161 protein-coding genes and 2 pseudogenes (1 of these 163 running past the window's edge) are annotated in these 198,330 nt (G+C 64.9%); 71 read left to right on the forward strand and 92 right to left on the reverse strand.

The features are described 5' to 3' along the window. The 3 genes from BLS55_RS01595 to thiF all read left to right on the forward strand — a co-directional run. Nucleotides 1–634, forward strand: the 3' portion of a protein-coding gene (locus BLS55_RS01595) for a thiazole synthase (protein ID WP_092152608.1). 155 nt of this gene lie to the left of the window's left edge; the window shows 634 of its 789 coding nt (coding positions 156–789); its start codon lies beyond the left edge, outside the window; its stop codon occupies nt 632–634. Nucleotides 635–823: 189 nt separating this feature from the next. Next, a complete protein-coding gene (thiH, locus tag BLS55_RS01600; protein ID WP_092152609.1) occupies nt 824–1,942 on the forward strand; it encodes a 2-iminoacetate synthase ThiH in 1,119 nt (372 codons plus the stop codon). 214 nt (nt 1,943–2,156) lie between these two features. After that, complete coding sequence (gene thiF, locus BLS55_RS01605) at nt 2,157–2,765, forward strand: sulfur carrier protein ThiS adenylyltransferase ThiF (RefSeq protein ID WP_092152610.1); 609 nt, start codon at nt 2,157–2,159, stop codon at nt 2,763–2,765. Nucleotides 2,766–2,950: 185 nt separating this feature from the next. On the opposite strand, the gene BLS55_RS01610 is transcribed toward thiF, so the two are convergent. The 8 genes from BLS55_RS01610 to BLS55_RS01645 all read right to left on the reverse strand — a co-directional run bounded on the left by BLS55_RS01610 (nt 2,951) and on the right by BLS55_RS01645 (nt 10,551). Then, nucleotides 2,951–3,133, reverse strand: a complete 183-nt coding sequence (locus BLS55_RS01610) for a hypothetical protein (protein WP_092152611.1) — start codon at nt 3,131–3,133, stop codon at nt 2,951–2,953. Between the two features lie 22 nt (nt 3,134–3,155). Then, nucleotides 3,156–4,961: a translation elongation factor 4 gene (gene lepA, locus BLS55_RS01615; protein ID WP_092152613.1), complete on the reverse strand. Its 1,806-nt coding sequence runs from the start codon at nt 4,959–4,961 to the stop codon at nt 3,156–3,158. A 254-nt stretch (nt 4,962–5,215) separates the two neighbouring features. Next, nucleotides 5,216–5,539 carry an ATP synthase F0 subunit C gene (gene atpE / locus BLS55_RS01620; protein ID WP_092152615.1) on the reverse strand — a complete coding sequence of 108 codons (324 nt, stop codon included), beginning with the start codon at nt 5,537–5,539 and terminating at the stop codon, nt 5,216–5,218. 108 nt (nt 5,540–5,647) lie between these two features. Next, nucleotides 5,648–6,352 carry a F0F1 ATP synthase subunit A gene (gene atpB / locus BLS55_RS01625; protein ID WP_092152617.1) on the reverse strand — a complete coding sequence of 235 codons (705 nt, stop codon included), beginning with the start codon at nt 6,350–6,352 and terminating at the stop codon, nt 5,648–5,650. 136 nt (nt 6,353–6,488) lie between these two features. Then, the gene (locus BLS55_RS01630; RefSeq protein WP_257243090.1) at nt 6,489–6,908 is read right to left on the reverse strand and encodes an ATP synthase subunit I; all 420 of its coding nucleotides are present in this window, start codon (nt 6,906–6,908) and stop codon (nt 6,489–6,491) included. Further along, nucleotides 6,892–7,491, reverse strand: coding sequence for an AtpZ/AtpI family protein (locus tag BLS55_RS12225; protein ID WP_257243091.1), 600 nt, complete (start codon nt 7,489–7,491; stop codon nt 6,892–6,894). Before BLS55_RS12225 ends, BLS55_RS01630 begins: the two co-directional genes overlap by 17 nt. A gap of 313 nt (nt 7,492–7,804) precedes the next feature. Next, nucleotides 7,805–9,295: a class I SAM-dependent RNA methyltransferase gene (locus tag BLS55_RS01640; RefSeq protein WP_092152619.1), complete on the reverse strand. Its 1,491-nt coding sequence runs from the start codon at nt 9,293–9,295 to the stop codon at nt 7,805–7,807. Continuing rightward, nucleotides 9,292–10,551: an MFS transporter gene (locus BLS55_RS01645; protein WP_092152620.1), complete on the reverse strand. Its 1,260-nt coding sequence runs from the start codon at nt 10,549–10,551 to the stop codon at nt 9,292–9,294. Before BLS55_RS01645 ends, BLS55_RS01640 begins: the two co-directional genes overlap by 4 nt. A gap of 212 nt (nt 10,552–10,763) precedes the next feature. Here BLS55_RS01645 and flhB point away from each other — a divergent pair, with 212 nt between their 5' ends. Continuing rightward, nucleotides 10,764–11,852 (forward strand): flagellar biosynthesis protein FlhB, encoded by a 1,089-nt coding sequence (flhB, locus tag BLS55_RS01650; protein WP_092152621.1) that lies wholly within the window; start codon nt 10,764–10,766, stop codon nt 11,850–11,852. Between the two features lie 43 nt (nt 11,853–11,895). Then, nucleotides 11,896–13,998, forward strand: coding sequence for a flagellar biosynthesis protein FlhA (gene flhA, locus BLS55_RS01655; protein ID WP_092152622.1), 2,103 nt, complete (start codon nt 11,896–11,898; stop codon nt 13,996–13,998). A 330-nt stretch (nt 13,999–14,328) separates the two neighbouring features. Here the strand turns inward: flhA and BLS55_RS01660 are convergent, their stop codons facing one another. The 3 genes and pseudogenes from BLS55_RS01660 to BLS55_RS12165 all read right to left on the reverse strand — a co-directional run. Continuing rightward, nucleotides 14,329–14,526, reverse strand: coding sequence for a hypothetical protein (locus BLS55_RS01660; protein WP_092152623.1), 198 nt, complete (start codon nt 14,524–14,526; stop codon nt 14,329–14,331). Between the two features lie 86 nt (nt 14,527–14,612). Beyond that, nucleotides 14,613–14,909: pseudogene (locus BLS55_RS12160) on the reverse strand (flagellin); the annotation flags it as partial. A gap of 552 nt (nt 14,910–15,461) precedes the next feature. Continuing rightward, nucleotides 15,462–16,022: pseudogene (locus BLS55_RS12165) on the reverse strand (flagellin); the annotation flags it as partial. Between the two features lie 235 nt (nt 16,023–16,257). Between BLS55_RS12165 and gdhA the strand changes: the two are divergent. Further along, on the forward strand, nt 16,258–17,607 hold the full coding sequence (gdhA, locus tag BLS55_RS01670) for an NADP-specific glutamate dehydrogenase (RefSeq protein ID WP_092152625.1): 1,350 nt from the start codon (nt 16,258–16,260) through the stop codon (nt 17,605–17,607). A gap of 192 nt (nt 17,608–17,799) precedes the next feature. Here gdhA and BLS55_RS01675 read toward each other — a convergent pair whose 3' ends face one another. Both BLS55_RS01675 and BLS55_RS01680 read right to left on the reverse strand, forming a co-directional pair. After that, a complete protein-coding gene (locus tag BLS55_RS01675) occupies nt 17,800–19,908 on the reverse strand; it encodes a methyl-accepting chemotaxis protein (RefSeq protein WP_092152626.1) in 2,109 nt (702 codons plus the stop codon). 392 nt (nt 19,909–20,300) lie between these two features. Further along, entirely contained in the window at nt 20,301–21,902 is a 1,602-nt protein-coding gene (locus BLS55_RS01680) for an aldehyde dehydrogenase family protein (RefSeq protein ID WP_257243092.1), read from the reverse strand. A gap of 369 nt (nt 21,903–22,271) precedes the next feature. On the opposite strand from BLS55_RS01680, the gene BLS55_RS01685 reads away from it, so the two are divergent. From BLS55_RS01685 to BLS55_RS01710, 6 genes are all read left to right on the forward strand, one after another. Further along, the gene (locus BLS55_RS01685) at nt 22,272–22,799 is read left to right on the forward strand and encodes a YchJ family protein (RefSeq protein ID WP_257243093.1); all 528 of its coding nucleotides are present in this window, start codon (nt 22,272–22,274) and stop codon (nt 22,797–22,799) included. After that, nucleotides 22,796–23,143: a hypothetical protein gene (locus BLS55_RS01690; protein ID WP_257243094.1), complete on the forward strand. Its 348-nt coding sequence runs from the start codon at nt 22,796–22,798 to the stop codon at nt 23,141–23,143. Before BLS55_RS01685 ends, BLS55_RS01690 begins: the two co-directional genes overlap by 4 nt. 50 nt (nt 23,144–23,193) lie before the next feature. Then, nucleotides 23,194–24,534 carry a glucose-6-phosphate isomerase gene (locus BLS55_RS01695; RefSeq protein WP_092152630.1) on the forward strand — a complete coding sequence of 447 codons (1,341 nt, stop codon included), beginning with the start codon at nt 23,194–23,196 and terminating at the stop codon, nt 24,532–24,534. A gap of 298 nt (nt 24,535–24,832) precedes the next feature. Further along, nucleotides 24,833–26,335, forward strand: coding sequence for a sensor histidine kinase (locus BLS55_RS01700; RefSeq protein ID WP_092152631.1), 1,503 nt, complete (start codon nt 24,833–24,835; stop codon nt 26,333–26,335). Further along, nucleotides 26,335–27,714 carry a sigma-54-dependent transcriptional regulator gene (locus tag BLS55_RS01705; protein WP_092152632.1) on the forward strand — a complete coding sequence of 460 codons (1,380 nt, stop codon included), beginning with the start codon at nt 26,335–26,337 and terminating at the stop codon, nt 27,712–27,714. Before BLS55_RS01700 ends, BLS55_RS01705 begins: the two co-directional genes overlap by 1 nt. A 672-nt stretch (nt 27,715–28,386) precedes the next feature. Continuing rightward, nucleotides 28,387–29,100 (forward strand): FCD domain-containing protein, encoded by a 714-nt coding sequence (locus BLS55_RS01710; protein WP_257243095.1) that lies wholly within the window; start codon nt 28,387–28,389, stop codon nt 29,098–29,100. Nucleotides 29,101–29,214: 114 nt separating this feature from the next. Here the strand turns inward: BLS55_RS01710 and BLS55_RS01715 are convergent, their stop codons facing one another. The 4 genes from BLS55_RS01715 to BLS55_RS01730 all read right to left on the reverse strand — a co-directional run bounded on the left by BLS55_RS01715 (nt 29,215) and on the right by BLS55_RS01730 (nt 36,593). After that, entirely contained in the window at nt 29,215–30,615 is a 1,401-nt protein-coding gene (locus BLS55_RS01715) for an oligosaccharide flippase family protein (RefSeq protein WP_092152634.1), read from the reverse strand. Nucleotides 30,616–30,624: 9 nt separating this feature from the next. Continuing rightward, entirely contained in the window at nt 30,625–31,626 is a 1,002-nt protein-coding gene (locus BLS55_RS01720; RefSeq protein ID WP_092152635.1) for an HlyD family secretion protein, read from the reverse strand. Then, the gene (locus tag BLS55_RS01725; protein ID WP_257243096.1) at nt 31,626–33,038 is read right to left on the reverse strand and encodes a TolC family protein; all 1,413 of its coding nucleotides are present in this window, start codon (nt 33,036–33,038) and stop codon (nt 31,626–31,628) included. Before BLS55_RS01725 ends, BLS55_RS01720 begins: the two co-directional genes overlap by 1 nt. A gap of 180 nt (nt 33,039–33,218) precedes the next feature. After that, on the reverse strand, nt 33,219–36,593 hold the full coding sequence (locus BLS55_RS01730; protein WP_092152637.1) for an acyltransferase domain-containing protein: 3,375 nt from the start codon (nt 36,591–36,593) through the stop codon (nt 33,219–33,221). Between the two features lie 321 nt (nt 36,594–36,914). Here BLS55_RS01730 and BLS55_RS01735 point away from each other — a divergent pair, with 321 nt between their 5' ends. The 7 genes from BLS55_RS01735 to BLS55_RS01765 all read left to right on the forward strand — a co-directional run bounded on the left by BLS55_RS01735 (nt 36,915) and on the right by BLS55_RS01765 (nt 45,519). Continuing rightward, on the forward strand, nt 36,915–38,231 hold the full coding sequence (locus BLS55_RS01735) for an aminotransferase class I/II-fold pyridoxal phosphate-dependent enzyme (RefSeq protein ID WP_092152638.1): 1,317 nt from the start codon (nt 36,915–36,917) through the stop codon (nt 38,229–38,231). Nucleotides 38,232–38,267: 36 nt separating this feature from the next. After that, on the forward strand, nt 38,268–39,614 hold the full coding sequence (locus tag BLS55_RS01740) for a glycosyltransferase (protein WP_092152768.1): 1,347 nt from the start codon (nt 38,268–38,270) through the stop codon (nt 39,612–39,614). Next, entirely contained in the window at nt 39,611–40,627 is a 1,017-nt protein-coding gene (locus BLS55_RS01745; protein ID WP_092152639.1) for a polysaccharide deacetylase family protein, read from the forward strand. The genes BLS55_RS01740 and BLS55_RS01745 overlap by 4 nt, the downstream gene beginning before the upstream one ends. A gap of 166 nt (nt 40,628–40,793) precedes the next feature. Next, nucleotides 40,794–42,134, forward strand: coding sequence for a glycosyltransferase family 4 protein (locus tag BLS55_RS01750; protein WP_092152640.1), 1,341 nt, complete (start codon nt 40,794–40,796; stop codon nt 42,132–42,134). Then, nucleotides 42,122–44,056 (forward strand): asparagine synthase (glutamine-hydrolyzing), encoded by a 1,935-nt coding sequence (asnB, locus tag BLS55_RS01755; protein ID WP_092152641.1) that lies wholly within the window; start codon nt 42,122–42,124, stop codon nt 44,054–44,056. Before BLS55_RS01750 ends, asnB begins: the two co-directional genes overlap by 13 nt. A gap of 230 nt (nt 44,057–44,286) precedes the next feature. Beyond that, the gene (locus BLS55_RS01760; RefSeq protein ID WP_092152642.1) at nt 44,287–44,775 is read left to right on the forward strand and encodes a pyridoxamine 5'-phosphate oxidase family protein; all 489 of its coding nucleotides are present in this window, start codon (nt 44,287–44,289) and stop codon (nt 44,773–44,775) included. Between the two features lie 81 nt (nt 44,776–44,856). After that, on the forward strand, nt 44,857–45,519 hold the full coding sequence (locus tag BLS55_RS01765; RefSeq protein ID WP_092152643.1) for a hypothetical protein: 663 nt from the start codon (nt 44,857–44,859) through the stop codon (nt 45,517–45,519). A 266-nt stretch (nt 45,520–45,785) separates the two neighbouring features. Here BLS55_RS01765 and BLS55_RS01770 read toward each other — a convergent pair whose 3' ends face one another. Then, complete coding sequence (locus BLS55_RS01770) at nt 45,786–46,211, reverse strand: acyl-CoA thioesterase (protein WP_092152644.1); 426 nt, start codon at nt 46,209–46,211, stop codon at nt 45,786–45,788. Here BLS55_RS01770 and BLS55_RS01775 point away from each other — a divergent pair. Then, nucleotides 46,206–47,354, forward strand: a complete 1,149-nt coding sequence (locus BLS55_RS01775) for an MltA domain-containing protein (protein WP_092152645.1) — start codon at nt 46,206–46,208, stop codon at nt 47,352–47,354. The two genes, BLS55_RS01770 and BLS55_RS01775, sit on opposite strands and share 6 nt — an antisense overlap. 197 nt (nt 47,355–47,551) lie before the next feature. Here BLS55_RS01775 and BLS55_RS01780 read toward each other — a convergent pair whose 3' ends face one another. From BLS55_RS01780 to BLS55_RS01815, 8 genes are all read right to left on the reverse strand, one after another. Then, the gene (locus BLS55_RS01780; protein WP_092152646.1) at nt 47,552–47,881 is read right to left on the reverse strand and encodes a hypothetical protein; all 330 of its coding nucleotides are present in this window, start codon (nt 47,879–47,881) and stop codon (nt 47,552–47,554) included. Beyond that, a complete protein-coding gene (locus BLS55_RS01785) occupies nt 47,878–48,336 on the reverse strand; it encodes an MOSC domain-containing protein (protein ID WP_092152647.1) in 459 nt (152 codons plus the stop codon). The genes BLS55_RS01780 and BLS55_RS01785 overlap by 4 nt, the downstream gene beginning before the upstream one ends. Before the next feature lie 196 nt (nt 48,337–48,532). Continuing rightward, nucleotides 48,533–49,270, reverse strand: coding sequence for a TRM11 family SAM-dependent methyltransferase (locus tag BLS55_RS01790; RefSeq protein WP_092152648.1), 738 nt, complete (start codon nt 49,268–49,270; stop codon nt 48,533–48,535). Then, the gene (locus BLS55_RS01795; RefSeq protein WP_092152649.1) at nt 49,267–50,124 is read right to left on the reverse strand and encodes a type II restriction endonuclease; all 858 of its coding nucleotides are present in this window, start codon (nt 50,122–50,124) and stop codon (nt 49,267–49,269) included. The genes BLS55_RS01790 and BLS55_RS01795 overlap by 4 nt, the downstream gene beginning before the upstream one ends. A 12-nt stretch (nt 50,125–50,136) precedes the next feature. After that, nucleotides 50,137–51,204, reverse strand: a complete 1,068-nt coding sequence (locus BLS55_RS01800; RefSeq protein ID WP_092152650.1) for a Dam family site-specific DNA-(adenine-N6)-methyltransferase — start codon at nt 51,202–51,204, stop codon at nt 50,137–50,139. A gap of 273 nt (nt 51,205–51,477) precedes the next feature. Beyond that, nucleotides 51,478–51,969 carry a HyaD/HybD family hydrogenase maturation endopeptidase gene (locus BLS55_RS01805; RefSeq protein ID WP_092152651.1) on the reverse strand — a complete coding sequence of 164 codons (492 nt, stop codon included), beginning with the start codon at nt 51,967–51,969 and terminating at the stop codon, nt 51,478–51,480. A 72-nt stretch (nt 51,970–52,041) separates the two neighbouring features. Next, the gene (locus BLS55_RS01810) at nt 52,042–53,721 is read right to left on the reverse strand and encodes a nickel-dependent hydrogenase large subunit (protein ID WP_092152652.1); all 1,680 of its coding nucleotides are present in this window, start codon (nt 53,719–53,721) and stop codon (nt 52,042–52,044) included. A gap of 10 nt (nt 53,722–53,731) precedes the next feature. Next, nucleotides 53,732–54,679, reverse strand: a complete 948-nt coding sequence (locus BLS55_RS01815) for a hydrogenase small subunit (RefSeq protein ID WP_092152653.1) — start codon at nt 54,677–54,679, stop codon at nt 53,732–53,734. Nucleotides 54,680–55,142: 463 nt separating this feature from the next. Between BLS55_RS01815 and BLS55_RS01820 the strand changes: the two genes are divergently transcribed. Then, on the forward strand, nt 55,143–56,408 hold the full coding sequence (locus BLS55_RS01820; RefSeq protein ID WP_092152654.1) for an O-acetylhomoserine aminocarboxypropyltransferase/cysteine synthase family protein: 1,266 nt from the start codon (nt 55,143–55,145) through the stop codon (nt 56,406–56,408). 279 nt (nt 56,409–56,687) lie between these two features. Here BLS55_RS01820 and BLS55_RS01825 read toward each other — a convergent pair whose 3' ends face one another. From BLS55_RS01825 to BLS55_RS01835, 3 genes are read right to left on the reverse strand one after another with little or no spacing between them, the layout of a single operon-like run. Next, on the reverse strand, nt 56,688–57,560 hold the full coding sequence (locus BLS55_RS01825) for a DMT family transporter (protein ID WP_092152655.1): 873 nt from the start codon (nt 57,558–57,560) through the stop codon (nt 56,688–56,690). A 14-nt stretch (nt 57,561–57,574) separates the two neighbouring features. Continuing rightward, on the reverse strand, nt 57,575–58,405 hold the full coding sequence (locus BLS55_RS01830) for an alkaline phosphatase family protein (RefSeq protein ID WP_092152656.1): 831 nt from the start codon (nt 58,403–58,405) through the stop codon (nt 57,575–57,577). After that, complete coding sequence (locus BLS55_RS01835; RefSeq protein WP_092152657.1) at nt 58,405–59,418, reverse strand: polysaccharide deacetylase family protein; 1,014 nt, start codon at nt 59,416–59,418, stop codon at nt 58,405–58,407. Before BLS55_RS01835 ends, BLS55_RS01830 begins: the two co-directional genes overlap by 1 nt. Before the next feature lie 308 nt (nt 59,419–59,726). Here BLS55_RS01835 and BLS55_RS01840 point away from each other — a divergent pair, with 308 nt between their 5' ends. The 11 genes from BLS55_RS01840 (at nt 59,727) to BLS55_RS01890 (ending at nt 71,208) form a co-directional block, all read left to right on the forward strand. Beyond that, nucleotides 59,727–60,842, forward strand: coding sequence for a glycosyltransferase (locus BLS55_RS01840; RefSeq protein ID WP_092152658.1), 1,116 nt, complete (start codon nt 59,727–59,729; stop codon nt 60,840–60,842). Further along, nucleotides 60,830–61,411 (forward strand): hypothetical protein, encoded by a 582-nt coding sequence (locus BLS55_RS01845; RefSeq protein WP_257243097.1) that lies wholly within the window; start codon nt 60,830–60,832, stop codon nt 61,409–61,411. The genes BLS55_RS01840 and BLS55_RS01845 overlap by 13 nt, the downstream gene beginning before the upstream one ends. Before the next feature lie 24 nt (nt 61,412–61,435). Further along, a complete protein-coding gene (locus BLS55_RS01850; RefSeq protein ID WP_092152660.1) occupies nt 61,436–62,611 on the forward strand; it encodes a glycosyltransferase family 2 protein in 1,176 nt (391 codons plus the stop codon). 149 nt (nt 62,612–62,760) lie between these two features. Further along, nucleotides 62,761–63,942, forward strand: a complete 1,182-nt coding sequence (locus BLS55_RS01855; protein ID WP_257243098.1) for an ABC transporter permease — start codon at nt 62,761–62,763, stop codon at nt 63,940–63,942. Between the two features lie 75 nt (nt 63,943–64,017). Continuing rightward, a complete protein-coding gene (locus BLS55_RS01860) occupies nt 64,018–65,967 on the forward strand; it encodes a glycosyltransferase (RefSeq protein WP_092152662.1) in 1,950 nt (649 codons plus the stop codon). A gap of 286 nt (nt 65,968–66,253) precedes the next feature. Continuing rightward, nucleotides 66,254–67,723: a D-glycero-beta-D-manno-heptose 1-phosphate adenylyltransferase gene (rfaE2, locus tag BLS55_RS01865; protein ID WP_092152663.1), complete on the forward strand. Its 1,470-nt coding sequence runs from the start codon at nt 66,254–66,256 to the stop codon at nt 67,721–67,723. Beyond that, a complete protein-coding gene (locus BLS55_RS01870; RefSeq protein ID WP_092152664.1) occupies nt 67,723–68,721 on the forward strand; it encodes a glucokinase in 999 nt (332 codons plus the stop codon). The genes rfaE2 and BLS55_RS01870 overlap by 1 nt, the downstream gene beginning before the upstream one ends. 149 nt (nt 68,722–68,870) lie before the next feature. Continuing rightward, complete coding sequence (locus tag BLS55_RS01875; RefSeq protein WP_092152665.1) at nt 68,871–69,335, forward strand: Fur family transcriptional regulator; 465 nt, start codon at nt 68,871–68,873, stop codon at nt 69,333–69,335. Between the two features lie 200 nt (nt 69,336–69,535). After that, the gene (locus BLS55_RS01880; RefSeq protein ID WP_092152666.1) at nt 69,536–70,075 is read left to right on the forward strand and encodes a bacterioferritin; all 540 of its coding nucleotides are present in this window, start codon (nt 69,536–69,538) and stop codon (nt 70,073–70,075) included. A 21-nt stretch (nt 70,076–70,096) separates the two neighbouring features. Beyond that, nucleotides 70,097–70,282, forward strand: a complete 186-nt coding sequence (locus tag BLS55_RS01885; RefSeq protein WP_092152667.1) for a rubredoxin — start codon at nt 70,097–70,099, stop codon at nt 70,280–70,282. Between the two features lie 155 nt (nt 70,283–70,437). After that, the gene (locus BLS55_RS01890) at nt 70,438–71,208 is read left to right on the forward strand and encodes a methyltransferase domain-containing protein (RefSeq protein ID WP_092152668.1); all 771 of its coding nucleotides are present in this window, start codon (nt 70,438–70,440) and stop codon (nt 71,206–71,208) included. 174 nt (nt 71,209–71,382) lie between these two features. Here the strand turns inward: BLS55_RS01890 and BLS55_RS01895 are convergent, their stop codons facing one another. From BLS55_RS01895 to BLS55_RS01905, 3 genes are all read right to left on the reverse strand, one after another. After that, entirely contained in the window at nt 71,383–71,886 is a 504-nt protein-coding gene (locus BLS55_RS01895; protein ID WP_092152669.1) for a cob(I)yrinic acid a,c-diamide adenosyltransferase, read from the reverse strand. After that, entirely contained in the window at nt 71,883–72,887 is a 1,005-nt protein-coding gene (amrS, locus tag BLS55_RS01900; protein ID WP_092152670.1) for an AmmeMemoRadiSam system radical SAM enzyme, read from the reverse strand. The genes BLS55_RS01895 and amrS overlap by 4 nt, the downstream gene beginning before the upstream one ends. 221 nt (nt 72,888–73,108) lie before the next feature. Next, entirely contained in the window at nt 73,109–73,759 is a 651-nt protein-coding gene (locus BLS55_RS01905; RefSeq protein WP_092152671.1) for a hypothetical protein, read from the reverse strand. A gap of 141 nt (nt 73,760–73,900) precedes the next feature. On the opposite strand from BLS55_RS01905, the gene purM reads away from it, so the two are divergent. After that, complete coding sequence (purM, locus tag BLS55_RS01910) at nt 73,901–74,953, forward strand: phosphoribosylformylglycinamidine cyclo-ligase (protein ID WP_092152672.1); 1,053 nt, start codon at nt 73,901–73,903, stop codon at nt 74,951–74,953. 259 nt (nt 74,954–75,212) lie between these two features. On the opposite strand, the gene hflX is transcribed toward purM, so the two are convergent. Further along, nucleotides 75,213–76,862, reverse strand: coding sequence for a GTPase HflX (gene hflX / locus BLS55_RS01915; protein WP_092152673.1), 1,650 nt, complete (start codon nt 76,860–76,862; stop codon nt 75,213–75,215). 75 nt (nt 76,863–76,937) lie between these two features. Then, nucleotides 76,938–77,528: an IMP cyclohydrolase gene (locus tag BLS55_RS01920; protein ID WP_092152674.1), complete on the reverse strand. Its 591-nt coding sequence runs from the start codon at nt 77,526–77,528 to the stop codon at nt 76,938–76,940. 108 nt (nt 77,529–77,636) lie between these two features. On the opposite strand from BLS55_RS01920, the gene BLS55_RS01925 reads away from it, so the two are divergent. After that, entirely contained in the window at nt 77,637–78,443 is an 807-nt protein-coding gene (locus tag BLS55_RS01925) for an exodeoxyribonuclease III (protein ID WP_092152675.1), read from the forward strand. Between the two features lie 95 nt (nt 78,444–78,538). On the opposite strand, the gene BLS55_RS01930 is transcribed toward BLS55_RS01925, so the two are convergent. After that, entirely contained in the window at nt 78,539–78,841 is a 303-nt protein-coding gene (locus BLS55_RS01930; protein ID WP_092152676.1) for a pseudouridine synthase, read from the reverse strand. Between the two features lie 174 nt (nt 78,842–79,015). Further along, complete coding sequence (locus tag BLS55_RS01935) at nt 79,016–80,110, reverse strand: efflux RND transporter periplasmic adaptor subunit (protein ID WP_092152677.1); 1,095 nt, start codon at nt 80,108–80,110, stop codon at nt 79,016–79,018. 398 nt (nt 80,111–80,508) lie between these two features. Here BLS55_RS01935 and speA point away from each other — a divergent pair, with 398 nt between their 5' ends. Continuing rightward, nucleotides 80,509–82,425, forward strand: a complete 1,917-nt coding sequence (speA, locus tag BLS55_RS01940; protein ID WP_092152678.1) for a biosynthetic arginine decarboxylase — start codon at nt 80,509–80,511, stop codon at nt 82,423–82,425. A gap of 179 nt (nt 82,426–82,604) precedes the next feature. Here the strand turns inward: speA and gap are convergent, their stop codons facing one another. The 6 genes from gap to BLS55_RS01970 all read right to left on the reverse strand — a co-directional run bounded on the left by gap (nt 82,605) and on the right by BLS55_RS01970 (nt 93,692). Beyond that, nucleotides 82,605–83,621 (reverse strand): type I glyceraldehyde-3-phosphate dehydrogenase, encoded by a 1,017-nt coding sequence (gap, locus tag BLS55_RS01945; protein WP_092152679.1) that lies wholly within the window; start codon nt 83,619–83,621, stop codon nt 82,605–82,607. 62 nt (nt 83,622–83,683) lie between these two features. Then, nucleotides 83,684–84,238 (reverse strand): GAF domain-containing protein, encoded by a 555-nt coding sequence (locus BLS55_RS01950; protein WP_092152680.1) that lies wholly within the window; start codon nt 84,236–84,238, stop codon nt 83,684–83,686. A gap of 343 nt (nt 84,239–84,581) precedes the next feature. Then, entirely contained in the window at nt 84,582–88,838 is a 4,257-nt protein-coding gene (gene glgP / locus BLS55_RS01955; protein ID WP_092152681.1) for an alpha-glucan family phosphorylase, read from the reverse strand. 36 nt (nt 88,839–88,874) lie between these two features. Further along, on the reverse strand, nt 88,875–90,209 hold the full coding sequence (locus BLS55_RS01960; RefSeq protein ID WP_092152682.1) for a glycoside hydrolase family 57 protein: 1,335 nt from the start codon (nt 90,207–90,209) through the stop codon (nt 88,875–88,877). Then, nucleotides 90,209–91,534, reverse strand: a complete 1,326-nt coding sequence (locus tag BLS55_RS01965; protein ID WP_092152683.1) for a glycosyltransferase family 4 protein — start codon at nt 91,532–91,534, stop codon at nt 90,209–90,211. The genes BLS55_RS01960 and BLS55_RS01965 overlap by 1 nt, the downstream gene beginning before the upstream one ends. Nucleotides 91,535–91,544: 10 nt before the next feature. Further along, entirely contained in the window at nt 91,545–93,692 is a 2,148-nt protein-coding gene (locus tag BLS55_RS01970; RefSeq protein WP_092152684.1) for an amylo-alpha-1,6-glucosidase, read from the reverse strand. 91 nt (nt 93,693–93,783) lie between these two features. Here BLS55_RS01970 and BLS55_RS11780 point away from each other — a divergent pair, with 91 nt between their 5' ends. The 8 genes from BLS55_RS11780 (at nt 93,784) to cobJ (ending at nt 101,336) form a co-directional block, all read left to right on the forward strand. Then, on the forward strand, nt 93,784–94,131 hold the full coding sequence (locus BLS55_RS11780) for a hypothetical protein (protein WP_143339494.1): 348 nt from the start codon (nt 93,784–93,786) through the stop codon (nt 94,129–94,131). A gap of 12 nt (nt 94,132–94,143) precedes the next feature. Then, the gene (locus tag BLS55_RS01975; RefSeq protein WP_092152685.1) at nt 94,144–95,265 is read left to right on the forward strand and encodes a branched-chain amino acid ABC transporter substrate-binding protein; all 1,122 of its coding nucleotides are present in this window, start codon (nt 94,144–94,146) and stop codon (nt 95,263–95,265) included. A gap of 143 nt (nt 95,266–95,408) precedes the next feature. Continuing rightward, on the forward strand, nt 95,409–96,314 hold the full coding sequence (locus tag BLS55_RS01980) for a branched-chain amino acid ABC transporter permease (protein ID WP_092152686.1): 906 nt from the start codon (nt 95,409–95,411) through the stop codon (nt 96,312–96,314). Further along, nucleotides 96,311–97,357 carry a branched-chain amino acid ABC transporter permease gene (locus BLS55_RS01985; RefSeq protein WP_092152687.1) on the forward strand — a complete coding sequence of 349 codons (1,047 nt, stop codon included), beginning with the start codon at nt 96,311–96,313 and terminating at the stop codon, nt 97,355–97,357. Before BLS55_RS01980 ends, BLS55_RS01985 begins: the two co-directional genes overlap by 4 nt. Then, complete coding sequence (locus tag BLS55_RS01990) at nt 97,354–98,124, forward strand: ABC transporter ATP-binding protein (RefSeq protein ID WP_092152688.1); 771 nt, start codon at nt 97,354–97,356, stop codon at nt 98,122–98,124. Before BLS55_RS01985 ends, BLS55_RS01990 begins: the two co-directional genes overlap by 4 nt. 2 nt (nt 98,125–98,126) lie before the next feature. After that, nucleotides 98,127–98,837: an ABC transporter ATP-binding protein gene (locus tag BLS55_RS01995; protein ID WP_092152689.1), complete on the forward strand. Its 711-nt coding sequence runs from the start codon at nt 98,127–98,129 to the stop codon at nt 98,835–98,837. Between the two features lie 278 nt (nt 98,838–99,115). Continuing rightward, complete coding sequence (locus tag BLS55_RS02000) at nt 99,116–100,411, forward strand: cobalamin biosynthesis protein (protein WP_092152690.1); 1,296 nt, start codon at nt 99,116–99,118, stop codon at nt 100,409–100,411. A 73-nt stretch (nt 100,412–100,484) separates the two neighbouring features. Beyond that, on the forward strand, nt 100,485–101,336 hold the full coding sequence (gene cobJ / locus BLS55_RS02005) for a precorrin-3B C(17)-methyltransferase (RefSeq protein WP_092152691.1): 852 nt from the start codon (nt 100,485–100,487) through the stop codon (nt 101,334–101,336). A gap of 272 nt (nt 101,337–101,608) precedes the next feature. Here the strand turns inward: cobJ and BLS55_RS02010 are convergent, their stop codons facing one another. Then, the gene (locus BLS55_RS02010; protein ID WP_092152692.1) at nt 101,609–102,403 is read right to left on the reverse strand and encodes a DUF169 domain-containing protein; all 795 of its coding nucleotides are present in this window, start codon (nt 102,401–102,403) and stop codon (nt 101,609–101,611) included. Nucleotides 102,404–102,712: 309 nt separating this feature from the next. Here BLS55_RS02010 and BLS55_RS02015 point away from each other — a divergent pair, with 309 nt between their 5' ends. Beyond that, nucleotides 102,713–103,099: a cytochrome c3 family protein gene (locus tag BLS55_RS02015; RefSeq protein ID WP_092152693.1), complete on the forward strand. Its 387-nt coding sequence runs from the start codon at nt 102,713–102,715 to the stop codon at nt 103,097–103,099. Nucleotides 103,100–104,145: 1,046 nt separating this feature from the next. On the opposite strand, the gene clpB is transcribed toward BLS55_RS02015, so the two are convergent. The 12 genes from clpB to BLS55_RS02075 form a co-directional block, all read right to left on the reverse strand. Then, entirely contained in the window at nt 104,146–106,746 is a 2,601-nt protein-coding gene (gene clpB / locus BLS55_RS02020) for an ATP-dependent chaperone ClpB (protein ID WP_092152694.1), read from the reverse strand. A gap of 83 nt (nt 106,747–106,829) precedes the next feature. Beyond that, nucleotides 106,830–107,144, reverse strand: a complete 315-nt coding sequence (locus BLS55_RS02025) for a chaperone modulator CbpM (RefSeq protein WP_092152769.1) — start codon at nt 107,142–107,144, stop codon at nt 106,830–106,832. A gap of 22 nt (nt 107,145–107,166) precedes the next feature. Continuing rightward, nucleotides 107,167–108,117: a DnaJ C-terminal domain-containing protein gene (locus BLS55_RS02030; protein WP_092152695.1), complete on the reverse strand. Its 951-nt coding sequence runs from the start codon at nt 108,115–108,117 to the stop codon at nt 107,167–107,169. A gap of 261 nt (nt 108,118–108,378) precedes the next feature. Then, nucleotides 108,379–109,551 carry a sulfate reduction electron transfer complex DsrMKJOP subunit DsrP gene (gene dsrP, locus BLS55_RS02035; protein WP_092152696.1) on the reverse strand — a complete coding sequence of 391 codons (1,173 nt, stop codon included), beginning with the start codon at nt 109,549–109,551 and terminating at the stop codon, nt 108,379–108,381. Nucleotides 109,552–109,563: 12 nt separating this feature from the next. Continuing rightward, a complete protein-coding gene (dsrO, locus tag BLS55_RS02040) occupies nt 109,564–110,355 on the reverse strand; it encodes a sulfate reduction electron transfer complex DsrMKJOP subunit DsrO (protein WP_092152697.1) in 792 nt (263 codons plus the stop codon). Beyond that, nucleotides 110,355–110,735 (reverse strand): sulfate reduction electron transfer complex DsrMKJOP subunit DsrJ, encoded by a 381-nt coding sequence (gene dsrJ, locus BLS55_RS02045; RefSeq protein WP_092152698.1) that lies wholly within the window; start codon nt 110,733–110,735, stop codon nt 110,355–110,357. The genes dsrO and dsrJ overlap by 1 nt, the downstream gene beginning before the upstream one ends. After that, nucleotides 110,736–112,382 (reverse strand): sulfate reduction electron transfer complex DsrMKJOP subunit DsrK, encoded by a 1,647-nt coding sequence (dsrK, locus tag BLS55_RS02050; protein ID WP_092152699.1) that lies wholly within the window; start codon nt 112,380–112,382, stop codon nt 110,736–110,738. Nucleotides 112,383–112,394: 12 nt separating this feature from the next. Then, a complete protein-coding gene (gene dsrM, locus BLS55_RS02055) occupies nt 112,395–113,414 on the reverse strand; it encodes a sulfate reduction electron transfer complex DsrMKJOP subunit DsrM (protein ID WP_092152700.1) in 1,020 nt (339 codons plus the stop codon). Nucleotides 113,415–113,705: 291 nt separating this feature from the next. Further along, the gene (locus tag BLS55_RS02060) at nt 113,706–114,242 is read right to left on the reverse strand and encodes an RsbRD N-terminal domain-containing protein (RefSeq protein WP_092152701.1); all 537 of its coding nucleotides are present in this window, start codon (nt 114,240–114,242) and stop codon (nt 113,706–113,708) included. Nucleotides 114,243–114,560: 318 nt separating this feature from the next. Then, the gene (locus BLS55_RS02065) at nt 114,561–115,556 is read right to left on the reverse strand and encodes a hypothetical protein (RefSeq protein ID WP_092152702.1); all 996 of its coding nucleotides are present in this window, start codon (nt 115,554–115,556) and stop codon (nt 114,561–114,563) included. Nucleotides 115,557–115,719: 163 nt separating this feature from the next. Next, entirely contained in the window at nt 115,720–116,553 is an 834-nt protein-coding gene (gene thiM / locus BLS55_RS02070; RefSeq protein ID WP_092152703.1) for a hydroxyethylthiazole kinase, read from the reverse strand. An 84-nt stretch (nt 116,554–116,637) separates the two neighbouring features. Next, on the reverse strand, nt 116,638–116,985 hold the full coding sequence (locus BLS55_RS02075; RefSeq protein WP_092152704.1) for a DsrE family protein: 348 nt from the start codon (nt 116,983–116,985) through the stop codon (nt 116,638–116,640). A 270-nt stretch (nt 116,986–117,255) separates the two neighbouring features. Between BLS55_RS02075 and BLS55_RS02080 the strand changes: the two genes are divergently transcribed. After that, the gene (locus tag BLS55_RS02080) at nt 117,256–119,226 is read left to right on the forward strand and encodes an autotransporter assembly complex protein TamA (protein WP_257243099.1); all 1,971 of its coding nucleotides are present in this window, start codon (nt 117,256–117,258) and stop codon (nt 119,224–119,226) included. Beyond that, on the forward strand, nt 119,226–123,359 hold the full coding sequence (locus tag BLS55_RS02085; RefSeq protein WP_180365362.1) for a translocation/assembly module TamB domain-containing protein: 4,134 nt from the start codon (nt 119,226–119,228) through the stop codon (nt 123,357–123,359). Before BLS55_RS02080 ends, BLS55_RS02085 begins: the two co-directional genes overlap by 1 nt. Before the next feature lie 56 nt (nt 123,360–123,415). Here BLS55_RS02085 and BLS55_RS02090 read toward each other — a convergent pair whose 3' ends face one another. Beyond that, nucleotides 123,416–124,849 (reverse strand): diguanylate cyclase, encoded by a 1,434-nt coding sequence (locus BLS55_RS02090; RefSeq protein WP_092152707.1) that lies wholly within the window; start codon nt 124,847–124,849, stop codon nt 123,416–123,418. A gap of 225 nt (nt 124,850–125,074) precedes the next feature. Beyond that, on the reverse strand, nt 125,075–127,063 hold the full coding sequence (locus BLS55_RS12050) for a cache domain-containing protein (RefSeq protein WP_180365363.1): 1,989 nt from the start codon (nt 127,061–127,063) through the stop codon (nt 125,075–125,077). Nucleotides 127,064–127,717: 654 nt separating this feature from the next. Between BLS55_RS12050 and BLS55_RS02100 the strand changes: the two genes are divergently transcribed. Further along, nucleotides 127,718–129,475 carry a methyl-accepting chemotaxis protein gene (locus BLS55_RS02100; protein WP_092152708.1) on the forward strand — a complete coding sequence of 586 codons (1,758 nt, stop codon included), beginning with the start codon at nt 127,718–127,720 and terminating at the stop codon, nt 129,473–129,475. Nucleotides 129,476–129,654: 179 nt separating this feature from the next. Here the strand turns inward: BLS55_RS02100 and BLS55_RS02105 are convergent, their stop codons facing one another. The 3 genes from BLS55_RS02105 to BLS55_RS02115 are packed head-to-tail and all read right to left on the reverse strand — an operon-like array spanning nt 129,655 to nt 132,604. Beyond that, nucleotides 129,655–130,917, reverse strand: coding sequence for an amidohydrolase family protein (locus tag BLS55_RS02105; RefSeq protein ID WP_257243100.1), 1,263 nt, complete (start codon nt 130,915–130,917; stop codon nt 129,655–129,657). A 13-nt stretch (nt 130,918–130,930) separates the two neighbouring features. After that, nucleotides 130,931–131,797: a YitT family protein gene (locus BLS55_RS02110; protein WP_092152710.1), complete on the reverse strand. Its 867-nt coding sequence runs from the start codon at nt 131,795–131,797 to the stop codon at nt 130,931–130,933. A 9-nt stretch (nt 131,798–131,806) separates the two neighbouring features. Then, on the reverse strand, nt 131,807–132,604 hold the full coding sequence (locus BLS55_RS02115) for a sulfite exporter TauE/SafE family protein (RefSeq protein ID WP_092152711.1): 798 nt from the start codon (nt 132,602–132,604) through the stop codon (nt 131,807–131,809). A 359-nt stretch (nt 132,605–132,963) separates the two neighbouring features. On the opposite strand from BLS55_RS02115, the gene BLS55_RS02120 reads away from it, so the two are divergent. The 4 genes from BLS55_RS02120 to amrB all read left to right on the forward strand — a co-directional run bounded on the left by BLS55_RS02120 (nt 132,964) and on the right by amrB (nt 137,800). Further along, nucleotides 132,964–133,920 carry an aspartate carbamoyltransferase catalytic subunit gene (locus tag BLS55_RS02120; protein WP_092152712.1) on the forward strand — a complete coding sequence of 319 codons (957 nt, stop codon included), beginning with the start codon at nt 132,964–132,966 and terminating at the stop codon, nt 133,918–133,920. Next, nucleotides 133,917–135,179, forward strand: a complete 1,263-nt coding sequence (locus tag BLS55_RS02125) for a dihydroorotase (protein WP_092152713.1) — start codon at nt 133,917–133,919, stop codon at nt 135,177–135,179. Before BLS55_RS02120 ends, BLS55_RS02125 begins: the two co-directional genes overlap by 4 nt. A 41-nt stretch (nt 135,180–135,220) precedes the next feature. Beyond that, nucleotides 135,221–136,684, forward strand: coding sequence for an NAD-dependent succinate-semialdehyde dehydrogenase (locus BLS55_RS02130; RefSeq protein ID WP_092152714.1), 1,464 nt, complete (start codon nt 135,221–135,223; stop codon nt 136,682–136,684). A 174-nt stretch (nt 136,685–136,858) separates the two neighbouring features. After that, on the forward strand, nt 136,859–137,800 hold the full coding sequence (gene amrB, locus BLS55_RS02135; RefSeq protein WP_092152715.1) for an AmmeMemoRadiSam system protein B: 942 nt from the start codon (nt 136,859–136,861) through the stop codon (nt 137,798–137,800). A 382-nt stretch (nt 137,801–138,182) separates the two neighbouring features. On the opposite strand, the gene BLS55_RS02140 is transcribed toward amrB, so the two are convergent. From BLS55_RS02140 to BLS55_RS02165, 6 genes are all read right to left on the reverse strand, one after another. Next, entirely contained in the window at nt 138,183–140,999 is a 2,817-nt protein-coding gene (locus tag BLS55_RS02140) for an FAD-binding and (Fe-S)-binding domain-containing protein (protein ID WP_092152716.1), read from the reverse strand. Nucleotides 141,000–141,363: 364 nt separating this feature from the next. After that, nucleotides 141,364–141,951 carry a GDSL-type esterase/lipase family protein gene (locus BLS55_RS02145; RefSeq protein ID WP_092152717.1) on the reverse strand — a complete coding sequence of 196 codons (588 nt, stop codon included), beginning with the start codon at nt 141,949–141,951 and terminating at the stop codon, nt 141,364–141,366. A 36-nt stretch (nt 141,952–141,987) separates the two neighbouring features. Then, nucleotides 141,988–143,247, reverse strand: coding sequence for a uracil-xanthine permease family protein (locus tag BLS55_RS02150; RefSeq protein WP_092152718.1), 1,260 nt, complete (start codon nt 143,245–143,247; stop codon nt 141,988–141,990). A gap of 12 nt (nt 143,248–143,259) precedes the next feature. Beyond that, the gene (gene upp, locus BLS55_RS02155) at nt 143,260–143,886 is read right to left on the reverse strand and encodes a uracil phosphoribosyltransferase (RefSeq protein WP_092152719.1); all 627 of its coding nucleotides are present in this window, start codon (nt 143,884–143,886) and stop codon (nt 143,260–143,262) included. Nucleotides 143,887–144,041: 155 nt separating this feature from the next. After that, nucleotides 144,042–145,133, reverse strand: coding sequence for a DUF362 domain-containing protein (locus tag BLS55_RS02160; RefSeq protein WP_092152720.1), 1,092 nt, complete (start codon nt 145,131–145,133; stop codon nt 144,042–144,044). 188 nt (nt 145,134–145,321) lie between these two features. Next, on the reverse strand, nt 145,322–145,993 hold the full coding sequence (locus BLS55_RS02165; RefSeq protein WP_092152721.1) for a hypothetical protein: 672 nt from the start codon (nt 145,991–145,993) through the stop codon (nt 145,322–145,324). Between the two features lie 358 nt (nt 145,994–146,351). Between BLS55_RS02165 and thrB the strand changes: the two genes are divergently transcribed. Continuing rightward, the gene (gene thrB, locus BLS55_RS02170; protein WP_257243101.1) at nt 146,352–146,906 is read left to right on the forward strand and encodes a homoserine kinase; all 555 of its coding nucleotides are present in this window, start codon (nt 146,352–146,354) and stop codon (nt 146,904–146,906) included. 280 nt (nt 146,907–147,186) lie between these two features. Here thrB and BLS55_RS02175 read toward each other — a convergent pair whose 3' ends face one another. From BLS55_RS02175 to BLS55_RS02185, 3 genes are all read right to left on the reverse strand, one after another. After that, nucleotides 147,187–149,508, reverse strand: a complete 2,322-nt coding sequence (locus BLS55_RS02175; RefSeq protein ID WP_092152722.1) for a vitamin B12-dependent ribonucleotide reductase — start codon at nt 149,506–149,508, stop codon at nt 147,187–147,189. 338 nt (nt 149,509–149,846) lie between these two features. After that, the gene (locus tag BLS55_RS02180) at nt 149,847–150,917 is read right to left on the reverse strand and encodes a 2,3-butanediol dehydrogenase (protein WP_092152723.1); all 1,071 of its coding nucleotides are present in this window, start codon (nt 150,915–150,917) and stop codon (nt 149,847–149,849) included. A 627-nt stretch (nt 150,918–151,544) separates the two neighbouring features. Continuing rightward, complete coding sequence (locus BLS55_RS02185; protein ID WP_180365364.1) at nt 151,545–153,650, reverse strand: sigma-54-dependent Fis family transcriptional regulator; 2,106 nt, start codon at nt 153,648–153,650, stop codon at nt 151,545–151,547. 352 nt (nt 153,651–154,002) lie between these two features. Between BLS55_RS02185 and BLS55_RS02190 the strand changes: the two genes are divergently transcribed. The 17 genes from BLS55_RS02190 (at nt 154,003) to BLS55_RS02270 (ending at nt 173,957) form a co-directional block, all read left to right on the forward strand. Further along, nucleotides 154,003–155,223, forward strand: a complete 1,221-nt coding sequence (locus BLS55_RS02190; protein ID WP_092152725.1) for a dihydrolipoamide acetyltransferase family protein — start codon at nt 154,003–154,005, stop codon at nt 155,221–155,223. Between the two features lie 32 nt (nt 155,224–155,255). Further along, entirely contained in the window at nt 155,256–155,618 is a 363-nt protein-coding gene (locus tag BLS55_RS02195; RefSeq protein WP_092152726.1) for a Lin0512 family protein, read from the forward strand. A gap of 33 nt (nt 155,619–155,651) precedes the next feature. Continuing rightward, nucleotides 155,652–156,614, forward strand: a complete 963-nt coding sequence (locus BLS55_RS02200; RefSeq protein ID WP_092152727.1) for a thiamine pyrophosphate-dependent dehydrogenase E1 component subunit alpha — start codon at nt 155,652–155,654, stop codon at nt 156,612–156,614. A 72-nt stretch (nt 156,615–156,686) separates the two neighbouring features. Then, complete coding sequence (locus BLS55_RS02205) at nt 156,687–157,661, forward strand: alpha-ketoacid dehydrogenase subunit beta (RefSeq protein WP_092152728.1); 975 nt, start codon at nt 156,687–156,689, stop codon at nt 157,659–157,661. A 72-nt stretch (nt 157,662–157,733) separates the two neighbouring features. Next, entirely contained in the window at nt 157,734–158,747 is a 1,014-nt protein-coding gene (locus tag BLS55_RS02210) for an ATP-NAD kinase family protein (protein WP_257243102.1), read from the forward strand. Between the two features lie 34 nt (nt 158,748–158,781). Further along, nucleotides 158,782–159,093, forward strand: coding sequence for a DUF6506 family protein (locus BLS55_RS02215; protein WP_092152730.1), 312 nt, complete (start codon nt 158,782–158,784; stop codon nt 159,091–159,093). 81 nt (nt 159,094–159,174) lie between these two features. Further along, entirely contained in the window at nt 159,175–159,954 is a 780-nt protein-coding gene (locus BLS55_RS02220; protein WP_092152731.1) for an acetoin reductase, read from the forward strand. A 68-nt stretch (nt 159,955–160,022) separates the two neighbouring features. Then, nucleotides 160,023–161,378 carry a dihydrolipoamide acetyltransferase family protein gene (locus tag BLS55_RS02225; protein WP_092152732.1) on the forward strand — a complete coding sequence of 452 codons (1,356 nt, stop codon included), beginning with the start codon at nt 160,023–160,025 and terminating at the stop codon, nt 161,376–161,378. A 66-nt stretch (nt 161,379–161,444) separates the two neighbouring features. Continuing rightward, entirely contained in the window at nt 161,445–162,809 is a 1,365-nt protein-coding gene (gene lpdA, locus BLS55_RS02230; protein WP_092152733.1) for a dihydrolipoyl dehydrogenase, read from the forward strand. A gap of 769 nt (nt 162,810–163,578) precedes the next feature. Further along, nucleotides 163,579–165,180 carry a lipoyl synthase gene (gene lipA, locus BLS55_RS12230; protein WP_092152734.1) on the forward strand — a complete coding sequence of 534 codons (1,602 nt, stop codon included), beginning with the start codon at nt 163,579–163,581 and terminating at the stop codon, nt 165,178–165,180. 122 nt (nt 165,181–165,302) lie between these two features. Beyond that, complete coding sequence (locus BLS55_RS02240; RefSeq protein ID WP_092152735.1) at nt 165,303–167,138, forward strand: respiratory nitrate reductase subunit gamma; 1,836 nt, start codon at nt 165,303–165,305, stop codon at nt 167,136–167,138. 32 nt (nt 167,139–167,170) lie between these two features. After that, complete coding sequence (gcvH, locus tag BLS55_RS02245; protein WP_092152736.1) at nt 167,171–167,596, forward strand: glycine cleavage system protein GcvH; 426 nt, start codon at nt 167,171–167,173, stop codon at nt 167,594–167,596. Between the two features lie 3 nt (nt 167,597–167,599). After that, nucleotides 167,600–168,889 (forward strand): (Fe-S)-binding protein, encoded by a 1,290-nt coding sequence (locus BLS55_RS02250; RefSeq protein WP_092152737.1) that lies wholly within the window; start codon nt 167,600–167,602, stop codon nt 168,887–168,889. A gap of 262 nt (nt 168,890–169,151) precedes the next feature. Then, nucleotides 169,152–170,738 carry a lipoyl protein ligase domain-containing protein gene (locus BLS55_RS02255; RefSeq protein ID WP_092152738.1) on the forward strand — a complete coding sequence of 529 codons (1,587 nt, stop codon included), beginning with the start codon at nt 169,152–169,154 and terminating at the stop codon, nt 170,736–170,738. Then, nucleotides 170,726–171,790, forward strand: a complete 1,065-nt coding sequence (locus BLS55_RS02260) for a geranylgeranyl reductase family protein (RefSeq protein ID WP_092152739.1) — start codon at nt 170,726–170,728, stop codon at nt 171,788–171,790. Before BLS55_RS02255 ends, BLS55_RS02260 begins: the two co-directional genes overlap by 13 nt. Continuing rightward, nucleotides 171,777–172,853 carry a radical SAM protein gene (locus tag BLS55_RS02265; RefSeq protein ID WP_092152740.1) on the forward strand — a complete coding sequence of 359 codons (1,077 nt, stop codon included), beginning with the start codon at nt 171,777–171,779 and terminating at the stop codon, nt 172,851–172,853. The genes BLS55_RS02260 and BLS55_RS02265 overlap by 14 nt, the downstream gene beginning before the upstream one ends. Before the next feature lie 15 nt (nt 172,854–172,868). After that, nucleotides 172,869–173,957, forward strand: coding sequence for a radical SAM protein (locus BLS55_RS02270; protein ID WP_092152741.1), 1,089 nt, complete (start codon nt 172,869–172,871; stop codon nt 173,955–173,957). 201 nt (nt 173,958–174,158) lie between these two features. Here the strand turns inward: BLS55_RS02270 and BLS55_RS02275 are convergent, their stop codons facing one another. The 3 genes from BLS55_RS02275 to BLS55_RS02285 form a co-directional block, all read right to left on the reverse strand. Then, a complete protein-coding gene (locus BLS55_RS02275; protein ID WP_180365365.1) occupies nt 174,159–175,163 on the reverse strand; it encodes a glycosyltransferase family 61 protein in 1,005 nt (334 codons plus the stop codon). Between the two features lie 49 nt (nt 175,164–175,212). Then, nucleotides 175,213–175,962, reverse strand: coding sequence for a glycosyltransferase family 2 protein (locus BLS55_RS02280; RefSeq protein WP_180365366.1), 750 nt, complete (start codon nt 175,960–175,962; stop codon nt 175,213–175,215). Between the two features lie 83 nt (nt 175,963–176,045). Continuing rightward, nucleotides 176,046–177,479, reverse strand: coding sequence for a histidine-type phosphatase (locus tag BLS55_RS02285; protein WP_092152744.1), 1,434 nt, complete (start codon nt 177,477–177,479; stop codon nt 176,046–176,048). A 221-nt stretch (nt 177,480–177,700) separates the two neighbouring features. Between BLS55_RS02285 and BLS55_RS02290 the strand changes: the two genes are divergently transcribed. Together BLS55_RS02290 and argF are read left to right on the forward strand one after the other, a co-directional pair. Beyond that, a complete protein-coding gene (locus BLS55_RS02290) occupies nt 177,701–178,249 on the forward strand; it encodes an N-acetyltransferase (RefSeq protein ID WP_092152745.1) in 549 nt (182 codons plus the stop codon). Nucleotides 178,250–178,334: 85 nt separating this feature from the next. Beyond that, complete coding sequence (gene argF, locus BLS55_RS02295; protein WP_092152746.1) at nt 178,335–179,351, forward strand: ornithine carbamoyltransferase; 1,017 nt, start codon at nt 178,335–178,337, stop codon at nt 179,349–179,351. Between the two features lie 224 nt (nt 179,352–179,575). On the opposite strand, the gene BLS55_RS02300 is transcribed toward argF, so the two are convergent. From BLS55_RS02300 to BLS55_RS02380, 20 genes are all read right to left on the reverse strand, one after another. Then, nucleotides 179,576–181,279 (reverse strand): glycosyltransferase family 2 protein, encoded by a 1,704-nt coding sequence (locus tag BLS55_RS02300; protein ID WP_092152747.1) that lies wholly within the window; start codon nt 181,277–181,279, stop codon nt 179,576–179,578. Nucleotides 181,280–181,315: 36 nt separating this feature from the next. Beyond that, nucleotides 181,316–182,173 (reverse strand): DUF5672 family protein, encoded by an 858-nt coding sequence (locus BLS55_RS02305; protein WP_257243103.1) that lies wholly within the window; start codon nt 182,171–182,173, stop codon nt 181,316–181,318. Continuing rightward, nucleotides 182,173–183,870 carry a glycosyltransferase gene (locus BLS55_RS02310; protein WP_092152748.1) on the reverse strand — a complete coding sequence of 566 codons (1,698 nt, stop codon included), beginning with the start codon at nt 183,868–183,870 and terminating at the stop codon, nt 182,173–182,175. The genes BLS55_RS02305 and BLS55_RS02310 overlap by 1 nt, the downstream gene beginning before the upstream one ends. A gap of 7 nt (nt 183,871–183,877) precedes the next feature. After that, nucleotides 183,878–185,149, reverse strand: a complete 1,272-nt coding sequence (locus tag BLS55_RS02315) for a glycosyltransferase family 4 protein (RefSeq protein ID WP_092152749.1) — start codon at nt 185,147–185,149, stop codon at nt 183,878–183,880. 11 nt (nt 185,150–185,160) lie between these two features. Next, nucleotides 185,161–186,126, reverse strand: a complete 966-nt coding sequence (locus BLS55_RS11790) for a glycosyltransferase family protein (protein WP_143339496.1) — start codon at nt 186,124–186,126, stop codon at nt 185,161–185,163. A gap of 146 nt (nt 186,127–186,272) precedes the next feature. Continuing rightward, the gene (locus BLS55_RS11795; protein ID WP_143339497.1) at nt 186,273–187,799 is read right to left on the reverse strand and encodes a capsular polysaccharide export protein, LipB/KpsS family; all 1,527 of its coding nucleotides are present in this window, start codon (nt 187,797–187,799) and stop codon (nt 186,273–186,275) included. Nucleotides 187,800–188,103: 304 nt separating this feature from the next. Next, entirely contained in the window at nt 188,104–188,496 is a 393-nt protein-coding gene (locus BLS55_RS12385) for an IS3 family transposase (RefSeq protein WP_180365368.1), read from the reverse strand. Nucleotides 188,497–188,519: 23 nt separating this feature from the next. After that, nucleotides 188,520–188,720 (reverse strand): transposase, encoded by a 201-nt coding sequence (locus BLS55_RS02325; RefSeq protein ID WP_180365369.1) that lies wholly within the window; start codon nt 188,718–188,720, stop codon nt 188,520–188,522. Next, nucleotides 188,683–188,787, reverse strand: a complete 105-nt coding sequence (locus BLS55_RS12390) for a transposase (RefSeq protein WP_092152752.1) — start codon at nt 188,785–188,787, stop codon at nt 188,683–188,685. The genes BLS55_RS02325 and BLS55_RS12390 overlap by 38 nt, the downstream gene beginning before the upstream one ends. Nucleotides 188,788–189,033: 246 nt before the next feature. Next, the gene (locus BLS55_RS02335) at nt 189,034–189,822 is read right to left on the reverse strand and encodes an SDR family oxidoreductase (protein WP_092152753.1); all 789 of its coding nucleotides are present in this window, start codon (nt 189,820–189,822) and stop codon (nt 189,034–189,036) included. Next, entirely contained in the window at nt 189,822–190,541 is a 720-nt protein-coding gene (locus tag BLS55_RS02340) for an acylneuraminate cytidylyltransferase family protein (RefSeq protein ID WP_092152754.1), read from the reverse strand. The genes BLS55_RS02335 and BLS55_RS02340 overlap by 1 nt, the downstream gene beginning before the upstream one ends. Beyond that, nucleotides 190,523–191,461: a Gfo/Idh/MocA family protein gene (locus BLS55_RS11800; protein ID WP_143339498.1), complete on the reverse strand. Its 939-nt coding sequence runs from the start codon at nt 191,459–191,461 to the stop codon at nt 190,523–190,525. Before BLS55_RS11800 ends, BLS55_RS02340 begins: the two co-directional genes overlap by 19 nt. Beyond that, nucleotides 191,458–192,498: a nucleotidyltransferase family protein gene (locus BLS55_RS02345; protein ID WP_092152755.1), complete on the reverse strand. Its 1,041-nt coding sequence runs from the start codon at nt 192,496–192,498 to the stop codon at nt 191,458–191,460. Before BLS55_RS02345 ends, BLS55_RS11800 begins: the two co-directional genes overlap by 4 nt. After that, nucleotides 192,498–193,658, reverse strand: coding sequence for a UDP-N-acetylglucosamine 2-epimerase (neuC, locus tag BLS55_RS02350; protein ID WP_092152756.1), 1,161 nt, complete (start codon nt 193,656–193,658; stop codon nt 192,498–192,500). Before neuC ends, BLS55_RS02345 begins: the two co-directional genes overlap by 1 nt. Beyond that, a complete protein-coding gene (gene neuB, locus BLS55_RS02355; protein ID WP_092152757.1) occupies nt 193,646–194,659 on the reverse strand; it encodes an N-acetylneuraminate synthase in 1,014 nt (337 codons plus the stop codon). Before neuB ends, neuC begins: the two co-directional genes overlap by 13 nt. Continuing rightward, nucleotides 194,652–195,293 carry an acetyltransferase gene (locus BLS55_RS02360; protein WP_092152758.1) on the reverse strand — a complete coding sequence of 214 codons (642 nt, stop codon included), beginning with the start codon at nt 195,291–195,293 and terminating at the stop codon, nt 194,652–194,654. Before BLS55_RS02360 ends, neuB begins: the two co-directional genes overlap by 8 nt. Beyond that, nucleotides 195,274–196,458, reverse strand: a complete 1,185-nt coding sequence (locus tag BLS55_RS02365) for a LegC family aminotransferase (protein ID WP_092152773.1) — start codon at nt 196,456–196,458, stop codon at nt 195,274–195,276. Before BLS55_RS02365 ends, BLS55_RS02360 begins: the two co-directional genes overlap by 20 nt. Before the next feature lie 21 nt (nt 196,459–196,479). Further along, a complete protein-coding gene (locus BLS55_RS02370) occupies nt 196,480–197,478 on the reverse strand; it encodes an NAD-dependent 4,6-dehydratase LegB (protein ID WP_092152759.1) in 999 nt (332 codons plus the stop codon). A gap of 116 nt (nt 197,479–197,594) precedes the next feature. After that, a complete protein-coding gene (locus tag BLS55_RS02375) occupies nt 197,595–198,005 on the reverse strand; it encodes an ATP-binding cassette domain-containing protein (protein WP_257243104.1) in 411 nt (136 codons plus the stop codon). A gap of 117 nt (nt 198,006–198,122) precedes the next feature. Beyond that, nucleotides 198,123–198,330: transposase (locus tag BLS55_RS02380; protein ID WP_180365370.1), on the reverse strand; the 208-nt coding region annotated here is incomplete at its 5' end.

The raw sequence follows: 198,330 nt of genomic DNA on the forward strand, positions 1-198,330 counted from the left end.
ACCCGCAGACCCGGCCCGCCAGGGCGTTATGGCCCACATTCCCAAGGGGCTGCGCCTGCTGCCCAATACCTCCGGCGCGCGCACGGCCGAAGAAGCCGTGCGCCTGGCCCGTCTGGCCCGCGCCGCCGGCTGCGGCGACTGGATCAAAATTGAAGTCATCGCCGATACCCGCCACCTGCTCCCCGATGGCTACGAAACCGCCAAGGCCACGGAAATCCTCGCCAAAGAAGGCTTTACCGTGCTGCCCTACATCAACCCGGATATCTATGTGGCCCGCGCCTGCGTCAGCGCCGGGGCCAGCGCCGTCATGCCCCTGGGCGCGCCCATCGGCACCAACCGCGGCCTGCGCACCAAGGAGATGATCGCCATCCTTATTGATGAACTGGACCTGCCCATTATCGTGGACGCGGGCATCGGCCGCCCCTCCCAGGCCTGCGAGGCTATGGAAATGGGCGCGGCCGCCTGCCTGGTCAATACGGCCATTGCCTCGGCCGAAGCCCCGGTGCGCATGGCCGCGGCCTTCGGCGCGGCTGTCAGGGCCGGGCGCGAGGCCTGGCTGGCCGGACCCGGCGCGGTGCGCGCCAGGGCTGAAGGGGCGGAGGCCTCCTCCCCGCTGACCGGCTTTTTGCGGTAGGGGAAAGGCCGCCCCGGCGGCCAGGGGCTTCTTCTCCCACCCCCGGCCCCCGCAGCGGGCTTGTCCGTCCCCGGCGGCCCTGCGCGGCGGCTGCCCCCGACACGGGGTTTCCCCCGGCCTGGGCGCGAAAAACGCCGCACGAAACCGCCGCACTACAAAAAGGAAAACAGAAAAAAATACAGGTGCCCTATGGAAACCTTTGAGGAATATCTGCAACAATGGCCGGCAGAGCGCCGCAGCGCGGGCGCGGCCCGCGCTGCGGGCGACGCCGTGCTGGCCGTGCTGGAGAAGGAAACCCTCTCCCCGGCCGATTTTCTGACCCTGCTTTCTCCCGCGGCTCAGCCCCATCTGGAGGCCATGGCCCGCCGCGCGCACGCCCTTACCCAGCGCTACTTCGGCCGCGCGGTCAACATCTTCACGCCCCTGTACATCTCGGACGTCTGCACCAACCAGTGCCGCTACTGCGGCTTCAACGCCAAGAACAAACAGCCCCGCCGCCACCTCAGCGTGGACGAGGCCTGCGCCGAGGCTTGCGCCATTGCAGACAGGGGCTTCCAGCACATTCTGCTGCTCACGGGGGACGCCCGCAAGCTCTCCTCGCCGGAATACATCGCCGCCGTGGCCCGGCGCATCAAGCCGCGCTTTGCCTCTGTGGGCATTGAGGTCTATTCCCTCACTACGGAGGAATACGCCCTTATGGCCGCCTCTGGCGTGGAAAGCATGACCATGTTTCAGGAGACGTATAATACGGAGCTCTACGCCTGGCTGCACCCCGTGGGCCCCAAGCACGACTATTCCTTCCGCCTCAACGCGCCCCAGCGCGCGGCCGAAGGCGGCATCCGCTGTCTGGGCTTGGGCGCGCTGCTGGGGCTGGAATCCTTTGAGCAGGACGCCTTTGCCACGGGCCTGCACGCCTGGTGGCTGCAGCGCCGCTACCCCGGCGTGGACATGAGCGTCTCCATCCCTCGCATCTGCCCCCACGAAGGCAGCTTTGAGGTGCAGCACGCCGTGGACGACCGCAGCCTGGTGCAGTACGTCACGGCCCTGCGCTGCTTCCTGCCCCGCGCGGGCATCACCTGCTCCAGCCGGGAGAGCGCCTTTATGCGCGACCACCTGGTGCCCCTGGGCGTCACCCGCGTGTCCGCCGGGGTCTCCACTGCCGTGGGCGGCCGCGCCACAGCGGACCTGCACAACCCCGGCCAGTTTGAGATCACCGACCACCGCAGCCTGGAAGAAATGATGGCCTCCCTTACGGGCCTGGGTTACCAGCCCGTGCTCAAGGATTGGGAGCATCCCGTAGCCGTCTAGAGCAGGTTACCTTTGAGAATAGGCGTTCTCAAAGTTTAGGGCACGCTCGTTTCGGCGCTTGCCAGCGCAAATAAATTGCGCTTACACCTCAACAGATGGCGTCTGCTCACGCAGCCGCCAGGGCATTTCAATTTTGAAATGCCCTAACCCGTTTGAGCGGCGCGGACCGCGGGGGGACTCCTTCCCGCGGCCGCCCGCGGCAGGAAACAATCGTATGCCCAATCTGCTGCACCAAGGCCTGGAACGCTATTTTACCCCGGAGCAGCGCGTCCGGCTTGCCGCCGCCCGCGTGGGCGTGGCCGGGGCCGGGGGCCTTGGCTCCAACGCCGCCCTCATGCTGGCCCGCTGCGGCCTGGGCCACCTGCTGCTGGTGGACCACGACCTGGTGGAGGCCTCCAACCTCAACCGCCAGCAGTACTGGCCCCGCCATGTGGGCCGCCCCAAGGTGGAGGCCCTGGCCGAACTGCTGCGCGAACTCAACCCCGATCTGGACGTCCGGACCCGGCAGGAGCGCCTGACGGCCGACAACCTGCCCGAAATGCTTCCCGCCTGCCCTATCTGGGTGGAGGCTCTGGACGGCCCGGACGACAAAAGCCTGCTGGTGGAGCAGGCTTTGCTCAGCGGCCGCCGTGTGGCCAGCGCCTCCGGCATGGGCGGCTACGGCGGCGCGCCCATGGGCCGCCGCACGCTGGGCAATCTGGTTCTGGTGGGTGACTTCACTACCGATATTCTTATGGCCCCGCCCCTGGCCCCCCGCGTAACCGAGGCCGCCGCCCTGCTGGCCGACGCCGTGCTCCAGATGCTGCTGGATGGGGAGGAGTAAGGCGCGGCGGGAAGGCAGCGCCAGACCCCGGCCCAGCCCGATCCGGCCGGGGCGGCGGACGGCCGGTGGCGGCCTCAGAACCGCGTCAGGTCCGGATCCGGAGCCCGCAGAAAAGCCGCCCGCTGTGGAGGCGTAAGCGCAATTTATTTGCGCTGTTAAGCGCCGAAACGAGCGTGTCGTAAACTTTAAGAATGCATATTCTCAAAGGTGATCTGCTCTAGTCTTTGTTGTGGGGGGGGCGCGGCCAGGGCCACAGCAGGGGGCACGGTGGCGGCCTCTGCGGGCAGAGCGTCGGCGGGGGCGGTGTCGTCAGGGGCCTTTTTTTGCGTGTCCTTCCGGGCCTCCTTCAGGGGGGCGGCCCATGCCATGCGCGTGACCGACCCTCCGCCCCTATTCGTCGCCCACCTTGAGGGCCGCCAGGAAGGCCTCCTGCGGCAGCTCCACATTGCCCATGCGCTTCATGCGCTTTTTGCCTTCTTTTTGTTTTTCCAGCAGCTTGCGCTTACGGGTGATGTCGCCGCCGTAGCACTTGGCGGTCACGTCCTTGCGGAAGGCCGAGACGGTTTCGCGGGCAATGATTTTCTGACCGATGGCGGCCTGAATGGCCACCTGAAAGAGCTGGCGGGGGATGCTGCGCTTGAGCTTGAGGGCCAGGGCGCGGCCGTAGGGGTAGGCGCGGTCGCGGTGAACAATGACGGCCAGGGCGTCCACGGGGTCGCCGTTGAGCAGGATGTCCAGGCGCACCAGGTCCGCGGTGCGGTAGTCCAGGGGGTGATAGTCCATGGAGGCATAGCCCTTGGTGGCGGATTTGAGCCGGTCAAAAAAGTCGTAGACAATTTCGGCAAAGGGCAGCTCGTAGGTGATGATGACGCGGTTGGCGGCCAGGTAGTGCAGGTTTTTCTGAATGCCGCGCTTTTCTTCGCAGAGCTTCATCACATTGCCCACGTATTCGTTGGGCACATGGATGTCCATGTTCACATAGGGCTCATACAGGGCGTGGATTTTGGTGGGGTCCGGCAGGCGGCTGGGGTTGTCGATTTCCAGGGTTCTGCCGTCGCTGGTTTCCACCTTGTAGATGACCGAAGGGGCTGTGGCGATGAGGCTGACCTCAAATTCCCGCTCCAGGCGCTCCTGGATGATCTCCATATGCAGCAGGCCCAGGAAGCCGCAGCGGAAGCCGAAGCCCAGGGCCTGGGAGGTCTCCGGCTCAAAGGTGAAGGCGGCGTCGTTGAGCTGCAGCTTTTCCAGCGCGGCCTTGAGGTTCTCGTAGTCTTCGGAATCGGTGGGGTAGAGCCCGCAGAAGACCATGGGCTTCACGTCTTTGAAGCCGGGCACGGGCGTTGCGGCCGGGTTTGCGGCCAGGGTAATGGTGTCGCCCACCCTGGCGTCGCCCAGGGCCTTGATGGAGCCGCACATAAAGCCCACCTCGCCCGCCTGCAGCTGGGGCACGTCCTTGGCTTCGGGCGAGAATACGCCCAGGCGCAGCACCTCGTATTCCTTGCCCGTGCTCATAAGGCGCACCACGTCGCCCACGCGCACGCGGCCGTCCATAACCCGGAAGAGCACTACCACGCCCTGGTAGCTGTCGTACCAGGAATCGAAAATCAGGGCTTTGAGGGGGGCCTCTGGGTCTCCTTCGGGCGGGGGCAGCCGGCGGACAATGGCCTCCAGCACCTGGTCCACGCCCTGCCCGGTCTTGGCGGAAACGGCCAGGGCCTCGGAGCAGTCGAGCCCGATGCTTTCTTCAATCTCGGCCTTGACGCGCTCCACGTCCGAGCTGGGCAGGTCGATTTTGTTCAGCACGGGGATGATTTCGTGGTCGTGGTCCAGAGCCAGGTAGACGTTGGCCAGGGTCTGCGCCTCCACGCCCTGGGTGGCGTCCACCACCAGCAGCGCGCCTTCGCAGGCCGCCAGGGAGCGCGAGACCTCATAGTTGAAGTCCACATGGCCGGGCGTGTCAATGAGGTTGAGCTCATAGGTGCGGCCGTCCGCGGCAGAGTAGGGTATGCGCACGGTCTGGGCTTTGATGGTGATGCCGCGCTCCCGCTCCAGGTCCATTTTGTCCAGGTACTGCTGGCGGGCCTCGCGCTGGCTGACCACCTGGGTCAGCTCCAGGATGCGGTCGGCCAGGGTGGATTTGCCGTGGTCGATGTGGGCGATGATGCAAAAATTACGGATATGGTCCTGTTTGGGCATGGCGGGTTCCTGCTGCCTTGGGGTGGCGCGCTTGCGGCCGGAGCGCTCTGGAGCAGAATTGTATAACCAAAATCGGCGCGGAAGTCCACGGATGCGGACGGGGCCGCTGCGGGGACGGCGCGGAAAAACGGGGGCCTGGGCCAAAGCCGGGGGCGCGCGCTTTCTGACCGCTCGCGTGCTGCCCGCGCCGTAAAAAAGGCATAACAAAGGGCGACCCCGAAGGGCCGCCCCTGAAGGCGATGCCGGGCCCGGCCCTACGCGTAGGGGTTGGCGTACAGCAGGATGAAGCTGATGACCAGGGCGTAAATGGCCAGGGATTCGATGAAGGCGAAGGCCAGGATCATGGTGCCGGTGATTTTGCCGCTCACGTCAGGGTTGCGGGCCACGCCTTCGCAGGCGCCTTTGAGGCCCAGGCCCATGCCGATGCCGCAGCCGAAGGCGGCGATGCCGATGCCGAGGGCGGCGGCCAGGCAGGTGTAGCCCAGGGCGGCGGCGTCAAGGCTGCTGGCGGCGAAGGACATGCTGGCCATGCCCATCAGGACCACGGTGTTGAGGGCGATCATCAGAAGTTTGCGCATGAGACACTCTCCTTGCACTGTTGTATAGTTGGGTCGTAATGACCATTCCCGGCAGATTCAGGCCGCCAAGGCGGCGCGGCGGCCCCTTTTGCGGGGGCCGCAAGGCTCCTAGTGTTCGGGGGCTTCCAGAGCGCCCTTGATGTAGAACATGGTCAGCATAAAGAACACAAAGGCCTGCATGAGCTCGCCCAGCAGGAACAGCGCATAGGTGGGCAGGGTGCCCAGGATGGGCGCCATGACAAAGAAGAGAATCAGCACGATTTCCTCGCCCCGCAGGTTGCCGAAAAGACGGAGGGAGAGAGAGATGGGCCGGGAAAGGTGCGAAACGATTTCCAGCGGAAGCATGAGCGGAATGAGAAACTTGGAAGGCCCGGTAAAGTGATGGATGTAGTGGGCTTTCCAGCGGATGAGGCCCACGGCGTTGTAGAACACCAGCACAAAAAGGGCCATACATACAGTGGTGTTGAGGTTGGCCGTGGGCGAGTCAAAGCCCGGCACCAGGCCGATAAGGTTCATGGAGAGGATGTAGATGAACATGCCCACGAGCAGGCCCACATATTTGCGGCCGTTTTCGCCCATGGTATAGATGATGAATTCCTCCAGGCTGTTGACCAGAGCTTCAAAAAAGTTCTGCAGCCCGCCGGGCACCAGGGTCAGGCGGCGGCGCATGATCCAGGCCAGGGTAAAAAGAATGGCCATACAGACCCAGGAATAGAAGACGTGCTTGAATTCCACCACCTGCCCGCCGAGGGTGACGTTGTCCAGACCCACAAACGTGGAGAGCAGTACCGGATGCGGCAAACCACCTGCCATGAGCCATGCCTCCTGTGCCTAGGCGCTGTGCGCCGGTTGCTGTGTGGCCCTGAGGGCCGTTCCCCAGATCAAACGAAAAATCTTTGTGCGGGAGCCGTGGGGCCGTTCCGCGAAAAAAAACTTGTCCGCGCCGCGTTCAGCGGGCCGGGCCCTGGGCGCGGGCGGCCAGAGCGTAGCTGATCAGGGCGCAGGCACAAGCCGCGGCCATGCCGCCCAGCAGGGCCAGGGGAGGTGCGGCCCCGTACACCAGCGCGGCATACAGAATTGCGGCCACCACGGCCAGCCGCCCCAGCCAGCGCACGATGACGATGCGCAGAAAGGCCGTGCTGTAATCGCCCAGGCCGCGACGCAGAAAAAACCGCGCCAAGCACCAGAACGTCCAGGCCATGACGGCCAGCCCGACCCCGAACCAGAAAACCCAGGGGGTGACGGAAAAGAGCAGCCCCCCGCCCAGCAGCGCCAGCGCCGTGAGCAAAATTTCGTTGCGCAACAGGGCTCGCACGGCCGGGTGATCTATGCCGCGCCGCCATAACCAGGCGTCAATGCCGTGGAACATCCGTTGCACCCTGTTCATCCTGCCCGGCATGCGCCGGTTGCCGTTGCGCCGCGGTGCGGCCGCCTTCCGCGTTGCGCTGCGTCAGGCCGTCCTGCTCTGCAGCCGCCTGGCGCACACCCTTAGGGCCCGCAGCCGTTGGGGCGGCGTCCGTCGGGCTCGCAGCCGCCAAGTCCACGCCTGTCTGCTCCGCAGCCGCCTGGCGCACCCCCGCCGGACTTGCAGCCTTGGGGGTCGCGGGTTTGGAGTTCGCAGCCTTGGGGGCCGCCTTCGCCTGGGGCCCTTGCGCTTTCGTCGCCCCTGCCGCAGGGGGCTGGCCCACAGCGGCCCGGCGCGCGGCGTCCTGGGCCTCAATTTTACGCAGCAGGGCGCGCGTATCGCGGTAAACGTTCAAAAAGCCCGCGCCGATGCCCACCACCAGAAAAATCAGTTTGCACCAGGGGCTGGTGCCCAGCCAGCGGTCAAGCCCGTAGCCGATGGCAAAGCCCACTGCCGGACCGCTTACCAGGTGCAGGCCAATGACCCCCGTGTTGGCCATGGCCTCCAGGCCGCTCTGCTGTTGCTTGAGAAAATCCTTAAACCACATGCGGCCTCCGGACGCGCCCGGCGGAACCACCGTGTACGCCCAACGCTGTTCAAATTATCACAGGCTTCTTGGCGCGTCAATGACTTTGGCCGGAAAAGCCCGCCATCCTTCCCGCATTTTTTTGTGGGCGGGCGCCAAGGCGGCGGGGTCTGCGGTTTCCCATTTTTGTCGTCTGCGCGTTGCCCTGGCCGTCATGCCGGCCGTCGTTGCGCCCGCTGCCCCGACCATCTGTTATCCGCTGCTCCGCCCGGCTCCCCGCCCGGCGTTCCGGCCAACGTTCCGGCCGGCCCCGGCGTGCGCCGTCTCCGCGGCGTCAGGGGCGCTGCCACAGGGCCAGGCATTCCACATGCGGCGTGTGGGGAAAAAGGTCCACGGCCGCCAGGCGCGCCAGGCGATAGTGGGGCTGCAGGGCCGCCGCGTCCCGCGCCAGGGTGGCGGCATTGCAGGAAATGTAGAGGATGCGCCGGGGCCGCAGGCGCAGCAGGGTCGTCAGCGCCGCCGGGGCCAGACCGGCCCGGGGCGGGTCCGCCAGCACTGCATCCGGCGCAATGTCCAGGGCCTGCGTCAGGCGCGCCGCATCCCCGGCCGCATAGCGGCAATGGGCCGCGCCCAAGCGGGCGGCGTTCTCCCGCGCCAGGGCCACGGCGCGCGGGTCCAGCTCCAGCCCGTACAGCCGGGAGAAGGCCGGGGCCAGTAACAGGCCCGGCGCGCCCACGCCGCAATAAAGGTCCAGCAGCTCTTCCCCGCCGTTGGGCAGCATCTCCTGCGCCGTGCGGGCCAGCAGCTGCGCCGCGCCCGTGTTGACCTGAAAGAACGAGGCCGCGTCCAGCGCAAAAAAGCGCCCCAGCAGGGGCAGATGGAGCCGGGCCGCCTCCGGCCGGGAACGGCCCGCTGCGTCCAGAACCTCCACCCGCCGTTCGCCCGCGGCAAAGGCGTCGGCGCTGGCGCGCTCTTCATGCACAAAGGCCGCCAGCTGGGGAAAGGCCGCCAGCAGCTCCCGCCCCAGGGCGCGCACGGCCGCTCGCGCCCTGGCGTCGCCGGGGCTGGTCAGGCAGAGCGCCCACCAGCGCGGGGTGCGCAGATCCGCCGCCAGGCCGCGCCGCAGGGTCAGAAAGCGCCAGAAGCCTTCGCCGGAAGCCTCCGCCCGGCGCGGGCGGCCTTTGCGGCCTGCGGGGCGCGCGTCCGCCGTGCGGGCCATTCCCTGGCCGCCGCGCTGTTCCGGCGCGATCCAGGCTTTGAGGCCGTTCGCGCGCGCCTGTTCCCGGACCAGCGCCTGCGTCAGATCCGCCATGCGCAGGGCTTCGGGCGGCAGCAGGGCACAGCCGGGCACGGGCGTCACCCGGCGGCCGCCGCGTTCCCGCAGGCCCAGCAGGGGCAGGCCCGCGGCGTCCGGGCCAAAGGCAAATTCCATCTTGTTGCGAAAGCGCGTCAGGGCGGGCGAGGGGGCCACGGGCCCCAGCAGGGCCTCCAGCGCGGCGCGGTCCAGACCGCCCACGCGCGTCAGGGCGTCCAGGGCCAGGGTACGCTTCCAGGTCAGCTGGCGTTCCATAGGCATGGCCTGCAAGGGGCAGCCGCCGCAGATTTCGCGGTGCGGGCAGAGGGGCGGCGCGGCGTCCGGGGCCTCGCGCAGCACCGCCGTGCAGGCGGCTTCCCAGAAGCGGGGGCGGCGGCGCAGCACGCGGGCGCGCACCCGCTGTCCCGGCAGGCCGCCGGCCACAAAGACCACGGCGCTGCCTTCCAGGCGGGCCACGCCCCGGCCATCGTGGCTCAGGCCGTGGATATCCAGGGTCAGGTCGTCGCTCATGCGTCGTCCGCCGATCCGGATTTGCGTGCGGCGTGCCGGTAGTGGGCCAGGCTTTCCGCCGCATCGTCCTCGCGCAGGAAGAGGCTCAGCAGCAGGGCCGCGGCCAGCGCGCCCATAAAGACGACGTCCGCCGCGGCGTAGCCGCCGGTGAAGTCGTGGGCGTAGCCCATGATGGGGTAGCCGGCGCAGCGCAGAATGATGAAGATGGATACGAACTTGTAGGAGGGCAGAAAGTTTTCGCTGCCGAAGTAGTAGGAGACCGCGGCGGGCAGCACTGTCCACAGGCCGCCGATGCAGGCCCCGAAGACCACGCTGAACACGGCGAGGTTGAGGATGGTGTGGGGCAGAAAGCCCATGCCCATGCTGGCGAGGCAGGTGAGCATGACCAGGCGCGAAGCCGCGAGCGGGGTGAGCCGGTCGCAGATCCAGCCCCAGAGGTATTTGCCCAGGGCCGCGAACAGGGCGGCGGCGCAGGCCAGAAGCATGGCGGGGTAGGGGGCCAGGCCCAGGTCGGCGAAGCGGGGCTTCATCTGGCTCATGACGGCGGATCCCACCATGAGGGCCAGGCCGAAGGCCAGGCCCATGCAGTAGGCCTTGGGCGCGTGCAGCATGGCGTGGAAGGAGGTGTCCGGCGCGAGGCGTTTTTTGGGCAGGCGCGGTTCGTGGCGGCGTCCGTCGGGGTGCAGGCGCATGTCCTTTGGCGTATCGCGCACCAGGAACCAGGAGAGGGGAGCCAGCAGGCAGGTGAGCAGCCCCAGGACAAGGTAGGCCGTGGCCACGCTGCAGGCGTTGATCAGGGCCATGCTGACCAGGGGTAGGATGACGCCGGAAAGGGAGGTGCCCGCATTGGCGATGCCGAAGGCCCGGCCCCGGTAGTGGTGGAACCAGTTGCTCACCAGGGCGTTGCCCACCACGCCGCCGCAGACCTGGGTGGAAACCCAGGCCACGGTAAAGAGCAAGGTGAACAGGGGCAGGCTTGCGGCGTGCCCCAGCAGGATGGTGGCCAGCCCGCCGGTAAGGGCCCCGGCGGCCATGAGCCGCCGCAGGGAGTGGCGGGCGCAGAGCCCGGCCGCCAGGGGCATGGCTATCTGCCCGGCCAGGGTGGCCAGGGCCATGCCCACGTTGAGTTCCGCCCTGGTCCAGCCGTTGAGGGCGCAGAGGGGTTCCATAAAGGCGTTCATACAATAGAGCACCGTGCCCTGGAGCATGAAATTGCCGCTCATGGACAGCAGGCTGATTTTCCAACCGTAGAACACGCGAGCCTCCTGCACGCCGGGGAGGGCGGATCCGACAATTTTTTGAAAACGGAGTTGTGTTGCTGAACATAGCCCCAAAGGGGGCGGCGCTCAAGCCCGCAAGGGGGCGGCGTGGCGCGGACCGGCACGGGCTGTGGGCATGCTTTTTGCTAGTCCGTGGCCGGAGCGGCGCGCCCTTGGCGCGACGGCGGTGGGCAAGAAGGAGCAGGCGCATGTTCGGCACGCAGAAAGACCCCAGCAGAACGGAAGAAGCCACCCCCAAACGGCGCAATAAAAACCGGGAGGAAGGCAACGTTCCCAAATCGGCGGAGCTTGGCAAGGCCGTGAGCCTTACCGCGGGGGTGCTGAGCCTGTATGCGCTGATGGGGCCCATGGCCGAAAGGATCAAGGCGCTGTACCGGCATTTTCTGATCCATTCCTGGGAATTCGACCCCACGCCGGAAAACGTCTACAGCCTGAGCCTGGACCTGATGGCGGAGATCGCCAGACTTCTTCTGCCCGTGCTGCTGCCCCTGGCCCTGTGCGCCCTGGCGGCGCAGCGCCTGCAGGTGGGCAAGCTCTGGAGCACCAAGGTCTTCAAACCCAAGCTCCAGCGCTTCAACCTGGTCAAGGGCCTGCAGCAGATGTTTCTTTCGCCCCAGACCCTGCTGCGCACGCTCAAAAGCCTGATGTTTTCCCTGATCCTTACGCTCATTCCCGGTTATGTGCTCTATGCGGAGTACGAGAACTTCCTGCCCATGTACTACGCCACCAGCGAAGGCGTGGCCGCCTACATGCTGCAGATGGCCATGAAGCTCACTTGGTATGCGCTGCTGCCCATCCTGACCATTGCCGCCTTTGACGTCTGGCAGACGCGCTACGCCTACAACGAGGGCATGAAGATGACCAAGGATGAAGTGAAGGACGAGCGCAAGCAGGCCGAAGGCGATCCGGTCATCAAGGGGCAGCAGCGCAAGAAGATGATGGCCGTCATGTCCAAGCGCATGCTCCAGAGCGTGCCCAAGGCCGACGTGGTGGTGACCAACCCCACGCACATCGCGGTGGCCCTGCGCTACAATACGGCCGAGGCCCCGGCCCCGGTGGTGCTGGCCAAAGGCGCGGACCACCTTGCGGAAAAAATTAAGGAAATCGCCAGAGAGAACCGCATCCCCATCCGGGAGAACGTGCCCTTGGCACGGGCCTTGTATAGCTCTACGGAAGTGGGGGACATGATCCCCGAAGATCTGTACAAGGCCGTGGCCGCGGTGCTGGCCAGCATCTGGAAGCTCAAGCCCCGCGCGGCCCGCAGCGGTTCCATGTAAGTCCGGCGCAAGCCCGTCCGGCCCACATTGAGGTGTCAGAATAATGGCGACAGCGACCCTTCCTCAGATCGATTACAGCCGCTTTTCCAAGCACGGCGAAGTGGCCCTGGCCGCCGGCGTGGTCATCATCCTCTTTGTCATGCTGGTGCCGCTGCCCACGTTTTTTCTGGACATCATGCTCTGCGTAAGCATCTCCATCTCGCTGCTGGTGCTTATTACCACCATGTTCATGACCTCGCCGCTGGAGTTCACCATCTTCCCCTCCCTGTTGCTGGTGACGACCCTGCTGCGGCTTTCGCTCAACGTGGCCTCCACCCGGCTTATTCTGCTCAACGGCAACATGGGGGCCAGCGCGGCGGGCGAGGTCATCCGCGCCTTCGGGCAGTTTGTGGTGGGCGGCAGTTATGTGGTGGGCGCGGTTATCTTTCTTATTCTCTTTATCCTCAACAAAGTGGTCATTACCGCGGGCACCACGCGCATCGCCGAAGTGGCCGCGCGTTTCACCCTGGACGCCATGCCCGGCAAACAGATGGCCATTGAGGCCGACCTCAACGCCGGGCTTATCGACGAGCAGGAGGCCAACGCCCGCCGGGCCGCCATGCGCAAGGAGGCCGACTTCTACGGCGCCATGGACGGCGCGTGCAAATTCGTCTCCGGCGACGTCAACGCCGGCATGTTCATCACCCTGGTCAACATTGTGGGCGGCATTATTATCGGCATGGTCCAGAAGGACATGGATTGGAACACCGCCCTGACCACCTACTCCCTGCTGACCATCGGCGACGGCCTGGTGAGCACCATTCCTTCCATCGTCACTTCCACGGGCACGGGCCTGCTGGTTTCGCGCGCGGCCTCCGAGGCCCGCATGGGCGAGGAATTTCTGGCCCAGCTCACCTTCAACGCCAGGGCCCTCAAGCTGGTTTCCGGCGTGCTGCTGCTTTTTGCCCTGGTGCCGGGCCTGCCCACAATACCTTTTCTTATCCTCTCCGCGCTCATTTTCAGCGTCTCCCGCCTGAGCGCCAAGCGCGAGGACGCCCAGGACGCCGCCGCTAAAACCAAGGCCAAAGCCAAGGCCAAGGGCTCCGGCGCCGCTGAGACCCCGGAGGAGGTCCAGGCCCTGCTGCCGCTGGACATTCTGGAGCTGGAAGTGGGCTACGGCCTTATTCCCCTGGTGGACGAGGAGCAGAGCGGCAACCTTTTGGCGCGCATCCGCTCCATCCGGCGGCAGTTTGCGCTGGACATGGGCGTGGTCATTCCCTCCCTGCATCTGCGCGACAACCTTCAGCTCAAGCCGGGGCAGTACGCCCTGCTCATCAAGGGCAACCAGGTGGCTTCGGCCGAAATTCTGGTGGACCACTTCCTGGCCATGGACCCCGGCAACGTGACCACCAAGATCAGCGGCATCGAAACCCGCGAGCCGGCCTTCAACCTGCCCGCCCTCTGGATACCCGGCAGCCAGCGCGAGGAAGCCATGCTGGCGGGCTATACGGTGGTGGATCCGGCCACGGTCATCGCCACCCACCTTACCGAGGTGTTCAAGCGGCATTTGTCCGACTTCCTGGATCGCCAGGCCGTGCAGGGCCTGCTGGACACCTTGGCCAAGCACGCGCCCAAGGCCGTGGAGGACCTGGTGCCCAACGTCCTGCCCCTGGGCACGGTGCAGAAGGTGCTGCAGCTTCTGGTGCGGGAAAACGTCGGCATCCGCGATATGCTCACCATTGTGGAAACCCTGGCGGACTTCGGCCCCGGCGTCAAAAACGCCGACATGCTTACGGAGTATGTGCGCGAGCGGCTTGCCCGCTCCATCGTGCGGCCTTACCTGGACAGCCAGGGCGCGCTGCCCGTGCTTACCCTGGCCGCCAACGCCGAACGCATGGTGCAGGAGGGCGTGCGCCACGCCGACAACGGCGCGAGCTTCCTTTCCCTCAACCCGGCCGCGGCCCAGCGCCTGGTGCAGAACATTAATGCGGCGGCGGAGAACGCCGTCAATACGGACGGCCAGCCCGCCCTGCTGGTCAACCCGGTCATCCGGCCGCACTTGGCCCAGCTGGTGACGCGCTTTCTGCCCAATGTGCCGGTGATCTCCCAGGCGGAAATTCCGCAGGACATCCGGCTGCAGTCCGTGGGTGTGGTGGCGGCGGAATAGCGGGCCGCGGCCGCGCGCCCAAGGGGGCGGAACGTTGCCTGTGACGGCGGCGTTCCGCCCCCTTGGTTTTCAGGCCGGGCCTGTGCGCATTGCGTGCCGGGGGCGTCTGCGCGCGCCGATGGGGTTTCCCCGTGAAGCGGGGGGGGGCGGGCAGGCCGAGTCCAAAGCGGCCGGTGTTTTTCGGCGGCGCGCAGAGGGGAGGTGGGATTTGGCCTGGTATGTAGCCGGGGCGTGCCGCCGCTGGCGTTGGGCCGGTGCAGCTGCGCTGTGGAGGCGCCAAAAGAGGCGGCCGTGCCGGAGCAGACCGCCGTGTGGGCGGGGAGATGCGGCTTACAGCTCCGCCAGCAGGGCCAGAACCCGGCGCGGGTCCAGCCCTTGGTGTACGGAGAGAGCCTCGGCTGGGCTTGTGTCCACAGCCGTTTCCACAGATTTCAGCGTTTCCTGGGCTTCTGTGTCTGTAAGCGGCGTGGGCGCGTTGAGGGCAATTACGTCGTTCGTCCGAGAGGGGGCGGTCTGGGGATGCGCCATGGCAGCACCAGCGGCGGGGCATGTGGGGCTGTATGGCAGCCCAGATGTCAGACCTTCAGTGGTGTGGATCATGGAAGGTTCCTTATTCAGCCGCCGATGAGCTGCATGGCTATTTGGGGCAGAGCGTTGGCTTGCGCCAGCATGGCCGCGGCTGATTGGGTGAGGATTTGCTGGTGGACAAAGGCGGTCATTTCCGTGCCCACGTCCACATCCGAAATGTGCGACTCCGCAGCTTGCAGATTTTCTGCCTGGATGTTCAGGTTGGTGATGGTGTTTTCCAATCGGTTCTGCACTGCGCCCAATCGCGCGCGGATTTGGTCCTTAGAGGCGAGCGCCGTGTCGATCCGTTCCAGTGCAACCTGGGCCTGCGCCTGGGTTTTGATGGGGATAGGGTCATCCGCAGAAATAGCGTCCGGCATGAAGTCCCACTGGCCTTGCAGGCTGAACAAGCCGCTGCCTACGGACAGGACAACCAGGTCTTCCGTGACTGGATCAATGGTCAGGTACTCGTCCAGCATGCCGGAGCCGTTGCCGTCGCCGGAGTAACCGAACCGCATCCCGGAAATGGTAAAGTCATTGTAAGGAGGCGTGGCGTTGTAAGGAATGTTGCCCCCCACGCCGTTGAGGCCTGAGGCGTCATAGGCGGCCCCGGTTTCAAAGCCGTTGCTTTCAGTCAGCACGAGGCTGTCGGCGGCGGCAGCGCTGCCGACGCCCGCGCTGCCCCAATCGCCGCCGCCTAGCGCCGTGCCGGCCAGATGGCGGCCGGATCGGGTGAATATCTGCAAGGTGTCGTTGGCTCCGTGGTCGTAGAGGTGCAGCTGGATGTTCTGCGTGCCGGCGGGGATAACGGCAAAGGAGACGATGCCGGAAGGGAAGGCGGCCATGCTCGCGCCGTTCTCCATCTGCTGTGAGATCAAGGGCACCGTGTCGGAACGCCCCAGGCCGAGTCCGCCGATGGTGGCTGAAGGAAGCTGAAGGTAGTAGTAGTCTTCGGCGGAGCTGTTGCCCGTGCCGAAGTGGATTTTCACGGCCCCGGACGCGCTCAGGCCCGATCCGTCGTGGGGGCTGGAAAGCGAACCGTCCAGGAGGTGGATGCCGTTGAAATCTGTGGCCTTGGCAATGCGGTTTATTTCCGCAGCCATGGTTTGATATTCCGAGTCGATCAAAAGCCGCTGTGTGGCATCATAGGTGCCGGTGGCCGCCTGTTCCGCAAGCTCTTTCATCCGGATCAGCTTTTCGTCAATAACGTCCAGTGCGCCGTCAGCTGTCTGGATCATGGAAACGGCGTCGTTGGCGTTTCTGGCCCCTTGCTGCAGCGTGGCAATGTCGGCCCGCTGCAGCTCCCGGATAGCGAGGCCTGCGGCGTCGTCGGCCGCGGCGTTGACCCGCAGGCCTGTAGAGAGGCACTGGGCGGACTGGCCAAGCCGTGCGTAGTGGGCATTGAGGTTGCGCGCCGTGTTTGCCGCCATCATGTTGTGGTTGATCACTAGGCTCATGTGCCCTCCTTGACCATTTGATACAACTATTCACAAACCGTACCAATTTACAGGTATAGGCTTTTCGCAAGGTCTTGGCGGATCTGCGTCATAAAAATGGCGGCGTTCTGGGCCGCCCCGTCGCGCGGCGGGAAAAATCTTGTCAGACGGCGGGAACTTGGATAGAAAGTAGCCGCTTCCATGCGGATGGAAGTTTTTTTGTGCAATCCTTAATCCCCCCTGACAGGAGAGCGAAATGGCCTATGTGCAGCGCGTGATGCGCGGACTGGAGGAGAAGTACGCTTACGAGCCGGAGTTTCTGCAGGCTGCCCGCAATGTTCTGGAGACCTTGCAGCCCCTTCTGGAGCAGAACAAAAAGTACGAACAGAATAAGATTCTGGAGCGGATTGTAGAGCCGGAACGGATTATTTCCTTCCGGGTGCAATGGGTGGACGATCAGGGTCAGGTGCAGGTCAATAAAGGCTACCGGGTTCAGTTCAATTCCGCCATCGGCCCGTACAAGGGCGGCCTGCGGTTTCACCCCAGCGTGAACCAGGGCATTCTCAAATTTCTGGGGTTTGAGCAGATCCTTAAAAATTCTCTGACCGGTCTTGCCATCGGCGGCGCCAAGGGCGGTTCGGATTTTGACCCCAAGGGCAAGTCTGAAATGGAAGCCATGCGCTTCTGCCAGGCCTTTATGACCGAGCTTTGCCGGCACATCGGCCCCACCGTGGACGTGCCCGCCGGCGACATCGGCGTGGGCGGCCGCGAAATCGGCTACCTTTTCGGCCAGTACAAGCGCCTGACCCAACGCTATGAAGGCATACTGACGGGCAAGAACCTGCTCTTTGGCGGATCCCTGGCCAGGGTGGAAGCCACGGGCTACGGGGCCGTCTATTTTGCCCAGAGCATGCTCGAAGCCACGGGCGAGAGCCTGGAAGGCAAAATCTGCGCCGTTTCCGGGGCCGGCAACGTGGCCACCTACTGCTGCGAAAAGCTGCTGCAGGTGGGGGCCCGGCCCGTGACCGTATCCGACTCGCGCGGCATGATCCACGACCCGGACGGTATTGACGTGGCCCTGCTCAAACAGGTGAAGGAAGTTGAGCGCGCTTCCCTGGCCCGCTACGCGGAGCTCAAGCGCGGGGCCAGGCATATTCCCGCAGCCGAATATCCCAAGGGCCGCAACGCGGTCTGGTCCGTGCCCTGCGAAGCCGCCTTCCCCTGCGCCACGCAGAACGAGCTGAACCTGGAGGACGCCAAAACCCTGCTGGCCAACGGTTGCCGCTGCGTGGTGGAAGGGGCCAACATGCCCTCCACCATGGAGGCCGCGCACGCCTTCCTCAAGGCCGGCATCCACTACGGTCCGGCCAAGGCCGCCAATGCCGGCGGCGTGGCCATCAGTCAGCTGGAAATGGCCCAGAACGCCAGCATGCAGAGCTGGAGCTTTGATGTGGTGGACGGCAAGCTGCTGCAGATCATGCAGGGCATCCACCGCAACGCCGCCGCCACCGCCCAGGAGTTCGGCGCGCCCGGCAACCTGGTGCTGGGGGCCAACATCGCCGGGTTCCGCAAGGTGGCCGACGCCATGATCGCCCAGGGGGTGTAGCCTGGGCGGGCCCGCGCCGGGGCCGCCTTTGGGGCGCTTGCCCCGGCGTTTATCCGCGCTTGCGCCTTTGCGGCGGGCGTCTGCCTGCGCAGCCGTCGGCGCTTTTCAAGGGTAAAATATCCCATAACGGCCAAACGCCGCCGGAAGTCTGGCTTCCGGCGGCGTTTGGCTTTTGCGGCGCGGGGCGCATCCTCATGCGGCGGGCTGGCCCTGCTTTTCCAGGTCGGCAATCAGGTCTTGCAGGGCGCGGGCCTGCTGCGCCAGCTCCGCCACGGCGCGCGTGGCCTGCTCCATGGCCTGGGCGGTTTCCGTGGAGGTGGCGGCCACCTGCTCCACGGAGCTGTTGATGCCCTCGCTGGCGGCCGATTGCTGTTCGCTGGCGGCGGCGATGGACTGGATGCGCTCATTGACCTGCGCCACCAGGGTCAGAATTTTTTGCAGCGAATCGCCGGACTGGACGGAGAGCTCCGTGGCGCTTTCAATGGCCGCGGCGGTGGTTTCCACATTGGCGATGTTTTTGCGGGCCCCTTCCTGGATGCCGCTGATGGCCCGGCCCACATCCTTGGTGGCGGTCATGGTTTTTTCCGCCAGTTTGCGCACTTCGTCGGCCACCACGGCGAAGCCGCGTCCGGCCTCGCCAGCGCGGGCGGCCTCAATGGCGGCGTTCAGGGCCAGCAGGTTGGTCTGGTCCGCAATGTCCGCAATGACCTGCATGACCTTGCCGATTTCTTCCGCCTGGCGGCCCAGCAGGGCCATGTCCTCCTTGACGGCCTGAGACTGCGTGCGCACGGTTTCTATGCCTTCCACAGCCCTGGAAACAACGCCCGCGCCTTCCAGGGCCTGGCTTTTGGCGGCGTCGGAGGCGGCGGCCGCTTCCTGTGCGTTGTGGGCTACGTCGCGCACGGTGGCGTTCATTTCCTCCATGCCCGCGGCCGCCTGGCCCAGGCGCTGCGAGGCCTCCGCCGCGCTGCGGCTGGAGTGGGAGATCTGCGCGGAAAGCTCCGTGGAGGCGGCGGAAATGGCGTTGATCACCTTTTCCAGCTGCCGGGCCGCGTCCAGCATGCCCTGGCGCTTGGCGTCGGCGGCCTGGCGGGCGGCTTCTTCCGCCCTGGCCGTGGCCTGCTCGGCCCGTTCCGTGGCCTCCACGGCGGCCTGAGTTTTTTGTTCGCCCTCGCGCAGCAGGGCTTTGATGTTGGTCGTCATTTTTTCCATGCCCTTGGCCAGAATGCCGCATTCGTCCCGGCGCTTGCCGGCTTTGTGCAGCAGGGCCAGCTCCGCGGGTTCGGCGTCCAGGCGGCCTGCGGAAACGGCGGTGGTAATGTGGGAAAGCCCGGCCAGGACGCGCGCCGTGCCGCGCGCCACTACCGTGATCATGCAGCCCACCACCAGCACGCAGCCCAGGGTCGCCAGGGCTATGCTCCACAGCATGCGCTGCACGGGCGCAAGGATCTCCGCCCGGTCCACTTCCACGCAGAGCAGCCAGCCCACTTCGGGCATGGGCGTGTGGAAGATCACCCGCTCCGCGCCCTGGGCCGTGGCGTAGGTAAGGCGGCCTTCCCCGGATCCGAGCATCCGGCGCACATGGGGGACGTCGCTTTCGTCGCGGCCGATGGCCTTGCTGTCCGGGTGCAGCACCAGCTTGCCCTTGGTTTCATAGGCGTAGACCAGGCCCTTGCCGCCCATTCTGACCTGACTGGTAATCTCTTTGGCCACGTTCAGGCTGTCCACGCCGATGAGCAGCACGGCCGCCGTCTTGCCGTCCTGTTTTATGGGGATGCTGAGGATGAGCATCATGCCGCCCGTGGTGTGGCTGAAGAGGTTTTCAAAGGCGGGTTCGCCCTGCAGGCCCTTGCGGAAGTAGGCGCGGGCGGAATAGTCGGCTCCCACGGTTTTGCTGGGCTTTGCGCTTCCGGAAAGGTGGTGGGCGATGACCGTGCCGTCGGCGGCCACCAGGCCGGCCAGGGCCACGTTTTGGTTGGCCGTGACAAAGGTGTTGAGCGCTTCGTCCGCCGCGTCGAACAGCTCCCCGCGCATGGCGGCGGGCCCCAGGGCCTTGTAGGACGTCAGATAGGTCTGGAGGCGGCGGTTGCCGCCCAGGGCCGCAAGGCCGCTGCGCAGGCCCTTGATTACGGCGGTCAGAGCCACACGCTGGCTGTGCAGCAGGGCCGCGCCGTCCTGCCAGACCTGCTCCTGCAGCGTCTTTTGCGAAACCCGGTAGCTGACGGCCGCCACCAGCAGCAGCCCCGCCATGGCAGGGAGGAGAATAAACAGCAGCATCTTGGTCTGCAGGCGCATGTTCATGGCATTGTCCTTTGCTGCGCAGCCCGACGCAACGCGACAGTAAATAGTAAAAAATTAAGTATCCTCAACTGTTGTCCGTGGTTCGGGGGGCGGCGGATCTGCCGCGGCGGCCCGAGGGGAGATTCGCGCCCCACGGCGTGAGCAGACCGCGCCGTAGATGCGTAAGCGCAATTTATTTGCGCTGTTAGGGGCCGAAACGCGCGTGCCGCAAACGTTGCGCGTGCCTATCCTCAAAGGATATCCGCTCTACAGGGAACAGTGTAATAATCGGTTATCCGCACAAGTTCTTAAGCCTTTGTGCATTTTTTTACATGCCGTAAAAAAACGCGACGCTGCGGGTGGCGCGGCGTCGCGTTGAGCGTCTGGCGGCGGGCAGCGCCGTCGCGTGGCCGCTAAAACAGAAAATCCGTGGAAAGAAAGTGCGAACGCCGCCGCCGCACGATGTCCGAAAGCAGTTCCTTGTTGCGGGGCGAGCCCTTGGCCGCCACCAGGGTGCGGATGGAAAAAGCCCGCAGAGCGTCGCTGACCGAAAGCGTGCCCTCGGCCGAATCCTTGCGGCCGGTAAAGGGGAAGGTGTCCGGCCCGCGCTGGCACTGGCTGTTGATGTTTACCCGGCAGACCTGGTTGACCATGGGATCGATAAGGTCGGCCACGGCCTCCGGGTCTGTGCCGAAAATGCTGGCCTGCTGGCCGTAGGGCGAGGCGATGACCGCCGCCGTGGCCTGGGTCACGTCCGTATAGGGCACCACGGGGATCACGGGGCCGAACTGCTCCACGTTGTGCAGGCGCATGCGCGCGGTGACGTCGGTCACCAGGGCGGGATAGTAGAGCGTGCGGTCGGCCTGGCCCCCGTGGGGATTGGCCACGCGCGCGCCCAGGGCCAGGGCTTCGTCCACCAGGCCGCGCAGCTCGTCCACCTTGCCGGGCACGGGCAGAGGCGTGATTTTGACGCCCGGCCTCCAGGGCGCGCCCATGGGCAGGGCGGCCACGGCCGCGCTGCAGCGGGCGAGGAATTCTTCCACCCGCGAGGCGTGCACATAAAATATCTTGAGCGCCGTGCAGCGTTGGCCGTTGAAGGTCAGCGCGCCGGTCACGGCCTCAGCCACGGTCAGCTCCATATCGGCGCAGGGCAGGACAATGGCCGCGTTTTTGGCGTCCAGGCCCAGCACGCAGCGCAGCCGGTGGGGCAGGGGGTGGTTGCGGCGCAGGGCGTCCGCCGCGCGGCTGGAGCCGATGAAGGCCAGCACGCTGATGCGCCCTGAGGACAAGGCCGGGATGGCCACCCGTCGGTCGCCGAACAGGATGTTGACCACGCCGGGAGGGAAGGCCTCGGCAAAGGCCTCCAGCAGCGGCGCGTAGAGCAGCTTGCCGATGCGCGGGGTCTTGACGATGACGGGGTTGCCCATGATCAGGGCGGGGATGAGGGTGGTGAAGGTTTCGTTGAGGGGGTAGTTGAAGGGCCCCATGCAGAGCACCGGGCCCAGGGGCGCACGGCGGATCTGGGCGTAGATGCCGTTCTCTATGACAAAGCGGGAGGAGGCCCGGTCCAGGTCTTTGAGGGCGTCCACCGTGGCGCGCAGGTAGGCCGTGGTGCGGTCGAATTCGGCCCGGCAGTCTTCCAGGGGCTTGCAGATCTCCCAGACCATGAGCCGCACCACCTGCTCGCGCACGGCTATCATGCGCCGGGCAAAGTCCTCCACATGGGCGATGCGGTCCTCCACCCGCATGGTGGGCCATACGCCCCGGCCATTGTCCCAGGCCCGCTCCACGGCGGCCACGGCCTCCAGGGATTCGGCCTCGGTAAGCACGGGGCAGCTGCCGATGGCGTAGGGCTCCCCGTCCACATAGAGGGGCGAGAGCACCTCCTGCACGGGCCCGCGCCACTCCCGCAGCTCGCCGCCGATGAGGTAGCGGCGTTCGTCCAGGCGCGGCTGGCGGCAACCTTCGGGAATGTCCCGGGCATCGGGGCTGCACTGATCCGGAAGCGCGGTCATGACCATAAGCCCTCCTGAAAAGGCGCAATGCGCCTTTTGTGAATTTTTTTTCAGGATACGAGGGGGGCGGGCCCGCGTCAACGTGCGGGGCCTGCCGGGGCCCACGTCCTGCGCGGCCACATCCACGGTGCGCTTGAGGGTCGTATTCGTACCAGGATTGCAGTATGTGCGCTCCCTGCGGAAGCGTTGCCATTTTGCTGCGATTTTTACATCACGCATATGTGCAAGTCAATTTTGGGCGCAAAAAATTCGTGCCATCGGTTTGTTCAGCGCGCCGCAAACGCGCCCCGCCCCTGCGCCGCGCTTGCCGCCCGAAGACGCATGGGCTATGGTTTTGCAACGCCCACGGGCGAAAAACAAGGCGGAGATATGACTGAGGGATGGATGAACGGAGCCTGCCCTTGCGGCAGCGGCAAAGCCCTGGACCAGTGCTGCGGCCCGTATCTGGAGGGTGCGGCCTGGCCGGAGGATGCGGAAAGCCTGATGCGCTCCCGCTACACGGCCTACGGCTGCGGTCGTTTTGACTGGCTGGTGGAAAGCACCCACCCGGACCACCGGGAGGGCGTGAGCGTGGAGGGGCTGGCCCAGTCCGCCGAGGGGGTGCGCTGGCTGCGCCTGGACGTGAAGGACGTGCGCACAAACGTGCCCTCCGAAGACAGCGCCCAGCCGCACGACGAAGTGGATTTTTACGCCTATTACGAGCTGGAGGGCGTGCCCCGGCAGCTGGCCGAGCGCAGCGCGTTCAGCCGCAAGGACGGCAAACTGTACTATGCGGGGGGCGTGTCCCTGCGGCCGGCCGGCTATCGCCGGGCAGAGGCCAAGGTGGGGCGCAACGATCCCTGCCCCTGCGGCAGCGGCAAAAAGTATAAAAAATGCTGCGGAGCGGCCGCCTCTTGAGCGCCGGGGCAACCTACCCGCGCAACCCCAGGCTGGCCGTGCGGCGCTTCTGCCTGATCTGCCAGGGCGACGCGCCTTCGGCCGTGCGCGCCTGCGCGGACGCGGCCTGCGCCCTGTGGCCTTGGCGGCTCTCTGAGGCCCCCAAGGAGCCGGAGGCCGCCCGCGCCGCCTTGCGGGCTGTGCGGCGGCAGTGCCTGGCCTGCGCCGGGAGCCGGGCCGAGGTGCGCACCTGCGCCGCGCGGGAGGCCTGCCCCCTGTGGCACTGGCGCTTCGGCGTGCGGCCGCAGACCTATAGGGCCGTGCGGCGGCGCTTTTTTGCTCCCAAACCCTTGCGGCTGCTGTGACCAGCCGGACGGCGCAGGGCCCCACGCCCGTTGCGCCGGAGGAGGTTGCCATGTCCCATCTGCTCGAATGGTCCAGGGCCTACGCCCATCGGCTCAACCCCGTGGACGCCGCGCCCCTGGCGGCCCGCGCGCCGGAGCTGGCCCGCCGTTTGGCCGTGGAGACCGCCGCCGGGCGGCTGCCTTTTCTGAATATGCCCTATCGGGCCGCCCTGGAAGCGGAGATGGCCCCCCTTTTGCCGCACATCAAAGGCTACCGGCACATGCTGCTGCTGGGCATCGGCGGTTCGGCCCTGGGCGCGCGCGCCATGCAGCAGGCCTTTGCCCCTGCTCAGGACGGCCCCGGCTGTCAGGGCCCCTGGCTTTGGATAGCCGACAACGTCTGCGCCGAGCGTTTCGAGGCCCTGCTGGGCGGCCTGCGGCCCGAGGAGACGGTGGTGGTCTGCGTGAGCAAATCCGGCGGGACCATTGAAACCGTATCCCAGTACCTGCTGGTGCGGGACTGGCTCAAGGCCTCCCTGGGCGACGCCTGGCGGGACCAGATGATCCTGGTTACGGACGCCCGCAAGGGCTATCTGCGGGAGGAAGCGCAAAAATACGCGCTGGCCTCTCTGGAGGTGCCGGACTACCTGGGCGGGCGCTATTCCGCCCTTTCGGCCGTGGGGCTGCTGCCCGCCGCCTTTCTGGGCATTGACTGGCAGGCCCTGCTGGACGGCGCTGCCGCCGTGGCCGCGCCCTTGCTGGAGCGGCCGGCAGACCTGGCGGCGCACCCTTCCTTTGCCCTGGCCTGCTGGGCCAAGGCCCTGGAAGACGCGGGCTACGACCAGCTCATCTTTTTTTGTTACATCCCCCAGTGGGCCGCCTATGGGGACTGGTTCGCCCAGCTCTGGGCCGAAAGCCTGGGCAAGGAGGGGCAGGGCAGCCAGCCCGTGCCCGCCACGGGCGTCACGGACCAGCACTCCATCAATCAGATGTTTCTGAACGGCCCGCGCAACAAGGCCTGCCTGTTCCTCACCTGCCGGGATCAGGCCCAGGGGCGCGCCTTCGGCATGGACGTGCCGGAAAAGTGGGCCTGGCTGCGGGCCAAGCCCTTCGGCAGCCTGCTGGAGGCCGAAGCCCTTGGCACGCGCATGGCCCTGGCCAAGAACGGCGTACCCCTGGTGCATGTGGAAATGCACGACAGCGGCCCCCGCGCCGCCGGTTCCCTTATGCTGCTGCTGGAGGCCGCCACCCTGTTCACCGGCTGGCTCATGGGCGTGAACCCCCTGGACCAGCCCGCCGTGGAGCTGGGCAAACGCCTGGCCAACGCCCGCCTGGGCGCGCCCGGCTACCCGGAGGAAGAAGCGGACCTGGCGGCCTATCTGGCCGTGCCCCGGCAGGAACAGGACTTCTGAGAAGGCCTGGCCGGAAGGAAGCGGGGGTCTCAGCAACGCAAGGCCCCCGCAAGGGAGCGCAGGGGAGCGGCGTGCCGTTGCTGCGCGCCTTTGCTGCGCGCCTTTGCACAGGCAGCCGCAGCGTTTGCCCCGCCCGCGCCGTGCGGCAAGGCCGCGTTTGCGCCGCGGCGGCGATCTGCGGCCCGCGCGGCGGCCGCAGCCTTGCCCCCGCGCCGTGCGGACGGACCGTTTCTGCCGCGATGGCCGGGCCAGCATACGCCTGCCCGCGTGCCGGGCTAACCGACAACCCCATAACCCCATGTTCAGACATAAAAAAACGGCAGCGCCAGAGGCGGAACAAGCAGGGGGCAAGGGCAACGCGCCCGCAGCAGATGCGGAAAGCGCCCTGCCGGGCTACGCCCGCACCCTTTCCTGGCTTTCGCTGGGCGTCATTCTGCTGACCAGCCTGGGGCTTTCGTTTTTCATTTCCAATTCGGCGCGGGAAACCCTGCTTACCCGGCAGCAGGAGTTTGCCCGGCTGCTGGGTGAGAATCTGAACAGCCAGATCTTCCGGCGCTTTGCCCTGCCCACCATTTTTGCCTACGGGCGCATTGCCCTGCGCCAGCCGGAGCAGTACGAGCGGCTGGACCAGGTGGTGCAGTCCGTCATCCACGGTCTGCCGGTGGAACGGCTGCGGATTTACGATTTTTCCCGCGTGGTGGCCTATTCCACCCGCAAGGAGGACGTGGGCCGGGCCGGGCTTTCGCCGCCCTATCTGGACGAGATCCTGCAAGGGGGCGCGCCGCGTTCGGAGATTCTCTCCACCATCCCGGCCTGGCAGGCCCCCTTCCGTCTGCCCCTGGAGGAGGGCACCTTTGTGCTGCGGGTGCTTTATCCCCTGCGGGGCGAGAGCCTGCGCCCCGGCGAAACCCCGCCGGTCATGGGCGCGCTGGAACTGACCCAGGACATTACAGGCGACTACGAGCAGGTGCTGACCTTCCAGGGCATCATTGTGGTCATGTGCCTCATGTCTTCGGTAGTCATGTTTGCCTTGCTGCTCATGCTTATCCACCGCTCCGAGCGGGTGCTGGCCGCGCGCATGCACAAAAACCGCATGCTGGAAAACGAGCTCCACAGCAACGAGCGCCTGGTGAGCATGGGGCGGGTGGTGGCCAGCATTGCCCATGAGATCCGCAACCCCCTGGGCATCATCCGCTCCAGCGCGGAGCTCTTGCAGCGCCGCACGGACAAGGCGGACGCGGGCACGCGGCGCATCCTGGGGGCTATTTATGACGAGGCCGTGCGCCTTTCCCAGACCGTCAACGACTTTCTGGACTACGCCCGCCCCCGCCAGCCCAAACAGGATATGGTGGACGTGGCCCTGGTGCTGGACCAGGTGTTGGCCTTTCTGGAAGGGGAAATGGGCCGACGCGGCGTGAGCGTGGAGCGCCAGTGCGCGCCCGGCCTGTTTGTGCGCGGGGACAAGGATTTGCTGTACCGGGCGTTTTACAATATCCTGGTCAACGGGCAGCAGGCTATGGAGGGCCCCGGCACGGTGCGCATCAGCGGCCGCGCGGACCAGAACGGCCGCGTCTGCCTGGAATTTCTGGATTCCGGCCCGGGGTTCGACCCCGCCACCTTGCCCAACCTTCTGGATCCCTTCTTTACGACCAAGGACGGCGGCACCGGGCTGGGGCTGCCCATTGTGCAGTCCATCATCACCAGCCACGGCGGGTCAATAGCGCTGGAAAACGGCCCCGAAGGCGGCGCGCTGGTGCGCGTGCTGCTGCCGGCGGCCGACGCGGCGCACGGGAAGGCATAATGAGCGAAAAAGCGCATATTCTGGTCATTGACGACGAAAAAAACTATCTGCTGGTGCTCCAGACCCTGCTGGAGGACGAAGGCTACACGGTGACGGCCATCAACGACCCGGAAACGGCCCTGGCCTTTCTGGAAGAAAGCGAAGTGGACGCCGTGGTCACGGATATGAAGATGCCTAAGGTCTCCGGCCGTCAGGTGCTGGAGCGGGTGAAAAAAACCTGGCCTTACATCCCGGTGCTGATCATGACGGCCTTCGGCTCCATTGAGAGCGCCGTGGAGGTCATGAAGTACGGGGCCTTTGACTACATCACCAAGCCCTTTTCCAACGACGAGCTTTTGCTCTCCATCCACAACGCCGTGGAGCTTTCCCGCGCCCACCGCCAGTACCGTCTGCTGCAGGAGGCCATGGAAGACCGCTACGGCGTGCACAAGATTGTGGGCCGCAGCAAGGCCATCCGCGACGTGCTGCTTATGGTGGAGCGCGCCGCGCCCAGCCGCTCCACGGTGCTCATCACCGGCGAATCGGGCACGGGCAAGGAGCTGGTGGCCCGCGCCATCCACTATACCAGCCCGCGCAAGGACAAGCCCTTTGTTTCCGTTAACTGCATGGCCCTCAACCCCGGCGTGCTGGAAAGCGAACTCTTCGGGCACGAGAAAGGATCCTTCACCGGGGCCGTGGCCCTGCGCCGGGGCCGTTTTGAACAGGCCGACGGCGGCACGCTTTTCCTGGACGAAATCGCCGAGCTGACCCCGGACCTCCAGGTCAAGCTGCTGCGCGTTCTGCAGGAGCGCCGCTTTGAGCGCGTGGGCGGCGGCGAGGAAATTGAGGTGGATATCCGCGTGGTGGCCGCCACCAACAAGGATCTGGCCGCCCTGGTGGAGAAGGGCACGTTCCGCGACGACCTCTACTACCGGCTCAACGTGGTGCAGATTCCCCTGCCGCCCCTGCGGGAACGGCGGGAGGACATCCCCCTGCTGGTGGCCCACTTTGTGGAAAAGGTCTGCACGGAAAACAGCATGCCGCCCAAAACCTTCAGCACCGAGGCCCTCAACTACATGACCGGTTACGAGTGGCCGGGCAACATCCGCCAACTGGAAAACGTGGTGGAAAGCTGCCTTGTTCTGGTGCCCGGCAACGTCATCCAGGTGGATAACCTGCCGGCGGAAATCCGCGACGAGGAATCCCAGTTCAAAAGCGCCGTGGACCTTCTGCCCGTGCAGCTGGACCTGGCCGACACCCTGGAAAAAATCGAGGCCGCGCTCATCCGCCGCGCTCTGGTGCGGGCCGATCTGGTGCAGGTCAAGGCTGCGGAATTTCTGGGCATCTCCAAAAGTTTGCTTCAGTATAAGTTGAAAAAATACGGCATTACAGGGCATTAGGGCATTTCAACTTTGAAATGCCCTGGCGGCTACGTGAGCAGGCGTCCGCCGTGGAGGCGCAAGCACAATTTATTTGTGCGGTTAAGCGCCGCAGCGAGCGCGTCGTAATCTTTGAGAATGCCTGTTCTTAAAGGTAATTTGCCCTGGAGGCAGAGCGTCAACCCGTTGCTCTCCCCCTGCGTTGGGGATTGGTTAGAGCCAGGTTCAGGGAAAGCGCGTCCTACACCGTCCCCCCTTGCGTTGGGAACTGGGCGCGCGCAAAGGGCGCTGGGCATGCGTCGGGCCGTAGTGCCGACCTGGCGTGTGGCCAGGTTGCGGGGCGCGGGGCAGCGTGCGCCGCGGCCTCTTTACAGACCTAGGGTTTTGGTATAGGTTGAACAACCAATCTAAATCTCGCCAGTGTCTTCCCGTGGGTTGCAGTGCGCCGTCAAGGGCGGTATCCCAGTTTGCAGGTCTGCGCGGCAGACCGCGCCGCTTCGCTGTTCCGCAGCGAGGGTGCAGCCGCATGAGGCCGGGACCGCACGGCGGGCCGCCCCCTGGGCGTACCCTTGGGCGGGAGATTTGCAGAAAAGAGGTTCCGCAATGGTCAGCACCAACAGCAAGAGCGGCCGCGCGCCGGCCGTCCGGGGCCGCAGGCGCAGCATCCAGCGGCCGCGTGTGCATACGGAAGTTTTGTCCTGCCTTCTGGAGGACATCCAGTCCGGGGTTTACGCCGTGGGGCAGAATCTGCCTTCGGAACGGGAGCTCATGGACGAATTCGGCGTGGGGCGGCCCGCCGTGCGCGAGGCCCTGGCGGCTTTGGCGCGCATGGGGCTTATTGAGGTTTCGCCTGGCCTCAGGGCGCGGGTCTGCCGCCTTACACTGCAGCCCTTGCTGCGGGAAATGCGCGCCACGCTGGACATCTACTCCAGTTCGGCCGAAGGCTGGCAGCAACTGCACGACGTGCGGCTGTTTTTTGAGACTGCGGTGGTGCGGCACATGGCCCGTACCGTCACGGACGAGCAGCTGGCGAGCCTGCAAAACCTGCTGGAAAACCAGCGCAAACTCCTGGACGCCTCGGAAATCCGGGCCTTTGCGGAGGCGGACATCGATTTCCACCGCTACTTGGTGGAATGCGTGGGCAACAGCTTCCTGGGCCTGCTGGCCGACGGCTTTGCCGGCTGGCTTATCACGCCGCTCTACGCCTCCATGCAGGTGCGGCGGCAGAGCGAGCGCTCCTACCGGGCGCATCTGGCGGTTTTTGAAGCCCTGAAAAAACGCGATCCGGATCTGGCCGAGGGGGCCCTGCGCACCCATCTGGAGGAAATGCGCGGCATCTATCAGGTGGACGTGATGGCTGCGCCCGAAAAAACGGACGCGGCCTGCGAGGACAGCGCGACAAAATAGCGCGGCGCAGTTGCGACGCATCTGGACGGGAGCGGGCGGAGCCATCTGCCCGCTCCTTTTGCGTTTTGCGGCGGAGCGCCTTCCACGGGCTGGCGGGCGATGGTACGCTGTGGCTTACGCTTTTTCAAAGGGCGGGGGAGGGCGCCAGCGCCAGAACAGGGCCAGGAGGGGGATAAGGCCGGCCAGTTCCGCCAGTTCGCGCGGGGCCACGCGGCCGCAGGCCCACCACAGGGCCGCGCTGCACAGGGCCGCGCCCAGCAGCATGGCCCACTGGCCCAGGCGCATGGGCCGGGCGGTCCACTGAAAATAGCCCACGGTGAGCAGGGCCACCCAGATCTTGGTGATGGTCAGGGAAAGGGCCGCGCCTTCCAGGGGCATGCGGGGGATGAGCACAAAACAGCAGATAAGGTTGCAGATCAGGCCGCTGACGTAGAAGGCCAGGAGCAGGCGATGGCGACGCATGCCGATCATGGCGTAGGCGGCCAGGTTGTGCAGAAAGGCCGTGGCCAGGCAGGGGGTGAGCAGGCGCTGGGCTGTGACGGCGCTCTGGTAGTTGGGGCCGTAGATAAGGGGCAGGAAGCGGTCGCTTTCCACGCAGATGAGGAAGATGATGGGCAGAGAGGCGGCCCAGAGGGTGCGGGCGGTCTGCCCGGCCAGTTGCCTGAAGGCGGCTTTATCCTGCGCCCAGTAGCGGGCCAGAAGGGGAAAGATGACCTTGCCCAGCAGCGCGCTGGAGACCAGCACGGAAAGGCCCTCCACGGTTTCCCAGGCCACGCCGTAGCCGCCCACGTCGGCGTTGCCGCCGTATTGCTTGAGAAAAATGACGTTGATTTTATTGTAGAACATGGCGCAGGCGGCCATGCAGGTAAAGACCAGGCCGTTCTTCATCTGGCGGGCCAGGTCGCGCATGCCGTTGAGGCCCACGCCAGCCAGGGGGTTGCGGCGCAGGGCCACGAGGGCGAAGATGATGAAGAACAGGGATTCCAACGGCTTGTAAAGGGCAATGAGCAGGGGCGAGGCGTTCAGCAGCACGCAGCCGATGCCGAAGCCGATGCCCACCAGGGAGGCTGGCACGCGGATGCGCATTTCCACATCCTGGCGGCCGCGCGCCTGGCAGAGGGCGAAGAAGGAATCGCTCACGCCGTCCAGGCCCAGGCCCAGGGCGATGCAAAGGACCACCAGGCGCAGTTCCGGCGTATAGTGCTGCCAGCCCGTCACCAGCCAAGTGACCCCCAGGGCGGCCAGCAGAACCACCAGCTTGAGCCAGGTGACTTCGCCCAGCAGGGCGCGGGGGTGCCCTTCGCGCCGGGCGAAGGTGGAGAGCAGAAAGTCGTTGAGGCCCACGTCGGCCACGGTTTTGACCAGATACCCGTAAGTCAGGGCCAGCACAATCTGCCCCAGCACGTCGGGGCTGTGCCGGGCCAGGAGGATGGTGAAGGCGGTCCAGGCCAGGTCGCGCGTCCATTGCGCGCCCAGGATGTAGCCCAGCCTGCGGGGGATGCTCTTAAGCTTCATGAATCGGGCTTACCTGCCCCCTTTGAAGCGCACCACGGCCTTGAAGCCGGGTTTGAGCTCCAGGTTGGGGTTGGGCACGGTGAGCTCCACGGTGTAATAGGAAGGGTTTGCCACGTTCATATCATTGGAAACCCAGGAAATTTCATTAACCTTGCCCGTAAACTTCTTGTTGTTCAAGGAGGGGATTTCCACCTCCACGGCGTCGCCTTCTTTGATGCCGCTCACTTCGGCTTCGTAGACGGGCACCTGGATGAGCACGGGGTCCAGCTGCCCCACCCGGATGGGCGCGCTGCCGGCGGGCAGCAGGGTGCCGGTGTTGAGGGTAGCGTCCAGGGCAAGCACATAGCCGTCAATGGGCGAGGTGAGGGTCAGGGTGGCGGGCAGGGTTTCGCCTTCCCGGATGGATGCGCCGAAGTAGCCTTCCAGCTCTTTGAGGCGGGCGGCGAAGTTGCTTTCGGTCTTGCGGATGGTGGTGCGCAAAAGTTCAATGCGCCGCTGCAGGGATTGGACGTCGTCTTCCAGGCGGCTCAGGGCCTGGCGCGAGCCCAGGCCGGAGGCCACAAGCTGGCGGGTTTTGTTGCGCTGGGCCGAGGTTTCGGCCAGGCGGCGTTCCAGGTCCAGAACCTGGCCTTTCAGGTCTTCGGTGCCCGCGCCGGTGGTCACTTCGCGCTGGAGCACGCGTTCGGCTTCTTCCTGCAGGTGGTAGCGCAAAAGGGGCGCGCCTTTTTCCACGCGGTCGCCGGGCTTGACCAGCACCGTGTCCACCACGGCGTTGAAGGGCATGGATACGGCGCGGGTAACGGTGGTGACCACCTTGCCCGTGAGGATGGTGGCCCCGCTGCCGATGGAGGTTGGGGCTTCCGCCGCGCGGACCGTCGCTGCCGGTGCGGCCAGCAGCAGGGCCAGCAGCAGGGCCAGCAGGAGGGGGGCGGTCAGGAACGCGGGGGCAGGGCAAGGCGTGGACAGGGCGCGCGCGGCAGCGGCACAGGGGAGAAGACGGGGGCGCAGCATCACAGAATCTCCTTGGCAGGCAGCCCCAGGAAACGTTCCTGCAGCAGGCTGGCCACGTACATCCACTCCAGACGCGCCAGGCGGCACTCCAGATCGGCCTTGATGTAGTCCACGCGGGCCTGCACCTCAGCTTCGTGGAGCTTGGCCACGGCGGGGAACTGCTCAATGCCCTCGTTGAACGAAATATGCGCTTCCTTGAACTGCATGGCGGCCGTATCCAGGCGCGTTTTGGCCAGCTTGAGCTCGGTTTCGGCCAGGGCCACGCGCTGTTCGGCCTGGAGCCACTTGTTGGAATAGTCCGTGCGTTTGCGGGCCAGCTCATGGAAGGCCTGGGCCTTCTGCATGCGGGCGGTCTGCACGCCGCGGTAGCGGCGGCCCCAATCCACCAGGGGGAAGCTGACGTTGAAGTGGAGGAAGGTGTCCTCCTGGCCGCTGGTGGGCTGGTACTGCCCGGCAGGCGGATTGTTGTTGAGGGCAATGTTCATGTCGGGCATGTACTGGGCCCAGGCCACCATGATGTTGTAGTCCGCCAGTTTGACCTGGCCGCGGAGCAAAAGGTCGTCCTCGGTGGCGGGCCAGCGGTTGTCCCAGGTGAGCTTGCGGCCCTCGAAGCCGGCCAGGATGGTGTCGGCGCTGTCCGTATCCACGTTAAGGCGTTGTTGCGGCTCCACGCCGGCCAGAATCTTGAGCTGGGTGCGCTGCATGGTTTCGCGCATGCGGGTCTGCTCCAGCATAAGTTCCAGCTCGCGCTGGTGCTGCTGGGCCAGGTTCAGGGCCACGCCCTGGCGGCCTTCCACGGATTCCACCTGCTGCCAGTAGTCCGTCAGTTCCTTGCCCAGGGGCAGCAGCTCCTGCTGGGCCTTGACGATTTTTTGCTGCGCCTGGAGCTGCAGATAGGCCTGGGCGATTTTGTAGATGGCTTCGCCCACGGCCTTGCGGTGGGTGGCAATGGCCAGATTGACCATGGCTTTCTGCACCTGGTGCTCAAAATAGGTGGCCACAGGGTTGGGAAAGGCGGCGCTGAAGCCCACGCGCAGTTTGGTCTGGCCGTAGTCGCCGGGGGTATCCTTGGTGTCCATGTTGTAACGGGTGAGGTTGTTGGACACGGTGAGGGCCATGCGCGGTTCGGGCAGGTACTTCCACACGGCGTTGGTCAGGGCCACGCGCTTGATTTCCAGCTCCACGGCGCTGTTGACCAGCAAAGGCGACTGCTGGATGGTCAGAAAGACGCAGTCCTCAAAGGAAAAGACCTTGGAAGGATCGTAGAGGTTGGGCACCGCGGCTTCCAGTTTGGCCTTGTTTTCCACGGGCACGCCCGGGGCTTCCTCCAGCCAGTGCCGGGCGGGCAGCTCCGGCGATTTGAGCCCGGCCTTGTTGGAAGCGCAGGCGCAGAGGGCAAGGCTCAGCGCCACAAGCAGCAAAAACGGCAAAGGCCCCGATATGGTAGTGTGCGCACGTTGCATCTGGCACCCTTTGCGAAATCGCGCCGACCGTAGGCCGGGCGGGTGGATGGATATGGCCTGAAACCGCGGCGCGCATGGCCGCGTGCCTGTGTCCCCGCGCAACGCGTGCTGCGGAGACAAAATATGACGTTATACGGCGTCGGGCGCAGGGGCCGCGTCAGACCGCCGCCGGTCGAACTCCAGGTGGTGCAGGGTCAGAAAAACCTGCCCTGCCGCGTCCCGCGCCTGCGCGTCAAAGCGCAGCAGATTGGCGTCGGCCCAGGAGCGTTGCAGCACAAGCTGCCAGGGGCCGCCCTTGCCGACGCCCCGCCAGCGGATAAAGCCCGCCGCCGCCAGTCGCCAGCCGCGCAGCCCTGCCGCGGGATCAAAGACCGCGCCGGGCGCGTCAGTATGGTGGGCAATGGCCAGCCAGGCGGCCTGCACCAGGCCCTCTACCACATGGAGAGCATCAGTATAGCCGCAATCCGCAGCGGGGGCAATGGATGGCCGCTGCGGCGGCCGCAGGGTCGCGGCAAACCGGTGTTCGGGCAGGACGGAGAAATGCGTGAGCAGACGCCAGGCCGGCCCCAGCCCGGCGGCCGCATAAAAACTGTCGGGCGCGGGGCCCGCGCTCCCGGCGTCCGCATCGGGCCAGAGGGGCGGCACTTCGCCCGCCGCGGCCGCCAGCAGGGCGTGGCCTTCGGCCACCGGGGCGTACTGGTCCGTGTGGCGGCCGTTGGCCGTGAGGCCGCGCGCCTGAAGCCGGGCGCGGCACAGGCGGGTCATGACGGCGTCCTGCCCCAGCCAGGGGTCGGCCTCCGCCAGCATCCGGCATTCGCGGGTTACGCCCGGCGGCAGAAGGGGCGGATCGTAAAACCGCAGGTCTGAGAAGCCGGAAACGGCCAGCCAGGGCAGCAGCAGACGCGAACCCTCCAGCAGGGCCTCCAGGGCGCGGTTTACGGGCAGCCAGGGCAGGGCGTCCGCGGCTGCGCCATAAGCGCCGTGCTGGGAGAGATCCGGATCGGCGTAGCGCGAAAAATGGCAGGCCCCCTGAAAAAGGGTGGCCGTGGCCCGGTAGGCGGGGTGCGGATCGGGAAAGACCAGAGGGAAGGCGCGGGGCCGCTCCAGCAGGGGCGCGGGAGCGCCCGCGTCCGGCAGACCGGGCAGCTGGCCGGGGCGCGCCCAGAGCACCTGCTGGGCCGTGCCGCGCAGCAGCTCGCGGGCCAGCATATCGCCCCATTCGTCCAGGCCCGCGCGGCCCGTGTCCAGCAGGCGCACGGCCCGCACCGGCAGGCCGTTTTGCCGGCCCAGGGCCAGCAGGCGTCCCTCCAGCGGCAGCGCGGCGCGGGCGTGCTCCAGGCTGGGGGAAAGGGCGGCGCAGCAAGAAGCCCAGCGCAGGCCGCGGGGCAGGGCCGCCTGCCACAGGGCCGTCAGCAGGGCGGCCTGGGCCGCGCCGGGAGCGGGGGATGCCGCCGTGTCCGCTGCCGGAACCAGCAACAGACCGTCCACCGTGCCCGCGACGGCGGCCAGGGCTTCCAGTGCGGTTGCGGCGGCCTGATCCGGAGGAACCCCTTGAGGGATATCCCAGGGCGTCAGCCGTGCTCCGGCGGCCAGGGGGGCGCAGGCCGCCAGCAGGCGCGCCGGCACGGCCAGGGTCAGCCCCAGGGGGGCCAGCCCGCGCAGCAGGCGCGGCAGCAGGCGGTCGTCTTCCAGCCACACGGCCAGGGTCTGCCCGGGGGCGAGCGGCAGGCCTGCGCCGCAGGGATCCAGCGGCAGGGGGCGGAGCGGCGCGTCGCCGTCCGGCGGAGCCAGCCGCAACAACGGGGCGGGGCAGGCGCGGCGGGGCCGGGGTGCGGCGGTCGGGGCGGGGGCTGGCCCGCCGCCCAGCAGTCGGGCCAGATCGCCGACGGTGGCGGCGCGCAGCAGATCTTCAAAATTGACGGCGCGGCCCAGGGCTTTTTCCAGCTCCTCCACAATGCGCGGAAAGCGGCTGGAGCGCAGGGCCAGGTCGTAGCGCAGGTCCATGTCCGGCCGCAGCTCCGCGGCGGGGCGTCCGCTGGCCCGGGCCAGCACTTCCAGCAAGGCCGGGGGGCAGGTTGCGGCCGCATCCGGAGAAGGCGTCCCCGGGGAAGGGCGGGCCGGTTCCAGGGCGGCGGCGTCCGCAGCGCAGGCGCAGGGCGCGCGATGCGCCTCGGCCAGGGGGATGAGCCCGCAGTGGGGCAAGGGCCGCAGGGCAACAGCCGCGGCTTCGGCCGGGGCGGCGGCCAGGCGGGCCGCAATGGAGGCGCGCCGCAGATGCCCCAGGGCGTAAAGCTGCGCGCAGGCGCGGCGCAGGGCTTCTGTCTCGTGCCCTTTGCGGGAGACGGAGAGGCAGCGGGCGCGGGGCTCGTTGTCGGTCGTGAGGCCGCAGAGCGTGTCCTGCGGGCCGAGCTCCAGAAAATGGCGGATGCCGTCGCGCTGCCACATGGTCCGCACGGATTCTGTCCAGCACACGGCGTGCTCGTCCAGATCGGCGATGTGGCGGCAGATGCCGGGCTGATCCGGAGGATAAAAGCCCGTGGTGACGCAGCTCAGGGCGGGGCGGCGGGGCGGGGCCATATCCAGCGCGCCCAGGCGGCGCAGGGAAAGATCGCGCAGCACGCGCATGCTCGGATGGTGGAAGGCCAGGCTCACGTTAAGGAGCATGGCCGGGATGCGCCGCTTGCGCAGGCTTTTGCGGGCCTCCAGCAGCACGGGGCGCGGGCCGCTCAGAATATACTGGCGCGGCGTATTGTAGTTGGAAATATAGAGGTCCGGCCAGGCGGCGCAGGCTTCGTCGATGACGGAGCGCTCCGCGTGCACGGCCATCATGCCCGTGTCCGCCCCTGGGCGGGCCTCCAGCTCGGCCATGTGCGCCGCGCGGGTGTCCAGGATGTACCAGCCCACTTCCGGGCTGTAGATGCCCGCCAGACAGAGGGCGATGAGCTCGCCCAGGCTGTGGCCGCAGAACAGCGCGGGGGTAAGGCCCAGGCTTTCCAGCACGCTCCACTGGGCCAGCTCTACCATAAAGAGGTAGGGCGACTGCCAGCGGGTGCGGCTGATTTTTTCCACATCCGTTTCGTCCATGAGGGCCAGGACGTCCCAGCCCGCCACGGCGGCAATGCGGTCCATCATGGCCCTGGCCGCGGGGGCCTGGTCGTAAAGCTCCCGCCCCATGCCCGGCCACACGGAACCGAGCCCGCAACACATGACGGCCAGGGGGGGCGGCGCGTCCGCCGGGGCCAGCCAGACGCCTTTTTCTTCCAGAGCGCTCAGGGTCGCCGCGTCGGGCTCCCCGGCCGTGAGGGGCAGCTCCTGCCGCCAGAGGGGGGTGCAGCTGCCCAGCCGCCAGGCCCGGTCACCAGCGCCGGGCAGATCCGCATAGCGCACGCCGTCCAGGGCCAGCTCCGCCGCGGGCGCCTCGGCAGAGACCTCCGGCAGGGGTTTCGGCGGCGTTGCGTCCTGTGCGGCGGCAGGGGCGGCGATGGATTCTGGCGGATGCTGCATGCTGAACCCGGAGCCTGCGTGTGGGCAAAGAGCCTCTTGCGCAGGATGGTGGAAAGAAGTATGTCAGGATGACCAACAGGGAATGCTAGCCCATCCTTTTCGCCTTGTCCAGGATTTCTCCCCGTGCCGGCGTTGGGGCGGGCGGACTGCGCGCCCCTGGCGCGTCCGTTGGAGGCGGCCGGCAGCGGCAATGTGTTGTCTGGGCTTCCTGCTTGCCATATGCGTTTGCTTTGGCTATGCTCTCTTCTTACCATGAACGGCGTTTGCTCCGCGTCCTGAAGTTTGCGGAGCTTTTTCAGATACCTTTGACGAGGACAAGGCATGAAGAACGACCATTCCTGTCAGGCCGGCAACGGGGCGAAGCCCGCGTCCGCCACAGACGGCAACGCCAGCGGATTCACCCGCATGCGCTCCAAACTCGCCTTTGACCGGCTGGTGGAAATGGGTGCCAAGATGGGGATGGAAAATCCTCTGTTTCTCTGCCACGAGCGTGCGGCCAAGGCCACGACGCTTATCAACGGCAAAGAATATCTCAACTTTTCCACATACGACTACCTTGACATCAACGCCCACCCGGAAATTACCGAAGCCGTGACCGAGGCCGCGGCCCTGTACGGCACCTCCGCCGGGGCCAGCCGCCTGGTGGGCGGCGAGCGCCCGCCGCACCGCGAGCTGGAACGCGCCCTGGCCGAACTCTACGGCGTGGAGGACTGCATCGTCTATGTGAGCGGCCATGCCACCAACGTCTCCACCCTGGGCTTTCTTTTCGGCCACCGCGACGCCATCTTCCACGACGGGCTCGCCCACAATTCGCTGGTGCAGGGCGCGCGGCTTTCCGGATCCACCCGCTATTCCTACGCCCATAACGATTGCGACGCCCTGGAAGAGCTCCTGCGCAACAAGCGCGCCGAGCACAAGCGCGCCGTCATCGTCACCGAGGGCCTGTTCAGCATGGACGGCAACATCCCGGACCTGCCCCGCATCATTGCCCTCAAAAAGCAGTACGACTGCATGCTGCTGGTGGACGAGGCCCACTCCCTGGGCGTGCTGGGGGCCACGGGCCGCGGCGCGCGCGAACATTTCAACCTCGACCCCACGGACGTGGACATGTGGATGAGCACCCTCTCCAAGTCCATGTGCGGCTGCGGCGGCTTCATTGCCGGCAGCCGCGAGCTGGTGGAGTTTCTCAAGTACGGTTCGCCGGGCTTTGTCTTCAGCGTGGGCATGCCCCCGGTTATTGCCGTGGCCTGCCGCAAGGCGCTGGAAATCATGCTGCGGGAGCCTGAAAGGGTGCACAAGCTGCAGCAGATATCCCAGTTCTTTATCCGCTACGCGGCGGAAATCGGCCTGGATACGGGCGCGGCCCAGGGCTATGCCGTGGTGCCCGTCATGGTGGGCGACCCCATGGTGGCGGGCTTTTTGTCCAACGCTTTGTTCAAGCGCGGGGTCTACGTCATGCCCATCACCTTCCCCGCCGTTAAGGAAGGCACGGACCGCCTGCGCTTCTTCCTTTCCGCCGCGCATACCGAGGAGCATATCCGCAGGGCCCTGGACGCCGTGCGCGAGGCCATGCCCGAAGCCAGGGCCATTGTGGACGAATACAAGCGCACCCACGCCGACGCGGCGGAGGGCGACTAAGCCCCCTGGGCGGCATGTATGGCCGTCGTGAAGCCTATGAACCCTACGTCTTCGGCGTGCGGGCGGGCGGATGCCGCGTCCGGCGCAGGCCCTTTGCCCACCGCCGCCGCGCCGGACGCCGCCACCGCGGCCTTGCCCCCGGTGGCCTATGTGCTGCTGTGGTTTCCGCTTTCCTCGGAAACTTTCATCTTCCGTGAGGTGGTGCAGCTCCGCGCGCGCGGCCTGCCCGTGCGCGCGTATACCCTGTACGGCCCCAACATGCGGGGCTGCAGCGAAGAAATGCGCTGCTACGACGGCCCCGTGCGCCGCATGGGCGTCAAGGCCGTGGGGGCCGTTTTGGCGGCCTTTCTCGCCGCCCTGTGGAAGGAGCCGCGCCGGGTCTGGGGCTTGCTGCGCCAGGGCTTCTTCCGCCGCATGCGCAACCTGGAATCTCTGGGCGAGAACCTCTGGTGCTTTCTGGCGGGCTTTCTGCTGGCCCGCCAGTGCCGCGAAGACGGCGTGCGGCTTATCCACGCGGCCTGGGCCAACGGTCCGGCCACGGCGGCCTGGGTGGCCTCGCGGCTTACGGGCATTCCTTTCGCCTTTACGGGCCGCGCCGGGGACATTTACCCCGAAGACGGCCTGCTGCGCGAAAAATCGGCCGACGCCCTGTTCATCCGCACCAACAACCTGGCCAACGTGCAGTGGCTACGGCAGTTCTGCCCCCCCGGCCAGGAGGGCAAGGTCCACGCCATCTACAACAGCCTTACCTTCACGCCGCGCGGGCAGTGCGCCATTGCCATGCGTCCGCCGTATCGGCTGCTGGCCGTGGGCCGTTTTGCCCGTACCAAGGGTTTTCCTTACCTGCTCACGGCCATGGCCCGGCTGCGCCGCGAAAATGTGCCCGTGACCCTGACCCTGGTGGGCGACGGCCGCTGGCGGCGCAAGCTCGCCGCCATGTGCGCGCGTCTGCGCTTGCAGGATATGGTGCGCATGCCCGGCTTCATTCCTCACGATCAGATCTGCGGCTACATGCTTGACCACGACATCCTGATCATGCCCAGCGTAGTCCACACCAACGGCGACCGCGACGGCATCCCCAACGTGATCATGGAAGCGCTTTCGCACCGCATGCCGGTCATCGCCACCGACGTCTGCGGCATTGCCGAAGTGGTGGAGGACGGCGTGACGGGCCTGCTGGTGCCCCAGCGCGACGCCCATGCCCTGGCCGACGCCGTGCGCCGCATGCTGGAGAACCGGGACCAGGCCCAGGCCATGGCCGAGGCCGGCAGGGAACGGGTGACGCGGATGTTTGACCGTGAACGCAACATCACGACCTTGCAGGATCTTTATGTGACTGAAGGCCGCCGCTACTGGCGTGGAGCGGCACGCCCGCAGGCATGAGTGCGCGCCCGGAAGTGTTCCTGACCGTCAGCCTGGACGTGGAAGAGGAAGGCCTCTTCGGCGGCAGTTATGCCCGGCGGGGCTGCACCACCGCCAACACGGTCTGCCTGGAACGTCTGCTGCCCCTTTGCGAGGCAGGCGTGCGCCCCACCTTGTTCTGCGCGTACAGCGCGCTGACGGACCCGGCCTCCCTGCCGGTGCTGGCCCGACTGCGCGACCGCTGCGGCGCGGAGATCGGCGCGCACCTGCACCACTGGAATACCCCGCCCTTGGCCCTGCCCGGCGCGCCGGAACCACCGGATACGGCGGCTGCCGTGCCCGCGGCCGCTGTGCCGCCGGAGCTCATGGCCGCCAAGCTGGAGCGCCTGATGGCCGCTGGCCGCGCCTTTCAGGGCGCGCCCCTGACCTCCTTCCGCATGGGCAGGTGGGATCTGCACCGCGCCCACTGGCCCTTGCTGGCCCGGGCCGGCATCCTGGCCGACGCCTCGGTGCGGCCCCTGCACAGCGCCCGCGCCCCTTTGCTGGGGCCGGACCACTTTGCCGCGCCCAGTCATCCTTACAAGGTGGAGGCAGATGGCAAGACCATTTTTGAGCTGCCGCTCACGGTCACGCCGCTGCTGCCCGCCTTGCCCCGCCTGTGCAGCGTCGCGCCGGGTGGTGCGGGAAGGGCTCTGCGGGCCGGTTTTCGCCAGTGGGGGGCGCTGGCCCTGCTGCCCGTTTACCATCCGCTGTGGGCCATGCGCCGGATTGCGGATTTATTCGTGGCGCGCGGCGGGCGGGCGCTTTCGCTTACCTGGCATTCTTCCGAGATGATGCCGGGCGGCGCGCCCCATGTGCCGGATGCGGCCGCCGTGGACCGCCTGCTGGACAAAATTGCGGCCTGGCTGCGCTGGCTCTCCGGCCGGTATCGGGTGCGCCATGCGACTCTGGACGAGCTGCGCCGCGCGCTGGGCCCAGCGGCCCCCACGCCGGCATCGGCCGTGGGCGACTGGACCTGGTCCGCACTTGCCTGACCCGCTTGGCGGGGATATAGTAACCTATCAAGGCAGGATTTTTGTTTGGCGTGGTTCCCGCGCCTGCCGCCATGTCGGCCGGTCTGGAAACGCAGGCCGCCGTTCCCCGCCGGAGGCCCGCATGGGTCAGGCCTGTCTAACCCCATTACCCAGGTTTACCACCGCTATGGCTCAGACCGACGCGCCCCGTTTCGCCCCTTTCCCGCAGGGGCTGCCCCATGTGGCCTATGTCCTGCTCTGGTACCCTCTGTTCACCCAGCCCTTTATTTTCAGGGAAGTGGAGGGCCTGCGGCGGCTGCTGCCGCTCTCCGTCTTCAGCCTGTACGGGCGCAACCTGCGTCAATGCTCCACAGAAATGCGGGCGGCGGCCGGGGGCACTTACGTCTTCGGCGCGCGGCGCTTGCTGCTCGTGCTGGGCGAGGCGCTGCGGCAGTGCCTGCTGTACCCCCGGCGCACCTGGCGGCTGTTCCGGCGCAGCGTGTGTCGGCGCTGGCAGAGCTGGGAAACCCTGGGCGAAAATTTTTGGGCTTTCTGCGTGGGCCTCTACCTGGGCCGCCTGTTTCAGGAAGCGGGCATCGACATGATCTACGCCCCGTGGCCGCGCGGCACGGCCACGGCCGCCTGGGTAGCGGCCAGCATCGCCGACCTGCCCTTTGCCACCGCCGCCCGCGGCGACAACCTGGCCCCGGCTGATCCGGATCTGGGCGACAAGCTGGGCGCGGCCTTTTTTGTCCGCGCCAACAATGCGGCGGACCAGGCCCGCATTGAAGCCTTTGATCAGGGCCAGGCGCGGGGCAAGGTGGCGCTGGTCTACAACAGCCTTACCCTGTCGCTGCCCCCGCTTGCCCCCGTCCAAGAGGAGGAGCCCGCCCCCCCCGGCGCGACCCGGCCCATGCCCCGCCCCGTGCGTTTGCTGGCCCTGGGCCGTTTTGACGTCACCAAGGGCTTTGACGTGCTGTTGCGGGCCTGTGCCCTGCTGCGGGACAGGGGGCTGGACTTCACTCTTACCCTGGCCGGCGGGGGCGGGGCCGTTATGGGCCTTGGGCGCATGTCCGCCCGCATTTCGCAGCTGCGCAGGGATCTGGACCTGGAGGGCCGCGTGCGCCTGCCCGGCCTTGTTTCCCACAACGACCTGCCGCACATGCTGCAGGAGCACGACATTTTTGCCGCGCCCTGCATTGTGCACGCCTCTGGCCGCCGGGACGGCATCCCCAATACGGTCATTGAGGCCCTGGCTTACGGCCTGCCTGTGGTAAGCACCACGGTCAACGCCCTGCCGGAAGTGGTGCGCGACGGCGAAACCGGCCTGGCCGTGCCGCCGGGCGACGCCCCGGCCCTGGCCGACGCCCTGGCCCGCCTGGCTGACGATGCGGATCTGGCCCGGCGTCTGGGCCGTGCAGGGCGGCGTCTGGCCGAAGAAATGTTCGACCCCGAACGCAACAGCCGCCGCCTGGCGGACGTTTTTATCGCCCAATATGGGGCTTGGCGGCGCTCATGTGCGGCATAGCGGGCCTTTGCCAGACGGACGGCGGGCCGCTGCCGCCTGAGGCGGACCAGTGGGTGCGGGCCATGACCGACCGCATGGCCCACCGCGGCCCGGACGGTTCCGGCCTCTGGCGGGAAGGGCCGGTGTGCCTGGGGCACCGGCGGCTCTCCATCATTGACCTGGCCGGCGGCGGCCAGCCCATGTGCAGCGCCCAGGGCGACCTGACCGTCACCTTCAACGGCGAGATCTATAATTTTGCGGAGCTCAGGCAGGAGCTGCAGGCCCGCGGCGCGCGCTTCCAGACGGATTCGGATACGGAAGTGATCCTTGAAGGCTACCGCATCTGGGGCCCGGACTGTCTGGAGCGCTTTGACGGCATGTTCGCCTTTGCCCTCTGGGACGCGCCGCGCCGTCGCCTATTCTGCGCCCGGGATCGCTTCGGCAAAAAGCCTTTTTTCTACACCGTGCAGCAGGGGCGCTTTCACTTCGCTTCCGAAGTGACGGCGTTGGAGCAGGTTCCGGGCCTGAACCTGACCCTGGACCCCGCCGCCCTCATGCGCTACCTGGCCTACGAATACGTCCCCACCCCCCAGACCATGTATAAGGAAGTGGTCAGCCTGCCGCCTTCCCACTGGCTGCTGCTGGAGGACGGCGCGCTGCGCGTGGGACGCTATTGGGACATGCCCGTGCCGGAGGAGGACGACCCCCGGCCCGTGCCGCAGCTCTGTGAGGAGCTGCGCGACCTTCTGGCCCGCGCCGTGCGGCGGCGCATGGTCAGCGACGTGCCCCTGGGCGTCTTTCTCTCGGGCGGCATAGATTCCACCATTGTGGCCGGGCTCATGGCCCGGCAGTCCGCAACGCCCATCAAAACCTTTTCCATCGGCTTCAGCGAAGCCAGCTACGACGAATCGCGCTACGCGCGTCTGGCTGCGGCCGCCTTCGGCACAGAACACCACGAGCGCGTGCTCTCGGCCGCCCAGTGCGCCGATACCCTGCCCGGCATCATCAGCTGCATGGACGTGCCCATGGCCGACGCCTCCGTGGCGCCCACCTGGCTGCTCTCCGGCGTCACGCGCGAAAAAGTTACCGTGGCCCTGGGCGGCGACGGCGCGGACGAGCTCTGGGCCGGCTACGAGCACTACATCGGCTTCAACCTGGCGGAGCGCTACAACGCCCTGCCCGCCGGCCTGCGCCGCGGCCTGGTGGAGCCCCTGGCCCGGCTGCTGCCTTCCTCCGCCGGCTACATCAACCCGCGCCTGGCCGTGGAGACCTTCCTGCGCGCGGCGGCCGCCCCGGCCTGGCAGCGGGTGCAGACCATGCTCACGGCCCTGGGGCCGGACGCGCAGGCCGATCTCCTCGCCCCGGCCGTGCGGGAGCGCGCCCCGGAGCTGCTCAGGCCCGCAAACCTCTTTGCCCCCACCCGCGCCGCCTATGAGCACTGGCAGCCCCCGCAGGCCGCCGCGCCCCTGGCCCGCGCCTTCCACGTCTATGTGCGGCAGTTCCTGCTGGACGACATCCTGGTCAAGGTGGACCGCTGCTCCATGCTCCACAGCCTGGAAGTGCGCGCCCCCTTCCTGGATAAGGACGTGGCCGCCTTTGCCGCGCGCCTGCCCGTGCGCTACAGGCTCCACGGCTTCAAGCGCAAGTGGCTGCTCAAGAAAGCCTTTGCGGACCTGCTGCCCAGGGAGATCCTCCACCGCAACAAGCGCGGCTTCCAGATCCCCGTGGCCCAGTGGCTGCGCGGCCGCCTGCGTCCGCTTATGGAAGACCTGCTGGCCCCGGAGGCCCTCACCGCCCAGGGCCTGTTCAATCCCGCCGCTGTGCGCGCCCTTATGGATGCCCACCTCTCCGGCAAGGCCGACCTGCGCAAGCCCCTTTGGACCCTGCTGGTTTTCCAGCTCTGGTGGCGCGCCCGCCGCGATGGCCGCGGGCCGGCGTGCTGAGCGTTTTTTGTGGGGGGGGAGATTGGTGCTTTGTGGGGGGAAGGAAACTTTTGTGAACAAAAGTTTCCTTCCCCCCATGCCCCCCATCCTTCAAGAAACTTTTCTTTCTCAGGGGACGCGCCGGGCGTACCCTGAAGGAAGAGTTCAGTTTGCGCCGGGCTGGGTTGGCGTTGCCTTTCCCCCCGGCAGGTGCGCGCGGCATAAAGCAGACGCGCCGGAAGGAGCTTTCCATGCCCCCATGCCCATTTCCCCCGCTGCGCCGTCCCGGCAAAGCCCTGGACGAGGCGGAAGCCCTGGATATTCTGCGGCGTGCGTCCGTGGCCACGCTGGCCTGTCTGAGCCCTACCGGCTATCCCTATGCCGTGCCGCTCAATTTCGTTTTTGCGGAGCCCGCCGCCGTCTATTTTCACTGCGCTGCGGAGGGGCACAAGGTGGAGGCCCTGCGCAGCGAGGCGCGGGTAAGCCTGGCCGTGGTGGGGCATGCGCAGGTGCAGCCGGAGCGCTTTACCACCAGCTACGCCAGCGTGGTGGTTTTTGGCCGGGCCGCGCTGGTGACCGGGGCCGAGGAGCGGCGGCGGGCCCTCATGGCCCTTGTGGCCAAATATGCGCCGGATTTTTATGAGAAGGGCCGGGCGTATGTGGAGGGCTACCGCAAGCCCCTGGCCGTCTGGCGGGTGGATGTGGCGCGCCTGACCGGCAAACGCGGCGGCGCGGCGTAGGGCCGCGCCTTCCTGAAAGGCCCCTGGCCGCGGCGCGCGCCGAGGGACGCCGCAAGCGCTCTTTGCGGAGGAGAAACCGGCATGCTGTGGGAATGGGCGGCTGCGGCCGCGGCGGTCATCGTAGCGGTGCTGTTCTGCCTGCGGCTTACGCGGCAGGGCCTGGGCACGCTGGAAGAGGAGCGCGACCGCTGCCTGGAACGCATCCGCCAGATGGAAGAACAGGTGCGGGAAGACCAGAAGAACATGCCCTCCGGCGAGCATCTGCGCATTGTGCACGCCGCGCTGGAAGACCTGCTGCGTCAGGCCGGCAATCCGGCGCAGGACAGCCTGCTGGTGGAGATGGAAGCGGAGGGTCAGGCCCTGGTCTGGCGGTTGCCCGGCCCCGACGGCGCGCCGGAAGAGTGGCGGGTGCGGCTCTTCATGCGGGAGCGCGAGCTGCGCGGCACGCACAAGGTGGCCCACGGCCAGGCCCGTTGGCGGCTCAGCGGCCCGGCCTCGGAAGAGGAATTTACGGATCTGGCGCAGCTCTTGCGCGCCTGCAACGTCCGGCTGGCGCGGCGCACGCGCTTGGCAAGCCTGCCGCCCCAGCCGGGGGCCGACCTGCCGGATCAGACAGGGGCGGAACCGGAACACCTGGCCCGCCGTTTTGCCCGCCTGGGGCCGCGCCGCAAGGCCGGGGCGCGGGATGCGGCCCGGCGCTCCGGCGAAAAACCCGCGCCGCCTTCCCTGCGCCGGTCGGATTAGAGAGTTTCAACTTTGAGATGCCCTGGCGGCTGCGTGAGCAGAGGCCTGCCGTGCAGGGGGAAGCGCGATCCGTTTGCACTGTTAAGCGCCGAAACGGGCGTGCCGCAAATTTTGAGCCTGCCTGTTCTCAAAGGTAATCTGCTCTACAGCTGATTGCCGTTGCGGGCGCTCCTTTTTACAGGCAGGCCCGGCGTTCCGTTGCGGCTGGCGGCTGCCCGCGCGTCCTGGGTGCGCCTGCCCCTTGAGGGGGAAAGGTTTTTGAAAATCTATACCTCCATACTGAAGGTCAGGTTGCGGAACCAGTCCGGCACGGCCACGGGGCGGCCCTGCGGGTTGACCAGCGCGTGCTGGGTCATGCCAGTGGCGAGGAGGCGCGTCTTGTCCTCGTTCCATATCTCATATACAAAGCGCAGAGACGCGCGCCCCCATTCGTCGATGCCGGCGCGCACCAGCACCAGGTCGTCGTAGCGGGCGGGGGAGCGGTAGCGGCATTGGGCCTCGCGCACGGGCAGGATGATGCCCCGGCGCTCCACCTCGGCATAGCCCATGCCGCAGCGGCGGATGTAGTCGCCGCGCGCGCGTTCAAAAAGGTGCAGGTATTCGGCATAGTACAACACGCCCATGGTGTCCGTTTCGCCGTAGGACACCCGGTGGGGCATCCAGACATGGGGGATGGGAAAAGCGTCATGCATAGGCTGACTCCTTATGGATTTGCGTACAGGGTTTCGCGTTGTGGGCGGTTGGGCGCGCTGGTGCTGCTGGGGGCGCTGCTCGCGGCCTGCGCCAAAAAAGCGCCCACGCCGGAGCTTGAGCCCCTGGGCCCGCCCGTGGCCATGGAAAGCCCGGAATTTTTTGTCGCCTATCTTGCCCCGCGCAACCAGGATCTGGCCAGTTGGAAGGACATGGCCCCCACGGTGCGCAAGTCCCTCAATTATGTCAACACCCGACCCCAGAGCGGCGTGGCCGTGCAGCGGCCCGGCCTGAGCGTGACCTGGGGCGAGATCGGGCGCACGCTGGCCCGCCTACAGGATCTGCTGCCGCGGCTGGACGCCGAGCCGCAGCTGCTGCTGGAGAACTTCCGCTGGGTGGAAGTGGCGGGCGGCATCAATTACTCCGGCTATTACGAACCGGCGGTGCGCGCCAGCCGCACCCGCAAGCCCGGCTATACCCAGGCCATTTATGCCCGGCCGCCGGAGCTGAGCAAGGTGCTGGCCCAGAAGGGCCGCTATTATGACCGCCGCACCATTGAGGAAAAGCAGGTGCTGGCGGGCCGCGGCCTGGAGCTGGCCTGGGCCGCCGACCCCGTGGACGTGTTCTTTCTGGAGATCCAGGGCTCCGGCCGCCTGATTTTTGACGACGGCACCCAGGCCTACGTCAACTACGCCGGGCAGAACAAGCACAAATACAAAAGTTCTGGCCGCATCATGCGCGAGAAGGGCCTGCTCAAGCGCGGGGATATCTACGAGCAGCGCGAGTGGTTCCGCAACAATCCCGACCGGGTGCGCGAAATCCTCAATGATAATCCGAGCTACGTCTTTTTCCGTTTTGGCACGCGCGGCCCCACAGGGGCCATGGGCTACCAGGTGGACGACTGGCTGAGCCTGGCCACGGACAGGGGGTTTATCCCTCTGGGTGCGGTGGTGGCCTACGGCGTTAATGCCCCGGACGAAAAGCGGGGCCGCGTGCCCCTGCGCGGCATTGGCTTTGCCCAGGACGTGGGCGGGGCCATTAAGCGCAACCGCATTGACATCTTCTGCGGCGGCGACGAGCGCGCCAACTATGTGGCCAGCCACCTGGACGCCAAAGGCCCGGCCTGGGTGCTGCTGGCGAAGTAAGCCGGTTTGTGGGGTGGAGGGGGAGATTTTTGCGTGCTGCCCTTCCGCCCGTAACCAGCGCTGCTGTCTTTGCCCGTAATTCCCTTCGGCGTACCGAGACAAACTTCTTCGCCGTAACGGACGAAAATCCCCTTTGGCACAGCGACGGGTTGCGTCCGGCGCGTCCTGGACGGAGTCTGGTCGGATTTGTGGGCGGCTCAGGGCTGCGCCGGGCGGGCTGCGGCCGGAACGTCGCCTGCGGGCGGGTTTGCCTTGGCCGTGTCGGCGGCCATATACGGGCGCAGGGATTTGGCGAACTCGATGAGCCCGCGCTGGGTATTGCCAAAGGCGCGCGGCGTGGCTGCGGCGCCGTGGTCGCCTCCGGCGGTCGACGCCGCAGGGGCCTCGCCGGCGGTCGGTCCCGCCGCCACGGCGGGGTGGAGCTCCCGTTCCACCAGGGCGTATGCGGCCATGCCGGCCACGCCCACAACCACCATCAGGGCCAGAAACAGCACGGAGCGCACCAGCATGCGCGCGCCTTCCGTCATGACGGCACCTCCTGATCTGCGGCGGCGGGCAGGACGTCCAGGCTGTCGCCGGGGCGCAGCGTGCCGCCGCGCAGCACGCGGGCAAAGATGCCCTGGGTGGGCATGATGCATTCGCCCATGGTATGAAAAATCTGGCAATGGCTGTGGCATTCCTTGCCGATCTGGGTCACTTCCAGCAGGGTTCCTCCCCCAGCCAGGCGCGTGCCCACGGGCAGGGCGGCCAGGTTGATGCCGTCCACAATGAGGTTCTCGCCAAAGCAGCCGTTCGCTACCTTGGCCCCGCGGGCCTTGAAGGCGGTGATGGCCTGCCAGGAGAGCAGGCTCACCTGCCGGTGCCAGGGCCCGGCGTGGGCGTCGCCCTCAATGCCGTGTTCCGGCACGAGCACGGCCTGATCCACGGGTTTTTTGGCCACGCCCTTTCTGGCGCTGACGCATACGGCCACAATCCTGCCCATATGTTATGCTCCCTTCCACGGCTGCGCTGGACAGCCATAGCGCACGCAGCTTAGCACAGCCCGGCCTGCTCCGCCAGGGGGGCGGCGGCAGGAACGTCGCGTCCGGTTCAGCCGTAGACGCGGGGTGCCACACCTTGCATTGGGCTTTGGCGCTTTGGCAAAAACAGCTGCACCTGCATCTATTGCCGTGCTGGCATTACTTGCGAAAGACGAATAAATATTCATGCGCCAGAAGAAGGAAATTGTATTTCACGCTGTTTGTTTTCCAGTAACCTGTTGCCTTGCAGTTATGCTGTTCTTTGATAATGATTTCCTTGGTGGTAAATCCGGCTTCAGTAAAAATATTCATGACAGCAAAGCCCATAGGAATGACGCAACCTTTTTTTCGCGTATCACCCATCAATATAGCGCAAAACTTACCAGGCTTTAATACGCGGTAGCTTTCTGCTGCAACGCTGTGCATCTGCAACAAAAATTCTGGGATGGGAAGTAGTGAGAGGTCTCCATCTGTATTTGTACTGTAGTGAATTATATCTGCATAGGGCGGATGGGTGCAGATTAGGTCAATGCTCGCAGCATTCAGAAACGAAAGATTCCTGGCGTCGCCATGAACTATGTGTACATGACCGCCATCCTGGAATAAAAAATCAGTTTTTTCTTTGCATATTTCAAGTGAATTACGGTTGATATCAACGCCAATGCAGTTTCTTCTGAGTAGTTTTGCCTCCACAAGGGTAGTTCCACCTCCGACGAATTGATCGAGTACCAGATCGCCCTCTGTGGAATAGCGGAGCAGCAAGTTTCGTGGAATAAATGGAGACCAGTTGCCACGGTATTTCGCATCGTGTGTAGCCCAATTCCCTCTCTTCGGAAACGACCAGACTGTATTCAGTTCCAACTCGAAATCGTCTGGTCCCCACTTTGTTATGGTCATACAAATACTCTTTTTATGGCGCCATTTTCAAGATCATTGATATTGTAGATATGTTGCATAACGCCGAACGTTTCCTCAAGGTTGTTTCGCGCAGAACGCCAGCCCTGCCCATCGGTGAACCAGACGAACGTAAATCCCTGAATCTGATCTGCTTCAAGGGCCAGCGTCTTGTAGCTGCGGGCGGTTTCATTCAGCTTCGAACCGCCACTGGCATAAAAATTTGTTTCTACGCCATAGATGGCGGACGGTGTTTTGACAACGAAATCGAAACGTTTTACGGCCTTGCCGTTATTGGAAAGTGCAGCAAGGGAAATACCCCATGCCTTCTCTATTGCAGCTATGGTCATTTCTTTGAAATACGTTACATCGCGCACAAATCCTGAGCGCTGCAAAAATGATTCTACAATATTTTCCATTAGGTGCCCGCCGCGATTCTTCCTCCCATTGCTGTCAAGCCCTGTTTCAACGCCCGTGGCATAGTCGACAAGATTTGAGATAATATGTTTTTGTAGCAGGTCAAACAATCCCGTTTTTCTCATGAATATCTTATATTGTTCCAGTGGGTAATTCTGGTCTTTAAATGAGTATAAAAATTCGCCATCGCCATCTATAGCATAGATTTCATGGCCTCGAACGGCCAGTAAGAGCGGAATGCATTGTAACGTCTCTGGGTAGCGCGTTGTAATATCTTCAAATTTTTGCTCTATATTTTCTGCACCAATAAGTGCATTTAAAATATTCAGCTCAATATTTATACAGTCTATATTTTTATAGACTTTAGAAAAGTCAACGTAGTATCTGTAGTCGGAAATGCTGGATTTGAAGTTTGTAAGCCATTCTGCAAAATTGCGCATCAGGAAACCTCGCTAGGCGTTGCAGATCAATAATTCGCTGATCTTGTTGCGTGATGTGCCGACAGAATTGATGGCCCGGCTTGCGCCGATCCGCAAGACCTTGTGTTTAGAGTAGAGACGGTCAAAAAAATCGTCTGTCGCATTTGTATTCTTTGGGTCGCTGTTGCTTGCCACAATGTGCGCCCCCCGCTCACTCATGGCGTCAATAAACTGCGCCAGCTCGATCTGTTCGTTGTCCCCAAAGCCGCCTTCGGCGTAGGAGGTAAATCTTGCCGTTGCCGAAAGCGGGCGATATGGCGGATCGAAATAGACAAAGGTATTTGAATCAATAACATCGCGAGATTTTTTGTAATCGGCACAGACAATGGTCACCTTCTGCAGCGCTTCGGAGGCGGCTTTCAAGTTGGCGGCATCACAAATCTTTGGATTTTTGTAGCTGCCCTGCGGAACATTGAAACATCCTTTTGAATTTACCCTGTAGAGTCCATTAAAACATGTTTTGTTGAGAAAAATAAACAGGGCTGCAAGCTCAACAGGGCTGCATGCCATTGATTTTATGGCATTAAATCTATCTCTTAAGCCATAATATTGTTTTTTGCGTAGGGCGCTGCTTGCAGGGAGGTAGCTGGCTTCAAATTCTTGTAAATGCTTTATAATGTCTGTAACATTGTCTCTAATTGTTTTGTATGTTGTGATTAGTGATGCATTAATATCGCTTATATATGCTTCTTGTATTTTATAGTTGGTTATGACATCAAATAATACTGCACCACCACCAACAAAAGGTTCTGCATATTTTGTAATTCGTTTTCCAAGCTCTAATGGATATTGTTTTCGAATATCTGTAAGAACTTGTGACTTTCCCCCAGCCCACTTCAGAAAGGGTTTGATTGGCATATCTGCAGGTGCATCGAATCTTCTGCTGCGCCCGTCTTCCGGCTTTGCAGCTGTTATTGGAATAAGCCATATCTTGCCGACAAAAGTTGCCCCTGCAATGCGTTCCTCAGAGCAAAGCTTGGCAACGCGCCGTTGGGAAATTTTCCACTTTATGGCGGCTTCTTTTGTTGTCATGACGTGCATGTAAACTTCCTCAAATTTTATATTATTCCGATGTCGGAATATTGTCAAGTCAAAATTCTCCCCCCTGCAACATGCGCTTGGTGCCTGGGCCACGAATAGCTATTTTTGTCTTGTTCGTTGGGGAAAGTCTGTACGGCAGGGGTTATCTTATCCCCCACAGGAGGGGTAACGGTGAAGATTTTTGAAACTGGACTGTACGGCCCGGGCACGCGAGCATCCCCTTATGTAGGTCGGCCGCATGGCGAGGTTTGGCGGCAGCCCGCCATAGCGCGATTACTTTTGTGGGGTGGCCGTGGCCAGGCCGCGTTCCTGCAGGAGGCGGACGACCTTTTGGCAGAACTGGGGCAGCAGGGCTGCGGCCTGGGGGGTGAGCTCCGGCTGCATGGTATGGTAGTCAAAGGGCTGGAGGCCCACAACAATGGCTTCCACCTGGTGCCCGGCCAGGCGGCAGGTGATGAGGGTATCCACCAGGTCGGTCTGGTGCATGGAATCGCGGAAGCTGAGGCTTTTGCGCAGGTCTTCGCCTTCCAGCAGGTAGACGGTGCCGGGGGCTTCCGGGCCGAGCACCACGTCCAGAACCACGAGCTGATCGCAGTCCATGAGGGTGCTCATGAGCCGGAGGCCCATGGTGCCGCCGTCCTCCAGGCTGACGTGCTCCGGCCAGGCATAATGCTGTTGCAGGTATTCCACGGCGCGCACGCCGAAGCCTTCGTCAGTCATCAGAATATTGCCCACGCCGAGAATGAGCAGGCGCTGGTTTTCCACGTCGCGTCCTTGGGTTGGGGAAAAAAGAAGCGGGGGCCGGGGCCCCCGCTTCGGGTGTTTGGCTACGCCGGATTACAGAACGCGGAACTTGTGCACTTCGTTGGTTTCGCCGTCAATGACGTGCACGGCGCAGGCCATGCAGGGGTCAAAGGAGTGCACTGTGCGCAGGATTTCCACGGGGCGCTTGGGGTCGGCCACGGGGGTGCCGATAAGGGCCTCTTCCACCGCGCCCAGCACGCCCTTGTCGTCGCGCGGGCCCAGGTTCCAGGTGGAGGGCACCACCAGCTGGAAGTTGCCGATCTTGCCGTTCTCAATGCGCATCCAGTGGGAAAGACCGCCGCGCGGCGCGTCCAGAAAGCCCACGCCCTTGGCGTTGGCGGGCACTTCGTAGTTTTCGACGATCTGCTTGTCTTTGGCGATGTTGTTTTCGTATTCGTCCAGCCAGGCGCCGGTCTGCTGGGCAATGGCCAGGGTCTGGATGCCGCGGGCGGCGGTGCGGCCCAGGGTGGAGAAGAGGGCCTCGGGGCCCACGCCCAGGGTTTTGAGCACATGATCCACCATGGGCTTGATGACCTTGTGGTTCTGGCCGTAGGCCACCAGCATCTGGGCCAGGGGGCCGGTCTCCATGGAGTGGCTGTCGTAGCGCGGGGCCTTGAGCCAGGAGTAGCGGTCCGTATCGCCCATCTTGGTGAAGGCGGGCTTGGTTTCGCCGTCATAGGGGGCGCGGGCGGTTTCGCCCTCGTACCAGCTGTGGCGGACGTGTTCGGCGATTTTGGCGGGGTCGAAGCCCTGCACGTCGCCGATTTTGCGGTTGTAGATGACGCCGGGCTTGTACCAGCGCTTGTTGAGGTCGCGCTCGCCGCCGGCGGCGGGGAATTCGCCGAAGGCCATGAAGTTGGTGGTGCCGCCGATGCCGGCCCAGTCCTTGTATGCGCCGCCCACCAGGAGCAGGTCGGGGATGTAGACCTGCTCCACAAAGGCACGGGCTTTTTTGTACAGCTCGCGGAATTCCTTGATGCGCTCAGGCTTGAGGGCGTCGTAACAGGTTACGCCGCCGCCCACGGTGAACTGGGTGTGGGGATTTTTGGCGCCGAAAACGGCCATGCCGCGGGCCACATCCACCTGCACGCGCAGGGCCTCAAGGTAGTGGGCTGTGGCCACCAGGTCGGCTTCGGGCTCCAGGTAGTAGGCGGGGTGGCCGCCCAGGAAGTAGGCGTTGGTAAAGGGGCCGAGCTGGCCGCTTTCCACAAAGGCTTTGAGTTTGGCCTGCACGGCGGCCAGGTCCGCGGCCTTGACCTTGCGGGGCGAGATGGATTCGGCCAGCTTGGCGGCCTTGGCCGGGTCGGCCTTGAGGGCGTTGGCCACGTCCACGAAGTCCAGGGCGTGCAGGTGGTAGAAGTGCACGATGTGGTCGTGCATGAACTGCATGGCCAGCACCAGGTTGCGGATGTAGGTGGCGTTGGCCGGGATGGGCTTGTTGATGGCGTCTTCCAGGCAGCGGGTGGAGGCCAGGGCGTGGGTGTAGGTACAGACGCCGCAGGTGCGCTGGGTAAAGTGCTGGGCGTCGCGCGGGTCGCGGCCTTTGAGGATGAGCTCCAGCCCGCGGAAAAGGGTGCCGCAGCTGCGGGCGTCTTTGATTTTGCCGCCTTCCACTTCCACTTCAATACGCAAATGCCCCTCAATGCGGGTCAGCGGGTCCACCACAATGGGACCGGAATAGCTGCTCTGGGGCGTCGCTTTCACTTGACTCATGGTTTACCCCCTAGTTCTGGTAAAACGGCGTCATATCGTCCCAGAAATTGGGCTCGCTGCAACCGATGCAGGGATGCCCCGCGCCCACAGGCCAGTTGGTTTCATTGAAGAGAACCTTGGGACAGTTATTGTAGGTTTCCGGCCCTTTGCAGCCCACTTCGTACAGGCACCAGCCTTTGCGCGCCTCTTCGGAATTGAAGGAGGGCGCAAACTCGCCGGCGTCGAAGTGCTTGCGGCGTTCGCAGAGGTCGTGCACGCTCTGACCGTAGAACATGGTGGGGCGGCCGAGCTCGTCCAGGTCGATCTTCTGGCCCTGGAGGAAGGCCACCAGCGCGCCTACCATATTGAGGGGGTTGGGAGGACAGCCGGGAATGTTGATGCCCTTGACGCCCAGGTCGGCAAAGCAGTCGTTGACGCCCTTGGCCCCGGTGGGGTTGGGCTTGGCGGCCTGCACGCCGCCGTAGCAGGCGCAGGTGCCGATGTTTACCACGGCCTTGGCCTTGGGCAGAATGCCCTTGCAGATGTCGTACATGGTGTGCCCGGCGATGTAGCCGAACTTGTTGTCCTGCGCGGTGGGGATGGCGCCCTCCACCATGCAGACGAAGCCGTTGGGGTTGGCCACGGCGGCCTGCAGGGCCTCTTCGGCGGCGTCGCCTGCGGCGGCCATGATGGTTTCGTGGTAGTCAAGCGAAATGGTGTCCAGAATAACGGCGTCGATAAAGGGCTTGTAGGTGCGCAGCAGCGCTTCGGAACAGCCCGTGCACTCGGCGCAGTGCAGGTAGACCACCGAAGGACGGCGGCCCGTAAGGGCGGCGGCCACTTCGGAAGCAAAGGACGGCCCGAACCCCATGGTCACGGCCACGGCCGTGCAGAACTTCATGAAGTCGCGGCGGCTGATGCCCTGGCGTTCCAAACGCTCTTCCCCGCCTTTTTTGCCCAGACCCACGGCAATACGCATAATAGCCTCCTGGCAAAAGTGAATAAGGCTTGCGATGCGGGCTCTGCCACAGAGCCCTTGTGCGGCGCGAAAAAAACCCTCACGCCGTCCACGTCGCGGCAGCTCGCGGCCCAACCCGGCATAAACCGGCGCCCCGGCGGCGCTGCCTGGAAAATGTAACTCCTGGAAATGGCCGGCGCGCGGCGCGTGGGCCGCAACACGACAACGCCCCGTGCCCCACGGCAGCGTCGTCCGCCATTGCCGTCACCATATACCCCAGGTCTTGTGCGGTCAATACAGTTGGGCGGAAAATGCGGGCGAAATGCGGCGGATACGCCCCAAGGGGGAAGGGCATCCCTTCACGCCCCGTCGGCAGGCTTAAGGGGCCTGTTGCCTCCGGCGCAGCCTTGGGCTAAAATACAAAAATATATGTCCAAACGTCCGCGCCGGGAACCCCGGCAGCATTTTACCGCATGAGGAAGGCATGAAAACCGAATCTCTTTGTCTGCACGCGGGCTACGAACCCGGCAACGGCGAGCCGCGCGTGGTGCCCATTGTGCAGAGCACCACCTTCAGGTACGCCACCACCGCCGCGGTGGCCAAGCTCTTTGATCTGGCCGAGGCGGGCTTTTTTTACACCCGGTTGGGCAACCCCACGGTGGACGCCGTGGAGCGCAAAATCGCCGCTCTGGAAGGGGGCGTGGGCGCGCTCTGCACCTCCTCCGGGCAGGCTGCCAGTATGCTTTCCGTGCTCAACGTGGCCCGCGCGGGCGACCATGTGGTCAGCGCCTCCAGCATTTACGGCGGCACCTTTAACCTTTTTGCCGTCACCCTCAAGCGCCTGGGCATTGACGTGACCTTTGTGGACCAGAGCGCCACGGACGCCGAGCTGGAAAAGGCCTTCCGCCCAGAAACCCGCGCCGTGTTCGGCGAAACCCTCTCCAACCCCTCCATGGACGTGCTGGACCTGGAGCGCTTTGCCAGGCTGGCCCACCGCCACCGCTTGCCCTTTATAGTGGACAATACCTTTGCCACGCCCGTGCTCTGCCGTCCTTTCGAGTTCGGCGCGGACATTGTGGTCCACTCCACCACCAAGTACATGGACGGCCACGCCCTGCAGATGGGCGGCGTCATCGTGGACAGCGGCAACTTTGACTGGACTTCCGGCAAATTCCCGGAATTTACCGAGCCCGACCCCTCCTACCACGGGCTTATCTACACCCAGGCCTTCGGGGCTGCGGCATATATCGTTAAAGCCCGCGCCCAGCTCATGCGCGACATGGGCTGCTGCCAGACCCCGCAGGGCGCGTTCTACATCAACCTGGGGCTGGAAACCCTGCCCCTGCGCATGGAGCGCCACTGCCGCAACGCCGAGGCCGTGGCCCGCTGGCTCTGCGAGCAGCCCGCCGTGGAGGCGGTCAATTACCCGCGCCTGCCCGGCCATCCGCATCAGGCCCTGGCCCAAAAATATCTGCCCCACGGCTGCAGCGGCGTCATCGCCTTTACCCTCAAGGGCGGCCGCGAGGCCGGGGCCCGCTTTATCGACGGCCTCAAAATGGTCTCCCTGGAAGTGCATGTGGCCGACATCCGCACCTGCGTGCTCCATCCGGCCAGCTCCACCCACCGTCAGCTTACGGACCAGCAGCTTACGGACGCGGGCATCTCGCCCGGCATGGTGCGGCTTTCCGTGGGCACGGAGCATCTGGACGACATTCTTGAGGATCTGGGCCAGGCTTTGGCCCAGGCTTAACGTCAGGGCAGGGGCGGCGACAGGCGCGCCTTTTGCCTTCTGGCGGCGTCAAAATTTCGGGCCGGGCCGGGGCTGTACCATAAGAGTACTATCCCCGTCCCGGCCCGAACCTTTCCCTTGCCAGGGAACAAAAGCCATCCCGCGCCTATGCGGTCTTCGTCCCGAACCGTTGCTTTTTCGGAGAACAAAAGCCATCGCCTGTCGCCGCCCCCGCGGCGTGCCCCTGCTCCCTGCGGCGACGGGCGGGCGAGGGCTATTCCGTCCCGGAAGGCCTTTTTCTTATTCCCGCGAGCCGTCCGTGCTCAGCAGGATGACGGCGGCCAGCACCAGCGCGCCGCCCAGCCAGCCCGCCGGGGGGAAGGATTCGTCCCAGAACAGCCAGCACCACAGCGTGCCCAGCACGGGCTCCAGATGGCAGGTGACGGCGGCCCGCACCAGGCTGATGCGCTGCAGGCCCTGGCCGTAGCAGATGTAAGCCAGGTAGCAGGTCAGCAGGCCCAGGGCGCTGAGCCAGCCCCAGGTGGCCGGGGCGTGGTGGGGCGGCAGGGGCGTCCAGGGGGCCAGGGCCAGAATGCCGCCCAGCAGCATGAAGGCGTAGATGGCGGCCGTGCTGTAGCGCGGCTGCCACCAGCGGTAGAAGGGATAGTGCGTGGCGTAGCACAGCCCGGCCAGCAGGCCGCAGGCAATGCCCAGGGCCGAAGGTTCGCCCCGCAGGCTGCCGCCCGAAAGGCAGACCAGCGCCGTGCCTGCCAGGGCCGTCAGGATGGCCGCCGCCTTGCGGCCCGTGATGCGCTCCCGGAAAAGCAGACGGGAGAACACGGCCACCCAGACCGGGGCCGTGTACAGCAGCACCACGGCCGTGGCCCCGCCGCTGAGCTTGATGGCGTACTGCATGGCCCCGAAAAAGACCCCTACGCCCCACACGCCGAAGGCCATAAAAATCAGGGCGTGCCTCGGCCGCACGCGCAGCGCCCCCGTGAACCAGGCGTGCAGGAAAAACAGCGCGCAGCCAAGGCCCGCCCGCCAGAAGGCCGTTTCCAGCGGCCCTGCCCCCGCCTGCAGGCAGAATTTGGAAAGCGGGCCCAGCAACGACCAGAGAAAAGCCGCCGACAAAATCCAGGCATAGCCGCTCGCGGAGCCGCCGGTGCGCATAGTGTGGTTTGCCCTTACGCCCCGACGGGCGGTTGCGGATTATGGGCCGGAGGCTGCGGCAGGGCCGCCAGGGCGTCCGGATTGAGGCCCAGAGCCTGAAGGACCAAACCGGCCACCTGGGTTTGTTGCCGGGGCAGGGGCAGGCCTTCCCAGCCCTTCCCCGCCAGCCAGAGGGGCACGCGGCGGGCGGCTTCGGTCACGTCGTTGTGCGTGCCGTCGGCGGTCATGCCGTGGTCGCTGGTGACCAGCACGGCGTAGCCCGCGTCCATCCATCGGGGCAGCCAGCGGGCCAGCAGACCGTCGGCCAGGCGCGCGGCGTCGCGGTATTCCCGGCTTTCCGCCCCGTGGCAATGTCCGGCCCAGTCCACGCCCATGCTGTGGACCAGCAACAAATGCGGCGCAAAACGGCGGCAGAGACAGGCCGCGTCCGCAAACAGGGCCGGGTCGGGGTAGGCGTCCTGGTCGTAGAACAGGCCGTGGCTTATGGGCAGGGCCGGGTCGTCCGTCAGGCGGTGCCGGGCCGGGTCGTAGGGCGTGCCGTTGCAGAGTTCGTGCACCCAGTGGTAGGCGGCGGCGGCCGTGGTCAGCCCTGCGGCGCGGGCCAGGGAAAAAATGGTGGGCCCTGGGCAGGGGGCAGGGTCGTCGTTGCGCAGGATGCCGCTCCGGGCCGGGCTGAGCCCGCTGAACAGGGCGGCGTAGAGCGGGCGCGAAAGGGGCGGCAAGGCGCAGTCCAGGGCTGTATAGCGGGCCGTTCCCGCTTCTTCCAGGGCGCGCAGGGCGGCCAGGCAGCGTCGGGCCGTGGCCGCGTTCAGCCCGTCCAGCAGCACCAGGCAGACGCGGGCCACTACCAGTCCCCCGGGCCGTCCGGGCGCGGGCCGAAGCCCAGGGCCGGAGCCTCGGCCCGCAGTTGCGCGGCCGTGAGGCCGCGCACCGGGCGGCTTTCCCTGAGCCAGGCCAGAAAGTTGTAGAGCTTGCGCCGCAGGGCCGCGGCCGCCGCCGCGTCCGGCACGTTGGGCGAACCGCCGGGCAACAGCTCGGAAGAATGCAGAAAAAGGTGCAGCACCTGCCCGCCGCGCCGGGCGTGCAGCCGGGCGCAGGCCCGCATGACCGGGGCCGCGTGCCATACGGGATTGGGGCTCAGCGCGCCCCAGAAGTGGAAATTGTCCGCCCAGGGCCTGCCGTGGCTCAGGCTGTGCCACAGCCACGCCAGGGGCCGGGCCAGCGGAATCTGCGTGAGGGGAGAAATGAGCAGGGCCGTGGCTGCCGGGGCGTGCGGTTCCGTCATGGGCGTCGCCCAATAGGGATCCGCCGGGGCCAGAAAGTGGTCCGGCCCGGCGTGGTCAAACACGCGCAAGGGGCAGACCGAGCTGTCCAGGGTAATGCCTTCCGCCGCCAGCAGGGGCCGCAGCGCGGCCTTGCAGTCCCACCTGCCCATGCGGAAGCTGGTCAGCGGCGCGGACTGGAAGTCGCGCCCGGCCTCCAGCAGGTTGTGCAGGCGTGCCCGCAGCAAGGGGCGGGGCAGGGTGTCCGTGCGCGGGGGCGGGCCGTCGTTCACCGCGTCCGCACTGAGGGGCGGGGTGCTCCAGTGGTGAAGATGCGCGGCGATTTCCGCGCCGCAGCTATCGCGCATCCAGGCCAGGTGAGGCCGGGCCTCCGCGTTGGCGAATACCGTATGGGCGCAGAACAGGGTGAGGGGAAAGCCCAGCTCCCTGGTCAGCGGCGCAAGCTCGCGCAGCAGGGCCACGTTGCGCACGCCGCAGCCCGTGGCGGCGTAGCGGCCCGAAAACAGGCCTTCTTCCTCCACGTCCAGGCTTACAATGACGCGCAGGGGTTCGGCAGGGGGGGACGGTCTGGTCATGGGGGCATCCTATGCGCAAGGGGCGCGCAAGGCAACGGGCAGGAACGCCTCGGCGCGCTGGTGCGGGCATCTTTGCTGCGGAAGCCGCGCCGGATGGGCGGAGTGAGCTTTTTGCCGCGCCGTGGCCGGGCTGCCAAAAAGGCGGACAAGGGGGAATTTTTGCGGCCTTGCGGGCCGCGCTTGCAAAAGAGTCGGGTTTGCATAATGATTGTTACTGGCATATGGGGCATACGCGCCCGCGCGCCGGGGCGGGGATCGCCCGCCAGGCCGTGCGGCGCGCCCTTCAGCCGTTTTGCCAGAGGAGAAGCATGCCCCAGGCCCTGCGCGTTGCGTTTTTGATGGAAGACCTGTGTTTCGGCGGCACCCAGCGACAGATGCTGGAGCTGGCCCGCCGCCTGGACCGCGGGCGCTTCACGCCCGTCATGCTCACCCTGACCGGCCCCACGGACCTGGACGCCCTGGCCCGCAAGGGGGGGATAGAGCTGCACCACCTGGGCCGCGACCGGCGGGTGGCTCCCCTGTTTTTTCTGCGCCTGGGGGCCGCGTTACGGCGGCTCAGGCCGGACGTGCTGGTGCCCTGCACGGCCCTGCCCAACATCTGGGGGCGCATCTGGGGGCGGCTGGCCTGGCCCGGCCGGACCGGAGCGCCGCTGGTGCTGGGTACCTGCCGGGGCGGCGGCGGCCCCGTGCGCCAGCACGAGCGCTGGCTCTGGCGGCTGGCGGATCAGCTGGTCTGCAATTCGCAGGCCCTGCGCGCCGTGCTGGAAGGCCTGGGCGTGCCGTCCGCGCGGCTCCATTATATTCCTAACGGGGTGGATACGGAATTTTTTGCCCCGGCGGATCCGCCTGCGGCGCGGCGCGCGCCTTTGATCCTGTGCGTGGCGCGTCTGGCCGGGGATAAGGACCATCTGACGTTGTTGCGGGCCTTTGCGCTGGTGCTGGCCCGCCACCCTGAAGCCCGGCTGCGCCTGGTGGGCGACGGCCCGGAGGAAGCCCGGCTGCGCCGCTGGGCCGCGGAACACGCGGCGGGCGCGCGGGTGGAGTTTGTGCCCGGCGGCCTGGACATGCGGGAACATTATGCCGCGGCGCGGCTGTTTGCCCTGGCTTCGGTGCGCGAGGGCCAGCCCAACGTGCTGCTGGAGGCCATGGCCTGCGGCCTGCCCGTATGCGCCACCGCTGTGGGCGGTGTGCCGCGCCTGGTGGAGGAAGGGGCCACGGGCCTGCTCTGCCCGGCGGGGGACGCCGCTGCCCTGGCGGAGAACTGCTGCCGCCTGCTGGAGGACGACGCCTGCTGCGCCCGGCTGGGCGACGCGGGGCGGGGGCGCGCGGTGCGGGATTTTTCTTTCGCCCGCATGGTGGCGGCGCACGAAGCCCTTATGGACAAAGCGCCCCGCAAGGGCGCGGGAGTTGTATGGCGCGGATAAAAAAGCAAGGGCCGACGCGGCCCGGCCTGTTGTGCCGGGGCCTGTTGCCGGTTCTGGTCTGGTGCTGCTGCGCGGCGTTGCCGCTCTGGCCGCAGGCCGCGATGGGCGCTGCCCCGGCCCAGGCCACAGACGGGGAGAAGACGCCTGCCGCCGCGGCTTCGGCCGACGCGCCGCAGGGGAAGGCCCCGGCGGCAGGGCAGGCGGCTCCGACCGCCGCGGACACGGCTGCGGCCCCGACGGAAGTGACTGAATTGTGGACCGGCTCCATTTTTTCTTCCACCTATCGGGTGGGGGTGTGTTTTTCCGCTGCCGGGGCGGTGCGCGGGGTGGTGCATTTGCGCCTGCGCAACGGGCAGGTGGACGTGTACCACATTACCGGCAGCGTTAAAGACAATGTGGTCAAGGCGCGCCACAGTTCCGGCCACAGCTTCGAGGGCCGGCTGACGGCGGCGGACCGGGTGGAAGGCGTGATCCGGCTGAAAAACGGTCTGCGCCTGGATGTGGAGGGCCGCCGCGTGCAGGGCGTGCCCCTGACGGGCGGGGATTGCTCGCCGCCCGCTGCGGAGTGAGCCCCAAGCCGAGGAGGAGGCGTCATGTTCTGGATCTGGTTTGTGCTGGCGGTGGGGCAGTGCGCCCTGTTGTTCATCCTGGCCCGCACGGGCGAAGGCCTGCCGCGCCGCGCGCAAGAAGACGCCGCGGCCGCCGACGCCGTGCCCAAGGCCCAGTGGCCCGCTGCAGCCCTGATCATTCCGGTGGCGGGTACGGACCCGCGCATGGAGAGCGCGCTGCGCAGTCTGTTGTCGCAGGATTATCCGGGGCTTGCACCTGTGCTGGTCACGGCCGAGGAGCAGGAGCCCGCCGCGGCCCTCATTGGCCGGCTGCAGAAGGATTTTCCCGCTGCCCGTCATGTGACGGCCGGCCCGGCCCAGGGCTGCGGGCAGAAAAACTGCAACCTGCTGGCCGGGGTGGAGGCCGTGGGCGATGCGGCGGAGATTTATCTTTTTGCCGACAGCACCCACCAGGCTGCCCCGGACTTTGCGCGCCAGCTGGCCGCGCCCATTGTGCGGGGCGAGGCCCCCTTCGCCACGGGCTACCACGCTGTGGAGCCCGGCGACAGCCAGACGGCCACCCTGGGCTACGCGCTCTGCGTCATGCTCATGCGCCTTCTGCAGGCCGTGGGGGGCTTTACCCAGCTTTGGGGCGGGGCCATGGGCATGAGCCGCGCGGCCTTCGAAAAGTATGGCGTGCGCTCCCTGTGGTCCGAGACTGTGGTGGACGACTGTTCCCTCACCGCGCTGCTTCAGGCGCGCGGCGCGGACGTGCGCCTGTGCCCCGGCGCGCTGCTGCGCACCGCGGCCTCCAATTATGCGCCGCAGGTCTGGCGGGCCTGGATGGACCGGCAGGTGCTGTTCCTCAGGTTCTGCATGCCGGGGCAGTGGCTGCTGCTGGGGCTGCTGGCCGTTATGACGGCCGTGCCTGTGCTCTGCGCCGCCCTGGCCCTGCTCGGCTGGCTGCTGCAGCTGGGCGGCGGCGCGGGCGCGCTGCTGACCCTGTTCTGGCTGGCGGCCACGGGCGGGGCGCTCTACCTCTGGCGGGCGCTGCTGCCGCGGCCCGTGCCGCTGGCGCGCTGGCTGTGGGCCTATGTGCGGGCCGTCTGCCTGTTTGCGCGGGTCTATGCAGCCAGTGCGGCGGCCACAGGCATTGTCTGGCGGGGCATCCGCTATACGGTGGGCCGCGGCGGCGTGGTGCGCGCGGCGGCCCGTCCGTGAGGGACAGGGGCTTTGACACAGATGGCGGAGGCTGTGTATGCTCTTTTCTTTACCGCGTCTTGCGGCGGGGCCCCTCGGCCCCGCCGCAAGACGCGGCGTAGGGAGAGGAGCTTGACGACGGTGACGACGGCGGGTGGCGCATGATTGCCATGTCCGATCTTTTTCGCGTGAGCCTCAGGCAGGTTACGCGCCAGCGCGGCTTCGGGGTGGTGCTTTCCATTGCCCTGGGCATCACCGCGTTTATCGTGCTGGCCGTGCTGGGACGCGAGATCCGCTATAAGGTGGGGCAGGACATGGTGCTCATGGGTGGGGTCAACGTCATCCAGGTCTATATGGACGACCGCCAGTACCCCGGCCAGCCGCAGCGGGAATTCTACCCCGATACCGTGGAGGCCCTGCGGCAGCTGCCCGGCGTGGGCCTGGTGAGCCAGAACCTCCGCGGCAGCAGGGGCTCTGCCCTGCGCGGGGAAGGCGAGCGGACCCTGAACGTGGATTTTATCGGCGTGGACCAGGATTTTGCCGAGGTTTATTCGCTGGACCTGGTGGCCGGGCGGCTGCTGACGCATGAGGACGTGGCGGCGCACCGCCGGGTGTGCATGCTGGGCCGCGAGGGCGCGCGCAGCCTCTACGGCGATCCGGCCAAGGCCGTGGGTAAGCTGTTGTTTCTGGATCAGGAAGTTTTTGAAGTGGTGGGCGTGGTCAGCGGCGTCATGCTGGGCAGCTGGGGGCAGGGCGGCTTTCTTCCTTACACCATCATGACGGACCGTAACTGGGGCGGCGGCAAGGTGACGCGCCTTTTTGTGCGCGCCGTGGGCTGGGAGGACGTGCCGCCCCTGGTGCGCAAAATTCCCGATGTGGTGCGCGCGCATCAGGACGCGCCCTACCTGGTGGTCCGCACCCAGGAAGACCAGCTCGCGCGCATCAAAACGACCTTCATGTGGGTGGAGGCTCTGCTCTGGCTGGGCATTGCGGCCTCGCTCATGCTGGGCGGCTTCGGCATCTGGTACGGCACGTTTGCCGCCGTGCGCGCCCGCACGCGCGAGGTGGGCCTCAAAAAGGCCATGGGCGGATCGGATGCGGACATCCTGGCCCAGTTTCTGGCCGAGGCTCTGTGCAAGTCCGTGGCCGGCGGCGCGCTGGGCATTGTCATTGGCCTGCTGCTGGTGGAAATCGGCTCCTGGAGCCTGGGCACGGATATTTCCTACCCCCTGCTCCTGGCCAGCAGCCTGGGCAGCATCGTGTTTTCCGCGGTCATCGGCGTGGCCGGCGGGTTGTACCCGGCCGTTCAGGCCAGCCGCATGGATGTGGTCACCGCCCTGCGGTTCGAGTAATTGCGTGTTGCGCCCGCAGGGGCCCGGCGCGGCCCCGCGCCGCACAGGGCCGCCTTTGGCGGACAAGGTTGGAGCATGGCACCGGTAATCGTCGCCCAGAACCTGTACAAACGCTATGAAGGCTTCCCGCCGGTGCTGCGCGGGGTCAACATTGCTGTGGAACCCGGCGAGATGGTGGCCATTATGGGGCCTTCCGGCTGCGGCAAATCCACCATGCTCCATGTGCTGGGCATGCTCCACGCGCCGGACGCGGGCAGCCTGGAGATTCTCGGCGCCGACGTGCTGGCCCTGAACAGGGAGCAGACCGCGGCTTTCCGGCGCGGCAACATGGGCTTTGTCATGCAGGCCAGCAACCTGTTCGACCACTCCACGGTATTTGAGAATGTGGAGTTCCCCCTTATCTATGAGCAGGTTCCCCCCCAGGAGCGCTGGGAGCGCGTCATCCGCGCCCTGGAGCTGGTGCGGCTTTCGGCCCGGGTGCACTACCGCAGCAACCGCCTTTCGGGCGGCGAGCAACAGCGCGTGGCCATTGCCCGCGCCATGGTCAACAACCCCCGCATTCTTCTGGCCGACGAACCTACAGGCGCGCTGGACGCCAAGACCAGCCGGCTGATCATGGAAAATTTCCGCAACCTCTGCCACACGGGCGGCGTGGCCCTGGTCATGGTAACCCACGACCCCAAGATGGCTGAGTACTGCGACAGCATCTACACGCTTGAAGACGGCGTGCTGCAGTGTCAGAGGCATGATCCGCCGCCCTTGCCGCCCCAGGGCGCGCACAACCTGCTGCAGGGGCCTGTGCCCGTGGTGCGCGGCGCGCTGGTGGCCACACGTTTTCCTGAGGCGGCGGGGCAGGGGCTGATGTATGCGGCCCACCGGCTGCACGCGGCGGGCCTGCTCTCGCGCATTTACGCCCTGAGCGAAAGCGGCCTTCTGAGCTCCCCTGAGGGCTATGCTCTGCCTCTGGCCGTGCGGCGCATGGGCTGGCTGCGCTGCCTGGGGGCGTTTGCCGGCATGTTGCGCCACATGCGGGGCACTTCGGCGCAGGTCTGGGAGCTCTGGCGGCAACGGCCCGGCCGGGGCGGGCGCGGCTGGTGGGCGCAGCTGCACGCCTTTTGCGCCGGGGCCCTGCTGGCCCGCTGGGGCATGCAGGACGGCATCCAGTTTTTTTACGCGGCCGAGGCCCACGGGCCTTCCACAGCCAGCTGGGTGGCCGCGCGCCTCATGCAGACGCCTTTTGCCTTTTCTGTGCGGGCGCGGGATCTGGCCGCCCCTGGCAGCGATTGGGCGGCCAAGGTGCGGGATGCGGCTTTTGTGCGCTGCGATACTGAGGCCACGCGCGCGGCTCTGGTCAGACTGCTGCCCGAAGCCGAAGGCAAAGCTCTGGTGCTGCGCGATCCTGTGACCATCACCCCGCCCGAAGACGATGCGGACCTGCCCGCCGCGGCGGATCGCGCCGTCATACTGCTGGCCGTGGGCACCATGGCCCGGCGCAAGGGCTACGACCTGCTGCTGCGAGCCTGCGCCCTGCTGGCGGCGCGCAAGGTGGATTTCAGCCTGGAGCTGGTGGGGCAGGGGCCGGAGCGCGCCTCTTTGCGGCGTCTGGCCCGTCGGCTCGGGTTGCGGGGGCGGGTGCGTTTTCTGGCCCGCGTGCCCCATGAGAACATGCCTGACGTGTACGCTCGGGCAGATATCTTTGTATCGCCGGGCCGCCGGACGCCGCAAGGCGATGTGGATGGCCTGCCCTCGGCCCTGGTGGAGGCCCTGGCCAGCGGCCTGGCCGTGGTGGTCAGCGATCTGCCTGGTCAGCTGGAGGCCGTGCGGCAAGGGGAAAACGGCCTGGTGACGCCGCAGGAAGACGTGGAAGCTCTGGCGGGGGCGCTGGAGAAGCTGGCCGCCTCTGCGGAAGAACGGCGGCGGCTCGGCCGCGCGGCGCGGCAGTCCTTGCCGGAGCTGCTGGCCGGGGAGGCCACCGAAGCCCGCTTTGTGCAATTGTTCAAAACCGCCTGCGGCATGCAAAAGTAGCGCTTTTCGGGCCTGGGGGGCTCTTGCGGCTGCGCCGGCGGGTTCTGCGCCGGGCGCACGAGCCGCGATTCGGCGGCCTGCGCGCGGCAGCGTCGGCGTGCGGTCTGTTATGTTTTGCAAAAGTGTCGCCCCAACGGCGGCCTGCTGCAGCGGATTTCGGGCGGCTGCGCCCGCGAGGCCGGGTTGGCTTGCGGCGCGCTGGGATATTTCTTAGGAAAATGCTTTATGAAACTCCTGCGGCTGCGGGCGCAGGGACGGATCTGCGGTGCCGCACTGTGGGGTAGGTATGGATTTTGACGGGGTGCGCGTTCTGGTGGTGGGCGATGTGATGCTGGACCGCTACGTTTCCGGCAGCGTGCGGCGCATTTCGCCGGAGGCTCCGGTGCCGGTGGTGGCGGTGCGGCGGCGCTGGTCGGTCCCTGGGGGGGCGGCCAACGTGGCCCGCAACCTGTTGCGGCTGGGGGTAACGGCGCGGCTGACGGGGCTGGCCGGGCGGGATGCGGACGGGGAGGAGCTGCGCGCGGCCCTGGCGGCCGAGGGGCTCAAAGATTCCCTGGTTTACGCGCCCGCGCGGCGCACTACCTGCAAGACGCGCGTCCTGGCCCAAGGGCAGCAGATGCTGCGGCTGGATGAAGAGCTTTGCGCGCCGCCCGCCGCGGCGGAGCTGGCGGCCCTGCGCGAGCGGGCCCTGGAGCTGCTGCCCGGCTGCGGGGCTGTGGTGCTTTCGGATTACGGCAAGGGCGTGCTGCTGCCCGATGCGGACGGCGTCAGCCTGTGCGCGGCGGTGACGGAGGCGGCCGAAGCCCTGGGCGTGCCCGTGCTGGTGGACCCCAAGGGTGGACAGTGGGAGCGCTACCGGGGGGCGCAGTGCGTGACGCCCAACAGCGCGGAGTTCATGCGCGCCTGCGGCGAGGATGCCGGGGCCGCGCCGGACGCAGCGCGGCGTGCGGCCCTGGCGGCCAGACTTTGCGGGGATTACGCCTTTGCGCGGGTGCTGCTTACGCGCGGGGCCAAGGGCATGGAGCTCTATACCGGGCAGGGGCTGCTGTGCCGCTGCCCGGCCCGTGCGCGTGAAGTGGCGGACGTTTCCGGCGCGGGGGATACGGTGGTGGCCGTGCTGGCGGCCTGTGTGGCCAAGGGCCTGCCCTGGGAGGAGAGCGTGCGCGTGGCCAACACGGCGGCAGGCGTGGTGGTGGGCAAAACCGGCACCGCCCCCGTGACCCTGAGCGAGCTGCGGGCCGCCCTGCGGGAAAATGCAGAAAATCCCAAACTTTTTGCCCTGCCGGACCTGCTGGAAAAAGTGGAGGACTGGCGGCGCAAAAACGAAACCGTGGTCTTTACCAACGGCTGTTTTGATCTTCTGCATCCGGGGCACGTCTCCCTGCTGCGGCAGAGCGCGGCCCAGGGCGACCATCTGATCGTGGGGCTCAACAGCGACGCCTCGGTGCGGCGGCTCAAGGGGCCCACGCGGCCCATCCAGGACGAACGCAGCCGGGCGCAGGTTCTGGCTGCCCTTAACGGGGTGGAGGCGGTGATTCTGTTTGACGCGGATACGCCCCTGGAGCTCATCAGGGCCATCAGGCCCGACGTGTTGGTCAAGGGCAGCGACTATACGGAGGCCACTGTGGTGGGGGCCGACCTGGTGCGGGCCGCGGGCGGGCGCGTGTTCCTGGCCGCGCTGACGCCCGGCTGCAGCACTACCGGCATCGTGCGGAAAATCGACGCCGGGCCGCAGGATGGGGAGCCCGGAAACTGATGGCGCGCCAGCGCATTTTGGCGGCCGACATCGGCGGCACCAACGCCCGCTTCGGCTGTTTTTCCTTTGAGGACGGCGCGCTGCGGCTGGAGCGCGCCTCCTGGATGCCCTCGGCGGGCCTGCACGATACGGAGGCCGCCCTGCTGGCCCTGCAAAAGCGGCTGGACCTGGGCATCCGGCGCGATGACGTGCTTGCCATGGCCGTGGCCGGGCCCGTGGCGGCCGGGCGCGGCTGCCTGACCAACGGGGCCTTGCGGCTGGACATGGCCGAGGCGCGGCGGCTGTTTGGCCTGCGCCGCTGCCTGCTGTGCAACGATTTTGCGGCCGCGGCTCTGGCCACCCTGACCCCGCCGGGGCAAAGCGCCCGGCTGGCGGCGGGGGAAGCCCTGCCGGAGGCGGCGGGGGCGGCGCGCTTTGCCGCGCGGGCCGTGCTGGGCGCGGGCACGGGCCTGGGGGCGGCGCTCCTGGTCTGGAGCGGGCGGCGCTGGCTGCCCGTGCCTTCGGAGGCGGGGCACGCGGCCTTTCCTTTTGTGGGGCGGCCGGAACACGATTTTGAGCGCTTTTTGCAGAAGGATCTGGGGCAGAGCTGGATCAGCGCGGAGAACGTGCTCTCCGGCCTGGGGCTCAGCCAACTGCACTTTTTTCTCAGCGGCGCATACCTGTTCCCGCCGGTGGTGGGCGCAGAGGCCCTGAGCTCAGAGACCACCACGCTGCAGTGGTATGCCCGGTTTTTGGCCCGGTTCTGCCGCAACTGGATGTACGCCGGGCTGAGCCTGGGCGGGCTGTGGATCTGCGGCGGCATTGCCGCCCGCAATCCCCTGTGCGTGACCTGCCCTGAGTTTGCGGCGGAGCTCAGCCGCGCCGAGCCCTTGCGGGATCTTTTTGCGGCCACGCCCGTGCGCCTGATGGAAGACGAAAACAGCGGGCTGTGGGGCGCGGCCCGCGCCGGGCAGGATCTCGTGCTCCGGCAGGAGGCTGCTTTGGATCAGCAGGGATAGCCCCGCGGCAGCGGGTTTTCCGCAGGGCTGCAAAAACCTGTGCCCTGGGCCGGAGGTCCGGCGCGTAAATCTGCCGTCCGCCGCGGGAGGGGCTTGACAAGCTCTTTGCGGTAACGATAATGTTTATTATAAATAGCGGAGAGGAACATATGGCGCAAACGCAAACAAGAATGACGCGGCAACGGGCGGTGATCCTGGAGGAGCTGCGCAAAACCGTCAGCCACCCCACGGCGGACGAGCTTTACAGCATGGTGCGGCGGCGCTTGCCGCGCATCAGCCTGGGCACCGTGTACCGCAATCTGGATTTTCTGGCGGACAGCGGGGAGATCCGCCGCCTTGAAACCGCCGGCAGCATCAAGCGGTTTGATGGCGACATGTCCCCGCACCAGCATGTGCGCTGCATTTATTGCGGGCATATCGGGGATGTGAAAAAAATTCAGGAAGCGCCTTCGGTGGAGGGCATGCAGGTAGAGGGCTTTGCCAGCATCCTGGATTCGCGCGTGGAGTACGACGGCATCTGCGAGGCCTGCGCCCGGCGGCGCATCGAGGGCGCGCATGTTTTTGACGCGGCTGAGGCCCTGGCGTCTGAAGACCGCGAGCAGCGTTCGGCTTGAGTGTTTGCGCAAATGCGGGTATGCAGAATCTGCGCGGCAAGCCTGGATGGAACCGCTGTGAGGCCGGTTTGTGCCGCAAGGGGCATCCGGCCTCAGGCGCGGGTGTGCGCCCGCCGCGTTCAGATCGCCGTCCCAGACGGCGCAGGGGCGAGGACGGGTTTGCGTCGATCCCGCCCCGCATAACCACCAAGGAGAGTAGCATGGCAGAGAGCAGGGAAAGCCGTAAGGAAAAAGTTATTGAAGTGCTCAACAAGGCCCGGGCCATGGAGCTTTTCGCCGTTCATCAGTACATGAACCAGCACTACAATCTGGACGACATGGATTATGGCGAGCTTGCCGCCAATATGAAGCTCATCGCCATTGACGAAATGCGCCATGCCGAGAGCTTTGCCGAGCGCATCAAGGAGCTGGGCGGCGAGCCCACCACCCAGAAGGACGGCAAGGTGACCACCGGCCAGGAAGTGACTATCATCTACACTGCCGACACCGCGCAGGAAGACCACACCATTGAGGCCTACAGCCAGTTCCTGCAGGTCTGTAAGGAGCAGGGCGACATTGTTTCCGCCCGGCTGTTTGAGCGCATTATCGATGAGGAACAGGCCCACCTTACCTACTATGAAAACATCGCCGGCCACATTGCGCGCCTGGGCGACACCTACCTGGCCAAGATCGCCGGCACGCCTTCCAGCACCGGCGCTTCTTCCAAGGGTTTTGTGACCGGAACCGCCGCCGCGGAATAAAACGCGGCATGGGAGGCAACCATGGCCGATACCAAGGATATGTGGCGCTGCCAGACGGTCAACTGCGGCTACGTGTACGACCCTGACCGCGGCGACCGCCGGCATAAGATCCCCCCGGGAACCAAGTTTGAGGATCTGCCGGACGATTGGCGCTGCCCTGTGTGCGGCGCGGGCAAGAAGATGTTCCGCCGCGTGAGCGAAAGCTAGTTCCCGCTGCTTTTCTTTTACCGGCCCTGATCGTCTGCACGGTCAGGGCTGTTTGTATTTCCGGGGCCGATTGCGCCCCTGGCGCTCTTGGCGTATGCTGGGAGCAAGCAGGAGTGGACGGCGCACGCGCGGGTCCGCTTCCGGGAGGCGCAACAGTGCGGCGTTTTTATCAGGAAAGCTGGCAAGGCATACCCTTTACCACCTTCTCCCATATTTCCTTTTTTCACCTGGCGGAACCCAAGTTCTACGCGGTGTTTTATGAGGAGCTGTTCCGCCGGTACAAGGGCTGGGACGATCTGCCCGCCCAATGGCGGGCGAACAAGCGCAAGGACGCGCGCTGGCTGGTGGGCCAGCTGCGCGCCAAGCTGGCGCAGGAGCCAGCGGGCCGCAGCGAGCCCGTGCGCGTGCTCTCCATCGGCAGCGGCGTGGGGTATATGGAAAACGTGCTGCTGGAGGAAATGCCGGAGCTGGAGCTGCACGTCAACGAGCCCAGCACCGTGAGCATGCGCTGGCTCAGGCGGCGCGTGCCCAACGAGCGCATCTACATCGGCCTGCCGCCAGCCTGTCTGCCCGCGGACGTGCAGTACGACATGATCTACCTTTCTACCGTGGATTACGGCATCCCCACGCGGGAGTTTGCCCACCTGCTGGGCGAGCTGCGCGCCCAGCTTGCGCCCGGCGGGGAGATCATCCTGCTTTCCGCCTCCCTGCTGGAAGAGGATTCGGCCATCGGCAGCTTTGTGAACGCCATCAAGATCCTTATCCGCGCGGCCCTGCATTTTCTCGGCATCCGGCGGCAGCAGTTCTGGGGCTGGCGGCGCACCCGCGCGGAATACCGCGAGCTGTTCAAGCAGGCGGGGTTCACGAAGGTGCAGGACGGCTGGCTGGAAGACGGCTTTGAAACTTACTGGATCCGGGGCAGGTAAGGTTTTTTTCGGTTCCCCGGCTTTTGTGCGGGCGCGCTCGGGTCATTTCCGGGCGCGTTTTTTTGTGTGCCGCGCGCAAGGCAGGGCAAAATCCTGACCACGCGGCCGCTACAAAATGGGCGAAGAATTCTGGGCACTACCCCAAAGTTCCCCCCTCCCCACAACACTTCCTTGCTAATACTCAATCCCGGCCGTGGCCGTGACGCCGGTGCGCCAAGGGTGTTTGATTTCGGTCATGGAGGTGACCAGATCTGCGGCTTGCACCAGCCAGTCCGGGGCGTTGCGGCCGGAGAGCACCAGGTGGCACTCGTTGGCGCGGGCGAGCGCCAGGAGCTCTTCCACTTCCTGGCGGGTCAGCACCTGGGCCTTGAGGGCGTAGAGGGCTTCGTCCAGCACCAGCAGGTCCACGGTTTTCAGTTGTGTTTTTGCCCAGTCCAGCACGCGCAGGGCGGCCTCACGGTGGGCGGGGCGGTCTTCCTCCCGCCGCAGGAAGCCCGGCCCTCCGGCCAGAAAGCGCGGCCCCAGCCATTGGGCCAGCAGGGCCTGTTCCCCGGCCTGGCCGTCGCGCTTCATAAACTGCCCGAAAGCCACGCGCAGGTTTTGGCCCAGGGCGCGCACGGCCTGGCCCACGCAGGCGCTGGTTTTGCCTTTGCCGTCGCCGGTGTAGACAAGAATCATGACCACACCCCGGCCAGCTGCGCGCCGCAGGCGGGGCAGAGCCCGCCACGGCCGTGGAGGCGCACGGCGTAGCCCGCGCGTTCCACCATGAGCGCCCCGCAGTGGGGGCAGAAGGTGTTGGCCCCTACGGCGCTGGGCGCGTTGCCGATGTAGACGTAGTTGAGCCCTGCTTCGCGGCCCAGCCGCCAGGCTTCTTCCAGGGTAGAAAGGGGGGTGGAGGGATGGTCGGCCATAAGATAAGCCCCGTGGAAGCCGGAGATGTGCCAGGGCGTGTCCGGCCCCAGCTCGTCGTGGATAAAGGCGGCCAGTTGGGCCAGCTCGCCGGGGTTGTCGTTGACGCCGGGGATGACGAGGGTGGTCACCTCCAGCCACCAGCCGAGCTCCCTGATGGTTTTGCAGGAATCCAGCACGGGCTGGAGGCGGCCGCCGCAATAGTGGCGGTAGAAGCGGTCGCTGAAGCTCTTGATGTCGATGTTGGCGGCGCAGATGCGGCGTTCCAGGGCGCGCAGGCAATCCCGCGTCATGAAGCCGTTGCTCACCAACAGGCAGCGCAGCCCACTTTCCACGGCCAGGCCTGCCGTGGCGTAGATCAGCTCGAAAAAAACCGTGGGTTCGTTGTACGTGAAGGCCATGCTGGGCGCGCTGTATTCTTTGGCCAGGGCCGCCAGGTCTTCGGGCATGACGCGCTTGCCGGGGATGCGGCCGTGGGCGGGCAGCTGGGAGATGCCGTCATTCTGGCAGAAGCGGCAGGCAAAGTTGCAGCCCGCGCTGCCCACGGAAAAGGTGCGCGTGCCCGGCAAAAAATGGTAGAGGGGCTTTTTCTCCACCGGGTCCATGCTGACGGAGGTGACCACATCGCCCACCAGGGTATGCATGGCGCCGTCCACATTGACCCGTACGCCGCAACGGCCTTTTTCGCCCGGTTTGAGGCGACAGGCCTGGGCGCAGAGGCGACAGGCCACGGAATTGTCCGGCCGGGCTTCCCAAAGCAATGCCTGCATAGAGCCTCCTGAGGTTGCGGATGCGCGCGGCGGCGTCCGCCGTCCCGGCCGTTACGGCCTTGCAACGTTGCAAGGCCTTAGCGGCTGCGTGAGCAGGCGCGCGCCGCGCAGGCGTAAGCGCACTATCTTTGCGCTGGCAAGCGCCGGAACGAACGAGCCGCAACCCTTGAGACGGCCTGTTCTCAAAGGGAATCTGCCCTAAAAGTGCGCCTGCGGCCCGCCTACTGTCCGCCCCGGCCGGATGCGGAACCCATCCCGTTCCAGCCTTGGCCGCTGCCCCCGTTGCCCGACCCATAGGGCCTGTCCGGGTAGACCTGCGGCGCGATGAACAGCAGGCCGGGGTTCTGCGTCTGCGGCTTCTGGCGGGGCGGCACGACGGAGGTGATGACGTCCCCGGTCTGCGGATCCCGCCACTGGAGCGCCTGGCCCGGATCCGAAAAGTTGTTCCCCTGCAGATCCGCCGTGCCCTGGGTGCGGGCGCTGTTTTCCGGCGGAGCCGGCAGCCCTGCGGGGGGGAGGACGGCCTGCCCCGCGTTGGCTGCCTGCGGCATACTCTGCGGCGCAGTGCCTGGTGAAAAACCTGGCGGCAACGCGGTCTGCCGGTCGGCGGGCAGGAGGCCGCCCGCTGCGGGGCCTGCGGCCGTATTGTCTGGAGCGGGCAGCGCGGCAGGGGGCTGTGCGCCGTGCACGGTTGTGCTTACGGGGGCGCGGTATTCCTGCCCTCCACCTTCCGCGGCGGCGGGCGACCAAGGCGGCAGCGTCCCGGTCAGGACAAAAACGGTCAGAACAACCCCCAAAGCCGAGCCGATCAGGGGCAGACCGGGGCTGCCGCGCCGGGGCGGGGGGCTGGATTGGGATATGCGCAGGGGCATGGGCGTACTCCTGTCTTCCAGGTCAGGATAGCAGTCCGGAGCGCGGCGGTCCACGAAAAAAGCGGGGTGCGGCCGCCCAAAAAGACGCTTGGGGTTTGCGCTGAAATCTGCTATGGTTGCCCAAGAAGTAAGGAGGAACGGATGTCCAGCGAACGCGCAAAAGCCTATGCCCAGGCGGGCGTCAACATTGAGGCGGGCAATGCCCTGGTCTCGCGCATCAAGGATTTGGTGCAGGGCACCCATACCCGGGGCGTCATCTCGGACATAGGCGGGTTCGGCGGGCTGTTCCGTCCTGATCTCACCGGCATGGCCGAGCCGGTGCTGGTGGCCTCCACGGACGGGGTGGGCACCAAGCTCAAGCTGGCCTTTGCCTGCAACAAGCACGATACCGTGGGCATCGATCTGGTGGCCATGAGCGTCAACGACATTCTGGTGCAGGGGGCGACGCCCCTGTTCTTTCTGGATTATTTTGCCACGGGCAAGCTGGACGTGGATACGGCCCAGACCGTGGTGGGCGGCGTGGCCGAGGGCTGCCGCCGGGCGGGCTGCGCCCTGCTGGGCGGTGAAACCGCCGAAATGCCGGATATGTACGGCCCCGGCGAATACGACCTGGCGGGCTTTTGCGTGGGCCTTGTGGACAACGCCCGGCTTATTGACGGCTCCAGCATCCAGGTGGGCGATAAGATTGTGGGCATAGCCTCTTCGGGCCTGCATTCCAACGGCTATTCCCTGGTGCGCAAGATTCTGGCCCAGAGCGGCCTTGGCCCGGACGACGCCCTGCCCGGCGCCGGGGCCAGCGTGCGCGAGGTGCTGCTTACCCCCACCACCATCTATGTGGAGGTGGTGCGCTCCCTTATGCGCGACCTTAACATCAAGGGCATGGCCCACATTACGGGTGGGGGCTTTTACGACAACATCCCCCGCGTGCTGCCCGGCCAGGTGGAGGCCCGCATCCACTTCGGCAGCTGGCAGATGCCCCCGGTCTTCCACTGGCTCAACGAAGCCGGTCACCTTTCCTGGCCGGAAATATTGCAGATTTTTAATGCAGGCATTGGCTATGTGCTGGTGCTGCCCGCCGACCAGGCCGAAGAGGCCGTGGGGCGGATCCGCGCCTTTGAGATGGGGGCCTGGTGTCTGGGCGAGATCGCCCGGCGCAGCGCGCCCGACAGCGAGCAGGTGGTGGTGGCCTTTTAGGGCATTGCAACTTTGAAATGCCCTGGCGCTGCGTGAACAGACGCCCGTTGTTGCGGTGTAAGCGCAAGTTGTTTGCGCTGTTAAGCGCCGAAACGAGCGTGCCGTAAATTTTGAGAATACATATTCTCAAAGTTAATCTACCCTAGGCGCGGGCCTGAAGCGCGGATTGTTGCGGATCAACGCACAGCGGACGTCGAGGCGGCCGCTGTGCGTTTTTTGTGCGGGAAAAGGGCGGGGGAAACCGGCTTCGGGCGTCTGTTCAGGCCTGCGGCGCGTTGGTCTGCGGCAGCACCAGGGCGTGGGCCGGATGCAGCAGGCGCAGCTCCAGGGCCTCCAGCAGGGCGGGGAGGCCCTCGCCGCTGCGGGCCGAAACGGGCAGGGCGTGGGGCAGGGCGTCGGCCAGTTGCGCCCGGGCCGGGGCGGCGAGCTGGTCCCACTTGTTGAGCAGCAAAAGGCGCGGCACGCGGCCCAGCTCCATCTGGTCCAGGGTCTCCTCCACGGCGGCGATCTGCTGCAGCAGGTCTGGGTGGGCGGCGTCGGCCACATGCAAAAGCAGATCGGCGGCTTCCAGCTCCTCCAGGGTGGCCTGGAAGGCCTCCACCAGCTCTTTGGGCAGATTGCGGATAAAGCCCACGGTGTCGGCCAGCACCAGCTCCCGCGCGGCGGGGAAGCGCAGTCGGCGGGTGGTGGGGTCCAGGGTGGCGAAGAGCTTGTTTTCCGCCAGCACGTCCGAGCGGGTCAGGGTGTTGAGCAGGGTGGATTTGCCCGCATTGGTGTAGCCCACCAGGGCGGCCACGGGCAGCCCCTGGCGCGAACGCCGGGCGCGGGTGAAGGAGCGCTGTTGGCGCAGCTGGTCCAGGGCGGCGCGGATGCGGGCCATGCGCTCGCGGATTTTGCGGCGGTCCGTTTCCAGCTTGGTTTCGCCGGGGCCGCGCCCGCCGATGCCGCCCATGAGCCTGTCCATGGCGCGGTTTTTGCCCACCAGCCGGGGCTGAGTGTAGCGCAGCTGCGCCAGCTCCACCTGCAGTTTGCCTGCGCGGGTCACGGCGTGCTGGGCGAAAATATCCAGAATAAGCTGGGTGCGGTCCATGACTTTGCGTTCGGTGATGTCCGCCAGGTTGTGCAATTGCGTCGGGGCCAGCTCGCCGTCAAAGACCAGCATGTCCGCCCGGCCTTGCAGGGCCAGCACCTCCAGCTCCGCCACCTTGCCCTTGCCCAGAATGAGGCGCGGATTAACCTGGGCCACGCGCTGCACCATGCGCCCGGCCACGGTAAGCCCGGCGGTGTCGGCCAGGGCCGCCAGCTCGTCCAGGTTACGCTCCTGCAGCAGTCGGGGCTGGGGCGATACGGAAACCAGCAGGGCGCGGGGCGCGTCGGCCGCCTCCCGGCCTGCGGCGGCCACGCGGGAGAGCTCGTCCTCCAGGGCCTGGGCCGTGGCGGCAAAGTCCGCCGCGGTGCGCGTCCAGGCCTGGGGCGCGCCCAGGTGGTAGGGCTGTCCTTCCACGGCGCGGGGCAGCAGGTGGGCCGCCTGCCACTGCACAGGCTCCCCGGCGGGGTTGACGCTGAGGGCGATGATGGCGTCCAGCCGCAGGAAGAGCAGATCCATAAGATCTTCCTGGCTGAGGCCTTCGGGGGTCAGGTGGGTGTGCAGCAGGCGCAGGCCGCGCAGGCGCTCCTGCCCGCTGCGGCCGCGCGAGAGCTGGGGGATGAGGATGCTCCCGGCCTCGCCCACCAGCACGTTCTGCACGCGGCCCTTGCGGTCGATAAGCAGGCCCAGTTGCCGCCCCAGAGCGCGGGAGAGCAGGGCCAGCTCCCGGGCCTGTTCCGGCGTGTAGACTTCCGCGGCGGGGAAGCGGCGGTTGAACAGCCGGTTGAGCGCGGCAAGCTGGCTGGGCTTGAGGCCCTGCACGTTGCCTTCTGGCTTGGGAATGGGAGGCTCCTTGGGGATGGGCCTGCGGGGAAGGGGCGGCCGCAGCCGCCGCCCTTACGGCCGCAGATAAGAAGTGATGAGCGCGTCGTAGCGGGAGGTGGCCTCAAAAGCGCGGGAGGCCATAATCTGCCGAAATTCCAGGCCCACGTTCATGTCGTTGTTGCGCATTTCTTCCATGGCGGCGGGGTACCACTGGGGCGAGGGCAGCACCAGGACGCTGTGGAAGTTTTTGGCCGCAGCGCGCAGCATGCAGGGGCCGCCGATGTCGATTTCCTCCACGGCGTCCTCCAGGGAGAGGTTGCGCTCCACCGCGCCCGCAAAATCGTAGAGGTTGACGCAGACCAGATCAAAGGGGCGGATGCCTTTTTCCACCAGGGTCTGCATGTGCGCGGGGTCGTCCTTGCTGGCCAGGATGCCGGCGTGGATTTTGGGGTGCAGGGTTTTGACGCGGCCGCCCAGAATCTCCGGGAAACCGGTGACGGTGCTGACGGCCGTGACGGGCAGGCCCGCGGCCTCCAGGGCTTTTTGCGTGCCGCCGGTGGAAACCAGCTCCACACCCCTGGAGGTGAGGAAGGCGGCCAGATCCGCCAGGCCGCTTTTGTCCGTGACGCTCAGAATGGCGCGACGAATGGGCAGACTTTCCATAACCACTCCTTTTCCTTTCCCCCTATAGCGCAGAACCGTGCAGGAAGCAATGGATGCGCCCCTTGCCCGCCGCCGCCCGCGCGGCTATGCTGTACAGCGGAGGATCGTATGCTGCTCAAACTCGTATCGTGGAATGTAAACGGCCTGCGGGCCGTGGCCGGCAAGGAGGCCTGGGACTGGTTCCGCCGCACGGACGCCCAGGTGGTGGCCCTGCAGGAAACCAAGGCCCATCCGGATCAGCTGGACGAGGATCTGCGCCGGCCTGAGGGCTGGGAAGCGCACTGGGCCTCCAGCACGGTGAAAAAGGGCTATTCCGGGGTGGCCGTGTTCAGCCGCCTTGCGCCCGTTCATGTGAGCGTGGAGCTGCCCCAGCCCGAATTTCAGGGCGAAGGCCGCCTGCTGCACCTGGAGTTTCCGCACTTCCATTTTTTCAACGGTTATTTTCCCAACGGCGGAGCCGAAGAGCTGGACGAAAACGGCAGGCCCACGGGGCGCTTCAAGCGGCTGCCGTACAAGATGGGATTTTTTGACGCTTTTTTCACCTATGCCGAGGCCTGCCGCAAGAGCAAGCCCATTGTGGTCTGCGGGGATTTCAACATCGCCCATAAGGCCGTGGACCTGGCCCGGCCCAAGCAGAACGTCAAGTGCACGGGTTTTTTGCCTGAAGAGCGCGCCGTGCTGGATCGCTTTACGGCCATGGGCTATGTGGACACCTTTCGCCAGGTGCACGGCGACGAGCCGGGGCACTATTCCTGGTGGTCCTACAAAAGCCGCGCGCGGGAAAAGAACGTCGGCTGGCGCATCGACTATTTCTTTGTTTCGCAGGAGCTTGTCCCGGCCGTGCGCGACGCCTGGATTGAGGATACGGTCTACGGTTCGGACCATTGCCCCGTGGGCCTGAGCCTGGAAGTGTAGCCCGAAAAAGCCGCCCGGCCTGACTATACCGGCCCCGCCGTTGGGGGCCAGCTGCGTCGGGGCGCGCCAGGGCCGCCCTTTGCGGGCCGGCGGCCTTACTCCAGCAGGTCCAGCAGTCGGGCCACGCGCTGGGCGTTGAGGCCGGAGTGGACTTCGGCCAGCTCCCGGCTGTGTTCCTGGGCCTGGGATTCCACCTGGGCCAGAGCGGCGCGCAGTTCTTCGTTGTTGAGCGTGTGCGGGGTTTCCGGCGTGGCGGGCTCCAGGGCCGGGGCGGCGGCGTTTGCCCCGCTGCCCACGGGCTCGGCCCGGTTTACGGGCAGCATGGCGTTGACCCGCTCCTGAAAGGTGGGGAAGAGCGGCCCCAGGTCGTTGTTGCGGACGCGAAATTGCAGTTCCATACGGACGCTCCTTGCGGCTGGTCTGGCGATGGATCAGGCGGCAAAACCGGCCGCCATGACAGGACGCCCACAAGACAGCAATATTCGTGCCTGACGTTTTTTTGCCGCTATGCCGCGCGCAACTGCCGTGGAAATCACGTCCCCCTTTTCCCCCACAACGCTTCTTCTTAACAACTACTCTTCCACCACCCGCACGGGCAGGCCGGGGGCCAGGCGCACCTGCCCCTCCACCACCACGGCTTCGCCCTCGCGCAGGTCGCCTTCCACCACGGTGGCGTCGCGGTATTCAAAGAGGGGCGTGACCTTGCGGTAGGCGGCGCGTTGCTGCGCGTCCGCCACATAGACATAGGGGCCTTCGCGGCCGGACTGCACGGCGCGGGTGGGCAGGCTCAGGGCGTTGCGGGCCGTGCCCAGGGGCAGTTCCACCTGGACAAACTGGCCGGGCCAGAGGCGGCGGTCCGCGTTGGCAAAGGTGGCCCGCAGGCGGATGGTGCCCGTGCGCGCGTCCACGCTGTTTTCCACCAGGGTCAGGGCGCCGGTGGCCGGTTCGCCGCCCGTGGGCGTGGCCGTGACGGGCGTGGGCCCCTTGGCCATGCGCTCCAGGATGGCGGGAAGGTGGGCCTCCGGTACGGAAAAAAGCACATAGCAGGGGGCAAGGGTATTGATGACCACAACGGGCGTGGCCTCCGTGGATTTGACCATATTGCCCTTATCCACCTGCAGGCTGCCGGCGCGGCCGCTGATGGGGGCGGTCACCGTGCAGTAGTCAAGCTCCAGGGCCGCGCTTTCCGCGGCGGCTTTGTCCGCCTGCACCGTGGCGCGCAGGGCTGCGGCGTCTGTGGCGGTTTTTTCGTAGGCCTCGCGGCTCACATAGCCTTCACCCACCAGCTTGCCGTAGCGGCGCATATCGTCCAGGGCCTTGGCCAGCTGGGCTTCGGATTTGGCGAGCTGGGCGCGCTTTTCCCGCAGGGCCGCGGCAAAGGGCCGGGGATCGATGGTGATGAGGGCCGCCCCTTCCCGCACGTCCTGCCCTTCGGTGAAGTGGACTTCAAGAATTTCGCCCGTGACCCTGGGGCGGACCTCCACGCTGGCCGAGGCGCGCACGTTGCCCACGGCCTGAAGCAGGCGCGGCACGTCCCCGCGCGTCACGGCCGCCACCCGCACCGGAGCCGGCGGCGGGCCGGAGGTTTTGGCGTCGTCGCCACAGCCCCCCAGCAACGGCGGCAGAAGGAGCGCGAGGCAAAGACAGGAGCGGAGCAGGTTGGTCATGGGATCTCCCCGGCGCACGGCATTTCAAGGTTCAAATGCCGCAGCGGCTGCGTGAGCAGGCGCCCGCCGTGCAGGCGTAAGCGCAATTTATTTGCGCTGTTAAGCGCCGAAATAAGCGTGCCGTAACCTTTGAGAATATGCATTCTCAAAGGTAATCTGCTCTGAAGAGCGGGCGCGGGTGTTTTGGGGGTTTCCCTGGGGGGCGCCGTTCTGCTAAAAGTGAAGCAAGGGCCCTTCGGCGTCAAGGGGCGGGCCGCGCCGGAAGGGGCCGCCGGGGCCGCGCCCCGCAAGGCCCGCGGCGCTTTCGCCGCCGGTTCGTATTGACTTTGGGCGCGGGACCGGCATAATGGCGCCTCTTTTTACGAAGCCCGCGCGGCCCGCGCGGCAAGGAGCAGGCATTGGCAAAGAACCGCGCGTTGCAGCAGTGGCGGGTGGAAGACTCCATAGAGCTTTACGGCATCCGCAACTGGGGAGCAGGCTATTTTGACGTTTCCGAGGCGGGCGAGGTGGTCGTCTGCCCGCAGGGCCCGCAGGGGCCGCAGGTCTCCATTCCGGAAATCATCGCCGGGCTGCGCGAGCGCGGCTATGACATGCCGGTTTTGCTGCGGGTGGAGAACATCCTGGATTCGCGCATCAGCAATATCCACGAATCCTTCCGCAAGGCTATCAAAAATCTCAACTACACGGGTTCGTACCGGGGCGTGTTTCCCATCAAGGTCAACCAGCAGCAGCAGGTGGTGGAAAAGATCGCCCAGTTCGGTCCTTCCTATCACCATGGGCTGGAGGTGGGCTCCAAGGCCGAGCTCATTGCCGCGGTTTCCCTCATGCGCGACCGCGAGGCCTGCATTGTCTGCAACGGCTATAAGGACGAGGAATTCATCGACCTGGGCCTGCAGGCCCGGCGGCTGGGCTTCAACGTCTTTTTTGTGCTGGAAATGCCCGGCGAGCTGGGCTTGCTGCTGGAGCGCAGCAAGGCCCTGGGCGTGCGCCCCAATATCGGCGTGCGGGCCAAGCTGGCCGTGAAGGCCGGCGGGCACTGGACAGATTCAGGCGGGGAGCGCTCCACCTTCGGCCTTTCCCCGGCCCAGGTGGTGGACGTGGTGGATACCCTTAAGGCCCACCAGATGCTGGATTGCTTCAAACTGCTGCACTACCACCTGGGTTCGCAGGTCTCCAACATCCGCGACATCCGCACGGGCGTCATGGAGGGCGCGCGCCTTTATGTGGGCCTGGTGCAGGAGGGCGCGCCCATGGGCTATCTGGACCTGGGCGGCGGCCTGGCCGTGGACTACGACGGCTCCCACACCAACTACATTTCGTCCCGCAACTATACCCTGGACGAATACTGCACCGACGTGGTGGAAGCCATTATGAGCATTCTGGACGAGGAGAACGTCCCCCACCCCCACATCATCACGGAATCGGGCCGCGCCACCGTGGCCTACTACTCCGTACTGCTGTTCAACGTCCTGGACGTGAGCATGGTGGAGGAAGTGCAGCTGCCTGAGGAACTGCCCGAAGGCACGCCCGAACCCGTGCTTAACCTGCGCGAAACCCTGAACAGCATTACCCTGCGCAACCTGCAGGAATGCTACAACGACGCCATCTACTACCGCGACGAGATGCGGCAGCTTTTTTCCACCGGCCGGGTCAACCTGCGCCAGCGCACCCTGGCGGAGCGCTTTTTCTGGGCCATCATCCTGCGCATCGCGCAGGAAAAAACCCGCCTCAAAACCGTGCCCCGCGACCTAGCGGACATCGACGTGAGCCTGGCCGACATTTACTACGGCAACTTCAGCGTGTTCCAGTCCCTGCCGGATTCCTGGGCCATCGACCAGCTCTTCCCGGTCATGCCCGTGCACCGGCTGAAGGAATTTCCTTCCCGCCAGGGCATCATTTCAGACATCACCTGCGATTCGGACGGCCGCATTGACCACTTCATCGACCCGCAGGGCATGAAGCCCACCCTGGACCTGCACCCTCTGCGCGAGGGCGAGGAATACTACCTGGGCGTCTTTCTGGTGGGCGCGTACCAGGAAACCCTGGGCGACCTGCACAACCTTATGGGCGACACCAACGTGGTTTCCATCCGCGTGGCCGAGGACGGCAGCTACGAATATGTGCGCGAAATCCGCGGCGATTCCGTGGCGGATATCCTGAGCTATGTGGAATACGACCCCCGCCGTATTCTGGAAGACCTGCGCAGCACAGCGGAGCTGGCCGTGCGCCAGGGGCGCATTTCCCCCAGCGAGCGGTTTTCCATCATGCAGGCGTTTGAAGACGGGTTGCGGGGGTATACCTATTTTGAACGCTAGCATCCATTAATTTATATCCTGAGCGGCGAGGCGCGCGTCTTTTGTCCCCCGGCGGCGTCAGAAAGCGCTTCCGCGGCGGGTCTGTACCATAAGAGTACTATCCCCGCCCGCGAAAGCGCTTTTTCCTTGCCGGGAGGCAAAATCCGCAGCGCCTCGCCGCTCAGGGCATGGCCTTCTTGCTACAGGCCCTTGTCGGCCATCAGACAAATCAGGTCGCAGACCCGGTTGGAATAGCCCCATTCATTGTCGTACCAGGCCACGGCCTTAACCAGATGCCCTTCCTGCACGGTGGTGTAGGCCGATTCCAGGATGGAGGAAGCCGGGTTGCCCTTGAAATCCATGGAAACCAAGGGTTTTTCATTGTATTCCAGAATGCCTTTGAGGTCGGTTTCCGAGGCCTGACGCAGGGCGGCCAGCAGGGTTTCCGTGTCCGTTTCCTTTTCCAGAATGCCGGAGAAATCCACCACGGAGACCGTGGGCGTGGGCACGCGCAGGGAATAGCCGCTGAACTTGCCCTTGAGCTCCGGGATGACCTTGGCCACGGCCTGGGCCGCGCCCGTGGAGGTGGGGATGATGCTGCAGGCGGCGGCGCGGGCCCGGCGCAGGTCCTTGTGGGCCATGTCCAGAATGCGCTGGTCGTTGGTGTAGGAGTGGATGGTCACCATATTGCCCAGCCTGATGCCGAACTGACGCTGCAGCACCAGGGCCATGGGGGCCAGGCAGTTGGTGGTGCAGGAGGCGTTGGACACGATGTGGTGTTTTTCCGGATCGTACTGCTCGTGATTCACGCCCATGACGATGGTGATGTCTTCTTCCTTGGCCGGGGCGGTAATGATGACTTTTTTGGCCCCGTTGTCGCGGTGTACGGAGGCCTGGGAAGCCTTGCGGAAAATGCCGGTGCTTTCCACCACCACGTCCACGTCGTAGTCGCGCCAGGTGAGCTGGCGGGGGTCGCGTTCGGCAAAGCAGTGGATATTCCAGGCGCCCACGCGCACGTCCGCGCCGTTGATGGCCACGTCCAGGTGCGCGCGGCCGTAGACGGAATCGTATTCCAGCAGGTGGAAATTGGTTTCCGCGTCGAAGAGGTCGTTGATGGCCGTCACTTCCGCCCGGTCGGCGTAGGATTGGTGCAGGGCGCGGAACACCTGCCTGCCGATGCGGCCAAAGCCGTTGATGCCCACTTTGATTTTGCGCATTGTTGTCTCCTCACAATCTGCGGAGCAAAATTCGGGTACTGCCGTCGCCCAAGCTGCGGCGGCTAATCTTCATAGAGCGAGTAGGCGTGCTTGGCCATGAGATCGTAGTTGTTGCGCAGGGCCTCGTGCAGCCGGGCGTTTTCAATGGCCAGGGCGGAGATGGCGGCTACGGCTTCCATGAAGGTCTGCTCGTCCGGGCTGAATTCCCGCTCCACGTCGGAATAGACGCGGATAAGGCCGATGGCTTTGCCGTCCGCCATGAGCGGCGCGGAAAGCACGGAGACCAGGCCCTCGGCCTTGGCCGACTGCGGGTACTGGAAGCGGCCGTCGGCGGTGGCGTCCTTGAGGTGGATGGTTTTGCCGGCCAACACTTCGCCGTCCAGGCCGCTGCGCTTTACCTCCACCGGGCCCTTGCGCATGTAGGTGGCCGAAAGCCCGTAGGCGGCGCTGGGCAGCAGAAAGCGCCCGGTGCTGTCCAGCAGGCGGATGGTGCTGGCCTTGCAGCCCATGGTGTGGGCCGTCTGCTCCGTAATTTTGTGCAGCACTTCGCCGGGCTCCAGACTGGAGTTGATGACCAGCGCCACGTCTCTGAGCGCGCGAAAATAATCCTGTGCCATAAAAACCTCCTGAAGTAGGCGCGTCGGGCCTGCCCGACGCGCCGGAATGGTGGGGAGGGAAAACCCGCAACCGTGCGGGTTGTGCGGCGTGTGGCCCGCTGCAGCGGGCGCTTGTTCCTTTTGCCACTAAAATATGGCCTTTTTTTGTGCCGGGCACAAGAACCGCGGGTCCACAGCCAACCCCTGTCCTCCAGTCTTGTGGCCGGGCGCCTTGTGTTCCTGGGGGCCGACGGCGGCGCCTCTTATGCTGGGCGCGACAGCGCCGGACACCGGGCCCCTTTTTTCATCCTGGGTATGCCCGCGCGTTTCCTGAGGGTGAAACGTTATTTCCAGGCCTCTGCGCTTACGCCCACAGGATCAGGCCGGTTTCCAGGGGGCTGGCCAGGGCCGGGTGGACGGGCAGGATGCGGATGCCGTAGCGGTAGTGCCCGCTGTGGGCGGGTATGTAGCTGGCGGCGTAGTTCATGCCGTCGTCGCCGTGGTCGGCGTGGCGCTGTTCCAGGCGCAGCACTTCGGGTTTGCTGGTGAAGTTGCCGTTGGACAGGGCCTGGCCGATAACCAGCTGGACCAGGATTTCCTCTGGCTTCATGCTGCCCAGGTGCATGTGCAGGCGCACGCTGACGGGTTCGCCGCAGAACATGGTGTTGTTTTCCACGCCGCTGACGATGATTTCCTCCACCTTAACGGTGCCGAAGCGGGTGGCCAGGTCGGCTTTCCAGGCGGCCAGGGCGCGGCAGGCGGCCCAGTCGTTTTCGGCCAGCATGTTGCGGCGGCGGGCGGCGCGCAGGTAGTACTGGCGCAGGTAGTCGTTGAGCATGCGGTTGGAGCTGTACATGGGCGTGAGGCTTTTGAGGGAGCGCTTGGAAAGGCCGATCCAGCGGGCGGGCAGGCCTGTGGCGTCGCGCTCAAAGTAGAGGGGCAGCACGGCGTTTTCCAGCAGGGAGTAGAGGGCTTCGGCGTCGGCGTAGTCGTTCTGCTCGCTGCTGGGCAGCTCTGTGGCGACTACGGGGCCGATGGTCCAGCCGTTTTCGCGGTTGTAGCCCTCGCACCACCAGCCGTCGGAGATGCTCAGGTTTACGCCGCCGTTGACGGGCAGCTTCATGCCGCTGGTGCCTGAAGCCTCGTGCGGGCGGCGCGGGGTGTTGAGCCAGACGTCGCAGCCCTGGGAGAGCAGGCGGGAGACGGCCAGGCTGTAATTCTCCATAAAGAAGACGCGGCCCAGGAAACGCTCGTCGCGGCAGATGCGCAGCACGTCCTGAATAAGGTTGATGCCCGCCTCGTCCGCGGGGTGGGCCTTGCCGGAAAAGACCAGGATGACGGGGCGCTTGGCGTCGCCCATCAGGCGGGCCAGGCGCTCCGGATCCGCAAAAATGAGGGTGGCGCGCTTATAGGGGGCGAAGCGCCGGGCAAAGCCGATAACCAGGGTTTCCGGGGTGAGCAGGCGTTCCATGCCCTGGCGCTGGCCCGCAGTGAGGTGGAAGAGCTCTGCAAAGTGGGGGATGCTGCTGCGCAGGGCCTCCAGCAGGGCTTCTTTCTGGTGCATGCGCGCGGCCCAGTAGACGTCGTCGGGGATCTGCGCCACACGCTCCCAGACCGGATCTTCGGGCGGGGCCTGGAGCCAGCCCTGGCCCAGATGCTGGAGAAGCAGCTCGTGCATCCAGCTGCCCACATAGGAGGGCGTGTGCACGCCGTTGGTCACATAGCCGATGGGGGTTTCCGCCAGGGGCAGGCTTTTCCAGAGGTTGTTCCACATGTGGCGGGAAACTACGCCGTGCAGGCGGCTTACGCCGTTGGCCCAGCAGGAGAGGCGCAGGGCCAGAACGGTCATTTCAAAGGCGCTGCTGTCCCCGCCCTCCATCTGCCCCAGCTGCACAAACTGCGGCCAGGTCAGGCCCAGGCTGGCGGCCAGCCCGCCGAAGTAGCGCTGCATGAGCTCCAGGGAGAAGGCCTCGTTGCCCGCGGGCACCGGGGTGTGGGTGGTGAACAGGGTGTTGGAGCGCACGCGCTCCAGGGCTTCGGCAAAGCTCATGCCGGAGGCCATGTTGTCCCGCAGGCGCTCCAGGGCCATGAAGGCGGAATGCCCTTCGTTCATGTGATAGACGCCGGGCAGGATGCTGAGAGCGCGCATCAGGCGCATGCCGCCCATGCCCAGGACCATTTCCTGCAAGAGGCGCACTTCGCGGTTGGCCTCGTAGAGGCGGTCGGTGATGTGGCGGTCCTCATCAGTATTGCGGCGGGTGTCCGTATCCATGAGGTAGAGGGTCACGCGGCCCACCTGCATTTTCCAGACCCTGGCAAAGAGGATGCGGCCCGGCAGCTCCAGATGGACGTAGAGCGGCTCGCCCGCGCTGTCCTGCACCAGGGTGATGGGCAGCTGGGCGAAGTTGTTGACCGGGTACTGGGCCACCTGACGACCGTTGGCGTCCAGGGCCTGGGTGAAGTAGCCGTTCTTGAACAGCAGGCCCACGCCCACCAGGGGCAGGGCCATATCCGAGGCGGACTTGAGGTGGTCGCCGGAGAGCACGCCCAGCCCGCCGGAATAGATGGGGATGGACTCGTTGAGGCCGAATTCCGTGGAGAAGTAGACCACGGGGCGCTCCGGCGTGATGTTGGGGTCCGGGCTGCGCAGGGGTTCGGCCATGTAGGCGTCAAAGGCGGCTGCAACCTCGGTGTAGAGGTCCATGTACTCTTTGTTGGCGCAGAGCTCCTTAAAGCGTTCCGGCGTGGCCTCCTCCAGCATTTTCAGGGGATTGCGGCAATTTTCCCACAGGGCCGGGTTCAGGGACATGAACAGGGCTTTGGCCTTGTCATGCCAGCACCACCAGAGGTTGCGGGCCAGGTCGCGCAGGCGGGTCAGCGCCTCCGGCACTTCGGCCACGGCCATGATGGGCCGCAGGAAGGGCGTGGCCGAGCAGGAGGCCGTAAGCACGCGGGTCAGGGCCGCGTGCCCGGCGTCGTGGTCGGCTCGCACGGCGGCCTTTTTGAGGGCCAGGGTAAAGGCTTCCAGATAGTTGGCAAAAAAGTGGTTCCAGGAGCTTTGTTCCGCCAGGCGGCGGGCCTGACGCCGCCACTGGGGCAGCTCTTCCGCCGGGCAGGTGACGGCTTTGAGCATGTATTCGTGCAGCACTTCCACGCTCTGCTCGAAGTTCATGCCCCGGCGGGGCATGATGCAGACGCCGGGGTGGAGCTCCGCCGCTTCCTGCAGCTGGTCCCGCGCCCACATGCCGAAGCCGGAGAGATCCGTGGTCAGGGTGGGCACGGACCAGGCCGCGCTTTCCTGCGGGGTGTAGCCCCAGGGCTCGTACCAGGAGGGGAAGAAGCCCGTGTCGCAGGCGGCCAGCACCTGCTCGTAGGGCAGGTTGAAGAAGCCGTCGTTGCCGTCCAGCATGGCAGGCACAAAGATGACCTTCACGCGCCGTTCCGGGGCGTTGTCGAGGCCCAGACGGCGGCAGGCGTTGATGATGGGGTCTTGCGGGGCATTCCAGACAAAGTGGGTGCAGAGGAAGGGCTTGCCGTTGTCGTTGGCCTGGGGGTCGCCGGAAACGGCGGCCGGGTTCACGCCCGTGTGCCCGCCCATGACCAGGCAGAGGGCCAGCACCGAGGCGTCCGTGCCGGCCAGATTTTTATCCGCGCGGGCCAGGGCTTCCAGAAAGATGTCCACGCCTTTGTTGTGCATTTCATACCGGCCGGAGATGGCGAAGATGCGGGTGCTTTCCGGCAGGCTGCCGCGCAGAAAGCGCTCCGCCGCGGCCAGCACGCGGGCGCGTTTTTCCCTGGGGGCTTCGCGCTGTTCGGAGTAGTCCGGGATGACGCGCAGGTCCAGGCCGTTGGTGGTGATGACGTCGGGCTGGCGGCCCAGAAAGACCACGGATTCCTCGCCGGTAATGGGGCTTACGGTGGTAAAGGCGTCGGCCTCGCGGGCGCTGGCGCTCTCCATGGACCATTTGGCCGTGATGTTCAGGCTGGCGGCCTCGTTGGCGGGGTTGATGGTGCGCATGTTGCTGTAGATGTCGCGTCCGGTGCCGGCCAGGGCGCGGCCCAGCATGGTGGCGTGGGTGGTGAAGACCGTGCCCACCTGCGGGGCCAGGCGCTTGAGCGTGAGCAGGCCTGCGCCGCACATCCATTCGTGGAACAGGGCTACGGAGCGGCCCTCCATGGGGCTGACGTGGTTTTCATGGATGGCGGCCACCACCTCGCCGCAGGCCGCGGCAAACATGACGGGTTCAATGTAGTCCCAGCCGCCGGAAAGGGAATCCACGCCGTAGTTTTTCCACATTTCGTAGAGCAGCTGGTTGCTGGCGTAGCGCTTGGCAAAATCCACCAGAATGACCTTGGGGCGGCCGGGGATGTTCCAGCGGCCCAGGCGGCACTTGAGGTCCTTGGTGGCCAGGGCCATGCGCAGGGAGTCCCAGACGTGTTCGTCCGTCTCTTCAAAGCCGGGGTTCTGCTGCAGGGCCGGGCCCAGCAGGAAGTAGTCCTCGCCGAAGTGCTCCACGGCCTGGAGGGCCTTACTGCTGACTACCGAATAAATGCCGCCGACTTTATTGCAGACTTCCCAACTGGTTTCAAACAGGGTGACCTGGGACGCATCGAAATTCATGACAGCTCCTTTACAAAGCAGCGCTCTACGCCATCGTTACGCTTGTTCCGGGGCCGCGCTTGCCGCCCGCGGTTTTGCAATCCTGGTTCTGGTCTCCTTGCGGCGCCGTTTTCCGGTTTCGGGCACGGCGGGCGGCGCATCCGCAGCGGCCGCACGGCGGGCGGCGCGGGTTTTGGCGGCCCTGGCGCGGTCCGCCGCGTCCAGGCGCATTTCAAAATCCGCCAGCACGTTCATATAGGTGATGTACGCATCGTAAGGGCTTGCAAAGGGATTGGGCCTGTCCGTGGCCGGGTGGGCGAACCACTTGGTGGACATGCAGGCAAAGTGGTCGGCGGTCTGGAGGCGTTCAAAATCCCTGGTCAGGTCTGCGTCGGCGCAGCGCCGCACGCGCGGGGTCAGGCTGTAAAGGGCGTGGATGGCGTCCTTTTGCATGTCGTTGCCCAGCCAGGAGGTGAGGTCGCGGCCTTCTTCCTCCCAGGAGAGGAACTGGGGCGCGTCCACCTCGCCCACGGGCTGCAGGGCTGCGCTTGCGGCGGCCGGGGTGCTCCAGCGGAAGTTGCTGTCCGCCAGGATGGCCTTGGGCAGGGCTTCCATGAAGTCGAAGACGCCCGTATCTTTGCTGAAGCGCAGGCCCAGCAGGTGGTAGTCGTTGCAGAGGGTAACAACCTGGGCTGTGTCGGCCAGGCCGCGGCACCAGGTGGCGAATTTGTCCGCCGTAAGGGGCCAGTCGTTCCAGGAGCGGTCGCCGAAGCGCCGCCCCATGTCGGCGGAAAGCCCCGCATTGCGCAGCAGAAGGCGCATTCTGGGCGCGCCCGCCGGGCGATAGAGGCAGTTGGGGCTGCGCCAGCCCAGCAGATGGTCCGCGCCTTCGGCCAGCACGGTTTTGAAGCCCAGCCGGGGCAGGGCCGCGGCCAGATCGTTGTTGTAGATGCATTCCGTATGCTTGAAGCTCACGGGCTTTGCGCCGAACAGACTTTGCAGCCGCGCGGCCTGGGCCCTGACCTGACGCTCGAATTCCTGCCGGGAGTAGAGAAAGGCCAGGGAATGGGCGCTGGTTTCGCCCAGAAACTCCACGCAGCCCGTGGCGGCCAGGGCCTTGAAGCTGTCCAGCACTTCCGGGGCGTATTGCTCAAAAAGGTCCAGGGCGGTGCCGGAAATGGAAAGGGCCAGGCAAAAGGCCCCCTTGTGACGGCGGATAAGCCGGAGCATGAGCTCGTTGGCGGGCAGGTAGCAAAGCCGCGCGGCCCGCAGCAGGGTTTCGCAGTTGCGGTCATCGTCCTCGTACAGGGAGTTCTGCCCCATGTCGAACACGGTATAGCGGCGCAACTGATAAGGCTCATGAACCTCGAAACACAGGCAAAGAGCTGGCATCAGCGACCTCCGTACAGGTTGCGGTACACGGCCAGGAGTTGTTCTGCGGCGTTTTCCCAGCGGATGGATTTCATTTCTTCCCGACAGTTTTTGACCAGTTCGGCGGCCAGGCAGGGGTAGCGCAGCACAGCGCAGATTTTGTCGGCCATGTCGCGGGTATCCCAGAAGTCGGCCTTGAGGGCGTGCTGCAGCACTTCGGCCACGCCGGACTGGCGCGAGAGCAGCACGGGCACGTCATAGAGCATGGCTTCCAGCGGGGTGATGCCGAAGGGCTCGGAAACCGAGGGCATGACGTAGAGATCGCTTAAGGCGAACATGCGGTCCACGTCCTCCCCGCGCAGAAAGCCCGCGAAGTGGAAGCGCCGCCCCATGCGCAGCTGCCCGGCCCGGCGGATGAGGCTGGGCAGCAGATCGCCGCTGCCGGCCATGAAAAAGCGCACGTTGGGGATCTTCTGCAGCACCAGGCGGGCTGCTTCCATAAAGTATTCCGGCCCTTTCTGGAACGTAACGCGGCCCAGAAAGAGCACCCGCTTCTCGTGGCGGATGCGCGGCGGGATGGCGTAGTGCTTTTCCGCTTCGTGCCGGGCCACGGCATTGTGCACCACCACGATTTTTTCGGGCGGGATGCCGTAGCGCTCCATGACCGTCTTGCGGGTCAGGCGGCTCACGGCCACCACCACGTCGGCGGCCAGCATGCCTGCGCGCTCCAGCCCGGCCACCTGCTCGTTGACGTTTTCGCCGCTGCGGTCGTACTCCGTGGCGTGGATGTGGACCACCAGGGGCTTGCCCGTCAGGGCCTTGACCAGCATGCCCGCGGGGTAGGTCATCCAGTCGTGGGCGTGGATGACGTCAAAATCCTCCCGCAAGGCTATGGCCGCTGCCAGGCGGGCGTAGCGCCGCACCTCGGTCATGAGGTCCGGGCCGTAGCCGCCGTGCAGGGCATAGGTGAAGTCGCCCGTGCGGCCGGGCGCGGACTGGAGCGTTCTGCGGCCCTGGCGGCAGAGCTGGCGCAGCGCCCTGGCGTAGCCGCCGGGCGTTAGGTAGGGGGTCAGGGGGCTGTCCAGGGGCAGGTAGCGGATGCTCTGCCGCCAGGCCTCCTGCCCGGCCCAGGCGAGGCGCTCTTCCGTTTCCGGGCTGATGGGCGTGCCTGAGGCTTCCATCAGCCGCAGGAAGTCGTTTTGGCCTTTTGCGCCCTGTGCGCGGGGCAGCACAAAAAGAATGTCCACGCCCTTTTTGGCCAGCGCCTGGGTCATGCCATAGCAGGCTGTGCCAAGGCCGCCGCTGATGTGGGGGGGGAATTCCCAGCCGAACATAAGCACACGCATGGCAAATTCCTTATAGGGCCGGGCGCGGCGCGGCGGCGTTTGCCCCGCCGTGGGCTGCGCCCAGGTTCATGACCACGCGGCAGACGCCCGCCGTATCGCCCGATACGGGATGGGCCAGGCGGCAGGCCGCCCGGCGCTCCCACTGGTCCACTGCCTCCGGGGCCGCGGCGCGCAGCGCCAGAAGCAGGCGCAGGCACTCGGCCACGCTCCAGGCCTGGGCAATGCAGCCGTTGGGCGCGTAGGGCGGGGAGCCGTCAAAAATTTCCGAAATGCTGCCCAGGCCCGCATCGGTCAGGTGGTCGCAGTAGAGGGGCGTGAGCGTTTCCAGAAGGCCCCGTACGGCCCCTTCCACGTCCCAGGCCGTGCGCAGCAGGGCGTCGCCGTAGTGGCCCAGCAGCCAGGGCCAGACCGTGCCCTGATGGTAGGCCGCGTCGCGTTCTTCCGGCCCGCCCGCGTAGCGCCCGCAGTAGGCCGGATCGTCCGGGGCCAGGGTGCGCAGGCCGTAGGGCGTGAGCAGTTTGTTGCGCACGCATTCCACCACCTGGGCCTGGAAGTCTTCCGGAAGAATGGGGTAGGGCAGGGAAACGGCAAAAATCTGGTTGGGCCGCACGCTTTTGTCCAGCCCGCTTTCACGCCAGACGTCGCCCAGGCGGCCGCCGCCTTCCGGAACCCAGAAGCGTTGCAGAAAGGCCAGGCGCATGTCGCGCAGCAGCGCGTCCCCGGCTGGCTCCGGCTCGTGAAAGCGGCGGGCCAGGGCGTCCGCAAAGGCCAGCAGGTTGTACCACAGGGCGTTGACCTCCACGGGAAAGCCGTGGCGCGGCGTTACCGGGCGGCCGTTGACCTGGGCGTCCATCCAGGTGAGCTGGGTGCGGGCGTCGCCCGCGTGCAGGAGGCCGTGGGCGTCCACATAGACGCCCTGGCCCGGGCCTTCCCTGTAGCCGCGGATAATGGCCAGCAGCGCGGGCCAGGCGTGCTCCCGCACCCAGGCGTAGCCTGTCTCGTCGGCCGTGCGGCAGAAGCTCTGCACGGCAAAGGCGTACCACAGGGCCGCGTCCACGGCGTTGTAGGCGTGGTTGCCGTCCACGGCAAACATGTTGGGCAACAGGCCGCGGCGCAGGCTCTGCCCCAGCCGGGCCAGCACGCGCAGGCCGAAATCCGTGCGGCCCGCCGCAAAGGCCAGGCCCGGCAGGCTGATGCAGGTATCTCTGCCCCAGGCTTCAAACCAGGGATAGCCCGCCACCACCTGGGGCGCGCCCTGGGGCGTGGCGGTGCAGAACTGCCGGCCGGTCTGGGCCAGGTGCCCGGCCAGGCCGCCGCCCGCGCGGTGGGCCTTGGTGCGGGCGCGGCTTTCCGCCGCCCAGAGCTCGGCCAGATCGTCCGTGCAGGGCGCAACGCCTGCAGAAAGATAGACGTGAACGCCGCGGGTCAGGGGCGGCAGGGGAATTTCCAGCAAGCCGGGAATGAAGAGGTCTTCGCTGGAGGGAAAGCCGCGTTCCGCCTCCTGAAAATATTCCACCTGGCGGCACCAGTCGGGCCCGGACGTGAAGACGGCTTCCCCCACGGCCTTGTCCTGGGGCGCAGCCGCGCGCTGCACCTGAAAATAGAGGGGCGGCAGGCTGGCGTAAGGCTGCACGCCGAAGCCGTGCGGCACGGGCGTGGTTGCGCCGCGCGCCTGCGGATTGGCGTGGGTGAGGGCGTGCATGGGGCGGCAGGCCAGCAGGGGCCGCAGCCGCAGGGTCAAGGGCGGCAGATCCGCCGGGCCGCACAGGCTGTAGCGCAGAACCAGGCGGCTTTCCCCCCGGATGAGGAAAAGCTCCCTGTCCAGGCGCGCCTCGCCCACGCGGTAGGTCCAGCGGGGCCATTGGTCCAGGCAGAAGGCCTCCTGGCATTCGTGCCCGTGGGGGTAGAGCAGGCCGGGGTGCTGCCTGGTGGAGAAGAAAAATTCCTTGCCGCCGCCCAGCACGGATTCCTCCAGCGCCGAGAGCAGCACATGGCGGCCGTGAACGGTATCGACCACCAGCAGACCGTGATACTTGCGGGTGTTGCAGCCCAGAATGCTGCCGGCGGCGTAGTCGCCCCGGCCGTTGGTGAGCAGCCATTCCTTGCGCAGAGCCCTGCGGGTGTTCTGGCAGGCGGCTTTGTCGAAACGGAACCGCATAGGCGCTCCTTGCCGGGGCTTTCGCGCCCGGCGGCCGCCGAGGGGGGCGATCGCCGCAAACAAGCACGGGCGCGGCCCACAGGGGCGCTCCGTGTATAAGGATAAAATCGGCGACCGCTCTGGCGGCGGGCCGCGCTGCTGCGGTGAGGCGGGAAAGGAAGGCGCAGCGAAACGCGGCGTCACACCCGGGCTTGCGCGCTTGCCGTGGCGGGCCCGGAACCGGCACGACGGAGGGAAAGGGAACCGCCGCGCGCAACAACGTGGGCAGGGGGAATTCCCTTCGATTTCTGCTTGTATTCTACGGCAGATTTTTTTATTTGTCGATATTTCACTTTCAGGAAAAAGTGAAAAAAAGCGCATGACCTGCGGCCCGGTTGGGGCTTTTGCTTTTCGGCTTTTTGGGATAACGTGGGGGCCTGTTCGCAACACGCATACCTGACGGGGGTGTCAAATGAAAGGATGTGGCCGTTGGTTCGGGGCCTTGGCCCTGACCCTGCTGCTGCCGGCCGTGGCGCTGGCGGCGGACGTCAAAATCGGGCTGATGTGCCCGTTGACGGGCAAGTGGGCCTCTGAAGGCCAGGACATGAAAAACATCGTCAGCCTGCTGGCCGACGAGGTCAACGCCAAGGGCGGCGTCAAGGGCCGCAAGATCGATCTGGTGGTGGAAGACGACGCGGGTGACCCGCGCACGGCGGCCCTGGCCGCGCAGAAGCTGGCTTCCTCCGGGGTGACGGCGGTCATCGGCACCTACGGCTCGGCCGTGACCGAGGCCAGTCAGAGCATCCTGGACGAGGCGGGCCTGGTGCAGATCGGCACGGGCTCCACCAGCGTGCGCCTGACGGAAAAGGGCCTGCCGCTCTTTTTCCGCACCTGCCCGCGTGACGACGCCCAGGGGCGCTCCGCCGCCGCGGCCATCGTCAAGGGCGGCTACAAGGCCGTGGCCTTGCTGCACGACAATTCCTCCTACGCCAAGGGCCTGGCCGAAGAAACCAAGGCCCAGCTGGCCAAGCTGGGCGTGAAGGTGGTCTTTTACGACGCTCTTACCCCCGGAGAGCGCGACTACACGGCCATTCTCACCAAACTCAAGGCCGCCAAGCCCGACCTGATCTTCTTTACCGGCTACTATCCGGAAACCGGCATGCTGTTGCGGCAGAAAAGGGAAATGGGCTGGAACGCGCCCATGATGGGCGGCGATGCCGCCAACCACCAGGATTTGGTCAAGATCGCCGGGGTGGAGGCTGCCGAGGGCTACTTCTTTGTGAGCCCGCCCCTGCCGCAGGATATGGACACGCCGGAGGCCAAAGCCTTTCTGCAGGCCTTCCAGGCCCGCTACCACGCGGTGCCCGTGTCTGTCTGGGCCGTGCTGGCGGGCGACGCCTTCAAGGCTATTGTGGGCGCGCTGGAAGCCGGCCAGGATAAGCCCGAAGCCATGGCCGCCTGGCTCAAGCAGCTTAAGGGCATGCCGGCGCTTTCCGGCACCCTGGGCTTTGACGCCAAGGGCGACCGGGTAGGCGAGTTTTACCGCGTGTACAAGGTGGACAATAAAGGCCGCTTTGTGCTGCAACCCAAATAGCCACCGGCGGCGGTCCGTCGCCGACGCGGCTGCGCGAGGCCCCGGCATGCCGGGGCCTCGCCGTGCCCGCGCCGGTGCGGCCCCACGCCGCCTTTCCGTGTCCCGTCGCCGGTCCGCCGCGCGGCCGGGCGCTCCGAACGCACATGGAACAATTTTTACAACAGCTGTTGAACGGCCTGGCCGTAGGGGGCATTTACGCGCTGGTGGCCCTGGGCTACACCATGGTCTACGGCGTGCTCAAGCTCATCAACTTTGCCCACGGCGATCTCTTTACCGTGGGGGCCTACCTGGGCCTGACCCTGCTGGTGAGCTGCAACCTGGCCGGGCTGCTGCCGCCTTTTCTGGCCGTGGGCCTGGTCTTTCTGATGGTGGCCCTGTTGGTGGCCCTGGTGGGCTACCTGCTGGAGCGCACGGCCTACCGGCCACTGCGCAACGCCGGGCGGCTCTCCGCCGTGGTTTCGGCCCTGGGCGCGTCCATCTTTTTTCAGAACGCCATCATGCTTATCTACGGCGCGCGGTTCTACGTTTACCCGGACTACCTGCGGCCGAACTTCACAGTCCACCTCTTCGGCCTGGCCGTGCCTGGGGTGCGCCTGCTGGTCATCGCCGCCTGCGTGCTGCTTATGCTGGGGCTTTCGGCCTTTATTCAGCGCACCCGCACGGGCGCGGCCATCCGCGCCGTGGCCATCGACCCCGGCGCGGCCCAGCTTATGGGCATTAACGTGGACCGGGTCATTTCTCTGGTCTTTCTTATCGGGCCCGGCCTGGGCGGCGCGGCGGGCCTGATGGTGGGCATCTACTACGGGCAGATCGATTTTACCATGGGCTGGTCCTACGGGCTTAAGGCCTTTACCGCCGCCATCCTGGGCGGCATCGGCAACATCCCCGGTGCCATGCTGGGCGGCTTGCTGCTGGGCGTGGTGGAGGCCCTGGCCGCGGGCTACATCGCCATTGCCTGGAAGGACGCCATCGCCTTCGTGGTGCTGATCCTCATCCTTATCGTCCGGCCTACGGGCCTTCTGGGCGAACGCACGGCGGAAAAGCTATGAGCGCGCGCCGTTCCCCTTTGCTCTACATTTTGCCGGGCCTGCTGCTCTGCGCCCTGCCCCTGGTCTGCAACGCCTACTGGCTGGACGTTTGCGTGAGCATCGGCCTTTACGCCCTGCTGGCCCTTTCCCTCAATGTCATTCTGGGGCAGGCGGGCATCTTCCACATGGGGCACGCGGCCTTCTTCGCCGTGGGGGCCTATGCGACGGCCATCTGCAATACCGTCTACCACTGGCCGGTGCTCTGGGTCATGCCCCTGGCGGGCGCGGCGGCCGCCCTGGTGGCCCTGGTGGTGGCCAGGCCCATCATCCACCTGCGGGGCGATTATCTGCTCATTGTCACCATCGGCATTGTGGAAATTGTGCGCATTGCCCTCATCAACGACATTTTCGGCCTCACGGGCGGCTCCAACGGCATTTTCGGCATTGCCCGGCCCCGCTTTTTTGGTTTCAAGATTGTGAAAAGCGTGCATTTCTACTACCTGGTCTGGGGCATGGTGGGCGTGAGCCTGCTGCTCTTCTACGGCCTGTGGCACTCCCGCTTCGGCCGCGCCCTCAACTACATTAAAGAGGATGACGTGGCCGCCGAAGGCTGTGGCGTCAACGTCACCCACTACAAGCTGGCCGCCTTTGTGCTGGGGGCCTTCTGGGCCGGTATGGCCGGCACCCTGTATGCCGCAAAAATGACTACGATTGCTCCGGAATCTTTTAATTTTATGGAATCCGTCATCATCTTTGCCGTGGTCATCCTCTCCGGCGGCAGCCAGATCGGCGTGCTGATCAGCGCCTTTCTCTTCATCGGGCTGCCCGAACTGCTGCGCGAATTTTCCAACGCGCGCATGCTCATCTTCGGCCTGGCCATGATGGTCATGATGGTCTGGCGGCCCCAGGGCCTGCTGCCCCCCCAGCCCCGGCGCTACCGTGTGACGCCGCCCCCGGACGGCCCGGCCGCGCCGCCCGCAGCCTTGGGCGGGCCTGAGGGCGCGGATGCGGCCGCATCCGCCGTGGCGTCCGCAGTCGCCCCTGCGGCGGGGAGGCCCGCATGAGCCTCTTGCATCTCCAGCAGGTGACCAAGGTCTTCGGCGGGCTGGTGGCCGTCAACGACCTGACCTTTACCGTGGAGGACGGCAGCATTGTAGGGCTTATCGGCCCCAACGGCGCGGGCAAGACCACGGTATTCAACTGCATCACCGGCAACTACACGCCGGAGCAGGGCCGCGTCTTCTTTGACGGCGCGTCCATTGCCGGGCTGCGGCCCCACAAGGTGGTGGAGCTGGGCATCGCCCGCACCTTCCAGACCATCCGCCTGTTCGGCAAACTGCCCGCGCTGGAAAATGTTCTGGCCGGACGGCACTGCCGCATGCGCGCCGGGCTGCTTTCCTGTATGCTGCATACCCCGGCCCAGCGCCGCGAAGAGCGCGCCGCCGTGGACCGCTGCATGGAGGAGCTGCGCTTCGTGGGCCTGGCCGGGCACTATATGGAGGCTGCCGGCGGGCTTTCTTACGGCAATCAGCGCCTGCTGGAAATCGCCCGCGCCCTGGCCTCGGACCCGCGCCTGATCATTCTGGACGAACCCGCCGGCGGCATGAACGACCAGGAAACCGCCGCCTTGGTGGAAACCATCCGCGCCATCCGCAACCGGGGCGTCACCGTGCTGCTCATTGAACACGACATGCGGCTGGTCATGCAGATTTGCGAAAAACTGGTGGTGCTGGAGCACGGCGCCATGATCGCCCAGGGCAGCCCCCAGACCGTGCGGCAGGATCCCGCGGTCATTGAAGCCTACCTGGGCGCGGACGACGGAGAGTGGTAGGCATGGCCCTGTTGCAACTTGTGGACGTGCGGGTGCGCTACGGCAGCGTGGAAGTGCTGCACGGCGTGAACCTGCGGGTGGAAGAAGGCGAAATTGTCACCATCCTGGGGGCCAACGGCGCGGGCAAAAGCACCACCCTGCTCTCCATCAGCGGCCTGGTGCGCCCCTTTGCCGGGGAAATCCTTTTTGAAGGCCAGGATCTGCTGCGCCTGCCCAGCCACAAGGTGGTGGACCTGGGCATTGCCCAATCCCCCGAAGGCCGCCGGGTTTTCGGCGTCATGAGCGTGCTGGAAAATTTGCGCCTGGGGGCCTTCTGCGTGCGGGACAAAGCCCGCAGCGAAAAGACCCTGGAGTGGATTTTTGACCTCTTCCCCCGCCTGCTGGAACGTAAGGACCAGCTGGCAGGCACCCTCTCCGGCGGCGAACAGCAGATGCTCGCCATTGGCCGCGCCCTCATGGCCCAGCCGCGCCTGCTGCTGCTGGACGAACCCTCTCTGGGCCTGGCGCCCCTGCTGGTGCGCTCCATCTTTGAAACCGTGCGGGCCATCAACAAACGCGGCGTCACCGTGCTGCTGGTGGAACAAAACGCCCGCGCCGCCCTGCGCCTGGCCACCCGCGGCTACGTCCTCGAAGTGGGCAACGTGGTGCGCGAAGACAGCGCCGCCAACCTCCTGGCCGACCCCGCCGTGCGTGAAGCCTATCTGGGGGGGTAGAGAAGATTTTTGTGAGGGCAGGGGGAGAGATGTGTGGGGGGAGGGGACTTTTGAGCGCTGCTGTCTTTCCCGTAACCAGCGCTGCTGTCTTCGCCCGTAACTAGCGTTGCTGTCTTCGCCCGTAACTTCCTTCGTCGTAACGGGCTAAGCTCCTTCGTCGTAACGGGCTAAGCCGACCCAAAGTCCCCTTCTCCCCGCGCTCCCAGCCTTCAAAAAATTTTTTCTCCTCAGGGGCCGTGTACCCTGGAGCGCGCGGCCTGAACTGCCCGGAGATGCGTATGCCCGCCCTTATCGCCTGTTATGTGTGCAGCGTCGGGGGTCTGCCCCTGGCCCGACGGGTGCGGGCCGCACTTGCGGCCGCGCCCTGGGCCGCTTCCGTTGGCCCCGTGCCGCCGGGTCCCGATGCCGCGCCCTGCCGCCTCTACGCGCCCCTGCGCTTCTGCCCTGCGGACGCCGCCCCCTTTGCAAGCCTGAGCGTCCTGCTGGCGGAGACCTACCGGCAGTACGGCGCGCACATCTTTGTGGGCGCGGCGGGCATTGCCGTGCGCGCCCTGGCCCCCCTGCTGGCGCACAAGAGCGTGGATCCGCCCGTTTTGGTGCTGGATCCGGCCGGGGCTCATGTGGTGAGCCTGCTTTCCGGCCACTGGGGCGGCGGCAACGCCCTGGCCCGGCATCTGGCGGCCCTGCTGGGGGCCACGCCCGTCATCACCACCGCTTCGGACGCCCTGGAGGCCGGGGGGGGAAAAACGTGGGCAGGTGCGGCCGGGGGGGGGACAGGCGCCGGGGACGGCGCGGGCAGAACCAACGCGGCCCCCGCGCCTGGCGTGCCGGCCCTGGACCTGCTGTTGCAGGAGGCGGGCCTGCGCCTGGTGGACTGGGGCGTTTTGCCCCGTCTGCAGGCGGCGTTGTTGGAAGGCCGTCCCCTGCCGCTTTGGGACCCCTGTGGGGCGCTGCCGCCGCGCCCCTGGCTGATGCGTGCGGACACGGCGGCGGCGCGTGCGGAGAGCGCCCTGCCGCCCCGGCAGCCGGACGGCGCGTTGTTGCTGGCCGCGCACTACCGGCGGCTGCCGCCCGCACCCGGCAGGCTGCGGGTGGCCGTGCCGCGGCTGTATGTGGGCCTGGGCTGCCGCAAGGGCATTCCTGAGCTGGCGGCGGCGGACGCCCTGTGCGCCCTGTGCGCCCGGCTGGGCCTGGAACCCCTGGCCGTAGCCGGATTGGCCACGGTGCGCGAAAAACTGGCGGAACCGGCCCTGCAAAAGCTGGCGGCTCTGCTGCGCGTGCCCTTGCGCGGCTTTGACGCGGCGGCCCTGGCCCGTTGCCCCGTGCCCCACCCCTCGGCGGCGGCGGGGCGGCGTTTCGGCCTGCCGCCCTTCGGCGTGTGCGAGGGCGCAGCCCTGCTGGCGGCGGCCGATACGGCATCCGTACAGGGGGCGCGCCTGCTTGCGCCCAAAACCGTGTTTCAGGCGGCCCTGACCCTGGCCGTGGCCCTGGGCGGGCCGCCCCCTTCGGCCCTGGCCGACGGCGCGCGCGCCGCAGCCAGCCTGCCCTGTCCATTCACGGAGGAACGCGCATGAAGCCTGCAGCACTGGCAAACGCCGCATCGCGCGCGTTCTGGTCCTGCTGTTATCCATTTATGGAGGAGTACGCATGAAGCCTGCAACCCTGCATGTGGTGGGCCTTGGCCCCGGCGACGCGCAATGTCTGACGCCTCAGGCCCGCCAGGTGCTGCAAGAGGCGCGTTGCGTGGCCGGGTATCATCTGTATATGGATCTGGTGCCGCCGGAGCTGCTGGAAGGCAAACGCCGCATCAGCACGGGCATGCGACAGGAGGCCGAACGCTGCGCCGCCGCCGTGGACGCGGCCCTGGCCGGGGAGCCCACAGCCCTGGTCTGCTCTGGCGACCCGGGCGTCTACGCCCTGGCGGGTCTGGCGCTGGAGACCCTGGAGGCGCGCGGGCTGGCGGGCGTGGTGCCCTTTGCGGTGGTTCCGGGCGTGCCCGCGGTGTGCGCGGCCGCAGCCCTGCTGGGCGCGCCGCTCATGCACGATTTTGCCTGCGTCAGCCTGAGCGACCTGCTCACGCCCTGGGAGACCATCGTGCGGCGGCTTACGGCAGCCCTGGCGGCGGATTTTGTCTGCGTGCTCTACAATCCGCGTTCACATGGGCGGCCGGAGCATCTGGCCGCGGCGCTTGCCCTGGCGCGCAACTATCGGGAGCCGCACTGCCCCGTGGGCGTGGTGCGCCAGGCCTTCCGCCCCGGGCAAACGGCGCGGGTGTTGCGGCTGGACGCGGTAAACCCGGAAGAAGTGGATATGCTCAGCCTGTGCATCATCGGCAACGCCACGAGCCGCGCCCTGGGGCCGTATATGCTCACGCCGCGCGGCTATGAACGCAAGCGCAGGGCCGGGGGCGCGGCGGCAACGCCGCCGGAGCGGGGGCGGAAGGCCGCCGGGCCGACGGCAGAGCCGAACGCCGCACCGCAGGGAAAAGCGGGCGGATAGGGCATTTCGATTTTGAAATGCCCTGGCGGCTGCGTGAGCAGACGCCCGCTGTGGAGGCGTAAGCGCAAGTTATTTGCACTGTCGAGCACCGAAACGAGCGTGCCGTAAACTTCGGGAATGCGTTTCTCAAAGTTAATCTGCTCTAGGCCCGCCTGGCGCGGAGGAGACCGCCGCGACAGGCGGGCAGCGTTATTTTTTGCCATGCGCGGCGGGGCGGCGTTGCGGCCCAAAGCAGGGGGCCGCAGCGCCGCGCGCAGTCTGGGGAAAGCCCTCTACGCCTGCGCCGTGCCGTCCTGTTCCTTCTTGAAAATGATGAGCGGGCAGTTTTTACAGATGGCCGCGCCGGGGAAGGGATTGCCCAGGCGGGTGATGGAGGCGCCGCCCTTGGCCTTGAGGCGGGCTTCCAGGCGCTGGACCACGCCTTCCAGCTGCGAACCCGGAATGGAGACGTTGATTTCGCCCCGCTCGGTCTTGCCGGAGTTGTAGCTGCCGCTGCAAGCCAGGTAGAGGTTGGCCTCCTGCGTGTTGAAGCTGTAAACGTTGCCGGAACAGGCGGCGGAGTTCACGCTCATGGAGGGCCGGAAGCGCTCCCGCCGCTGGCTGGCCATCCAGTCGTCCACCAAGTGGTAGGCCTGCATGGAATCGCAGTAGAAGTGCACCACGTCCGGCATGCCCGCCGCCAGGGCCAGGGGCGCCACGGCCACGGCCAGGAGGGCGTTTTCCTTCAGGCGCGGTTTGGCCTCCAGCACGCGGCGGGCGTGCTCTTCGTCCGCGCAGTACTTGGCGTGGCTTTTGATTTCCCCTTCGTCCAGCCCTTTCCAGCCGAAAACGTATTTGGCGTTGGAACAGCCCAGCTTGTCCTGCTCCATCAGCACGGCCAGGCCTTCCATGCGCGCCCCCACCTCGGCCTGACAGAAGGTCATGGCTTTAACGGGCGCATAATGGGGCTGATCGCGTTTGAAGTCTTCCAGTTCCTTTTTGTCAAAGAAGTATTTTATGGCGATGGGGTAGTGCATCAGCCGCAACTCGCGCATCAAAACCTCTTGAAGTCGTGCGAAGGTGTTCATATTCCTCCCCTGCAGTCAGGTTTATGGTGGTAAAGGGTAGATGGATGGGTCCGTAATGTTATAGCAGGATATAGTCCCTTGCAAGGGGGGTGTCAAAGGCGTCACTGTTTTTTTCAGGACGGCGTAGAGAACATTGCAGACAATAGGTTAAATTGCAGTATGTTGGCGTGGAGAGCCAGCCGGTTGGGGCCCAAAGGCGCCGCGCGGGCCAGAGGCAATCCCCTAGATGCGGTCCACATTGACAGCGGGACAGGAGGACCGTATGGTCAGGACAATTCCCATGTTCCGCATTTTACAAGGAGGTCCGCCGTGAAAAAAACGTTGGTTCTGGCCTGTAGCTTCGTGCTGGCGCTGGCTCTGCCCGCACTGGCCGCCCCCACCGCTCCGGACAAGCCGCTGGAGTTCAAGGGCGCGCAGAAAACCGTCATGTTTCCCCACGCGCCCCACGCCAAGGTGGAGTGCGTCACCTGTCACCACCTGGTAAACGGCAAAGAGAGCTTCGCCAAGTGCGGCTCCGCCGGCTGCCATGACGACCTGAAGGCCAAAAAGGGCGAAAAGAGCCTGTACGCCGTGGTTCACACCCGGACGGAACTCAAGCACATGACCTGCCTGGGTTGCCATTCCAAGGTCGTGGCCGAGAAGCCAGAGCTGAAGAAGGATTTGACTGGCTGCGCTAAGTCCAAGTGTCATCCATAACCCCGCGGCGCGGGCGGCTTTTGCCCCCTGGCTGCGTCAAAAGGCTATGCCGGACCGGGCCTGTACCAAAGAGTACTATTCCCGTCCCGACATAGCCTTTTTCCTTGCCAGGGAACAAAATCCGCGCCGCGCCTTAAGTGGAAGGGCTTTTGCCCCCTGGCTGCGTCAAAAGGCTATGCCGGACCGGGCCTGTACCAAAGAGTACTATTCCCGTCCCGACATAGCCTTTTTCCTTGCCAGGGAACAAAATCCGCGCCGCGCCTTAAGTGGAAGGGCTTTTGCCCCCTGGCTGCGTCAAAAGGCTATGCCGGACCGGGCCTGTACCAAAGAGTACTATTCCCGTCCCGACATAGCCTTTTTCCTTGCCAGGGAACAAAATCCGCGCCCCGCCCCATGCGGCCTGTGCCCTGCGGCCTGTGCCCTGCGGCCTGTGGCCCGTAGGCGTACCCTGACCAGAGGCTTGTTTGCCCTGCCGGGCATGGCGGTGTGTGTTTTCTTTATTTCGTTTGGGTCGCCTCCGGCGAGGGCAGGGGGTCAAGGGCGGGGCCGCGCCCCCCCTTAGACCCCCTACAACCCCCATAACCCCCCGCTTTGCAGATCGCCTTACCCTGATGGCCCGGCTGGTGGGACGCGCCCGCTGCGCGGATGCGTCCCAAGGCCGGGCGCAACTGCCGCCGGCCCTACAGCCCGAATCTGTCCCCGTGTCCCGCGTCCCACAGCCCCGGTGGCGCGCAGGGTAACAGCGCGCTGGCCGCAGCCTGTACCCTGCCCGACAGTTGGGCGGCAGCGGGGCTATGTGCGGCGCGGCTGGGGTGCGCCGCTACGCGACCGCACCCCTTTATGCCGCGCTCAACTCCCAGGGGGGGGGGAAGGCAGTCGTGTCTCTGGGGGTGCCGTGTACGGGTGTCCAGGGTACGTCCTGTGCGTTCCCTGAGAAGGAAAAGTTTTTTGAAGGGGATGGGGGGGCGTGGGGGGGCAGGGGAAACTTTTGTTCACAAAAGTTTCCCCTGCCCCCCCACAAAACCTCTTTTCCCCCCCATTGCCAGCTATTTGCCGTTGAAGACCAGGGTGTCGTTCTGCACGTCCACGGTGACGTGCTGGCCGTCGCGGATTTTGCCGCTGACCAGTTCGCGGGCCAGGGGCGTTTCCACGGCCTGCTGGACGTAGCGCTTGAGGGGGCGCGCGCCGTAGACGGGGTCGTAGCCCGCGTCGGCCATGAAGGTGCGGGCGGCGTCCGTGAGCTCCAGCTTGATCTTGCGGTCTTCCAGGCGGCTGCGCAGACGCTGCATCTGCAGGTCCACGATGCGGGCGATCTGGTCGCGGCGCAGGGGGAGGAAGACCACGGTTTCGTCCACACGGTTAAGGAATTCCGGCCGGAAGTGGGCCCGCAGCTCTTCCATAACCTGTTCGCGCGCGCCTTCCTTCAGGGCGCCGTCCGGGGAGATGCCGTCCAGCAGGTGCGTGGAGCCGATGTTGGAGGTCATGATAATGATGCAGTTGCGGAAGTCCACGGTGCGGCCCTGGCTGTCTGTGAGGCGGCCGTCGTCCAGCAGTTGCAGCAGGGTATTGAAGACGTCCGGGTGGGCCTTTTCGATTTCGTCAAAGAGCACCACGGAGTAAGGCTTGCGGCGCACGGCCTCAGTAAGCTGGCCGCCTTCGTCATAGCCCACGTATCCTGGGGGCGCGCCGATGAGGCGGGACACGGAGAATTTTTCCATGTATTCGCTCATGTCCAGGCGCACCATATTGTCTTCGGTATCGAAGAGGGCTTCGGCCAGGGCTTTGGAAAGCTCGGTTTTGCCCACGCCCGTGGGGCCGAGGAAGATGAAGGAGCCCGTGGGCCGGTCCGGATCGGAGAGCCCGGCGCGGGCGCGCAGCACGGCGTCGGCCACGGCGGTCACGGCCTCGTCCTGGCCCACCACGCGTTCGTGGAGCTGGTCGGCCAGCTTAAGGAGCTTTTCGCGTTCGGATTCCATGAGGCGGGTGACCGGGATGCCCGTCCACTTGGCCACGATTTCGGCCACGTCATCGGGGCCCACTTCTTCGCGCAGCAGGCGCTGGCCCTCCGGGTTGCCGGCTTTGGAGGCCTCGGCCAGCTTCTTTTGCAGCTCAAGGAGCTTGGAGTATTTGAGCTCCGCGGCCTTATTGAGGTCATAGGCGCGCTCGGCCTGCTCAATGGCCAGCTTGGTCTGCTCAATTTCGCCCTTGATTTCGCGCACGGTGTTGATGGAGCCTTTTTCGCTCTCCCACTGTTTGCGCATGGCGGCCTGCTGGGTGCGCAGGTCGGCCAGTTCGTTTTCCAGGCGTTGCAGGCGATCCTGGGAGGCGGCGTCGGTTTCGCGGCGCAGGGCCTCGCGCTCGATTTCGAGCTGCATGACCTTGCGGTTCACCTCGTCCAGCTCAGCGGGCAGGGAGTCGATTTCCGTGCGGATAAGGGCCGCGGCCTCGTCGATGAGGTCAATGGCCTTATCCGGCAGCTGGCGGTCGGTGATGTAGCGGTGGGAGAGCACCACGGCCTCTACGATGGCCGAGTCGCTGATGCGCACGCCGTGGTGGACTTCAAAGCGTTCCTTAAGGCCGCGGAGGATGGAGATGGCGTCCTCCACCGTGGGTTCGTCCACCATAACGGGCTGGAAGCGGCGCTCCAGGGCCGGGTCTTTTTCGATGTACTTGCGGTACTCGTCCACGGTGGTGGCGCCGATGCAGTGCAGCTCGCCGCGGGCCAGCATGGGCTTGAGCAGGTTGCCCGCGTCCATGGCCCCTTCGGTTTTGCCTGCGCCCACGATGGTGTGCAGCTCGTCGATGAAGAGGATGATCCGGCCTTCGCTTTTTTCCACCTCATTGAGCACGGCTTTGAGGCGCTCTTCAAACTCGCCGCGGTATTTGGCCCCGGCGATGAGCGCGCCCATATCCAGAGCGTAGAGCTTGTGGCCCTTGAGGCCTTCGGGCACGTCGCCCTTGACGATGCGGAAGGCCAGGCCCTCCACAATGGCGGTTTTGCCCACGCCGGCCTCGCCAATGAGCACGGGGTTGTTTTTGGTGCGGCGGGAGAGGATGCGCACCACCCGGCGGATTTCAGCGTCGCGGCCGATGACGGGGTCCATCTTGCCCTGACGCGCGGCCTCCACCAGGTCGCGGGCGTATTTGGAGAGGGCCTCGAAGGTTTCCTCTGGGTTGGCGCTGGTCACGCGCGCGCCGCCGCGCAGCTCTTCCATGGCGGCCACAAAGGCGGCGCGGGTGAGCTTGTATTCCTTAAAGACTTCGCCCAGGGGCGAGGAGGGGGCGACATCTGTGAGCGCGGCGAAGAGGTGGTCCACGCTGACGTATTCATCCTTCATGCGTTTGGCTTCATTCTGGGCGTCGCCCAGAATCTTGGCCAGGCGCTGGGTAATCATGATCTTGGTGGGGTCCATGCCGCCGCCGGAAACCGAGGGCCGCTTGCGCAGCGCGCCTTCCAGGCCCACGGCCAGGGCTTTGGGCTGCACGCCCATCTGCTCCAGGATGCGGGGCACGATGCCGTTTTCCTGCCGCACCAGGGCCAGGGCCAGGTGTTCGGCGTCGGTTTCCTGGTGGCCCATGCCGGCGGCGATGGTCTGGGCCTCGCCTACGGCCTCGCGGGCTTTGTCAGTAAACTTGTTGATGTCCATAGGGGTTCCTCCACACGCTGTCCCCATCATAGGGGGCCAGATGGTCTTCGGCTTTTTGTGCAGGGGCCGGAGCCGTCTCCCTGTTACTCTTCAAACTTCTGCAGGCTGCGCACGCTGCGCTCCAGGGTGTCAATGCGCTCCAGCAGGTCCACGATGATGGTCCCGCCCAGCACGGGCAGCTCAAAATCGCAGCAGATGCGTTCCAGCTTGCGCACGCGGTAGATGTCCGCATCGCGGAAAAAGCGTTGCCGGGCGGCGCTGGTGCGGGTTTCTATCCAGCCCAGGCTCAGCAGTTCTTCCAGCCGTTCCGGCGCAATGCCGGTGGCTTCCACAAATTCTTCCCAGGCCAGGACCGCGGAAGGGACGGGCCAGGACGGTTTTTTCGGCGTCATGCTCATGATGTTGCCCTCCACCCGGCCGTCAGGCCCGCGCCTTGAAGGTCGATGTATCCGCCAGCTTCTGCCAGAGCTCGCGTTCCGTCGCACTCAGCGTGGCGGGCGCTTTGATCATGACTCTGGCCAGCAGGTCGCCGCGCTGCCCGGCGCCGCCCAGGCCCTTGCCCCGCAGGCGGAATTTGCGCCCGGAGCTGGACCCGGCGGGAATCTGCATCTCCACCGCGCCTTCCAGGGTGGGCACCTCTACCCGCGCGCCCAGGGCCGCTTCCCACGGGGCCAGGGCCACATCGCACTGCAGGGTTGTGCCGTCCACTTTGAAGATGCTGTGGGGCAGATAGCGCACCCGCAAAAAGAGATCGCCGGGCGTGCCGCCGCCGGGGGCGGGATCGCCCTGGCCCGCCAGGCGCAGCTTGGCGCCTTCGCGGATGCCGGAGGGCACGTTGACCTCCAGTGTCTTGGGGCCCTGGGCCATCTGCAGGGTGACGGCGCGCCGGCCGCCGCGCATGACTTCTTCCAGGCTCAGGGGCAGCTCGGCCTCCACGTCGCGGCCCCGGCGCTGGCGCGCAGAAAAGCCGCCGAAGGGGTCCGGGCCGAAGCCGCCCGCCTGACGCCCGTTGAACTGGCCGCGCGCGCCGCCGCCGAAAAGGGTCTCAAAAAAGTCCGAGAAGCCGGAGCCGTCAAAGTTTTTGCCGTTGAAGGTAAAATGCACGTTTTCAAAGCCCGGCTCGCCCTGAAACTGCTGGCCGTGCTGCCAGTCCGGCCCCAGCTGGTCGTAGAGCCTGCGTTTCTCCGGGTCTTTGAGCACCTCGTAGGCTTCGTTGATTTCCTTAAATTTTTCCTCGGCCTGCTTGTCGCCGGGGTTGAGGTCCGGGTGGTATTTGCGGGCCAGCTTTTTGTAGGCCCGGGAAATATCCTCGGCCTTGGCGCCCCGCTCCACACCCAGAAGTTTGTAATAATCCTTGTACGATACTGCCATGCTTGCGCTCCCCCGTACGGGTCTGACAACGCCGCCCCGGTGTGGAGACCCGGACGGCGCGTCTGGGAAAAAAGTAAGGCCGCGCGTGGCGGCGTCAAGGGGAAGAGGCGGCAAGAGGAGGCTGCGGCGGCAGCGTGGAGCGGGAAAAGGCGTGTCGGCGCAACGCGCGGCAGGGAAGAAACCTTTGGTGCAGGAATGGTTGTGGGGGGATGGGAACTTGTTCCCATCCCCCCACAATAGAACCTTCGGCCTTGGCGGGCGTTAGTCGCCGCAGAAGTGGCCGGTTTCGCGCTTGACGCCCAGGGCCACCTTCCAGAGCAGGGAGAGGACCAGCGCGCCCACGGCGTACACGCCCAGGGCCACGGCAATTTCTTTGGCCGTGGGCATGTAGGGGGTGATGGATTCAAACATATTGGGGGTGAAGCCGCCGATAAGCAGGCCCAGGCCCTTGTCGATCCAGGAGGCCAGCACCAGCATGATGAGGGCGATGGGCATGAGGACGGGGTGGGTGCGCCACTGCGGCGGGATGAGGATGACCAGGCAGCCGATGGCCATGATGACGGCGGCCCACATCCAGTAGCTCACCCAGGGCAGGTGCCCGTTGTGGCCGTAGAAGAGGTAGCGGATGGGCTCGGCGTGGCCGGGAATGCCGCTGTAGAAGGAGGTGAAAAGCTCCAGCAGGTAGAAGAACACGTTAACGCACATGGCGTAAACGATGATGGTGGTCAGGGTTTTGGTGGCCTCTTTGCCGGGGTTGAAGCCCGTAAGTTTGCGCAGCACCAGCAGGAGCAGCAGCAGGATGGCGGGGCCGGAGCAGAAGGCCGAGGAAAGGAAGCGCGCGGCCATGATGGCCGTGAGCCAGTAGTGGCGGCCGGGAATGCCCGCATAGAGAAAGGCCGTGACCGTGTGGATGGAGAAAGCCCAGAGAATGGAAAGATAGATGAGGGGCTTGATCCACTTGGGCGGCTCCACCTCATGGCGTTCCGCCTCCAGGGTCACCCAGCCGATGGTGATGTTCAGGAGCAGATAGCCGATGAGCACCATCATGTCGTAAAACATGACGGAATTGGGCGTGGGGTGGATCATGACGTTGAGCATGCGCTGGGGCTGGCCCAGGTCCACCACGATAAAGAGGGCGCACATGCACACGGCGGCCACCGCCATGAACTCGCCGAAGATGATCATGATCTTGAATTTTTTGTAGTGGTGGAAATAGGCGGGCAGCACCAGCATGACGGCCGAGGCCGCCACGCCCACAAAGTAGGTGAACTGCGAGATGTAGAGGCCCCAGGAGACGTCGCGGCTCATGCCGGTGACGGAGAGGCCGTTCTGGAGCTGATCAAGGTACACAAGGCCGCAGCCTGCAATAACGCAGAGCAGGAAGAGCAGCCACACGTAGTAGGTCTTAGGACCGTCAAGCAGTTTTTCAAGCATGGCCTGTTCTCCCTAGATGAGGTAGTAGACGCCGGGCTGCGTGCCCAGGTTGGGCTTGCGGCGGATACTGTAGTTGTTGGCCAGGGCCTGACGCACCGACGAGTTGGGGTCTTCCAGGTCGCCGAACAGGATTTTGCCCTTGGCGGCTTCCACGCAGGCGGGCATCTGGCCCACGGCCAGGCGCTCGGCGCAGAAGGTGCACTTTTCCACCACGCCGATGGTGCGGGTGGGGAAGGTGGGGTTGGGCACGGGGTCGGGCAGGAATTTGCGCGGGTCTTTGAAGTTGAAGGAGCGCGCGCCGAAAGGACAGCCCGCCATGCAGAAGCGGCAGCCGATGCAGCGGTGGTAGTCCATGGCCACGATGCCGTCTTCCATCTGGTAGGTGGCCTGGGTGGGGCAAACCCGCACGCAGGGCGGGTTGCTGCAGTGGTTGCACAGAAGGGGATAACTGGCCGTGGCCCGCTTGGTGTCCAGGTGGGCGTTCATTTCATCCGGGAAGGTGTGCTCGAAAGAATCGAGCCAGAACCATTTGATGTTCTGGTTATCCGGGATGTGGGGCACGTTGTGGACCTTGTGGCAGGCTTCTATGAGGGGCTCGTAATCCCCAGGGCCGGCAAACTGCCGCGTGTCAATAACCATGGCCCAGCGTTTGGCGTGCAGGGCTTTGTCCGCGCGTTCGTAGCGTCCGGGGGCCACCTGGGCCAGGGCGTCGCCGGCCAGAGCGTTCAGAGCCGCCGCCCCGCTGCTCAGGGCAAAGGCAGAAAGCCCCGCCACTTTCAGAAAGCTTCTTCTGCTCTTGTTCATTACTTGCTCCCCTGAGGAATGATGTGGCAGGTCCAGCAGTAAGGATCCACGCTGTTGGCCACGTGGCACTTTTCGCAGAATTCCTTGTAGTTGCTATGGCATTTCAAACAGGTGTTCTGCAAGCTGATGGTCCACTTTTTGCCGTTGCTGGCCACATAGACGCGGTTTTCTTTGCGCAGGGCCTCGTCGCGCCATTCGTTGAGCAGGCGCATGTGCTGGTCGCGCATGAAGGCGGTGCTTTCAATGCACTCCTTTTCATTCTTGGGCAGCACGATGCCGGTGCTGGAATACTTGGAGCCCAGCATGCTGACCCAGAACGGGGAGGTGAACAGGACCACAAAAATGATGATCCCCACAATGACAGCTTTGGCGTTGTACATTTATTGGCCCTCCCCCTGCGTCTCAGGCGCGTCGTCCTCATCCTCCGCCACATTGGGCAGGTCTTCCTGGCGCAGATCCATGGTGCGCTTGTGTTCGCCTTTCATGACCAGGGCGTTGGCCACCAGCTCATGCAGGCCGCTTACGGAAACGCCGGGCGCCCAGTAGTTGGCCAGGGGGGGCAGGGTGGCGCGGTCAATGGCGCACACGCAGGCCATGTGGTTGACGCCGTACTTCTGCTGCACATAGCGCAGGGCATTGCCGCGGGGCATGCCGGAGCGCATGCGCAGCTCCATGATTTCTTCGGTATTCAGGCCCGAACCCGCGCCGCAGCAGAACGTTTGCTCGCGGATGGTGTTTTCGGGCATTTCCACAAAGTGGTTGCACACGGCCTTGAGCACATAGCGGGGCTCTTCCAGCAGGCCCATGGCCCTGGCCGGGTTGCAGGAATCGTGGAAGGTGGTGATGAGGTGGTCGTTGCGGCTGGGGTCCAGCTTGAGCTTGTTGTGGTGGATGAGGTCCGCCGTGAATTCGGCGATGTGGACCATCTTGGTGGAAGCCGCGTTTTTGAACACCGTGCCGGTAATGGGGGAGACGGGCACCTCCATATTGGCGGGGGCGGGGCCGTTGTAGGTATCCATATACTGGTTGATCACGCGCCACATGTGGCCGCACTCGCCGCCCAGAATCCACTTGACGCCCAGGCGCTCGGCCTCGGCGTACATCTTGGCGTTGAGCTTCTTGGCCATGTTGAAGGTGGTGAAGGAGCCGAAGTTGCCGCCTTCCGAGGCGTAGGTGGAGAGGGTGTAGTCCAGGTCCAGCTCATGGAAGAGCATGAGATAGCCCATGAAGGTGTAGATGCCGGGATCCGCAAAAACGTCGCCTGAGGGCGTGATGAAGAGGATTTCGTGGCCCTTTTCGTTGAAGGGGGTTTTGGGCCGGATGCCGCAGACGGTTTCGCAGTCGTCGGCGAGCATTTCCACGATTTCCACAAAGGAGTGGGGCTGGATGCCCAGGTGGTTGCCGGTGAAGCTGCAGTTTTTCACCGGGTCCATGATCCAGTGGATGCCCAGGCCCACCTCGTGCAGCAGCTCGCGCACAATGGCCGTGATTTCGGCCGTATCAATGCCGTAGGGGCAGAAGAGGGAGCAGCGGCGGCATTCCGTGCACTGGTAGGCGTAGTAGAAGAGCTCCTTCACCACGCTTTTGTCCCAGCCGCGCGCGCCCACCTTTTTGCCCAGCAGCTTGCCGAGCATGGTGTAGTCGCGCCGGTAGAGGGAGCGCAAAAGCTCCGCGCGCAGCACGGGCATGTTTTTGGGGTCATTGGTGCCGAGGAAGAAGTGGCACTTGTCCGCACAGGCTCCGCAGCGCACGCAGATATCCATAAAGAGCTTGAGCGAGCGGTGCTTTTCCAGGCGTTCGGCAAAAGCGTCGCACAAGATCTGCTCCCAGTCCTCGGGCAGGTTCCAATCCTCGGCGGAAGGATCCCAGTCGTGGGGGTGCGGCATGTGCAGCAGTTCCATGGTTTCTTTCTTGGCCGGATAGCAGTAGCTGCCCGGCGTAAATTCGGGCTTGACGTCAAGCCATTGGGCGTCCGGAAAAGCCGGACGGCTGGCGACAAGCATTTGCGGCGTAGGTAATTTGGCCATGGTGAAGACTCCTTACTCGGCGGCCTTGTCGGGTTGCTTTTCCAGCGGCAGCCCGGCCTCGGCCATGGCGTCGCGATAGGTATCCTCGTACTCGGCGTAGGTGAAGAACTGCTTGGGCGGATTCCAGGGGTTGATGTGCCGCACCCGGCGCGAATTGTTGGCCAGGTTGCGCGTGGGGCTGAAAAATACGCCCGGCATGTGCGCCAGCTTGGAGAAGGGGAAGTAGATCAGCAGCACGCAGACCAGAGTAAGGTGGGTAAAGAACAGGGCGTTGATGCCCGCGGTGCTCACGGGCGTGAAGTGCGTGAGGCCCATGATGAAGATCTTGACCTGGGCGATCTCGGTCTTATCAAAATAACGCAGGCAGATGCCCGTGCCCACGATGCCCATGAGCAGCCAGAGGGGGAAATAATCGTTGAAGAGCGAAAGGTAGCGCAGGCGCTCATTGAACACGCGGCGCGCCAGCAGAAAGAGCAGGGCTGCGAGCACCAGGCCGCCGGTCATGAAAAAGCGCGGCGAACCCACCTGCATGATGCCGTCGATGCTCTCCAGAAAGCGGATACAGGAGGGCACGGGATCCATAAAAAAGCGGAAGTGCCGGATGAAAATGAGCAGGAAACAGTAGTGGAACAGCAGGGCAAAGGCCCACAGCCACTTGGAGGAATAATAGATGGTGCGCGGCCCGTTGTTGGCGGGGTCAAACTCGCGCACTTCGGCCTGCGTGTTGCGGAACAGAGACCGAAAGAGAAAAACTTCAAGAAACATGCGCTTGACCACGCCCCAGGTGTTGCTGGGGCAATCGATCTTGTTCTGTTTGATGAAGTCCAGCGACTGCTCCTGCCCGCCTGTGGTGGGGATGCAGAAGGGCACGGGCGATTTGGCCCAGTAGACCATGCGCCAGACCATGCCGCCGATGAACACGACCACCGCCACATAGGGCAGCGCCACGCCGAACAGGCCCGCCAGCCCGATGGCCGACCCCGCCCAGGCGACGGCTCCTATGAGCAGCACCAGCAGTAATGAATTAAACATTCCCTACCTCACTTCCACTAGAGCATTTGTGCCCCGGAAAGAATCTTCCGGAGCTTGGTAAGCGGCGGGCATTGAAAGGCCTCTCAGTGCCCGTGGGTGCCGCGTCTGCCCTGTCGCGCCCCAGGCGCGGCAGGTCTTCCCCAGGCGCGGACCGCCTTCAAACGCCGCCTGTGCAACCGCCGCACAAACGGCAACGCGGCCTTGGGCCGCAGCCGCGCGTGCGGGCCTCTGCCGCCGCGCCTTTGCTGCGCGCGGCACTGCAGTGCTGGGTTGCGCCATGCGCAAGGGGGGTCAGCGCGGGTTCGCCGGGCCGTCCGGCGAGCCGCCCTCCAGCTTTTGCGCCCAGCGCGCCAGTTGGGCGTACTGGTTGCGTATTTCCGTAATGCGCGATTGGGCGAGAATTTCCCGATCCTCCATATACATGTCAAAAGCCAGGAGGGTCAGGCTGTCCACGCGCGATTCGGTTTCCAGATAATCCGCCAGCAGGCCCTCCGCCAGCAGGGCGGGCAGAACCTGCTCCCGCAGGATGGGCTTCATCATGCTGAAAACGCCCAGGCCCTGGCTGGGCGTGAACTTTTGCACGGCCCGCAACTTGATGAAGCGGTCCAGGGCCTTCTTGGTCTGCTCCACGGAGACGTGCTCGCCGGTAACGGCGTCGTACAGGGCCGCGGCGGCTTCCTTGGTCATGTGGGCCACGGGGTTGCCAAAGGGATCGTGCTTGGTGCGCAAAAAACCTGTTGTTTCAAACGGGTATGTGTTAAATACCGCATCCGTCCAAAGGCCCGCCACCACGTCCTTGTGCTGACGAAAAACGTCGATTGCTTTCATGCCGCCCCTCAGAGCCTTGCGTCTAAGGCTCTCTCATATAAATGGGAATCGCAAAGTGCGTCAAGCCCCTTGCCGCGTTTGGCACAAGCGCGGGGCACCCTGAAACGCCGCGCGGGGCCCCGCTTCCGGCCTGCCGAGCCTGCCGCCGACGGCCGGTCCCGGCTTTTCCGGCGGCCTGCGGCATTGCAACGTTGCAACGCCGCAGGCCGCGTGAGAGGCGCGCGCCGTGCAGGCGCAAGGCCATGCATGTGCGCCGGCAAGCGCCAGAACGCGCGCGCGGTAAACTTTGAGAGCGCCTCTTCTCAAAGCTAATCTGCACTAAGGGCAGGGCGTCGGCCCGGAGCACTGCCCCGCTATCTGCGGGCTGGGGGTCAGCTCGGCGGGCAGGGTCGGCTCCGCTGCCGACGCTGGGCGGTTGCCGGCCTGCGGCTGTGCGAACGGGGGGCGGGGCGCGGCCTGCCCTGTGGGGCGGTTCTGCCGCGTCAGCATGCTGGGCAGGCCGTGGTATTCAAAGAAGGGCACGGCCTGACCGCCGGAAAGAAAAATGTGCGCCTTGTTGCGCAGCAGGCGAAAGCGCAGCCAGAGGTGGTCGGGCCGCCAGGCGGCCAGCCCGACGGGCTGCTGCGCCTGCTGCGCGCCCTCCAGGGCCTGAGCCATGCTTTGCCCTTGCTGCAGCAGCTCTTCCATGCGGGCGGCTTTGTACACATCGGCCTCGTTTTCCGCCACCGGGTAGAAGGCCACGTCCACATGCCCGGAAAGGATGCGGATGCCCTCGCGGCAGCTGGGGCAGGAAGGCGAAAAGAACATGCGCACCGTGGCTTCCTCACCGTTCTCGGTGATGGGCCAGACCTGGGCCAGGGTGCGGGCCACCGCCCCTACGTTGACCACAAAAAGGGCCAGCCAGAGCAGCAGCAGTGCGGAGCGCCCCGGCCGCGGGCTCCGGCTGCGCGCCGCGGCCGCCTGACGGAAGCCCAGGTAGAGCAGGGCAAAAAATACGGCGACCGCCAGGCAGCTCACGCAAGGGGCGGTAAGGGCCATGAGGGCGAGCAGAAAGATGTCGCCCAGCAGAAAGATCCCCGCCAGCGTCCGGCCGGCCGCGGCCAGGCCCAGCAGGGCCAGGCCCGCCAGGACGGCGAAGGCTCCCGTCCCCAGCCACCAGAGGGGAATGCCGGCGACGGTGCTGTCCTGGTACAGGGAGCAGCCGGCCGTGACGCAGATGCTGACTTCGTTGCCCAGTGCGCTCCAGACGCAGAAGGCCGTGGCCAGCAGGGCAAGACACAAAGGACCGGTAAGAATTTCGTGAGGGCGGTTCATGACCTACCTGTGGCTGGAAATTGGGACTGCGGGCGCGCCCGGATGTAAAATGTTCGTCTACCTATAGGCTGTTTTCGGCCTTGCGTAAAGGCGGGCGCGCGGGCGTGCCGGGTGCGGCCTTGGGGGCCTTGCCCGGCGCTATTTCCCGCGCGGGCAGGCGTTGTTAAAAAACTGATTCCACTTGGACGCGCGCGGCCAGGGCCGGGCCGTCCAGGCGGCCCAGGGCGTCCAGAAGCAGGGTGCGGAAGCTGCCCAGCCCGCCTCCGGCGGGGATAAGCTGCTCCGCGGCCATTTCGCCGGCCACGCCCATGGCGGCCATGGCGCAGAGGCAGGCCTCGGCGGCTTTGTCCGGCGCGGCGCCCAGGCAGCAGCCCGTGGCGGCGGCAGCCATGCAGCCCGCGCCGGTAATGCCCGCCATGTGGGCATCGCCGTTGCGCACGGCCCAGGCCGCGTCATGAAAGGCCACCAGGTCTATGGGCCCGCTCACCACCACCGCCGCGCCCGTGCGGGCGCTCAGGCCTGCGGCCATGCGGGCGCTGGCTTCCAGGTTGGCTTCGGTGACCAGGGTTTCGCCCCCGGCGTCCACGCCCCGGGCGGCCACGGCGCTGCCGGCCAGAAAGCGGATTTCCGCGCTGTTGCCCTTGATGGCCGCAAAGCGCACTTCGCCCAGCAGGCGGGCCAGGGTGTCGTTGCGCAGGTCCGAAGCGCCCGCGCCCACGGGGTCCAGCACCACGGGCCTGCCCAGGGCGTTGGCCCGCTTGCCCGCGGCCAGCATGGCCGGGATCGTGTGCTGGTTGAGCGTGCCGATGTTGATGACCAGGGCCGCGCTCAGCCCCGCAATCTGTTCCACTTCGTCCGCGTCGTCAGCCATAATGGCCGATCCGCCCAGGGCCAGAATGACGTTGGCGCAGTCGTTGACTGTCACATAATTGGTGATGCTGTGCACCACGGGCACCTGCCGGCGCACGTCGTCCAGAATTTCCGCGAAACCGTTCATCTGTTCTCCTCCTGCCCTGTCCGGGATCCGTGGATACGGTAGCGCCGGGACGCGGGTTTGCCAAGAGCGCGGGGCGCGCGTCGGTCAGGGTTTGATGTAGGCAAAGCCCTGACGCTGCAGGCGCACAATTTCCACCAGGCCGGCGGGCACCACCTGGCAGCCGGGCCAGAGATCTTCGGGGGAGAGCTTGTTGTCGGCCAGGGCATTGGCGCAAAGCCGGATGTGCAGCCCCTTGGCCTGGAGCGGCGCGGCTTGGGCCGCGCCCTCGGCATTGGCCGTCACAAACTGACGGACCGCCGGGCCGTTGGCCACCAGCACGAGCTGGAAGGCCTGATCCGGCAGGGCCTTCATGTAGTTGGCGGCGTTTTTGAGCGTCAGACGCAGCATGGCCGGGTCGTCGGCGTCCATATGCAGGCAGAGATCGCAGTTCATGACGTATCCTCCAGAGTCTTTGCGGCGCGGCTGTCCGCAGTTCTTGCTGCGGCGCTGCAGGTGCGGCATGCGGCCGCCGTTCGTCCGGTGGTACCAGAGCGGCGCTGCCTTGCCAAGAGTGGGTCCAGGTGTTGCGAATCTTTCTTGCTTGCGGCTCCGGAGGCGCGTATAGTAGCCCACATGAGTCTGTGCCGCAGCGATTATAGCCCCCACGCCTTTCCGCCGTCCCGTCACGGCGGCGGCGCGCGGCCGCGAGCGCGGGGGGCGTGGGTGCTGCTCTGGGCGCTGCTCTGGCCGGTCCTGAGCGGCTGCGGCCTGCTGACGGCCAAGGATCCCGCGCCCGGCGCGGAGGACGCCCCGGCGGGACGCGAAGCCGGGGCGGCCCCCAAGGACGCCGTGGCCTGGGAAGGCGAGCCTATTCCTTACAAGGTCAAAATCGTCGTGCAGGGCGCCGCGGACAAAGCGGCCGACGGCCTGGTCGGCAAAATGCGCGGCCTGAGCCAGCTGGAGCAGATGGCCAAGGAGCCGCCGGGCAGCCTGCTGGCCCTGGAGCGCCGCGCCCGCCTGGACGTGAACACGGCGGAGCAGCTGCTGCAATCCCAATGTTATTACGAAGGCGCTGCGGCCTTTGCCATGGATCAGGACGCCAGGCCCGTGACGGTGACCCTGACCCTGCAGCCCGGCCCGCGCTATGCGCTGGGCGCGGCGGATGTGGTTTACGAGCCGGAGCCCGTGCTGCCGGAGGCCTTCCGCAACCGGGTGCGCGCAACGGGCTTCTGGGGCCTGGAGACGGAGCCCGTGCCCCCGCCCAAGTTTCCCCGCGTACTGCCCGGCGTGCGGGTGGGCGAGCCGGTGACGGCCGAGGACATGCTGGCGGCGGTGGAGGCCCTGCCCCAAAGGCTGCGCAAGCGCGGGTATCCGCTGGCGGCGGCGGACGCCCGCTACACGCTGGATAAGGAAAAGCACGAGCTGCTGGCCCGCATTGTGATCCGCACCGGGCCGCCCGCACTTATGGGCGGGGTGACGGTGCGCGGCAATGAGGAGGTCAACGCGGCCTATGTGCAGCGCCTGGCCCCCTGGCTGCCGGGCGAAGACCCCTGGAACGCGGACAAGGTGGAGGACTACGCCAACCAGCTGCGCGCCCTGGGCATCTTCCGCACAGTGGAGGCCCGCCCCCAGACCTCGGCCCTCAAGCCGGACGCGGCCGCGGCGGGCAACGGCCCGGCCGTGCTGCCCGTGGAAGTGGAGGTGGCCGAAGCGCCCTTCCGTTCCGTGGGCGGCAGCGCCCGTTACGACACGGATACGGGCCCGGGCGTGGAGGGCTTCTGGCAGCACCGCAACCTGTTCGGCAACGGCGAGAAACTCACTGTTACCGCGCCCATAGCCACTGAAACCCAGGGCCTCAAGGCGGCTTTTGAAAAACCGGCTTTTTTTGACCGGGAGCAGCGCCTGCTGGGCTCCGCCTCGGCCCTGCGCGAGGACACCACGGCCTACGAAAAAATCGCCGGCAGCGCCGGGGCGGACGTGGAGCGCCGCCTTTCCCGGCACTGGTGGGGCAGCCTGGGCCTGGGCGGGGAGAGCGGCTCCATCAAGGACAACGAGCGCGACGCCCAGAGCTATGGATTTTTCGGCCCGCGCGCGGGCCTGCGGCGCGATTCGCGCAACAATATCCTCAACCCCACGCGCGGTTCGGAGCTTTTTGTCCGCTTTACGCCCTATACGGGCTTTTATGAGGAATCCTTCAACGCTCTGGGCGGCGTGGTGGGGGGCAGCGCCTATTATGCGCCTTTCCGCACCAAGACGGGGCGGCCCGACGACGCCCTGGTGCTGGCGGGCCGGGTGGAGGCCGGGGGGCTTATGGGCGCGGATCTGCGCACCATTCCCGCCAGTCTGCGCTATTTTGCGGGCGGAGCGGGCTCCGTGCGCGGCTACGCCTATCAGTCTCTGGGCCCGCGCGACCGGGAGGGCGACCCCCTGGGCGGCCGTTCCTACCAGGTGGTCAATCTGGAGGCCCGGTTCAAGGTGACGGAAAACGTGGGTCTGGTGCCTTTTCTGGACGGCGGCATGGTCTATAGGGACGAGCTGCCGCGTATTCTCGGCGACATGAACTGGGGCACGGGCCTGGGCCTGCGCTACTACACGCCCATCGGGCCGCTGCGCCTGGACGTGGGCGTGCCCTTGCAGCCCATTTCCGGCGATCCGCCCGTGCAGATCTACATAAGCATAGGACAAACCTTCTGATGGCGGCTTCCCTTCCCACCATGCCGCAGCCGACGGAGAGCGGCCCCGACGCCGCGCGCGGTCTTCAGCCGTCGTCGCCTTCCGGCCCTTCTGGCCCTTCCGGTCCGCGGCGGCCCAGCGCCCTGCGGCGGGCGTGGCGCATGCTCTGGCGCGTGCTGGCGGGCCTTGCGCTGCTGTTGCTCCTGTCCTGCGGCGGCCTGCTGCTGGCCTTGCGCAGCCCTGCGGTGCAGGACACGCTGGTGGAAAAGCTCAACGCCGCCCTGGACAGGCCCTTGCCCGCCGCGCCTGCCGCGTCGGAGGAAGCCGCCGCGCCTGAGAACGCCCCTGAGGCGGGCGCGTCCGCTCCTGCCGTGCAGGAAGGGCTGCGCATCCGGATTACGCATCTTTCCGGGCCGCTGCCCTTTGGGGCGCGGCTGGGGCTGGAGCTTTCCGACGGCCGGGGCCTCTGGCTGCGGCTGCCGGAAATCCGTTTTGCCTGGGATTGGCGGGCCCTGCCGGGCGTGCTGCGTATTGCGGAGCTGCGCGTCGCGGACGCGGCGCTGCTGCGCCTGCCGCAGCTGCCGCCCGGCCCGCCGCCGGAACCCGCGCCTCCCCTTACCAGGGAGGGCCTGCGGCAGCTGCTGGAGCAGACGGCCCGCACCCTGACGGACCTGCCCGGCTGGCTGCCGGAAGTGCGCCTGGAAGGCGTGGCCCTGGAAAACGCACAATTGCCCGCAAGCCTGCTGGGGGCCACAGCGGCCCCGGACGCCGGATCGGGAAAGGGGGCGGCCCCTGCCCCGGCCGCTCCTGCCGCCGCTGCGCCCGCGCCGCAGGCGCAGGGAACCCCGGCCCCGGCAGACGGCCCCGTTGCGGCCGCACCGTCCGTTCCGGCCATGCTGCGCGCCGATCTGCATCTGGAAGCCGCGGCGCAGGCCACGGGCGCGCGGCTGCGGTCCGCGGCCAGGCTTGCTCCGGCCTCAGGCCCGGCTTTTACGGCGGGCGGCGCGGCCTGCGCCGCGGCGGACGTGGAACTGACCGCGGCCCTGACCCCGGTGCGGCAGGATAAGAACGTTACCCTGACGGTGAAGACAGACCTTACGGCAACGCTCACCCCGGCCGCCGAGGAAGAAAACGCGGGGGCGGTGGGTTTGCTGCGCGCGCCCCTGCGTCTGGAGCTGCGCGTGCAGGGCCCCCTGGATGCGCCCCACATGCTGTTGACCCTGGATGGCGCAGATGTGCGCCCAGGCGGCCGCAGCCTTACGGATGCGGCCCTGCGCCTGGAGGCCGCGCCCCTGCGCTGGACGGCCCTGCTGACCCCGGCGGCAGAGGAGGCCGCGCCGTCGGTTGCCGCTTCCGTTGCCCTTGCCCCGGCAGCAACTCCGGCCGCGCCGGCTTCTGATCCGCCCGGCAGCCCGGAACGCGCTCCGGCCGTTGTCGATCCCGCGCCGGAAGGCCCGGCCGCCGCTTCCGCGGAGGCTTCCGCCGCGCCCGTTCCGGCAGACCGGGAAGATGCCGCGCCTGAGCTGGCCCTGAGCCTGGACCTCGGCGGCGCGCTGGATGCGCACCCTCTGCAGGCGCACGCCGTGCTTTTTGCCGCGCGCACGCAGGCGGGGCTGCGGGCCGGGCTGCGCGATTTTTCCGCCCAGGCGGCTGGGGCGGCGGTCACGGGCGCGCTGGCGGCCCAGTTGCCGGAGGGCTCTCCGCAGCCCCTTCTGGACGGTGGGCTGGCCGTGCGCGTGGCCGACTGGCAGGCCCTTGCCGCTCTGCTGCCCGGCGCGCGGCTGTCCGGAGACGTCGGGCTCTCTTTGCAATTGCGCTCCCGGGCCGCAACGACCCCGGCGGCAGCCGCGCACCCCACAGCGGAGCAGGCTGCGTCGGGGGCGGGGGCGTCCGTTGCGAGACCGGCGGCGGCAGCCGCTCCTGACGCAGCCTCTGCAACTGCGGCCGCATCCGCCGCGCCGTCTTTGCCCGCTGCGGCGGCCCAGGACGCGACGCTGACCTGGAGCGTGCCGCAGCTTTCCTACAGCGCCGCGGGCGCGGCTCCGTTGCAGGTGCGCGGGCTCACGGGCGCGGTGCGGCTCACGGATCTTTGGGGAGCGGGCCGGACGGCGGCCGAGCTGGACCTGGCGGAGCTGCGCCAGGCGGAACTGCGCCTGGGCGCGCGGCTGCGGGCCACGGGTTCGTTGCGCGGGCCGCTGCATGTGGACCTGCAGACCACTGGCACTGTGGCCGCGCATGTGGCGGCGCTCTGGCAGCCGGGCAGCGTGGCCGTGGAGCGCCTGGAGGCCCGGCTGGAAAAGAAAAATCTGGGAGTTGCGGTGGGGCCTGGCCTGCGCGTGCGCTACGGCGAGGCCGGGTTCGGCCTGGAAGGCCTGGACCTGCGGCTCAGCCCTTCGGGGCGACTGCGGGGGCGGGCGGCCAAGGACGCCGCGGGCATTGCGGCGCAGCTTACTTTGGAAGATCTGGACCTGCGGCCCTGGCGCAGCCTGGCGGAGGGGCTGCCCGAGGGCATGGTATCGGCGCGGGTGGATTTTCGCGGCAAGGCCGCCGACCCTGGCGGGGATCTGCGCCTGGAGGTGCGGGATCTGCGCCTGCCCAACAGCCCGCTCAAGCCCCTGCGGCTGACCCTGACGGGCAGGATAGAGCGGGCGGGCGGGGACGCTTTGGCCCTGAAGCTGCTGCCGGATCCGGAAACCGTGCGCGCCCTGGGCGGCAGCGAGTGCCGCGTGGAGGCGCGCCTGCCCCTGCACTTCGGTCCGGACGGCGTGCCCGCGCCGGACATGCAGGGGCCCTTGCGGGGCGCGGTGCGCTGGAAGGGGGCCGTGGGGCCGATCTGGAGCCTGGTTCCCGTGGCGGACCAGCGTCTGGGCGGGCAGCTGGATCTGCATCTGGATGTGGGCGGCAGCCTGGCCGCCCCGGCCCTCAAAGGCTATGTGCGGATGGATGGGGGCCGTTACGAAAACGTGCAGCTGGGCGCGCAGCTGCAGGACATCAGCCTGCAGGCGGATCTGGAGCAGCAGGGCGTGAAGCCGGGCAAGGCCCGCCTGCGCCTGGCCGCCGCCGACGGGCTGGGCGGCACGTTGCGGGTTGCGGGGCAGGCCGGTCTGGACGGCGCGGGGCTCGACATCGTGACGACGCTGGACCGGCTGCGGCCCTTGCGGCGGCGCGACGTGCGCATTGATCTTTCCGGCCGGGTGGCGGTCACGGGCACGGCCGCGGCTCCGGAAGTGCGCGGCGAGGTGCGCGTGAATCAGGGCGAGGTCTGGCTCAACAAGCTGGCGGTCACGGGCAGCGTGACCACCCTGCCCATCAGTGCGGCGTCCGCGCCGGTCCCGGCTTCGGCGGCGCAGGCCCCGGCGGCGGCCGCGGACGGCAAAGCGGCGCGGGCCGCGGCCGGCGGCGCTGGCCTGCTGGACCTGCGCCTGGTTATGCCCGGCCGGTTCTCCGTGGAGGGCTACGGCCTGAAAAGCCTCTGGCGGGCGGACATGCATGTGGGCGGCACGCCTGCCGCGCCGGTCATGGACGGCCAGGTGGAGGCCGCCAAGGGCAGCCTGGACTTCATGGGCAAGAATTTCAACCTGGAGCGCGGCCGGGTGAGCTTTGCGGGCGGTTCGCCCGGCAATCCCATGCTGGATCTGCTCCTGAGCAACGAGACGCCGGAGCTCACGGCCTATATCGCCCTTACGGGCACCGTGCGCAAACTGCAGCTGGCCTTGCGCAGCGAGCCGGAGGTGCCGCGGGACGAGATCCTGGCCCAGATTCTGTTCGGCAAAAGCACCAGCGAGCTGGGCCGGCTGGAGAACCTGCGCCTGGCCGCGGCCGTGGCCCAACTGGCCGGTTTTGGCGGCGGCGGGGGCGGCAGCCTGGCGGATTTCGGCCGCAAGACCCTGGGCGTGGACGTGCTGCGCCTGAATACGGACAGCGGGTCAAGCTCCGGCGCTTCCAGCGAAAACAGCGAGGATATGACCGCCGGCGCTTCTGTGGAAATGGGCAAATATCTGACTGAGGAACTTTATGTGGGCGTGCAGCAGGGCATGAAGGAAGGCAGCACGGCCTTTATCATTCAGTGGGAGCTGACCTCCCGCGCTAACCTGGAGCTGCGCACGGAGCAGGACGGCACCTGGGGGGGCTTCCGCTGGAAGTACAACTACTAACGGGCTGCAGGCGCGCCGCCAGCTTTTGCGCGGGCCTTTTCGCCCAGGCGGTGCGCTTATAAAGCCCCGCCCCGGGGGGGGCTGACGGTACATCGGTCACGCCCCTGGGCCTTGGCCGCGTACATAGCCCGGTCCGCCCTGTCGATCCAGCGGTCCAGGCTTTCGCCGGGTTCGCGCACGGCCACGCCGATGCTGACGGTCATGGGAATGCCCTTGGGCATGGGTTCGGCCGCCACGGCCCGGCGGATCCTTTCCGCTGCGTTGCGGGCCGCCTCCAGGGGCATGTCAGGCATAAGGATGACGAATTCCTCGCCGCCGTAGCGGGCCAGCACGTCGGATTTACGCAGGTTCTGCGCCACGACCTGGGTGGTGCGCTGCAGAACCACGTCGCCCACGGCGTGGCCGTGCTCGTCGTTGACGCGCTTGAAGCCGTCCAGGTCAAAGAAGAGCAGGGCCAGGGGGCTGCCGGTCCGGTCCGAGCGGGCGATTTCCCTGTGGGCCTCGGCATAGAGGTACAGCCGGTTGTGGACCTTGGTCAGGAAGTCGTGGGTGCTGAGGAAGCTGATTTCCTGCTCTTTGAGCTTGCGGTCCTCAATATTGCGGCTGACGCCTACAGTTTCGATTTCGCCGCCCTTGTTGATCAGGTATTTGAGCTTGTATTCGATCCAGACGGTGCCGCCGTCCGCGCGGTAGAGCTGGATTTCATTCTGCGAAACGATTTCGGCGGCGGGGCTTTCCCGCAGCCGACGCACGGCCGCCGTCATCTTGCGCTTCATGGCGCGCAGGAATTCCGGCGGCACAAATTTTTTCAGATCCAGGGTCAGCAGGGTTGCGCTGTCAAGGCCGGTGAGCTCTTTGACGCTGGGGCTCGCGTAGACGAAGCGGTCCCTGCTGACGTTGTGCATCCAGATGAAGTCCACCGTGTTTTCAGTGATGAAGCGAAACTTCTTTTCACTTTCGTCCAGCGCCTGTACGAGTTTTTCCAGGCGCTGGGTTTTTTCGTGGATTTCGACCACCCTGCGGGCGTTCTGGTGGAGCAGATCGTGCATTTTGAGGCTGCCCTCGATGAGGGCGCGCATGCGCTCGATGAGCTCAAGGATCTCCGGCGAGAAGTGGTTTTCCTTGCGGTCCAGCAGGCAGATGGTGCCGAAGGGCTTGCCGTTCGGATAGCGGATGGGAAAGCCCAGGTAGGCCACCATATGATGTTTGAGATCCGGATTGTGGCCCCAGCGGGGGGATTGCAGCGCATTGGGCACCAGCAGCCTCTCCTGCGCGGCGATGACCCGCTCGCAGTAAAGGCCGGAATCTGGCAGGGGCGTTGTTTCCCCCACCCGGTAAGGGTTGCCGGCGGTCTGGCTGGCGACCAGCACGGTAAGCTCGTTGTGGTGCAGCCCCATGATGAGCCCCACGGGCACCTGCGCGATATGGGCTATAAGATCGACGACCCGTTGCCATTGCGGCAACAGCGCGTCAGGCGTGTTCTGGTTCATGGCGGTTCCTGTATCTGGGCTGCGCGACAAGCGTTTTGAACTAAGAAGAATAGCTAAGAAGACTTGTTCTCGTCAAGAGAGTCTGCCGCCGGACCGGCCCAGGCGTCTGCGCGCCGCAGGCCCGGAATCTCCGGCCGTCGCGCCGGAGACGCCCGCGCCAGGGGCAGGCCCCCGGCCGGGCTGCTGGCGGCGGCGCGGCAAGGGACGGGTTTCTGGGGCGCGCCCTCAGATGGGCAGACGCATAACGCAGTAGACGTCGTTGCGGTAGCGGTTGTCGCGCTTGTATTCGCGGTAGCCGCGCGAGCGGGCGCAGCCCACGGCGTAGAGCACGCCTTCCGTGGATTCCAGGTAGGAGCGGCTTTCCCCTTCCTTCAGGGCCTGCCAGGTCTCGTGCGGGCGGCAGGAGCCGCCGGCCGGCAGCTCCGGCAGGGTGGAGGCGATGACCGTGCCCGCGGCGTCCGCAAACAGGGCCGCCGCACCGTGCCGCACCTGGCCGTGCTCGTCCTTGGGCAGCGTTTCCTGCAGCATGCCCTGGAACTGGGGCTGGGCGTCAAAAACAATGCCGATGCCGCCCACGGCCCGTCCCCCCTGCAAGGGCAAGATCGGGGCGTTGTAGATATAAGTGGGCCGCGGTTCGCCGTCGGGGCGGTAAAGATCCGTAGCGCGGAAGGGGGAGACGGCGTAGTTTTCCGGATCGTCCAGGGCTAGGGTCTGGCGCACATAGTCCTCGGTTATCGGATTGCCGTAGCGGTGGCGTTCCGTCTCCTGCGAGCAGGCCCGCACCACGCCCTGGGCGTCGTACAGAAAGAGGTTCGAGTACACCGTATAGTAACTGTTGATGTAGGCAAGGATGCCCTCCAGCTGCCGCAGGTCCTGCTGGTCCAGGGCAGGCTTGGACAGCGCGGCGCGGAAGTCGCGGGTCAGGGCCCACCAGCGGCAGTCGTTGGCGCGCTCATAGAGGTTGCGGTCCATGATCTCCACGGTGATGGAGGCCAGAAAGGCCGCGTCGCGCAGGCGCGAGGCCGTGACGGTATTGAGCAGTCCGTCGGTGAAGTAGTGGAATTCGCGCTCCATCTGGCCGCCCATCTGGCGCACGGCGTCCAGAATGGGGGGCAGGGCCTGGGCTGCGCCGCGTTCTTCCTCCCTGGCGTTGGAGCTTTGGCGGGCGGCCATGATCTGGCCGTTCTGGGCGGCCAGGGTCAGATCGCCCAGCACGTCTCCGGCCTGCTCCTCAATGCTGATGAGCTGGGCGGAAAAATCGGCCTCCCGCCGCACCAGGGCCGCGTCCAGCCCCGCCTCCGCGCCCCGGGCAAAGGCGCTGTAGGCCCCGCGCAGCACATGCGCCTGCCAGGGCTGGCCCACATACCCCTGGTAGCCCGCCGAGGGGCGGGTTACGGCCAGGCCCGTTTCGCTGCCGAAGCGGGTTACAGCATAGCCTTCCGGCGTAGAGGGGCGGTAGGTGCGGCCCACGGGGGCCAGGGCCCGGTCGCTGCTGGCAAAGGCCGTGCCCTGCGCGTCCAGGAGCAGGATGACCATGTCGTCGGCAAAGCGGGCCAGGCCGGAAAAGAGATCCGCGGTCTCGCCGTCCATATCAAACACCAGGCAGAGCACGCCCAGGGGCGCGTCTTCGCCTTCCGCCCGGATGGCGTGGGAATAGACCAGGGCCGCGCGGCCGTCCAGCGCCAGGTCTGTCTGGCGGAAGGTTTCCACATACTCGGCGGCGGCCAGGGTCTGGGCGACGAGCGGGTCGCGCGAACGGCGCACGGGCCGGAGCGTGTCCAGCTGCACGCGCACGTTGCCTTCCGGATCCAGGATAAGGATGTCCCGGTAGACGGAGTATTTGGCGCGGTAGGCGGCCAGGCGTTCGCGCATGGCGGGCACGTCCGGCCTGGGGTCGCACAGAAAGTGGACAATGTCCGCATCCGTGGCCAGAAAGCTCACGTCGGCCGTGCGCTCGTAGAGGTTGCGCTTGATGATGTCCATGGCCACCTGGGCCACGGGGGCCATCTCCCGGATGGCCCTGGCCAGGAATTTTTCGGCCAGCATGGCGGTCAGGTTCCGTCGCAGGTCGGCGAAGGTATCCCTGGTCTTGAAGATGAAGTCGAACAGCGTGGCTGCAATGGAGTTGCAGTTGATCTTGCCCGTAAGGGCGATCCAGGTCCACTTGCGCTCCAGCTGGGCAAAGACGCTCTGGCAGCGTTGGATTTCCGGCATAAAGGGGAGGAGGTTTTCCAACGCCTGTTGTCTGCAGGTTCTGGCGTCCGGCATGGGAGTCTCGCTTTTTTTTGCGCGGCGCAAAAACCGCGCGAAGGCCATTGGCTTTTCTCTTTCTCTGTCGTGGCAAAGCAAAGGCTGTGCCATTCCCACGGCAGCGCTGCAAACCGCGGCACGCCGACGCCGCCCCCAGGACGCTGAGCCTTTTTTGTTTCGCTGGGCTGCAGGCCTAAAACGGAATTGCGCCGTCCCGGCACGGCCTGCGGCTGCAGGCGTACGTCGCGTACAGAGGGGCTTCATCGGCAAAAACGGCAAAAGTATAAGGGCCGTGCCGGGCTGCTGCGGCTTTTTTTACCGTATTTCGCCGGAAGGCGGGGAATCCCCCGTGGGGCGGCGCTGCTGGGGCTAATGTCGTGGGCGTTATGGCCGAAAAGTTTCCTGAACGACGCGGGGGGGCGTCAGGGGGCTTCCGGCGGTCGCTCTTGCCCGGAAAAGCGGGGCGCGTTGCGCGGCAAGCGGAATTCTGCTAGGTTGCTCCTTTATCATACTTTTCAGGGATAATTAGCCTTCCGGGCACGGCGGCAGCCTTTGGCCGCGCGGTCGGAAGGGCAAGCTGCTGTTTCCCGGCGTCCGCGCCGGTCTGGAGAGCGCGTCATGAAGTTGAGCACCAAGCTGGCATTGTCGTTCTGTGGCCTTATCGCCGTTCTGCTCGTGCTGTCTGCGGCGGCCCTGCGCAACATCGCCGCCATGAACGAACGCATCAACGAGATGGACGCCGTCTGGCTGCCCTCGGTCATCGCCATCCAGTCCATGAATGTGGACCTCAATGCCGTGCGGGCCGACCTGGCCTCCATCCTTTCGCAGAGCTATGTGGAGGAGATCCGCAAGTACGAAAAAAGCCTGGCCGTCTCCCTGGAGAATATCCAGAAGAACTACGCCCTGTATGCCTCACTCCTGGACGTTCATCCCGCGGCTTCGGACAGCCGGGATAAGGAGCTCATGGCCCGGATCGCCGATCTTTCCAAGGAAGAGGACGCCATCCGCGCAAAACTGGTCAAAAACATGCTGGATGGCCGTCGCGGCCCGGCCAATGCCCTGTTCAACAGCAAGTACCGGCCCGTGTTTGACGCGCTGGGCAAAACATACGCGGCGGCTGTGGAGCTCAACGTCACGGGCAGCCGCGAAGTGGCCCGGCAGGCGGCGGAAATCGGCCTGCGCGCCCGCAATATGACCATTGCCCTGGCCCTGATTGCCGTGCTGGTGAGCCTGGGCATCGCCTGGCGCATCACCCGTTCCGTGGGGGTGCAGCTGGGCAAGGATCCCGGAGAGCTGGCCGTCATTGCCCGGCGGGTGGCCGAAGGGGACTACAGCCTGGACGACAGCAGCCCCAAAACCGGCGTTTACGCCCACATGGCGGCCATGGTGACGGCCCTCAAAGAGCACATAGCCACGGCCAGGAGTGAATCGGCCAAAGCTGTGGCCCAGTCCCAGAAGGCCGCGGCGGCCCTGCAGCAGGCCGAGGAGGCCGGGGCGCAGGCCACGGAGCGGGCCCAGGCCATGCGCGAAGCCGCTCAGGGCCTGGAGGAGGTGGCCAATGTGGTTTCCTCCGTTGCCGCGCGCCTGGCCGCGCAGATTGAGCAGTCCGATCACGGCGCGCAGGAAACCTCCCAGCGGCTGGCTGAAGCCGCCACGGCCATGACCCAGATGAACGCCACCGTGCAGGAGGTGGCCAAAAACGCGGGCGCGGCCTCCGCCGCCTCAGGCGACACCCGCGAGAAGGCCGAGAGCGGCGCGGCGGTGGTGCGCCGCTCCCTGGAGAGCATCGACGCCGTGCAGCAGGTTTCTGTGGAGCTTAAGGGCGATATGGGCAGGCTTGAGGAGCACGCCCAGGCCATCAGCCGCATTATGGGCGTCATCTCGGATATTGCGGATCAGACCAACCTTCTGGCGCTCAATGCCGCCATTGAGGCCGCCCGCGCGGGCGAGGCCGGGCGCGGCTTTGCCGTGGTAGCCGACGAGGTGCGCAAACTGGCCGAAAAAACCATGGCTTCCACCCACGATGTGGGCAGCGCCATCAAGGCCATTCAGGAAAGCGCCGCCCAAAGCGCGGCCTCGGCCGACAATGCCGTGGCGCGCATCGGCGAGGCCACGGGTTTCGCCCGGCAGTCCGGCGAGGCGCTGGAGGCTATTGTCAGCACGGTGGAAACCACCGCGGATCAGGTGGGGGCCATTGCTGCGGCCAGCGAGGAGCAATCCGCAGCCAGTGAGGAAATCAACCGCACCATCAGCGAAGTGAGCGACATGTCCCACCAGACCGCCAAATCCATGACCGAGGCCGCCCAGGCCGTGGCCGACCTCACCGCCCAGACGCGCCGCCTTATGGATCTTATGGGCAGACTGCGCGCGCGATAGCTCCAGCGCGGCGTGGGAACACGGCCCCGGCGTTACGGCATTTCAACGTTGAAATGCCCTGGCGGTGCGCCGGGCAGCCGCTCGCCGTGCAGGCGCAAGCGCAATTTATTGGCGCTGGCAAACGCCGAAACGCGCGTGCCTTAACCTTTGAGAATGCCTGTTCTCAAAGGTAATCTGCTTTAATAGACCAGCGCTTCGGGCAGCACGCAGAAATCCGCGGGCGCGCCCGGCTCCAGCCGCCCTGCGCCGCTGGCCCGCAGGTTGAGGGCCGCCGCGCCGTTGACTGTAAGCATGCGCACCAGGGCTTCGGGCGGCACGTCCAGGGTCTCGCGCAGCCACACGGCCTCCTGGCGCACGTCCAGGTCGCGGTTGGAGGTCAGGCCGTCCGTGCCCAGGCAGAGCAGGCAGCCGCTTTCCATGAGTTCCCGCACCGGGGCCACGCCCACGTCCAGATGACGGTTGGAGCGCGGGCAAAGGCAGAGGGCCGCGCCGCTGGCCGCCAGCACTTCCACTTCCTGCGGGTCCAACTGCACGCCGTGCACGGCCAGCGTGTCCGCCCCCAAAAGCCCCAGGCTCAGGGCGTAGGCCAGGGGCCGCAGGCCCGGCGCGCGCCAGTCCGGCGGCAGCACCACGTCCGCATAGCATTCCCGCAGGGGGCCTGTCCCTGTTGTTAATAGCTCGGTTTCTTCTGGCGATTCGGCCAGATGGAAGGAGAACACCCGCCCCATGCGGCGGCAGTTTTCGCGCGCGGCCCGCAGCACGTCCGGCCCGGTGGAGTAGAGGGCGTGTCCGCCCGGGGCGCAGCGCGCCGCCAGAAAGGGGTCTTCTTCGGCGGCTTCGCGGCAGCGCGGCGGCCAGGGGCCTTCGCCCTGGGCAAAGGGCGGGCCGAAGCCAAACCATTCGCAAAAATGGCTCACTGTAAGCCCGGCGGCGCAGGAGGCCGCATCGGCCGCCAGAATGCCGCCCGGCAGGGATCCGGCCACATTGCCCACGCAGCGCGTGCCCGTGCCCGCCATATCCGCGCAGGCGGCCTCCACGGCTTCGGCGGCCAGGGGCGCGCTCAGCAAGGGGATAAGGCTCCTGAGCCAGGCCGTGAAGCCCGCATCCCAGCGGGTGCGCCCGGCCAGGTGGGAAAGCTCCAGGTGGGTGTGGGCATTGACGCAGGCCGGGGCCAGGCACACGGGGCCCACGTCCCGCACCAGCGCTCCCGGCGGCAGGGGCGTGGAGCCCCAGCGCCCCACGGTTTCCACCAGGCCGTGGCGCACCACCAGCACGGCGTTGTCCAGGCGCTTCAGGGGCGCAAACAGATGCGCGGCCCTGGCCGGCCCCTCCCCGGCCAGGGGAAGCAGGCTTTTGGCCCGGATGGCCAGCGCTGTCCCCGCGTCGGGCGGGGGGCCTTGGGGCGCGGCGGCGTCGGGCAGGGGGGGCGGCGCAGGGTTCACGGGGGCTCCGGGTTCAGCGGCCCCGGCGGGCAAACTGCCCGCCGGCCACATAGAAGGTGTTTTCCACAATGAACAGGGCGTGGGGGTCGATGCTGTAGACCAGATTTTCCAGCCGCTTGAGGGCCACATTGTTGGTGACGGTGACCAGAATTTCGCGGTCCGCGCCGGAATAGGCCCCCTTGCCGCGCATGAGGGTCACGCCGAAGCGCTCCGAAACCAGAATGCCTTCGCTCACTTCCTCGCCGTGATCGGAAATGACCATGACCAGCTTGTAGCGGTTGAACATGCCCAGCACATATTCCAGCGTCTGGGACGAGATGAACATCATGATCATGGAAGCCACAATGGTGTCCAGGGGCATGTGCGCGGCCGCCGTAAGAAAGAGCAGGCAGTTGAAGGCAAAGTTGAACTGGCCGATGGGCACGTTCCAGCGGTCTTTGAGGGCCACGGCGATGACGTCCGTGCCGCCGCCGCTGCCCAGGGTGCGCAGCATCATGCCGCCCGCCGTGCCGTGCAGCACGCCGCCCACCACCGCAGCGTAGAGCTCCGTCTGCAGGGGAATGGTGAAATTGATGCAGAAGCCGAACAGGGTGGTGCAGAGTGTGCCGTAGGCTGTGTAGAGCAGAAAGCGGCGGCCCACGGCGAACCAGCCCAGCAGGTAGACCGGCGTGCAGAGCAGGGCGTACCAGATCAGGGGGGTGAGCGTGTCGGACCAGTAGCTGGTAAGCAGGGCGAGGCCCATGACGCCCCCGGCCAGAAAGCCGTGGGGCGCGGCCACGCCCTGAATGCAGAGGGCCATGAGCAGCGAGCCCAGGGTGAGCCAGAGCAGGTTCCACCAGACGGCCCGGGCCCGCGCGACGTTATGGGTATAGAGTTTCATAGTTGTTGTTTACAGCAGCCCCCAGGCCATTTTGACGGCTACAAGGATAAGAAAGCAGGCAAAGCCTTTTTTGAGCTGGGCGGCGGGCAGGGCGTGGGAAAGGCGCGCGCCCAGGGGCGCGGTGCAGAAGCTGGCCGAGGCTATGCCCACCAGGGCCCAGAGGTTGACAAAGCCGATGCTGGCGGCGGGCAGATCCGGCCGGCCCCAGCCGCCCACGATATAGCCCAGGGCGCCGGCCACGGCAATGGGAAAGCCGATGGCCGCCGAAGTGCCCACCGCGTGGTGCAGGGGCACGTTGCAGAAGGTCATGAACGGCACGGAAAGCGTGCCCCCGCCAATGCCCACAAAGCTGGAGACGAGCCCGATGCCGCCGCCCACGCAGGCCGTGCCCAGGGGACCGGGCATGTCGCGGCTGGCCGGGGGCCGGTAGTTGGAGAGCATCTGCACGGCCACCACCAGCAGAAAGCAGATGAAGAAAACCTTCAGAAACATGGTGGGCAGGTGGGTGGCCACCAGGCCGCCGCCGAAGGTGCCCACCAGGATGCCGGGGGTGATGGCCTTAAAGATATCCCAGTGCACGGCCCCGCGTTTGTTGTGCGCGCGCGCGCTGGAGACGGAGGTGATCATGATGCTGGCCAGCGAAGTGCCCAGGGCCATCTGCTGCACATACTGGGGCGGCACGCCCACAGTGGGAAAGATGGCGAGCATCATGGGCACCAGCACAAGGCCGCCGCCCACGCCCAGAAGTCCGGCCAGAATGCCGGCAATAGCCCCACAGCCAAGATAGGCCAGCAGTGAAAGCAGCATGACCCCCCTCCCTGTTCGTCGAGTTCTGAAGTCGTGTCGTCGTTGTGTTTCCCCGCTCCAGGCGCACGCGGTCGCGGCCGTCCGGCGCGGCGGGCCCGGCAGCGGGCGGCTTCGGGGGGCGGGGCGGCGGCGCGTGTATCCATAACTAGTCAAAGCCCCAAGGGGCGTCAACCGACTTTTTGCTTTACAAAGGCCGGGGCCGCGCCTACATTTTCCGCATGAAGACCGCCACCCCCATGCCCGGCAGCCCCTGGCCGGGCGGGCTTCGAGCCCCTGGTCTGCCGTTTTTCCCGGCTCACAGGCCGTTTCTTTCCACCCCCGTTGGTTTCAGCGGGGATTTTTTTTGACCGGGCACTGCCATGCACAGCACAGATACCTACCAATGGCCCCACAAGGACTTGCTGGACGTCACCCAGCTCAGCCGGGAGGATGCCTTCCACCTGCTGGACCTGGCCGCCAGCTTTCAGGAGATCAACCGCCGGCCCGTCAAGAAGGTGCCCACCCTCAAGGGCAAGACCGTGGTGCTGTTTTTTGTGGAAAACAGCACCCGCACCCGCACCTCCTTTGACGTGGCGGGCAAGCGCCTTTCAGCGGACACCTATTCCCTGGCCAAGACCGGCTCCAGCCTCAACAAGGGCGAAAGCCTCAAGGATACGGGCCTGACCCTGCAGGCCATGGGGCCGGACGTCATTGTCATCCGCCACCCCAGCAGCGGCGCGGCGCGCTTTCTGGCGGAGCTTCTGCCCTGCGGCGTGGTCAACGGCGGCGATGGCTGGCACGCCCATCCCACCCAGGCTCTGCTGGACTGCTTCAGCCTGCGGGCGGCCTGGGAAGGCCGGTTTGAAGGCCGCACGCTCCTGATTCTGGGCGATATCGCCCACAGCCGGGTGGCCCGCTCCAACGTGCACCTGCTGCACATGCTGGGGGTGAAGCTGCGGCTCTGCGCGCCGCGCACCCTCTTGCCCGCAGGCGTGGAGCACTGGCCCGTGGAGGTTTGCTGCGACCTTGCCCGCGCCGTGCGCGACGTGGACGCGGTCATGTGCCTGCGCCTGCAGCTGGAGCGGCAGCAGGCGGGGCTTTTGCCCGACCTGGCGGAATATTCCCGGCGTTTCTGCCTGGGCGCGCGGCACCTTGAGCTGGCCCTGCCCGGCGCGAAAGTGCTGCACCCCGGCCCCATGAACCGGGGGCTGGAAATCGCCGACGACGTGGCCGACGCCCCGGCAAGCCTGGTGCTGGACCAGGTGGCCGCCGGCGTGGCCACGCGCATGGCGGTGCTCTATTTGCTGGCCACGCGCCGCGACGGAGGACGCGCATGAAACTCTGCATCCAAAACGCCCGCCACCTGGAAGCCCCGGTGGACCTGCTGACGGCAGACGGCAAAATCCTGACCATGACCCCGGCGGGGCACTGCCCGCCGCCCGAAGACTGCGAGATTTTCGACGCCCACGGCCTGACCCTCATGCCCAGCATGACGGACGCGCACACCCATCTGCGCGAACCGGGCTACGAATATAAGGAAGACATTGCCTCCGGGCTGGAAGCCGCGGCGCGCGGCGGCTTCGGCACGGTCATGTGCATGGCCAACACCAGGCCGGTCAACGATACGGCCAGCGTCACCGCCCACATGCTGGAGCGCGCCCGCCAGAGCCACCCCCACGGCCCGCGCCTCTGCCCTGTGGCCGCCGCCAGCGTGGGCCTTAAAGGCGAGGAGCTGACCCCCCTGGCCGAGCTCAAGGCCGCGGGCTGCGTGGCCGTGTCCAACGACGGCAGACCCTTGGAAAGCGCCGAAATTGTCCGCCGGATCATGGAATATGCGGCAGACCTTGACCTTATCCTCATCGACCACTGCGAAGACCCGCACCTGGCCCGCGGCTGGCGCATGCACGAGGGCGCGACCAGCGGGCTGCTGGGCGTCAAGGGTCAGCCTGCCGCGGGCGAGGCCGTGCAGGCCGCGCGGGACATTATGCTGGCCGAGTATCTGGGCGTGCCCGTGCACATCGCCCACGTTTCCGCCGCGCTCACCGTGGACGTCATTGCCTGGGGCAAGGCGCGCGGGGTGCCTGTGACGGCCGAAACCTGCCCCCACTACCTGCTGTTGGACGAAACGGCCCTTGAAGGCTACAATACGCTGGCCAAGGTAAGCCCGCCCCTGCGCACGGCCGAGGACCGCGCGGCCCTGCGCCGCGCCGTCAAGGACGGCCTTATCGACATCCTGGCCACGGACCACGCCCCCCACGCCGCCCATGAAAAAGAAGGCACCCTGGACGAGGCCCTCTGCGGCTTCACGGGCCTGGACCTGGCCCTGAGCCTGACCTGGGAGCTGGTGCGCGAAGGCGCGCTGACCGAAGCCGACCTCCAGCGCCTGTGGTGCCGACGGCCGGCGGAAATTTTCCACCTGCCTTGGAACGGCTTCGCCCCCGGCGACCCGGCGGACTTCTTTCTGCTGGATCCGGCGGCCGTCTGGATCCCCGGCAGGGAGACCATGTATTCCAAAAGCCTGAACACGCCCTTCCTGGGGCGCGAGCTGCACGGGCGCGTCGTCCACCATTGGCTGGGAGGCAGGCGGCTGTTCTGATCCCGGCGGTCGGCGTCCGCCAGCGGCATACGGGAGGAGATATGCAAAACTTTCTGCACGATATGGGGCTCTTTCGCGAGCAGTGCCTGATCAACGGCGCATGGCGCGGGGCCGACAGCGGCAAGGTTCTGCGCGTGGACAACCCGGCCGACGGCAGCCTGCTGGGCCAGGCGCCCGACTGCGGCGCGGCCGAAACGCGCCAGGCCGTCGAGGCGGCCCAGGCCGCCTTTCCCGCCTGGAAGGCCAGAACGCCGCAGGAGCGCGGGGCGCTCTTGCGCGCCTGGGGCCAGGCCATTGAGGATAACCTGGAGGATCTGGCCCGCCTGCTCACCCTGGAGGAAGGCAAACCCCTGGCCGAAGCCAGGGGCGAAATCCGCCAGGGGGCGTCCTACTTCCCCTGGTACGCCGAGGAAATCCGCCGCTGCGCGGGCGAGGTGACGCCCGTGTTCCGCGCGGGCGTCCAGGCCCTGACCCGGCGCGAGCCCGTGGGCGTGGCCGCGGCCATCACGCCCTGGAACTTCCCCATGTCCATGCTGCCGCGCAAGGTGGCCCCGGCCCTGGCCGCGGGCTGCACCATGGTGGTCAAGCCCGCCAGCGCCACGCCCTACAGCGCCCTGGCCCTGGCCGAGCTGGCCCAGCGCGTAGGCCTGCCCGCGGGCGTGCTCAACGTGCTTACGGGCGGGGCCAGGGCCATCGGCGGCGAAATCACCGCCAATCCCCTGGTGCGCAAGCTGAGCTTTACCGGCTCCACAGCCGTCGGCAAGGAGCTGGCCGCCCAGTGCGGCCCCACCCTCAAGCGTCTTTCCATGGAGCTGGGCGGCAACGCGCCCTTCATCGTCTTTGCGGATGCGGACCTGGAGCGCGCCGTGCCCACGGCCCTGGCCTGCAAATTCCGCAACGCGGGGCAGACCTGCATCTGCGCCAACCGTTTTCTGGTGGAGCGGTCCGCGTACGAGGCCTTTGCCCAGGGCCTGCTCGCCAAGGTGCGCGCCCTGCGCGTGGGCAACGGCCTTGACCCTCATACGGACATGGGCCCCCTTATCAATGCCGACGCCGTGGCCCATACCGACGCCCTGGTGCGCGACGCCCTGGATAAAGGCGCGCAGCTCCTGGCCGGCGGCAAGCCCCACAGCCTGGGGGGCAATTTTTACGAGCCTACCTTGCTCACGGGCCTCACCCCGCAGATGCGCATCTTCCGCGAGGAAATTTTCGGCCCCGTGGCGGCGCTCATGCCCTTTGACGCCGAAGAGGAAGCCGTGGCCTTGGCCAATGATACGGAATACGGCCTGGCTTCCTACGTCTGCACCAACAACATGCCCCGGATCTGGCGGCTGTTCCGAGATCTTCAGTACGGCATGGCGGGCGTTAACGACGCCGCCCTGGCCGCGGCGGAAACGCCCTTCGGCGGCACCAAGAACAGCGGCCTGGGCCGCGAAGGCGGCCGCGAAGGCCTGCTGGAATATATGGAAACCCGCTACCTGCTGCTGGGCGGCCTGGAAGGATAGCGCGCCGCGCAAGCGGCGCTTGCGCGTATGGGCGCAGCGTTGCGGCGTTTGTTTCGGAACCGCGCGGAGGGGTCACCCTTGCGCCTTGGCGGCGGCCCGCCGTCCGCGCAGCCGCGTGTCCGTTCACGCAGCCGCAGCGCAGGCCGCGGGTGCAACGCTCCAAGGAGGATAGCCATGCCTTTGCGTCAACCCGTGGCTGCGGGCCGGTTTTATCCCGATGATCCCGAAGCCCTGCGCGCGGCCCTGCGGGCCTGCCTTACGCCCAAAGAACTGCCCGATCCCGCCGGGGCGCGCCCGCACGGGGCTGGTTCCCGCCTGGTGGGCGTCATGCTGCCCCACGCGGGCTATGTTTACAGCGGCCGGGTGGCCGGAGCCGTGCTGGCCGGTCCCTGGGGCGCGGGCACGGTGGGCGCGGCCCTGCCGCGCCGCTGCATTGTGCTTTGCCCCAACCATACCGGCCGGGGACACCCCCTGGGCGTCTGGCCTGACGGCGCCTGGCGCACCCCCCTGGGCGACGTGCCCGTGGACGCGGGCCTGGCGGCGGCGCTCTGCGGCCGCGGCGGCTTTGCCCCGGATACGGACTGCCATCTGGGCGAACACGCCATCGAAGTCCTCCTGCCCTTTCTGCAATATCTGCCCGCGCCCGCAGCGAACGCCGCACCCGGCATGAGTGCCGTTTCCGGGGCGGACGCGGCACCGCCCTCGCAGGCCCGCGCCATTGTGCCCGTATGTGTGGGCGTCCGGCGGCCCGAAGTCCTGCGCGCCGCAGGCCTGGCCTTGGGCGCGGCCCTGCTCGTTGCCCAGGCCGAGGACGACCCCGTGGGGCTCATCGTCAGCTCGGACATGAACCACTACGAAGACCAGCAGACCACCCTGCAAAAAGATGGCCTGGCCCTGCAGCAGACCCTGGCCTGCGACCCCGACGCCCTGCTGACCACCGTGGAGCAGAGCCGCTGCAGCATGTGCGGGGCGGCCCCCATGGCCGTGGCCCTCTACGCCCTGCGCGCCCTGGGCGAACCCTGGGCTGAGCTGGCCGCCTACGACACCTCGGCCAGCGCCACGGGCGACGCCGCCCAGGTGGTGGGCTACGCAGGCCTGCGCTTCGGCGTGCAGTAGAAGGAAGATTTTTTTGTGGGGGAAGGGGACTTTTGAGCGCTGCTGTCTTCGCCCGTAACTAGCGCTGCTGTCTTCGCCCGTAACTAGCGCTGCTGTCTTCGCCCGTAACTAGCGCTGCTGTCTTCGCCCGTAACTAGCGCTGCTGTCTTAGCCCGTAACTTCCTTCGTCGTAACGGGCTAAGCTGAACAAAAGTCCCCCCTTCCCCCCACGCCCCCTGTCCCCTTCAAAAAACTTTTTCCCCTCAGGGTGGCGCGACAGGCGTACTCTGGGCAGACGATCGCCTGAGTGCTCCCGGCGCGTCTTTCCCCGACAGTTGCGGCGCGGCATAAAGGGGCGCAGAGGGAGGAAACCCTGTAAAAAGTTTCCTCCCCCGAACCGTTGTTACTTGCTGGCCTCATCCACCAGGAAGACGATGGAGTAGTACGGAATGCCGCTGTGCAGGGAAAGACCGATCTGGCAGGTGCGGCTGGAGGAATAGCCGGCCTCGCAGGCGCTGACCTGCATGCGCAGGCTTTTGAGGGCGGATTCGTTGAGCTCCGGGTGGGTAAAGCCCCGGTCTCCGGCCCAGCCGCAGCAATCTATGCCTTCGGGCACTACCACGTTTTCGGCGCACTTTCTGGCCAGGGCTTCCAGCTTGCCTTCCAGGCCCATTTTGCGCATGGAGCAGGTGGCGTGCAGGGCCACGGTTTTGGGCAGTTTTTGGAGGGGCAGGGCGTCCATCAGGTTGTCCATGATGAATTCCACCGGTTCATAGAAGCGGATGGCCGGATCCAGGGTTTCCTTCATGTGCAGCAGGCAGGGGCTGGTTTCGCAGAGCACGGGGTATTCCCCGTTGTTGCTGGCCGCCTTAAGCGCCGCTTCCAGCTCTTTTTCCTTTTTGCGGGCCGCGTCGGTAAGGCCCTTGCTGGCAAAGGCCATGCCGCAGCAGAGCTTTTCCATATCCTTGGGCAGGATGACGTCGTAGCCGCCCTTGAGCAGCACGCTCACCACGGCCTCCGGCTCGCTGCGGCGGTCGGCGTGTTCCGCGCCGGGGCCCATGTTGCGGGCAATGCAGCTGGGGAAGTAGACCACCTTCTTGGGGTTGGGGGAGGGTACGGCGGGCAGGTGAAGTTTGCGGCCGCCTTTGGGCATATCTTTGTTCCACAAGGGGATTTTTTTGCAGCTGAGGCAGCGCAGCAGGCGCGCGCCGTTCTGCATGACGGTGGTGCCCAGCAGGCGGTGCAGGCCGTCCGCGCTGTTGAGCATGAAGGACATGGCCCGGCAGGTTCCGGCAAAGTGGTCGGCTATGCCGTTGGCCAGTTTGTTGGCGCACGCGCCCGCATCCTTGTGGCGCAGGCTTTTGATGAACACGCCCGTATCCACGCCCGCGGGGCAGCGGGGGCGGCAGAGGCTATCCGTGGCGCAGGTGGCCTTGCCCATGTATTCGTAGGCTTTTTCCAGCTGCTTAAGGGCCGGGCTTTTGGGCTCCGCCGCGCGCAGACGACAGATTTCACGGTAGGCGGCGATGCGCTGGCGCGGGGTGAGGGTGAGCTCGCGCGAGGGACAGACCGATTCGCAGAAGCCGCATTCCATGCATTTGTCCGCCAGGGGATCCGCCGGGGTGAGGGGCTTGAGGTTTTTGACGTGGCCTTGCGGGTCTTCGTTGAGCAGCACGCCGGGGTTGAGAATGCCCTGCGGGTCCAGCAGGTTTTTGATCTCCTTCATGATGGCGTAGGCCGTAGAGCCCCATTCCAGCTCCACAAAGGGGGCCACGTTGCGGCCTGTGCCGTGCTCGGCCTTGAGGGAGCCGTCGTATTTTTCTGTAATAAGTTTGCTGAAGTCGTCCATAAAGGCCTTGTAGCGGGCCACTTCGGCGGGCGCGCCGAAGTCCTGCCAGAAGACGAAGTGCAGGTTGCCGTCGCGGGCGTGGCCGAAGAGCGGGGCCACGCTGTAGCCGTGGCGGGCGAAAAGCGCCTGCAGGTCTGTGGCGGCTTCGCCCAGGCGGTCCAGGGTAAAGGCCACGTCCTCAATGACGATGGAGGTGCCCACGGGCCGCATGCCGCCCACCGAGGCCAGAATGCCTTTGCGGATGCGCCAGAGCTTGCCGTACTCCTCTGGTTTGTCCGTGAAGGCGTAGGGCCGCACAAAATGCACATCCTTGAAGGCCTCATTGATGGCGGCGATGTTGGCGTTCAGCCCCTCCTGGTTGGGGGCGCGGGTTTCCACCAGCAGGGAGCAGACCTGATCGTCCAGGGTTTCCAGGCCTTCGGGCAGGCCGGGCGTGCCTTCTACAGAGCGCAGAGAGGCGCGGTCCATAAGCTCGGCGGAGGCAACGGGCAGGCGCGCCACGGCCGAGGCCAGGTCGCAGGCGTCCTTCACCGTGGGCAGGAGCAGCAGGGCCGAGGCTTTGAAGGGGGCTTCCTCCACCGTGCGGTAGGTCACCTCGGCAATAAAGCCCAGGGTGCCTTCGGAGCCCACCATAACGTGCTGGAGGATTTCAAAGGGGTCTTCAAAATCCACCAGGGCGTTGAGGCTGTAGCCCGTGGTGTTTTTGATCTTGAATTTGCGGCGGATGCGCTCGGCCAGGGCCTGGTCGGCCAGGGTTTTTTCGCGCAGGGCGGCAAGGCCCGCCAGGATGTGGCCGTGGCTGCGGGCAAAGGCCGCGCGGCTTTTGGCGTCCGCCGTATCCAGCAGCGCGCCGTCGGCCAGGATCATGCGGGTGGAGAGTACGGTTTTGTAGGAATTGTCCGCCGTGCCGCAGCACATCCCGCTGGCGTTGTTGGCGAAAATGCCGCCGATAAAACAGCTGTCTATGGAGGCCGGGTCCGGCCCGATTTTTTTGCCGAACTCGGCCAGAATTTTGTTGGCCCCGGAGCCGATGATGCCCGGCTGGAGGGTGATTTTTTCCGCTTTTTCGCCCACCCGCCAGTTGCGCCAGCCCTTGCCGATGCGCACCAGCACGGAATCCGTCACGGCCTGACCGGAAAGGCTGGTGCCCGCCGCGCGGAAGGTTACGGGCACCTGCAGCCGGTGGGCCAGGCCCAGCAGCTCCATAACTTCGGCCTCATCCAGCACGTCCACCACCAGCTTGGGGGTCAGGCGATAGACGCTGGCGTCCGTGCCGTAGGCCAGCAGGCGCAAGGGGTCGGTATGGATGCGGGCCTTGGGGATAAAGGCCGAGAGTTCCGTCTTGAATTCTTTGTAGGGCGAGGGGAGCATGGGGATCCTCCGTGCGGACGGCGCCGCCTTTGGGGTGACAGCCTGCGCAGCGGCTCTGCGAGGGGACGTCCGGTCTGGGCGACGCGCGGGAAGGCCTTTGCGCGCCGGACGGCCGGGCAGTCAATGTGCGGCAAGCGGGACGGCGTCCGGCAAGGGCTGGACGCAATGTTAATTAATAGTATCGATTCTCGCGATAAAAATCCACTGCTTTAAGTGGGGGTGGCGGGCCTGGTTCGGCTTCGTCCGGGCGGCGTACTGAAAACGTTGTTCAAGGTACGCCTTACGCGGCCCCTGAGAGAGAAAAAATTTTTTGAAGGGTGGGGGGCGTGGGGGGGGAGCCCTTTTCCCCCGCAACAGCTCTCCTTCATATCCGCAGCAGGGGGGCGGCGGTCTGGGCCATGAGGGCATGGCCCGCTTCGGAGGGGTGGAGGCCGTCGCTGTAGAGGGCGGCCAGGGCGGCTTGGGGGGTGGGCGCGGCTGCGGCGTGTTTGGCGAAGCCGCGGGCGAAGTCCAGGCAGGCGAGGCCGAAATCTGCGGCCAGGGTGCGCAGCCAGGGCTGGAGGGCCGCGTAGGCCGTGCGGGCCTGGTCCATATCCACGCTGCCGAGCAAGGGGAAGGTTATGGGATCGTGGAGGGGAATGGGCACGCCCAGGATGGGGCGCACGCGGGCGTGGAAGCACTGTTGGACCAGGGCGAAGATGTTGGCCCGCACGGCTCCGGGCCCGGCCCCCAGGGCCAGGTCGTTGAAGCCGCCCATAAGGCAGACGGCGTCGGCCTCCTGGGCCAGCACGTCGGCCTGGAGACGGGCCAGCATGCCTGCGGTGGTGTCGCCGTTGATGCCGGCGTTGCGCACGTCAAAGCCGGTCAGTTTGCCCAGCAGGGTGGGCCAGACGCGCGGGCGCGGCACGCCGTAGCCGTAGGTGAGGCTATCGCCCAGGCAGACCAGAATCATGCGAACTCCTTGCGCGCCGCGGTGCGGCGGTTGGCCTCAGGCGCGGCTGCGGGGCAGCAGCAGGTTGAGCAGCACGCCGGTGACGGCGGCCAGGCCGATGCCGCCCAGCTTGAAGCTGCCGATGCTGAACTGCATGCCGCCCACGCCGAAGATGATCACCAGGGCCACGATGATCATGTTGCGGGGCTCCATAAGGTCTTTGCCCGCGCGCACCAGGGTGTTGAGGCCCACCACCATGATGGCCCCGAAGAGCAGGATCATGATGCCGCCCATGACCGGCACGGGTATGGCCCCCAGAAACGCGCCGATCTTGGCCACGAAGGAGAGCAGAATGGCGCAGAGCGCGGCCCAGGTCATGACTGCGGGGTTGAAGGCGCGGGTCAGGGCCACGGCTCCGGTCACCTCGGAATAGGTGGTGCAGGGCGGGCCGCCCACAGCCGCCGCGACCATGGTGGCCAGGCCGTCGCCGAACATGGTTTTGTGGATGCCGGGGTCTTTGAGGTAATCCTTGCCGGTGACGGAGCTGATGGCCATGATGTCGCCGAAGTGCTCAATGACCGGGGCCAGGGTGATGGGAATGATGAAAAGGACGGGCTCCAGGGCGAATTCGGGGAAGATGAAGTGCGGCAGGCGCAGCCAGGGCGCGGCGGTGATGCTGCCCCAGTCGCCCACGCCCAGGATAAGGCAGGCGATGAGCCCGGCGACGATGCCGCAGAGGATGGGCGTGAGGCGCAGAAAGCCCTTGCCCAGCAGGGAGACCAGCACCGTGGCGGCCAGGGAGGTCATGGAAATCCAGAGGGCCAGGTTGCCGGGCACCAGTTGCTGCCCGCCGTCGCCGGTTTTGCCCAGGGCCATGTTCACAGCCACGGGCGCGAGCACGAGCCCGATGACCACAATGACCGGCCCGGTGACGATGGGCGGCAGGAGGCGCAGCACAAATTCCGTGCCGCGCCAGCGCACCAGGGCGCTGACCACAAAGTAGACAAAACCGCAGCAGACCAGCGCGCCCAGAGTCTGGGGCATGCCCCAGGTCTGCACGCCGTAGATGATGGGCGCGATGAAGGCGAAGGACGAAGCCAGGAATATGGGCACCCGGCCCCTGGTGCAGAGCTGGAAGAGCAGGGTGCCCACGCCCGCTGTGAACAGGGCCACGTTGCTGTCCAGGCCGGTGAGGATGGGCACCAGCACCAGCGCGCCGAAGGCCACAAAAAGCATCTGCGCGCCGAGGACGCAGTCGCGCAGGCGCAGGCGGTAGTCCGTAGGGGCGGCCGCGGGCCGCGGGTTTTGGCTGGTCATGGGGCGCTCCGTTTATTTGGTGCCGAAAATGCGGTCCCCGGCGTCGCCGAGGCCGGGGATGATGTAGCCGTTTTCGTTCAAGTGGTCGTCCACGGCGGCGGTGTAGATATCCACGTCCGGGTGCCGGGCTTCCACTTTGGCGATGCCTTCGGGCGCGCAGACCAGGTTCAGGCTGCAGATCTGACGGCAGCCGTGCTTTTTGAGCAGGTCAATGGCCGCGATGATGGAGCCGCCCGTGGCCAGCATGGGGTCCAGGATGATGGCCAGGCGCTGGTCCAGGTCGCTGGCCAGCTTCACATAGTATTCCACAGGTTCCAGGGTGCTTTCGTTGCGGTACATGCCCACCACGCTGATGCGCGCGCCGGGGATCATGTCCAGCACGCCGTCCATGAGGCCCAGGCCCGCCCGCAGGATGGGCACCACCGTCACCTTTTTGCCGGAGATGACCTCCACTTCCACCGGGCCGGCCCAGCCCTCCACGGTAAGGGGCTCCGTAAGCATGTTTTTGGTGGCTTCGTAGATGAGCAGGCGGGCGATCTCGTTGGAAACGGTGCGAAATTCGTGGGTGGAGGTGGCAGCCTGCCGCAAAATGCCCAGCTTGTGGCGCACCAGGGGGTGATCGACAATATGCACGGCCATGGGGATTCTCCTGCTGACTGGTAACACTGTGTTTTATAATACTAAAATCGAAACAGCCTAGGCGCTTGATGCGATCCTGTCAAGGCCCCGGCGCAGAGCGCACGGGCCGGAGGCCCAAAAAAAGCGGGCCCGTGCGGGCCCGCGATCCAATCTGCTCAGACGTTTTTGAGCACATATTCCCGGCTGCCCAGACCCAGGGCCTCGCCGTAGCTGAGCTGCACCTCGCCCCTGGTGTGGGGCCAGCGGGCGGCAAACACGTCCGGCGCGCCGTTCAGGGCCGGGTCCAGCCGGGGCGCGGCGTTGACCAGGTCCAGACAGGCCTGGTCCAGGGCCACGGGGTCTGTGGAAGCCAGCAGGCCCACGTCCGGCACCAGGGGCAGGTCGCTCCAGCCCACGCAATCGCAGTCCGGGGTCACGTTGAGCACAAAATTGATGTAGCAGACCCGCTTGCCCCGGCCTTTGACCGCACCGTAGGCGTATTCGGTGAGGCGCTCCATAAAGGGCACGATTTCTGTGGCCCAGTCCAGGCTGATGGCCTTGACCGGGCAGACGGTCATGCACTCGAAGCAGCCGATGCAGCGCTCTTTATCCACTACGCTTTTGTTGTCGTGCAGGCTCAGGGCCTGCTGCGGACAGACCTTCACGCACTTGCCGCAGCCGATACAGGTTTCGGCCGCCACGCTCACATGCGTGGCGTGCTGCTCCCGCTTGCCGCGCACGGCAGCGCCGCCCATGGCCAGGTTTTTGATGGCCCCGCCGAAGCCCGCCATCTCGTGTCCCTTGAAGTGCGAGAGCACCACCATGGCCGGGGCGCGGCGGATTTCCGTGGCGATGTGCACGGTCTTGAAGTGTTTGGCGTTGATGCGCACGGGCACGTCGTTTTCGCCGTACAGGCCGTCGGCCAGGATGACGGGCGCGCCCACAACCGAGGGCGCAAAGCCATGGCGGTAGGCCGTGTTCAGATGGTCCACGGCGTTGTGCCGCGTGCCGGAATAGAGGGTGGTGGTGTCGGTAAGAAAGGGCTTGGCCCCGGCCTCCAGCACCTTGTCCACCACCTGGCGCACCAGGGTGGGGTTGAGGTGGGTGTCGTTGCCGTATTCGCCGAAGTGCAGCTTAACGGCGGCCAGGTCGTTTTTTTTCAGGATTTTTTTCAGGCCCAGGGCGTCGCAAAGGCGGGCGAGCCTGGCCAGTTTGCTGTCCTCATGGGACCGGGTGCGGGATGCCGCAAAATAGACTGTGGCGGGCATGGGTTTTCTCCTCCCCAGGGGCTTTGTCGGAAAGCCGCCATGGATGCGCGCGCCGCAAAGCGGCGCGGAAATACGCTGCCGTTCGCCGCGCGGGGCGGGCCGCCCCATGACCAGGCGCGGCGAACGGCCCCAGCATGCCAAACCTGAGGGCGGAGGTCGAGAAAAAATCCGCTGCGGCCGCGCCGGCTTCAGCGCGGCGTTGTGCCGGAAGGTTGCGCGGCCGTGAGCGGCGGCGGCAGGAGCGCCCCTACGCTGCGGCCGTCCGGCGCTGTGGGGGAGGACGCGGCGGCGGCAGCCTTTGCCGGGGCTGCGCCCCCGCCCGGAGTCTGCGCGGGCGCGGCATACGGCGCGGGGTAGGGCAGAGACGCCGCGTCGGAGAGGGGGACGACGGGAACCGCGGACGCGCCCTTGGCGGCGCTGGGCCCGGCGCTTGCCGCCGGGGCGGAAGGCGACGTCGCGGTCTTTTCGGCCTTGCTTTTCACTGGCGGAACAAGAGCTGCGGCGCCCACGCCCTTGGGCGCGGCGACAACGGGCGCGGCCTTGCGCGCCTGCACCTTTTTGCGGAGGCTTCGGTAGCGGCGGGGCGCGGGCGTGACCGACGGCGGGGCCAGGCGCAGCTCCGGCACGGCGGCGGGGTCGTCAAAACGCGCGCCCGCCATGCGGACTTGGCGCGGATCCACCAGGGTGTTCCAGTAGAGGCGCGCGCCGCCTTTTTCGGTCCAGATATGGGTAAGGTTGGTCTGTCCCGCAGCCGTGCGGGCCGGGGGCAGGTCGTGGGCTTCCACTGCCGAAACGGGCGGGACAGGGCCCGCAAACAGGGTCAGCAGCCCCGCCAGCAGGGCACGGCACAAGGTACGCATGGCAATCCTCCACCAGGAAGGCAGGACGCCCGCACCGGCGGTTTGCCGCGCGGGCAGGCTGCGGTTGCGCGGTTGCTGCGGCGTATGCCTGCCAGACGCCGGAACAGCGCCAATGTAAGCATGCGGCGCAGGCCTGACTATGAAGAGCCGCAGGCCGCACCGGACGGCGGGGCGTTCCAGAGCAGCCTGGGGTAGCGCCCGCTGCGCCGCAATGGCCTGAAAGCGCCTTCCAGCAACGCTTATCGGCAAGCGCCCGCAAAACTTGAGGCCCCTTGACAGGGGGTCCGGCCGTTGGCACATTTGCAGGAGGCCCCAAGCGCCTTCCGGACGCCGTCAGGGCCTGCCCCAAGGAGCCCCTATGTCCGCTGCCCCGCTTATTGCCGCCCCTCAGGCCGCTTTGCCCTGCGTTATCCTCATCGGCATGGCCGGTGCGGGCAAAACTACCGTGGGCGGCGCGCTGGCCCGCGATCTGGACTGGGCCTTTGTGGACAGCGACCACCTTATCGAATCCATCTACGGCGCGCGCCTCCAGGACGTTACCGACGCCCTGGGCAAGGAAGCCTTCCTGGACGCGGAGGCCACGGTCATCCGCGCCATCCGCGCCCAGCGCGCGGTCATCGCCACGGGCGGCAGCGTGGTCTATCGCCCGGCCGCCATGGCCCACCTGGCCACCCTGGGGGCGCTGGTCTTTCTGGACGTGCCTTTCGCCCTCATTGAAGAACGGGTGGCCCGCAACCCGGAACGCGGCATCGCCATGAACCCCGGCGAAAGCCTGCGCGACATTTTTGACGAACGCCAGGCCCTCTACAACCGCTACGCCGCCCTGCGTTGCCCCGCCGACGCCCCGCCTGAGGACTGCGCCCGCTGGATCCGCGTCCACCTGCCCCCCCACAGTCTGGAGCCCAAGGGGTAGGGAAGGGGACTTTTGAGCGCTGCTGTCTTCGCCCGTAACTAGCGCTGCTGTCTTCGCCCGTAACTTCCTTCGTCGTAACGGGCTAAGCTCCTTCGTCGTAACGGGCTAAGCTCCTTCGTCGTGACGGGCTGAGCTGTACGAAAGGCCCCTTCCCCTACGCCCCCCATCCTTCAAAAACTTTTCTCTGCGCAGACGCCGCCCCGTGCGGCTGCACGAGGCGGATTCTGTTCTCCGCCAGGGAAGGTGCGTCTGCGTTAGGGCATTTCAAAATTGAAGAGCCCTAACTGCAGCGGGAAAAACCGCACCCCGGGCAGGTCAGGCAGCCTTCCTGAAAAAGCAGGGTTTCGCCGCATTCCGGGCAGATTTGCCCCTGAATATCGCTGACCATGCCCACATGTTCGCCGTGGAGGTAGTGGTTTTCCAGGGCCCAGGCGATGGCGTCCGGAATGGAGAGCAGCAGCCCCTTGTGGCGGAACACGGGGTGTTCGCCGCCAATGCCCTTGAGCTGGGCCACCACGTCGCGCACGTTGACGCCGGAGCGCAGGGCCAGGGAGACCAGCCGCCCGATGGCTTCGGCCTTGGCGGTGATGGAGTGCCCGGACTTGCCGATGGTGGCAAAAACCTCAAAGGGGCTGCCTTCCACCTCATTGACGGTAAGGTACATGGTGCCGAGGCCGGTGGGCACCTTCTGTGTGAAGCCCCAGAGGATTTCCGGCCTGCGGCGCACGCCCGCGCTGAGCGGCGGGGCGGCTTGCTCCTGCGGCAGATCGTGCGGCTCTGCTGCGGGCGCGGTCTGACCGGCGGCCTGGGCCTGGCCGTGCGCCTGGTCCATGGCCTTCTGCCCTTCGCCGGTGGCCAGCACCTGCACGCTTTTGCAGCCGTCGCGGTAGACGGTGACGCCTTTGCAGCCTTCTTTGTAGGCCAGCCAGTAGATGTCAAAAATGTCTTTTTCCGTGGCCTCGTGGGACAGATTCACGGTTTTGGAAACGGCATTGTCCGTATGGCGCTGGAAGGCGGCCTGCATGCGCAGGTGCCAGACCGGGGCCATATCCATGGCCGTGACAAAAACGCGGCGCAGGTCGTCGGGCAGGAAGTCCATATCCTCCACAGAGCCCTTGGCGGCCACGGCTTCCATGATTTCCGGGCTGCACATGCCGGCCTGGGCCAGGGCGGCCTCAAAGTAGGGGTTCACCTCCAGCAGGCGCTCGCCGTCCAGGATGTTGCGGGTGAAGCAGAGGGCAAAGAGGGGCTCCACGCCGGAGGAGCAGCCCGCAATGATGGAAAGGGTGCCCGTGGGCGCAATGGTGGTGACTGTGGCGTTGCGGTAGGGGCCTTCCTTTCTGGCGGCGTAGACCGAGCTGCCGTAGGCCGGGAAGGGGCCGCGCTCCTCGGCCAGTTGGGCCGAAGCCTTGTGCCCTTCCTCCTGAATGAAGGCCATGATGCGCTCGCCCAGGGCCAGGCCCTCAGGAGAGTTGTAGGCCACGTTGAGCTGGAAGAGCAGGTCGGCAAAGCCCATGACGCCCAGGCCGATCTTGCGGTTTTTGCGCACGGTTTCGGTGATGATTTCCAGGGGAAAGCGCGAGGCGTCGATGACGTTGTCCAGAAAGCGCACGGCCAAATGGACCACGCGGGCGAGCTCGGCCCAGTCCACGCCCTGCGCGGCCGGGTCCGCGTCGTTTTCGTGCCCAGGCGCAAAGAAGCGGGCCAGGTTAACGGAGCCCAGGTTGCAGGCCTCAAAGGGCAGCAGGGGCTGTTCGCCGCAGGGGTTGGTGGATTCGATCTCGCCCTGGTCCGGGGTGGGGTTGTCGCGGTTAATGCGATCCAGAAAAACAATGCCCGGGTCACCGGACTGCCAGGCTTTTTTGACCAGCAGGTCAAAGACCTCGCGGGCGCGCAGGCGGCGGGCCACCTCGCCGGTGTGGGGGTCGCGCAGGTCGTAGGGCGCGTCCTTTTCCACGGCCTGCATAAAGGCTTCCGTCAGGCCCACGGAAAGGTTGAAGTTGTTGAATTCCCCTTCTTTTTCCTTGGCGCGGATGAACTGGACGATGTCCGGATGGTCCACGCGCAGGATGCCCATATTGGCCCCGCGCCTGGTGCCGCCCTGTTTGATCTGCTCCGTGGCCGTATTGAAGATGCGCAAAAAGGAAACCGGGCCCGAAGCCACGCCGCCCGTGGAGCCCACCCGGCTGTCGCGCGGGCGCAGGCGGGAGAAGGAAAAGCCCGTGCCGCCGCCGGATTTGTGGATCATGGCGGCGTATTTGACGGCATCAAAAATTTCCTCAATGGAATCGCCCACAGGCAGCACGAAGCAGGCCGAAAGCTGGCCCAGATCCGTGCCCGCGTTCATCAGGGTGGGGGAGTTGGGCAGGAATTTCCAGGAGGTCATCAGGCTGTAAAATTCCCGCGCCAGGGCCTCAGGGGCGTAGGCGCTCCGGTAGGCGGCCTCTTGCGCGGCAATGGCCGCGGCCACGCGCCAGAAAAGGTCGCGCGGCGTTTCCATCAGGCTGCCGTCGGGGTGTTTGCGCTGGTAGCGTTTTTGCAGCACCACGGCGGTATTGCGGGAAAGTTCCGGTTCGGGCAGGTCGGTAGGCAAAGGCAGCATGCGTGTCCTTCTTGGATATATGCCGGTTGGCGGCTGGGTATAAGAGCGCGCGGCGCGTGGCCGCGTGATTTTTGTGCCGGAAGACGGGCGTTGTTCCTTGGCGCGGGGGCCGCGCCAAGGCGCAGTATACACGGATGCGGACCGAAGAAAAGGCCTGTAAAGCCGCTTGCCTTCGTTAACAAACTGAAATCGTTCCTGTTTAAAATGAACGATAAAACCGCGCGGGCGAGGAGGCCCGGCGGCGCAAACGGGAAAAGGCCGGCAACCGCTGCGGGGCGGTTCCGGCCTTTTGAGGGTCGGCGCGGCGCGTCGGGTCACGCCGCGCACGGACGCAATGCTTACGGACGCACCAGAATTTTGATGTTTTCGTCCTTGTTGTTGATGAGTTCCATAAATCCTTTTTCCATGATGTCTTTCAGCTCGATCTTGCCGGTAATGAGGTTCTCGGCCCGGATGGCCCCCTTGGCCATGAGCGCGGCCAGGCCTTTGAAGTCCTCTATGGTGTAGGCCAGCGTGCCCTGGATTTTTTTGTCCGTGCCGCTGAGGCTGAAGAAGTTGAAAGCGCTGGGCTCCTCAAAAATGCCCACAATAACGGCCGTGCCCGTATTGCGCAGCACGTCCACAGCCAGGGGGCCGGTGAATTTGTTACCAATGCACTCAAAGGAGACGTCCGCGCCGCAGCCGCCCGTGAGCTCGCGCACCTTGGCCACGGGGTCGCACTCCTTGGGGTTGATGACAATGTCGGCCCCGCACTCCTTGGCCTTGGCGATGCGCGCGCGGGACATTTCCAGCACAATGATCCGCCCTGCGCCCGCGGCCTTGGCGGCCATAATGGTGCCCAGGCCGATGGTGCCCGCGCCCAGCACCACCACGTTGAGCCCCAGGATGCTGCCGGCCATGCGCACGGCCTTGAAGCCCGTGGCCAGGGGTTCCATAACGGCCCCGGCCTCGGCCGAAACCCCTTCCGGCAGTTTGAAGCAGAGACCCGCCGGCACGTTGACCAGTCGGGCAAAAGCGCCGTCGTTGGCCAGGCCGGTAAAGGCCAGTTTTTCACACACGTTGTAGCGGCCTTCCCGGCAGGGCTGGCACTCCCCGCAGTGCTGGCAGGCGTCCGGGGCCACCCTGTCGCCCACTGCAAGGCCGGTGACGCCTTCGCCCAGGGCCGCCACCGTGCCGCTGAATTCGTGCCCCAGAATGACGCTGCCCTGTTTGCCCGTAAGCGGGTGGGGCTGCTCCGCGGGGATAAAGATGGGCCCGGCCAGGTATTCGTGCAGATCCGATCCGCAGATGCCGCACCATTCCACCTTAATCTGCACCCAGCCGGGCGGCGGGGGCGAGGGAACGGGCACCGTTTCCACGCGAATGTCCTTTTTGCCGTGCCACACTGCTGCCTGCATGCTTGCCGTCATAGAGCGACTCCTTTGGTTTGGGGTGAACAGGAACCGCTCTTTGATTTGCACAGGCTGTGCCGCCCTAAGGGGGCGGCGGCCCGGTTGTGCGTCCGCTCACCCGCGAGGGCGCGGCCGGACTGGTTCGTGATTTTTTATACATGATGACTTTGATACCACATGGGAAAATAGTGTTCATAATGGGAACAGTCTGGGGCGAGCTCTGCGCTGTGATGGAACAGCGCCGCCGCAGGGCAGGCCGTGCCGGACCGGGAAAAGGGCAGCGCCCTGCGCCGACCGTTTGCCGCGTTTCGGCCCAAAAACTGCCGTTCTGGAGCAGGTTACCTTGAGCATCGGCATGTTCAAAGTTTACGGCATGCTCGTTTCGGCGTTCACCAGCGCGAATGCATTCTGCTGGCGGCTCTGTACGGCTGGCGTCTGCTCGCGCGCCGCCAGGGCGTTTCACTGCTGCACTGCCCCACTGCTCCGGGGCTGCAGGCCGCGCCGGATTCCGGCCCTGGGCGCGGCTTTTTGCGGCTGCAGCCCTTGTCGCTGGAGAACATAGCAGAGTTTTATACCATTGCATAGATCTCGCCGCCGGTCAGGATTGTACGGCCCGGCGGCTGCCATGGGGCGGGGCAGCGGGCCTCAGACCTCCAGGCCCAGGCGGCGCAGTTTGGCGTACAGGGTGTTGCGGCCTATGCCCAGGGCCTTGGCGGTCTGGAGCATGTTGCCTTTGTGGTGGGCCAGGGCGGCGCGAATGGCGCGGGCTTCCAGGTTGCCCAGGTTGAAGTCCGCCCCCTGGCCGTCCGCCGCGGCCCGTTGCGGGGCCAGGGGCGGCAGGGTCGGCAGGCCTTGCGGGTCCGGTGCGTCCGGCGGCAGGGCGGCGCAGCCGCCGCGCAGGTGGACGGGCAGGTGTTCCGGCAGAATACAGGCCCCGTGGGCCATATTGACGGCAAATTCCATGCTGTGCACCAGCTGGCGCACGTTGCCCGGCCAGTCGTAGTCCTCCAGCAGGCGCAGGGCCTGCACCGAGAGCCCGCCGAAGGGCAGGCCGTAGTCCCGGCAGAGGCGGCGGCAGTGCTGCTCCGCAATGAGCCCGATGTCTTCCCGGCGTTGGCGCAGGGGGGGGATTTCCAGGGCCAGCACATGGATGCGGTAGAACAGGTCTTCGCGAAAAGTGCCGGCGGCCAGGAGCTGGTCCAGGTCGCGGTTGGTGGCGGTGATGAGGCGAAAGTCCACCCGGAGGCTTTCCTTGCCGCCCACCCTGGTGACGCAGCGCTCCTCCAGGGGGCGGAGCAGGTTGACCTGCATTTCCAGGGGCATTTCGGAAATTTCGTCCAGAAAGAGCGTGCCCTTGTTGGCCTGCTCAAACTTGCCGGGGCGGCCTTTTTCCACCGCGCCGGTGAAGGCCCCGCGTTCATAGCCGAAAAGCTCGCTCTGGATCAGGTCGCGCGGCAGCGCGCCGCAGTTGATGGCCACAAAGGGGCCTGCCGCGCGGGCGCTGGCCGCGTGGATGGCCCGGGCAAAAAGCTCCTTGCCTGTGCCGGTTTCGCCGTGCAGCAGGATGGCGGCCGGGCCCTGGGCCATGTGCCGGGCCTGCTCCACCACCCTGGCCATGACGGCGCTGCGGTAGAGGATGCCGCCGAAGGGGCCTTTTTCCTCCCGGCGGCCGGGCAAAGCGCGCTGCGGCGGGGCCGTGCGCGCGGGGGCGTCGGTCTGCAGGGTGATGAGGGTGTAGCGGTTTTCTTCCGCGCCGGTGCTGAACGGTATGGCCTGGGCGTGCAGGTCGGGGCGCACGCGGCAGCGCAGGGGGCGGCTTTCGGCGCAGCCCGCGCGCTCCCGTTCGCGCAGGGAGAGGTTGTAGTCAAAGAAGGTTTCCGCCGGACAGCCGCGCACTGTTCCGTTTTGGCGCAGCAGGCGTTCGGCCAGGTCATTGGCGTAGGTCACCGCGCCGTGCGCGTCCACCATGACCACGCCCACAGGCATGGTGCTGAACAGGGTGTTGAGCAGGGCGCGGGATTTGTTCTCCATCGTGGCCAGAGAGGCGTTGAGCAGCAGGCGCTCGATCTCGCGGGCGGCGCTCACGGCTATCCAGAGCGCCTGGCTGTGGTCGGCCGTGGCCGGGCCGGAAATGTCGAAACAGCCCCAAAGGTGCCCGAAGGGCGTGAAGATGGGCGCGGCGGAACAACCCCAGGCCTGGTGACTGCTGCAAAAATGTTCCTTGCCCATGACCTGGGCGGGAATGCCGTCCCCCAGGGCCAGGCTGATGGCGTTGGTGCCCACGCTCTGCTCCGACCACACCGCCCCAGGCCCGAAGTAGAGCTTGTCCGCCTGGAGCAGCACTTCCTTGCTGCCGCAGGTGCGCAGGATGCGGCCGTGGGATTCGGCCACGGTGATCAGCAGGCCCTTGTGGCGCACCTGCTCGTAGGCCCGGCGTTCCACATGGGCGGCCAGCTCGGCGTATACGGCGGCCTGCGGCTCGATCTGACTTGCCGGGGCAAATTCCGCGCAGTGGGGCATGAGCGGGTCCACGCCCAGTGCGCGGCAGCGTCGCCAGGAATCGGCAATGGGCCGGGGCAGATCGAGGTCTGTGATTTTGCCGCTGCGGATAAAGGCTTCCCACGCGGCGCGGCGGCCCGCCCCGCCCTGGCTGCTGGCCCAGAGCAGCGGGCCCGGCTTCTGCCCCGGCGCTTCTTCGGAAACTTCGTGGCGCATTTCGAACACGTCGCCGTTGCGCTGCAGTACATACATGCAAAAACTCCCGCCGGCCGGGCCATCCGGGGGGTGATGGCGGCCCGCTTTGCAAATCATACTACCCTAATCCGAACGGGATGGGAAGGGTAGGCCGCAAAACTGTCAGTCGGAAAAAAGCGTGCGTCGGCAAGCGGATACGCATCGCTTCCGAAGGTTTTTTTGCTTGCGGCGGGCTGCGGTTCAGGGTGGTGTTCGCCCTTGGCGCGGGTGTTCCGATCCTGAACACAAGGGTGGTTCCACACTCCAGCGCAAAAATAAAAATTAATAATTTTGCTAAGTTGTAAACTGGTATCAGAGTTGCATAGGCATCTGGCATCAAAGCGTGCCAACAAGGCAAGGAGGTAAGCGGATGGCCTACGAAGTGCAAATGCCCAAATGGGGCCTGACCATGAAAACCGGCAAGATTGCGCGCTGGCTGGTGGACGAGGGCGGGGCCGTAAGCGCCGGGCAGCCCCTGCTGGAAGTGGAGACGGACAAGATCACCAACGTGGTGGAGGCTCCGGCCGGCGGCGTGCTCCTTAAGATTCTTTCTCCCCAGGGCGAAGTGGTGCCGGTGATGCAGGTCATCGGCGTCATCGGCGAAGCCGGCGAGGCCGTGGCCGCCTCTGCGGGCGCTTCTGCGGATGCCGCCGCGCCTGCCGCCGCTGCCGCTCCCGCTGCATCTGGCGGCAAGGCCGCCGCCCCCGCCGCCAAAGCCGCTTCGGGCGAGGTGCGGGCCATGCCCGCTGCCCGGCGTCTGGCCAGGGAACTGGGCGTGGATCTGGCCGCCGTTGCCGGCACGGGCCGTGACGGCGCCGTGACGGAAAAAGACGTGCGCGCTGCCCACGAGGCGGCCCAGAAGGCCCCCGCCGCCGCGCCTGTGGCCCCCTGCGAGGCAACGGACGACGAGATCATCCCTATGGAAGGGATGCGCAAGCTCATTGCCGACAACATGCAGGCCAGCCTGCAGAACGCCGCCCAGCTTACGGTCTTTGTGGAAGCGGACGTGACGGAAATGGTGGCCCTGCGCGAGGCCATGCTGGCCCGCCACAAAAAGGATCCGGACTACCGGCTCTCCTACAACGACATCATCTGCTTTGCCGTGTGCCGGGCGCTCAAGCAGCACCCCATCATGAACAGCACCCTGCAGGAGGACGGCATCCACCTGCACAAGCACGTCAACCTGGGCGTGGCCGTCTCTCTGGAGACGGGCCTTATCGTGCCCAATGTGAAGAACGCCGACGACTGCGGTCTGGAAGAGCTCAAAAGCCGCGTGCGCGACGTGGCCAAGCGCGCCCGTCAGGGCGGCCTTTCCATGGATGAAATCCAGGGCGGCAGCTTCACCATCTCTAACGTGAGCATGCTGGGCGTGGACGGCTTCACCCCCATCATCAACCCGCCGGAGACGGCCATCCTGGGCGTGGGCCGCGTGGCGGAGAAAGCCGGCGTGGCGGAAGGCGTGGTCTGCCCGCGCAAGATGATGACCCTTTCGCTGACCTTCAACCATATGGTGACCGACGGCGGCCCGGCCATGAACTTTTTGCGCACCCTGGCGGACATGCTGGAAAAACCCGTGCGCATGCTGGGCTGAACCCCTGGATTTGAAGGAAAAAGGAGAGCGCCATGCAACAGCGGTTTGTGGTGGAGCTGGGCACCGGCGCGGATCTGCACGGCGCGGACATGACCAAGGCCGCCGTGCGGGCCGTGAAAAACGCCATCTCGCGTTCCTGCCTCTGCGGTCTGGTAGAGGTGCTTGGACGCACGCGCTTTGAAGGCGTGCGCGTGCATGTGCGCGTGGGCGTGCCGGAGCCGGGCGCGGTGGATAAGGAAGCCGTGCTGGCGGCCGTGCCCATCGGCGAAAAAAGCATTGAGGTCACGCCCGGCGGCCTGCGCGCGCCGGGGCTGGAAGTGGCCTGCTTCGGCCCTGGGTGCAGCGATATCGTCATGGCCTGCGCGGCCCTGACCGTTTCTGTGGACATGGAGTAACGCGGCGCAACAATCAGCAACGAGGAGTAGACCATGAAACATCCCGACAAGAAGGTCCTGCTGGACATGTTCAGCACCATGACCAAGATTCGTCTGTTTGAAGGCGAATTGCAGAAGTTCTTCGCGGCCGGCAAGATCCCCGGTTTCGTGCACCTGTATCTTGGGGAGGAGGCCACGGCCACCGGCGCCTGCGCCGCCCTTAAGAAGACGGACATGATCACCAGCACCCACCGCGGCCACGGCCACTGCCTGGCCAAGGGCGGGGACCTCAAGCTCATGATGGCCGAAATCTACGGCCGCTCCACCGGCTACTGCAAGGGCAAGGGCGGCTCCATGCACATTGCGGACTTCAATATCGGCATCCTCGGCGCCAACGGCATCGTGGGCGGCGGCGGCCCCCTGGCCGTGGGCGCGGCCCTGAGCTGCCAGTACAAGGACAACAAGGGCGTGTGCGCCTGCTTCTTCGGCGACGGCGCTTCCAACCAGGGCACCACCCAGGAATCCCTGAACATGGCCAGCGCCTGGAAGCTGCCCGTTATCTTTATCAATGAAAACAATGGCTACGGCATATCCTGCCCGCAGAGCAAGTCCATGGCCATCACCGACATCGCCGACCGCGCGGCCGCTTACGACATGCCCGGCGTGGTGGTGGACGGCAACGACGTCCTGGCCGTGTACGAGGCCGTGAGCGTGGCCGTGGAGCGCGCCCGCAAAGGCCAGGGCCCCTCGCTCATCGAGTGCAAGACTTACCGCTGGCGCGGCCACTTTGAAGGCGACGCCTGCGTCTACCGCTCCGAGAAGGAGCTGGAGGAATGGAAGGCCAAGGATCCCATCCCGCGCTTCGCCCAAAAACTGGTGGAAACCAAAACCGCCACCCAGGCGGAACTGGACGCCGTCACCGCCCAGGTGCGGGCCGATGTGGACGCCGCCGTGAAGTTTGCGGAGGAAAGCCCCTTCCCCACCACGGCGGACCTGCTGGACGACGTGTACGCCTGACGCCTGCGCGCGGGCCGGTGAGGACGGATTTTTACGCAGTTACCTTCAGCTTTTTCAGATATGGAGAACTCTATGGCGACCAAAACGTATCTGCAGGCGCTTAACGACGCCATGCGGCAGGAGATGGAGCGGGACGAAAACGTGTTCATCATCGGTGAGGATGTGGGCAAGTTTGGCGGTTGCTTCGGCGTAACCCAGGGCCTGTTCGACACCTTCGGCGAGCGCCGTGTGCGCGATACCCCCATTACCGAGAGCGCCATTGTGGGCGCTGCCGCCGGCGCTGCCGCCGCGGGCCTGCGCCCCATTGCGGAACTCATGTTTGTGGATTTCATTGGCGTGGCCATGGACCAGTTGTTCAACCAGGCCGCCAAAATGCACTATATGTTCGGCGGCAAGGCCAAGGTGCCCATGGTGTTGCGCATGCCCCAGGGCGCGGGCGTGGGCGCGGCGGCCCAGCACTCGCAGAGCCTGGAAGCCTGGTTCATGCACATCCCGGGCATCAAGGTCTGCATTCCCTCCACCCCGGCCGATGCCAAGGGCCTGCTCATCAGCGCCATCCGTGACGACAACCCCGTGATCTTCCTGGAACACAAGATCCTCTACGGCGTGGAAGGCGAAGTGGACGACGCCCTGTATGAAATCCCCATGGGCGTGGGCGACATCAAGCGCGAAGGCACGGACGTGACCGTGGTGGCCACCTCCCTTATGGTCCACACCGCGCTGGAAGCCGCCGAGCGCCTGGCCAAGGAAGGCATCAGCGTGGAAGTGGTGGACCCCCGCTGCCTGGTGCCCCTGGATAAAGAACTGATCCTCAATTCCGTGAAAAAAACCCACGCCCTGGTGGTGGCCCACGAGGCTGTCAAGAACGCCGGCGCGGGCGCGGAAATCGCCGCCATGGTGGCCGAAGAGGCCCTGGATTATCTGGACGCCCCCATCGTGCGCGTGGGCGCGCCTTTCTGCCCCGTGCCCTTCAGCCCGCCGCTGGAAAAGGCCTACATCCCCGACGCGGACAAGATCGTGGCGGCGGTCAAGTCTTTGCGGCAATAAGCAGTACGCGTTCACGGCCGCAGGCTGCCCCTTGGGCGCGCCGCCTGCGGCCCCATGTCCACCGGAGTCACCGTGAAAGCAGCAATCATAGCCAATCCCGCTTCAGGCAAGGACATCCGCCGTCTTGTCGCCCACGGCAGCGTGTTCGACAACCAGGAAAAAGTGCGCATGGTGCGCCGCATCCTGGTGGGGCTGGCCGCAGCGGGCGTGCGCGACGTGCTCTATATGCCCGAAGGCTACGGCATCGTGCCGCGCGCCCTGGGCGATCTCGACGCCCTGGAAACGCCCGTGAACGTGGCTCCGGTGGATATTTACGCGCACAACACGCAGGAGGATACGGTCAACGCCGCCGCCGCCATGCAGGAGGCGGGCGTGGCCGTCATCATCGTCATGGGCGGGGACGGCACCAGCCGCGCCGCCTGTAAAGGCGCGCGGCAGACGCCCATTCTGCCCCTCTCCACCGGCACCAACAACGTCTTCCCCATCATGGCCGAGGCCACGGTGGCGGGGCTGGCCGCCGGGGTGCTGGCCTGCGGCGGCGTGAGCCGCGACGAAGGCTGCACTCGGCCCACCTATCTGGAAGTGCTGGTGAACGGGGCTGTGCGCGACCTAGCCCTGGTGGACGTGGCCGTGTACGACGACATCTTTCTGGCCTCCCGCGCGGTGTGGGACATTACCAGGGTAAGCCAGTTGTTCTGCTCGCGCTGCAAGCCGGAAAGCATCGGCCTCTCCGCCGTGGGGGGGCAGCTGGAGCGCATCGGGCCTGAGGAGCCGCGCGGCCTTGCTCTGGAGCTTGATCCGGACTTCGCCTGCAAGGTGCGGGCGGCCATCTGCCCTGGGCTGTTCGCCGACGTGGGCGTGGCCAAGGTGCGCGAAATGCGGCCCGGAGCGGCGGTTCCCGTGGGGCTTGCGCCTTGCGTGCTGGCCCTGGACGGCGAGCGCGAGGTGGAGGTGCACGCGGAAGAGCGCGCCGCCGTGCGCCTGGCCCAGGACAGGCTCTATGTGGCGGATGTGGAAAAAATTCTGGAATACGCCCGGCAGCGCGGCCTTTTCCTGCGCGGCGCGCAGGTCTGCTACGCCAACTGAACTTTTTGAGCGCCCTGAGCGGCAAGGAGCGGGTATGAAACTGAAGGCGGCATTCATCTTTGTGACCCCCAAGGCGGAAAACAGCCAGGAAGCCGTGTACCGCACCTGGACGCGCACCCCCGGTGTGGACCTGCTGACCATTGGCGTCACGTCCTACGCCCAGGCCGTGGAAGCGGCCCAAAAGGCCGTAAACGAGGAAGGCTGCGGCGCCATAGAACTGTGCGGCGGCTTCGGCCACGCCGGCGCGGCGGCCGTGGCCAAGGCCGTGAACGTGCCCGTGGGCGTGGTGCGCTTTGACGTGCACCCCGGCCTTGGCAACGCCAGCGGCGATACAGTGTTCGCCTGAGCGCGCCAACGGCGCGGGCGTCCGGATTCCCCCGTGCGGCGGTTGCCCCGCCGCTCCCCCCAACCTGAGGAGGAAACGAGCATGGCTATCAACGGCAAAGTGGCATTGGTCACGGGCGCGGCCCGCGGCATTGGCCGGGGCATTGCCCTGCGGCTGGCCAAGGACGGCGCGGACATCGCCCTGGTGGACCTGAACAAGGACAACCTTGCGAAGACGGCCGGCGAGGTGCGCGCCCTGGGACGCAAAGCCGCCGTCATCGGCGCGGACGTGAGCGACCGGGCCCAGGTTTTCGCTGCTGTGGAACAGGCGGAAAAGGAGCTGGGCGGCTTTGACATTATGGTCAACAACGCGGGCATCTGTCAGGTGCAGCCTTTGCTGGAGGTCACGCCTGAGGAAGTGGCGCGCATCTTCAGCATCAACGTCAACGGCGTGCTGTGGGGCATTCAGGCGGCTGCGTCCAAGTTTATGGCGCGCGGCCAGAAGGGCAAGATCATCAGCGCTTCTTCCATCGCCGGGCACGACGGCTTCATGATGCTCGGCGCATACAGCGCCACCAAATTCGCCGTGCGCGGGCTCATCCAGGCGGCCGCGCGGGAGCTGGCCTCCAGGGGCATTACGGTCAACGCCTACTGCCCCGGCATTGTGGGCACGGACATGTGGGTGGAGATCGACGCCCGTTTTGCTGAGCTGACCGGCGCGCCCAAGGGCGAAACGTTCAAAAAGTATTGCGAGGGCATTGCCCTGGGCCGGCCCGAAACGCCGGAGGACGTGGCCGCCCTGGTGTCCTATCTGGCCGGGCCGGACTCAGACTACATGACCGGCCAGGCACTTCTTATTGATGGCGGGATGGTCTACCGCTGAGGCCGGGCTGATGCCGACACGGGCGCGGGGCCAAAAGCCGCACAAGTCTAACGCAGCAGGAGAGAGCAGTGAGCATTGAACTTGCCATGCCGAAACTCGGTCTGACCATGAAGACCGGCAAGGTTTCCAAATGGTTCGTGGCCGAAGGCGCCGCGGTCAAAAAAGGCGACGGCCTTTTTGAAGTGGAAACGGACAAAATTACCAACAAAGTGGAAAGCCCGGCCGACGGCGTGCTGTTCCAGATTCTGGTGCAGGCCGGGCAGGATGTGCCCGTGCAGACCACCGTCGGCGTGCTGGCCGAGCCGGGCGAAAGCCCCGTCAGGGTGGAGGGCGGCGCGGCCCCGGCAGCCGGGGAAGCCGCGCCTGCGCCCAAGGCGGGCAAAGAAAGTGCGCCCAAGGCCGCCGCGCAAACCCCAAGCTCTGGCGGGGGAGGGTTGGCTTCCCCCGCCGCGCGGCGGCTGGCGCGCGAACTGGGCGTGGACCTGGCCTGCGTCACAGGCACGGGCCCCAACGGCCGCATCCTGGAGCGCGACGTGCAGGCCCGCCGCGAGCTGACGGGCAAGATCAAGATCACCCCCCTGGCCGCCGTGGTGGCCGCTAAGGCCGGGCTGGACATCACCACCCTTACCGGCACGGGCGAGGGCGGCAAGATCGTGCGCGAAGACGTGGAGCGCGTGCTCCATCCGGAGAAATTCGCGGCCGCGCCGACCGCCGCCGCAGCCAGACCGGCCGACGGCCCCGGCAGCGTGCCCATGGAGGGCATGCGCAAGATCATTGCCGACAATATGCAGACAAGCCTGCAGAACAGCGCCCAGCTCACCCTGGTGACGGAAGCGGACGTGACCCCCTGCGTGGAGCTCATCGCCGATTTCAAGGCCCGTTTCAAGCGGGACAAGAGCTTCCGCCTTTCCATGAACGACGTGCTGATCCTGGCCGTCTCCCGCGCGCTGCTTAAGCACCCGCGCATGAACGCCACCCTGGCGGACGAGGTCATCACCCGGCACGGTTCGGTGCATATGGGCGTGGCCGTGGCCCTGCCTGAAGGCTTGATGGTGCCCGTGCTGCACAACGCCCACGAGCTGGGCCTGCTGGAGATCGCCAAGGCTGCCCGCGAACTGGCCGGGCGGGCCCGCAACGGCCAGCTCACCCCCGACGACATGTCCGGCGGCACCTTTACCATTACCAACATGGCCCATTCGGTGGTGGATTTCTTCACCCCCATCCTCAAGCCCGGCGAAACGGGCATTCTGGGCGTGGGCCGCGTGGTGGAGAAGCCCGTGGTCCGTGAGGGCGCCGTTGTGGCGCGCTCCATGATGGGCCTGAGCCTCACCTTTGACCACAGGGTGGAGGACGGCGCGCCCGCGGCGGAATTTCTGAAGACCGTCACGGAATACCTGGCAAATCCGGCCCTGTTGCTGTTTTAGTCCGGCCTTTACGACGCGGCGCAGCGGTTTCGCGCCGCACAACATACCAGCGTTCAGGAGAATACGATGTACGATGTCATTGTCATAGGTGGTGGTCCCGGCGGGTATGCCGCCGCCATCCGCGCTTCGCAGCTCAAGGGCAAGGTGGTTCTGGTGGAAGGCGGCACCATGGGCGGCACCTGCGTCATGCGCGGCTGCATCCCCAGCAAGATCTGGCTGCGCGCGGCCGAGTTGCTGGAACAGTCCCGCAAGGCGGGCGATTTCGGCCTGGAGCTCACCGTGGGCAAGCTGGACTGCAGCGCCGTTTTGGCCCGCAAGCAGGGCGTCTCCAACGATATCCGCATGGGCATGGAAGCGCTGCTCGCCAACAACGGGGCCGAAGTGGTCACCGGCATGGCCAAAATTACCGGTCCCACCACTGTGGAGGCCGGCGGCAAGAAGCTGGAAGCCAAAAACATTATCGTGGCCACGGGCAGCACCGTGGACATGCCCTCCATTCCCGGCCTTGAGGGTGCGGCCTTCACCACTGACCAACTGCTGGACATGACGGAAGCTCCGGCCTCGGTGCTGATCACTGACCCCACCTATATCGGGGTGGAAATGGCCATGCTGCTGAGCATCCTGGGCAGCAAGGTGGTCTACGCCGTGCCCGGCCCGCGCATCCTGCCCGACGAGGACCAGGACTCCAGCCAGCGTCTGGCCCAGTCCCTGCGGGAGCGCGGCGTGCAGATCATGCCCCGCCACACTCTGGTCAAGGTGTCCGGCAAGGCCTGCACCCTCAAGAGCGGGGATAAGGAACAGACCGTAGAGGCGGACAAGGTGCTGGTTTCGGGCCGCAAGCCCGTGACCAAGGGCCTGGGCCTGGAGGCCCTGGGCGTGCAGTTTAAGGAAGACGGCGGCATCGCCGTGGACGAACGCTGCCGCACGGCCTGCCCCTCGGTTTACGCCATCGGCGACTGCACCGGCGGCTGGATGCTGAGCCACGCGGCCTCGGCCATGGCCATCTGCGCGGCCGAAAACTGCATGGGCAAAACCGCAAAGTTTCCTGCGCACCTGGTTTCGCGCGCCATCTGGGGCATCCCGCAGATGGGTTCCGTGGGCCTTTCCGAAGAGCAGGCCGAACGCGCGGGCTACGAGGTTGAGGTGGGCAGCTTCCCCTACTCCATCAACGGCTACGCCATGCTGCGCGGCGAGGTGGACGGCGCGGTGAAAATGGTTACGGACGCCGCCACGGGCGAAATCCTGGGCGTGCACATTGTGGGCAGCTGCGCCTCCGAAATCATCGGCGAGGCCGTGCTGGCCATGCAGCTGGAATGCACCGTGGCCGAGTTCGCCAAGGGCTTCCGCGTGCACCCGGCCTTCTGCGAAACCGTGGTGGACGCCGCGCGCGATGCGGCGGGGTGGGCGCTTTATCTGCCCAAGCGCGGCTAGACGTGGGGCGGCGCGGGCGTCTTTTGCCCCCTGGCGGCGTCACCGCTCCGTTGCGGTTCAGGGCTGTACGAGAAGAGTACTATCCCTGCCCCGCACCGGGAGCGGTTCCTTGCCAGGAAGCAGAATCCGCACCGCGCCGCCCACGCCGGCGGGCCAGTGGGCCGGGCCTTGCAACGCCTTTTGCCCCTGGCGGCGTCACCGCTCCGTTGCGGTTCAGGGCTGTACGAGAAGAGTACTATCCCTGCCCCGCACCGGGAGCGGTTCCTTGCCAGGAACCAAAATCCGCACCGCGCCGCTGTACGCCCGGAGCGTTGCGCCGCAAAACCAGAATCCGCGCCGCTGCACGTCGGGGTGGTGCGGCGGCGGGCTGACAGAGGAAGATTTTTGCCTGGGAACAGAAGCGGTTTGAACCGCCGGAGTTCGGGGCGTTGCGGTTCGGGGGGGCGTGTGCGAAGAGAGGCGGGACGGTTCCTTGCCGGAACCCGGATTTGCTTTGTCAGACGTGGGGCCGCGCGACGACAGCAGCAATGTGTTGCTGAAAAGGATATGTCGGCAACAGCGTGCGGCGTAAACGTCTATAAAAACACGCCGCCCTGCCCGCAGGGCCAACAAACGCACGGCCGGGGAAGTGCCCGGCTCCGCAAAAAACAAGGCAACGGGAACCAATGTTTTCAGGGCAGGGCCGCGGGGGAGGAGCCCCTTTGGCGACGCCCCTCCGCGGCATTCCCAAAACGCAACCAACGTACAACCAGCCTCAAGGATTTGCCTTATGTCTTCCGTTATTGCCCCCGCCGTTGATCCGTGTCCCCCCCTGGAAGTGCTGCGCCTGGGCCGCGTGCCCTACGGCGAAGCCCTGGATTTTCAAAGAGAGCGTGTGGAGGCGCGTCTGGCTGAAACCGTGCCGGACACTCTGCTGCTGCTGGAGCACGAGCCCGTGGTGACCATGGGCCGCGGCGGCCTGGCGGAGCATCTGCATGTGAGCGAGGATTGCCTGCGCGGCCACGGCGTAGAGCTGTTCTGGGTGGAGCGGGGCGGCATGGCCACCTTCCACGGGCCGGGGCAGCTGGTGGCCTATCCCATCATCCGTCTGCGCCCCAAAGACCTGCGCTGGTATATGGAAACCCTCTGCGGGGCTGTGGCCGACGTGCTGCGGCAGTACGGCCTTGAGCCGGAGCTGGGCGTGCACGGCCCCGGCGTGTGGGTCAACGGGGGCAAAATCGCCAGCGTGGGCATGTCCGTGCGGCGTTGGGTGACCTTTCACGGCATGGCCCTCAACGTCAATACGGATCTGAACTATTTTCGTCTCATCACGCCCTGCGGCAACCCCACGGAGCGCATGACCTCCCTGCAGGAAGAACTGGGCCGGGAAGTGGATATGGGCGAAACGACGGAGCGGTTTGCCGCCGCCTTTGCCCAGGCTTTCGGCCTTGCCGTGCGGCCCGAACCGCCCGCGCGGCGACCCCCGTGGCTTACGGTGCCCCTGCGCCCGGCCGCGGGCGTGCGTCCGGTGCAGGAACTGGTGGAGGGCCTGGGCCTGCACACCGTCTGCCAGGAGGCGCTTTGCCCCAACCGGGGCGAATGTTTCAGCCGGGGCACGGCCACCTTCATCATTATGGGCGACGTCTGCACCCGCGGCTGCCGCTACTGTGCCGTGGGCAAGGGGCAGCCAGCGCCCCTGGATCAGGCCGAGCCCGCGCATGTGGCCCGCGCCGTGCAGCGCATGGGCCTGCGCCACGCGGTCATCACCTCCGTCACCCGGGACGACCTGCCCGACGGCGGGGCCGGGCACTTTGTGCGGGTGATGGAAGCCGTGCGCGGCGTGAGCCCGGAAACCAGCCTGGAAGTGCTGGTGCCGGATTTTCAGGGCGACTGGACGGCCCTGGACATGGTCTGTGCGGCCCGGCCCGACGTGTTCAACCACAATATCGAGGCGGTGCGGCGCGTTTTTGCCCAGGTGCGGCCCCGCGCCAGCTACGAATGCTCGCTGGACGTGCTGGCCCGCGCCTCGGACTGGGGCCTGCAGGTCAAATCCGGTCTTATGCTGGGCCTGGGCGAGACCTGGGACGAAATCCGCGCCACGCTGCGCGATCTGCACGCCCACGGTTGTCGGCTGCTCACCCTGGGCCAGTATCTGGCGCCGTCCAAAAGCCATGTGCCCGTGGCCCGCTATGTGGCCCCGGACGAATTTGCCCATTGGAAGCGCGTGGCCCTGGCCATGGGCTTTACCCATGTGGCGTCGGCCCCGCTGGTGCGCAGTTCGTACCGCGCCGAGGCCATGCTCGGCGAACCCGCCGCTCCCGCGCCATTGCCGGGCGGGTTCGCCGGGCGCACCCTGCGGGTTGTTCCGGGGCTGCAGCCCCGGTCCGCATAGAACGGAGGCTGCGCGGCGGCCCCGGACGCAACCGCGCAACGGGATTATCGGAAAAACAGGCGCAGAGCGCCGCGCGGCTGCGGCCATAATCCGCACCACAACATGCTTCAGGGAGAAGGCGTATGGAATTGAGGTTAGGCAACCGCGGCCTTGGGGCCGCCGTCCTGCCGGTCCTGCTGGCGGCGCTGGCCATATGGTGCCTGCCGTCTGCAGCGCGGGCCGGTTCGTGGTTTGTGGACGAGGCGAGCTTTCACGCTTCCGCCCACCGGGACATGGCCTGTGCGGACTGCCACCCGGACCAGTCCGACGGCGACCATCCCCGGCTGGACAAGCTCAATAAGCCCGCCAGCACGGCCTTCAACCGCGAAACCTGCCTTATGTGCCACGCCGCCGTGGAAGAGGAGCTGGCGCAGGGCAGGCACGCGGGCAAGCCGCTGATGAAAACGCAGGACTACAACCGCTGCGTTGCCTGTCATAATCCCCATACGGTGCTCGGCCCGGAGGCCCGCGCCAAGGGGCTGACCCCGCAGAGCGACATGCGCGCCGCCTGCAACGTCTGCCACGAGGCCAAAACAGAGCTGCCCAAACCCGCGCCGGAGGTGGCCGCCTGCTTTACCTGCCACGGCAAGGTCACGGGCGGAGCCGCCGCGGCGGGCAGTGCGAAATTCGCCAGAGGGCAGGGCCCCGCGCAGCCGGCCATGTGCCTCTCCTGTCACGGGCCTGAGGCCAAGGGCCCGGCCCGCAGGCTGGACGCCGCGGCCTTTGCCGCCATGACCCACGGGGACATGAACTGCCTCACCTGCCACAAGGAGGCTGCGCGCTTCCCGCATAACCGGCAGGCGCGGGTGGATTGCCTTGCCTGTCACACCCGGCATGACGAAAAAACCATCCATGAGGCCCACAGCCGCGTGGAGTGCGGGGCCTGCCACCTGGCGGGTGTGACCCCGGTGCGCACGCCGGAGGGCCGGGTGAGCTTTACCGTCAACGCCGGGCCCCTGCAGGCGCACAGCATGGCGCTCAGGCCGGGCACGGAATCCTGCGCGCGCTGCCACAGCGCGGCCGTAACACCGCAAAGCCCCGCCGGCAACGGCGCGGTGGGCGCGGCCAACGCCGTGCTGCCGCCCAAGAGCGTGCTCTGCATGGGCTGCCACGCCGCCACCTTCAGCCTGCAGGATACGCCCAGCCGCCTGGGCCTGGCCGTGTTTGTCCTGGGCTTTGCGGTGCTGGGGCTCTTCTGGTTCTCCGCCACCAATCTGGGCAAGGACGGGCAGGACGGCAAACCGGCGGGCAAGGACGCCGCCGGGCAGACCCACGGCTGCCCCGCGCCCGCGCCCCACGCCCCCAGGGAAAACCGCTGGCGCGCGCTCTTCTGCGACGTGCTGCTGCAGCGCCGCCTGTACCGCGAATCGCCCCTGCGCTGGGCCGTGCACGCCTGCATCTTCTTCCCCTTCCTTTTCCGCTGCGCCTGGGGCATGCTGGGATTGCTGGGCTCCCTGTGGGCTCCGGCCTCAGCCTGGCCGTGGCTGCTGCTCAACAAGGACTGGGGCCCCACGGCCGTGCTTTATGACCTGAGCGGCCTGGTGTTGCTGGCGGGGCTGGCGGCGGCCGCCGCGCTCTGGCGGCGCGAGAAGAAGGCCGCGGCCAACGCGCCCCGGCACGACTGGCCCGCCCTGTGGCTGCTTTTGGCCATCACCCTCACGGGCTTTGTGCTGGAGGGCATGCGCATTGCCCTCACGGGCCTGCCCGTGGGCAGCTCCTGGGCCTTTGCCGGCTACGCCCTGGCCCAGGTTTTCGCGGCGGCGTCGCCGTCCTTCCTGGCCCGGATCTACGGCTGGGGCTGGTACGTCCACGCCGTGGTCACGGCCCTTACCGTGGCCTACATTCCCTTCAGCCAGTTGCGGCACATTTTCACTTCGCCGCTCTTCCTGCTGGTCCAAACCCTGCGGGGCCGCCGTTAGGCCCCCGGCACTACCCGTAAAGGAGAATATTCATGGAAATCGCCGGTTACAACATCCCCGAAGACCTGTACTACGACGAACGCCACTTCTGGGTCCGCGTGGAGGGCGATGAGCTGGTCATCGGCATGGACGATTTCGCGGAAAAGCTGGCCGGGCAGATCGTCTTTGTGCAGCTGCCCTTTGTGGGCAAGGCCGTCACGGCGGGCAAAAAGTTCGCCAAGGTGGAGTCCGGCAAGTGGCTGGGCACGGTTTACAGCCCGGCCGACGGCGAGGTGACCGCCGTCAACGAGGAGCTGGAAGCCAACCCCGGCCTCATTAACAGCGATTGTTACGGCAAGGGCTGGATGTACAGAATCAAGCCCTCAGACATGAGCCAGATCAACTCTCTCATCCACGGCGGCAAGGACGTGCTTGAACCCTGGCTGCTGGAGGATGTGAAGAAGTTTAAGAAGGACTGACCAATGCCCCAGTCTGCATTCGGCATCCGGCAGCGCATGGCTATGGACGCCTGCACCCAGTGCGGCCAGTGCCTGGACGTCTGCCCGGCGGTGGTGGCCACGGGCGATGCGGACCTTTCCGCTCAGGTGCGCATGGCCAATCTCAAAAAGCTCCTGCGGGACCGCAACCCCTTCTGGCGGGCCTTTCTGGACCTTTTGGGGCGGGAACCCCAACTGGCGCCCGAAGCCCTTAAAACCTACGGCACGTCCGTGTTCCGCTGCACCCTGTGCGGCGATTGCGAGGAGGTCTGCCCTGCGGGCCTGCCCCTCAAGGATCTCTGGCTCTCCCTGCGCGAAGAGCTGGCCCGCACGGGCGACGCGCCGCAGAAAATCCGCATGATCCGCGAAAACCTCTCAGGCAGTCACAACGTCTTTGACGAAGACAACGACGAGCGCGGCGACTGGGTGGAGGACATGCGCAAGCCGCCGCGCCACGGCTATCAGAAGGACACGGCCGAGGTGGTCTACTTCACGGGCTGCGTGGGGGCCTACTTCCCCCTGGCCCAGAAGATTCCCATGGCTTTTGTGGAGGTTCTGGAAGCCGCCCATGTGGACTTCACCATCATGGCCGGAGACGAATGGTGCTGCGGCTTCCCGCTGCTGGGTTCGGGCCAGAGCGCGGATCTGCCCGCCATCATTGCGCACAACGTGGCTGCCGTGAAGGCGCGGGGGGCGCGCAAGGTGGTCTTTACCTGCCCGTCCTGCTACCAGATCTGGCGGGAGCACTATCCCCCCGCCTTTGAGCTGGCCCACGCCTCGGAAGTGGTCATTGAGCTCGCCCTGGACAACCGCCTGCCCCTGGGGCCGTTGCCCATGACCGTCACCTACCACGACCCTTGCGATCTGGGCCGCGGCGGCCGCGTCTTTGACCCGCCGCGCGAGGTCATGGCCCGCATCCCCGGCCTGACCCTGGTGGAAATGGCCCACAACCGCGAGCATTGCCTGTGCTGCGGCGGCGGCGGCAACCTGGAGATGATCGATCCCGATCTCTCCGCCGCCATGTCCAAACGCAAGGTGGAGGAGGCCGTGGCCACGGGCGCGCAGGCCATTGTGACCAACTGCCAGCAGTGCGTGCGGACCATGACCACCTACGCCAAACGCAACAAGGTGAATATTGAGGTTATGGACCTGAGCCAGCTGGTGGCCCGCTCCCTGGAAGCCGGGCGCAAACAGGCGGCGGAAGCGGCGGCCCAGGAAGCGGCCCAGGCAGTTCAGACCCAGGCGGCCCGGCCCGCGGCCCCGGCCCAGGGCTGAGAGCCGGGGAAGGCTGCCTCCGCCGGCCAGGGGGGCCCGGCCCCCCTGGACCCCCGCTTGCCCGGCTTCCGGGGGAGAGCGCCTGGGCTGCGTTTCGGTCCGTCGCGCAGCGGCCAGGGAAGTCCATGAACCTGCGCCGGGCAACGCCCGCAGCGTTTCCTGGGCAGGATAAACGTGTCAGGGGGAGAGGGCGCGGGGAGCCCCTTTTTCAAAAGAGTGCCTCCCCCGCACCACCCCTTTTGCGCCCCAAGGAGTATTGCCCATGACAGCGCGCTGGCGACTGCTGGATTTGCCGCCCATGACGGCGGCGGAGAACATGGCTCTGGACGAGGTGCTGCTGGAGATCCGCGGGCAAGGCCGCTCCACGGACACGCTCCGCTTTCTGCAGTTCCGTCCGGCGGCGGCCCTGGTGGGTTTTCACCAGTCCGTGCAGGAGGAAATCCGCCTGGACTACTGCCGGGCGCAGGGCATTGAGGTCAACCGCCGCATTACGGGCGGGGGCGGGCTGCTTTTTGACGAGAGCCAGATCGGCTGGGAGGTCATCTGCGCCAAGGAATTTTTCGGGGTGCGCATCCCCAACGCGGCCCTGTTCCGGCGCATGTGCGAACCCACGGTGACGGCCCTGCGCGCCATGGGGCTGGACGCGGCCTTCCGCCCCCGCAACGACATTGAGGTGACGGGCCGCAAAATTACGGGCACGGGCGGCACGGAAAGCGACAGCGCCTTCATGTTTCAGGGCACGCTGCTGGTGGATTTTGACGTGGAAACCATGCTCAGATGCCTGCGCGTGCCCGTGGAAAAGCTCAAGGCCAAGGAGATCGACTCCATCAAGAAGCGGGTTACCTGCCTGGCCTGGGAGCTGGGGCGCGCGCCCCAGACCGCCGAGGTCAAGGCGCGCCTGGTCGAGGCCTTTGCCCGGCACTTCGACATTGCGTTTGCGCCGGGCGGGCTCACGGCCGAGGAGGAAGACCTGCTGGCCGAGCGTCTGCCCTATTTCCGCTCTCAGGAGTGGATCGACATGGTGCGGCCTACCTACGAGAAGACCGAGGCCGTGCAGGGCGCGCGCAAAAGTCCCTACGGCCTGGTGCGGGTGACCCTGCAGGTCAACCTGCCGCGCGGGCGGCTCAATAACGTGTATATTACCGGCGACTTCCTGTCCTTTCCCGGCCGGGCGCTGTTTGACCTGGAGGCGGCCCTGCGCGGGCGGCCTCTGGATGCGGCGCAGCTCTGCGGCGTGGTGCGCGACTTTTTCGCCCAGGGCCGCATCACCATTCCGGATATGGGCGCGGAGGACATCTGCATCCCCCTGCGCATGGCCCTGGAAAAGGCCGCCATCGCCCGCCACGGCATCCCCCTGGCGGACTGCAACCGCATCTACACCACCAACGGCAGCTTTGATCAGGTGCTGGCCGCCGGGCCGCGCGCCCTGCTTTTGCCTTACTGCGCCAAGCTCAAGGACTGCGACTGCCGCACCTCCAAGGAGTGCTGGGCCTGCGGCCGCTGCAGCGTGGGCGACGCCTGGACCCTGGGGCAGGAACGGGAGCTTGAGACCGTCTGCGTGGTCAATTACGAGGACCTGATGGTGGAGCTGGGCCGGCTCAAGGGCGCGGGCGCGCCGGCCTTTATCGGCTGCTGCTGCCGGCCGTTCTTTGTCAAGCACGCCGAGGATTTTGAACGCATGGGCCTGCCGGGCATCCTGGTGGATATAGAAAATACCACCTGCTACGAGCTGGACCAGAGCGAAGCCGCCCACAGGGGCGAATTCCGGGATCAGACCGGGCTGCATCTGGGCCTGCTGCGCGCCATTCTGGACGTGGCCGGGCAGGGGAGGGCCGCATGCGCTCCGTAAGCTGCGATATTCTGGTTGTGGGCGCGGGGCCCGCCGGGTCCAGCGCGGCCCGCGCGGCGGCCTGGGAGGGCGCGCATGTGCTGCTGGCGGAGCGGCGGCCCGTGGTGGGGCTGCCCGTGCGCTGCGCCGAGTACATTCCGGCCATGCTGGTGGGGCAGGCCGATGTGGGCCGGGGCTATATTGTGCAGCGCACTACGGGCATGCGCAGCTTTCTGCACGGCCGTTGCATTCAGGATATGGCCGCCCCCGGCTGCCTCATTGACCGGCATCTGTTTGACCAGGCCCTGGCTGACGCCGCAGTGCGGGCGGGCGCGCGGCTGCTCACGGGGCACAGCGTGCTGGGCCGCGAGGCGGACGGGGCCGTGCGGCTGGCCGCGCCCGATGGGGAAACCCTGCAGGTGCGGGCCACGGTCATCATCGGGGCGGACGGCCCCAAGTCCCGCGTGGCCCGCTGGGTGGGGCTGGGCGCAACCCATTGCCTGCCCTCGGTGCAGGTGCGGCTGCCCCTGCGGGAAAAGCTGGAGCATACCCACATCTATTTTGATGAAAGCGTCATTGCGGGCTACGCCTGGCTCTTCCCCAAGGGGAACGTGGCCAATGTGGGGCTGGGCATGCTGCCGCCCCCCGGCAGGCCGGGCCTGCGCCATGTGCTGCGGCGCCTTGTGCGCGGGCTTACGGGCCTGGGCCTGGTGGAGGACCGCGTGCTGGGCAGCACCGGCGGCTGGATACCGGCGGGCGCGCCCCGGCCCTGCGTGGCGGGCGACGTGCTCCTGGCGGGCGACGCCGCCGGGCACACCCATCCCATCACGGGCGCGGGCATTTTTCAGGCCGTTATGGGCGGCCGCATGGCCGGGCGCTGGGCCGCCCAGGCCGTCCGGGAAGGGAATACGGAGCTGCTGCGCGGCTATGGCGAGGAATGGGCCGATTTTTATGGCGAAACCCTGGCCCACGCCCACCAGCGCCGCCGTCAGTGGGAGGCTTACAAGGGGCCGCTGGATGGGGCCATCAACCGTTTCTGGATAGGATTCAGGGAGTATTATGCAGCTTCTTGAGCACCCCGTGCGGGAACAAAAGCCCGCTTCGCGACAAGCCTGCGGGCCGGAAGGGGCCTGCGCCGCCGCGTCGGCGGCCGCCTGCCGTGCAAGCGCCGAACCGCCCGTGCCGGAAGAGCTGACCTGGGACGCGGCCCGGCTGGAGCGGGCTGGGGCCCTTTCTCGCCGCCGCTTCGGCCGGGGCGTGGCTTTTTATCTGCCGGGCATGTTCGTGCGCGATGGCGTATGCGGGCAGTACCCGGCCCTCTCCGTCACCGGGGCGCGTTGCGCCCAGCGCTGCGCCCACTGCGGTGGGCAGCTGCTCAGAAATATGCCGGACGTTTCCACGCCGGAGCTTCTGCTGCAGCGCTGTCGCCGCCTGGCCGCGCAGGGCGTGCGCGGCGTGCTGCTTTCCGGCGGCTGCGACGGGCAGGGGCGGGTGCCCTGGAAGGCGCTTATCCCGACCATCGCCCGGGTGAAGGCGGAAACGGGGCTGTTTGTTTCCGTGCACTGCGGGCTGCTGGAGGCGGCCACGGCTCTGGATTTGAAGCGGGCCGGGGCGGATCAGGCCCTGGTGGACATTATCGGCAGCGCGGCCACCTACGCCCAGGTCTACCATCTGGCCGACGGGCCGGAGCGCCTGCGCCGGACCCTGGAGGCCCTGGACGCCGCCGATCTGCCCGTGGTGCCGCACATTGTGGCGGGCCTGCACTTCGGCCGCCTGCTGGGCGAGGGCAAGGCGCTGGAGCTGCTGGCCCAGCGGCCCCCGGCCCTGCTGGTGGTGGTGGCCTGCATGCGCCTGCCCGGCACGGACATGGCCCAGGCCAGGGCCATAACCGCCGAGGAGGTTTGCGGGGTGCTCATCCGCGCGCGCGAGCTCCTGCCGGAAACGGAAATCAGCCTGGGCTGCGCCCGCCCCCGCAACGCCGATGCCCTGGAGGCCCTGGCCCTGCGCGCCGGGGTGAGCCGCATGGCCCTGCCTTCGGCGGAAACCGTGGACCTGGCCCGTGCGCAGGGCCTTGAGCCGACCTTTTACAAAACCTGCTGCTCCGTCCGCCTGGGCGCGGGCGCGGCCGATTGGTAACAGAGTGAGGAAACCATGAGTTCAGTCCCGGAATTGACCCGTCAAGAGGCCCCCCAGCGCCCAGCGCCGCAGCCCGAAAGCCCGGACGCGCTGCGCATGAGCCTGGCCGCCGCCATGACCCTGGATTTTGCGCCGGGCAGCTTTTACCGCAACGCCTGCCTGGGCTGCATCAACCTGCTGCTTACCTACCGTTCCGGCTGCGCGGCGCGCTGCGCCTACTGCGGCCTTTCCGGCGACAAACAGAAAAAAAAGAGCAACTGCAAAAGTTTCATCCGCGTCACCTGGCCCGCCTTTACGCTGGACGCCATCATTGACGGCATTATCCGTCGTCAGAGCCGCGTCAAACGAATTTGCATCTCCATGCTCACCAACAGCCGCGCTCCGCGCGACACGGAGAACATCTGCCGTCGGCTGCGCGCGGCCGTGGACATTCCCGTTTCCCTGCTTATTTCGCCCACCATTCTTAACCGCGAGAATCTGCGGCGTTTCCGCGACGCGGGCGCGGACAAGATCGGCGTGGCCATTGACCTGGCCACCCCGGAGCTGTTCGACCACTACCGCGGCTCCGGCGTGGGCGGCCCGCACACCTGGGCGCGCTACTGGGAGTGCCTGGGCGAAAGCCTGGAAGTCTTTGGCCGGGATATGGCCGGCTCGCATTTTATGGTAGGCATGGGCGAAACCGAGGCCGACATGTGCCGGGCCATGCAGCGGGTGCGGGATATGGGCGGCAACACGCACTTGTTTTCCTTTTATCCCGAAGGCGGCTCCCCCCTGGCGCAGCGCCTGCCCCCGCCCATAGACCAGTACCGCCGCATCCAGCTGGCCCGCTGGCTCATCGACCACGACAGGGCGGCGGAAAAGAATTTTACCTATAACGAACGCGGAGCCGTGGTTGACTACGGCTTGCCCCGCGCGGAGCTGGAGGCCGTCATCGCCACGGGCGAGCCCTTCCGCACCTGCGGCTGCACCGGCCGCGACGGCGAGGTGGCCTGCAACCGGCCCTATGCCAACGGCAGGCCCGGCCCCGGCATCCGCAACTACCCCTTCAAACCGGAAGCGGCGGACATACGCCATATCCGCCTGCAACTGGGCCTGCCCGCATAAGCGGGCGGGAGCGGACGTCCGCCCTGCGGACGCGCCGTGAAAGGCCGCGCCGGCTTGCCCCTACCGGCGTGGCCCGTTTTTGCCGGGCCCTGCCAGGCAGCGCGCCTTTGGGCATGCGCCTTCCCCCGGAGCAGGCGGAATGCCCCAGCGCGCAGCCTTGAGCCCGGCGGGCGCCGCCGCCGGCCCTGCCCGGAGTCCGCGTTACCGTTCTTCCAGCGCCACGGCGGCCCGCAGGATTTCAGCCAGGACGTCTTCCGCAACGGTCATGTCCGCGGTGCAGAAGTTGTGGAAGAAGTTGGGGTCGCCGTAGTCCTGATTGCTGTATTCCGGCAGGGGAAAGTAGGTGAGGCGCAACAGTTTGATGAACGGGCGGGCGGTATAGTTCACGTATTTTCTGGAGAAAAATTCTATGAGGGTTGCGCCCTCCGGCAGAAACCAGGCGTGGACCATGCCCGCGCCGTGCGGGCCCGCCAGGATGCTTGTGTTGGCGGTGATTTCCAGTTGCCGGGCCAGGGGCAGGGCGGCCAGGTCCACGATTTCAAAAGCGTATTGGCGGCAAAGGGCCTGAACGGCCTCGGCGTTCAGCACCCTTCGCGTACCGGATCTGTGGCTGTAGACGCGCCGCCGGGGGCCGGGGGCGGCTGTCGGTGCGCGCAGGGCTTCCCGGATCCGGAAGAAAACCGGGGCGTGTTCCGTCAGGCCGGCAAAAGTAAATTTTTCCGCCACATAAAGGTTTTTGACGATGCAATCCGGGGTATAGGCCACAATGCGGTCCGCGCTTACGCCCAGCATGGCGAGGGAATCCCGCATAAAAGGCGCAGCGGCGCGCACCAGGTATGCGCCGCGAAAGCCCGCCTGTTCAAAATAGGCCACGCGCGGCAGGCACTCCGTCATCCAGTGAAAAAAGGTGTGGCACCAGTTGTTGGCCAGGAAGGCGCAGTCCTCAAGCACCGCCTGGGGGCGAAAAACGTGTTCCCGCGCCAGGTGGTGCTGCAGGCGGTGTTCCGTATCCGGATAGTTGGAGGACTCGTCCAGGGCTGTATCCAGCAGTCTGCCGGGATGGAGAGAGATAAAGGGAAACGCGCCCCAGATGTAGGCCTTTTTCAGGCAGGCGCAGCGCAGGGCCGGGCCCTCGGCCTGCCCGAAGCGGAGTGCATGGCGCGTGCTGCCGGCCAGGTGCGCGGCGTCGTCAAAAAGTCGCAGCATACGTCTGCCTCGCATTTCTCGGACGGCTGACAGGGTTGGGGCGGGCCGCTCAGTGGGCGGCGAAGGGCTCCAACGGTATCTTTTCTTCTAGGCTGTATTCTCGGCTGGCCGCCATAAAGGCGTCAGCTTTTGGCGCTATCCGGGTGCGCAGCACGCGGCGGCGTTCGTCCTGCAGGGTGCGGTCGCGCCCGGAGCTCATCCCGCCCAATTCCATATAGCTTACGGCCACGGGCAGGCGGGCCAGGTTGTGGCCGGTCAGCACGCGGGCCGCCCAGTCAAAATCCCCGGCGATTCTGTACCGGGGGTCAAACGGTTCCCGCCGCAGCAGGGAGAGGCGTGCAAAGGTGGCGGGGAAGGCAAGCCCCATGTTGGAAAAAAACTGGCGGTAGACGGCGGAGAGGCTGCGGTCGCAGACGGTGCGCGGCTGTCCGTCCTTCCCCTGGAACAGCGCTCCGAAGGCCAGCTCCACGGCGTCAGGCAGGCGGCGCAGATGGCGACAGCACTGGGCCAGGGTGTGGGGGTGGAGCAGGGCGTCGTCCGCGCCAAGGAACAGCGCCCAGTGGCCCGTGGCCCGGCGCACGGCTTTGTTCCAGGCATCATAAACGCCGGTGTCCGGCTCCGAAACCGGGCGCACCCGCGGGTCGTCCCAGGCCCGCAGAAGGTCCAGGGTGCCGTCAGTGGAGCCGCCGTCCTGCACAATCCATTCCCAGTGCGGGTAGGACTGGCGGTGGAGGGAGGCCATGAGCCGGGGCAGAAATTTTTTGCCGTTGTATACGGCTGTGATGACGGAAAATTTCATAGGCAGCCTGGCTCCGGGCGGTTGCGCGCCCCGCGGGGACGACCGCCGCGGGCATTGCGGGGCGCGCCACGGGCGCGCGAAGGCTACGGCGTTACGGCGGCCCCGGCAACGGGGGATACGGCGGGCGCGGCCGGAGTTTCGCCCCATTGCAGGGGCGGGGCGGTATCCGGGGCCAGGGGCGCATCCTGCAGGGCTTCGCGCACCCGGGTCTGAAAATCCTCCAGGCTGAAGCGGGCCGCCCCCACCACCGGCGGCGCGCTGACCACGGCCTCGGTGGCCTTGTGGGCGCGGTCCGGATCCGTCAGCGGCAGCGCGCCGGGCGTCAGCGCCGCCGGGGGCAGGGGCGCGGCAAAGGGCGCGTGCAGGGCCTCCAGAGACTGAGCGAAAAAGCGCGGGCGCACCTCGTATTGGCCGCTGCGTTCCCAAAGCTCCAGCAGCAGCACGCTTCCCGGCGGGATTGTGTCGGGGGGGTAGCCAGGGGCCTTCCAGCTCAGCCCCAGCAGGGCGGCCACCTGGGCGATATTGGTGTCGTGCCCCACAAAGATTGCCAATCTGGCCGCATTGCAGCGCTGGTCCGTATGCTGGCCCGCCAGGGCGAGGGACATGGCGTTGAGCAGGCTTGCGCCGTTGGCCTTGGCCACCTGCGGCGCGCGGTTGATCACGTCGAAAACCCGAACGCGCAGGGGCAGCACCAGGCGCAGCACCCGCGCGTCCACCTGGCCCCAACCGGCCCGGCTTTCGGGCCACTGGCCGTACTCCAGCAGAAAAATTTCGGCCAGGCTGGCGGCCGCGTTCAGCCCGCCCGCCAGTTTGACCCCGCTGCCCCCGGCGGCCACGCTCACGGAATTGGGAATGTCCGCCAGGCCGCAGTGCGGCGGCAGGTTGAAGCGCGCGCAGAATTTGGCCGAAACCGGCGCGCTCATGGCCTCCAGGCTGGCCAGGGCCTCGCCTTGCTCCTGCCGCAGGTGGTCCAGATCGCCCTCCGCCATCTGCAGCACCTCGCCCGCCACCTGGGTCGGGTCATAGCTGTAGAGGCCCGCCTTGACGGGATGGAAAAGGGGATCGGGGTCCGCAGCGGCCACGGCGTAGCCCCGGTTGCAGCCGGGGGCCAGGCCGTCCAGCAGGGCGCGCGCCGTGGCCCGGGTGCGCTGGTCCACATCGGCGCGCACAAAGATGCGTCCCGGCGGCGGGCAGACGTCTTCGGGCAGGATGCCCAGGCGCAACAGCTCGCCGCGCAGGTCTTCCCACATGGCGGTGACGAGCTGCGCCCCGCGGGGGGTAAGCCAGCCCGTGGGCACGGGCCACTGGGGCCAGGTGCGGGTGCTCCAGAGGGCCAGGGTTTTGGCGTCCTGGGTGGGGGCGCGCACGCCGTGGCGCGAGAGGGCGACTATTTTGAGCAGCCGGGCCGTTTCGGAGCCCTGGGCCGGGGCTGCGGCGGGCGCGGCGGCCAGGGACGCGCTGCAGCAGAGCGCCGCACAGACAAGGCCCGCAAGGAGCAGATGAAGGGGGATGCGCATGGGCTCTCCTTGACGAAAAAACGGGACCGACCAACGGCCGCCGTGGCTTTAGCATACCCGCAAAGACGGCCGCGGGCAATGCCGGGAGGCGGCGGCGCGAAGCATTGCTTTTGCGCGCGTTCGGGGCTAAAAGAATTTTTTTGCTTCGTTCCGGACCGGTACGGCGCGGTGGCCCACGGCGGAAAGAGGTTCCTCATTTTGTCAGCGCAGGTGCAGCAGCCATGCCCGTCGCCATTCCGCGCTTCGGCGTCGAAGAGTGTCCGTTGCTTCCCCCAGTGCGGGCGGAAGATCTGGAAGGCCTGGTCATCCGCCCGGCCACGGTGCGCGACGTGCACGGCATGTCCGCCCTTATCAACCAATACGCCGCGGCCAACGTTATGCTGGCGCGCGGGCCGCAGTACCTTTATCAGCACATTCAGGACTATATGGTGGCGGTAACGGCCGCCGCCGACGGCGCAACGCCGGTGGTGGTGGCCTGCGGGGCGCTGCATGTGCTGTGGGAGGATCTGGCTGAGATCCGCTCTCTGGCGGTGCACGCCGCGTGCCAGGGGCACGGTCTGGGCCGCCGCATGGTGGCGGCGCTGGTGGCGCACAGCCGGGCCCTGGGCCTGCCGCGGGTTTTTGCCTTTACCCTGGCGGCGGATTTTTTCGCCCGCTGCGGCTTCAGCGAATACCAGCGCGACAAACTGCCGCCTGTGGTCTGGGTGGAATGCAGCAAGTGCCCGAAATTCTACTGCTGTGACGAAACGGCCATGATCCTGGAGCTGTGAAGGGGCGCTCGGCAAACCCCGGCTGAGCGCGGGAACGCGCATACGGAACGCCGCCTGCGGGCGGGATCGAGAGGAGGCGGAAGCCATGAACAGACTGTACCAGAGGGATTTTTTGAAGGAACTGGACTTCACGCCCGAAGACCTCACCTACCTGCTGGATCTGGCGGCCCTGCTCAAGCGGGCCAAGAAAACCCGCACCGAGCAGCCATATCTGGAAGGCAGGAACATCGTGATCCTGTTTGAGAAGGATTCCACCCGCACCCGTTGCTCTTTTGAAGTGGCGGCCTACGACCAGGGCGCGCGGGTGACCTATCTGGGGCCCTCCGGCTCGCAGATGGGCAAAAAGGAATCGCTGGCGGATACGGCGCGCGTGCTGGCCCGGTTTTACGACGGCATTGAGTACCGCGGCTACGGGCAGGCGCGCGTGGAGGCCCTGGCCCTGCACGCCGACGTGCCGGTGTGGAACGGCCTGACCAACGAGTGGCACCCCACCCAGTTTCTGGCCGACATGCTGACCATGCGCGAAAACAGCCCCAAGCCGCTCTGCGAGCAGAAGCTGGCCTATCTGGGCGACGCGCGCTACAATATGGGCAATTCTCTCATGGTGGGCTCGGCCCTGCTGGGGCTGGACTTCCGCTCCGTGGCCCCGCGGGCGCTGTGGACCTCTGACGAAGTTTTTCTCACGGCGCAGAAAATCGCCGAAAAGACCGGCGCGCGCATCACCCGCACGGAAAACGTGGACGAAGGCGTGCGCGGCTGCGACTTCCTCTCTACGGACGTCTGGGTCTCCATGGGCGAGCCCGACGCGGTGTGGGAAGAGCGCATCCGCCTGCTCAAACCCTACCGGGTGGACGCGGCGGTCATGAACAAGACCGGCAACCGCGACTGCAAGTTTCTGCACTGCCTGCCCAGCTTCCACAACCGCGAAACCGCGGTGGGCGAGCAGATCTACCAGCGCTTCGGCCTGAACTGCATGGAAGTGAGCGACGAGGTTTTTGAATCCCCGCGCAACCTGGCCTTTGAAGAGGCGGAAAACCGCCTGCACACCATCAAGGCCGTTATGGTGGCCACCCTGGCCCAGACGCCCATTGAGGTGGAGTAGGGGGGATCAGAGGGGGAGGCGGGTATGACGCGGCGTCATCCTGCTTCCCCTGAGACGACAGCGCAAGCAGCCTCACCTAGGGCAGATTAACTACGGCACGCTCGTTTCGGCGCTTAACAGCGCAAATAAATTGCGCTTACGCCTCCACAGCGGGCGTCTGCTCACGCAGCCGCCAGGGCATTTCAACTTTGAAATGCCCTGGCACCACAGCTATCTCAGTATTTTCATGGCGATGGCGCTGACCAGCTGCGCAGCCGCTCTCTGAACATCCTCCACCGATACCAAGCCCAAGCCCTGCCGTGCCGGGCGCCATCAATGGGCAATCTTACTAGCGGAAACAAGATATTGGCAAGCACAAACCAGAAGGGGAATCTGTGCTTTTGCAGGAGGTACATGCGCCCTGCGGCGTATGCCGTTACTTTGGGGGACGCCGGTATGCTTTCCTTGGGCGAAGGATGAAATACCCGGACAGAGGCGCAACGGTGCACTTCTGTTCGGGTGCTGACCTGCAGCAAAAAATCGGTGTCTTCACCGCTTCCGTACGGCAACCCCGTGCCGGGACCGAGTATCGGGTCAAAGCGGAGGCCTGCAATCGCCTCGTTACGATAAAACTGCACGCAGGTTCCGGCCAACCGGAAAAGGCCGCGCCGGCTGATTTCCCCTTCCGGCAGGTTTGGGCGGGGTGTCTCCGGCGATGGGGTCCAAACGCCAAGCAGTGCGCCACAGCGGGGGGCCGCGTGGAATGCGGCAACAACTGATTCCAGCGTATCAGGCGCATACCAGCAATCATCATCAGGGAAAGCTATAATGTCGCCTTCGGCATGAGCCAGCAATGCGTTTCGGGCCAGAGAAACGCCTTTTGAAGGCAACATGATGCGGACAATAGGCAGGAGAGCATGGCGCGCCAATACAGGGTCCAGATATCCAGGCGCGTTTTGATCCGCGATTGCGATGTGAAAATTTTTATATGTCTGTTTTTCAAGGGAAGTGAGCAGGTTGTCTAACTCTGTTCTTCGCGCGACTGTGGCAATAAGTAAAGAAAGGCGAGGAAGGGGCGCGATACAGGGGATCTGCATGATATTTTTCGCTTCTTTGATGCTCCAAAGTCGGGGTTTGCCTTCCAGTATCCGCGGGATATCGGCCATGAGATTGGCAGGTTGCGTGCCAAAAAGTTTTTTGATTACAAGATAGAGCTTGCTGCGTGATAAGCGGAGGAATGGTTTCCAGGGGATGGAGGCGGGGAAATGTTTTTGTGCGATCTGGAGCAGCTCGCGTTCACTTATGGACATGGATTCCAGACATCCACTGACGCCGCCGGCCAGCATGGAGGTAACGACCGTATCCCCCATGGCAAAATTATCTTTTTTGAGGGCACGGCAAAAGAAATCATAGTCGCCAGCCACCCTATAGCTCTGGTCAAAGTCGTGTGCACAAAAAACGCTGCTCCGGTGAAAAACGCCAGGATGGGGGAAGGGCATTTCTTGCGGCAAACTTTTTATCGGACTGCGCGAAGGGCTGAGAATTGTTAGAACACGGCCTGCGTTCGTGATAAGTTTTACAGGGGTTATGTAGAAGTCTACTGTTTGCGGCAGTTTTTTTATGATTTTTATGCAACGTTCAAGATTTTTCCAACACACTATGTCCCCTGCGCCGATAAAGATCGCCCATTCCCCGCATCGTCTGGCCAGAGCTTTGTTCCAGGCATCATAAATGCCGCCGTCCGGGGCGCTGGCAAACTTGATGGGTAAGGTGTGGAATTTTTTTATGATGGCATCAGTGTTGTCTGTAGAGGTAGCGTCTTGGATAAGAATTTCATAGCTGAAGGAAGTTTTTTTTGCCATGCTGGCAAGTGTGGTACACAGCATTCCCGCAGCATTGCGGGTAGCAATGACAATAGAAAGTGTTGTGCTGGCGTTTATTGCGTTCATGGAAAAATTAACCCTGATGTGAAAAACAGGGTCCAGCTACATGTGTGATTGCCAGAAATCACTATTATATTTTTTATACGCATGGCACCCGAATGGGAGTTTTTTTTCTGTCCAAGTATAGAGAAGGTTCGGACGCCGTTCAAATGAAAAAAAAGCGGCCTGCTGGGGCGGCGGGACACGGCTTTTCCCGGCAAGGGAAAATGCCTTGGAAAAAATAAAATCTTCATGGTCATACATAAAGCGGCAATAGATTTTTGATGAAAGTCTGCATACCCCCATTTCCATACGGTGCAAAAATTGCTTTATCTGAGCTCTGAATGGCGTTTTTGCCGGGAGCTGAATTTTCATAAAAGCATAGTTCCAGTGCGCAGGCTTTAGCGTGCCCTCCAATAATGCGATAAAATCAGGGATGCGGCGTAGAGAAAACCCCCCATTGCCAGCGAAGGGAAACAGCTCTCCACGGTCATTAAAAAAAGGGGCGCCAATATAGCTGTAGCCTTTGGCGCACCATCTTTCCAAGGCATCGTAAAAAACCCAGGCATCAAGTTGGTATAACAAAATATATTCATATGCTTCAAAGCGTCGGTAAAACTCGCTGCAGAGCATAAGCCTATTGTAGGTATTAACGCTTGTAAAGTATTTATTTTTAAATTGTGCCAAGTTTAGGTGCGCGCCCAGTTTTTGGGCCTCTGCGAGGTAAATGTCAGGGGCCATGCTCTGAGGGCACACTAAAAACAGGGGATGCCGGTTTAATACCGTCAGGCATTGCCGCAAAGACTGCAATTCGTCTTGCGTTGGCGTCTCTGTGTAGGCAATAATGGCGACGGCAGACTGAAATATAGGCATTTTTGTAGTAAATATAACTGGATAGCTGTGAATTCTTTTATGCTTCATTAATGTTTTTCGTGAAAAATTTTCTTTTTCAGACTACGCAGCGAGTTGTAGCACAGCATGACAGCTTGGTTTTTTAGGCTTTTGGAGAGGAGATCAACTTGGTGTTCCAATTCATTGATCTTCGCGCGTAAGGCCAGATTTTCTTTTTTTAATGTGGCGTTGTCCGCTGCGCTCCAGAAGGAAGATTGGGTTTTGATGCAGTTTGTGTAAAAGCGGGATTCATCATCGGCCGTCAATTCATACCAGGGCAAGTGCCGGGCCACGTATGGCGGCGCAAGTCGAATGCCCTTGAACCATCTGGGCTCATCAGGTTTAATGCCGGGTCTGTATAGCGCAAAAGTTGTGTCAATCGGCGCGAAAAAACCCGATCCGTCAGGCAGCGGGCTTTGCCAGTAGCGTCCTTCCATTTCCAATACCGGCTCTCGTAACGGATATTCAAAGGGAATATCATCGAGACGCAGGCTAAACCCACACTTGGTGATAGGAGGATATGCCATCAATTGGTTATAGAAACATAAGATGGCGTCTTCAGGGCACGCTTCATCTGGTAAAACGTCTGGATCTGTTACTACAAAGTATTGGTGATCCAAAATATCTGAGAAAAGTCCACACTGCCATACGGCCAAATGCCCTTTGTTTTCAGGCAAGCGCACTACGCGATATGGGAGAGAATCTAAGTACTCCAGCAGCGGGGGATAGGTCGAGGCATTATCAACGATGATAATATTGGTCAGGCCGTTTTCTTCCAGCCAGTTAATAAGACGATGCAAGCATACCAGCCGGTTAAAGGAAATGATGAAGATGGGGACTTGTTTCGGTGAGAAAAGAGGCAGCGGCTCCGCATGGCGTCGTTGCCACACGGGTAGCGAAGATTTATTTCTGATTCGCCGCAGGGCATTGTGTATCCATGGAGCGGAGTGCGGTAAAAAGGTGTACAGCGCGCTCAGAATGCGGGTCAGCCGATAGTCTCGGCGACGTTTCGGCGTCCAGGCATTTCCGTAGTGACGGTCAGCGGCGTCTATTGTTTCCTTAACGCCGAAGGCGGCGTAAGCCTGCTGTGATGAAAGCCCTCCCGTAGTCATGTTTGTCACTAAAAAGGGCAGCCTAAGGCTTTGACTATCCTCACGCCATGTCTGACACAAAAATTCATAATCGCCAGCAATGCGCAGGCTGGCATCAAATCTGTGCAATGTAAGAAGACTGCTACGCACAAATAGTCCTGGAAAAGGAACGGGCATGGCTGCGGCACGCAGACTGCGAACAGCGCCTATAGTCCTGCTAGGTATGTAGCGGAGAGGGATGTCTGCCGCAGTAGTGACGGCGACGCCGCCGGATGCAAACAGTAGGCCGTCTGCATTTTCGGTCGGTTGCGCGTCTAGTGCCGCAACAACATTTTCCAAAACATCTGCAGCAGCCAGTCTGTCGTCCGCCCCCAAAAAGAGCACCCACGCGCCGCGTATCCTGCCCAGGGCCTTATTCCAGGCGTCATAGATGCCGGTATCCGGCTCACTAGCCAAGGAAAGGGCGGGCAACTTGTCCCTATAGGATTCTGCTACCGCCACGGTATCGTCCGTAGACGCGCCGTCCTGGATGATCAGCTCAAAATCCCGGCAAGTTTGCTCGGACAAAGAGTCCAGCAGGCGCGGCAAGGTTGCGGCGGCGTTATAGGTAGCGGTGATGATGGTGAAGAAGGGCATAGTGTATTTACTTACGGTTCAGAAGCTGTTGATACAGTTCAATGTATTGCTTTGCCACAACCGGATAGGCGTACTTTTCTTCAACCGTGCGGCGAGCGGCGCGCCCCATGGCTTCCCGGCGCTCTTGGTCTTCCAGAACGTAGGCAATGCCTGCGGCCAGTTCCTGCGGGTCATGCGGTGTGGCAAGCATGCCGTTAACCTTGTGTTCAACCATATCAGGGATGCCCCCCACAGCAAAGCCCACAACGGGCGTGCCGCAAGCTAAGGATTCCATTACCGTGTTTGGCAAGTTTTCTTCTCGTGACGGGCAGACAAAGACGTCCGCAGCCGAATAGGCAAGAGCAAGAGTTATTTCGTCATGTAAAGCCCCCAAAAAAGTGACCGGCATCTGGTGACTCGGTGGGGTATTCGCGTGCGAAGCTCCGAAAATCAAGCAGGATACGGAATCGCGGTTCTGTGAAGAAAGTATTTGTAGTGCCTGGGATAAAAGGTCGTAGCCTTTTCGTGGATCGTTAGCGGCCGCGCACGCGCCAAAAAGAATATATTTTTTATGCGGGGAAAGCCCTAATATGGCTTTGGTAATAGATTTTTTGATGGGACGAAATATTTTTGTATCTATAGTGTTGGGGAGTGTCGCGATGGGATATTCGTGCAGTAGGCTGCTTTTTTTTATATCATGAGTAAATTGATGGCTTAGACCAATTATAGTTGGCTGGAGCTTTTTATAAGATTTTTTCTTCATCCCCCACTGCATTTTCACAATATCAAGGGGGAAATGGTGGCCTAAATTCGGGCAAGCATTGCATTGTGTTTGCCATTTATGGCAATCTCCAAAATAGTGGCAGCCACCAGTAAAGGCCCACGTGTCATGTAATGTCCACACTGTTGGGATAGATAGCTTGGAAATTTTTTGGAGTACAGTTGGACTGATAAAGTTTCCAGCAATCCAATGCAGATGAATGATATCTGGATGTAAATTTTCTATAGCTGTGGCAAGGGAGTTAGGGAAAATGTATGCAGAAAAAAAAATGTTTTTGCTGGGCCGATGCCATGCCAAGAGCTTATCATTGAATTTGGCCAGAGTCTTGCCCAAGACCTTATTCATAATCTTGGATCTATAAAGAGGGAGAGCATATACGTTCTGAGCGTCGGAATCCCTTTCTTTTACACCCATTATGGATGTGACGCGGCCATCTTGATTTAAGGCGGTGTGCAGACGTCGTGCTGCAATGGCCGCGCCGCCGCTGGATTCAAACGTATTAAGGTGGAGAATTTTCATGTTGAACACAACTATTTAAAGCTAAGATGTAAATATTTTTTTATGTTAGTCTTTAATTTGGGGGGAAGTTTTTTCCCAATGAAATCTCTAGTGCGATGATAAATAGAGTTTTGAGGTATGTATGTTTTTTTGTATTCTTTTAATATCTTATTGTTAAAATTTATATCTGATACAAAAGAGTACATTGCCCTTGCTTTTGTAATATCGTTATAATACTTTTCTGCATCAATGTTGTTGAAACAGTGTGTTCCGCTCCCCATTCCGATATTTGTAGTATATGAACGTACGGGGTTTATGCCGAGTTGTCCATTTTTAAAACGCCAGTAGTCGACACGAATGTCCCAAGTATCAAGTTTGCCCTCCATTTGAGCATCGAGCATAGGGCTCATATCGTCCCCCCCAGCGTTGAAGGCTCTACGCTGGCGCCGTGAGGCTTTGAATGCTGGGTAGTCAGAAACATTCCAATCTATCCCCTCAAAGCGATCGCGCCATGAGGCCCAGCCCCAGCAGTTAAAGCGGGGGATAGCATAAATATCATGGGGATATGATGCTGGAATTTTAAACCCAGACAACGGGGGCGACCATGCAGCAATATTGAAAATTCGTTTGTCGTTTGCGTAAAACTCCAGTCCCTCATTGAGGAAACGCAATGTATGGGGGGACGTGAGGATATCATCTTCAATGACGATCAGGCGCTCATGTCGGTTGAACATCTGCGTCAGTCCAGCAATGACCGAGGCGGCACAACCTAGATTTTTATCTCTTTCGATGGCGGTTACTGAAGCAAAACCTTTAGCGGTTTTTGCCAGCTGCCTCACTGCGTTCGTCTTATCTGATTCTGCCGCATTGCGGGGGCCGTCGCAAAAGATGGTCAGATGGCTTTCGGCGGCCAGATTATTGGCGGCAAGGGCCTGCAGCGTTTGGCGCAAATGGTCGGGCCGATTAAAGGCAAAGAGGGCAATGGGGGCTGGCGTCATAGTATCACTCGCAATGCCGGGGCTCTGGTAGTATGCGATGCGTTCGGAACTAGTTTCCTGATATGATGGGCTACTTTCATTTTTTAGTCACAAATGAGTATGTAATATCTTTGTGCGTGTTGTTGCGTCGGGATTATTTAAAGTGATTATTTTGCAAGTAGTTTGTGTAATAATGAGCGACATTGTGTTAATGAAATGTTTTTCTTGAGTTTTAGACGGGCAATCGTTGCAGCTTGATGCCCATTAATTCCGAATATATCGATGAAAAGTTTATACAATTTATTTATAAATAAATATTTCTTAGCAAGAATATCTATGTCGACGCCTTTAAACTTCCCGCTATATCTCGTAGTCGGTGTGTAGTATTTGTATGATATGCCACCCTGCTGCATCCAAAGGCCATACTTGATAGCCCCGATAGGCGGTAATGGGGAGAGATCGCTATGAAGTAATTTTATTAGTTCCGCATGGGAACTCGGCCTATAAAAACCCTCTAAGTGTCTATAGGCAGCAAGGCCAATAATAATGACAGGTTTCCCCCAAAAAGACGCTTCAGCTCCCATTGTGGAGTGGAACGTAACAATTATTTTCGCTTGTTCCATGAGGGCATAGGAATCAACAGAACTTTCAGGTGGAATGATGGTTAGGTTAGGAAATTTATTTGTTATTGAGCGCAATTTAGAAATTTGTTCTGTATTTTTCCCTGAGAGATTTGGGTGCATCCGGCAATAAATGTGTATTTGTGGATCGTCTGCACAGTCTTGGGCAACCTGCGATAAGGCCACGTCTTCAGATGGATAAATCTTTGAGATAGAGGCAAAGCCTGGCAGTGCCGCAAACTCAAAAAAAGACGAATTATAAAAAATAATATTTTTTTTCCTTGTATCAAATCCATCGGGTAAGGCGTTAGGGTTTTGTTGCTGTATGAAGTTGCGTCCAGCTAGCGTATTGCCACTTCGGCGAAGTGTATAATTTTTTTGTGCGAACAATAGGGCTTGCTCGTGACCGTAGCGTTTATATATGTTTTTGCATTCGTCTTCTATGGGTAGCGTTGCATGTGGGAGGTCGTTGTAGACTAAGCGATATTTAAAATATGTATGTCCAACCTCGTGTGTATAATAGGGGATATCCTTTTCCTTGCATGCCATTATGATTGGTGCCTCTGTAGTATGCCGTCCATTGAAGAGGTATACTAAATCTGGCTGTATCTTTTTTATTATTTGTATAAAAGATTTATATATATAATGCGCTGCATACAAATTATCTTGAATGATATCCTTATGGGCTTCAGTATTAAAGTTTTCGTCTGCAAACTCACTGATTAGTGTTGAAGCTACGCATAGCCCAATATTAACGCCATCAATGGAAAAATTTTTTAGCTCTTGAGTGTTTTTGAAAGAGAGATTTCCCCTTAACTGTAATTCTGAATCTTTCGGCCATGTTAAAATGTTAATAGGCTGGCTTAATAAGGATACGCCTACCGAAAATCTTTTTTGGCAGAAAATGCAAATATCTTCAGATGGATATTGCCATAGAAAACAATTTGTTATATTCCGCTTGCACTGAATATAGTAAATTTCATCACCTTCGCGCAAATGCTTCTCGATAATTTCAAGCTCTGTTTCCTGGTGTGGTGAAGCATTGCAGAGGGCAGGGATTAAAATTTTAGCCATATAGAGTAACCATCCCGTTTCTGGGCAAGGGGCGCAGCTATAGTCTACGCAATAGGCGTGCCCATTCAAGAATTGGATGTCGCGAGTAGCAACCTAAGTATTTTTTCGTAAAAAGATTTCGTGCCTCCTGTACGGGGGTACTTTTCCACCACGCCGAAATATTATCCCAGTGTTGCGCGAGAAAGGTTGCAGCTGTTTTTGCAGTTCCATGCATAATTCCTACTGCATGGAGTAGGGCAAAGATGTTATGTATCTCATTGGGATATGTGTAGTTCTTGGGCGGACATATCATAAGCATAGAGTATTAAGAATCATTGCTTGCCCAGCGGCGTCCATCCATAAGAGCATCGCTTACAAAATCCATCGCCCACAGCTCATTCGGACTTGTAGGGCCCACCTGCTCGACACGGGTATGACTTGGGCGCTTCGCTCGTTTTCGTGTCCGCAGAGAAAGCCCCTCCTCCTGGTAGATTCTTTCTGTCCGCTTATGGTTCCGCACCAGGCCCTCACGCCGCAGCAATTCATGCAGGCGAGGGGAACCGAAGCGCCGCCGCTCTTCCGCCAGCTCCCGCAAGCGGGTACGCAAAAGCAGATCACGATCCTCGGGTGGCGGCCGCCTGGCGGAACAGCGGTTCAACTGGATCACTCGGCAGGCCCGCCGCTCTGAGAGGCCGTGTTGCGCCTGGATATAGCGCACGGCTTCCCTCTGGGCTGCGGGCTTCAGAAGTTTTTTGAGAGCACGTCCTTCAGGACGACAATATCCAGAGCCTGTTCGCCCACAAGCCTTTTCTGCCTGGCGTTTTCGTCTTCTAATTGTCGTAACCGTTTGGCATCAGAGACTTGCATCCCGCCGAATTTGCTGCGCCATTTATAGAACGTCGCATCAGAGATGCCGTTTTTGCCGGCAGAGATCCACAACACGCACCCCTGCCTCGGCCTGCCGCAATATCCCAATAATCTGTTCTTCGGTAAATCTGCTGCGTTTCATCCTTGTGCTCCTATGCCAGGAACACTAACTTTTCAATGGCATATTTTTCTGGGGGAGGGTCAGGTCAAGATAGCTCTCAATATCCCAGTCTATTAGAGTTGGGTGCTTAGCCGAACATCTGTATTTTTTCTGTTGAAATTGTTATAATATTTTATGTTATATTTCTTTATATCCACGGTGTTGAGATATTTTTCAAAAGTGATTAGCTTGCTTTTGAAGTGCGTTTTGTCGGCTCACCATGGCCTGCTACCAGCTGCTCCAACCACCATCTACCATGATATTCTGTCCAGTCACATAACGTGATAAGTCGCTGGCGAGATACAGCACAGTTCCCACCATATCCTCTTCTGTTGCCATACGTTTCATTGGCGTGCGTTTTTTGTACCGTTCGGTAAATGCCTCTGGCTGGTTGCGCCATATGCCGCCGGGGCAAATGCTGTTGGCGCGGATGTCAGGAGCAAGCACCGTGGCGAACCAGTGCGTCATTTGTATGAGGCCGCCTTTGGATGTGGCGTAAGCAATGGGATTGCCCATGTTCGTGCCGTCGTACAGGCTCATATCAGGCCCAAGCACGCCGTAAATGGAGGCCACATTGATGATGCTGCCCCGGCCAGATTTTTTTAGGTATGGGATGGATTCTCGGCATAAGGTAAACGGTGCAGTGAGGTTGACTTCGAGAGCTTTGCGCCACGTTTCTGTTGTTTGGCGTTCAATATCCGTTACCCAGCCAGGGAGGCCACTGGTCCCTACAAAACCGGCGTTGTTGATCAGGATATCCAGGCCGCCCAAAGCTGCAGCTATCCGGTGGGGGACAGCATGTACTTGGGCATCCTCAGCCAAGTTGCAAGGAACAGGCAGGACAGGCACACTGTACTTGGCGGCTATGGCCTCACACAGCCGGACACAGGTTTGTTCTTGCAAATCCAGAACTGCCACGGCGGCACCATGTGCTGCTAACTCAAGGCAAATGGCTTGGCCGATATGTCCGGTAGCGCCAGTAACGAGCGCGACCCGTCCTTCCAAAGAAACATCCATTAATTATGCACCTGTTGATGGGCAAGCAGAAATTCTGCAAATGCCAGGTCTAGCGCGTCGTCGATGTCCACAGCGCGTTCGCGCGGTAAAACCACTTGGCGCACATGCCCGGCCATTAGAGAGTTCTGCCGCAGAATGAAAGTGGGAGACAGCACATAGGCCGCAGTAGTCATATCAAAGAGCGGTGGAACGTCTTGACGCCGACAATAGCCTACGGAAGGCGTTTGGGCAAGGTGAACCATCCCATCTGGGGTTTGACTAACCATATTGAACATGGGGTGCCGCGCGGCCGGTGTGGTGGTTATGACCGCATCGCAGCCAGTGTTGCTAAAGACCGCAAGGCAGCGCTCTACATCGTCTACGCTACGCAAAGGTGCCGTGGCTGGCAGCGACAGAAAAACATCACACGGCCCGCCCTGTTCCGTGCAGCCCACTTGCCGCAAGGCATGCCGCCAAGCCTCCCATTCCGGGCTGTCGTCAGTTGCTAGCTCTGGGGGGCGCATAAAGGGGGTTTCTGCGCCCCACTGACGGGCCACAGCCGCAATTTCCATGTCATCCGTGGACACAATGATGCGTTTGACCGCTGCGATCTGTTTGGCGGTTTCAATAGGGTAGGCAATAAGCGGCTTGTCGACAAGCCGTCTGATGTTTTTCCGGGGTACCCCCTTGGACCCGCCCCGAGCGAAAATAAAAGCATACACTATTGGTTGGCGCGCCATATCCACTCCTGCTGTGCGGCTGCACGTTCAACTGCGTCCACATATGACACAACGTCAAGTCCCTGAGAAAATGTGCAGCAAGGTTCTGTCTTCCCTGCTAGTACAGCCTGCATCTGCAACCGGTATGAGGTGTTTCCATCGACCCTATAAATTTTCACCTTTTCACCATGATGGAGCGTGCCATCCAGCAGGTTTAGGTAGATGCCACCACCTTCGAGGATTGCCACAATCTCTCGCCGCGCCGGCGATTGCAAATAGTCCAGATGGATGCTGACCTGAGGGCAGCCTTCATGCTCTGCAAGAATTGTTACGGTATCATCACTTTCGATGTCCAATGAAGAGAGTTTGCCGACTAAGGCGGCCACCCGTCGCCAAGGCCCGGCAAACAGGCAGGCCAGATCCAACTCGTGCGAGAGGTCTCGCAACACGCCGCCACCCCGCCCTCTGAAGGCGGAATAGCATTGACGGTAATCCTGGTTAGGCCGCCAAGATGGAAGGTATTGCCCCACGTGTAATTGCAATGCCAAGAGTTTTTTGTCTTTCAGAAGCGTTTGCAAGTCTTGGACTCCAGGGTGAAAGCGTAGGTTGTAAGCAACTAGAGTGCACCGCCGTTGTGCGTCTGTCAGCCAAGGGCCGATTTCTGTTGCGGTTTTCACCAAGGGTTTTTCTACCAGAGTCAGGCGAGGGGCCAAGCTCGATACCACCCGTACATGTGCAGCGTGCAGCGCCGTTGGTGTGGCGATAATAGCAACATCCGGCGAAAAATTCGCTGGTAACTCACGAAAATCTTTAACAGAAGGAAACGGCAATCCGTTGCGCGAGCTGATACAAAAAACGGAGGCTCCAAGTTCAAGAGCAAGACTGGCATGGCGCATTCCGATAGAGCCGCAGCCCCAGATGAGAACACTTGGCTTGTTCATAGTTGTAAGAATTCATTTTGTGCGCGTTCATAATCTGGAAGCCGCCCGATGTCCAGCCAATATTCGTTGGTTTCCATGATTCGGGGCCGTTGCCCGGTTTCCAGCAACTTTTGGAACAGATCCGGCATATCAAAAAAGGTTTTTGGCGGGATCAAAGGGAGTGCTGCAGGTGAGAGCGCGTATATGCCGGTGCTGATGTGAACGTTTATATTGGGTTTTTCTTTGATGCCCGTAAGGTTGCCCTGTGTATCGCTCTCCACGACGCCATAAGCCATCTGCACGGAGTGTTTGCGGACCACCATAGTGGCCGGGCTGTTGTGGGCCAGGTGCTCATGGAGAAGGCAGCGCATGTTGAGATGTGTCAAAATATCCGCATTGGCCACCAGGAGTGGAAGAGTCTGCGGCGGTAAAAGAGAAAGTGCGCCAGCCGTGCCCATGCGTTTGGGTTCTTTCAAGTATTGGATATGGCAACCGAAATGTGTTCCGTCGCCAAAATATTCAATAATTATATCAGCGAGATAATTTACCGCCAAAAAAAAATGGCGAAAGCCCACATTGATGAAATTTTTAAGCACTATTTCTAGGATGGGTTTTCCGCCGATATGTAGCATGGGCTTGGGGCAATTTTGAGTTAGCTCGCCTAAGCGTGACCCCAGGCCACCAGCCATAAGTACTACATTGTTCGGCAAGGGGCTTACGCTCTGCAGCCTTTTTATGCTCCAGACGTGATGTACTGTCCCAGCCTCGTCCAGTACGGGCAAGTGACTCAAGGAGGCTTCTTCCATCATCCGCAATGCCTGTACTGCAGATGTGGCGATATTTACGTGTCGCGGTGTAGGGTTCATAACATCACGGACGCAACTTTCCAGCGAAGCATCAGTCAGCAGCCCACGACGGATATTGCCGTCAGTAACAACGCCTATCAGTTTGTCCTCGCTATCCGTCACCAACGCGAATTGTTCGCCGGTTGCGTTAATAAGTGTTAATGCGTCCCGTACGGATTGCTTGGGGAAAAGACGTAGTGTCCTCCAATCCATCAGTTCCTCGCCATATCATAAAACATTTTTTTTAGTATGCCCTTTAGGGGGAAGGTTAGCAAGGTGTGGGCGATGGCATCGCTCGTACCGTTTTTTTCATACGGGTTCGGCGTATTTTTGGCCAGGGCGCGGCGTTCTGGCGCTGTCGTTTGCGCTAGGGCGGCGGCAATGGCCTTTTCACGTGGCTCGCAATGCAGCACGGCCGAGGAAACTATGCGGCCTTCCTGTCGATGTCCGATGTTGACGACGGGAACTCCAAGGGAGGGGACCTCTATAATGCCGCTGGAGGAGTTCCCTGCCACGCACAGGGCGTGTCTTGCAGCGGAAAGGTACAGTAGCGTCCCAAGAGACTGAAAAAAACGTACACGTTCCGGGTACGCCGCGGCATAGTGCTCGATGTATTGATTGATGTTGTAGCCGCCAGAATCAGCATTGGCCCCAGTGAAAACTATATGGCAGTGCGGAAAAAGGTCGAGCGCTTTGCGTAGGGCGGTTAGTTGGTCTATTTCTTGTCCTGGCTCCAGGGTAACAGGATGGAAGGTGCAAAGGATATAAGAGGCGCCTGGGGGGAGTCCCAAGGCTGTATGAGTGGCGTCGATATCCAGAAGTGGTAGATTCAATGCGTTTTCTACACCCAGTGCGCCAACGTTCCAGACGTGATCAGGTTGTTCACCTAACTGAATAATACGGCGACGGTAGGGCTCGCAGGATGTGAAATGCAGATGGGAGAGTTTGGTGATGGCGTGGCGGAAGCCGTCGTCCATGGCCCCGCGGGTTACCTCTCCCCCGTAAAGGTGTGCCGTGGGCACGTGCATCATGGCTGCTGCCAGCGTGGCTCCGAGGCATTCGTACCGATCACCCAAAACGACAAAAAGATCGGGCCTGATCTGTGCCAGGGCTTCGCCTATTGCCGTGATGAGCCTGCCAATCTCTTGGCACAAATGCTCCGAGGCGTCCGTAGTGAGGTCTAAGGGGATGGCTACGTCAGGTACAAAGCCATCTTTGGTAATCTCCGTCAGGGTGTATCCATGTTTGCGGGACAAATGCGTACCGCTGACCAGAAGGTGCAGGTGGCATGCACTTGCGCGCAGGTGTGATAGCACAGGACGCAGCAAGCCATATTCAGCCCTTGTGGCGGTAAAGACAGCTATGGTTCGCACAACAGATCGTCCTCGTTGTAGTCACGCGACGCAACTTTCCCAATAAATTCGTCCCACCGCATGGGAGAAATGCCATTGCCAGGCCTTTTGGCTGTTATGTTCTCTTCACTGAATTTTTCCCCTTTTTTGATGGATCGCATCGCCACAAGACTTTTACGTGCGACCACAATGTTGGGAAGCTCTGCCTGTGCCGGGGCTTTAACGCCATCGCCCAAGGCGCTCTCCACTCGACGTATGCCGGCCACCATAGCCCGCAGTTCCTGGGGTTCAAGGCTGGCCTTGTGGTCAGGGCCTTCCATAGTTCTGTCAAGGGTGAAATGTTTTTCAATGACAGTCGCGCCAAGCGTCGCTGCGGCCAAAGGAATTTCAATGCCCTGAGTGTGGTCGGAGTATCCCGTCCCGGCAATGCCGGGAAAGGCGTCACGCAAGGTCAACATGGCCCGCAGATTCACCGATTCCGGCGGGGCCGGGTACTGGGTGGTGCAGTGCAACAGAGTGATGCGGCTGCGCAAAGTGCCCGCGGACTCCAGGATGTGCAGAGCCGCAGCCACTTCGGCGAGGGTACTCATCCCAGTAGAAAGAATGATGTTTTTCCCCAACCTGCCAATTTTGCGGAGGTAGGGCAAGTTGGTGATCTCGCCTGAAGGGATCTTGAAGGTGGACATTCCTAACGAGGTGAGGAAGTCTATGGAAGGAACATCGAACGGCGTTGAAAGAAAAGAAATGTTCTGTCGTGTGCAGTACGCCTGAATTCGTCTGTGGTCTTCCTTGCTCAATTCCAGCTTGCGCAGCATGGCGATCTGGGAGGCTCCTCCTTCGGTGGAGATTTGTTGGTATTGGGCCTTGGGCGCACTGCGGGAAGCCAGGCTGGCCGCATGGAAAGTCTGAAATTTTACGACATCAGCTCCGGCCGCGACAGCTGCGTCAACAAGCCGAAGGGCCAAGTCAACGCTGCCGTTGTGGTTGACGCCAGCCTCGGCAATGATAATGCATCTAGCCATAGTGCTGACCTTTCACTATTGTACCGTCTGGGACATCGTCGCATATTGTGGTGCCACAACCGATGATAACCCTTTTCCCAATATGTATTTTTTGTTTTATTACTACGCCTGCGCCAATAAATGTCCCTTCATTGACCGTGACCTTGCCGCAGAGGATTGCTCCAACGGCAATATGGCAATGATCAGCGATATTACAGTCGTGTTCTATAAGCCCTTTGCTATTAATGATGCAATTATTTCCGATAAAGGTGCCGGCGTTGACTATGGCCATATGCATAACAACACTGCCCTCTCCAATGGTGGAATACCGCGAGACGTGCGCTAGTGGTGAAATGATTACAGGCAACTCAAATTCGAGCTGCCGCAGTTTAGCGAAGATCGTTTGCCTGATCCGTGGAGTTTTGATTTGCCCCACCGTCACCAAGGCTTGAGAAAATTTTTTGCGCAGCCCCGGCAGATCTGCGTCATGCCCCAAGGGGGGGTAGCCCAAGACCGGAGTCAATGCGCAATCCGGTCCGTGCACGACCCCAGCAATGGGGATGTCGGCGGATTCGAGCACATCAATAACAGCGTGACAGTGACCACCGCCGCCTGCCAGCACAATGGGGGATCTGTCATCGTACGTTATGTGCATCTTCTTGGCCTTGGCAACCACTGGGCAAATTTACCAGCCTGTCGGCAACATTACTGGTTATTTTCAGGTCGTCCCGCAGGCAATGTGCGAACATGGGCAGGGTATGCAGGGGCTCCCACACTGGGCGCGTCATGACGCCTGCCGCATTGCTTGCTTCAAGAAAAGCATCGCGCTCGGCGCGGTTGCAGGTGAGTACGGCGCATAGCCAGTAGTTGCTCACGGCGCCTTCCGGCTCGGTGATGAATTCCCAAGCAGTTCCGGCGAACAGCCGGGCATAGGCCGTAGCGCGGGCGCGTTTCTCGGCCAGAAAGGCGGGCAGCCTTTCCAACTGTGCGCAGCCAAGGGCTGCGTTGAGGTTTGGCATGCGAAAGTTCCAGCCTACATGATCATGTCGGTAGAGCCATTTGTGGGGCGTTTTAGCCGTGGTTGTCCAGTGTTTGGCTTTGGCTCCCAGTGCTATGTCATTGGTGAGGATAGCCCCGCCGCCGCCCGATGTGATAATTTTGTTGCCGTTGAAGGACAGGGCCCCCACGAGGCCAAAGGTACCGCAGTGTCGCCCCCGGAGTGTGCTACCCACGGCTTCGGCCGCATCTTCCACAAGGGGGATGCCCCAGACGCTGCAAACTTCCACTAGGGCTTCCATGCGGCAGGGCAGGCCGAAGGTATGCATAGGGATGCAGGCGGCCACGCGTTTTCCCGTGGCCTTGTGAAGGCATCCGTCAGGCCCGGTTTTGCACGAGGATTGAAGAAAGGTCTCTACGGCCTGCGGGTTGAGGCCCAAGGTTTCTTTGTCAATATCCAGAAAAACGGGTTCCGCACCCAGATGTGCCACAGCGTTGGCCGTGGCTACAAAGGAGACGGCCTGCGTCAGCACCAAGTCACCAGCCCTGACGCCCGCAAGAACAAGGCACATTTCCAAGGCCGCAGTGCCATTGACACAGACTACGGCGCGCGCGGCTCCGGTAGTTTTTTCGAGCATCTGCTCAAAACGATTCACATATCCGCCCACAGAAGAAACATAGGTGGAGTCGATGGCGTCTAGCACATACTTCCGTTCCGCTCCGTGAAACACAGGGGCATGCAGAGGTAGATCGCCTCCAGGGCAGTGGTTGATGCGACGGATTTCGGCTAACAACCCTGCAAAGGAGTCTTCAGAAATTTCCATGTCCAACCCTGTTGCTCTGTATCAAATATTATAGATATTGCTCTTATATCCCGCAAGATTTTCCGGCTTCGAGAACCACTGCGCCGTCTCTTTAAGTCCACGTTTGAAACCCTCTATTCCTTCATAGGCTGGCTGCCAGCCGGTGATCTTTCGCAGACGTGTGTTGTCAGCCCAGAGCCGCTCCACTTCGCTTTTTTCGGGGCGTAGCCTTTGTCCATCGCAAATAATTTCAATATTGACACCCATGGCCTTCGCAATGGTGCGCGCCGTATCGCCTATGCTGACTTCAAAACCGGAACCGCCATTAAGGACTTCACCGACAACGCGCTGCAAAGGAGCTTCCAGCATAGCCACGAAGGCCGCCGCCGTGTCGGTCACATAGGTGAAGTCACGGGTAGGGCTCAGGCTGCCCAGTTTGATCCGGCGGGCCCCAGCAGCGATCTGTGTGATGATGGTGGGAATGACCGCCCGCGCAGACTGGCGTGGCCCGTAAGTGTTGAAGGGCCGTAAGATGGCAACAGGAGTTTCAAACGAGCGGTAAAAACTCAGGGCCAGTTGGTCCGCCGCAATTTTGGTAGCGGAATACGGTGACTGTCCGTGGATTGGATGTTCTTCCGTAATGGGGACAAAGTGCGCTGTGCCGTATACTTCGCTGGTGGACGTATGGATCAGTCGCCCAACCCCCAGATCGCGAACTGCCTGGAGCACATTGAGCGTCCCTTTAATATTTGTATCCACATAAGCGTCCGGTGATTGGTAGGAATAGGGAATGGCAATGAGAGCTGCCAGATGCAGGACCGCTTCACAACCATTTACGGCTATGCGTACGCCGTTAGGGTCACGTACATCGCCGGGGAAAATTTCCATCTGCGCAGCTAACGGTGATCGATCCAGCCAGCCCCATGAGTTGAAGGAGTTATACTGGACGAAAGCCTTAACGGCATAACCGCGGGTCACAAGCATTTCACAAAGGTGTGAACCGATGAACCCGTCCGCGCCGGTTACAAGAACTTTTTTCATGTTGCCTACAGATGAGTTATGCCCTTCGCAGAAACACCTTTCGGGATCCCAGCATTGGTCGACTTGGACTGCTGCGACGGAGCGGAGTTCGCACTGGCGTTACCCCTATGGATTCATCACGCCAACATCTCAGGCATTGGCGTGCAGGGAGGCGATTCCCTATTTTTCAAATCCAGATACGCCGCATATGCCGGCAAGACTGCTGCCGGCGTCCCTTCCATGCGTACCGCGCCACCGTCTATCCAGTACACATAATCGCAGGCTTCCACCGTACTCAACCTGTGGGCTACCACCACCAATGTCATATGCGCCCGCAGGCTGTGGATGGTCTGCTGGATGGCCTGTTCCGCCGCGCCGTCCAGGGCGCAGGTGGCCTCGTCAGACAGGATGAACTGCGGATCGTTATACAGCGCGCGGGCAATGGCTACCCGCTGCACCTGGCCGCCGGAAAGGCGTACGCCGCGTTCACCTATGGCTGTGTCGATATTTTGCTCCAGGTCGTCGGTAGTGTCCAGAATTTTTCGCACATTTCGTAGCGGCCCGCGTGGTCAGGATTTTTGGGTCTGCCTTAAGGCGCTGGCGCGGGCCTTGCGAGCGGTACATTCAAAGATGCCGCGGCTGCAAGGGCCGTGACAGCGCCGACGCTATTCTGCTTCCTCCCTGGACATGCACAGATACCGCTGTGTGCCCCATTTCTGGCCCGCCATATAGCGCAGCCGGGCCGCTACCAGCATTAAGGCCGCGTGCCCATCGGGAAAGCTCCCCACCACCCGCGTTCGCCGCCGAATTTCACGATTCAGCCTTTCGAGCGGGTTATTTGTCCGAATATGCCGCCAGTGCGCGGCGGGAAAT

It is taken from the genome of Desulfovibrio legallii (genome assembly GCF_900102485.1).
GTDB classification, from domain to species: domain Bacteria; phylum Desulfobacterota; class Desulfovibrionia; order Desulfovibrionales; family Desulfovibrionaceae; genus Desulfovibrio; species Desulfovibrio legallii_A.

Coding starts and splice junctions, on each gene's coding strand:
- thiH (WP_092152609.1), top strand. CDS start 824: ATGGAAACCTTTGAGGAATATCTGCAACAATGGCCGGCAGAGCGCCGC.
- thiF (WP_092152610.1), top strand. CDS start 2,157: ATGCCCAATCTGCTGCACCAAGGCCTGGAACGCTATTTTACCCCGGAG.
- BLS55_RS01610 (WP_092152611.1), bottom strand. CDS start 3,133: ATGGCATGGGCCGCCCCCCTGAAGGAGGCCCGGAAGGACACGCAAAAA.
- lepA (WP_092152613.1), bottom strand. CDS start 4,961: ATGCCCAAACAGGACCATATCCGTAATTTTTGCATCATCGCCCACATC.
- atpE (WP_092152615.1), bottom strand. CDS start 5,539: ATGCGCAAACTTCTGATGATCGCCCTCAACACCGTGGTCCTGATGGGC.
- atpB (WP_092152617.1), bottom strand. CDS start 6,352: ATGGCAGGTGGTTTGCCGCATCCGGTACTGCTCTCCACGTTTGTGGGT.
- BLS55_RS01630 (WP_257243090.1), bottom strand. CDS start 6,908: ATGTTCCACGGCATTGACGCCTGGTTATGGCGGCGCGGCATAGATCAC.
- BLS55_RS12225 (WP_257243091.1), bottom strand. CDS start 7,491: ATGTGGTTTAAGGATTTTCTCAAGCAACAGCAGAGCGGCCTGGAGGCC.
- BLS55_RS01640 (WP_092152619.1), bottom strand. CDS start 9,295: ATGAGCGACGACCTGACCCTGGATATCCACGGCCTGAGCCACGATGGC.
- flhB (WP_092152621.1), top strand. CDS start 10,764: ATGTTCGGCACGCAGAAAGACCCCAGCAGAACGGAAGAAGCCACCCCC.
- flhA (WP_092152622.1), top strand. CDS start 11,896: ATGGCGACAGCGACCCTTCCTCAGATCGATTACAGCCGCTTTTCCAAG.
- BLS55_RS01660 (WP_092152623.1), bottom strand. CDS start 14,526: ATGGCGCATCCCCAGACCGCCCCCTCTCGGACGAACGACGTAATTGCC.
- gdhA (WP_092152625.1), top strand. CDS start 16,258: ATGGCCTATGTGCAGCGCGTGATGCGCGGACTGGAGGAGAAGTACGCT.
- BLS55_RS01675 (WP_092152626.1), bottom strand. CDS start 19,908: ATGAACATGCGCCTGCAGACCAAGATGCTGCTGTTTATTCTCCTCCCT.
- BLS55_RS01680 (WP_257243092.1), bottom strand. CDS start 21,902: ATGACCGCGCTTCCGGATCAGTGCAGCCCCGATGCCCGGGACATTCCC.
- BLS55_RS01685 (WP_257243093.1), top strand. CDS start 22,272: ATGACTGAGGGATGGATGAACGGAGCCTGCCCTTGCGGCAGCGGCAAA.
- BLS55_RS01695 (WP_092152630.1), top strand. CDS start 23,194: ATGTCCCATCTGCTCGAATGGTCCAGGGCCTACGCCCATCGGCTCAAC.
- BLS55_RS01700 (WP_092152631.1), top strand. CDS start 24,833: ATGTTCAGACATAAAAAAACGGCAGCGCCAGAGGCGGAACAAGCAGGG.
- BLS55_RS01705 (WP_092152632.1), top strand. CDS start 26,335: ATGAGCGAAAAAGCGCATATTCTGGTCATTGACGACGAAAAAAACTAT.
- BLS55_RS01715 (WP_092152634.1), bottom strand. CDS start 30,615: ATGAAGCTTAAGAGCATCCCCCGCAGGCTGGGCTACATCCTGGGCGCG.
- BLS55_RS01720 (WP_092152635.1), bottom strand. CDS start 31,626: ATGCTGCGCCCCCGTCTTCTCCCCTGTGCCGCTGCCGCGCGCGCCCTG.
- BLS55_RS01730 (WP_092152637.1), bottom strand. CDS start 36,593: ATGCAGCATCCGCCAGAATCCATCGCCGCCCCTGCCGCCGCACAGGAC.
- BLS55_RS01735 (WP_092152638.1), top strand. CDS start 36,915: ATGAAGAACGACCATTCCTGTCAGGCCGGCAACGGGGCGAAGCCCGCG.
- BLS55_RS01740 (WP_092152768.1), top strand. CDS start 38,268: ATGAACCCTACGTCTTCGGCGTGCGGGCGGGCGGATGCCGCGTCCGGC.
- BLS55_RS01745 (WP_092152639.1), top strand. CDS start 39,611: ATGAGTGCGCGCCCGGAAGTGTTCCTGACCGTCAGCCTGGACGTGGAA.
- BLS55_RS01750 (WP_092152640.1), top strand. CDS start 40,794: ATGGCTCAGACCGACGCGCCCCGTTTCGCCCCTTTCCCGCAGGGGCTG.
- asnB (WP_092152641.1), top strand. CDS start 42,122: ATGTGCGGCATAGCGGGCCTTTGCCAGACGGACGGCGGGCCGCTGCCG.
- BLS55_RS01760 (WP_092152642.1), top strand. CDS start 44,287: ATGCCCCCATGCCCATTTCCCCCGCTGCGCCGTCCCGGCAAAGCCCTG.
- BLS55_RS01765 (WP_092152643.1), top strand. CDS start 44,857: ATGCTGTGGGAATGGGCGGCTGCGGCCGCGGCGGTCATCGTAGCGGTG.
- BLS55_RS01775 (WP_092152645.1), top strand. CDS start 46,206: ATGCATAGGCTGACTCCTTATGGATTTGCGTACAGGGTTTCGCGTTGT.
- BLS55_RS01770 (WP_092152644.1), bottom strand. CDS start 46,211: ATGCATGACGCTTTTCCCATCCCCCATGTCTGGATGCCCCACCGGGTG.
- BLS55_RS01780 (WP_092152646.1), bottom strand. CDS start 47,881: ATGACGGAAGGCGCGCGCATGCTGGTGCGCTCCGTGCTGTTTCTGGCC.
- BLS55_RS01785 (WP_092152647.1), bottom strand. CDS start 48,336: ATGGGCAGGATTGTGGCCGTATGCGTCAGCGCCAGAAAGGGCGTGGCC.
- BLS55_RS01790 (WP_092152648.1), bottom strand. CDS start 49,270: ATGACCATAACAAAGTGGGGACCAGACGATTTCGAGTTGGAACTGAAT.
- BLS55_RS01795 (WP_092152649.1), bottom strand. CDS start 50,124: ATGCGCAATTTTGCAGAATGGCTTACAAACTTCAAATCCAGCATTTCC.
- BLS55_RS01800 (WP_092152650.1), bottom strand. CDS start 51,204: ATGCACGTCATGACAACAAAAGAAGCCGCCATAAAGTGGAAAATTTCC.
- BLS55_RS01810 (WP_092152652.1), bottom strand. CDS start 53,721: ATGAGTCAAGTGAAAGCGACGCCCCAGAGCAGCTATTCCGGTCCCATT.
- BLS55_RS01815 (WP_092152653.1), bottom strand. CDS start 54,679: ATGCGTATTGCCGTGGGTCTGGGCAAAAAAGGCGGGGAAGAGCGTTTG.
- BLS55_RS01820 (WP_092152654.1), top strand. CDS start 55,143: ATGAAAACCGAATCTCTTTGTCTGCACGCGGGCTACGAACCCGGCAAC.
- BLS55_RS01825 (WP_092152655.1), bottom strand. CDS start 57,560: ATGCGCACCGGCGGCTCCGCGAGCGGCTATGCCTGGATTTTGTCGGCG.
- BLS55_RS01835 (WP_092152657.1), bottom strand. CDS start 59,418: ATGACCAGACCGTCCCCCCCTGCCGAACCCCTGCGCGTCATTGTAAGC.
- BLS55_RS01840 (WP_092152658.1), top strand. CDS start 59,727: ATGCCCCAGGCCCTGCGCGTTGCGTTTTTGATGGAAGACCTGTGTTTC.
- BLS55_RS01845 (WP_257243097.1), top strand. CDS start 60,830: ATGGCGCGGATAAAAAAGCAAGGGCCGACGCGGCCCGGCCTGTTGTGC.
- BLS55_RS01850 (WP_092152660.1), top strand. CDS start 61,436: ATGTTCTGGATCTGGTTTGTGCTGGCGGTGGGGCAGTGCGCCCTGTTG.
- BLS55_RS01855 (WP_257243098.1), top strand. CDS start 62,761: ATGTCCGATCTTTTTCGCGTGAGCCTCAGGCAGGTTACGCGCCAGCGC.
- BLS55_RS01860 (WP_092152662.1), top strand. CDS start 64,018: ATGGCACCGGTAATCGTCGCCCAGAACCTGTACAAACGCTATGAAGGC.
- rfaE2 (WP_092152663.1), top strand. CDS start 66,254: ATGGATTTTGACGGGGTGCGCGTTCTGGTGGTGGGCGATGTGATGCTG.
- BLS55_RS01870 (WP_092152664.1), top strand. CDS start 67,723: ATGGCGCGCCAGCGCATTTTGGCGGCCGACATCGGCGGCACCAACGCC.
- BLS55_RS01875 (WP_092152665.1), top strand. CDS start 68,871: ATGGCGCAAACGCAAACAAGAATGACGCGGCAACGGGCGGTGATCCTG.
- BLS55_RS01880 (WP_092152666.1), top strand. CDS start 69,536: ATGGCAGAGAGCAGGGAAAGCCGTAAGGAAAAAGTTATTGAAGTGCTC.
- BLS55_RS01885 (WP_092152667.1), top strand. CDS start 70,097: ATGGCCGATACCAAGGATATGTGGCGCTGCCAGACGGTCAACTGCGGC.
- BLS55_RS01895 (WP_092152669.1), bottom strand. CDS start 71,886: ATGATTCTTGTCTACACCGGCGACGGCAAAGGCAAAACCAGCGCCTGC.
- amrS (WP_092152670.1), bottom strand. CDS start 72,887: ATGCAGGCATTGCTTTGGGAAGCCCGGCCGGACAATTCCGTGGCCTGT.
- BLS55_RS01905 (WP_092152671.1), bottom strand. CDS start 73,759: ATGCCCCTGCGCATATCCCAATCCAGCCCCCCGCCCCGGCGCGGCAGC.
- purM (WP_092152672.1), top strand. CDS start 73,901: ATGTCCAGCGAACGCGCAAAAGCCTATGCCCAGGCGGGCGTCAACATT.
- BLS55_RS01920 (WP_092152674.1), bottom strand. CDS start 77,528: ATGGAAAGTCTGCCCATTCGTCGCGCCATTCTGAGCGTCACGGACAAA.
- BLS55_RS01925 (WP_092152675.1), top strand. CDS start 77,637: ATGCTGCTCAAACTCGTATCGTGGAATGTAAACGGCCTGCGGGCCGTG.
- BLS55_RS01930 (WP_092152676.1), bottom strand. CDS start 78,841: ATGGAACTGCAATTTCGCGTCCGCAACAACGACCTGGGGCCGCTCTTC.
- BLS55_RS01935 (WP_092152677.1), bottom strand. CDS start 80,110: ATGACCAACCTGCTCCGCTCCTGTCTTTGCCTCGCGCTCCTTCTGCCG.
- gap (WP_092152679.1), bottom strand. CDS start 83,621: ATGCGCAAAATCAAAGTGGGCATCAACGGCTTTGGCCGCATCGGCAGG.
- BLS55_RS01950 (WP_092152680.1), bottom strand. CDS start 84,238: ATGGCACAGGATTATTTTCGCGCGCTCAGAGACGTGGCGCTGGTCATC.
- glgP (WP_092152681.1), bottom strand. CDS start 88,838: ATGAATTTCGATGCGTCCCAGGTCACCCTGTTTGAAACCAGTTGGGAA.
- BLS55_RS01960 (WP_092152682.1), bottom strand. CDS start 90,209: ATGCCAGCTCTTTGCCTGTGTTTCGAGGTTCATGAGCCTTATCAGTTG.
- BLS55_RS01965 (WP_092152683.1), bottom strand. CDS start 91,534: ATGCGTGTGCTTATGTTCGGCTGGGAATTCCCCCCCCACATCAGCGGC.
- BLS55_RS01970 (WP_092152684.1), bottom strand. CDS start 93,692: ATGCGGTTCCGTTTCGACAAAGCCGCCTGCCAGAACACCCGCAGGGCT.
- BLS55_RS01975 (WP_092152685.1), top strand. CDS start 94,144: ATGAAAGGATGTGGCCGTTGGTTCGGGGCCTTGGCCCTGACCCTGCTG.
- BLS55_RS01980 (WP_092152686.1), top strand. CDS start 95,409: ATGGAACAATTTTTACAACAGCTGTTGAACGGCCTGGCCGTAGGGGGC.
- BLS55_RS01985 (WP_092152687.1), top strand. CDS start 96,311: ATGAGCGCGCGCCGTTCCCCTTTGCTCTACATTTTGCCGGGCCTGCTG.
- BLS55_RS01990 (WP_092152688.1), top strand. CDS start 97,354: ATGAGCCTCTTGCATCTCCAGCAGGTGACCAAGGTCTTCGGCGGGCTG.
- BLS55_RS01995 (WP_092152689.1), top strand. CDS start 98,127: ATGGCCCTGTTGCAACTTGTGGACGTGCGGGTGCGCTACGGCAGCGTG.
- BLS55_RS02000 (WP_092152690.1), top strand. CDS start 99,116: ATGCCCGCCCTTATCGCCTGTTATGTGTGCAGCGTCGGGGGTCTGCCC.
- cobJ (WP_092152691.1), top strand. CDS start 100,485: ATGAAGCCTGCAACCCTGCATGTGGTGGGCCTTGGCCCCGGCGACGCG.
- BLS55_RS02010 (WP_092152692.1), bottom strand. CDS start 102,403: ATGAACACCTTCGCACGACTTCAAGAGGTTTTGATGCGCGAGTTGCGG.
- clpB (WP_092152694.1), bottom strand. CDS start 106,746: ATGGACATCAACAAGTTTACTGACAAAGCCCGCGAGGCCGTAGGCGAG.
- BLS55_RS02025 (WP_092152769.1), bottom strand. CDS start 107,144: ATGAGCATGACGCCGAAAAAACCGTCCTGGCCCGTCCCTTCCGCGGTC.
- BLS55_RS02030 (WP_092152695.1), bottom strand. CDS start 108,117: ATGGCAGTATCGTACAAGGATTATTACAAACTTCTGGGTGTGGAGCGG.
- dsrP (WP_092152696.1), bottom strand. CDS start 109,551: ATGCTTGAAAAACTGCTTGACGGTCCTAAGACCTACTACGTGTGGCTG.
- dsrO (WP_092152697.1), bottom strand. CDS start 110,355: ATGAACAAGAGCAGAAGAAGCTTTCTGAAAGTGGCGGGGCTTTCTGCC.
- dsrJ (WP_092152698.1), bottom strand. CDS start 110,735: ATGTACAACGCCAAAGCTGTCATTGTGGGGATCATCATTTTTGTGGTC.
- dsrK (WP_092152699.1), bottom strand. CDS start 112,382: ATGGCCAAATTACCTACGCCGCAAATGCTTGTCGCCAGCCGTCCGGCT.
- dsrM (WP_092152700.1), bottom strand. CDS start 113,414: ATGTTTAATTCATTACTGCTGGTGCTGCTCATAGGAGCCGTCGCCTGG.
- BLS55_RS02060 (WP_092152701.1), bottom strand. CDS start 114,242: ATGAAAGCAATCGACGTTTTTCGTCAGCACAAGGACGTGGTGGCGGGC.
- BLS55_RS02065 (WP_092152702.1), bottom strand. CDS start 115,556: ATGAACCGCCCTCACGAAATTCTTACCGGTCCTTTGTGTCTTGCCCTG.
- thiM (WP_092152703.1), bottom strand. CDS start 116,553: ATGAACGGTTTCGCGGAAATTCTGGACGACGTGCGCCGGCAGGTGCCC.
- BLS55_RS02075 (WP_092152704.1), bottom strand. CDS start 116,985: ATGAACTGCGATCTCTGCCTGCATATGGACGCCGACGACCCGGCCATG.
- BLS55_RS02085 (WP_180365362.1), top strand. CDS start 119,226: ATGGCGGCTTCCCTTCCCACCATGCCGCAGCCGACGGAGAGCGGCCCC.
- BLS55_RS02090 (WP_092152707.1), bottom strand. CDS start 124,849: ATGAACCAGAACACGCCTGACGCGCTGTTGCCGCAATGGCAACGGGTC.
- BLS55_RS12050 (WP_180365363.1), bottom strand. CDS start 127,063: ATGCCGGAAATCCAACGCTGCCAGAGCGTCTTTGCCCAGCTGGAGCGC.
- BLS55_RS02100 (WP_092152708.1), top strand. CDS start 127,718: ATGAAGTTGAGCACCAAGCTGGCATTGTCGTTCTGTGGCCTTATCGCC.
- BLS55_RS02110 (WP_092152710.1), bottom strand. CDS start 131,797: ATGAAACTCTATACCCATAACGTCGCGCGGGCCCGGGCCGTCTGGTGG.
- BLS55_RS02115 (WP_092152711.1), bottom strand. CDS start 132,604: ATGCTGCTTTCACTGCTGGCCTATCTTGGCTGTGGGGCTATTGCCGGC.
- BLS55_RS02120 (WP_092152712.1), top strand. CDS start 132,964: ATGCACAGCACAGATACCTACCAATGGCCCCACAAGGACTTGCTGGAC.
- BLS55_RS02125 (WP_092152713.1), top strand. CDS start 133,917: ATGAAACTCTGCATCCAAAACGCCCGCCACCTGGAAGCCCCGGTGGAC.
- BLS55_RS02130 (WP_092152714.1), top strand. CDS start 135,221: ATGCAAAACTTTCTGCACGATATGGGGCTCTTTCGCGAGCAGTGCCTG.
- amrB (WP_092152715.1), top strand. CDS start 136,859: ATGCCTTTGCGTCAACCCGTGGCTGCGGGCCGGTTTTATCCCGATGAT.
- BLS55_RS02140 (WP_092152716.1), bottom strand. CDS start 140,999: ATGCTCCCCTCGCCCTACAAAGAATTCAAGACGGAACTCTCGGCCTTT.
- BLS55_RS02145 (WP_092152717.1), bottom strand. CDS start 141,951: ATGATTCTGGTCTGCCTGGGCGATAGCCTCACCTACGGCTACGGCGTG.
- BLS55_RS02150 (WP_092152718.1), bottom strand. CDS start 143,247: ATGACCAGCCAAAACCCGCGGCCCGCGGCCGCCCCTACGGACTACCGC.
- upp (WP_092152719.1), bottom strand. CDS start 143,886: ATGGCCGTGCATATTGTCGATCACCCCCTGGTGCGCCACAAGCTGGGC.
- BLS55_RS02160 (WP_092152720.1), bottom strand. CDS start 145,133: ATGCCCGCCACAGTCTATTTTGCGGCATCCCGCACCCGGTCCCATGAG.
- BLS55_RS02165 (WP_092152721.1), bottom strand. CDS start 145,993: ATGCGTACCTTGTGCCGTGCCCTGCTGGCGGGGCTGCTGACCCTGTTT.
- thrB (WP_257243101.1), top strand. CDS start 146,352: ATGTCCGCTGCCCCGCTTATTGCCGCCCCTCAGGCCGCTTTGCCCTGC.
- BLS55_RS02175 (WP_092152722.1), bottom strand. CDS start 149,508: ATGCTGCCTTTGCCTACCGACCTGCCCGAACCGGAACTTTCCCGCAAT.
- BLS55_RS02180 (WP_092152723.1), bottom strand. CDS start 150,917: ATGACGGCAAGCATGCAGGCAGCAGTGTGGCACGGCAAAAAGGACATT.
- BLS55_RS02185 (WP_180365364.1), bottom strand. CDS start 153,650: ATGTATGTACTGCAGCGCAACGGCGACGTGTTCGAAATGCGCCACGAA.
- BLS55_RS02190 (WP_092152725.1), top strand. CDS start 154,003: ATGGCCTACGAAGTGCAAATGCCCAAATGGGGCCTGACCATGAAAACC.
- BLS55_RS02195 (WP_092152726.1), top strand. CDS start 155,256: ATGCAACAGCGGTTTGTGGTGGAGCTGGGCACCGGCGCGGATCTGCAC.
- BLS55_RS02200 (WP_092152727.1), top strand. CDS start 155,652: ATGAAACATCCCGACAAGAAGGTCCTGCTGGACATGTTCAGCACCATG.
- BLS55_RS02205 (WP_092152728.1), top strand. CDS start 156,687: ATGGCGACCAAAACGTATCTGCAGGCGCTTAACGACGCCATGCGGCAG.
- BLS55_RS02215 (WP_092152730.1), top strand. CDS start 158,782: ATGAAACTGAAGGCGGCATTCATCTTTGTGACCCCCAAGGCGGAAAAC.
- BLS55_RS02220 (WP_092152731.1), top strand. CDS start 159,175: ATGGCTATCAACGGCAAAGTGGCATTGGTCACGGGCGCGGCCCGCGGC.
- lpdA (WP_092152733.1), top strand. CDS start 161,445: ATGTACGATGTCATTGTCATAGGTGGTGGTCCCGGCGGGTATGCCGCC.
- lipA (WP_092152734.1), top strand. CDS start 163,579: ATGTCTTCCGTTATTGCCCCCGCCGTTGATCCGTGTCCCCCCCTGGAA.
- BLS55_RS02240 (WP_092152735.1), top strand. CDS start 165,303: ATGGAATTGAGGTTAGGCAACCGCGGCCTTGGGGCCGCCGTCCTGCCG.
- gcvH (WP_092152736.1), top strand. CDS start 167,171: ATGGAAATCGCCGGTTACAACATCCCCGAAGACCTGTACTACGACGAA.
- BLS55_RS02250 (WP_092152737.1), top strand. CDS start 167,600: ATGCCCCAGTCTGCATTCGGCATCCGGCAGCGCATGGCTATGGACGCC.
- BLS55_RS02255 (WP_092152738.1), top strand. CDS start 169,152: ATGACAGCGCGCTGGCGACTGCTGGATTTGCCGCCCATGACGGCGGCG.
- BLS55_RS02260 (WP_092152739.1), top strand. CDS start 170,726: ATGCGCTCCGTAAGCTGCGATATTCTGGTTGTGGGCGCGGGGCCCGCC.
- BLS55_RS02265 (WP_092152740.1), top strand. CDS start 171,777: ATGCAGCTTCTTGAGCACCCCGTGCGGGAACAAAAGCCCGCTTCGCGA.
- BLS55_RS02270 (WP_092152741.1), top strand. CDS start 172,869: ATGAGTTCAGTCCCGGAATTGACCCGTCAAGAGGCCCCCCAGCGCCCA.
- BLS55_RS02275 (WP_180365365.1), bottom strand. CDS start 175,163: ATGCTGCGACTTTTTGACGACGCCGCGCACCTGGCCGGCAGCACGCGC.
- BLS55_RS02280 (WP_180365366.1), bottom strand. CDS start 175,962: ATGAAATTTTCCGTCATCACAGCCGTATACAACGGCAAAAAATTTCTG.
- BLS55_RS02285 (WP_092152744.1), bottom strand. CDS start 177,479: ATGCGCATCCCCCTTCATCTGCTCCTTGCGGGCCTTGTCTGTGCGGCG.
- BLS55_RS02290 (WP_092152745.1), top strand. CDS start 177,701: ATGCCCGTCGCCATTCCGCGCTTCGGCGTCGAAGAGTGTCCGTTGCTT.
- argF (WP_092152746.1), top strand. CDS start 178,335: ATGAACAGACTGTACCAGAGGGATTTTTTGAAGGAACTGGACTTCACG.
- BLS55_RS02300 (WP_092152747.1), bottom strand. CDS start 181,279: ATGAACGCAATAAACGCCAGCACAACACTTTCTATTGTCATTGCTACC.
- BLS55_RS02305 (WP_257243103.1), bottom strand. CDS start 182,173: ATGAAGCATAAAAGAATTCACAGCTATCCAGTTATATTTACTACAAAA.
- BLS55_RS02310 (WP_092152748.1), bottom strand. CDS start 183,870: ATGCCCTTCTTCACCATCATCACCGCTACCTATAACGCCGCCGCAACC.
- BLS55_RS02315 (WP_092152749.1), bottom strand. CDS start 185,149: ATGAAAATTCTCCACCTTAATACGTTTGAATCCAGCGGCGGCGCGGCC.
- BLS55_RS11790 (WP_143339496.1), bottom strand. CDS start 186,126: ATGACGCCAGCCCCCATTGCCCTCTTTGCCTTTAATCGGCCCGACCAT.
- BLS55_RS11795 (WP_143339497.1), bottom strand. CDS start 187,799: ATGGCTAAAATTTTAATCCCTGCCCTCTGCAATGCTTCACCACACCAG.
- BLS55_RS12390 (WP_092152752.1), bottom strand. CDS start 188,787: ATGAAACGCAGCAGATTTACCGAAGAACAGATTATTGGGATATTGCGG.
- BLS55_RS02335 (WP_092152753.1), bottom strand. CDS start 189,822: ATGGATGTTTCTTTGGAAGGACGGGTCGCGCTCGTTACTGGCGCTACC.
- BLS55_RS02340 (WP_092152754.1), bottom strand. CDS start 190,541: ATGGCGCGCCAACCAATAGTGTATGCTTTTATTTTCGCTCGGGGCGGG.
- BLS55_RS11800 (WP_143339498.1), bottom strand. CDS start 191,461: ATGAACAAGCCAAGTGTTCTCATCTGGGGCTGCGGCTCTATCGGAATG.
- BLS55_RS02345 (WP_092152755.1), bottom strand. CDS start 192,498: ATGGATTGGAGGACACTACGTCTTTTCCCCAAGCAATCCGTACGGGAC.
- neuB (WP_092152757.1), bottom strand. CDS start 194,659: ATGGCTAGATGCATTATCATTGCCGAGGCTGGCGTCAACCACAACGGC.
- BLS55_RS02360 (WP_092152758.1), bottom strand. CDS start 195,293: ATGCACATAACGTACGATGACAGATCCCCCATTGTGCTGGCAGGCGGC.
- BLS55_RS02365 (WP_092152773.1), bottom strand. CDS start 196,458: ATGGAAATTTCTGAAGACTCCTTTGCAGGGTTGTTAGCCGAAATCCGT.
- BLS55_RS02370 (WP_092152759.1), bottom strand. CDS start 197,478: ATGAAAAAAGTTCTTGTAACCGGCGCGGACGGGTTCATCGGTTCACAC.